Below are 229672 nucleotides of genomic sequence, written 5' to 3' on the forward strand. Positions count from 1 at the left end.
GCCGTATCGGCACTGAGCCTGATGCCAGCGTGCCGGCCTATGGTCCGATGGAGAAACTCAAGGACGGCAACGTGGTGGTCCACGGCATGACCGCCCAGGACATCAAGGACGTGATCAACGCTTTCGCCCAAGCCGCCAAAGACGCCCAAAGCATCGGCATGGACGGCGTGGAAATCCATGGCGCCCACGGTTATCTGGTCGATCAGTTCTTCTGGGAAGGCAGCAACCAGCGCACCGACGAGTACGGCGGTAGCCTGGCCAACCGCTCGCGTTTTGCCATCGAGCTGATCCAGGCTACGCGCGCCGCTGTCGGCCCGAACTTCCCGATCATCTTCCGTTTCTCCCAGTGGAAGCAGCAGGACTACACCGCGCGTCTGGTACAAACCCCTGAGGCGTTGGGTGAATTCCTCAAGCCGCTGTCCGACGCTGGCGTGGATATTTTCCACTGCTCAACCCGACGTTTCTGGGAACCGGAATTTGAAGGTTCCGACCTCAATCTGGCCGGTTGGGCGCGCCAACTCACCGGCAAACCAACTATTACCGTGGGCAGCGTCGGCCTGGATGGCGAGTTCCTGCAGTTTATGGTCAACACCGACAAAGTCGCGCAGCCGGCCAGCCTTGAGAAACTGCTGGAGCGCCTGAACAACGACGAGTTTGATCTGGTTGCCGTAGGTCGTGCGTTGTTGGTTGACCCGGATTGGGCCGTGAAAGTGCGTGAAGGACGTGAGGGTGACATCCTGCCATTCAGTCGTGAGGCGTTGACGACTCTGGTCTAAGTGGCGTCAGGGCGGGCTCCAGGTGCCCGTCCTCGCACACACCGCGCAACTGGCGTTCGAACTGCTCGATAATCGCTGGCCAACCCTGGCGACTGGCATGTTGACGAGCATTCAGGCGGGCCCTGCGCAACGTTTCGCGTTCTTCCAGCAGCCAGATGGCTGCATCGCAAAACGCCTCTTCATCCCCCGGCATCGCCAGTGCGCCGCTATAGCCGTGCCGCAGGTGCTGGCTTGCGGCTGCCTGGTCGTACGCCACCACACCAAGGCCTGAGGCCATGGCTTCCAGCACTACATTGCCGAAGGTTTCGGTCAGGCTGGGAAAAAGAAACAGGTCTCCCGACGCGTAATGCCGTGCCAACTCTTCACCGCGTTGGGTGCCGCAGAATACTGCTTCGGGCAGGTCGTGCTCCAGCAGCGCCCGTTGCGGGCCATCCCCGACGACAATCAGCTTCATTGGGCGGGATGGGTACGTTTTCTGTAGCGCATCAAAGCAGCGCTTGAGCAGCCCGAGGTTTTTCTCCTGGGCCAGGCGGCCAACGTGCAGCACAGCGATATCGTCGTTCTCTAAACCCCAGCTTTCACGCAGTGCATTGTCACGCTTGGTCGGGTGGAATAACTGGCTGTCGACACCCCGCGACAACATTCCCAAACGCTCGAAATGCCGACGCTCCAACTCCAGGCGTTGGCTGGCGCTGGGCACCAGGGTCAACGTCGAACGGTTGTGAAACCAGCGCAGGTAATGCGTGACCATTCGACTGAGCAGGCTCAAGCCGTACTGGTTCGAATACTGTTGGAAATTGGTGTGAAAGCCGCTGACCACACTGATGCCCAGGCGCCGTGCTGCACGCAGTGCCGACAAGCCCAGCGGGCCTTCAGTGGCGATGTAGAGCACGTCCGGGCGTTGGCGTGTCCAGCGGCGCAGCAACTTGTGCATCGACGACTGACCCCACTGCAGGCCCGGATAACCCGGCAGTGGCCAGCCGCGGCATAGCAGGAGTTCGTCGTCGCTGAGCCGGCTCTGATCGACGCCTTGGCGTGGGCGTACCAGTTCGACTTGATGGCCGCGCGCGCGCAAACCCTCGCACAGGCGACCAAGGGTATTGGCCACCCCGTTGATCTCTGGCGGGAAGGTTTCGGTGATGAGGGTGATATGAAGCGAGGCTGTCGTCATGACCCACAGTGTCCGTGTGGGCCATGTCGCCATTGTGTCATCCAGATGATGGATTTATGACTTGGTGACCTTGGGGTTCGCCATCGCCTCGGCGCCTTGCTCGCGCACCCAGAACAAGGTGGCGCCAGCCACCGCCGCGGGCATCATCAGCAGGTTGACCACCGGCACCAGCAATACCAGATAGACGATGCCGCCAAAGCTCATGCTCTGCCAGCGTTTCTGGCGCAGCCAGGCGAGCATTTCGTTCCAGCCTAGTTTGTGGTTGTCGGCCGGGTAGTCGATGTATTGGATTGCCATCATCCATACGCCAAACAGCAGCCACAACGGCGCGGCGATCAGGTTGACCACGGGAATAAACGAAAGGATAAACAGGCCGATCGCCCGTGGCAGGAAGTAGCCGAGCTTGCGCATTTCTCGGGCCAGGGTGCGGGGGACCATGGCGATCAACTCGCCCCAACTGAAGGCCGGGAAGTCATCGGTACCGCGCACCACCACTTCTACCTTCTCTGAGAGAAAGCCATTGAACGGCGCCGCGATGATATTGGCGAGCATGGTGAAGGTGAAAAACACCATCAGCACCACCAACACTACAAAGAGCGGCCATAGCAGGTAATTCAAAAAGCTCAGCCAACTCGGCAGCGTCGGCATTAAGTGCTCGACCCACAAGCTGAACTGGTGGCCGGCGAAGTAAATCAATCCGACGAACAGCACCAGGTTGATCATCAGCGGCAGCAGCACAAACAGGCGTAGGCCAGGGCTCAACACCAGTTTGAGGCCTTCACGCAGGTATTGCGGGCCGGAAAGAACAGGGGCAGGCATGGAGAACTCCGAGCAGGATGACGAACGCGCCGACCTTACCGACTTTGTATCCGAGGCGAAAGCGGCGACATCAACAGTAACAAACGCCTCGATTAGCTGGGCTGACAGCATAGAGACCGCCTATGAGCTGGATTGTTAAACCGTATTTCCTTAATCTTGCCCCCCTCTATACGCTGCACCCATTATTTTTAGGATCTGCGAGTTAAAGCCTTCCCCAAGTGCTTCGCAGTCCTTTTTTATTCCAGCCGCCTTGTAGTCCGGGCGGTCGATAGGAGTGAGTCATGTCTGATACCCGTCATTCGCGAGTGATTATTCTCGGTTCCGGCCCTGCCGGTTACAGCGCTGCTGTCTATGCTGCCCGGGCCAACCTCAAGCCGCTGCTGATCACCGGCATGCAGGCGGGCGGTCAGTTGACCACCACCACGGAAGTCGACAACTGGCCTGGCGACGTCCACGGCCTGACTGGCCCGGTGCTGATGGAGCGTATGAAAGAACACGCCGAGCGCTTTGAAACCGAGATCGTTTTTGATCACATCAACCAAGTCGACTTCTCGAAAAAGCCTTACAGCCTGACCGGCGACAGCGGCGTTTACACCTGTGACGCGCTGATCATCGCCACTGGCGCCAGCGCCCGTTACCTGGGCCTGCCATCGGAAGAAGCGTTCATGGGCAAGGGCGTTTCAGCCTGCGCGACCTGCGACGGTTTCTTCTACCGCAACAAGCCGGTCGCCGTAGTCGGCGGCGGTAACACTGCCGTTGAAGAGGCGCTGTACCTGGCCAACATCGCCAGCACCGTGACCCTGGTTCACCGCCGCGAGACTTTCCGCGCCGAGAAGATCCTGATCGACAAGCTGCACGCCCGTGTCGCTGAAGGCAAGATCATCCTCAAGCTCAACGCTACCCTGGACGAAGTCCTGGGCGACAACATGGGCGTGACCGGTGCGCGCCTGAAAAACAACGACGGCAGCTTCGACGAGCTGAAAGTCGACGGCGTGTTCATCGCCATCGGCCACACTCCGAACACGTCGTTGTTCGAAGGCGTGCTGGAAGCCAAAGACGGTTATCTGGTGGTGCAGGGCGGCCGTGAAGGCAATGCGACTGCCACCAATATCGAAGGCATCTTTGCTGCCGGTGATGTGGCTGACCACGTGTACCGCCAGGCCATTACCTCGGCTGGTGCCGGTTGCATGGCAGCCCTGGATGCCGAGCGTTACCTCGACGGTTTGAAGGACGCTTCGTTCTAAATCGTTGGAATAAAAAAACCGGCTGCGAGGCCGGTTTTTTTATGAGTGCAATTTAAATGTGGGAGGGGCAAGTTCCCTCCCACATTTTGATCCGCGTCTGACTCAGGATTTGCGGGTCAGGGGCTGCGCGGTGAATTTCACACCGGCCAACCCATGGGCAATCAACGCCCGAATATTGCCGTGGTCGCTGCCCTCAGGCGTCGCCACCACCGAGCGGTAATGTTCACCAAACGCCAGCAGCGCTTCTTGGTCGCTCAAGCCTTCCAGCACCGCCAAACCCAAGGTCTTGCACGACCCTTCATTCTGCCCGGCCGCGTTTTCCACGGTGCCGTTGGTGAAGGCCTGCGGTTGGTAATCGTAACCGGCCGCGACAAATGCCAGGGTGTCGGCAAAGACGTGTTCGCCGCTGTTGAGGCTGGCGCGCAGGGTGTTCAAATCAGTCATGGGTTTTTCCTTTGGCGAACGCTGCCTGTTGGTCAGCGCTGGCTTCTTTCTGGTATTGGGCTTTCCACTCGGCGTACGGCATGCCGTACACCACTTCACGAGCGTCATCGAGGCTCAGCTCGATCTGGCGCTCGTCGGCCTCGGCCTTGTACCACTTGGACAGGCAATTACGGCAGAAACCGGAGAGGTTCATCAGGTCGATGTTCTGTACATCCTTGCGGCTGTCCAGATGTGCTACCAGCCGGCGAAAAGCGGCGGCTTCGAGTTCGAGGCGTTGTTGATCGTTCATAGGGTCCACTTCAATGTCAGCGGCTGGCCGCCAGGGTAATCGAAACCGATTCGGCAAAGCGCAGCGCATGGGGCTTATCCACTTCGACCTCGGCGTACAGCACCGATTCATTGCTCATCACCAGGTCCAGCAATTCCTGGGTCAGGCGTTCCAGCAGCGCGAAGCGGTTGCCTTCCACGTGGGCGATGATCGCCTTGGTGATGGTGCGGTAGTTCAACGCGTGGTCAATATCGTTGTCACGCACGGCGTCCTGGGCTGCATACAGGATGGTCAGGTTGATCAGCACATCCTGCTTGTTGAGGATTTCGTCCTCATTGATACCGATGAAGGTACGCAGACACAGGTCCTTGACCCGGATGCGCGCCATGCCTGGTTGAAGTTGTGGCATTGCTACTTGCTCCGTCCAATCAGTTGCAGGAACTCCATGCGCGTGGTGTTCGACTCGCGGAACGCGCCGAGCATCACCGAGGTGTTCATGGTTGAATTCTGTTTTTCCACGCCGCGCATCATCATGCACATGTGCTTGGCCTCGATTACCACGGCCACGCCGGCGGCCTGGGTCACGTCCTGGATCGCGTCGGCGATCTGCCGCGTGAGGTTTTCCTGGATCTGCAGGCGCCGGGCGAACATGTCGACAATACGCGCCAGTTTCGACAGGCCGAGCACCTTGCCGGTCGGAATATAGGCCACGTGGGCCTTGCCGATAAAGGGCAGCAGGTGATGTTCGCACAGCGAGTACAACTCGATGTCCTTGAGGATCACCATCTCGTCGTTGTCGGAGGCGAACAGTGCACCGTTGACGATTTCTTCGAGGTTCTGCTCATAGCCATGACACAGGTACTGCATGGCCTTGGCGGCGCGCTTGGGGGTGTCGATCAAGCCTTCGCGTTCCGGGTCTTCGCCCAGGTTCTTGAGGATCTCGCGGTAATGGTGGGGCAGGGATAAGGTCATACAACATCCTCACAAACGGCTTACTTGATATGCCGCCCGCCGTTGACGGTCAGGGTGGTACCGGTGACATAGGGGTTGTCCAGCAGGTAGCGCACGCTCTGGTAAATCACCTCGGGTCCGGGCTCGATGCCCAGGGCTGATTTGGCCAACACCCGAGTGCGATAGGCCGCGTCGTCGTCTTCGTTGAACATCACCATCGCCGGGGCGATGCCGTTGACTTTGATCAGCGGCGCGAACTGCGCGGCAAACGACAGCGTAAGGCTGTCGAGCCCGGCCTTGGTGGCGCAGTAGGCGATGTGCTGGCGGCTACCCTTGCGCACCACGTCATCGCTGATATGCACGATATCGGCAGGTGAAGAGCGTTGCAGCAAGGTCGAACAATGCAGGTTGATCAGGTACGGCGCAAGCATGTGTACGCTGAACATATCGGTAAACGCGCGGCTTTCGTCGCCCGGCGTTTCCGCGACCCAGGCCGAGGCGTTGTGGATGATCGCGCGCAGGCTTTGGGTGTGGGTGCTCAGTTCAGCGATAAACGCCAGGATCCCAGCTTCATTGGAGAAGTCGGCAAACACACCGATCGCGCCACGCTCGCGCAGGGCCTGTACGCCGGGGCGTTCGCTGCGGTAGCTGAAAATCACCGGTTGGCCCTCGTCCAGCAGGCGCTGGGCGCAATGCAGGCCGACACGTTGGCCGGCGCCGGTGATCAGGATCGGGGCGTTCTTTGCAGTCATGGGAGGCTCGCGTCGCTGGCAGGCGCAAATCATACCAGCGACGGGTCGCCCCTGTACTCACGCCGCCGCTTCGGCGGCCGTGCGCGGTGCAGGCGTGGGATGCAGCCAGTTCGCCAGCAGGTGTGTGGACAGCGGAATGAACCAGTAAACCATCAGAGGCGTGAGTGCCATCGTGCTGACCAGTACGCGGGGCACCAGGTCGAGCCCATTGAGCAATGGCCCCAAGACAAAGTTGAACAGCAGCGACACCGGGAAAAACGCCAGCCAGATTGCCACGGCCTGCTTCCAGCGCGGCGGACGGGCACCCGCGGCGCCAAACCAGCCATCGATGCCGCGCACACGGTGCTCGGAGGGGTCGGCAAACAAATCGCTGCCGCGGCTAAGCCAGGCACAACGGGAGGCGGAGAATTCCCAGGCATGCAGTGTTTTTTCGTCGGCGAAGCGGAAAATGATCTGGAATTCGTCATCGTTGGGCGGCGGTGCAAGTACGCCGGAGCCCAGATAACCGGGGAAGTCGGTAGCCAATTGCTCGCCTTCGCGCAGCCAGGCCATCAGTTCTTCGTAGCGCCCTTTGGCGACGCGGCGCGCAACCATCAAGGTGACGGGAGAGGTAGACATTGTGTATCTCCAAATGTACGGGTGCGCTGATCCGGGTAGGTGGCGCACAAACGAAGCTGCGGGGTGTTGCAGCGACGTAGAAAAAACAGGCAAGGATTATTCCGGTTTTGCCGAAATACGCCAGCGACATTGGTCCGAAAAGTACACACCTTGAAAAAGAGGGGTCTATAGGCGTTAAATGACCGCCCAATTACCGCTGGTTTGTTGGTCTTGAATGCCCGTGATTACTGCTCCTGCTGACAGCATTTCGCATCTGGATTCGCCTGATTGCGCTGAGCTTTTTCCAATTCGTGATGTATCAAGATTGACAGGCGTCAACCCGGTCACCTTGCGCGCATGGGAGCGTCGTTACGGCCTGATCCAGCCCATCCGCACCGAAAGTGGGCACCGCCTCTACTCCAAGGCCGATATTGAGACGGTCAATCGCATTCTTGGTTGGATTGAACGTGGCGTGGCGGTCAGCAAGGTCGGCAAGATTCTCGCCCGCGACGATCAGCAGGCCGAAGCGATTCGCGCTGAGCGCGACTCAGTCGAGGAAAGCGAATTGCCGCAATGGCGGGCGAGGCTGTTGCTGGCGGTCAAGGCCTTTGACGACCGTCAGTTGGAAAGCCTGTATGGCCAGATTCTCGCTACCTATCCCCTCAACGTGGCGTTCCAAGAGATCCTGATGCCTCTCTGGAACGAGCTCTTGCGCCACCAGGGGCGTTTTGGTCAAGCCAGCGAATGGCTGTTTTTCGACGCCTTCTTGCGTATCCATGCCTTTCAGCGCCTGCAAGCGGCGACACTGTCGCCTGCGCCTCGGGTATTGCTGTCAGCCATACCCGGCGAATGCCGCAAACTGGAGTTGCTGGTGGCGGCGCTGTTGATGAGCAGCGATGACCTGGTCGTGAAGGTGCTGGGGATGGGGCAGCCGTTTGATGAGCTGACCCTCGTATGTGAAAAGACTCATCCCCAGGCGCTGATCATCTTCTCCAACCACTCCCATAACGTTGATCTGGCTGGCCGCCTCAACCGTTTGGCGTTGACCCTTGATTGCCCGTTATTTCTTGCTGGCGCAGTGTCGGACCTGGCGCAGAGCGCGCTGGCAGGTTCTTCCATCGGTTGTCTGGGCAGCGAAGGGCGCCAGATGCAACGCCGCTTGCAGCAGTTCCTCAGCGGTAACCTGGATACCTGAACTCAGGCGTGCATCTGCGGGTGCACCAGGCGGTGCTGATGCAGGATGAACTGGCGCAGGCGTTCGATTTCATCCGCATCGCTTTGACTGAGGCGATAGGCAAACAAACCCCGCGCGGTTTCCCTCTCAAAGGCGCCGCGCAGGGCAATGCGCTCATAGCCGGAAGGGCTGAACCAAAGGGAAAAGGTTTTTGGTGGTTTGATCCGGCCACGAATCTCCACCAGCACGCCCTTGAATGACACCTCATGCACCCACAGCGCACTTGCGGTGCCCTTGATGTTCTCCAGGGCCACCGGAGCTTCAAGTGCAAGGCGCCAGGCGCGGATCACCGGGCCGTCTTCAAAAATACTCGGCACACCCAGGCGCAGATGCACTGCATTGAACTCATCCTCCACCAATTGGAGGGGAAAGGTCAGTTGCTGGTTGTCGAACTGCGCTTGGATGGTGACATGGTCGTGGGCGGCCAGGCGGGTGAGCAAGTCGCGAATCTGCGCACCGCCGTTGACGGTCAGGCTCGACGACGCATCCCGCAGATTAAGTTGCGGGTTGTGTTGCATGTTCTGAATGAAATCCAGCTCATCCTTGGTCAGAAGCGCATCGCGTTGCATTGTGCTTGCTCAATAGAGGGGCATTAAAGTGCCATTATCCGCTCATATGGCCGTATTTTCTAAATTTTGTTCAATCCATTTGTCGACTTGAACGCGGCCAGTTCGGCTTTGACTTGGGCCAGTTCGCTTTCTAATTGCTCGACACGCTGCTGGGCCTTGACCTGGAGCGTGACGTCTTTTTGTACGCCGATAAAATAGGTTTGCTTATCAGCCGTGTTGAACACCGTTGAAAGCGACAGTTCGTTCCAGAAATGGCTGCCGTCCTTACGGTAATTGCGCAGGGTTTCCCGGCACGAACCACCCTTCGCCAAAGCATCCCGAATCACCGTCAGCGCTGGCTGATCACGGTCGCCCGACTGCAGGAAGCGGCAGTCCTGATAGAGGATTTCGTCCAGTGTGTAGCCGGTCATCCGTTCGAAGGCCGGGTTCACATAAATCAGGGGCTTTTCATCGCCTTCGCGTTCGGCGACCACGATGCCTTCGTTGGAAGCGTCGATCACCATCTGCATCAGCTTGGCGTTAATCATTGAGCGGTCCGTGGCGTGTTGTTGGAATGGGCAGTTTATGGCAAGTCGTGAATCTTGCACGGTGCGCCCCGAAATATTTGCGTCGCTGTTAATATCCCAGGCTTTCGCTCAACTACAGGATCAGATTGATGAAAGTCGCCATCCTTTCCGGCTCGGTCTACGGCACGGCTGAAGAAGTCGCCCGGCACGCCGCCGGCATCCTCAAAGACGCTGGTTTTGAAGCCTGGCACAACCCGCGCGCGACCCTGGCGGATGTGCAGGCGTTTGCCCCTGAGGCGTTTCTGGCGGTGACTTCGACCACCGGCATGGGTGAACTGCCCGATAACCTGCAACCGTTGTATTCGATGATTCGCGACCAACTGCCTTCGGCCTGGCGCGGTTTGCCCGGTGCGGTGATCGGTTTGGGCGACGCCAGCTATGGCGACACCTTTTGTGGTGGCGGTGAGCAAATGCGCGAGCTGTTTGGCGAATTGGGCGTGCGCGAAGTACTGCCCATGTTGCGCCTGGACGCCAGCGAGAGCGTGACGCCGGAAGCAGATGCCGAGCCGTGGTTGGCAGAATTGGTCACTGCACTGCGCGCTTGATTGAGCGGTTCCAGCTGTTTTCAGTCCCTTTATTGACGGCGTCTCTTTGACGCCGTTTGTATAGATCTAAACTATTCTCATAGCTGACTCGTACGGTCATCAAGCTGGCTGCGAAGGCAACTCCGTCCGCCAGGGCGTCTGACTAGACTGGCCCATCACTCGAAAAATAATAAGAAGTGCGCCAAGGAGGTCGTTACCGTGAGCCTAGCCCCTGTTGTGCCGCCACAGAATGTCAAAGATCAGGTCAGTGCTGCCGAGTGGCAAGCCCGTGTCGACCTGGCGGCCTGCTATCGCCTGGTGGCGTTGCATGGCTGGGACGACCTGATCTTCACCCACATCTCGGCCAAGGTGCCGGGCACCGATGATTTCCTGATCAATCCCTACGGACTGATGTTCCACGAGATCACTGCGTCGAGCCTGGTAAAGGTCGACCAGGCCGGCAACAAGCTGATGGACAGCCCCTACGAGATCAACCCGGCGGGCTACACGATCCACAGCGCGATCCATGAAGTTCGCCACGATGTCACCTGCGTGCTGCATACCCACACTGCCGCCGGTGTGGCGGTGGCGGCACAGAAACAGGGCGTGCTGCCGATCAGCCAGCAATCGATCTTCGTGCTGTCGAGCCTGGCCTATCACGCCTATGAAGGCGTCGCGCTGAACCACGAGGAAAAGGCCCGCCTGCAAGCCGACCTTGGCGACAATAATTTCTTGATGCTGCACAACCATGGCCTGCTCACCTGTGGCAGTACCATCGCCGACACCTTCCTGATGATGTTCACCTTTCAGCGCGCCTGCGATATCCAGGTGCTGGCGCAAAACGGCGGCGCTGAATTGATCGCCATTGGTCCGCAGATTCTTGCGGGCGCCAAAGCCATGGTCGCTGCTGTCACCAAGAGCGCTCAAGGTATGGGGGGCGCGCTGGCCTGGCCGGCGTTGCTGCGCAAATTGGATGCTCAAGATCCTGGGTATAGAAGCTGATGCCACTTGCCGAGATCCCGCTCAGAGCCTGGCGCAAACGCAGCCAGAGTTTCGAATTTCACGGACGCACCATCCGTTACTGGGTGTCGGGGCAGGGCGAACCGTTGCTGCTGATCCATGGCTTTCCCACCGCCAGTTGGGACTGGCATTACCTGTGGCAACCCCTGGCCCAGCACAACTTGGTCATCGCCTGCGACATGCTCGGTTTCGGCGATTCAGCCAAGCCTCTGGACCATGGCTACTGCCTGCTGGAACAGGCGGATTTGCAACAGGCTTTGCTGGAGCATCTGCGGGTGGATCAGCCGGTGCACGTGCTGGCCCACGACTACGGTGACAGCGTCGCTCAGGAACTGTTGGCCCGGCACTATGAAGGCCGATTCAAGATGGCCAGTTGTGTGTTTCTCAACGGCGGGCTGTTCCCGGAAACCCATCGCCCGGCGCTGGTGCAAAAACTCCTGCTCAGCCCGCTGGGCTGGATGATCGGCCGCGCATTCGGGCGCAATGCTCTGGCCGACAGCTTCGGCCAGATCTTCGGCCCCAACACTCGCCCCAGCGAAAGCGCACTGGACGATTTCTGGAGCCTGATCGACTGCAACGATGGCACGCGCATCCTGCACAAGCTGATCGCCTACATTCCCCAGCGTCGGCGCCTGCGTGATCGCTGGGTGGCGGCGATGCAGCAGGGTGACGTGCCATTGCGAGTGATCGACGGCGAGATCGACCCGATCTCCGGTGTCCATATGGTGGAGCGTTACCACCAATTGGTGCCCCATGCCGACACGGTGTTACTGGCCAACATCGGCCACTACCCGCAGATTGAAGCGCCGGTGCAGGTGCTCAAGCATTACCAGGCGTTTCGTGATCGGATTGGGCAGGTTGAAACCCGCATGGCTTATTCCTGAGCCTTAGGATCATCCCCCTGCCTTATCGAGCACCATTCAGCCTTGGCTGTCTTTATTGTGACCGGCAGCCCTGTGCCTGACACTCGACCCATTCCCATTGTCGCCATTGGAGTTCGGTATGAGTGAGTCAGTGCAGTTCCAGGATAAGGTCGTGATCGTCACCGGTGCCGGCGGCGGATTGGGCCGGGCCCATGCGCTGTTGTTCGCTAAACATGGGGCCAAGGTGCTGGTCAACGATCTCGGCGGTTCCACCCAAGGCGAAGGCGCCAGTGCTTCGGCGGCCGACCGTGTAGTGGCCGAGATCCGCGAGGCGGGTGGTATTGCCGAAGCCAACCACGACTCTGTCACCGATGGTGACAAGATTGTGCAAAACGCCCTCGACGCTTTTGGCCGCATCGACGTAGTGGTCAATAACGCCGGCATCCTGCGCGACAAAACGTTCCACAAAATGGAAGACGCCGACTGGGACCTGGTTTACCGGGTGCATGTCGAAGGCGCCTACAAAGTCACCCGCGCCGCCTGGCCCCATCTGCGTGAGCAAGGCTATGGCCGAGTGATCTTCACCGCGTCCACTTCGGGCATCTACGGCAACTTCGGCCAGTCCAACTACGGCATGGCCAAGCTCGGCCTGTACGGCTTGACCCGTACCCTGGCGCTGGAGGGGCGCAAGAACAACATCCTGGTCAACGCCATCGCCCCCACTGGCGCCACGCGCATGACCGAAGGCCTGATCCCGCCGCAAGTGTTCGAGCGCCTCAAGCCGGAATTGGTCAGCCCGCTCGTGGTGTACCTGGGCAGCGAAGCGTGCCAGGAAACTTCTGGGTTGTTTGAAGTGGGCGGTGGCTGGATTGGCAAGACCCGCTGGGAGCGCAGCCTGGGTGTGGGCTTTGATCCCGAAGCCGGTTTTTCACCGGACGATGTGGCGGCGCACTGGCAGCAGATCTGCGACTTCGAAGGGGCGGCTCATCCCAAGGACAATATCGAGGCCTTGAAGGAGATGATGGCCAACTTGCAGAAGTACAGCCTGTGATCATTGCTTGAAAAAGTTTGAATCTTACGGGGCGCTGATGGCGCCCCGTTTTATTTCAGGCAAAAAAAAGCCGCTGCAAACGCAGCGGCTGAAGTAAGACGTTGGATCAAGGAGCGACAAATCAACGTCAGTGAACACCGGTAACAGATTGAAAAAAGACATCAATCCATTTGAGTCTGGCTTTTCTTCCGTTTGGGGAAGCGGGCCGTTTGCCCTGAAAGCCCGGCAAGAATAGTCGTTTGCGACAAGATGAGTAATAGCGCTTCGGGACAAGGACTGTTGTAAAAACTGCAACAGTCTTGACTCTTGCCATCCATGGCCCTGATAACCCGCCATCCACACGGTTCATGCCCCCGCCCAGACCCAGGCCAGAGCGCCCGGTAATCCTTTCGAGCGACAACACGAATCCCTCCTTGGTGCGCTTATCGCTCCTGATGTGCGGCAGTAGGGTGGGGCCTTCTGTCACTCACCGGGGAAGACGCATGACAAAAACAACAATGCGCGCCATCTTCACGCCACAGGCGCTGGCCGCTGCGGTTGCCTTGGGTTGCTGTGCCCAGGCTCAGGCTGTTTCGTTCAATATTGGCGAGATCGAAGGGCAATTCGATTCGTCGTTGTCGGTGGGTTCGAGTTGGGGCATGCGTGATGCCGATAAAAAACTCGTGGGTACCGTCAATGGCGGCACGGGCCAGGCTTCCACGGGGGATGACGGACGGCTCAATTTCAAGAAGGGCGAGACCTTCTCGAAAATCTTCAAGGGCCTGCACGACCTTGAACTCAAGTACGGCGACACCGGTGTGTTCGTGCGCGGCAAGTACTGGTACGACTTTGAGCTCAAGGACGAAGACCGCGAGTTCAAGCAGATCAGCGACCACAACCGCAAGGAAGGCGCCAAGTCCAGCGGTGCGCAGATCCTCGATGCGTTCGTCTATCACAACTACTCCCTGGGCGACCTGCCGGGCACCGTACGCGCCGGTAAGCAGGTGGTCAGTTGGGGTGAAAGTACCTTCATCGGCAACTCCATCAACAGCATCAACCCGATTGACGTGTCGGCGTTCCGCCGCCCGGGTGCCGAGATCAAGGAAGGCCTGATCCCGGTGAACATGCTGTTCGCGTCCCAGAGCCTGACCAACCAACTGACCGTGGAAGGGTTTTATCAGTTGGAGTGGGACCAGACCGTGCTGGATAACTGCGGCACCTTCTTTGGCGGTGACGTGGCGGCGGATGGTTGCACCGGTAACTACACAGTAGGCAGCCCTGGTATCGCGCCGCTGCAATCGATTGCGGCAAACCGCGGTCAGGGTTTTGTGGTGACGCGCGAGGGTGTGGTGGTACAGCGTGCGGGCGACCGTGATGCGCGGGACTCCGGTCAGTTTGGGGCGGCTTTGCGTTGGCTGGGTGACGACACCGAGTACGGTTTGTATTTCATGAATTACCACAGCCGCACACCCACTGTAGGCACCATCACCAACAACACCACACTGCAAACCATCGGTGGCATTGCCGCCGCCGCTGGAGGTTTCGGTCAGGCCTTGGCCCAGAGCACCATGCTCGGTCGTGGCCAGTATTACCTCGACTACCCGGAAGACATCCGCCTGTTCGGCGCGAGTTTCTCCACAACCTTGCCCACCGGCACGGCGTGGACCGGGGAAATCAGCTACCGGCCGAATGCCCCGGTGCAGTTGAATACCACCGACCTGACATTGGCCTTGCTTAACCCAATCGCCGGCCAATTGGCCTCACCCATCCGCAGCAATTTCGGCAGCGACAACAAAGGCTACCGCCGCAAGGAAATCACCCAGATCCAAAGCACCATGACCCAGTTCTTTGACCAAGTCCTCGGCGCCGAACGCCTGACTTTGGTGGGCGAAGCGGCCGTGGTGCACGTGGCTGGCCTGGAGGACAAATCCAAACTGCGTTACGGCCGCGATTCGGTCTACGGTGCTTACGGTTTCGAGGGTGACACCGACGGTTTCGTCACCTCCACCTCTTGGGGCTACCGCGCGCGGGCGATCCTTGACTACAACAACGCCATTTTCGGGGTGAACCTCAAGCCCAACCTGTCCTGGTCCCATGACGTGGCCGGCTATGGGCCCAACGGGATCTTCAACAAGGGCGCCAAGGCCATCAGCGTCGGTGTGGATGCGGACTACCGCAGCACCTACACCGCCAGCCTCAGCTACACCGATTTCTTTGGTGGCGACTACAACACCCTGACCGACCGCGACTTCCTCGCCCTCAGCTTCGGCGTGAACTTCTGATTTGGCTTAAAGAAGGACAAGAACTTATGCGTAAGACAATTGCAGTGTTGGCCCTGAGTCTGTTGGCTGCTCACGTAATGGCGGCGGTGTCGCCGGAAGAAGCGGCCAAGCTGGGCACCACCCTCACGCCGGTCGGTGCCGAAAAAGCCGGCAACGCTGACGGCTCGATCCCGGCCTGGACTGGCGGTATCCCGAAAAACGCTGGCGCGGTGGACAGCAAAGGCTTCCTGGCCGACCCGTTCGCCAATGAAAAACCGCTGTTTGTCATCACCGCCGCCACCGTCGACAAGTACAAAGACAAACTCTCCGACGGCCAGGTGGCGATGTTCAAACGCTACCCCGAGACCTACAAGATTCCGGTATACCCGAGCCACCGTACGGTCAACTTACCGGCGGACATCTACGAATCGATCAAGCGCAGCGCACTGAACGTCAAGGCGATCAACGACGGCAACGGCCTGGAAAACTTCACCGGCAACCGCTACTACGCGTTCCCGATTCCCAAGAATGGCGTGGAGGTGCTGTGGAACCACATCACCCGTTACCACGGCGGTAACCTGCGCCGCATCATCACCCAGGCCACCCCGCAGACCAATGGCAGCTACACGCCGATCCGCTTCGAAGAAGAAGTGGCGGTGCCTCAAGCGATCCCGGATATCGACGCGGCCAAGGCGGCCAACGTATTGAGCTTCTTCAAGCAATCGGTCACCGCCCCAGCGCGCCTGGCGGGCAACGTGCTGCTGGTGCATGAAACCCTCGACCAGGTGAAAGAACCGCGCCTGGCCTGGATCTACAACGCCGGCCAGCGCCGTGTGCGCCGTGCTCCGCAAGTGTCCTATGACGGGCCGGGCACCGCGTCCGACGGCCTGCGTACCACCGACAACTTCGACATGTTCTCCGGGGCCCCCGACCGCTACGACTGGAAGCTGGTGGGCAAGAAAGAGATGTACATCCCCTATAACAGCTACAAGCTCGATTCGCCGAGCCTCAAGTACGACGACATCATCAAGGCTGGTCACATCAACCAGGACCTGACCCGCTACGAACTGCACCGCGTGTGGGAAGTGGTCGGCACGGTCAAACCGAGCGAGCGGCACATCTACGCCAAGCGCCACATGTACATCGACGAAGACAGCTGGCAAGTCGCGCTGGTGGATCACTACGACGGTCGTGGCCAACTGTGGCGCGTCGCCGAAGGTCATGCGCAGTTCTACTACGACCACCAGGTGCCGGCCTACACGGTCGAAACCCTGTACGACATCATTGCGGGGCGCTACATCGCACTTGGCATGAAGAACGAGGAGAAGAGCAGCTTCGTGTTCGGCTTCGCGGCCAAGGCAGCGGACTACACTCCGGCAGCCTTGAGGGCTGAAGGCGTGCGCTGATCCCGGATCGAAGCGGGGTCAAAATGTGGGAGGGGGCTTGCCCCCGATGAGGGAGTATCAGTCACTGGATTGGTTGACTGATACACCGCCATCGGGGGCAAGCCCCCTCCCACATTGGGTTCTGTGCATGGCCTTCAATCACCCTGCTGAATACTTCTTCAACAACCCCCCGCCACAGGACTAGGGTACGCATCACGTTGCATAACAATAAAAAAGCAGGATGCAGCAATGACCGCCATGACACGCTGCCTGGACCGTCCTGGATTCATGCCCCGGCTGTCCGCCCATCATTTGCTGCGCCCCCGCCTGGCCGAGCCTTTGCTGGCAGCACCGGTCAGGGTCAAGTTGTTATGCGCCCCCGGCGGCAGCGGCAAGAGCGCGTTGCTCGCCGAATGTGCGTTGCAGGCGCCCATCGGTTGCCAGGTGTACTGGTTGCCGCTCAATGGCGCGTCGCTCAGCCCCCTCGACCTGTGCCAACGGCTGGCGCAAAACCTTGGCCTGACGTTTACCGACGAAGCCACATTGCTGCTGGACCTCAGCAGCTGGCAGGCCCAGGCATGGGTGTTCCTCGATGATTTCTGCCGCTTACCCACTCAAGACACCGACGCCTTGCTCGATCGCCTGCTCACCGCCAGCAGCCCGGCCCTGACCTGGTGGCTGGGCGCTCGACGGCGTCCGGCCTGTAATTGGCCTCGGCTGCTGCTCGACGATGAGTTACTGGAGTGCGGCGCCGAACTGGCATTTACCCCTGTGGAAATCCAGGCACTGCTCAGCCATGCGCCGGCCCAGTCCGTCGACAGCGTGCTGCAGTTCAGCGCGGGTTGGTGCGCGGGTGTGCGCATCGCCTTGCTGGGTGATGGTCATCCTGATAAGACGTTGCTCGACTACCTGCAACACGAACTGTTCAGCACGCTGCCGCCGGAGTTGGCCGAGGCTTGGCGGGTGCTGGCTCATCTGCCGCGCTTCAATACTGGCCTGTGCGAACACTTGTTCGGCGCGGGCGACGGTGGCCAGTACCTGCGGGATTTACACGCGCTGGGCGCATTTATCGAGCCGTGGGAAGACACCGACTGGTTGCAGGTTTTCCCGCCCCTGGCGCAACTGATGCACAACGAACCCTGGCCTGCCAGGCGCTCTTGGCATCGACGCGCTTGCCAGTGGTTTTGCACCGAGCAGGATTGGCAGGCCGCTTTTGAACAGGCTCTGCTGGCCGAAGAATATGAAATGGCGGTGAGCCTCTTGCAGCACTTCAGCTTTGAGGACCTGTTCCGCCAGCAGAACGCCGTCTTGCTGTTGCGCCTGCATGAGCAGCATGGCGATGAACTGATGCTCGGCTCGGCGCAACTGGTGGGGTTGGTGACTGCTGCGCTCCTGTTCGCCGGGCGCTTCGAACAGGCGGCTGCGTGCATCGATCAGCTCGCTCGATTTGCCCCGCAACCCTCGGCGGCGCAACAGCGTTATTTACTGGCGCGCTGGCAGGCGCAGTGGGGCTGGTTGCTGCACCTGGGCGGCGATGCCGAGAGTTCCCGTCTGCATTTTCTCGAGGCCCTGCAAGCCTTGCCCGAGAGCGCCTGGACTTCGCGCCTGATGTGCCTGTCGGGGCTGACCCAACAAGCCTTGCTGCGCGGTGAACTGGACGCGGCCCAAGGCCTGAACCGCGAAGCGCTGTGCCTGGCGCGCGCCCATGGTTCGTTGGTGCTGGAGGCGTTGCTGGAGTTGGATCACGCGCAATTGCTGGAACAGCGTGGCGCGCCGTATCGGGCGCAAAGCCTGCTGGAAACGGTGCAGGCGATGTTACTCAAGCAGCGGCTCAAGGCCGGGCCACTGGTTGGGCGCATTGCCTTGCGGCGCGGGCACTTGGCGCTGCGCCAGGGCCAGGACAGCTTGGCCGCCGACTGTTTCGAGACTGGCCTGAAGATGTGCCTGCACAGCCAGGACAAACGCGTGCTCTACGGTTTTCTCGGTCTGGCCTTGCTGGCCGCCAACCGGGGTGATTACGCCCAGGCCTTTGTGCAACTGCGCGAGGCCGAACGGCTGATGCAGCAGCGCCAGGTGCCGGACACGGTATACCGGGCGGTGCTGTTGTTGGTCAGTGGGCATTTCTGGTTGCAGCAAGGCCGCGCCGAATTGACCGTGGAAGCGGTGCGCCGTGTGCTGCGCCACTTCCGTGGCCCCCAGGCCAAACAGGCGCCACCGGCCACCCTGGAACTGATTCCACGCCTGGAGTACCTACTGGTGCTGGCGGAGGTGAAACTGGGCTGCGCCGATCAACCTGTGGCACGGCTCAACGCGTTGCTGGAAACCACCCATCAGCGCGGCATGCTCTGCCTGGAAACCGAGCTGCACCTGGTGCTGGGCGAAGTCGCTTGGCAACTGGGCGATGCTGCCTTGGCGCGCCGTTCGCTGCAAACCGGCCTGGAACTGGCCGGGCGTTGTCAGGTGCAACAAGCGATTCGTGAACTGCGTTTGCGCTCGCCGGGACTGTTGAGTGAGCTGGGCATGGAACCCCAGGCGTCAACCCCCGGCACGGTAGAAAACCCCTTGAGCCAGCGTGAATTGGAAGTGCTGCAACTGATCGCCCTGGGCAGCTCCAACCTGGAAATTGCCGACCGGCTGTTTATCTCCCTGCACACCGTCAAGACTCACGCGCGGCGCATCCACAGCAAGCTGGGCGTCGAGCGGCGAACTCAGGCGGTGGCCAAGGCCAAGACGTTGGGCTTGATGGTTTAAATGAACGCCTGACGGTAGTCGCCGGGCGTGGCGCCCATGGCCTGGCGGAAGCGATGAGTGAAGTGACTGGCACTGGAAAAACCGCACAGCAAGGCAATCTCGCCCAAGGGCAGGGCACCGCTGCGCAGCAGGTGTTGCGCGCGGGTCAGCCGACGCGCCAGTAAGTACTGATGGGGCGGCAGGCCGAAGCTTTGGCGGAACATCCGCGCAAAATGGTATTCCGACAGCGCACACAGGCCAGCCAGTTGCCCGAGGCTGATGGGGTCTTCCAGGTGCTGGTCGATGTAGTCCACCAACAGCCGTCGCTGGTACGCCGCTAAACCACCTTTCAAACGCAGGCCTTCGCGGGCGCCTACCTGGCTGAGCAGGGTGTGGCTGAGCATTTCATGGGCCAGGCTGCTGGTCAGCAGGCGTTCGGCGGGCTCCTGCCAGTTGAGCGCGATCAACTGGTGGAAGCGTCTGGCCTGGCTGTCGTCTTGCAGAAAGGTGCTTTCGCGCAGTTCCAGGGCGCGCGGTTCGCGGTCGAGCAGGGTGACGCAGCCGAGGGCAAATTGCTCTGGGCTGAAATACACGTGGGCCAGGCGGATTTCACCGTTGATCACCCACGCAGACTGATGCTCGGCGGGCAGGATACACAGCTTGTCGGGGCCGCCCTTGGTGCCCGGCTGGTCACGCCGAAAGGTGCCAGTGCCACCGCCGATGTAGCAGGATAAGGTGTGATGGCTTGGCGCCTGGTAGTCCTGGGAATCGTGATGGTTGCTCCACAAAGCTGCCGACAAGCCGTCACCGAGCTCGGCGCAGGCTTCAAGGCGTGCGTTGGGCGAGCGGTTAAGGGCTTGAAAGACTTGTAGGGATTCCAGATCTGACATGGTGTGTTCTCCGACGCCTTGCATCCTACTCCGCGAGGTGGGCGCTGTGAGCCCACCGCCCGACAAAAGCGCAAGAATCTGCAAGAGCGCGGCGCCGGTTGAGGGCGACACTGTGGCTCAACCGATGGAGCCCGCTATGAACCTTTCCCTGTATTTACTCACCGTGCTGATCTGGGGCACCACCTGGATCGCCCTCAAATGGCAATTGGGCGTAGTGGCGATTCCTGTGTCCATCGTCTATCGCTTTGGCTTGGCGGCGCTGGTGTTGTTTGCGTTGTTGCTGCTCAGCCGCAAGTTGCAGGTGATGAACCGGCGCGGGCATCTGATCTGCCTGGCGCAGGGGCTGTGCCTGTTTTGCGTCAACTTCATGTGCTTCCTGACCGCCAGCCAGTGGATTCCCAGCGGCCTGGTGGCAGTGGTGTTTTCCACCGCCACGTTGTGGAACGCGCTGAATGCCCGGGTGTTTTTCGGCCAGCGCGTGGCACGTAACGTGTTGATGGGCGGTGGCCTCGGGTTGGCGGGCTTGGGCTTGCTGTTCTGGCCGGAACTGGTGGGACACACCGCCAGTCCGCAGACCTTGTTCGGCTTGGGTCTGGCGTTACTGGGGACGATGTGTTTCTCGGCCGGCAATATGCTGTCGAGCCTGCAACAGAAGGCCGGCTTGCGGCCACTGACCACCAATGCCTGGGGCATGTTGTACGGCTCCTTGATGCTGGCGACCTACTGTGTGGTGCGGGGTATTCCGTTTGAGATGGACTGGAGCGCACGGTACATCGGCGCGCTGTGGTACCTGGTGATTCCGGGTTCGGTGATCGGCTTTACGGCCTACCTGACCCTGGTTGGGCGCATGGGGCCGGAGCGGGCAGCGTATTGCACGGTGCTGTTCCCGGTGGTGGCGCTGAATGTGTCAGCGTTTGCCGAGGGCTACCAATGGACCGCGCCGGCGTTGGCGGGGTTGGTGCTGGTGATGTTGGGCAATGTGTTGGTGTTTCGTAAGCCTAAGTCTGCCAGTCCGGTCTTCCAGGCGAAGACAGTCTAATGGGGGAGGGGGCGTGCGCCCGAGGGCAGTGTGTCAGCCAGCCCCTCTATAGCTGGCCCACCGCTATCGGGGGCAAGCCCCCTCCCACATTCTCTGCATTGCATACATTTGGCCGAGCTGTCCTTGCTATTTCAGTCCGAGGCGCTTGGCCATGCGGCCCAGGTTGGCGCGGTCCAGGCCCAGTTCGCGGGCCGCGCTGGCCCAGTTGTGTTGGTGGCGTTCCAGGCAGGCGCTGATGATCTGGCGTTGATAGTCTTCGGTGGCCTGGCGCAGGTCGCCGGTGACCACGGGTGCGGCTTGAGCCTGTGCTTCGATGACCGGCGCATTCACCGTCGGCAAGTCCAGATCCTGCGCACTCAAGCTCAGAATCCTCGGCCGTTCGCGACAGTTGCCCAATGCCTTCAACGCGCTGCGTCCGATCAAGTGTTCCAGCTCCCGCACATTCCCCGGCCAGTTATAGGCCAAAAGCGCGGTCTGGGCATCGCTGGTCAGCCGCAGACTGCCCAGGCCCATGCGTGAGCGGTTCTGTTCGAGGAAGAAGCCCGCCAGCAGCAACACATCGCGCCCGCGCTCGCGCAGTGACGGCACGTGCAGCGGGTATACGCTAAGACGGTGGTAGAAATCGGCGCGGTAGTGGCCGTTGCGGACTTCGTCGGCGAGGTCGCGGTTGGTGGCGGCGATCAGGCGTACGTCAACCTGATGCTCCTTGTCCGAACCGAGGCGCTGCAACTGACCGCTTTGCAGCACTCGCAGCAGCTTGGCTTGCACGGTCAGCGACAGTTCGCCTACTTCATCCAGGAACAAGGTGCCGCCGTTGGCCAGTTCGAACTTGCCGCGACGCTCATTGAGCGCGCCGGTAAAGGCTCCGCGTACGTGGCCGAACAACTCGCTCTCCACCAGCGTCTCCGGCAGGGCGGCGCAGTTGAGGCTGATGAGCGGTTTATCCGCACGATTGGATGCCGCGTGGATAGCCTGGGCCACCAATTCCTTGCCCACTCCGGTTTCGCCGGTGATCAGCACGGTGAGGTCGCTGCCGCCCACCAGTTTGATTTCCTCGACCAAGCGTTTGTGGCTTTTGCTCTGGCCGATCATTTCCTTGTGCTGCTGGCCGCTGGCTTGACGGTAGATCTCGGCACGTTGGTGTTCGTCTTCAGCGCGCAGCGCCAGGCGCTCGATGCGTTCGGCGACGTTGACGGTGGCGGCAGCGAGGCTGGCGAAGGCTTGCAGGGCGTCCAGTTCAACCCGTTCGAAACGTTCGGTGTCGAGGGCATCCAGGGTCAGCAGGCCCCAGGGCTGGTCGTCGACAAACAACGGGCAGCCCATGCAGTCGTGCACTTCCAAGTGTCCGTGCAGGCCATCGACCAGGCCGTCGTAGGGGTCGGGCAATTCACTGTCGCTGTCAAAGCGCGTCGGGCCGGGGCTGCCGAGCAGGACGGCGAAGCGCGGGTGCTCGCTCACCTTGAAGCGTCGGCCCAAGGTGTCGGCGCTCAACCCGTCTACCGCCAGCGGCACCAGCCATTCACCGTCCAGGCGCAGCAACGCTGCGGCGTCGCACGGCAGCAGGGCACGCATGGCTTGCAGCAGGCGGCGATATCGCTCGCCTTCGGGCAGGTCGCGGGACAGGTCGGCGACCAAGGGCAGGAGGGTGGTGAGCAATGATTGCGCAGTCATAATGACTCCTTGTAGTCCTTATGACTATAGAGTGTAGGAGGTCATACTGACTACACAATATTTAAGGTATTGAAAATTAACGATTTATTAGTTGGCATGAATACTGAGTAGCTAAGGGTAATCAGTAAAGAAGCCCAGGAGGCTCCCATGCTTAGTGCCCAAGACCGTGCCATCGTCAAATCCACCGTGCCCCTGCTGGAAAGTGGCGGTGAGGCGCTGATCACCCATTTCTACCGCATGATGCTCTCCGAGTACCCTGAGGTGCGCCCGCTGTTCAACCAGACCCACCAAGCCAGCGGCGACCAGCCTCGCGCCTTGGCCAACGGCGTGTTGATGTACGCGCGGCATATCGACCAGCTCGACCAACTGGGCGACTTGGTGGCGAAGATCATCAACAAGCATGTGGCGTTGCAGATCCTGCCGGAGCACTACCCGATCGTGGGCGCCTGCCTGCTGCGGGCGATTTCCGAAGTGCTGGGTAGCGAGATTGCCACGCCTGAGGTGATGAAGGCCTGGGGCGCCGCCTATGGCCAGTTGGCCGACATTCTGATCGGTGCCGAAGCCGCCATCTACGAAGAGAAAGCCCAGGCCCCCGGCGGCTGGCGCGGTGCGCGGGCGTTTACGTTGGTCAAGCGAGTGGAGGAGAGTGCCGAGATCGTCTCTTTCTATTTCGCGCCTGTGGATAACGGTCCGATCCTTGCCGCCGCGCCAGGCCAGTACATCGGTATGAAGCTGGTGCTCGACGGTGAAGAAGTGCGCCGCAACTATTCCCTGTCGGCCCTCAGCGATGCCGGGCAGTATCGCATCAGCGTCAAGCGCGAAGCCGGTGGGCGGGTGTCCAGCTACCTGCATGACCAGTTGCACGTCGGCGCAACCATCGACCTGTTCCCGCCGTCGGGTGAGTTCATCCTGCAGGCCAGCGATAAACCGTTGGTGCTGATCAGCGGCGGCGTGGGCATCACGCCGACCCTGCCGATGCTTGAAGCCGCTCTGGCCACCCAGCGTCCGGTGCATTTTATCCACTGCGCGCGTAACGGCGGGGTGCACGCGTTTCGCGATTGGGTGGACGCGCTCGCCGCGAAGCACCCGCAACTCAAGCGCTTCTATTGCTATGCCGAGGATGACGGCGTGAGCCCAGCGGCGGATAACGTTGGGCTCTTGAGTCTGGAGCAGTTGCAGGCCTGGTTGCCGCAAGAGCGTGACCTGGACGCGTACTTCCTCGGGCCTAAAGGTTTCATGGCCGCAATCAAGCGCCACCTCAAGGCCCTGGGTGTGCCCGAGAAGCAAAGCCGCTACGAGTTCTTCGGCCCGGCTGCTGCCTTGGAATAACACGGTCAAAATGTGGGAGGGGGCTTGTCCTCGATAGCGGTGTGTCAGCTGAAGATAAGCTGGCTGATCCACTGCTATCGAGGGCAAGCCCCTTCCCACATTTGGCTCTCTATTTCTTCAGATTAATCCCCCGTTAACCCCCCTCTGTTTAAACCACTCTCTGTGTGTAAACTTGCGGCCATTGGCACAACCAAACAAAGGGATACGGGGATGAGTGACGAATTGCGTTTAGGCAGGGAGCGGCGCTTTCTGGTGTTGCTGGGCATCATCTGCCTGGCGCTGATCGGTGGGGCGTTGTACATGCAGGTGGTGCTGGGCGAGGCGCCGTGCCCGCTGTGCATCCTGCAACGCTATGCCTTGTTATTGATTGCGATCTTCGCGTTCATCGGCGCAGCCATGCGCACCAAGGGCGCCCTGACCTTTTTCGAAGGGCTGGTGATCCTCAGCGCCGTCGGCGGGGTGGCCGCAGCGGGTCACCACGTGTACACGCAGTTCTTCCCGCAGGTCAGCTGCGGCATCGATGTGCTGCAACCCATCGTCGATGACCTGCCCCTGGCCAAGGTCTTCCCGCTGGGCTTTCAGGTCGATGGCTTCTGCAGCACGCCGTACCCGCCGGTGCTAGGCCTGTCCCTGGCGCAGTGGGCCTTAGTGGCGTTCGTGCTGACGGTGATCCTGGTGCCGCTGGGCATCTATCGCAATCGCCAGCGCAAGGCCTGAACCCAACTGTCAAACGCCCCGGTCCTTCTTTGACGAAGGCCGGGGCGTTTTTGTTTGTAGGCTTTTGTGAATAGAGCGTGACACGGGACAACTGAGGGTGCGCGAAGCGTGCGACATGTTGTCACACAGTGGCCGCCGCAGGACGTTTCTGCTCCGAGAAGCCATCGCTTAAATTTGCAAAAAACGCCCAAGGTGTGCTGTCAGTTCGTGGTCTGGACAACGTTGCGCACCTCGCGGCGGACACACCTTTGCGTGATGTCCCAATGCCTTGTTTTCTGGGGGGTTAGATAGGTTTTGCACGCCCTTACGACGACTGAAGGCCGTGGCGGTTCAGCCTATAACACCGCAATTTTTGTGGTTTTTGTTGAGAATCGAACGCGATAAAATCGCGAACCGTTGCAATATCCGTGAAGGATTATTGCTGTAATCGATAAAAATTATTTCTTTATAAGACATGGTTTATACATCGCTAGCTAACTACAATCGCACGCACTGAATGTCCCGTGCTGTTCAATATTTGAGCACTGGAGCGGTCGAGGGGCAGATGGATGGCTCTGTGCGACCCCAAGGTTCCGGCAGCCTTTCAACTATCCGCACCAAACGGAATTGGTCTGTAACAAGGCCTTTAACCACGAAATCGAATAAGAACTCACCGCAGGTCCGTGAAACGCTCCGTTATGGCGTGCCGGGCAGGCTCTTATTCAATCGAAGAGAAATGCCAACCCTTGGCAGGGTGAAGTGTTGGCGATCAAAACCCAACTGCATTGCGCAAGCTGCTTTAGAGGTCGTGAGATGAGTAAAAACAGGTACCCCCGATTACTAGGCTTTTTGCCGCTGCTTGGCATGATGTTAATGCTGGGAGGCTGCAAGTGGACCTTGATGGACCCAAAAGGACAGATCGGTCTGGATCAACGAAACCTGATCATCACTGCCACCCTGCTGATGCTGTTGGTTGTGGTGCCTGTGATCATCATGACCTTCGCCTTCGCCTGGAAATACCGCGCGTCGAACACCAACGCGACCTACGCGCCTAAGTGGTCGCACTCCACCAAGATCGAAATCGCGGTGTGGCTGGTTCCGATCCTCATCATCATCGCCCTGGGTTACATCACCTATAAGTCGACCCACGAGTTGGACCCGTACCGTCCGCTGGAGTCCGACGTCAAGCCGATCAACATCGAAGTGGTCGCGCTGGACTGGAAGTGGCTGTTCATCTACCCGGACCTGGGTATCGCCACGGTTAACCAGATCCGGTTCCCGGAGAACACCCCGCTTAACTTCCGGATCACCTCCGACGCCGTGATGAACTCGTTCTTCATCCCAGCCCTGGGTGGCCAGATCTACGCGATGGCAGGCATGCAGACTCGTCTGCACCTGATCGCGAACGAAAAAGCTGAAATGGAAGGCATCTCCGCGAACTACAGCGGCGCTGGCTTCACCGGCATGAAATTCAAAGCGATCTCGACGAGCCAGGAAGATTTCAACGCCTGGGTAGCCGAAGTCAAGGCCGCACCTAAACAGCTTGATCAAGCTGAATACGACGCCCTGACCAAACCAAGCCAGAACAACCCAGTCGCTCTGTACTCCGCGTATGAGCCGAACCTGTTTCAGAAAATCGTCGACAAGTACGAAGGTATGAAGCCAGGCAAGCCGGTCAAGCACGAGAAGAAAGAAGTGGCCGCGGTTGAAGGTTCTGACACGGGCTCGCATTCAACTGCTGGGGCAGAGGAGTAAACGATGTTTGGTAAATTAAGTTGGGATGCGGTCCCGTTCCACGAGCCGATTGTGATGATTACCATCGCCATGATCGCGCTGGGTGGTCTGGCACTGTTTGCAGCAATCACTTATTTCAAGAAGTGGACCTACCTGTGGACCGAGTGGCTGACGTCGGTCGACCACAAGAAAATCGGCGTGATGTACATCATCGTTGCCATGGTCATGCTGCTGCGCGGTTTTGCCGACGCCATCATGATGCGTACCCAGTTGGCCATGGCCACCGAAGGTTCGCCTGGCTACCTGCCGCCTGAACACTATGACCAGATCTTCACCGCCCACGGTGTGATCATGATCATCTTCATGGCGATGCCTTTCTTCACCGGCCTGATGAACCTTGCGGTGCCGCTGCAGATCGGTGCCCGTGACGTTGCCTACCCGTTCCTGAACTCCCTGAGCTTCTGGCTGCTGGTATCCGGCGTTGTGCTGATCAACGTGTCCCTGGGCGTCGGCGAATTCGCCAAGACCGGTTGGGTTGCGTATCCGCCATTGTCGGGTATCCAGTACAGCCCTGGCGTGGGTGTGGACTACTACATCTGGGCGCTACAGTTATCAGGACTCGGGACGACGCTGACGGGGGTCAACTTCCTGGCCACCGTCCTGAAAATGCGCGCCCCTGGCATGAAACTGATGGACATGCCGATCTTCACCTGGACCTGCACCTGGGCCAACGTCCTGATCGTGGCTTCGTTCCCGATCCTGGCCGCTACCATGGCGCTGCTGTCGCTTGACCGTTACCTGGATTTCCACATTTTCACCAATGAACTTGGTGGCAATCCAATGATGTACGTGAACCTGTTCTGGGCATGGGGTCACCCTGAGGTGTACATCCTGATCCTGCCAGCGTTCGGTATCTTCTCCGAAGTGATCTCGACCTTTACCGGCAAGCGCCTGTTCGGTCACCACTCGATGGTTTATGCATCGGGCGCGATCTCGGTACTGGGCTTCATGGTTTGGCTGCACCACTTCTTCACCATGGGTTCGGGGGCCAGTGTCAACGCCTTCTTCGGCCTGGCGACGATGCTGATTTCCATCCCGACGGGGGTGAAGCTATTCAACTGGCTGTTCACCATCTATCACGGTCGTCTGCGCATGACCAGCCAGGTTCTGTGGACCCTGGGTTTCATGGTGACCTTCGCCATCGGCGGCATGACCGGCGTACTGCTGGCCATCCCGGGTGCTGACTTCGTACTGCACAACAGCCTGTTCGTGATCGCTCACTTCCACAACGTGATCATCGGTGGTGCTGTATTCGGTTACATCGCTGGTTTCAGCTTCTACTTCCCGAAAGCGTTCGGCTTCAAGCTGCACGAAGGTTGGGGCAAGGCTGCATTCTGGTTCTGGATCTCGGGCTTCTTCGTCGCGTTCATGCCGCTCTATGCACTGGGCTTCATGGGCATGACCCGTCGTCTGAACGCCACTACCAACCCTGAGTGGGTACCGTACCTGTACGTTGCCATGTTCGGTGCAATCATGATCGCTGTGGGTATCGCCTGCCAGTTGATCCAACTGTACGTGAGCATCCGTGACCGTAAGCAGAACGCTTGCGACTCCGGCGACCCATGGAATGGCCACACCCTGGAATGGTCGACTTCGTCGCCGCCGCCGTTCTACAACTTCGCCGTGATCCCTACTGCGAACACCATTGATGCGTTCACCGAAGCCAAGGAAGACGGTACTGCGTACCAGCGTCCTAAGCACTACGAGCCGATCCACATGCCAAGCAACACCGCCACTGGCGTGGTGATGGGTGCGCTGTTGACCGTGTTCGGTTTCGCGATGATCTGGCACATCTGGTGGCTGGCAATCGTGAGCCTGGTGGGCACCATCGGCTACTTCATTGTCCACGCAGCACGTGATGATCAAGGCTACATGGTGCCGGTCGAAACGATCGAGCGCATCGAAGCCGAGCAGCACGCTCGCCTGGTCGCCGAGAAGAAAATCCCGGCCAACCGTGTAGAAACCTCGTTGGAACAGGCTTAAACCATGTCGAACTTAGTGACCAATGCTGGACACGCCCATGTCGATGACCATGGGCACGATGACCATCACCACGACTCGGGGCCGATGACCGTTTTCGGTTTCTGGCTCTACCTGATGACCGACTGCATCTTGTTTGCGTCGATCTTCGCGGTGTACGCGGTACTGGTAAACAACGTAGCGGGTGGCCCGTCGGGCCACGACATCTTCGAACTGCCTTACGTGCTCGGCGAAACCGCCTTGCTGTTGTTCAGTTCGATCACCTACGGCTTCGCCATGTTGGCCTTCTACAAGGGCAACAAGAAAGGCGTGCTGACCTGGTTGGGTATGACCTTCCTGTTCGGCCTGGGCTTCATCGGCATGGAGATCAACGAGTTCCACCTGTTGATCTCCGAAGGCTACGGCCCGCACCGTTCCGGTTTCCTGTCGGCGTTCTTCACGCTGGTCGGCACCCACGGTCTGCACGTTACTGCCGGCCTGCTGTGGATGGCGGTGATGATGTATCAGGTCAATAAACACGGCCTGACCAACACCAACAAGACTCGCCTGACTTGCCTGAGCCTGTTCTGGCACTTCCTGGACGTGGTCTGGATCTGCGTCTTCACCGTTGTTTACCTGATGGGGACTCTGTAATGGCTAATGCACACTCCCATGACCATGACAGCCATGATTCGAGCCACGGCAGCGTTAAGTCGTACGCCATTGGCTTCATCCTGTCGGTAATCCATGACGCTCATCCCGTTCGGTCTGGTGATGTACCCGACCCTGCCGAAGTCGATCACCTTGATGATCGTATTGGCATTCGCGGTGATTCAGGTCCTGGTTCACCTGGTGTACTTCCTGCACCTGGATCGTTCTAAAGAGCAGCGCGATAACGTGATTGCGTTCGTGTTCGCAGGCTTAGTAATCCTGCTGCTGGTTGGCTTGTCGATATGGATCATGTTCAGCATCCATACGTTCATGATGGCGAAGTGAGGTAAGACCCGATGTCGCTTAAGCACTTTATCCAAATCACCAAACCGGGGATCATTTTCGGTAACGTGCTTTCTGTGGCGGGCGGTTTCTTCCTGGCCTCCAAGGGACATGTCGATCTGGCCATCTTCCTGGCTGCGATGATCGGTACGTCCCTGGTGGTTGCTTCCGGTTGTGTCTTCAACAACTGCATCGACCGTGACATCGATATCAAGATGGAGCGCACCAAGAATCGCGTGCTGGTCCAGGGCCTTATCTCCCTGAAGCTGGCACTGATCTACGCGACCGTTTTGGGTGTTGCCGGTGTGGCACTGTTGTACAAGGTGGCCAACCCGTTGGCGGCGCTGTTTGCCGTGATCGGCTTTGTCATCTACGTCGGCCTCTACAGCCTGTACCTCAAGCGCAAGTCGGTTCACGGCACGCTGGTGGGCAGTCTGTCGGGGGCGATGCCGCCGGTGATTGGTTATGTGGCTGTAACCAATAGCTTCGACATGGCCGCGCTGGTGCTGCTGGTGATGTTCAGCCTGTGGCAGATGCCGCATTCCTACGCCATCGCGATCTTCCGTTTCAACGACTACCTGGCTGCATCGATTCCGGTTTTGCCGGTCAAGCGTGGCATCCAGGTTGCCAAGAAACATATCCTGCTCTACATCCTGGCCTTCCTTGTGGCGACCTTGATGTTGACCTTCAGTGGCTACGCCGGCATGAGCTACCTCGCCGTCGCGGCTGCCATGGGCATGTACTGGTTGTACATGGCCTGGACAGGCTACAAGGCGGTGGATGACACCGTCTGGGCGCGCAAGCTGTTCGTGTTCTCGATTTTCACCATCACCGCGCTCAGCGTGATGATGTCCCTGGATTTCCAAGTGCCGAAAGAGCTGTTGCTGACCTACGCACACTGAGTGTCTGAGTAGCAAAAGGCCCCGCCTTCGAAAGAAGCGCGGGGTTTTTTATTGAGTGACCTTTAAACTATGCCCACATCCTACCCATGCAGGACGCAGAACGATGAGTAAAAAAGCCGTAATCGTGTTCAGTGGCGGACAAGACTCCACCACCTGTTTAATCCACGCACTGCCGCACTACGATGAAGTGCACTGCATTACCTTCGACTACGGCCAACGCCATGTGGCGGAAGTCGAAGTCGCCCAGCAGCTTGCCAAGCAGTTGGGGGCCACCGTTCACAAAGTGATGGACGTGTCGTTGCTCAACGAGCTGGCCATCAGCAGCCTGACCCGCGACAACATTCCTGTGCCGACCGTGAACAGCTCAGGTGAAAGCCTGCCCAGCACCTTTGTGCCGGGGCGCAATATTCTGTTTCTGACCCTGGCGGCAATCTACGCCTACCAGGTGAAAGCCGAGACCGTCATTACAGGCGTGTGCGAAACCGACTTCTCCGGTTATCCGGACTGCCGCGATGAATTCGTCAAGGCGCTGAATCAGGCACTCAGGCTGGGCATGGAATACGACGTGCGCCTGGAAACCCCGCTGATGTGGCTGAACAAAGCCGAGACCTGGGCCTTGGCCGATTACCACCAGCAACTGGACTTGGTCCGCCAGCAGACCCTGACCTGCTACAACGGCGTCCTAGGCAGTGGCTGTGGCGAGTGTGATGCGTGCAACCTGCGTGCACGGGGCTTGAATGAGTACCTGCAGAACAAGACAGATGTCATGCAGAACCTGAAGCAGAAGTTGCAGCTGAACTAAGGTGATGAAGCCGATGGGCAAGGCCCATCGGCGTGTTTCAATCAGGCAGCGTTGCCGGTGATATAGCGCTTGAACAACGAACGCGCGCCATAGGCCGGCAGAATATTAAAGAACGCAAAGCCCACCTTAATTGCGATCTGCACATAGATCATGCTCAGGATATCGCTGGTCTGCATGGCGCCGTAGAATGCAATAAAGCAGAACAGGAAGCTGTCGATAATCACCGCAAAGAACGTACTGAGGAAGATGCGCAGGTATAGGTATTTGGAGTTAGTCAGCTCTTTGATCTTGCACAGCAAATACGAGTTGATGTTTTCCGACACCAGGAATGACACCGACGACGCGATCAACACCGACGACACCTGCACAATCACATCGTTATAGGGACCGTCGAGTTTCCAACCGGGCAAGCCGGGTAAGAAGGTGGAGCCGTAGAGCAAAATGATGATCATCGCGTTGCTGGCAAAGGCAAACAGGATGGCCTTCCTGGCGAGCCTCAGGCCAAAGTTTTCGTTGAGCAGATCCACGATCAGGAAGGTCAGCGGGTATAGGAAAGTGCCCGGCGTAACGATGATGTCGAGGGACTCGATGTAGATCGGTTTCGTCGCGGCAATGCTGGTGAAGATGTAAAAGGTGAAGAGCAGCAGGTTGAGGATGATGTAGATCATCCACGAACTTTCATTGCGATCGTTGAGGTCGTACGCCGTCACCGTGCCCGCTTGGGAGTAGTACTTCTTGTACAGGTTTTTAACTTCCATTTTATTCAAGTTATCCATGATTTCGCTGTTTAAGACTTCGCTCAACTTGACCCGAATGATCTTGCCCGTGGCGATGATCATGATCACCGCCAGGCGCTTGTCATTTTCGAAGCCCAGCAGTTTGTATTTGCTGTTTTCGATCTCGCTCTCATACGTGGTCATTGAAGCGCTCCTCAATGATATCCCCCAGTACACACAGACGTTCTGAGCTGGCGCAGGCTTCACGGCTGATGAACAGCGTGTGGGTAGCCCTGTCGAACACCAGTTTTTCCTTATCGTCGCTCGACGAACCCTTCTGGATGATCAACAGGTCACCCGGCTCATTCGCACCCGGTATAGGGCGCTCCAGTCGCACGCCGATCAGGTTGTGGGAGGTGCCGAAGTAGTACGTGAGCGGGAAGAGGGTAGCCAGTTCGCCAATGCGCTTATCCAGGTGCTGCATGACCTGGCTTTGCTTGAGCACCGGCACGGCTGCGGGGTTCATGTTGCCTTGGGGCGAGGCACTGCTCTCGATGATTTCCTTGGCTTCAAAATCGATGGTCTCGATTTCTTCGTAGGACACGCCGAAGAAGTCGGAAATCTTGCGCAGGGTCGACTGCTGAACATTGACGACCTTGCCTTCGAGGATGTTGTAGATCGTAGTGCGGGTCAGGCCGGCGGCGTTGCACAGCGACAGCTGGGTCTCGCCACGGCTCTTGATCAAGTACTTGATGTTGCTCTTCAAATGCTCGGTTTTTTCTCGTCTGTGCATCACGCGCTCACCACTTCCCTATAGTAAAAACCGTCGATCTTTGAAGACGCCGTGTAGATTGTTTCAACAGTGAAACGCCCATCCAGGGCGTTTCATACGTCGCGGCGGGCGCAAGTGTTGCACGCGTGCGACCTAACAATAAAGTCCCGGATGCGAGGGATCCGCATTGCGCAAGGCAAATGGCCATCCGCTCGGTAAGGGGGGACAAAAGCGAACATTTAATTTGGAAAATGTTTAATTTCCTGTTTAATTGAACGCCACGGTTCAGGACGAACTGATACGCAGCGACCAAGGAAAGGACACCCGCCATGGCATTCAATACCGTACACCTGCAGGATCAGGCTGATCTGTTGCGCCGAGGCATGGCGGACCTGCGCGCCGAGGACCTGGAACTGGCGATGCTGCTGGACGCCGAAGTGGCGCGCCAACATCGCACGCTGTCATTGGTCGCGTCCTCCTGTGCAGTCAAGCCTCGCACCCTGGCGGCTTCCGCGTCCGCACTCGTCAACGTTACTGCTGAGGGCGCGCCCGGCAAGCGTCATCGCGCCGGCTGCGAGAATGTCGATCTGGTTGAGTCCCTGGCGATCCGCAGGGCGCGTGAACTGTTCGACGCCCACTACGCCGGCGTGCAATCGCACTCGGGTTCCAACGCCAACGCTCAAGTGTTGTCCGCCCTGCTTGAGCCGGGTGATACCTTGCTGGGCATGGCCCACGATCACGGAGGTCACCTGACCCACGGCAGCCCCGCCGTGTTTACCGGGGCCTACTACAAAGCGATTCGCTACGGCACCACTGCCGAGGGCCTTATCGATTACGAGCAGGTGCGCAGCCTGGCGCTGGCCCATCGTCCACGGATCATCATTTGCGGCGCATCGGCTTATTCGCGTGTGCTGGATTTCGAGCGGTTTCGTGCGATTGCCGATGAAGCAGGCGCGATCCTGTTGGCCGATATTTCCCATATCGCAGGGCTGGTTGTGACCGGTCGCCACCCCAGCCCGATTAACGCGGCTCACGTCACGACCACTTGCACTCACAAACAGTTGGGTGGCCCGCGTGGTGGGCTGATCCTGTCCGGTCGCGACGCCCATACCAAGGTGCCTGGCTTGAAGGCGACTTTCAGCCGTGTGCTGGATCAAGCCGTCTTCCCGCGTATGCAGGGCGCGCCGGCGGTCAATATGATCGCCGCAAAAGCCGCGGCGCTCGGCTATGCAATGACGGCGGAATTCGACGTTTGCATGGGGCGGGTTCGCGCCCTGGCCGACGAAGCGGCCTACGCGTTTCAGGCCCATGACTATGACGTGGTCGGTGGGCGCAGCGAAAACCATACGGTGTTGATTCGTTTGCGCGGGGACATGACCGGTGCTATCGCTGAGTCGGCGTTGGAAGGCTGCGGAATCGTTGTGAATAAAAGTCGCGTACCCGGCGAGACCCGTTCGTCTGCCGTTGCCAGCGGCCTGTGTATTGGCACAGGTTCCATGGCGCAACGCAATGTGGATGCCGATGGCTGTCGGCAAGTCGTCGATCTGGTGTGCCGGGTACTCAACCAGGTGACGCCGCTTGGTGAATACGAGTACCACTTCGAGCCCACTGCGCAGGCGCAATTGCGCACTGAACTTGAGCATTTGTGTGCCAAATACCCCATCGCGGACTATTGGGAGCACTGAAAGCCCGCCCATGAAAAAGCCCCGTCGTCGAAAGTCGTACGGGGCTTTTTCATGGGCGCTCGGTTAAATCCGCTGCGTATTGTCTCGTCATACTCACTTGTACGAGCAGTGCGAATCCATCATCCGCCTACAAGGAGTAGTCACCATGGTCAGCGTTAGTCGTCGATCCCTTCTCGCCCTCGGCGCCGCCCTGCCTTTACTCGGGCGCCTGGATTGGGCGGTGGCCGCGTCGTCGGCAACCAAGACTGACAAGGTGCTGCTCAACTACAACGAAAGTCCCTACGGGCCCTCGGCAGCGGCCCGCGAAGCGATGCAGCGCGGCATCGACACTGCAGGGCGTTATCCGTACAAACACATGTACGCCCTGGCCGAGTTATTTGCACAGCAACAAGGGATTGCCGAAGATCAAGTGGCGGTGTTTTCCGGCTCCATGGCCGCACTGCGCTACGCGGTGCTGGCGTTTACCAGCGAAACCCGGGGCCTGGTGATGGCGACGCCGTCCTACGAGGTACCACGCCAGGCCGCCAAATCACGCAAGGCGCCGGTGAAAGAAGTGAACCTCAACGCCGAGCATGCCCACGACGTCCAGGCCATGCTCGCGGCTGACCCCCAGGCCGGCATGCTCTACCTGTGCAACCCCAACAACCCGACGGGCACCGTGACGCCGACCGAGGCCATCCGCCAGGCTTTGGCGAACAAACCCAAAGGCTGTGTGCTGGTGGTGGATGAGGCCTACATCGACTTCGCCGATACCCCAAGCGTGGTGAGCTGGGTCAAGGACCACGACGATCTGCTGGTGCTGCGTACCTTCTCGAAAATCTACGGCATGGCTGGCGCTCGCCTGGGCCTGGCGATCGGCCACCCGGCGCTGTTGGAGCGCTTGGCGGTATTCGGCGGCGACAACGTCCCGGCCGGCTCGTCCTTGCTCGGCGGCCTCGCCAGCCTGGAAGATGTGAAGGTGCTGCCCCAACGCAAGGCGCTCAACGCGCAACTGCGCGAAGAAACCATCACCTGGCTTAAGGGCCGTGGCTTCACTTGCACGGCATCCCAGGCCAACTGCTTCATGATTGACGTGAAGCGCCCGGCAGAGCAGGTCATCGACACACTGGCCGCCCACGGCGTACTGATCGGACGAGTGTGGGAAAACTGGCCGCAGTGGGTGCGGGTCACGGTGGGGAATAAGCGGGAGATGGCGCGGTTTCGCGAAGTGTTTGCGGCGCAGATTCAGGGCGCCAGCTGACACCGCGCAAAAAAAATGTGGGAGAGGACTCCCACATTGATCCGAGGGTGTTGGTTACTGCTGCGCGATGCTGTAACCCGCAAACGCCGTCTGCTGTTGCAGTGCAGTAATCACGCTCTTGCGGCTCAGCGGCTGCTCGACGCCGGCGTTGTCCACAAAACTATCGACTTGCAGCTCGGCTTCATCGCCTTCACCCACAAAGCTGAAGCCCAGGAACTCGAACGCCTCGCGGTCGACGTTCAACTTGGAACGTGGCGTGCGCAGCGGCAGCGTGACGCTGATGCCGTCCTTGCTGATCACAAACACTTCAGCTTCTTTCTTGGGGCGAGCCGCCTTGCCCTTGCCGGCGCTTGGGTTGCTGATGGCCTGGTGAGACTGGTTCAGCACCTTGAGGGCCAGGCCGTAGACCAGTTCCTGAAACTCGGGGTCGTCCTTGAAGCTGGACAGGATGCGGCTGATGGAGAATTTGCTGCTCAGGTCTTCCAGCGCGATGTTATCGGCGGCTTCGGCGTCCTTGAGCTGCTTGAGCTGGCCCATCAGGTCGTAGGCCTTGTCGTCGTCGAAGGCGTCGTGGGCCTGGCGGATGGCGACGCGCAGTTCGCGGATCTGGTCGCTTTCCTTGGAGGTGTGAAAGGCGTCCAGCACCATCTCGCTGATGATCTTGGCGGCTGGCACGTGCTGTGAAAGATTGATGGCGTTTTCGTATTCAGCTTTGGCGTGCAAGGCGACTACGGATTCTTCGGCGGAGTGTTCGGTGTAAGAATCGGACATTGAAATTTCACTACTTCAGTAAACGGGGAAGACAAAAAAGCGTCGCGCATTTTCAGGGGGGAGGGGGATCAGGTCAAGGCAGCACAATGCCCCTATCGCGGCGCAAGGCTGCCGACCGGCGGATACGGGCGTTAAACCAATTGCTTGAGGCACGCTTGAAGAATATCCAGTCCTTCTTCCAGCACCGCAGGCTCAATGGTCAGTGGCGCCAACAGGCGAATGATGTGCCGCGACTTGCCGCTGGGCATCAATAGCAACCCGGCGTCTCGCGCCAGGCTCAACAATTGGGTCAGTTGCTGAGGCGCTGGCGTGCCGTCGGTGCTGGTCAGCTCGATGCCGCGCATGGCGCCGACGCCGGTCAGTCGGCCCAGGTACGGCGACAGGCGCTGCGAACGCCAGGCTTCATAACGGCCGACGATCGCTTCTTCCTGCTGCGAGCCCCACTCCTGCAAATGCTCATCGGTCATTGCATCGAGGGTGGCCAGCGCCGCTGCGCAGGCAATGGGGTTGCCGGAGTACGTACCGCCCAACCCACCTTTGGGCAGGTTATCCATCAACGTCTTGCGCCCGACCACTGCGCCCAAGGGGACGCCGCCGGCGATGCTTTTGCCGAGCAGGATCAGGTCCGGTTCTATCCCCAGGCGCGAGAAGGCAAAACGCTGGCCGGTTCGGCCGAAGCCGGATTGGATTTCGTCAGCGATCAACAGGATGTCGTGTTTATCGCAAAAGCGCCGCAGCGCCTGAGCGAACTCGATATCCAAGGCGAGGAATCCGGCTTCGCCCTGCACCGGTTCGATGATGAAACATGCTACGTCGCTGATATCGATTTCCACACTGAACAGTCGATCCATAGCCTTCAGTGCCTCAGCGCAGCTCACGCCGTTATCGGCGCTGGGGTAGGGCAGGTGATACACCGGGCCGGGCAGGACGCCGACCCTTTGTTTGTAGGGCGCCACTTTGCCATTGAGGTTGAGAGTGGCCAGGGTGCGGCCGTGGAAGGCACCGTCAAAGGCGATCACTGCAGTGCGGCCGGTGGCGCCGCGGACGATCTTCAAGGCATTTTCCGCGGCTTCCGCGCCGCTGTTGGTGAGCATGCCGCTGACGGGGTAGTTCACTGGGATAAACGCTGTCAGTCGATCCATGAGTTCGATGTACGGCCTGTGCGGCGCGGCGTTGAACGCAGAGTGGGTCAACTTCGTCGCTTGTTCACGAATAGCCTCCACCACACCGGGATGGCAATGGCCGAGGTTAAGCACGCCGATGCCGCCGACAAAATCGATATAGCGCTTGCCCGTGGTGTCCCAGACTTCGGCGTTCTTGCCGTGGCTGAGGCTGATGGGATGAACGATGGAAATCGACTGGCTGATGGTTTCGCGGCTCATGAATCTCGGACTCGGCAGTGGCGGGCGTCGTTTTATCTAAGCCGCAGGCCAGCCCTTGTCGCAAACGAAATAAAGTCGCCGGGTCATTCCAAATCGGAAGGAGCCATTGCCAAAAGTCGTTTGTGGCAACGCGCTGAACCCGTCAAGCGCGGCCTCATGCGCTGTGGAGCAGAGGCGGCATTCAGTACCCGCCGCCAGTGCGTTGACGGGCTTGAACTACTCCGACACCCCATCTTTCCCCGCCGCTTTGGCGCGATACAGTGCCTGGTCGGCACGCGCCATCAGGGCGGCGGGGGATTCATCCATGCGGCGCTCGGCCACGCCCAGGCTCAGGGTGACGGTGAGATCACCGCGCACCGGGATCTTGCGCATCGTTCGGCAGATGTTCTCAGCCAACGCCCTGGCGGTTTCCAGTGAGCTTTTGGGCAGCACCACCATAAACTCATCACCCCCCCACCGGGCCACCAGGTCGCCTGGGCGAATGCAGCTCTCCAGGCATTCCACGACGTGCACCAGGGTTTGGTCGCCCACGCCGTGGCCATGTCGGTCATTGATTGGTTTGAAGTCATCGATATCCACCGCGATCAATGCCAACGGCAGGCGAAAACGCTGTGCGCGGCCGCACTCTTCCAGCAGTACTTTTTCCAGGCGGTAGCGGTTGGCGACGAGAGTGAGGGCGTCCCGTTCGGCCAGGGAGCGGTTCTCGTTCAGCTGTAGTTGTAATTGCTGATTGACCCGCGACAGCTCGCGCGTCCGCTCGGCCACCAGTGCCTCAAGGGATTGATTGCGTCGCTCCAACTGTTCAACGGAGGATTTGCGCAGATCGATGTCGCGATGGGCGCCCACCATCCGTGCTACCGAGCCGTCCTCATTGCGCGCAATGACATAGCCGCGATCCTCGATCCACAGGTAGCTGCCATCTTTTTTGCGGCAACGGTATTCGGTTTGGTAGTGAGGGGTACGCTGGTGGACGTAGTCATCGAACACCGTCATCACACGGGGGTAATCGTCCGGATGGATAACGTTTTCCCAGGTAAACACGTTGTTTTCCAGGGAATGGCGAGGGTAGCCCAGCATTTCGTACCAGCCTGGGTTGCGGTAGACGAACCCGGTATTGGCGTTCCAGTCCCAGATGCCGTCGCTGACCAGCTCCAGCACGGCATGCAACATGTCGGCGTTAAGGTGGGAAAAATCATGGTCCAGCGGGTTGTTGCCGGAAGTATCGTCCATCTGCGCATTCCTTGCGTGGGCAGGCGCCTAGGCCTGCCAATGTTGTCGCCGATACTCCGTGGCTGGGGCTACTGTACAGCAGGGATTAAACGCTTTGAATAGAGTGGGTATGCTGCTTTTGGGTGATGGCTATTGGCTATTGTTGCGGCGCCACCATCCTCGTCCGAGGGTTGCCGTCCGCGTTGTGCTGGTAAATAGCCTCAGGCTGCCCCCGCTCGTTGAAAAACACTTGGCCAATTCCGGCCGAATTCCATAACCGTTCACCGGCTTCGGCATGTTCCGGGATATGGGGGACCACCTGCATGGTGCGGCGGCGAGTGAACCAGTTCAGGGGCGATCGCGGCGAATAAAGCCAGCGGTTGAGGCGGTCGAACCATTCCAGCAATCGGGGTGGGAATTCGTTCTTGATGCCGCTGCTGGTGATCTGCCAGATTCTGGGGCCGGCGTTGCGGTGGCGGATCAGCACTTCATAGACAAACGAGTAGTGCACGTCGCCCGAGAGGATCACGTAGTTACCCGGCGTGCGCGAGTGGCGGAAGATGTTGAGGATGACCTGAGCTGCGCCGCGATGAGCCATCCAGTTCTCGGCGTCCACCAATAAAGGATGGCCGCACCAACTGAAGATTTTTTGCACGGTCTCGATCAGCTTGACGCCAAAAATCGGCGCGGGAGAGACGATGATGGCTGAGGGATGATCGAGCAGCTCTTGTTGCAGTTCGCTCAAGGCTTCCCAGTCAAGGAGGCCTGATGGGTGCTTGAGCGTGAATTCGCTGCGCCAGCGCCGGGTGCGGGTGTCGAGCACCACCAAGGCCGGCGTTGTGGGCAGGACGTAATGCCACTGCTGGAACTTCAGCAGAGTCTCCACCAACTGGTCCTGCGCGAGGGCGTCCAAGTGATTATCCTGCGTGTGGGTGACCAGTGTCTGCGTTTGGCCCACCAGCTCAACAAAGGCATCCGGGTTATTCCCCCAACCCTGGCACAGCAGGTAGGCGAGCAGCGCGTTACCTATGATGCGTTTGGAAAACGGATGGCCGTAGGCGGTTTCTTCCCATTGGGCGCTGAGGTTCCAGTCGTCGGTGATGTCGTGGTCGTCAAAGATCATCAAGGTGGACAGGTGGGCGAACACCCGTGCTACGTCCGGCAAACCCTCACGGAATGTATCCAGCGTTACTTGCTCGCGCGCATAGCGCGATGACTCCTCGGCGCTCAGTTGCGGCGGTTGTGGGGTGATCAGGTTCCAAGGCGCAGGCGACCACCACACCAGCAAGTACATCGCCATGACTTCGGCGAAGGTCACCAGATGGTTGTCGGCGGTGCTGCTGGTGAAAATCGGTTTTTTCACGCCGCCAAAAAAACGTTCACGCAGGGTCTCGTTGCTGTCCAGCGCCGGGAGCAGATCGGCGCGGTTGTAGTAGCTGGCGTGATGCCCGTAGAGGCTGGCGCTATCGTCTACCACGGCGCCTTCCAGGTATTCGTCGAACAGGCCCAGGCGCGCAATCAGCCCATGGATCGCTCGCAGCATCGGCCCGGCGACATCGTCGGCATACACTTGGTCGCCGCTCATCATCAACAAGGCCGGGCGTTCGGTTGGGTTCTGCGCATTGGCCAGCAGGCGATCAACGCAAAGCAGGCCTTCGTCGGCACTGTGGTGAGGTTTGCGGCACGAGCCGTGCACCAGTTGATGGATACGGCTGTGCAGCACGAAGCTCGGGTATTGGGCGTTGGCGTACAGCAAGTGGGGCGCCCACTGGGCTATGCCGGTGCCGTCGACGAGCAAGTCATAGTCGATGATCACATCCTGCGGCAGCGCCTTTTCCAGCCGTATATCAATCAGATGGACAAACGCCTCGCGACCCACCTGCACGACTTGGCATTGGTCCTGGCCCAGCGGGATATCCAGGTGCTGCTCGGCAGATTGCAGCCTCAGGGTCAGGGTTAATGCTCGGCTTCCCACCAGCCACAACACCAAGCGTTGGGGGGCCAGGCGCCGCAGCAGAGGGCCGGCGAGTACGGCGGGCAAGGTGTCGGGATGTGGCATGCAGTAAAAGGCTCCGGCCAGGGTTGAACCGGAAAGATTAGCGCAACGGATGTCAGTGTTTTGTTAAGACGCGACGACCTACAAAGACGAGGGGCAGTGCACTGCCCCTCGTACGACGGTTTAAGGCAAGTTGCCCTTGCCCAGGCTGTCTAGGCTGCCGGTATTCCTGTGTCGGCCATCGCGCGCCGAACCGTCAGCGTCCTGAGGTTCGAGCTGCGATTGAGGGCCGTCGATGCTGCGCTTATTGCGTTGAAGGGGGGCGTCGTCATGCGGTGCAGTGGGGTATTGAGCAGGCAGAGGGGGAGAATTTATAGGGCCGAGCATGGAAGTATCCTTCTATCAGTCGAGGGTGACTTCGCCCTGTTGAGCGAAGTGGCGACAAACTTATAGAGGAGGAGGGGCGTCGAGCTATAAACGCCCTGCTGCAAGATATGACGGACGTTGAGGCCCGCTCTCTAGAGCAGGCCATGCCTGGCTATTGCCACAGACCCCTTGCCACAAGGTCGCTGGCGCTTAGGTCGGTGAGTTTTCAATTACGTTCGGCACCGTAAACCGGAACTCGCTGCCGCGCCCCACTTCACTTTCAGCAATGATCTTGCCGCCGTGGGCGTGGACGATGCCCTGGGTGATGTAGAGCCCCAAGCCACTGCCCGTTGGATTGTTTTCGGTCTGGGTCCAATAGCGGTCGAACACATGGGGCAATTGCTCCGGCGCAATGCCTTCGCCGGAGTCGCGCACCGAAAACACGGTCTCCTCACCATTGCTCATGGCACTGATGCCGATAGTGCCTTGGCGCGGCGTGAACTTGATGGCGTTGCCGATCAGGTTCGAGAGCACCTGGAACATCCGCTCAGGGTCGCCGTTGATCACCAGATCAGGCTCGGCGCTGAACGAAAGGTCGATGCCTTTTTCCATCGCCAGCGGTGCGAGCAACGAGTAAGCCTCTTCGAACATCTGGCTCACATCCAGCGCCACTGGCTTGACCACATAGCGCCCGGCCTCGATTTTCGAAGTGTCGAGCAAGTCTTCCAGCAGCACATTCATACGCCCGGCGGCTTGCTGCATGGTGTCGATGGCCGTGGAAATCCGCCGCGACGTGTGTGGGCCATCGGAGCTGAAGGCCTTTTGCATCATGCCGCACAACATCGAAATGACCGTCATCGGGTTGCGCAAGTCGTGGGATACCACCGCCACCAGTTCATCACGGGCGCGCACGGCTTGTTGCTCACGCGCTACTTGGCGTGCCAGGTCGTTTTCCAGGGCGGAGCGACGCAGGTCATTGGCGGCAAACAGGTCACCATGGCTCCACTTGGTGGAGATGCCGGCCATTTCCACTTTCCAGATTTCAAACGAAGTGCGTGGGCGAAGGCGCAAGCCAGCGTCGGAGTTTTCCAGATCCAGTGGCTTGTTCGGGTCGCCGCTCCAGTTGATGTTCTCCTTCACTTCCGGGCGGAACCACAGCACACCGTTATCCACCGGTTTAGGCAGGCTCATGGCCAGGACACCGCTGGCCATCTGCTGAAACTCAGCGGCCGGCGGGTAGACGGAGGCCAGGTTATGGCTTGAAAACACCGTATCGCCGCTCTCTTGAAGCCACTTGTGCAACGCGCGGATCTGCGCCGGTTCCGGGCAGTTGCCGTAGCGGTGCAGTTGCTTGTCTTCGATGATCGCCACACCGCCGGACAGGGTCAGGTCCATCAGCACTTGGCCTTGCAGGGCCAGGCCATCGAACACGTTGTCCGCCGAGGCTTTCATCGCCTGATCCAGCAACGCCAGGGACTCGACTTTTTCCTCGCGCTGGCGGCTCAGGTCCAAGGCTTCCATGGCGCTGATCTGCAATGACAACACCTGGCCGATGGTCTGGCAGGCGGTACGCAATTCGTTGGGCACCAGCAGCGGTTCACGGTTGCCGCAGCTGATCAGGCCCCAGAGTTTGTCGCCCTTCATCAGCGAGATGCTCATGGACGACAGCACACCCATGTTCTGCATGTACTGACAGTGAATCGGCGACACACTGCGCAGGGTGGCGAAGCTGAGGTCCAGCGGCTCACCGTTGTCCGGGCGCAGTTTGGGCAGCAGTGGCACTGGCTCGTAGGCCGCGTTGGGAATGATGCGCAACCAGTTGGTGCGATACAGCTCGCGGGCCTGCTCGGGAATATCGGACGCGGGGAAGAACAGCCCGTTGAACAGTTCCATGGACGGCGCGGACGCTTCGGCGATCACTTGGCCGTGGCCTTCCTCTTCGAAGCGGTAGATCAGCACGCGGTCGTAGCCGGTCATGGCTTGGATTTCATGCACGCTGATTTCGTACAGCGCTTGCAGGGTTTTCGCCGCCTGCAAACGTTGCAGCATCTTGCCCAAATCACTGGTGCGACGATTCATTGCCCGCGGCTGGAAATTTTCCAGCAAGGGTTCGAATTCCAGTATCAGGACGCCCTGATGGCGATGCAGCAGGCCATCGAACTTGGTGCCGTTGAAAGTAACGTGCAGCGGCGGCGCGTCGATAAAGTTGTTGTGCTCGACCATGTGTTGCACAGCCTTAGCGTGCTCTGCGCCCAGCAACCGGTGCAGCGGCTGGTCCAGCAGCGTCTCCGGTGCATGATTGAACAGGCTGGCGACGTTGGCGCTGACTTGGATGATCTGCAAGCCGGGGTCAGACAGCGTCAGCAACACACCATGGGGCTGGATGGCCCCCGGAATGCGAATAGGCTCGTCCGCACAGTTGGCAAGCAGCTCTTCAAAATCATCGGGTTTCATAGCAATACCTCCTGGCTGTCGAGCCATTGCTCAAAGCAGCGGAATGTCGAACGGGCCGCGTCTACCGCGTGTTGTTTGGCTGGTGCGTCCAGCGGCTGGTGGCCCAGATAGTCGAGAAAGTCTTTCCAGCGCCGACCAGTCTCGGGGCCATACACATTGAGAAACGCACCGCCGTTATCGGCGTCCAGATCCAGGCGCTGAGCCATTTCCCGGCGCAGTACCTGGCCGCCCAGCGTAGCGCCTTCGAGCACATACAAGGCGCCCAGGCAGGCAGCAGGGGTATCGAGGAGCGGCAGTTGGGTGCAGCGGGGCAGGTCGTTGATAGCCATGTCATTCAGGCCAAGGGCGAGAAGATCGCTCAACAGAGTGGGCGTTTTCACACGCAGCTCTGTGTCATAGCCATCAGGGATCAACTCACAATCGTACAGCGCGGCTTCCATTGGCCCATAAAACCCGTAATACGCCTGGAGCAAGCGTCGAAACCAGTCGGCATCCAGGTATTCGCTGAAAAACGGCAGGCGCTTTTCCAGCGCTACATGCAGCAGGGCCGTGCCTGTGCGCAACGCTTCCAACAACGAGGGCACACCACCGTCAGGGGCCTGTGAATGCATTCAATAAGCTCGAACTGTGGGCCTGCCGGCCATAAATGACGCATAGAATTGGGCAGTGATTCTACACACCTCATGGCCATTGGCTGTACGCACAAGGCGAAAAGCCTGACCAGCGGATCAGAAAAGTCTCTCCTTGCTCATTAATGACCGCAGTGTTTGTCCCAAAGTTCGGCTTCAGTGATGTTGCGATGCTATCAATGCAGGTGCGGGCTTTGCTGGGTCAGTGCCGTTTGCACACACTCAATCAGGTGTTCGGCGCTCCACGGTTTCGGTAGAAACCGCACAGAGCTACCCAGTTCCGCCGCGATCTTAGTGTTGCCGGATGTCAGCACTACCTTTACCTCTGGCCAACGATGGGCCACTACCCGGCTCAAGTCATAGCCGTTGAGCAAACCTGGCATCTGAACATCACTGACAATCAAGTCGACCGGTTCATCATCCCGCTCCAGAAAAATCATCCCTTCATCCGCCGAAGGAAATGACGTCACATGAGCCCCAAAATCCTCAAGTACATCCACCATTAACGAGCGAATGATCTCGTCGTCTTCCAGTACTAAAATCGATGGCTGAGCCATGATCGTTACTCCACCATCAGGGTTCAGTAAGGTGGAGTGGAAGACCATCGGATAGGTTCGATTGGATATGTCCAAAACGATGGGTGGTTACTCAGAGGGGTCTATTTTGCTTGTTTGCGGGGAGGTGCGGCACGATCCCTGTGCTCTGCAATGCACGCAAAAGGCTGTCGACCCTGAATGCTCCCCTGATCGAGCGTGGACCGAAGCGCTGATCTGGATGGGCATGCGTTCCTGACAAACAGGCATAATCGCCCGCATTCGCCGATGTGGAGTTCCCATGAAGTACGTCCTGCTCACCCTCGCCCTGATCCTTAACGCCCACTCAGCCCTCGCGGCCGGCGACGCCGAGGCGGGTGGAAAGCTCTTTACCAAGACCTGCGGCGGCTGCCACAGCGTCGGCGAAGGGGCGCGCGGTGGGTTCGGCCCGGAACTCAACGGCATCATCGGCAGGCCTGCCGGCACCACCACCGACTATCAGTATTCTGACGCGATGAAAAACTCCGGCGTGGTCTGGACGCGGGACAAACTCGCCGCCTATATCGAGGCACCGAAGAAGGTAGTGAGCGGTACGCGGATGATCTTTTGGGGCATCAGTGATCAGGAGAAAATCGACAACATCCTGGCCTACCTCGAAACCTTCCAACCCAAATAATCACTCCCGTACATTTCTGAACAGCATCAACCGCGCGCTCTCATGCAGCCCACGGGTCAGCGCCTGCAAACGCTGAAACTCTGCGGGATGTTGCGTTGCCACATCCTCTCGCGGTGTCTTTGAGGCCAGGTCATGCAGGGTCGGTGAGCTGCCGTCGTGTTGCATTTGCAACAGGAAGTGTTGGGTCACGCCGCCGATGATTGGAAACGTCCCCTCACGCAACACCAGCGGCACCACGCGCTCGCCTTCCGGAGCAGGCTGTTGGATATCCCGGCCCATGGCGCCATTGGTGAACGGCACGCCTGCCATGCCCGCAACGGTCGGCAACAAATCCGCCAGGCCCACCGCCTGTTCGATCACCCTAGGTGCCAGGCCCGGCGCGTGGATCAACAACGGCACGTTGTTGCTTTCCAGCCCCAGTTGTTCAAAGGCAGGCGCCATGTGCGGGATCTGGCTGATGCGCGTGTTGTGGTCGCCGAAGAACACAAAAATGCTGTTGTCGTAGTAACCACCGGCCTTGGCGATTTCCATCAAGCGGCCGATGTTGTAGTCGAGCAGGCGCACCGCGTTGTATTGCTCGACACTGCGCGAACCGGCTGCCTGGACTTGCTCCAGGGTCACGTCCGCCACCTGGAAACCGTCGTTGTCTTTGGGAATCGTGAAGGGTCGATGGTTGCCGGAGGTTTGCAGGTAGGCGAAGAACGGCTGGTCCTTGGGCATCCTGCTCAACAGTTCGTCACCTTCCTTGAACAGGTCCAAGTCTGAAATGCCCCACACATCTACCCGTGGCGATTGCCAGTCGCTCTCTTCAAACAGCTGCACGTCGTCGACGCTCTGGCGGATCAGCGCGTTGATATTCGCCCAGCCGGCGTTGCCGCCGATCATGTAGAACTTCTGATAGCCCTCGAATGCGTTGATCAGTGTGTGTTGCCGGGTGATCAGCGGATTGCGCGTGGCAGTCTCCTGGCGGGTGACGTCGGGCACGCCGGTGATGCTGGCCCAGACAGTCTTGGCGGTGCCGGTGACCGGTACGTAGAAGTGCTTGAAGAACCAGCTTTGGCTGGCCAGTTTATCCAGGTTCGGCGTGGGATTGAGCGGGTTGCCGTAGGCCCCGACGGCGCTCGTGCCAAGGGATTCGAGCATCACGAAGATCACGTTCAGCGGGCGCTCGCCGGCCAGGCGATAGGGCTGCACACCCTGGTGGCGGGTGAAATTCAGTTGCTGGGCGTCCGGTTGATCCACCCCCAAGTACTGGGCGACTTGCGGGTAATGCTTACGCACCTGGGCTTCATCGAACTGCGATTGGCCGACCTTGAGGGTGTCGTACAAAAACAGCACCGGGTTGAGGCCCACGGCGGCCACCTGGCTGTTGCCGGAAAAAAACGCATCGCTCCAGCGTAGCGGCACTGGGTTTTCCAGGTTGAGGTTGGCCACGCGCCCCAGCAGGGCGAGCAGCACGGCGACCACGCCAACCACTGAGACTGACGTCACCGCCCATCGATTAATGGGGGTTGGCGCACGGTCCAGGGTCATGCGCTCCAGGCAGATCAACGCCCATACCCACAACCCCACTGCCGCCAGCCAGCAGGCGGTTATCCACAGCACTGGATAGGTTTCCCACACCATCTGTTGTGAAATCTGTGCGTCTTGCAGGTAGCGCAGCACCGTCGCATTGATGCGTACGCCGAGGTAGGCGTAATGGCCGAAGTCGATGATGTACACCAGGCCGATCATCGCCAGTGCGACCACCAGGTAGGCACGTGCCAGCCAGCGCAGGACTGGCAGCGTGTTGAGGTTCCAGCGCGGCAGCCATGCCAGCACGGCCAGCGGCAGCAGCAGCAACACCGCCAGGCGCAGATCGAAACGCAGGCCGATGCCGAGGGTTTCCAGCAGCGCCGGGGTTGTCACATCAAGGCCGGAAAAACCCAGCACAAACACCAGTCGCAACGCAGCCAGCAGCACAAACACCAACCCGATCGCGCCCATGCCGTAGCGCAGGCGACGTGATTGCAACGCACTCATCAAATTTTCCATTCTTTAAAGCAGTACAGTTTGAGTTGCATTAATCCAGCGACGACGCAGTAGCCTGCCAAGAGCGGATCAACCAGATAATCCCAATAGTTCTCTGAGGCCTTGAGCCGCAATGCGAACGCCAGCGTGCCGATCACCAACATCCACACCGCCAGCGCATTGCGCAGCCACAGCATCAACAGCGCCGCCACCGCGACCAGCACAATCATCGGTCGAGGGTTGAAGCCCAAGCGGTACGGGTCGAAATAGGTCAGGCCTAACGTGGCCGGGTAGAGCACCAGGCTCAGCAGGCCAAACAGCAGCAACATCTGCACCTGATGTGGTCGAGCCAGCGGCTGCACCACGCCCAGACGGCTCAGCGCAACCCACCCCAACAACACCAGCGTGCTGATCGCCAAATCATCGGTAAAACTGCGGACATAGGCCGCCAATGGCAGCTCATTGATCGGGATAACGCTCACCACCACCAGGACTGGCAGCAACCACGGTCGCCATCGGGCGGTAAATCGAAACGTGCTTAACAGCACAAACCCCAACAGCACAAAACTCAAATGCGCCTGCCACAGCAACACCATCACAGACGCTCCGCCAGCCAGGCTTCGTTGAAGCTGACATGTTTGATAAACGTGTTATTCCACGAGTACACCAGGTGGTACATACCGTCCGGGCTACGGCTGAAGTACGGGTACTCGTACTCGAAATCGCAGCCACGGGGTTTGCACACGCGGTAGTCGAGGCTGCTGAGAAAACGTTGCTCCAGCGGTAAACGCTGCGCGCCGCTGGAGGCGCGAAAGCCTTCGCCGATGATCTCTTTATAAGCTTCGGGGGCGAACGGTTGGCCGAGCGGGTCCGGTGATTCGTCCAGTTGCACCACAGTGCGCCACTGGCTGAGCTGGGCGTCGGTGCCATAGAGGCTGAGCTTGAAGCGGCCGTCCTGCAGGTCATTGAGCGCCACCAGCAACCCATCGTCCACCGTGCCCACCGCCGCCAGCGACGAGTTAGGGTTGGCCGGTTCCAGCGGGTACGGCTGGCTCCAGGTTTGCCCGGCGTCTTCAGTGCGGCTGGCCAGCACGCGGTGATGGGTGTCGCCCGCATAGCGCAACATCGCCACGGCGCGTTGGCCGTCCAGGGGCACGATGGTCGGTTGCAGGGAATTCTTGCCGCGGCTGATACGGAATTTGTCGATCACTGCTCCGTCTGCGCTCAGGTACAGGTACTCGGCAAACTTGCCCATGAACTCGTGGTACACCGGCAGGCCGATGGAGCCGTCGGCGTGGAACACCGGCGCGGCGCGAACCAGGGTGCTGATATTGAAGAACGGCGAGGTCACCAGTTGCCGAGGGGCCGTCCAACTGGCCCCCAGGTCATCCGACACCATCACGTTGATCGCACTGGTGGCCCAGCCGCCGACTGACACCGACACATAAAACATCCACAGGCGTTTATCCGGCGCCAGGGCAATCACCGGGTTGCCGAGCTTGCGGATATAACGCTGGGTTCCGTCGCGGGTGCTTTCCCGCGTGGCCAGCACCTGTTCGGCGCCCCATTCGCCGGTACGTGCATCAAAGCGCGCGGTGCGCACCTGCACATCAGCGGCGCCTTCGCGTGAGCCGGCGAACCACACCGCCATCAAGTCGCCGCCGGGCAGGGCGGTCACGGATGAGGAGTGCACAAAGTCGGTGAGCTGGGTGGATACGAACCGGCTGCTGTACTGCGCCGGCGCCGCCACTTTTGCGGTGTTCGGGCTGGTCTGGGCAAACGGCGCCAGCACATGGGGCGGATGGCTTTGCCAGGCAGCGAAAAACACTGCCAGCAGGCTGCATATCAATAAGGCGGAGCGCATAGGGAACCTGTGGGTAAAAGGATTACTGCGCACGTTCATCCGGCAGGCGCTTCCTGCGACCGGTGAGCATGGATAACGGCAGGTTGTCCCGCACCTGGATACTTTCAAACACGGCAGCCAGTACATGCAGGCAAACCAAGCCAAGCAGCGCATTGGCGGCGGTCTCGTGGACTTGAAGCGGCCAATCGGCGCCCCAGAGGGCATCGACTTCCTGCATCAAAAAGCCACTCACGCCGACGGTGAGTAACGCCAGCAACATCAACAGCATCACCAGCGCGCCAATCGGCGAATGCCCCAAGCGGTGTTGCGGCTTACCCTTGAGCAACGAGCGCGCGTGGGCATTCAGCCTTTTTGGCGTAGGCCAAAAGTCTGCCCACCGCGCGCTGCGCGGTCCGACAAATCCCCACACTGTTCGCACCAGCAGCCAGGCCATGGCGTAATAACCCAGCCAGACATGCCAGTCGTCGCCGGCTTCGTTGAAGAAGTAATTGGCGACGAAGACCCCGGCGATGGAGGCATGGAACAGCCTCACCAGCGGGTCCCACAGGCGTAGGGATTCGCCTGGCATCAGCCTTTGATCTCAGTCTTCACGGCCTTGCCGGTGACCGGGTCGTGGTAGATCTCAACTTTGCGCTTGTCCTTGTCGAACCCGTAGATCTCATAGCAGTTGCCATCAGTGACCTTGAACTTGCTGATGGTGTAGCCCTCGGCCTTGAGCTTGTCCTGGAAGGCTTTTTCGTCTTGCCATTGCGAGCGCTCGGCGGTGGTGCATTGCGGGCCGGCGAAGGCCAGGGGGCTGGCGAGGATCAGGGACAGCAGGAGAATTTTGCGCATGGAAAAGCTCTCAGCAAATGTGGGAGATTTCACAGTGCAAAACCAACCTTAGGGCAACCTTAGTTGGCAACGAGCCGTAACATCTTTGCTGAAATAGCCCCGGCCATAACCCGGCATGATGCCGCCGATTCCTACAGAGATTTTGCTATGCGCCTACTCCTTGTCGAAGATGACCGTGCCCTTGGCCAAGGGATTCGTGTGGCCTTGGGCGCCGAGGGCTACACCCTGGATTGGCTGCAGGATGGCGTTGCGGCGCTGCATGCGTTGCGCACGGAGAGCTTCGATCTACTGCTGCTAGACCTCGGCCTGCCCCGCCTCGACGGCCTCGACCTGTTGCAGCAACTGCGCGCCGAGCAACATGATCTTCCGGTGCTGATCCTAACCGCCCGCGACGGCACCGCCGAGCGCATCGCCGGATTGGACGCTGGCGCCGACGATTACTTGGTCAAACCCTTCGACGTCGAAGAGCTCAAGGCACGCGTGCGCGCGCTGTTGCGCCGCAGCCAGGGCCGCGCGCAACCGATGCTCGAACACGCCGGCGTCAACCTCGACCCCGCCACCCAGCAGGTGCGTTACCTGGATGAGGACATCATCGTCACCCCTATGGAATACCAACTGCTGCACCAACTGATGGTACGCCCCGGCAAAGTGGTGACCCGCGAGCGCTTGTCTCGCGCGTTGTATGGCTGGCAGGACCGCGTCGAAAGCAACACCTTGGAAGTGTTGATCCACAACCTGCGTAAAAAGTTATCCACAGAGCTCATACGCACCGTGCGCGGCGTTGGCTATGTGCTGGTGCTCAAGCCATGACCTCCGTGCGCGCGCGCATCCTCGTGCCGGTGCTGGTGTTGATCCTGCTCGGCGATGCCCTGATCAGTTGGCTGGTGCTGCGCGACAGTCACCACGAAATCGAAGAAGTCTACGACGCCCAACTCGCCCAAAGCGCGCGCCTGCTGCAAGGCGTACTGCGCCAGCGCGACCCCGGCGAGGCGGATTGGGACCGCTTGTACCAGGCGTTTGATCAGGCCATGAGCCGCGTGGGCGAAGAGGGCGTGGCTCATCCCTATGAAACTCGCCTGACCTTCCAGGTGTGGCGCAGTGACGGCCAGCTACTTGTACGCTCAGCCGAAGCGCCGGTGCTGGCCGCACCGCCCGCGACCCTTGGTTCCCACGACATCATGGACAACGGCAACGACTGGTGTGCCTTCCTCCTCGCCGACCCGCAACAGGGCCTGTTGATTTGGGTGGGCGAGCGCGACGACATCCGCCAAGACGTGATCCAACGCATCATGCGTCACACCCTCTGGCCGACCCTCATCGGCGTGCCGCTGCTGACGGTGTTGATCTGGCTGTTAATCGGTTGGGGTCTCAAACCCCTGCGCGCCATGGCACTGTCGATTCGTGGACGCAATTCCGACACCTTGCAACCGCTGCACCTCAAACCGCTGCCCTCCGACCTGGAACCCATGCAAACCGCGCTCAACCGGCTGTTGGTGCAGGTGGACGAGTTGTTGGAACGCGAACGCCGGTTCATCGCCGACGCCGCCCACGAACTGCGCACCCCCCTGGCGATCCTGCGTATCCATGCGCAAAACGCCCAAAGCGCGGAGACAGTGGAGCAACGACGCGAGGCATTGGAATTTCTGGTAAGCGGTGTCGACCGCGCTACCCGTATAGGCAGCCAGTTACTGACCATGGCGCGCATCGAGCCGCAGTTGAACAACCCTGTGCGCAGCCGTGTGCAATTGACAGAGTTAGTACGCGAAGAATTGGCAGAACTTACCCCGCTGGCCATGGAGAAAGGTGTGGAGCTGGTGCTGGAGGGTGACGAAGAATGCTGGGTTGAAACCGAGCCCGTGGCACTGGCCATCGCCCTGCAAAATCTGGTGACCAACGCTCTCAACTTTTCCCCGCCGGGCAGCGAGGTGAAGGTGGTGATTGGTGCCTTTTGCCTGAGCGTGCAGGACCAGGGGCCGGGGATTGATGAAGCGGAAATCGGGCGTTTGTTTGAGCGGTTTTATAGCCGTGACAATGCCAATGGTGCCGGGTTGGGGCTGGCGATTGTCGAGATGATCGTCGGCAAGATCGGCAGCCGGCTGGCCTTGCACAACCTGGAGCGTGGTGGGTTGTGCGCGCGGTTGGTCTTTAACGAAGAAATCCAGAACAGCAGCCCTTCAACTGCCTGAGCTGAAAGGGCATGTGTACTGAGCGTGCTTGCCCCGCGCTGGTCTGCGAAGCAGCCCCAACTCGGCCACCGAGATTTTCCATAGGAACCGCAGGGCTTGGTTTCAGGGCCGCTTCGCGCCCCAGCGCGGGGCAAGCCCGCTCACCACAAAAAAAGCCCGCTCACCAGGGAGATCCTCGTCAGCCTTTAGTCGGCGAATGGAGTTTGAATGTCCCTTGGTTCACTTAGTCGTGTGAGGTAAGAAATAAGTCAAAGTGAGTGGGCAGCTTTAGAGCAATCGCTTTTTCTATCTTGAGTACTTGTTCTTCCGTCAATAGATAGTCAAATACGCAATCCTCCAGTTTCTCCCACCCCATAATGTCCATCAGGTCTTGAGTGGACAGAGGTAGCGCCTGTTCAAAGGATGCAAAATCCTCGTTAGGCAAAACGCCCATAATTGAGTGGTTCATGGTTCTACCGTCCTTTCAGGCTTGGCTGGCTTACGTTGGTTACCGGTCAAATGATCGAACTCGCCGAGATGAATTCCGCGCTTGGAGGACTTTTCCAAAGCGCCATGTTGAGCGTCCCATTCATAGGTCGTCCCGTCGGGATCTTTCCATCTTGGGCGTTGGCCACCCCCCGTCATTGGAGTTTTCGAGCGAGCCCACTTGGCTTTCGGAAATGCAGCTAGGAGTTTTGGTTTGGGGTGATAGGTATCATCCCCAGCCCGAACACTGACCACCACATACAACGGCCGACCCCCCCACTCCACCGGGAACACCAGAATAAAATCCCGATATTCCGGCGGATAAACCGGGTTCACCAAAATCTGCGCAGCCTTCTGGTTTGGCGGGTAAATCCACATTACCGGCGCCTGCGGTGCAGCCTCCAACGCTGGGATTCCCAGGGCGTCCCCCGGATTCAACCGCAGGCGTCCAGATCAGCTCCACACCTTGGCCCAAATCCGCCACAAACTGATCGCCACGGCTTTGCAACTGCACCACATCGATCATCTGCCAGTCGGCATTGTTGCCGGTGTAAAACCCATAGCCCTTGAGCGTGCCGCCCTCCAACTGCTCAACATGCAAACGCATCTGTGAGCGCGCCCGTTGCATCGAGCGCAATTGCTCATCGCTGTACAACGCGCTATCACCCAGCGCCGATGGCCAAGCCAACGCCACTAACCCCGTCAACAACGCCCCGGCTACAGAGCCGACAGCAGTCGCTGCCGACTCCAACACCGCTGCACGCAACGCCAACTGCCCCAAGCCAACGGGCAATGCGCTTCCGCTGATCTTGCGCAGCGAGACGGTTCCCCGAGTGTCCACTTCACGCCCGCCCAGCAGGCTGAAATGTCCGTATTCCGTGACCAACTCCAGCGGTACGAAACCGCCGGTAACGGCGTAGTGGGTGATGCCGTCGGGCAGTTGGCAGGGTTTGGTGAATACGCAGCCGGGAGGCTTGGTGGGGGAGGGGGCTGGCGCGGGAGGACGGTCGAATAGATGGAGCGATGGCGAAAAACGCCGCCGTGCCGGTTGCGGTGTCAGGATTCGCTGTTTGAGTTGTTGTTCTTCGGTGAGAGGGTATGCGCGCTCTGACATGACAGGCTCACCTCCTTGTGTGGGGACGTGAGCCTAAGAGGGGGTATGAGCGGACTAAGTCGGATTTGTTCGATGATGGGTGTGGGAAAACGAGACAGGGGTCAGAAGGGCGCTATCGTTTCGAATATTTTGATTTTTACCTGCTGATCAGGTCAGCAGGTGCTTGGAAATCAACCGCGAAATCTCAACAATCGACGTCTTCCCCGTAAATTCAAATTTCACCTTCCCCAGCGAAGAAAAGTAAATCTCCAACTCCGAATCCAGATCAAACGTGCCGGACGTTTCCACCGAGTACGCCACGATATTTTTATACGGCAGCGACGTGAAGTCCTTCTTGCTCCCGGTAATCCCCTGCACGTTCACGGCGATGATGCGCTTGGTGGTAAACACTACGCCGTCGCGCATGGCTTTGTAGGCGTCGACCACTTCCTCGCCGTCCAGCAGCAGGGCGGCTACGCGTTCGGCGTATTCGTTGTTTTGTTTGAGCTTGAAGAAACCTTTGTTGTTGAAGTCGATCATGGGCCTGCCTCGTGGGTGTATGCCGATTTGCTCGTGGATCTGTATCTAACGCGGGCATTTTGAACGCCCTACCATGGCGACCAACCTTACAACCTTGCCCAGATGTTTCAACAACCGGAGCCGCACCATGCCTGAACTATCCAGCTGGCTTGCCTATGCGCTGATCTCCCTCGGCATGGTGCTGACGCCCGGACCGAACATGATTTACCTCATATCCCGCTCGATCTGTCAGGGCCGTACGGCTGGATTGATTTCCCTGGGCGGCGTGGCGTTGGGTTTTTTGGTTTATATGCTTTGTGCGGCGTTGGGAATTACCGCGTTGGTCATGGCGGTGCCGTTTGCCTACGACGCGCTGCGGTTTGGTGGGGCGTTGTACCTGGCCTATATGGCGTGGCAAGCGATCAGACCGGGCGGGCGTTCACCGTTTCAGGTGCGCGATTTACCCAAGGACAGCCCACGCAAGCTGTTCACAATGGGGCTTGTGACCAACCTGCTGAACCCTAAGGTGGCGGTGATGTATTTGTCGTTGCTGCCCCAGTTCATCGACCCGAACGGCCATGGCAGTGTGCTGACACAATCACTGGTGTTGGGCTTTACGCAGATTTTTATCAGCGTGGGTGTCAACGCGGTGATTGCCACCCTGGCGGGCTCCATCGCGGTGTTTTTCGTCACACGGCCCGGTTGGCAAGTGGTGCAGCGCTGGCTGATGGGCTCAGTGCTGATGGGGTTGGCGGTGCGCATGGCGGTGGAAGGGCGGCGGTAGGTCGCCTCACTGGATGTCTTTCAGATAATCCTTGAGGGTGGTTAACGGCTCGGGCAGTTCATCCAGTTGATGGGCATTTTGCACAGCCGCCGCCAGCCGTTGCAGTTCACGTCCCAGTACTGTGTCGGCACCGCCCACCGCCATCAAAGCCTGGCCCGCACACTCATCAATCTTCACCAAGATTTCAGCCAAATCCCCCTGCCGCACCAACAGCCCAAACACCTCCCTGTCATAGCCAACCATCACCGGATCATCCCGCAAAACCGGGCTGCCACCGTCCACCTCATGCACCAACTTGAGTGCAAAAAGCGCCACAGCTTCCAGCGTCAATTCCATGGTCTTGGTTCCTCAACATACGGGGGGAGGGGGATGATCACTGTTCTGTGTGTGAAAAAAAAGACCTGGCCCACTTTGCGGCGTGCATCACATTAAGGCCTCTGCACAAGGAACGATACTAATTGGCCATGTTCCAACTCGCCGTGCCAAGCGCACCCAAGCAGCCCGCTTTATCTACTTACAAGGACGCAAGCCCCCATGCCCTCATCCCCTTTTCAATCGCCTTCCAATACTGGTGAGCTGATCGCCAGCTTCCGTCATGGCAAAGCCTTTCTTGTGGTCAGTTTGATCTTTGGTTCTGTGATGCTGGGGATGGCCGGGTTTGTGCTGTACCTGAGCACCATCCTGCCGCAGGGCAACAATGGCCCCGTCACTCTCCAGACGTCACGCGGCATGACCTTGAATTTCAGCGACCCGCTTATGGTGTTTTATGCCACCAGCGCCTTGCTGGCGGTGATCGGCCTGAGCATGTTTGCGGTCTACGCCTGGCACAAAAAGCTGCGTGCGCCCCGTTATGACGTGTACGAGCATGGCATCGAGCGCTTCGTGAACGATGAGCGCGAATACACGGCCTTTGCCGATATCGAGGACCTGTATCTGTTCGGCTCCGGCCAAACCGTGTTGACCGGTATGGTTACCAACGTTGCCTATCGCCGCAATGCTTCGGAACCGTTTCACCGGGTGATCGAGACCCTCAAGGGCTTTCACGATTTCCAGCAACTGGTGCGTGAACTGCACGTACGCGCACGCCTGCCGGCGGTGGCGGCGACGCTGGAGGCGGGCGGGGCGGTAACGTTCAATTGCATCAGCACTGCGCAGGTCTGGGGCAAGCGGGTCAGCGGCAACTTCCTCAAGATCACCACGACGCCAATTCTGGTCAGCGCCGCCTTCCTTGAGTACCAGGGCCGCAAAGTGCCGATGGCATCGTTGCGCACCGTCGACCTCAACGCCTGGACCGAGAACGTGGTGATCAAGGACGACAGCGGCAAGCCCGTGCTGTCGACCATCGCCACCGGCATCCTCAGCCATGACCTGTTCCTCAACACCCTGGATGTGGTGTTTGCGGTTGAAGAACAAGCCCGTGAGTTGGCCTAAGCCCAGGAGTATCAAACGATGATTTATCGCGGCGCAGGCTGGCTCACGCTGTTCACTCCGGTGGCCATGGTGCTGTTGTTGATGGGGTTGTGGCCTGATCCCAGCGTCAAGCCAGGCAATGTCTCGCTGATGCAGTTCCTGATAGGCGCGGGTGTTGGCTCGGCGATCAACGTGGTGCTGGGCTTCGTGCTCAATCGGCATCCGCACGCTGATGGGGTGCGCCATCACTTCTTTTTCATGCCGATGCAGTGGCCGGCGCTGGTGATCACCGTGGTCTGTGCGCTGATCGCCCTGTTGAAATAAACCTACCGGCCGCTCGGCAAGGGCGGCCGCGTGTCGCGTTGTTCCAGATTGACGCGGAACGTGGTGTACGTGTCGCCATCGGCCAGGTAGAGGTTGCTTCGGTACACCTCGACTGCACCATCGAGTTTGATGTACAGGCCATTGGCGACCCGTTCGATCACTACATTCTGCAAGTCGGTGTCCGAAACCAGGAACGGTGGCTTCTTGCCCAGGCGCACCTTCATCACCTCGTCGCTGCTTTCGCAATCGTCTGCTTAGAACCGCAGACTTTTGGGCTCCCCTGCGTTCCTCGCGCCTTGCACGATGTACACCCACTGCCCGGGTATGAACGCTTGCTTGAGGACTATTTGCGACGGGAATTGCGGTTTATGTACGAGCGCGTAAGCCAACAGCACTGCCAGGCAGGCTAGAAAGGCCCAACCGAGAAGCTTTTTGGTCCGTTGAGTCATCACTTTGCTCAGCTGTAGTCGAAGGTAAATAACACCAGGCCTTCAATCGGCTCGTAGAACATCACGATCAAGTCGGCCCCCGCGGTGCGGTAATGCCAGCCGGGCACGCTGGCGACGTGGAAAAACCGGTTGCCGGCCGGGCTCAAGGGATACACGTTCGAATCGCCACGGTCGGGGTCCAGTTCAATGATCTGCATCGGAAACTCCACCGACTCCACCCAGTTAGCCAAGCCGTCGACTTCGCCGCCCAGTTGGGTGACAAACTCCACCGCATCCAGCGGCTCGCCGTCTTCGCGCGCCAGTACCCCGTGGGTGTTGAACCGCTCGACCGTACGGGCAAATGCGCGGTGTTGCTCAGCACAGTGACGCTCCAGGTCCGCCCGCGCGCCGGGGTGAGGGTCGGCCAGTTGCGCGTTGCCTGCATGGAGAAAGAAGTAGCGCGGGTCGCCGCATAGGCGGTATCGCCCCTGCTCAAGCTGAAATCCGATCCAGTTGGTTTTCAGCAGGTCACCGTGAAAGCCGTCCCATTCGGTCAGCTCGCCGACAAGACTCTCATAGGGCTCCAATGGGCTCAGCATGTGCACGACGCCCGACCATTCGGGATTCACCTGGCTCAGGTCAAGGCTGAAGAGCGGATGCAGATGCTTGGCCAGTTCCAGTTGATCGGCGACGAACACGTCTTCAATCGCCGGAAAGGGCTGCATACCTGTGGGGATTTGGGTGAAGTCTTGGGAGAGCGTATTGGTCATGGGGTGTCTTCCTTGATCGTGGATATCAGCGCAAAAAATCAGGTAACGGGCATGTTAACGCCATGCCCCTCGGGTAAGCGCGGTGCCGGGCAATTCCAACTGTATATACGCAATCACCGCGACCATTACTGCGCAAAACAGCCATTGGAGCGCACTCAGCCCGGCAATCCGATAGATCGCCTGCAACGGTCGCCGCCAGCGGTACTCATACTCGGCAGGTGCCCAGCGTGCCGGCTGGAGCACGCCGATCAAACCGGTCACTGCGTAGGTAGCAAGCCCCAACCACCCAAGCCATTGCCACACGACAAAACCCAGCGCTACTAATGGGCCGCCGTTCCGGATCACCCGATAGCGGCGGTCGGGGATCCATTTGCGGCGCACACACCAGCGGCTGACGCGTTGGTCGAGGTCTTGCAGGCTCTCGGCCATGACGGTCCAGTAGGTCAGCAGCCACTGGCCGACGCGGGCCATCAACCAGCCGCCCAGTAGGTATAGCGGCAGCATCAATAAGGTCGGGCCGAGTGCGAATCGGCTGGAGAGACTACCCAACGCCAGGCAGGTTGCAAGGACGGCGGTGGCTCGTTTCAGGCCGTGGCGGGTGGGGCGATAGCCGACGAGGGCGTGCCAGAACCACGGGTTGTGATTGGGGAACAAGCCCAGCAGGTCGGGGAACCGTGTGGAAAACGCTGCGGACAGTTGCTCGCAGGCCTGCCAATCGGCTTCTCCGAACGTGGCGGCCAATTGCGCTTGCTGCGCGGGTTTTGCACACATCAAAAACAACGCCGCCGCACCCGGTTGTTGCGCCTGATCTCGCAACGCGTTCAGCCAGACGTGTTGCTCGCTGCGCCGGACCAGGGCCTGCCACCGGGCTTGATCGATAGGCACCGCAGCGCCAGCGTCCCAGGCGAACAGCTGGCAGACCTGTTGGAAAAGAGTCGGCGACCAGCTTTCTTGCACCGTGAACAGGTGCAACACCTGCACCTGTAACGCCTGGTGATGGGTCAGGTCAACCAGCCAGCCCTGGCGGCAGGCCCGCTCCAGTCGTTCGAAGAACGCCTGAGGCTGGGCGTCTGCCAGGTATTTTTCAAGGTCGTCGTACAGCGCGCCCTTGAGTGCGTGGACCAGTCGTTGATGGGGAAAACCGCCGCTGTTTATTTGCTGCCATGGCGTGAGCCATTGGCGTTTCTCAACGCCCCAGGTCAACAGCGGTAGATGCCGGTCGGGTGCGTTGACGCAACGCTGGAACAGCAGTTGTTCATAGTCGGCGGCACACCCTTGTGCCACGGCGCGGGCCCAGCATTCGTCGACTTTCCAGTCATCGAATTTGGCCAGCAGCGCCATCGCTTGTTCATACGCAGCAGGGGGGAGGGCGTGGGCGACGAGGCTGTCGCCGTCACGCAGTCGCTGCAACGCCCGCTCGTACGCTTCCCGCAGACGCTGGAAGGCGACGGGATCATCGTCCGGCCGCGTTACCTTGAGCAGCTTGGCGTACTGGCGTTTGAGGGTGCGCTCGTCAGGGCTGGCCAGCAGATCGTCCATGTTCAGCATCGCCAATCGTTCTTTCAGGGGGAGGGTGATGATCACTGTTCCTGCGCGCTAAAAACAACCCCGCTGCTCACCGCTCCAATATCCATTCCACCCGGCGGTTATGCGCTCGCCCTTCCGTCAGGCGATTGATAGCGGGACTTATCAGGTCTGCGCGGATTCAGTGTGAGGGGAGCTAAGTCTGTGCGCCGGGCGCGCATTGCTGGGGTGGGCTGCTGCATATATTTTGGATCGTGCGGGCTGATCACAGGAGTGGGCTATCTATGCATCTATCTATAGCTGCGCTGCTGCTGGTGTTGCGTGTACCGCCGGTGATGCGCCGAATCCCCCGGCTTATTGCGAAAAAAGCACCTTCTGCAACAAAAGCGTAATTAACGCTTGACCGCAGATTCTGGAAGCCTATAATTCGCCCCACTTCCGGCGCAGTCGAAACGGAAAACTCCTTGGTAAACAACGAGTTACGCAGTTTTCGGCGGTAAGTTGCTTCAGTCCATCGAAGCCAAAAGGAAGTTGAAAAAGAGGTGTTGACAGCAGCGTGTAACGCTGTAGAATTCGCCTCCCGCTGATGAGAGATCAGAAGCGCAAGTGGTTGAAGTTGTTGAAGAAATCTTCGAAAGCTTCTGAAAATAATCACTTGACAGCAAATGAGGCTGCTGTAGAATGCGCGCCTCGGTTGAGACGAAAGATCTTAACCAACCGCTCTTTAACAACTGAATCAAGCAATTCGTGTGGGTGCTTGTGGAGTCAGACTGATAGTCAACAAGATTATCAGCATCACAAGTTACTCCGCGAGAAATCAAAGATGTAACCAACGATTGCTGAGCCAAGTTTAGGGTTTCTTAAAAACCCAAAGATGTTTGAACTGAAGAGTTTGATCATGGCTCAGATTGAACGCTGGCGGCAGGCCTAACACATGCAAGTCGAGCGGTAGAGAGAAGCTTGCTTCTCTTGAGAGCGGCGGACGGGTGAGTAATGCCTAGGAATCTGCCTGGTAGTGGGGGATAACGTTCGGAAACGGACGCTAATACCGCATACGTCCTACGGGAGAAAGCAGGGGACCTTAGGGCCTTGCGCTATCAGATGAGCCTAGGTCGGATTAGCTAGTTGGTGAGGTAATGGCTCACCAAGGCGACGATCCGTAACTGGTCTGAGAGGATGATCAGTCACACTGGAACTGAGACACGGTCCAGACTCCTACGGGAGGCAGCAGTGGGGAATATTGGACAATGGGCGAAAGCCTGATCCAGCCATGCCGCGTGTGTGAAGAAGGTCTTCGGATTGTAAAGCACTTTAAGTTGGGAGGAAGGGCAGTTACCTAATACGTGATTGTTTTGACGTTACCGACAGAATAAGCACCGGCTAACTCTGTGCCAGCAGCCGCGGTAATACAGAGGGTGCAAGCGTTAATCGGAATTACTGGGCGTAAAGCGCGCGTAGGTGGTTTGTTAAGTTGGATGTGAAATCCCCGGGCTCAACCTGGGAACTGCATTCAAAACTGACTGACTAGAGTATGGTAGAGGGTGGTGGAATTTCCTGTGTAGCGGTGAAATGCGTAGATATAGGAAGGAACACCAGTGGCGAAGGCGACCACCTGGACTGATACTGACACTGAGGTGCGAAAGCGTGGGGAGCAAACAGGATTAGATACCCTGGTAGTCCACGCCGTAAACGATGTCAACTAGCCGTTGGGAGCCTTGAGCTCTTAGTGGCGCAGCTAACGCATTAAGTTGACCGCCTGGGGAGTACGGCCGCAAGGTTAAAACTCAAATGAATTGACGGGGGCCCGCACAAGCGGTGGAGCATGTGGTTTAATTCGAAGCAACGCGAAGAACCTTACCAGGCCTTGACATCCAATGAACTTTCTAGAGATAGATTGGTGCCTTCGGGAACATTGAGACAGGTGCTGCATGGCTGTCGTCAGCTCGTGTCGTGAGATGTTGGGTTAAGTCCCGTAACGAGCGCAACCCTTGTCCTTAGTTACCAGCACGTAATGGTGGGCACTCTAAGGAGACTGCCGGTGACAAACCGGAGGAAGGTGGGGATGACGTCAAGTCATCATGGCCCTTACGGCCTGGGCTACACACGTGCTACAATGGTCGGTACAGAGGGTTGCCAAGCCGCGAGGTGGAGCTAATCCCATAAAACCGATCGTAGTCCGGATCGCAGTCTGCAACTCGACTGCGTGAAGTCGGAATCGCTAGTAATCGCGAATCAGAATGTCGCGGTGAATACGTTCCCGGGCCTTGTACACACCGCCCGTCACACCATGGGAGTGGGTTGCACCAGAAGTAGCTAGTCTAACCTTCGGGAGGACGGTTACCACGGTGTGATTCATGACTGGGGTGAAGTCGTAACAAGGTAGCCGTAGGGGAACCTGCGGCTGGATCACCTCCTTAATCGACGACATCAGCTGCTCCATAAGTTCCCACACGAATTGCTTGATTCATTGAAGAAGACGATAAAGAAGCAGCCCGAAATTGGGTCTGTAGCTCAGTTGGTTAGAGCGCACCCCTGATAAGGGTGAGGTCGGCAGTTCGAATCTGCCCAGACCCACCAATTTTGTGTGGGAAACGCCTGTAGAAATACGGGGCCATAGCTCAGCTGGGAGAGCGCCTGCCTTGCACGCAGGAGGTCAACGGTTCGATCCCGTTTGGCTCCACCACTACTGCTTCTGTTTGTTGAAAGCTTAGAAATGAGCATTCCATTGTGATGATGGTGAATGTTGATTTCTAGTCTTTGATTAGATCGTTCTTTAAAAATTTGGGTATGTGATAGAAAGATAGACTGAACGTTACTTTCACTGGTAACGGATCAGGCTAAGGTAAAATTTGTGAGTGGCTCGAAAGAGCCAAATCGAATTTTCGGCGAATGTTGTCTTCACAGTATAACCAGATTGCTTGGGGTTATATGGTCAAGTGAAGAAGCGCATACGGTGGATGCCTTGGCAGTCAGAGGCGATGAAAGACGTGGTAGCCTGCGAAAAGCTTCGGGGAGTCGGCAAACAGACTTTGATCCGGAGATGTCTGAATGGGGGAACCCAGCCATCATAAGATGGTTATCTTACGCTGAATACATAGGCGTAAGAGGCGAACCAGGGGAACTGAAACATCTAAGTACCCTGAGGAAAAGAAATCAACCGAGATTCCCTTAGTAGTGGCGAGCGAACGGGGACTAGCCCTTAAGTGGCTTTGAGATTAGCGGAACGCTCTGGAAAGTGCGGCCATAGTGGGTGATAGCCCTGTACGCGAAAATCTCTTAGTCATGAAATCGAGTAGGACGGAGCACGAGAAACTTTGTCTGAATATGGGGGGACCATCCTCCAAGGCTAAATACTACTGACTGACCGATAGTGAACTAGTACCGTGAGGGAAAGGCGAAAAGAACCCCGGAGAGGGGAGTGAAATAGATCCTGAAACCGTATGCGTACAAGCAGTGGGAGCCCACTTTGTTGGGTGACTGCGTACCTTTTGTATAATGGGTCAGCGACTTATTTTCAGTGGCGAGCTTAACCGAATAGGGGAGGCGTAGCGAAAGCGAGTCTTAATAGGGCGTCTAGTCGCTGGGAATAGACCCGAAACCGGGCGATCTATCCATGGGCAGGTTGAAGGTTGGGTAACACTAACTGGAGGACCGAACCGACTACCGTTGAAAAGTTAGCGGATGACCTGTGGATCGGAGTGAAAGGCTAATCAAGCTCGGAGATAGCTGGTTCTCCTCGAAAGCTATTTAGGTAGCGCCTCATGTATCACTGTAGGGGGTAGAGCACTGTTTCGGCTAGGGGGTCATCCCGACTTACCAAACCGATGCAAACTCCGAATACCTACAAGTGCCGAGCATGGGAGACACACGGCGGGTGCTAACGTCCGTCGTGAAAAGGGAAACAACCCAGACCGTCAGCTAAGGTCCCAAAGTTATGGTTAAGTGGGAAACGATGTGGGAAGGCTTAGACAGCTAGGAGGTTGGCTTAGAAGCAGCCACCCTTTAAAGAAAGCGTAATAGCTCACTAGTCGAGTCGGCCTGCGCGGAAGATGTAACGGGGCTCAAACCATACACCGAAGCTACGGGTATCACGTAAGTGATGCGGTAGAGGAGCGTTCTGTAAGCCTGTGAAGGTGAGTTGAGAAGCTTGCTGGAGGTATCAGAAGTGCGAATGCTGACATGAGTAACGACAATGGGTGTGAAAAACACCCACGCCGAAAGACCAAGGTTTCCTGCGCAACGTTAATCGACGCAGGGTTAGTCGGTCCCTAAGGCGAGGCTGAAAAGCGTAGTCGATGGAAAACAGGTTAATATTCCTGTACTTCTGGTTATTGCGATGGAGGGACGGAGAAGGCTAGGCCAGCTTGGCGTTGGTTGTCCAAGTTTAAGGTGGTAGGCTGAGATCTTAGGTAAATCCGGGATCTTAAGGCCGAGAGCTGATGACGAGTTAACTTTTAGTTAACGAAGTGGTTGATGCCATGCTTCCAAGAAAAGCTTCTAAGCTTCAGGTAACCAGGAACCGTACCCCAAACCGACACAGGTGGTTGGGTAGAGAATACCAAGGCGCTTGAGAGAACTCGGGTGAAGGAACTAGGCAAAATGGCACCGTAACTTCGGGAGAAGGTGCGCCGGTGAGGGTGAAGGACTTGCTCCGTAAGCTCATGCCGGTCGAAGATACCAGGCCGCTGCGACTGTTTATTAAAAACACAGCACTCTGCAAACACGAAAGTGGACGTATAGGGTGTGACGCCTGCCCGGTGCCGGAAGGTTAATTGATGGGGTTAGCTAACGCGAAGCTCTTGATCGAAGCCCCGGTAAACGGCGGCCGTAACTATAACGGTCCTAAGGTAGCGAAATTCCTTGTCGGGTAAGTTCCGACCTGCACGAATGGCGTAACGATGGCGGCGCTGTCTCCACCCGAGACTCAGTGAAATTGAAATCGCTGTGAAGATGCAGTGTATCCGCGGCTAGACGGAAAGACCCCGTGAACCTTTACTATAGCTTTGCACTGGACTTTGAATTTGCTTGTGTAGGATAGGTGGGAGGCTTTGAAGCGTGGACGCCAGTCTGCGTGGAGCCAACCTTGAAATACCACCCTGGCAACTTTGAGGTTCTAACTCAGGTCCGTTATCCGGATCGAGGACAGTGTATGGTGGGTAGTTTGACTGGGGCGGTCTCCTCCTAAAGAGTAACGGAGGAGTACGAAGGTGCGCTCAGACCGGTCGGAAATCGGTCGTAGAGTATAAAGGCAAAAGCGCGCTTGACTGCGAGACAGACACGTCGAGCAGGTACGAAAGTAGGTCTTAGTGATCCGGTGGTTCTGTATGGAAGGGCCATCGCTCAACGGATAAAAGGTACTCCGGGGATAACAGGCTGATACCGCCCAAGAGTTCATATCGACGGCGGTGTTTGGCACCTCGATGTCGGCTCATCACATCCTGGGGCTGAAGCCGGTCCCAAGGGTATGGCTGTTCGCCATTTAAAGTGGTACGCGAGCTGGGTTTAGAACGTCGTGAGACAGTTCGGTCCCTATCTGCCGTGGACGTTTGAGATTTGAGAGGGGCTGCTCCTAGTACGAGAGGACCGGAGTGGACGAACCTCTGGTGTTCCGGTTGTCACGCCAGTGGCATTGCCGGGTAGCTATGTTCGGAATAGATAACCGCTGAAAGCATCTAAGCGGGAAACTAGCCTCAAGATGAGATCTCACTGGAACCTTGAGTTCCCTGAAGGGCCGTCGAAGACTACGACGTTGATAGGTTGGGTGTGTAAGCGCTGTGAGGCGTTGAGCTAACCAATACTAATTGCCCGTGAGGCTTGACCATATAACACCCAAGCAATTTGCTTGCTTCGAGCTTAAAAGCGAAAGAGCACCAGATTGCGGTGTGTGAAGACGAAATGAACCGAAAGTTCGACTCTTGCAAACACCGAAAGCTATCACATACCCAATTTGCTGAAGCGAGGCCAACTGGTCACGACTCAGTACCCGAATTTCTTGACGACCATAGAGCATTGGAACCACCTGATCCCATCCCGAACTCAGTAGTGAAACGATGCATCGCCGATGGTAGTGTGGGGTTTCCCCATGTGAGAGTAGGTCATCGTCAAGATTAAATTCCGAAACCCCATTTGCGAAAGCAGATGGGGTTTTGTTTTGGGCGGGCGGAAAGTGCGAGGGCGGGTCAGGGCGAGCTCTCGAATATCCTCAGGGACGGCGGGCCTGAACTGGCCTAATGATTTTGAACACTTCAATCGGGCGCTATATTGGTACCTAAGTCTGAGGTGTTTGGATACTTCGCCAAAAAGTGCGCCTTTATCAAGCAGCGCACCGGCGACTACTCGATTCGACGGCTTTGCCTGACGCTGATAGTGCATCCCGGTGGTTATTACAGCGTGGCGGTCTGAGCCGCAATCTATACGCGCCAAAGACGACCAGCGACTGCTGGGTTTGGTCAAGCATTCCTGGCTGGAGAGCGGCGGCGTTTACGGCTATCGCAAAATCCATGACGATCTGCGCTAGGTCTGTGAGGATTGTGGTGGTCATTGTGTGGCTAGGCTGATGCGTCTTTAAGGTATGCGTTCTCAGACAGGTTATCGACGCCGCCCCGGAAAGTGCGGCGGTAAGCCAGCGGTAGCATTACCCAATTTGTTGAGGCGCCAGTTCGATGTCTTGGAATCCAACAGGGTTTGGGTCACTGACATCACCTACATTCGTACGTATGAAACAACGTAAAACGCCGCCATGGTTTCAACAATCAGCTGCCATCGGTAGAGTTTGAAAAGCGTTACGCAATGAGCTTGCAAGGTGTCTAGAGAATCCGGGGCGATTCACACTGATTGAGAAGGCGCGGGATGACCGGCAAATAGTTAGGATTATTTTTGCCGTCCCAGTTCGGACGATCAATCGCATCTTGAACGTCAAGGATAACAATCAGGATAGGGGCGGATTGGTCCTTCATCTCATCTCCTTTGGGTAGGGCGGCAGGCCGAGTGTGCTGAGACGAGCCTCAACCAACAGTTGATTGCACTCGAAACCTGCCTACAGCTCTTTGCGAAGCCCTCCATAATGAATCTCAAGCTTATGCAAGTTGAGTTCGGCAGACGCTTACCGATACGCGCACTGCCTGATGCGGAACATTTGCCAGGATTCCTACCGGATATTGCCTTCTACCTAAGCTAGAAATCTCTCAATGATCGAGCCTGGGTGTTGCCGACGCCTCGGCGTAGCCCAAATTCGTCCAATCGATAAGGCCGATATCGTAATTCGAGATTCGCGCGTTGGCTTATGCGTGATGGGAGGTGAGCGAGAGTGGGCTTTCGATGTCATCACAAGGCTTCTGGGGCGGGGCGTGAGCGCGCTCAACGATCTTTAAGGCTTGTAACTATCTTGTGGGCTGGTTTTGTCTGTTCTCGCCTTCTGGGTACCTTTGCCGGCCTCTGGCGACGTGACTTCACTTTTCCACAGACGAAAAAAAAGACCTTGAAATTCAAGGTCTTTTTTTAAGATGGTGCCCCGAGGGAGACTCGAACTTCACCATTATGACCTTGAATCGCTTTCGGGCCAGTGTATACGCTTTTCTTATATTGTTTTGGATAGAATTTTTGGGTAGAAGTTTGGTTTGAAAATCCTTGAGAATTCTGAAATGTCTGATTTCCTGGTCCTAAAAGCTGGTACTTATCACGTCCGTCTGGACGTTCCCGCAGACGCCCGAGAGGCGTTTGGTGGCCGCAAGGTGCTGACTAAAAGCCTCAAGACAGGAAATCGTTCTGAGGCTCACGTACTTAAGCTGAGATGGTTGCAGCAGTGGAAAACCGAGATTGAGAAAGCACGACGTAAGGAGTTTCCTGATTTCCGTGAAGAAGTAATGTTGATAGTCGAGAAATATCAATCTGAGATTGAGAGAGAAAGTAAGACGCCTCTTAATTATTTCGATCAAACCCCATCTGCTGCTACGAAGCGAATCATTGAAGTAACAGACGTGATTAAGGCTCATCAGCTACGACCTAGCCTACAGCGTGAAGCTATTTCTATTCTTGCTGGTCATAGTGATTACTCCCCTAAAACGCCTTTCTTCAAGAGTCGGTTGGACGCGTTTCATGCTTATGAAACTGAACAACGTAAAGTCGAATTGCACACGGTAGATCGGCACATAAAGCGAATTCGCATGCTCGACGCATTTCTTAAAGAGAGTGAGTTGCTTCTTGATCGCGACACCGTTTCAATTTTTTTAGCATCTCTTAAAGTAGAAGCAAAAACTAAGAAGCAATATCTATTTTCATTTAGTGCTTTTTGGAACTATGCAATAAAAAAAGATGCTGCTTTTAAGTCAGTTTATGGTGCGTTACAAAATCCATTTAAAGATCATGAACTAAACGAAGAAAAACGAGGCATATATAAAGAAAGTAGCAGGCGGGCGTTTGCTACAGAAGAAATAGAAATGCTCTATCATAAAGCTATTGATGAAGAAAATCGGAAGCTTGCGGATCTTATCCAGCTTGGTGCATACACTGGAGCTAGGATAGAAGAAATCTGTCAACTTCGAATCGACTCGATTGTTGTTGAGGACGGCGTAGATTGCTTCCATATACGTGAGGGTAAGACCGAAGCAGCCGTTCGTCATGTGCCTATACACCCTAAGCTGAAACAAACTCTCAAACGCCTTGTGGAAGCGTCAACTGACGGTTTTCTGTTACAGACGGGGAGAGGGGGGAAATATGGTGTAAAATCGAAAGATTTGGGAAATGAATTCTCTCAGTTCAAAACTCGCCTTGGTTTTGATAAAAAATGTGTATTTCACAGCGTTCGCAAAACTGCCATTACGTTACTTGAACGTGCTGATGTGAAAAACCTTATCGTTATGTCTATCGTAGGGCATGAACCTGGTGGAGCATTGAACATTACTTTTGATAGATATTCAGAGGGTCCTACTCCAAAAGCAAAGCTGTCGGCGATTAAGAAAATTGTTTATAAATTTTAAATTCCTTTTCAAGGCTAATAGCCAAGAATGGCGGCTACTCTTTCGTCATATGTATTTACATGTTTGGTAAATACATAGTTTTCTTTGTCTTTACGTATTGACACTTTCGTTAAATTTGCTATTTGTATATATAGCTCTATAGTTTTTAAGATGCGAGCAATACCTTTGTAATGACAAAACTGCGTTTTGTCATTACACCCATACGAAACTACTTCGTAGCTTTCTCGGGACAGGTTCTCGAAAATTCCAGCACTGCGTTTGAATTTTATTTAGAGCAAAGGAGCAGAAACAATGTAAAAGGAGATTGATATGTTAAGTAAATATAACGCGTATAAGAATGAAGCAATTATGCAGTTTAATCGTTTGAGCGATGAAACCAGCTATTGTCTATTTGCTGCTGGCACTAAGTCAGAACTAATAAACCACCTAGCATTTAGAATAGTTTCGCTGTCTGAAGCATTTTCAGATATATCTGACAGAAGCTACAGTGACGATGAAAAGCTGTTCATAGCCGCTTGGGCAGGCGAAATCTATGAAGCTCAGATGAGCCTTTTTCCTCTCGACCTTGCCGATATGGAATGCTACATCGTGACTCAGAAGAATGGCTACAAGGTCAAACCAATAGTTGAGACAGCTAAAAATTTCATCTCTAGAACAAGAGGTGAAGTATGAGTAACAGAAAGAGAAATAAAATTTGCTCTTACGCTACTACTGAAGCGGAGCTGCGAGAAATAGACGAAGCTATAAAAATTACGCAACATAAAAGCAGAACAGACTTCATTCTTTCACTAATTCGGAACTCAAACACAATTGTTGTGAGCGAGCTGCAAAGCTACGACGATGTATTTAATCGAGCCGGAAATGTTGGAAATCAAATTTTAAGAGCTTTAAATACAATTCTAAGCCCGGACACTCTGGACTTTAAGAAACAGGACGTTCTCCGCAAGCTAGAAAGCTTTTTAGAAAAGGACAATGGGCAAGTGCTAAAAGCCTTAACGAGGCTAGCTGAAAATCTTGATGCAGCAGTAGATGTTTATTCGAATTACGAAGACAACATAGAATTCGCAACTTCAAAGAAACTCGCTCAAGTCATTAAGCAAAAACGTAAAGAAGCAGGTGGCATATGAAATTTAAGATTTTGACTAGAAGATCTCATACTGCTGCTACCGTTAAATATATTCAAAAGCACGTTAAAGACCCGTCGTCCATGCGTTCGACCATTCCAAAGTTTGAAGGTACTTCAGACAGCGAATATGCTCAACTAGTCGAAAAGAAATTTGAAAAGGGAAGAGCTAAAAACCAACAGCGTCTTTACTTTCATAAAATAGTAGCCTTTCATCCGTCTGACTCTCACAAGACAGACTCTGAGCTTCTCGACATTGCCGAGGAAGCTTTGAGTATTTCTATGCCTGGAAAACGACATTACGTCATGACTGTTGAAAGAGACACAGCACATCCTCATGTGCATATATGTGTAGCTCTTCGCTCACTCGATACGAAACTAGTACATAGAGACTTCGTTGATTATATCGAAATTGGGAAAGCTCTAGAAATCAAGCACAGCCTCTACAATGCGGATAGGACACAGCAACCTTCACCTTATGCTCCCGCTCCTAATACTGTACAAATCGAGCGTAAAACAGGCTCTAAGACTATTAAGAACGACCTCAAAGAATCTATTGGATTTGCGTTTGAGAACGCTCAGGACACTGCTGAATTTATCACTCAGCTCGAAGAATTGAATATTTTAGTGCTACCTAATCTCAATAGTTCTGGCGTTTCTGGCCTGAGTTTTGAAAAAGAGGGTGAGATTTTCAAAGGTTCACAGGTAAATTTCCCCATTAAAAAGATCAAAGAAAAATTTGGATCTGATCCCTTTTTCACTCAACTCATGAAGTATTCTGCTGAAAAAAACCAGTCTATTCTTGAGAAGCAGTCTCTGCTAGGTACTGGTGAGAAAAAAGGAATTCTAAGGAAATATACAAATAGAACTATTGATAAGCACTTTTTAAGTAGTGACGAAAAGACGTACTTTTTCAAAGACACAAACAAAATAGCATTTACACACGACAGTGCAATAAATCAGGTCAACTTCGCCACTTCAAATTTCAAAAGCATCAAAGCGGGGGCTCAAAAAATCTTAGAAACTGGTACAGCAGTGAGCGTACCCAGCACGTGTAGGACTGAGTTTAAGAGACAAGCTTGGTTAGTGTGTAAGCTGAATAATTATCCCATGAGCGACTTTTACGAGCCTGCCGAAGCTGACTTTGAAAAAGCTTTAAAACTGGTAAAAGACGAAAAAGAAAATGAGCGTTTAAGACAAGAGCTAAGAAGTTTTCAAGAAAGACAAAAGCACGATATGCAGCCAAACAAAAAATCTAACAGCCCAAAGCTCAAGCTTTAATAGCATTTCAGCCGCAATTTCTAGACTGTAATGCATTGTATTCTTCGACTAGCTTTGAATAAGCTTCGTCTTGCTGTTTTTTTACAGCCCCCGCTTCATGTCCAAAGACAGAATAGTCAAAACTACTATCGTGTACTTTATCTGCTTTATCTTTGAAGTATTGACTTCTCTTTTTGTCATCTTCGCATTGCTTAGTCATAGCTAGCTTATTGGCTTTTTCACGAGCCAATTTCTTTTGAGCTTGATTAGCTAATATAATTTCTTCTGTTGAAACTTTAGAGCTATCAGTCAGCTTACTAAATTGCCCGTACCCGAGTACCACAACTAGAACTGCGACAAAAAGGATAACGTGGGCGACCCCCCATGCTTTCTGAGCACTCATATCATAACTCTCTTATTTTGATAATATAATCATCACCTATTAGACAATTTCCAGACAATCTTCTGATTGAAACTTTTGGACCATTGCTAATTTTTGAGTCTGATCTTCCACAACCTCCGCCAAAACTGCCTGCTCCCCAAATGCAGAAACTGGTTTCCACTACACATGTATTTTTTTCATCGTAAAACATCGTATATTTCGTATTATTTTTAAGTGCTGAAGTTTCTACAAATATACTTAAGCCTAGGGAGCTATCGTAAAATGCACCATTTTCACCATTGTATCTATTAGCTCCTATGGCAGGCTTTGGAAAGACTGTTGCGTATAGCGTAGGCTTAGCCGGTTTTACCGGCTCCACAGGCTCTACGGGCACGTTTGGGCCTGGAAAAGGGTTTGGTGCTGTCGCACCAGACTGAGCTATGTTTATAGACCCGTTAGGCAAATGCCCACCTCTGTTCACTTCAAGCGGGATTTTTACTGAGTATTCAGCAGATGCTGCGTGAGTTAAAACGGTTAACGCTAAACCTAGTATTATTTCATATTTCATTTTTTCTCCTTGTTCAGTTTTTTCTTATTCTTGTAGTTGCTGACATGTAAAAACACTATCCATCCAACAAATAGTAACATTGGTATAAAATACCCGCTCAGTAAGCGTATCACTTCTAAAATATCGTTACTCATACTTCCCCCCCTTTTAAAAATTAATTCCCACTTGTTGAAGCGTAGCTTGAAACATCTGAAAAGTATGCGGCAAATCCACGATGAGAGCCGAAGCAATCATAGTGACGATTGGCTTCCCGTATCCGCTATCTTTCGCTGATCCGTTAGACACTTGTACCAGCCCATGCACACCGACTAAGAAATAAATCAGGCCGATGAATTGAAATACAGAGACAATAAATTTGAGATTATCCCAAAAGATTTTAGCGGTTGAATCACTTGAAAGTTTTTCGACTCTGGCTCTCAATTCACCCGCCAGTTCACTCATTTCATCATTGAAGCACGTACTGGAAAATCCATCTTTCTCAGATGCGATAAAACACGGCTGCTCAGAGCTGCCCCCCCATGAACTGATAATAAGACCTAATCCTAAACCTGCATTCAAGAATAAAACTGCCGCTACGGCATACACGTATACAGTTACACGTTTAACATCTTTACCGCTCCCGCCCAAGTCAAGCAGCTTGAAACCCATCAAAATGAACGTCAGTACGCCCAGGAAATAGCCTGTATATCTTACAATTTGTATAAAAGTTCCAACGAGTTCAGCTCTGTTAGCAGACGCTGAAGTTTCATCTAAAGAAGCGGCGTTAGCAAAAACTGGCAAAGAAATGATGAACAATAAAATCAATGTACTTAGTTTTTTTACTATTCTTATTGTTTTGTCATTCATCAATTTCCTCTTAGTGATTATCTTTTTTGTTTTTCAAGCTGTTTTGTTGCTTATCTTGAATCTTCCACCTTTTCTTCATCTCACCTAACTCTTTCAGAGCAGTTTCTATGTCAAGCTCATTAACGAGATTTAGACCCTGTGATTGACCTCTACCTTTGCCCGCACTAGCAGCTATGACTTGAGTCGTTGCTGTGACACTCAGAGCGTCTTTTATCACCCTTTTGCAGATAGCTATCACTGCGTCAGGGTCTGATCTTTCTGGATCTGTAGATAACCCCATTAACTGTCTTGTGAGCGAATCATTGCAGTTTTTATCAGTTACATTAGCGACGTATGATTTTGCCGTATTAATGGCTGCTAGTACGTCGGTAGGTGAATATTTACTTTTCTTTTTGCTCATTTTCTATTAGCTCCTTTTTTAAATTTTTCAGCTTTGTACGCTATTAGTCCAATTTCTCTGTATCCAACATTTTCGTAATTCTGTAGATACTCATCAATCATCGACTCAACAAGTTTGCTCATCGAAAAATTTTCAATGCTAGAAACACGTCTAAATTTGATGAGCGTTCTACTACCTATCGAAAAGTGTGCTCTGTGTTTGTTGTCCATTTGATCCCTCCTGTATTTATACTCTTACATACAAAAAACTATTTTCAAGAGCGAATCAAAAATAAATAGACATTAACTGCGTTTTAGGTGGGCACAAAAAGCCGCAATTAAGCGGCTGATCTGTAACTCTTAGTAATTAGAATGGTAGTTCGTCTTCTTCAGAGTCAAAACTGAAGCAACTCGTGTCTAGCCAAGCCGACTCATCACTATTCACTTCAACTTCATTAGTAACAATCGGAGTAGCAATTAACTCACCCTCTGTAGTTGATGCTTTATCAGCATCTGTCAAAGGAGCTAATTGAATAGTAAATTTCTCTAACCTTTTTCCATTTTTGATTTCTTTAGCGAAAACTATCAACTCATGCTTAAGTAATTCCTTATGAGCCTTTCTAATGCTTCTGTTTATTTCTTTTTGCTGCGTTTCTTTGCATTGCAAACGGTAAATCAAATCTTCTATCTTGAATGTATTTACTTTCTTAAAGTTATTCGACTTGTAAAACAGATACAAAGCTCTAGCAAAGGCAGAGTTCAACTCGTTAAATTTTTTGACTTTAAGATTAAAAATCAGATCATGATCGGCCTCATAGAAAACTCTCAATCCACGCGAAACTGTTACGGAAAGCCCGCCATCAATTTCTATTACATCACCCACAAAGCCTAATAGATATTCTCTGCCGCCCTTATTAAACTGCATAGAAAACTGCTTAAGCTTTTCATAAGATTTAATTGTTTTTGCTCGATATGCAGGAAAGTTGTTCGGTGAAACGTTTAGAAATTTAAAAAGCTTTGAATACTCGATAAATAGTTGATTGTTATCTTCTGCTATAACGGCCGTTTGTATCAAGAATAATAAAATATTGAAATCGAAATCCAACGAAAGAAGGGGAGTTTTTATTCTAACGTTTTTGTATTGGAAAATATCTCGTGCCTCAATATCAAGATAAAAGTCTTCCGTGTGCTTATTCGTAGCATTAAAGATTGGCAAACTCATAAATGATTTAGCTAATGAGATATAGTCATCTCTGATGAAGATTTTTTTTGCGGTGACTTTTCTTATATTAAATTCGCTCATGCTATCCTTTATTTGTTGTTACTTATACAAATACATGATATTAGGAGGAAGTCAATAGCTTCAATTCTTTGAGCAATACACTAAATACAAAAAGCTTGATCGGTTTTCTTAGTCAGCTACACCAACAGTTATTATTCAGCTACACCAAGTGTTATTACTCAACTACACCATAGACGTCTGTGGGCCTAGATTTGTATGGCCTGTAGCTAACCTAAAGGGTTTTTTAAAGGGTTATTAAAGGGAGAGCGGTCGATTATCATCGACTTATGCTGAGAAGGGCGAGCTAAGGCGAGCAGATCCGAAGATGAATCAATACCCCTTAAACAGCCTTAAGCACATGGTTTAATCTACTTCTTATAGCTATACATGCCTACCTACGTCTTAAATAAAACGCCCAAGACACGGCCCTGATTGAAACGTATAACGGAATTAGCCAAACTAGTGAGCGATTTGGAAATGCTCAAAAAATTAAAATACTAAAAGTAATAATATGGCTGTTTTTTGACGTTGTTTGCTTTGCTGTGTAGAGCAATACAGCCATTCGATTTAAGTCTTAAAAAATGAAGATTTCAGATTGCAGCCGAAAATCTCATATACTTTTTTCTGAGCAAAGCTATAGAGATTTTTGAGATTTCTAAATTTTGCCGCGTTAGTTTTTGGCTTAAAAACGACATAAAATCTTGTCAATAGCTAGGGCGAAATATAATTATGGTTGTACGCTAAGCAGCTATTAACGTTGGATGCTATTTAGCTACACTTTTATCAGCCACTATTTACACGGATGCAGAGCCTCCGCATAAATAGTGCCTTGAAGTAATAATGATCAGAATATCAAATCATTTTCTTCCGCCGTTTTGCCGCTCTTATTTCCTTTACCTGACGGTGTTTCAGTAAAGAACTTATCCACTTTGTTAAAAGTGAACTTAGGTCGATCAGGATAAGCTAAATAATAAAGACTCATCGTATCTGAGCTACTGTTGTATTTGATATGAATCTGCTTGTCCGGCTCTTTCCAGCCATAAATTTCTACGAAATCTAAGAAATTACTCTGTCTTGCGTACCCTACATACTCGTCAACTTTCGTACCATAGTAAAATTTCTTAACATTGACGAAAATACCATTTACGAAAGTATCGCTATTCCAATTACTTTTCATATCGGTTTCTTGACTGATTACATAGCCCATCCCATCTTCTTTATGCTCCCACCGAAACCCTTCAGTCTTTTTGAGCAAACCAAGAATTTGAGCTTTGTAAGGTGCACTGTCACGCTTCGGATCAAGTTTTAGAAGCTGATCATCAGCAGCGTAGCTGCACGTAGCGAACGATAGAGAGAGAAACGTAGCGAGAAGTGTTGGTAGTACACGCATTTCCTGGTCCTTGGACAGAGGGTGAAAACCAATGGTGACGTACTATATTTAGCGTAGCAACAGATATCCTTTAGGTAATCAATTTTTGAATTTAAACGCTTTCAAAAAAAAGGGCCGTTTTACGACCCCTTATATACAAATTATAGACATGTTGAATCGCTATTGTAGGGGATCACCCGTGCTTAACTGTCCACGACTATTCAAGTCATTGGCAAGCCATATACCTGCTTTTGTCATAAGTCCATATGTGGCCGCTGTAAAGCCTGCCTGAATATTATCTTTTGCTTTTAAAACCTTGCCGTCGACATGTACTTCAAGATCTTTAGTTGAACCTTCAAATCCATGTTTCGGCCCAACGTCAACTTTAAAAGCCTCAACCAGATCAAAGTATTTCAACATTTCAGACTGTTCAACTTTGTGCTCAAGATTATGGGCGAATTGATTTCTGATTTTATTCAAATGTTTCAAAGCTCTTCCAAGATTGGCAGGTAATCCACTAGCAATAGCCGTGGTTAGCCTTTCGTTGAAATGTCGTAATATTTCAGAGTTGCCTTTGCCAGTAGCAAAGAACTCAATATTTTCTGGCGAGATGCGTTCTTTTAAATAAACATTCAAAAAACGCTCGCAAATCAACTGCATTCTTAAAATACAGGCACCATCATCATTTTTGCCTAGTGCTTCATGGTATAGTTTTGGATCAATAAATTTGGCGAAGTCGTGATTCAGCTTAACGTAGGTCATATTTTTACTCGATAGATTAAAAAACATCTGCTCACTTAGCGGCGAGCAGATGAATTGATCGTTCTTATTCGATATTGTGCCCGAGCTTTTTGCTCAACAATTTGTAAAAATCTGACCTGCTGCGAGGATTGCTCAATTCAGAACAGCACTCGCTCAAAGCTAGCAATGCTTGACTTTCTGTTATTTTAAAATTGCTGACTAGCCGCTTTAATTTTTCGTCATAAATATATTGTAACTCGTTGTAATCACCACATTGACCACACGAAACAAGTGAGGCATCACGCTTACCTCCCCCTTTTGTATCTTCGTAATTGTATTGGTCATTAATATCCTTGATAGAGGTTGGGCTCTCTTTAAGGAGTTGGGCAAGAATTTCGCTGATTCTGGTAGACATGCTGGTCGTATCCCTTGACTGAATGATCAAATCTACATGGTGGCACATTGCTGTGATTTCAAGCCCTAATGCCGTTTCTTGTCGCGATTGCTCCCGGTCTGATCCCGGTGATGATACGACATCCAAAAAATCAAAGATAAAATACTACTGACTTGAACAAGTCGCCAGTAGACGATGAAACTAACCGCGTATGAGTATGCTCATAGAGTTCACTTTTCATCGTCTTGAGAGTTGAGATAGTTCGCGATTACATCACCATGGCAAGCTGCTGGCTTGCAGTGGCAACCAAGTGTCTTACCTCTGAGCTTTTCAATATTTTCATCAAATTTTTCAGGTAACTTCAAAAAACGCTTTTCGAAATCATAGGCAAACTTGGCTATAACTTCGTCGCGAGTGCCTTCTTTACCCATTTGGTAAGGGTTACCCCACAAGGTTCCCCTGCCGATGTAAACATCATAACTGTCACCGTTATCTTTATTAGACACTTTGGTGATTTTCAAATTTATAATTCTTGTGGGTATTTCTTTTTCTCGCAATTGATTATCGAGTATAAAGAAACAATTCCTTTCTTCATCTTGAAAAAGAATAGCGTGTGTGACTTCCTTCAACGCTTCTTTATCTGAGCCAAACGGAACTGCATGCAATCCCTTGGACTGTGAATATTTTTCGATAAAACTATTTTCATCGGACACGAAAATCAGCTCTGCCTTTTCAAGCGAGCTGATAATTTTATCGACTTTCCTTTCAAATTTTGAATATGAAAGGAAGTCAATAGGATATGCGATTAGAACTTTTGCGTCTTTGCTCATACTAAATCTTTAACAACTGCGTCAGATTGATCCCACGCTTGCTTGAGATAATTCGCAACCAGCCTTCTATGGCACTGATGCGGCTGATGCTCACTGCACAACAAGCATCCTTCATCAATAACTTCAGGCTTTACATGTTTCTCAATATTTCTCTTCGCCATAAGATTAAGAAATTTATCCTCATATTGCTGCCAAGAAATCTCTTTTTTCTGGTATGGCGATAAAATTTCCTTGGTAGGAGCTAAATCTGGAAGGTGTACATAATCAACATCACACAGTTCTTTTAGGAAATATTTTAAATCTTCTTTTTTTGCAAATCCTGCAAGCTGTGAAATATTATTGAGCCTCACGTCAACTATTCGCTTCGTGCCGCTGATCTTAATTAGACTGAAAAATCTTTCAGCCTTCTTCTCTGTAAATCCGATAGTATAAATTTTCATAGTGACCTTAGAAGATGCCCGCGATAACTTTGTAAGCAAAGCCCTGGCCCACAACGTAATTCGGCACGTTCGTATGAACCTCGCTTAAACTGATCGTTAGACCGGTGATCTTGTTTAGAGAATAGGTTCCAATTCCCTTTTTAAGGAAATAAGCCTCTGCTGGTATATCAGTCAAGCTGAGTGCGTAATTTATGCCGTTATAATCGAAGGTAGCCCGAACGCTAATTTTGTGATTATTCCACTGCTTGCCTTCAGCATCAACTTTAACCGAGACATCTCCATCAGGTTTAATAAAATACAGCGTTTGCCTAGCTTGTGTCAGCAATCGCTCAGGTACACGATCATTCACGCCGGACGTACTTTTGTAATTTGTTTCCCACAGACGTGCAGGTGTATCTATCAACTGGCTGAGATTTGCTTGAACGTAATCACCTTTTTTAACCCACTTCTGAGTGGCGTCGATGATGTAGTTTTCCTGCTGAAATACGTGCTGATGCTTTGCAGTATCCCAAATAGAAATTATATCCAATGCATTCACTGCCCCCCCAGCTTGGTAGGTGGCCTCATTCTCCGAGATCCCACGACTGGCTCTGTTGCTTACAGGTCTGTACCAGGTCCCGTCCGCAGGCCCGCCAATGAGTTTACCAGCGATACATCTTTCACCGTGTTTCTTAGAGTTTGCCAAGCACACAAATTCCCTTTGAGTAGCGACCATTTTCTCACCTAATCCATTGGGTGGCCGATTGCCACTCCAGAGGTGATATATGGTGCGGGATTTTTAGTCAATAACACCTTTTGATGAAACTGTATAACATAACATATCAAATGCTAAAAAGTAGCTTTCAGTTTTGAGAAACGCTTGTTGATTTCAAGAGGTCGCAGGGGGGGGCAAGCGGTGCAGAAGGGAGCCGTCTTTCCGGCTAAGTTCACATGCAAACGCACATTTTTTTGAGCGATTTTGCAAGAAAAGAGTAGAAATTTTGGATAAAAAAAAGGGTAGAAATTTCTTTCTACCCTTTCTCTAAGTCCTTGATTTACAAGGATTTATATGGTGCCCCGAGGGAGACTCGAACTCCCACTCCTTTCGAAAACGGATTTTGAATCCGCCGCGTCTACCAATTCCGCCATCAGGGCTCAATGGCGGCGAAGTATAGAGATGAGATTACCGTTGGTCAATCACGTTTCATGGTCTATTTTCACTATTTCCGCTAAACTTCCCGGCCCTGCTAGACGAACCCCATCATGCGCGTTTCTGACTTTACTTTTGAACTCCCTGATTCGCTGATCGCACGCCACCCTTTGGCCGAGCGTCGCGCCAGCCGACTGCTTACCCTGGAAGGGGTCAGCGGTGCCCTCGCACACCGTCAATTCACTGATTTGCTTGAGCATTTAAACCCAGGCGACTTAATGGTATTCAACAACACCCGCGTAATTCCTGCGCGGTTGTTTGGCCAAAAAGCCTCCGGCGGCAAGCTGGAAATTCTGGTGGAGCGCGTGCTGGACAGCTATCGCGTGCTAGCCCATGTGCGCTCCAGCAAATCACCGAAGCCGGGTTCGAGCATTCTGATCGAAGGCGGCGGCGAAGCCGAGATGGTGGCGCGCCATGATGCATTGTTCGAGCTCAAGTTCGCCGAAGAGGTTCTGCCTCTGCTGGAGCGCGTCGGCCATATGCCGCTGCCTCCCTATATCGACCGCCCTGATGAAGACTCGGACCGCGAGCGCTATCAGACGGTGTACTCCCAGCGCCTAGGCGCGGTTGCCGCGCCAACGGCCGGACTGCATTTCGACCAACCGCTGCTGGATGCTATTGCGGCCAAGGGCGTCCAGACGGCCTATGTGACCCTGCACGTGGGGGCCGGCACCTTTCAGCCGGTGCGTGTGGATAACATCGAAGACCACCATATGCACAGCGAGTGGCTGGAAGTCAGCCAGGAAGTTGTCGATGCGGTAGCTGCGTGCAAGGCTCGTGGCGGGCGTGTAGTCGCAGTGGGTACCACCAGCGTGCGCTCCTTGGAGAGCGCGGCGCGTGATGGTGTGCTCAAACCGTTCAGTGGCGACACCGATATATTTATCTTCCCAGGCCGGCCGTTCCACGTTGTCGATTGCCTGGTCACCAATTTCCATCTGCCGGAATCCACGCTCTTGATGCTGGTGTCGGCATTTGCCGGTTACCCGGAAACCATGGCGGCTTATCAAGCGGCCATCAATAAGGGGTACCGTTTTTTCAGCTACGGTGATGCGATGTTTATCACCCGTAACCCGGCGCCACGCGGCCCAGAGGAAACCTTATGAGTCGTATGTCGTTTGAATTATTGGCCACCGACGGCAAAGCCCGTCGCGGTCGCCTTACTTTCCCCCGCGGTACGGTAGAGACGCCGGCGTTCATGCCGGTTGGCACCTACGGCACCGTAAAGGGCATGCTGCCCCGTGACATCGTCGCCACCGGTGCCGAGATCATTCTTGGTAACACCTTCCACCTGTGGCTGCGTCCGGGCACGGAAGTGATCAAGAAGCACGGCGACCTGCACGATTTCATGAAGTGGCAAGGCCCAATCCTCACCGACTCCGGTGGTTTTCAGGTGTTCAGCCTGGGCGCCATGCGCAAGATCAAGGAAGAGGGCGTAACGTTCGCCTCGCCGGTGGATGGTTCTAAAGTATTCATGGGGCCGGAAGAGTCGATGCAGGTACAGCGTGACCTGGGTTCGGACATCGTGATGATTTTCGACGAGTGCACGCCTTACCCGGCCGATGAAGATGTCGCGAGAATCTCCATGGAGTTGTCGCTACGTTGGGCTCAGCGGTCGAAGAACGCCCACGGTGATAACACCGCTGCGCTGTTCGGTATCGTCCAGGGCGGTATGCATGAAAGCTTGCGTAAACGCTCGCTTGAAGGCCTCGACAAAATCGGGTTCGATGGCCTGGCCATCGGCGGTTTGTCGGTAGGCGAACCCAAACACGAGATGATCAAGGTGCTGGACTACTTGCCAGGCCTGATGCCCGCTGACAAACCTCGTTACCTTATGGGCGTTGGCAAACCGGAAGATCTCGTAGAGGGTGTGCGCCGCGGTGTGGACATGTTCGATTGCGTGATGCCAACCCGTAATGCCCGCAATGGGCATCTGTTCATCGATACAGGCGTGCTCAAGATCCGTAACGCGTTCCATCGCCATGATGATTCGCCGCTGGATCCCACCTGTGATTGCTACACCTGCCAGAACTTCTCCCGTGCTTATCTGCACCATCTGGACAAATGCGGGGAAATGCTGGGTAGCATGTTGAATACCATCCACAATTTGCGTCACTACCAAGTCCTGATGGCTGGTTTGCGCGAGGCTATTCAACAGGGTACATTGGCCGCCTTCGTCGATGCCTTCTATGCCAAGCGCGGGCTCCCTGTGCCGCCCTTGGACTGAGTTTTCCGACCCTAAGATTCACTATTTGCAACTGGAGTGCTAAATGAGCTTTTTTATCTCTAACGCCATGGCTGACGCCGCTGCGCCTGCTGCTGCCGGCCCTATGGGCGGTGGTTTCGAGTGGATTTTCCTGGTCGGCTTCCTGGTCATCTTCTACCTCATGATCTGGCGTCCACAGGCCAAGCGTGCCAAAGAGCAGAAAAACCTGCTGGGCAGCCTGCAGAAAGGTGACGAAGTTGTGACCACTGGCGGTATCGCCGGCAAGATCACCAAGGTTTCCGACGCTTTCGTGGTTCTGGAAGTCTCCGACACTGTAGAAATGAAGTTCCAGAAGGGCGCCATCGCCGCCACGCTGCCAAAAGGCACGCTCAAAGCGATCTAAGTAACAACCTTTACCAATCGACGGGGCGCGCAAGGCGCCCCGCGTTATAAGCGGGCGGCGTGATGCTGAACAAATACCCTCTGTGGAAATACGTACTGATCCTGGCGGTGCTGGCGATCGGTTTTATTTATTCCGCTCCCAATCTCTATCCTGATGATCCGGCGATCCAGATCACTGGCGCCAGCACTTCGTTGCAGGTCAATCAGGCTGACCTGGAACGCGCGAGCAAGGCTCTGAACGACGCGGGTATCCAAGTTAAAGCGGCAACATTGGCGGCTGGTGCGAAGGGCGGCTTGTTGCGCCTGACCAAGCAAGAAGACCAATTGCCGGCCAAAGACGTCGTGCGCAAGGCCATGGGTGACGACTACGTCGTTGCGCTGAACCTGGCACAGACCACGCCGCAATGGCTGCGCAGCATTGGCGCGCACCCGATGAAGTTGGGTCTGGACTTGTCCGGCGGTGTGCACTTCCTGCTGGAAGTCGACATGGACAAAGCCCTCGACGCACGCCTGAAAGTCTATGAGGGCGATGTGAAGAGCCTGCTGCGCAAAGAAAAGTTGCGTTATCGCAGCCTGCCGCAGCTCAACGGCGCCATCCAGTTGGGCTTCTCAGACGAAGCTTCCCGCGAACAGGCCCGTGCGCTGATCCGCAAGAACTTCAACGATTTTGACATCGTACCGGCTGACCTGAACGGTCAGGCCGTGCTGCGTCTTGCAATGAGCCCGGCCAAGATCGCCGAAATCCGCGAGTATTCCATCAAGCAGAACTTGACCACGGTACGTAACCGCGTCAACGAGCTGGGCGTGGCCGAGCCGATCGTTCAGCGCCAGGGCGCCAACCGCATTGTGGTTGAGCTGCCAGGCGTGCAGGACACCGCTGAAGCCAAGCGTATCCTGGGTAAAACTGCCAACCTGGAATTCCGTCTCGCAGCTGAGCCAGGCGCTTCCCGCGCGACTTCCGAGGAGTTCGAATTCCGTGAAGGCAATCGTCCGCCGGCGCAAATCGAGCGTGGTTTGATCATCACGGGTGATCAGGTGACCGACGCCAAGGCCGGGTTCGGCGAGCACGGCACACCTGAAGTTAACATTCGCCTGGATGGTCACGGCGGCGAACTGATGAGCCGCGCCACGCGCAGCAACGTCGGTCGCAGCATGGCGGTGATCTTCATTGAGCAGCGTCCTGTTACTACCTACACCAAGCAGATCGTCAACGGCGTCGAGAAAGACGTGCCGGTGCAGACCTTCAAGGAAGAGAAGAAGATCATCAGCCTGGCGACCATCCAGTCGCCGCTGGGTGCTCAGTTCCGTATCACTGGCCTGAACGGCCAGGGTGAATCCTCGGAGCTGGCACTGCTGCTGCGTGCTGGTGGCCTGGCGGCGCCGATGTACTTCGCTGAAGAGCGCACCATCGGCCCAAGCCTGGGTGCAGACAACATCACCAAAGGCGTGGACGCTGCACTGTGGGGCATGTTGTTCGTGTCGCTGTTCATCATCGCCATCTACCGCTTCTTCGGCATCATCGCTACCGTAGCCCTGGCGGGCAACATGGTGATGCTGCTGGCTTTGATGTCGCTGCTGGGCGCTACGCTGACCTTGCCGGGTATCGCCGGTATCGTACTCACCATGGGTATGGCGGTAGATGCCAACGTGCTGATCTTCTCGCGGATACGTGAAGAGATCGCCGCAGGCATGACTGTGCAGCGCGCAATCAACGAAGGCTTCGGCCGGGCATTTACCGCGATTCTCGACTCCAACCTGACCACATTGCTGGTTGGCGGGATTCTCTTTGCCATGGGCACCGGCCCTGTCAAAGGTTTTGCGGTGACCATGTCCCTCGGTATCTTTACCTCGATGTTCACGGCCATCATGGTGACCCGCGCAATGGTCAACCTGATCTTTGGCGGGCGTGACTTCAAGAAGTTGTGGATTTAAGGGGCTGCCATGTTACGTACAATCAACTTCATGGGCGTTCGCAACATTGCGTTCGGCGTCACTGTGCTCCTTACCGTTCTGGCGTTGTTCAGCTGGTTCCATAAGGGCCTGAACTACGGTTTGGATTTCACCGGGGGTACGCTCATTGAGCTGACCTACGAGAAGCCGGCCGACGTTACCTTAGTGCGCAACGAGCTGGTAAAGGCCGGTTATCACGAGGCCGTGGTGCAGAGCTTTGGTGCGACCACCGACCTGCTGGTGCGCATGCCAGGCGAAGATCCGCAACTGGGTCACCAAGTAGCCGAAGCCTTGCAAAAGGTTGGCGGCGACAATCCCGCGTCGGTCAAGCGCGTCGAGTTTGTCGGCCCGCAAGTAGGTGAAGAGCTGCGCGACCAAGGCGGCCTTGGCATGCTGATGGCACTCGTCGGCATCATGATTTACCTGGCTTTCCGCTTTCAGTGGAAGTTCGGTGTCGGTGCGATTGTGTCGCTGATCCACGACGTGATCGTGACCGTAGGTATTCTGGCGTACTTCCAGATAACCTTCGATCTGACCGTACTGGCGGCTGTGCTGGCGATTATTGGTTACTCGCTCAACGACACAATCGTGGTATTCGACCGGGTTCGTGAGAACTTCCGCGTATTGCGCAAGGCGACGTTGATCGAGAACATCAACATCTCCACCACTCAGACCCTGCTGCGTACCATGGCGACATCAATCTCCACTTTGCTGGCGATTGCTGCGCTGATGATCTTCGGCGGTGACAACTTGTGGGGCTTCTCCCTGGCGCTGTTTATCGGCGTTCTGGCGGGTACTTACTCGTCGATCTACATCGCCAACGTGGTGCTGATCTGGTTGAACCTCAACAGCGAAGACTTGATCCCTCCAGCCGCGACTGGCAAGGAGGTCGACGACCGCCCTTAATGAGCGCTTGTTGATCTGCTGTTACAAGAAAGGCACGAGTATTGAACTCGTGCCTTTTTTTTTGCTCCAAGGCTGGGTATAGCGCGGATCTTTCGGTCCGTTTGTGATGGTCAGGAGGTTCAACGTGAACAAGTCGTTACTGGTTGGTGCGGTATTGGGTGCTGTCGGTGTAACTGCCGGGGGTGCTGTCGCCACCTACAGCCTGGTAAAAAGCGGCCCTGAGTATGCGCAAGTGCTGGCGGTGCAGCCGGTAAAAACCCAGATCAAGACCCCTCGCGAAGTCTGTAAGGACGTCGCAGTTACTCGGCAGCGACCGGTGCAGGATCAACACCAGATCGCAGGTACCGTTGTGGGTGCATTGGCGGGTGGTTTGCTAGGTAATCAGATCGGTGGCGGTAACGGTAAGAAGCTAGCGACGGTAGCCGGTGCGGTCGGTGGTGGTTATGCCGGTAACAAGGTTCAAGAGGGTATGCAGAATCGCGATACCTACACCACCACACAAACGCGTTGTAACACCGTCAACGACATCAGCGACAAGGTAGTCGGCTATGACGTGCGTTACACCTTGGATGGTAAGGAAGGCTCGGTGCGGATGGATCGTGATCCGGGTGGCCAGATTCCGGTCGATAAAGAAGGTCGTTTAGTGTTGGGTCAAAACCAGCAATAATTTGAGGCTTGTCATAGTTGAAGGTGTGGGAGGGTGCTTGCTCTTGATGTGGGCGCATCGGTTAATGAGTCTGTAACTGAGCTGCTGTCATCGGAGGCAACATCCCTTTCACATTGATTGGTAGCGTTGCTGGTATTCAAGTTCGCACCAAATCGCAGGCATAAAAAAGCACCCCGAAGGGTGCTTTTTTATGCTCGCTAGCTTAGCGCTTCAGCGAGGCTGGCAGGTGTGGCTGTATAGCCGTCAGCACTGCCTTGAAGCATTTGGTGTTGCCAGCAACGACGTGGCCTTTTTCCAGGAAGTCGTGACCACCGGTGAAGTCGCTCACCAAGCCACCGGCTTCCTGGATCAGCAGAGCGCCTGCAGCCATGTCCCACTCGGACAGGCCTGACTCCCAGAACGCATCAAAACGACCGGCAGCAACATAGGCCAGGTCCAAGCTCGCTGCGCCAGCGCGACGGATACCTGCGGTCTGGCCAACCAGGGCGCGGAACATGCCCAGATAGTTTTCCAGGTTGTCCATCTGGTCATCGCGGAAGGGGAAGCCGGTACCTAGCAGGGCGCCGTCGAGACTGGTACGGCCGCTGACTCGCAGGCGGCGACCGTTCAGCTGGGCGCCACGGCCACGGCTGGCGGTGAATTCTTCCTGGCGAACCGGGTCGAGGACGACGGCATGTTCCAGGCGGCCACGGTATTTGCAGGCGATGCTTACTGCGAAGTGGGGGATGCCGCGCAGGAAGTTGGTGGTGCCATCCAGTGGGTCGATGATCCACAGGTAGTCTTCGCCTTCGCCGCTACCTTTATGCAGGCCGGTTTCCTCACCCAGGATGCCGTGGGTAGGGTAAGCCTTGCGCAGTGCGTCGATGATTTTCTGTTCGGCGGCGCGGTCTACCTCGGATACATAATCCTTGGCGTCTTTTTCGTCGACCTTGATGGTATCCAGGCGCTCGATGGAGCGGAAAATCAATTCACTGGCGCTGCGGGCGGCGCGCAGCGCGATATTCAGCATGGGCTGCATGGATGTGTCACCTAAGGTTGTTAAAGAAAGCCGAGCATTCTAGCAGAAACTTTCTTCAGGTGAAGGACGACGTTAGCTTTCATGGCATAACCTTAGGCTGTTCTGTAAGATTTGCTCCCCTTTCCCGTGTCCGAGAGCGCCTCCCTTGCTGCAAAACATTCGTGTCGTCTTGGTCAATACCAGTCATCCAGGCAATATCGGTGGGGTGGCGCGTGCCATGAAAAACATGGGGCTGACGCGCCTGGTGCTGGTCGAACCGCGTGTGTTCCCGCATCACGAGGCCGATGCCCGTGCATCCGGTGCCAATGACATCCTTGAAAAAGCCCAGATCGTCGCCACCCTGGAGGATGCTTTGGTCGGCTGCAATCTGGTGCTCGGCACCAGCGCCCGTGATCGTCGTATCCCCTGGCCTTTGCTGGATCCCCGTGAGTGCGGCGGCAAAGTGGTGGAAGAGGCTGCTGGTGGCGCTGAAATCGCCTTAGTGTTTGGTCGTGAAGACTCCGGCCTCACCAATGAGGAGCTGCAGCGATGTCACTACCATGTGCACATTCCATCGGACCCTGAATTCAGTTCACTGAACCTCGGGGCTGCGGTGCAGGTGCTGACTTACGAAGTGCGCATGGCGTGGCTGGCAGCTGCCGGTCAGCCAAGCAAAATGGAAAAGGAAGAGGTTGCGTCGACCAAAAGTGGCGAGCTGGCCACCATGGATGAGCTGGAGCGGTTTTATGAGCACCTGGAGCAAACCCTGGTGGCTATCGAATTCCTTGACCCTGACAAGCCGCGGCACTTGATGGCGCGCCTGCGTCGGTTGTACGGGCGCAGTTCGGTAAGCCGGGCGGAAATGAATATATTGCGTGGCATCCTCACGGAAACCCAAAAAGCGGCCCGTGGCGAGCTTCTTAAGCGGAAGGATTAAAAATGTTCGAGCGTTTGCGAGAAGATATCCAGAGTGTTTTCCACCGTGACCCGGCGGCCCGCAACGCCTTTGAAGTGCTGACCTGCTATCCGGGTATGCACGCGATCTGGATTCATCGGTTATCCGGCGCCTTGTGGGGCATGGGCTGGAAGTGGCTGGCGCGACTGGTGTCGAACTTCGGCCGCTGGTTGACGGGTATCGAGATTCATCCGGGGGCCAAGGTGGGGCGCCGTTTTTTTATCGATCATGGTATGGGTATCGTCATCGGTGAAACTGCTGAGATTGGCGATGATGTCACGCTCTATCAAGGTGTGACGTTGGGCGGCACTAGCTGGAACAAAGGCAAGCGCCACCCAACGTTGGGCGATGGCGTGGTGGTAGGGGCCGGCGCCAAGGTGCTAGGGCCATTCACTGTAGGTGCTGGCGCTAAGGTCGGCTCCAATGCGGTCGTAACCAAGGCTGTACCGCCTGGCGCAACCGTGGTGGGTATTCCGGGCCGAATCATCGTCAAGCCGGAAGTTGGCGATGAGCAGGAAGCAAAGCGCAAGGCAATGGCCGAGAAGATTGGCTTTGATGCCTATGGAGTCAGTGAAGACATGCCTGATCCGGTCGCGCGCGCCATCGGCCAGTTGCTTGACCACTTGCAGGCGGTGGACGGGAAGCTGGACGGTATGTGCGGCGCGCTCAAGGAGCTGGGCAGCAGTTACTGTGCGAAAGAACTGCCCGAACTGCGCGAAGAGGACTTCGCCGAGATCAAGGACGAAGCTGCGACGAAGACTGGTTGAGGTCTTCCAGGTACTGAAAGTCACCTGTGGGCGGAGGCTTGCCCTCGATAGCGGTTTGTCAGTCGTTCATTACGTGGGCTGGTCCGCTGCTATTGGAGCAGCTGCCTCCCACATCTTGACCTCCATTGGTCTCGGAGTAGCCGCTAGGCCCTGTTCCCGCTGTTCGTCCCCACCCCATCCTGCTATGATTCGCGCGCCCTTTTTGCGGGTAATCCTGACTAAAGTACTAGGTCTTATAGTTGACTTAAATACTCGGGAATCGCATACTTGCCCACATTCTGAAACACCTTGGTAATTGTCCATGAGACTGACTACAAAAGGCCGATACGCGGTGACTGCCATGCTCGACCTGGCTCTGCACGCGCAAACTGGGCCGGTGTCCCTGGCCGATATCTCCGAGCGCCAAGGCATTTCCCTGTCCTATCTTGAGCAACTGTTCGCCAAATTGCGCCGTAGCAATCTGGTCTCCAGCGTGCGTGGGCCAGGTGGCGGCTATCAGTTGTCCCGCGATATGCAGGGCATTCAGGTGGCCCAGGTGATCGATGCGGTCAACGAATCCGTTGACGCGACCAAATGCCAGGGCCTGGGTGACTGCCATGCAGGCGACACCTGCCTGACGCACCATTTGTGGTGTGACTTGAGTCTGCAGATCCATGAATTTTTGAGTGGTATCAGCTTGGCTGATCTTGTGACTCGCCGTGAGGTACAAGAAGTAGCCCAGCGTCAGGACCAGCGCCGTTGCAACACTAAGGCGCCGCGTCTGGACAAGATTGAAGCGTCCGCCGTCGAGTGACAGCCGAAGAGCTAACGGCACGCCAGCCAGCCTGATTTAGGAGAAAGTCCATGAAATTGCCGATTTACCTTGATTACTCAGCGACCACCCCGGTTGATCCGCGTGTCGCGCAAAAGATGAGCGAGTGCCTGCTGGTCGACGGAAACTTCGGCAACCCGGCCTCCCGTTCCCATGTATTCGGCTGGAAAGCCGAGGAAGCGGTCGAGAATGCTCGTCGCCAAGTCGCCGACCTTGTTAATGCCGACCCGCGCGAAATCGTCTGGACTTCCGGCGCCACTGAGTCCGACAACCTGGCAATCAAGGGCGCGGCGCATTTCTACGCGACCAAAGGCAAGCACCTGATCACCACCAAGATTGAACACAAGGCTGTCCTCGACACCATGCGTCAACTTGAGCGTGAAGGTTTCGAAGTTACCTACCTTGAGCCGACCACCGACGGTATCGTCACCCCGGCCATGATTGAAGCCGCGCTGCGTGAAGACACAATCTTGGTTTCCGTGATCCACGTAAACAACGAAATCGGCACCATCAACGACATCTCGGCCATCGGCGAGCTGACTCGCTCCAAGGGCATTCTGTTGCACGTTGACGCTGCTCAGTCCACCGGCAAGGTTGATATCGACCTGTCCAAGCTGAAAGTTGACCTGATGTCGTTCTCGGCCCACAAGACTTACGGGCCTAAAGGTATCGGCGCGCTGTACGTGAGCCGTAAGCCACGCGTGCGCATCGAGGCCACCATGCACGGCGGCGGTCACGAACGCGGCATGCGTTCTGGCACCCTGGCGACCCACCAAATCGTAGGCATGGGCGAAGCCTTCCGTGTAGCCAAGGAAGACATGGCTGCCGAAAACGTACGCATCAAGGCCCTGAGCGATCGCTTCTACAAGCAGGTCGAGAACCTTGAAGAGCTGTACATAAACGGCAGCATGACCGCCCGCGTACCGCATAACTTGAATTTGAGCTTTAACTACGTCGAAGGCGAGTCGCTGATCATGGCGCTCAAGGACCTGGCGGTTTCGTCCGGTTCGGCCTGCACCTCGGCCTCTCTTGAGCCTTCGTACGTACTGCGCGCCCTGGGCCGCAACGACGAACTGGCACACAGCTCGATCCGCTTTACGTTCGGCCGCTTCACCACCGAAGAACAAGTCGACTACGCCGCGCAGAAAGTCTGCGAAGCCGTCAACAAGCTGCGCGTTCTGTCGCCGCTTTGGGACATGTACAAAGACGGTGTCGATATTTCCAAGATCGAGTGGGCGGCACACTAACTATAGAAGCCGCCACCCAAGCTCTGTAGGAACGTGGCGGAAAACGCAGGCGTTTTTACAGGGTTCCAGAGCGGCCCTGATGAGTGAGGATTCAGTACCATGGCTTACAGCGAAAAGGTCATCGACCACTACGAAAACCCGCGCAACGTCGGCAAGATGAACGCGGAAGATCCTGATGTCGGCACCGGCATGGTCGGCGCTCCGGCGTGCGGCGATGTGATGCGCCTGCAGATCAAAGTCAACGAAGCTGGCGTCATCGAAGACGCCAAGTTCAAGACTTACGGTTGCGGTTCGGCCATCGCCTCCAGTTCTCTGGCAACCGAATGGATGAAAGGCAAGACTCTGGATGAGGCTGTGACTATCAGCAACACCCAGTTGGCCGAAGAACTGGCCCTGCCGCCAGTGAAAATCCACTGCTCCGTACTCGCAGAAGACGCCATCAAGGCGGCCGTTCGCGACTACAAGCAGAAGAAAGGCTTGATCTAAGCATTTGGCGACGAGTAAGGAGTCAACGATGGCTATCAGCATGACAGAAGCGGCTGCGCAGCACATTCGCCGCTCCCTGAATGGGCGCGGTAAAGGTGAGGGGATTCGTCTGGGTGTTCGCACCACGGGCTGTTCCGGCCTTGCCTACGTGCTGGAGTTTGTCGACGAGGTGGTTGAGGAAGACCAGGTGTTCGAAAGTCACGGCGAGAAAGTGATCATCGATCCTAAAAGCCTGACCTACCTGGACGGCACCGAACTCGATTTCGTCAAGGAAGGGTTGAACGAGGGCTTCAAGTTCAACAACCCCAACGTACGCGGTGAGTGTGGCTGCGGCGAAAGCTTCAACATCTGAGGCTATTCGTGGGTACTCCTTGTCATTTCGCTTTATTCGAGCTGCAGCCGAGCTTTCGGCTGGATCTTGAGCAGCTTGCCACGCGCTACCGAGAGTTGGCGCGTGGGGTGCATCCGGACCGCTTCGCTGACGCTTCCGAGCGTGAGCAGCGCCTGGCCCTGCAGCAGTCGGCCAGCCTCAACGAGGCCTATCAGACACTGAAGAGTCCGCCAAAGCGCGCGCGTTACCTGCTCGCCATGAACGGCGGCGAGTTGCCGATTGAAGTCACGGTTCACGATCCCGACTTCCTGATGCAGCAAATGCAGTGGCGCGAAGAGCTCGAAGACCTACACGACGAGGCCGATGTGGCCGGTGTCGCCGTCTTCAAGCGCCGTCTGAAAGTGGCCCAGGATGAGCTCAACGAAAGCTTCGCAGCCTGTTGGGATGATGCAGCGCAACGTGAACAGGCTGAACGCCTGATGCGACGTATGCAGTTCCTCGACAAGCTCACCTACGAAGTGCGCCAGCTAGAAGAGCGCCTCGACGATTAACCCAGTGCTGCCCGTGATGCACGCCTGATAGACAGATAAGACCTGATTACCATGGCATTACTGCAAATCGCCGAACCCGGCCAAAGCCCTCAACCGCACCAGCGTCGCCTGGCGGTCGGGATTGACCTGGGCACCACCAATTCCCTGGTCGCTGCCCTGCGCAGTGGCCTGTCCGAACCGCTGCCGGACGCTGATGGGCAGGTCATCCTGCCCTCGGCCGTGCGCTATCACGCTGATCGCACTGAGGTCGGTGAGTCTGCCAAGTTGGCGGCATCTAGCGATCCTTTGAACACTGTGCTGTCTGTCAAGCGCTTGATGGGGCGTGGCTTGTCCGACGTCAAGCAGCTCGGCGACCAACTGCCGTATCGCTTTGTCGGCGGCGAATCCCACATGCCTTTCATCGATACTGTCCAGGGGCCGAAAAGCCCGGTGGAAGTGTCGGCTGATATTCTCAAGGTGCTGCGCCAGCGCGCAGAAACGACCTTGGGCGGCGAATTGGTCGGTGCAGTGATCACGGTTCCCGCTTATTTCGACGACGCACAGCGTCAAGCCACCAAGGATGCGGCGAAGCTTGCCGGCCTCAACGTGCTGCGCCTGCTCAACGAGCCGACTGCTGCTGCTGTGGCCTACGGTCTGGACCAGCACGCCGAAGGTCTGGTTGCCATTTATGACTTGGGCGGCGGCACTTTTGATATTTCGATCCTGCGCCTGACCGGCGGTGTGTTTGAGGTGCTGGCTACTGGTGGCGACAGCGCGTTGGGCGGCGATGACTTCGACCACGCGATCGCAGGCTGGATCATCAGCAGTGCCGGCTTGTCCGCGGACTTGGATCCAGGCGCACAGCGTAACTTGCTGCAAACTGCTTGTGCCGCTAAAGAAGCGCTGACTGATGCTGCCTCTATTGAAGTGTCTTACGGCAACTGGTCGGCACCGCTGACGCGCGAAGCCTTCGATGCGTTGATCGAGCCAATGGTCGCCCGCAGCCTCAAGGCGTGCCGTCGCGCCGTACGTGATTCCGGTATCGAGTTGGAAGACGTCGGTGCCGTGGTCATGGTGGGGGGTTCGACCCGTGTGCCGCGTGTTCGTGGGGCAGTTGCCGAGGCTTTTGGCCGCGAGCCACTAACCGAAATCGACCCCGATCAAGTAGTCGCCATCGGCGCAGCGATCCAGGCAGACACCTTGGCCGGCAACAAGCGCGATGGTGGCGAACTGCTGCTCCTCGACGTGATTCCGTTGTCGCTGGGGCTGGAGACCATGGGCGGCTTGATGGAGAAGGTGATTCCGCGCAACACCACCATCCCCGTCGCCCGCGCCCAGGACTTCACCACTTATAAAGACGGCCAGACGGCCATGATGATTCATGTGCTGCAAGGCGAGCGCGAGCTGATCAGTGACTGCCGCTCCCTGGCGCGTTTCGAATTGCGTGGTATCCCTGCGATGGTAGCCGGTGCTGCGAAAATTCGTGTGACCTTCCAAGTCGACGCCGACGGCCTGCTTAGTGTCGCGGCCCGTGAGCTGGGGTCGGGTGTTGAAGCCAGCATCCAGGTGAAGCCTTCCTACGGCCTCACCGACGGCGAAATCGCCAAGATGCTCAAGGACTCGTTCCAGTACGCCGGTGATGACAAGGTCGCCCGTGTGCTGCGCGAACAGCAAGTGGATGCACAGCGCCTGCTTGAAGCGGTGCAGGGCGCCCTTGAGGCTGACGGCGAACGCTTGCTGGATGCCGAAGAGCGCATGGTCATCGACCTGCAGATGCATGAATTGGCCGAACTGATGAAAGGCACTGATGGTTATGCTATCGAGCAACAGACCAAGCGCTTGTCGCAAGTGACCGATGCCTTTGCCGCCCGCCGTATGGACCAGACGGTAAAGGCCGCCCTGGCGGGACGCAACCTGAATGAAATCGAGGAATAATTAATGCCGCAGGTCATTTTTCTGCCACACGCCGAGCATTGTCCGGACGGTATGGTTGTGGAGGCTGAGACCGGCAAGTCCATCCTCGAAGTTGCCCATGACAACCACATCGAGATCGAAAGCGCTTGTGGTGGCGTGTGCGCCTGTACCACTTGTCACTGCATCATTCGCGAGGGTTTCAATTCGCTTGAAGAAGCCGACGAGCTGGAAGAGGACTTTCTCGATCGTGCCTGGGGCTTGGAAGCGCAATCGCGTCTAAGCTGTCAGGCAAAGGTGGGAACTGAGGACATCACTGTCGAAATTCCGAAATATTCGCTCAACCATGCGGCCGAAGCGCCGCATTGATTCAAGGAACTGTCATGAGCCTGAAATGGGTTGATGTACAAGAAATCGCTATACAACTTGCTGAAGCTCATCCTGAGGTCAATCCTCTTACCGTGAACTTCGTCAAACTGCGTGACCTCGTAATGGCGCTGCCGGAATTCGATGACATCCCGGATCGGGGTGGCGAAAAGGTTCTGGAGGCGATTCAGGGCCTGTGGATCGAAGAAGCAGACTGAGCCGCCTTTTACGCAGTTAGGCAATACCCAATAACCCGCGTATAATTCGCGGGTTTAATTTTTCGTAAATTACCGTTTCTGGAGTTACACCATGGCTGTTCAACGTACTTTCTCCATCATCAAGCCTGACGCTGTTGCAAAAAACGTCATCGGCGAGATCACCACTCGTTTCGAAAAAGCCGGCCTGAAGGTTGTAGCTTCGAAACTCAAGCAACTGTCCAAGGCTGAAGCTGAAGGCTTCTACGCTGAGCACAGCGCTCGTGGCTTCTTCGGCGACCTGGTTGCCTTCATGATCTCCGGTCCTGTTGTTGTTCAGGTTCTGGAAGGCGAAAACGCTATCGCTCTGAACCGTGAGCTGATGGGCGCTACCAACCCTAAAGAAGCTGCTGCCGGCACTATCCGTGCTGACTTCGCTGAATCCATCGACGCCAATGCTGTACACGGCTCGGACTCCGAAGCTGCCGCTGCTCGCGAAATCTCGTACTTTTTCGCTGCTACTGAAGTAACCGCTCGCTAAGCATTGGCTTAAAGAGTGAGGGTGAATCCATGACTACATCGACTGTTAAAACCAACCTGCTGGGTCTGACTCAGCCGGAAATGGAGAAATTCTTCGACTCAATCGGGGAGAAGCGCTTCCGTGCCGGTCAGGTAATGAAATGGATTCACCACTTTGGTGTCGACGATTTCGACGCCATGACGAACGTCAGCAAGGCCCTGCGCGACAAGCTCAAGGCCATTGCTGAGGTCCGTGGTCCCGAAGTTGTCAGCGAGGACATTTCCACCGACGGCACCCGTAAATGGGTGGTGCGCGTGGCGTCCGGCAGCTGCGTCGAGACCGTGTACATTCCCCAGGGCAAACGTGGCACCTTGTGCGTTTCGTCCCAGGCAGGCTGTGCCCTGGATTGCAGTTTCTGCTCCACCGGCAAGCAAGGCTTCAATAGCAACCTCACTGCCGCCGAAGTCATCGGCCAGGTGTGGATTGCCAACAAATCCTTTGGCAGCGTCCCGGCGACCGTCGACCGTGCCATCACCAACGTGGTGATGATGGGCATGGGTGAGCCGCTGCTGAACTTCGACAACGTGATTGCGGCCATGCATCTGATGATGGACGACCTGGGCTACGGCATCTCCAAACGCCGTGTGACCCTGTCGACCTCCGGTGTGGTACCGATGATTGATGAGCTGGCCAAGCACATCGACGTATCCCTGGCTTTGTCGCTGCACGCACCTAATGACGCATTGCGTAACCAATTGGTGCCGATCAACAAGAAGTATCCGCTTAAGATGCTGCTCGAATCTTGCCAGCGTTACATGGCGACTTTGGGTGAGAAACGCGTGCTGACCATTGAGTACACCATGCTCAAGGACATCAACGACAAGGTCGAACACGCGATCGAGATGATCGAGTTGCTCAAGAACACCCCGTGCAAGATCAACCTGATCCCGTTTAACCCGTTTCCACATTCTGGCTACGAGCGGCCGAGCAACAACGCCATTCGTCGTTTCCAGGATCAACTGCACCAGGCAGGCTACAACGTCACCGTACGCACCACTCGTGGTGAAGACATCGACGCCGCCTGCGGCCAATTGGTAGGACAGGTGCTGGATCGCACCCGTCGCAGCGAACGTTATATCGCCGTGCGTGAACTGAATGCCGCCGACGACATGCCGCAAATCGCTGTGAATCGAATCTGAGAGAGGATCTCTATGCCCTTGCGCCTTGCGCTGCTTCTGCTTGTTACCGGCCTCGCGGCCGGTTGTGTTTCATCGGGCCATGAGAGCCCTTTGCAAACCGGTAAAGGTCGTGATGAGGCGCGAGTTGCCTATGTGCAACTGGGGTTGGGTTACCTGCAGCAGGGCATGAGCGAGCAGGCCAAGGTGCCTTTGAAAAAGGCCCTTGAGTTGGACAACAACGATGCCGACGCCAACGCTGCATTGGCCTTGGTGTTCCAAGCCCAGGCCGAGCCTGAACTTGCCGATCAGTATTTCAGAAAGGCTTTGGCCTCCCGTCCTGCCGACCCTCGGCTGCTGAACAATTACGGCAGCTTCCTGTTCGAACAGAAACGTTATGACCAGGCTTCCCGTTATTTCCAGCAAGCTTCTGCCGACACCCTTTATCCAGAGCGTTCGCGGGTCTTCGAGAACCTTGGGGTGACCTCAATGCGTCTCGGCCAGCGCGACAGTGCTCGCCAGCAATTGGAAAAAGCCCTGCACCTGAACAGTCGCCAGCCGCGGGCATTGCTCGAAATGGCTGAGTTGTCTTACGAAGACAGGCATTATGTGCCGGCACGTGACTATTACGAGCGTTTTAGCCTGCTCAGCGGGCAAAATGCACGTAGTCTATTGCTCGGTGTGCGCCTGGCGACAGTTTATGAAGAACGCGACACGGCCGCACATTTTGGCCAGCAACTCGAACGACTCTATCCCGGTACGCCGGAATATCAGCAATACCTGTCGGAGCAATGATGAAAGCGGCGCACCCGGAAGTTGTAGCAGCTAATCGCGTAAACCCAGGCGAAACCTTGCGTCAGGCCCGCGAAAGCAATGGTTGGTCGCTGGCGGAAGTGGCCCTCAAGCTCAATTTGACCACCACGTCCCTGGGCAATCTGGAAGCTGGCGCGTTCGATAAGCTGCCTGGGCACACCTTCGCCCGAGGCTATATCCGCGCATACGCCAAATTGCTGGGTATCGACCAGACCGTTCTGGTTCAGGAGTTCGACCAATTCACCGGCACCGATTCCCAGGGCAGCAGTGTTCATGGCCTGGGTCGTATCGAAGAGCCAGTGCGCGTTTCCCACACCATTTTGCGAATTGTTAGCCTGTTGCTGCTTGTTGCGGTGATCGGTGGCGGGTTTGTCTGGTGGCAAGACCAAGCCTCTCAGCGCAGTAAAGACCTGACCAGCAGCGCGATGGAGCACGTCGAAGTCGAAAGCGCCGATGGAACCACTCAGATCCATCCGTTGGATGAACCGGAAGACCAGGCTGTTGCCGAGGGGCAAGCCACGTCTGAAGCGCCGCTCGCGACCGAGCAACCGGCACCGGAAACCGCTCCTGCGACAACCGCCGCTGTGCCTGCTCCTGTAACGCCAGCGACTCCGGCAGCGCCCACCGCCCAGGCTCATACGCCGGCAGCACCCGCGTCCGCGCCCCCCGCTCCAGCAGCCTCGGCTACGCCAGCTATTTCGCCACCTACCACTCCAGCATTGATCGCCGGTGACGGGCGCGTACAAGTGACCTACATTGCTGACTGCTGGACGCAAGTCACCGATGGCAACGGTAAAGTGCTGTTTAGCGGTCTTAAGCGTAAGGGAGATACTCTTGACCAAGGCGGTAAGCCTCCTCTGACGCTGCGTCTGGGCTTCGCCCGTGGCGCGCAAGTGGCCTACAACGGTCAGCCTGTGGACGTGGCGCCGTTCACCAGTGGCGAGACTGCTCGCCTCAAGTTGGGACAATAGTCATGCACGGCGAATCTCCAATCAAACGTCGCGTATCGCGCAAGATCTGGGTCGGCTCGGTGCCGGTGGGCGGCGACGCCCCCATCGCAGTACAAAGCATGACCAACAGCGACACCAATGATGTAGCCGCCACTGTGGCCCAGATCAACCGTTTGGAAGCCGCTGGCGTGGACATAGTGCGGGTTTCCGTGCCGGACATGGACGCTGCGGAAGCCTTCGGCCGCATCAAACAGTTGGTCAAGGTGCCGTTGGTGGCAGACATTCACTTCGACTACAAGATCGCGTTGCGCGTGGCTGAACTGGGTGTCGATTGCCTGCGTATCAACCCAGGCAACATCGGTCGTGAAGACCGTGTGCGCGCGGTGGTGGATGCCGCCCGTGATCGTGGGATCCCGATCCGCATCGGCGTCAACGCAGGTTCTCTGGAAAAAGACCTGCAAAAGAAATACGGCGAGCCCACTCCGGCGGCGCTGGTTGAGTCGGCATTGCGCCATGTTGAACACCTTGAACGCCTGAATTTCCAAGACTTCAAAGTCAGCGTAAAGGCCTCCGACGTGTTCATGGCGGTTGAAGCTTACCGGCTGCTGGCCAAGGAAATCGTGCAGCCATTGCACTTGGGTATCACCGAGGCTGGCGGTTTGCGCTCAGGCACAGTGAAATCTGCGGTAGGTCTCGGTATGCTGCTCGCCGAAGGGATTGGCGATACTATCCGCATCTCGTTGGCGGCAGACCCTGTAGAGGAAGTGAAAGTCGGTTACGACATTCTCAAATCCCTGCGTTTACGTTCCCGTGGCATCAACTTCATTGCCTGCCCGAGCTGCTCGCGGCAGAACTTCGACGTGGTGAAAACCATGAACGATTTGGAGTTGCGCCTTGAAGACTTGCTGGTACCGCTGGATGTTGCGGTGATCGGTTGCGTGGTCAACGGGCCGGGTGAAGCCAAGGAAGCGCATGTGGGCTTGACCGGCGGTACACCGAACCTGATTTACATCGACGGCAAGCCGTCGCAGAAGTTAACGAATGACAATCTTGTGGATGAGCTGGAAAAGCTGATCCGCGAGAAAGCGGCCGAAAAGGTCGCCGCTGACGCAGCGCTGATCGCTCGCGGCTGATTGAACGAATTTAAGGATTTGATGTGAGCAAGTCTCTGCAAGCCATTCGTGGCATGAACGACATTCTGCCGGAGCAGACGCCCCTGTGGCGCTACTTCGAGAATACTGTCGCGCGTCTGCTGGATAACTACGGTTACAAGCAGATCCGCATGCCGATCGTCGAGTTCACCGAGCTGTTCAAGCGCTCCATCGGTGAAGTGACCGATATCGTCGAAAAAGAGATGTACACCTTTGAAGACCGTAACGGCGACTCCCTGACTCTGCGTCCGGAAGGCACTGCCGCGTGCGTGCGCGCTGTGCTTGAGCACGGCCTCACCGGTGGGCGGCCAGCCGCAAAAACTATGGTACATCGGTCCGATGTTTCGCCACGAGCGTCCGCAAAAAGGCCGCTATCGTCAGTTCCACCAGATCGGCCTGGAAGTATTTAACCTCGACGGTCCGGACATCGATGCCGAGCTGATCGTGATGACGTGGCGGTTATGGGGCATGCTTGGCATTCGTGATGCGGTCAAGCTTGAACTCAACAGTCTGGGCACCAGCGAATCCCGTGGCCGCTACCGCGTCGCACTGGTCGAGTACCTGTCTGCGCATCTGGACAAGTTGGACGAAGACAGCCAGCGCCGTCTGAAAACCAACCCGTTGCGCGTGCTGGACACCAAGAACGCCGACACGCAAGCCGTACTGGTCGATGCGCCGAAAATGGCCGACTACCTGGATGACGAATCCCGCGTGCACTTCGAGGGCCTCAAGGCTCGCCTGGATGCGGCCGGCATTCCCTACGTAATCAACCCTAAGTTGGTGCGTGGTCTCGATTACTACAGCAAAACCGTGTTCGAATGGGTCACTGACAAACTAGGCGCCCAAGGCACTGTGTGCGCGGGCGGCCGTTACGACGGCTTGGTCGAGCAGATGGGCGGCAAGCCGACCACCGGCGTGGGTTTTGCCATGGGCATCGAACGGCTGATCCTGCTGTTGGAAACTCTGGAACAAATCCCCGCAGAAATCTCCCGTCAGGTGGATGTGTACCTGTGCGCCTTTGGTGAGGCAGCCGAACTGGCGGCCCTGGCCTTGAGCGAGAGCGTGCGCGACCAGTTGCCGAACCTGCGCCTTCAGATCAATGCCGGCGCGGGCAGCTTCAAGAGTCAGTTCAAAAAGGCCGACAAGAGCGGTGCACTGTATGCACTGATCCTCGGCGATGACGAGTTGGCCCAGCAAGTGATAGGTTTCAAACCCCTGCGTGGCCAGGGCGAGCAACAGAACATTGCCTTTGATGCGCTCGCTGCGCACTTGGCCACCTGCGTCGTGCAGGGTTGAAGCTGTCGAACAGCCGAATTTAGCGATTAAGGAGTATTGGGGTGTCGAGTACTGATGATGAGCAGTTGGCCGAGTTCAAGGACTGGTGGCAGCGTAACGGCAAGCCCCTGGTTACTGGCGGTCTGCTGGCTTTAGTGGTGGTGTTCGGCTGGCAAGCCTGGACAAAATATCAGGCCAACCAGTCCCAGGGCGCCTCTATCCTCTATCAGCAATTGCTGGAAACCACCCTGACGCCGGACGGCAAGCCCGACCCTGCGCAAGTGGCGGACCTGGCCGGCAAGCTGAAGAACGAATTCGGCGGTAGCACCTACGCCCAATACGGCAGCCTGTTCGTCGCGAAGGTCGCGGTCGATACCGGCAAGCTGGATGACGCCGCTGCAGAACTGAAGGCTATCGCCGACAAGCCGACCAACCCGACCCTGGGTGAAATCGCACGTCAGCGCCTGGCCCAGGTATTGGCGGCACAGAACAAAGCTGACGAAGCACTCAAACTGCTCGACGGTGATGCGGACAAGGCATTTGTTGCTACTCGCGAAGAGCTCAAGGGCGACCTGTTGGTCCAATTGGGTCGTACCGATGAAGCCAATGCTGCGTACAAGAAAGCCAAGGCGGCGCTGTCTGATGAAGCGGCGGTCGGTGGCTTACAAATCAAGCTCGACGACTTGGCCAAAGGGGATGCGTGACGTGATCCGTTGGAAACATGCAGCATTGCTGGCTCTGGCCGTTCTGGCCGCGGGTTGCAGCAGCAACAGTAAAAAAGAACTGCCTCCGGCCGAGCTGACCAGCTTCAAGGAAGAAGTAGTCCTGCAAAAGCAATGGAGCCGCTCCATCGGTGACGGCCAGGGCGAGACCTACAACATGTTGGTTCCGGCAATCGACGGTGACAACATTGTGGCTGCTGACGTGACCGGCGTAGTGATCTCCATGGATCGCATGAACGGCGATGTGAAATGGAAGACTGACCTCGAATTGCCTGTGTCCGGCGCCGTAGGCGTTGGTTATGGCCTGGTGATGGTCGGCACGCTGAAAGGCGAAGTGGTTGCCCTCGATTCCAGCACCGGTGAAGAGAAATGGCGCGCTCGCGTGACCAGTGAAGTCCTCGCACCACCTGCCACCAACGGCGACATCGTTGTGGTGCAGACCCAGGATGACCGTGTAATCGGTCTGGATGCCGCTACCGGCAACCAGCGCTGGTTGTACGACAGTACACCTGCGGTGTTGACCCTGCGTGGTACCAGTGGTCCGGTTGTAACCAACAATCTGGCCGTTGCAGGCCTGTCGACCGGTAAAGTGGTCGCCCTGGACACCCAGAACGGCGTGCCGGCCTGGGAAACCCGTGTGGCAATCCCGCAAGGTCGTTCCGAGCTGGATCGTGTAGTGGACATCGACGGTGGCTTGCTGCTGTCGGGTGAAACCCTCTACGTCGCCACCTATCAGGGCCGTGTTGCGGCGCTGGACCTGCAGAGCGGCCGCGTTAACTGGCAGCGTGATGCTTCCAGCTACGCTGGTGTCTCCCAAGGGTTTGGCAGCGTCTACGTCAGCCTGGCATCCGGCACTGTTGAAAGTGTCGACGAGCGTTCCACCACCGCGTTGTGGAGCAACGACTCCCTGGCTCGCCGTCAACTGTCGGCACCGGAAGTGTTCTCCAGCTACGTAGCGGTCGGCGATTTCGAAGGCTACTTGCATCTGCTGAGCCAGGTGGATGGTCGCTTCGTAGGTCGTGAGCGTATCGACAGCGACGGCCTGCGCGCGCGTCCGCTGGTGGTGGGTAACATGCTTTATGTGTATGGCAACAGCGGCAAGCTGGAAGCCCTGACCATCAAGTAAGAACTATGCTTGGGGTAACACCCAGGCGGCCCCGTTTCTGCGGGGCATGCGGCATCTGACGATGCTGCCCCGAGCACCAGCCGCTGCCCTGCAGCGGCTTTTGTATTTTCTGAAATAACGAAGTGGAGAGCCGCATGGTTCCCGTAATCGCCCTGGTGGGCCGACCTAACGTCGGCAAGTCCACCTTGTTCAACCGCCTGACCAGGACTCGCGACGCTATTGTCGGCGACTTGTCCGGTCTGACCCGTGATCGCCAATACGGTGAGGCAAAGTGGCAAGGGCGCTCCTACATTATTGTCGACACCGGTGGTATCTCCGGTGATGAGCATGGCATGGACGAAAAAATGGCCGAGCAGTCGCTGCTGGCCATTGAAGAAGCCGATGTCGTGTTGTTCCTGGTGGACGCCCGCGCTGGCTACACCGCTGCCGACCAGATGATCGGCGAGCACCTGCGCAAGCGTAACAAACGTTCCTATTTGGTCGCGAACAAGATCGATAACATCGATCCTGAGGCGGCCCGTGCTGAATTCAGCCCGATGGGCCTGGGCGACGCGATCCCGGTTGCCGGTGCCCACGGCCGCGGCATCACGCAGATGCTGGAAATCGCTCTGCGCGACTTCCCGAAGGATGATGCTGAGGAAGAAGAGGGCGAAGAAGAGATCGTTGCCGAAGGTGAGGAAGCCAAGCGCATTCCTGGCCCTAGTGAAAAAGACGGTATCAAGATCGCCATCATCGGCCGTCCTAACGTCGGCAAGTCGACCCTGGTCAATCGTATGCTCGGTGAAGACCGGGTAATCGTGTACGACCAGCCTGGCACCACCCGCGACAGTATCTACATCCCGTTCGAGCGTAACGACGAGAAGTACACGCTGATCGACACAGCCGGTGTGCGCAAGCGCGGCAAGATCCACGAGGAAGTTGAAAAGTTTTCCGTGGTGAAAACCCTGCAAGCGATCAAAGACGCCAACGTGGTGATCTTCGTGATGGACGCCCGCGAAGGCGTGGTGGACCACGACCTCAACTTGCTGGGCTTTGCCCTGGAAGCGGGCCGGGCATTGGTCATCGCGATCAACAAGTGGGACGGCATGACGCCGAGCGAGCGCGATTTCGTCAAGATCGAGCTGCAGCGCCGCCTGTTCTTCGTCGAGTTCGCCGATATTCACTTTATCTCGGCATTGCACGGTACTGGCGTGGGTAACCTGTACGCTTCCGTACAGAATTCTTTCAAGTCCGCAGTCACCCGCTGGCCGACCAATCGTCTCACCCAGATCCTGGAAGATGCGGTGGGCGAGCATGCGCCGCCGATGGTCAACAACCGCCGGATCAAACTGCGTTACGCCCACTTGGGTGGTGCCAACCCGCCGATTATCGTGATCCACGGTAACCAGATCGAGAAGGTGCCTAAGTCCTACGTGCGTTACTTGGAAAACACCTACCGCCGTGTCTTGAAGCTGGTCGGTACGCCGATCCGTATCGAGTTCAAGGGGGGCGAGAACCCATACGAAGGCAACAAGAACACACTGACTGACCGTCAGGTGAACAAGAAGCGTCGTTTGATGACTCACCACAAGAAGGCCGACAAGAAGCGCCGCGACAAGCGCTGATTCAAGCTTTAAAAAGGCGCCGGTGGCGCCTTTTTTACGCCTGCGATTCGGAAAAATAACAAGCCAGCAGGAAGGTTGGTTCAAGCGTGAGGCCTGATAAGGACATCAATACGAGCAATCGTTTTTGTTGGTCCATGACCAGCCCAATGGGCTCGCTGAACTGCTGGTTGAAGTCCAGCTCAACGATGCCGGTGCCGTTAGGCCCGAAGCTTGTATCGATCTCGCCATTGCTATTGAAGCGCGCCATCACGGCCGTTTTGTTCAATACCTCTTCAAGGGTGCCGACCGCTACGATTTTGCCAGCGTCCACCAGCAACTTGTGCCAACGGGTCACGTTTGCCGTGATTACCGGTAGGCCATTGTTGAAGCCGGGATCCGGCACGCCGTCGGGGTCTAGTGAGATAAGCAGTGCTCCTTGCGCAGCAGAGCCGCACGCAAGGATCTTTTCATGGGTGGCAACGAGATCAAGGTATTGATGATCCTGGGTTCGGTACTCGCCGCTGATCGCGAAGGTTGTATCTACCGCACCTTCCGAGGTGTAACGCTGGAGGATTCCCGTCTTGATACCCCTGACATGGACGCTGTGGCCGTAAGCGAGAATCTTGTCGTCCGCTTGAATGGCAAGGCCTGCTAAAGCCGTGTTCTCGCCCGCCTTAAGGGTATCGATATAGCCACGGCCACTATTGAAGGCGAGGTCGGTTTGGCCTTCGGCATTTATACGGGCTATCAGAGCTCCCCAGTGTCCGGGTTCGCCTGTGTACAAGTGCAGGGTGATTATCTTCCCGGTACTTTGAAGGGCCGCGTCCACGCCTGGCGCTTGGTTGGGGCCTTGTTCGTAGGTGATTGGCAGATTCAGTACCGATATGCCGTTTTTACCGAATTGAGGGACGGGTGCTCCGGTTAGTTGGCTTTTAGCTACTGCGGGTACGGGAGTGCTTGAGTTGTGCGTCAGGGCTCCGCACAGCAAGTAGGACTGGTGATCCGCCGTGAGCACTTTCAGGCCATTTGAGGGCCATTGCTGATCCGATGGTTCAAAGAGCCCGGTCACGATTCCATTTTTACCGAAACCTTGATTGGGCTGCCCATCTGCTTGCAGGTTGAAATAGACGAAGTGGCCTTGGGTGTAAGTGTTCATATCCTTCAGAACACTGGCGGAAACCAGTAACTTGTCGTCAATGCTGTTCAGTCCATATGCCCTGAAAATCGCTCCATCTTCGATGTTGAGCGGCAAGACTCCGCGTTCACCAAACGACGGATCCAGTTCACCGGTTTTGTGGAGGAGAGTGGTTGACATGGGTTGCCTCGCTGATGGGGTAAGCCTGATTAGTTAGGCGCTTTTTTCTTCGTTGAGGTAACTGTTAGAACTACCTGTTATGCACACTGAGACAGTCCGTTCGTCGCAGAGGACGCGGTAGAAGGCCGATACTGTTCATCGCTATCAATGGCGCGTGCCGGCTTTTTTTCTGACAACCGCATGGGCTATCCTCGACCCTTACCGCGCCATTGCAGCGACAGGTGTTCAGCAGGGACTCACCGAATGATCAACAGCAAGTTACCGAATGTCGGCACCACTATTTTCACCACTATGTCGCAATTGGCTGCCGAAACCGGTGCGCTCAACCTCTCCCAGGGGTTTCCCGACTTCAACGGCCCCCAGGCTTTACTCGATGCCGTGGGCAAACATGTTGCCAGCGGGCATAACCAATACTCCCCGATGACCGGCCTTCCGGCGCTGCGTCAACAGGTGGCGGGCAAGATCGCTCGCAGCTATGGCGCCACGGTCAACCCGGACAGCGAAGTGACCATCACCCCCGGTGCCACGGCTGCGATCTTCTGTGCGATCCAGGCGGTGATCCGCAGTGGCGATGAAGTCATCGTGTTCGATCCCTGCTACGACAGCTATGAGCCCTCGGTCGAACTGGCCGGGGGACGCTGTGTCCATGTGCAACTGAGCCTGCAAGGCTTTGCATTGGACGTTGAGAAGATCAAGGCCGCGCTGTCGCCACGCACGCGCATGATCATCCTCAACACCCCGCACAACCCGACTGGCGCGCTGATCAGCCGCGCCGAGCTGGACCAGTTGGCCGAACTGATCCGCGACCGCGATATCTACCTGGTCAGCGATGAGGTCTACGAACACCTGGTATTCGACGGCGTGCCCCACGTGAGCGTGCTGGCCCATAAAGAGCTGTACCTGCGTGCGTTCGTGGTCAGCTCCTTTGGCAAGACCTACCATGTCACCGGCTGGAAAACCGGCTACGTGGTCGCGCCACCGGCCCTGACGGCTGAATTGCGCAAGGTGCATCAATACGTCAACTTCTGTGGCGTAACCCCGTTGCAGTTCGCCTTGGCCGATTTCATGGCCGAACACCCGGAGCACGTCGACGAACTGCCTGCGTTCTATCAGGCCAAGCGCGATCTGTTCTGCGACCTGCTGGCGCCGTCGCGCTTCAGCTTTACCCGGGTGACCGGAACCTACTTCCAATTGGTGGATTACTCACAAATACGCCCGGACCTGGATGACGTCGCCATGTCCCTGTGGATGACCCGTGAACACGGTGTGGCGACTATCCCGGTCTCGGTGTTCTACCAGACCCCACCCCAAGGCCAGCGCCTGGTGCGCCTGTGCTTTGCCAAACGCGAGGAAACGCTGCAGCAGGCAGCTGAAAAACTATGCGTGATCTGAGTGCACTGCCGAATCTGAATATCGCCCTGGTCCAGACCACCCTGGCCTGGCACGACCGCCAGGCCAACCTCGAACATTTCGACGGGCTGCTGGAGCAGGCCCGCGGCGCCGACCTCATCGTGCTCCCGGAGATGTTCACCACCGGTTTCTCCATGGACTCGCAAACCCTCGCCGAGCCGGAAAACGGCCCGACCCATCATTGGCTCCAGGCCCAGGCTGCGAAGTACAACGCGGTGATCACCGGTAGCGTGATCATCCAGGCCGCTGATGGCAGCCACCGCAACCGCCTGTTATGGGCGCGGCCGGATGGCGAGGTGTTGCACTACGATAAACGTCATTTGTTTCGTATGGCCGGTGAACACAATCACTACACACCCGGCGAGCGCCAGGTGCAGTTCGAGTTGAAAGGTTGGCGTGTTCGGCCGCTGATTTGCTACGACCTGCGCTTTCCGGTGTGGAGTCGGGATCCCCAGGACACTGACTTGCTGCTGTACACCGCCAATTGGCCGGGCGCGCGGCGCCAGCATTGGAACCGGTTGTTGCCGGCGCGGGCTATCGAGAACCTGTGCTACGTAGCGGCGGTCAATCGAGTGGGCACCGACGGCAAGGGCTTTGCCTACACTGGCGATAGCCAAGTGCTGGATTTCCAGGGCGAGAGCCTGCTGAGTGCGGGGGAGGCGGACGGGGTGTTCCAGGTGTGCCTTGACGCGGCTGAGCTCGCTGCGTATCGCACCAAGTTTCCGGCGAATCTGGATGCCGATAGCTTTCAGTTTGTCTGACAGACCGCTATCGGGGGGGCAAGCCTCCTCCCACACTTTGATTTGTGAATACATTCAAAATGTGGGAGGGGGCTTGCCCCCGATGAGTCCCTGACAGGCAACCCAAATCTGGAACTCAATAAAAAGGCCCCTGGGTTCTCACCCAGGGGCCTTTTGTATGACGGCTAAGGTTACGCCGCTTTGGCTTCCTGCTGGCTCAGCGATCGGTTCAGCGCACTGAACAGCGCCTTGAAGCTCGCCGTGGTGATGTTTTCATCAATGCCCACGCCATGCACTGGACGTTCACCGTTCACACGCAGTTCGATATAGGCCGCTGCCTTGGCGTTGGTACCCGCACCGATCGCATGTTCGTTGTAGTCCATGATTTCCACGCCAATCGGCAGGCCAGCCACCAGGGCTTCCAGCGCGCCGTTGCCTTTGCCTTTCCAATGCAGGTTGGTTTCGCCCTGGCCCTTGCCCGAGACTTCCACTTCGACAAAGCTGTTGCCGTTCTCTTCCTGCAGGCGATGGCTGACCAGCGCGTACGGAGTGTTGGCTTGCAGGTATTCACGCTGCAGCAAGGCGTAGATCTGTGGTGCGGTCATCTCCAGGCCCACGCGGTCGGTTTCGGCCTGGACTACCTGGCTGAATTCGATCTGCATGCGGCGTGGCAAGCTGATGTCGTATTCCTGTTCCAGCAGGTAGGCGATGCCGCCTTTGCCCGACTGGCTGTTCACGCGGATCACCGCCTCGTAGCTGCGACCGATGTCAGCCGGGTCGATCGGCAAGTACGGCACTTCCCACAGGGCATCATCTTTCTGTTGGGAGAAGCCTTTGCGGATCGCGTCCTGGTGGGAACCGGAGAACGCGGTGTGCACCAGATCGCCGACGTACGGATGACGGGGGTGTACCTGGATCTGGTTGCACTCCTCGACGACTTTGCGCACACCGTCGATGTCGGAGAAGTCCAACTGCGGGTCCAGACCCTGGGTGTACATGTTCAACGCCACGGTGACGAGGTCGACGTTACCGGTACGCTCGCCGTTACCGAACAGGCAGCCTTCGACACGGTCGGCGCCGGCCATCAAGCCCAGCTCGGTAGCGGCCACGCCGGTACCACGGTCGTTGTGGGTGTGCAGGCTGATGATCACGCTGTCACGGCGGTTGATATGGCGGCCGAACCACTCGATCTGATCGGCATAGATGTTAGGCGTGGCGCACTCCACGGTGGCTGGCAGGTTGAGGATCATCTTGTGCTCAGGCGTCGGGTTCCACACCTCGATCACCGCGTCACACACTTCCTTGGCGAACTCCAGTTCAGTGGCACTGAAGGTCTCTGGGGAATACTCGAAGGTCCACTGGGTTTCCGGCTGCTGGGCAGCGTATTTGACGAACAGCTTGGCCGCATTGACTGCGATGGCCTTGATGCCGTCCTTGTCCTGGTTGAACACGATGCGGCGGAACGACGGCGAGGTGGCGTTGTACAAGTGCACGATGGCTTTCTTGGCGCCGCGCAGGGATTCGAAGGTGCGTGCGATCAAGTCTTCACGGCCCTGGGTCAGCACCTGGATGGTGGTGTCCTCGGGGATGTGATTGTCTTCGATCAGGGTGCGCACGAAGTCGAAGTCGGTTTGCGACGCGGCAGGGAACGATGCCTCGATTTCCTTCACGCCGACGGCTACCAGGGTCTTCCAGAAGCGCAGTTTTTTCACTGCGTCCATCGGCTCGATCAACGACTGGTTGCCATCACGCAGGTCGGAGCTGCACCAGATCGGCGCGGTGGTGATGGTCTTCGATGGCCAAGTGCGGTCCGGGATATCGATGGTCGGAAACGCGCGGTACTTCGAAGACGGGTCTTTGAGCATGCTCATCGGGAAATCCTTTGTTGTAGGGGCCGAGAAAAGGCGGCCTGCCGTGGAACTGTTTTTGGGGATAAAGCGTAGAGACGAGGCAGATCGATTCAGCCTGGCAGTCGTGCGCTGACGAGGCACAGGCTGCGGTGCTGGCGGAGCTGAATGAGGGTGTGAGAGGTTTTCATAAGCTCAACCCTAACCGCCGGGGTGAAAGATGGCAAGCAGTCGAGAAAAATTGAGAGAAGTTCTGCTATTTACGTAGGAGGCGAGATTTTATGCCTGAAAATTCGGTGGGTTCTGAATTTAATTGCGCGCGCTTTGCGGCGCACGCAATCGAGTCATTCAGGGCTGGAACGCGCCGATAAAGATCGCAGGGTCCACCCGCGCATCGTTGAGGCTGACGTTCCAGTGCATATGTGGGCCGGTGGCGCGGCCGGTCGCGCCGACCTTGCCCACCACTGTCCCACGCACCAGTTGCTGGCCGACCTTCACGTCTATCTTCGACATATGACAGAACATGCTGATAAAGCCCTGGCCGTGGTCGACGAATACGGTGTTGCCGTTGAAGAAGTAGTTACCGACCAGAATCACCTTGCCGTTCGCCGGCGTCTTGATCGGCGTACCGGCCGGCACGGCGAAATCCAGGCCCGAATGCGGGTTACGCTCTTCGCCGTTGAAGAAACGGCGCACGCCGAACTTGCTCGACAGGGGCCCGTTTACCGGTTTATCCAGCACCAGGTTACTCGGCAGGTTGGGGCTGAAGCTGCGGTAGGCCTTGAGCTGTACGGCCAGTTCGCCTTCGATGCGCTTCAGTTGAGCCGGGTCGGGGTTGACCTGGCTTTTGTTTTTCAGGGTGATGCGCTGTTCCGGGTATTTCTTATAGCCGACGATAAACGGCAGGCTGCGCCCGCCGCTGCTGATGCGCTCGTTACCCGGCTTGACGCTCAGCGGGATACCGACAATCGCCAGCCAATTGTCCTGTTCCTTGACCACCAGCACCGGCTTGCCTTGATAGGTCGCTTTCGGCGCTGCCGCCGAAGGGCCCAGGTCGACCACGGCCACACCACCCGGCACCGGTTTGTTCAAGGTACGGCTGATATAGCTATCGGCGTGGGCATTAAAGGTAAGGCACAGCAGCATCAACAAACTAAAGAGACGAGGCATCAATCAATCCAATAACGAAAGGGTGACGGGTGTCAGGTGGTTGTCTTCCACGCGCACTTGCAATTGGCCTTCACCGAGACGCGCGGTGAGACGCTGGCCGGTGTGGGTTTGCGCCGCGTTGCGAATGGCATGGCCGCGCTCATCCAGCAGGATGCTGTAACCACGGCCCAGGGTCGCCAGCGGGCTGACCACCTGCAATGTCTGCACCTGGCTTTGCAGTTGCAGGCGACGGGCCTTCAGGCCTTCGCGCATGGCGCGGGGCAAGCGTTCGGCGAGGCTGTTCAGGCGCTGGCGCAATAGCGCCAGTTGACGGCCGGGGTGCTGGCCGGTGAGGCGGGTTTCCAGGCGGATCAGGCGCTCGCGACGGGTATTGAGGCTGCGTTCAAACGCACGGCGCAGGCGCATATCCAGATCATCCAGGCGCTGGGCCTGCTGGCGCAGACGTTCGCCGGGATGGCGCAGGCGACGGGCCATGCCTTCCAGGCGCAGGCGGTCGTGGGTCAGGCGGTTACGCATCAGCATGACCAGGCGGCGATGCAGGTTTTCCACCTGACGCACCAGATGGCTGGCGTCCGGTGCCAGCAATTCGGCGGCGGCGGACGGGGTAGGGGCGCGTACGTCCGCCACGAAGTCGCTGATGGACACATCGGTTTCATGTCCGACGGCGCTGACAATGGGGGTCACGCAAGCGTCCACCGCGCGGGCTACGGCTTCTTCGTTGAAGCACCAGAGGTCTTCCAGGGAGCCGCCGCCACGGGCCAGAATCAGTGCGTCAAAGCCTCGCGCATCGGCCAGTTTCAGCGCGCGGACAATCTGCGGGATCGCCTCGCGGCCTTGCACGGCGGTCGGGATCAAGGTCAGCTCGATGTTCGGCGCCCGGCGGCGGAACACGCTGATGATGTCGCGGATCACTGCGCCGGTGGGCGAACTGATAATGCCAATGCGTCGAGGATGGGCCGGCAGTGGGACCTTACGCTCGGCACTGAACAAGCCTTCGGCGCTGAGCTTTTCCTTCAAGGCATCGAAGGCCAAACGCAGCGCACCATCACCGGCGGGCTCCACGGTGTCGAGGATCAGTTGGTAGTCGCCACGGCCCTCGAACAGCGAGACCTTGCCGCGCACCTTCACCGCCAGGCCATCTTTCAGCGCCTGGCGCACCCGTGCGGCATTGTTGCGAAACAACGCACAACGTACTTGGGCGCCGCTGTCCTTGAGGGTGAAATACACATGGCCGGAGGCTGGGCGGGCGAGGTTCGAGATCTCGCCTTCGACCCAGATATTGGTGAACACGTCTTCCAGCAACACCCGCGCACGGCCGTTGAGTTGGCTGACAGTCAGGACTTCACGGTCCAGGCCCAGGCGGGCAAAGGGGTCTTTAATCATGGGCGGCAGTTTATAGGCATTCGTGCAGGGTTTGACAGAACTGCTCAACCAACCGGCTCGGCGTCGGTGGGCAGGCCAGGGCCACGGTGCTCAGGCAATCCGGATCGGCCAGCGGTAGAAAGTGCACATTGGCGGGAGCAATGTCCTGCATGGATTTTGGTAATAAGGCGATACCAAACCCGGCCTGGATCAACTGTAGCTGAGTGGTCTTTCGTGACATGACCCGCGCAGCCTTAGGGAAAAATCCGGCGCGCATGCAGAGCTCGGCCGCCAGATAACTCAGGCCGCCACGCTGTGGGTGGGGGATCGAGATAAACGCTTCATCTTTGAGCTGTTCCAGGTCGATGGGCTCGTTGCTACGTGCCAAACGGTGATTCGGCGGCACAGCAAGCAGCAATTGTTCTTTATATAAGGGCTCCACACGTACCCCTTCACGCTGGCGCAACACCGGCAACCGTAGCAGTCCGATATCCAGCCTACCGTCGGCGATTTCCTCCAGTTGCGCCTCGGATGACAGTTTGACGATGTCCATTGATACGCCGGGGCAACGCTCCAACCACGTGTTGATGCCTTGCAACAAAACGCCGCTCATCGGCACGGTGCTCGAATGGCTCAGCCGCAGGGTGCCGAGCTGGCCGTTACCGACCTGGGTCGCGGTTTCACTGGCCTTGAGTAGCTCGCTCAGCAAATTGCGTGCCCTCGGGTAGAACGCTTCACCGGCGGCGGTCAGGCGTGGCTGACGCGCGGTGCGTTCGAACAATGGCGTTTGCAGCTGTTTTTCCAGCTCCTTGATCTGTCGGCTTAGAGCCGATTGCGCCACAAACAGACGTTCGGCGGCGGCGCTGAAGCTGCCGCTGTCGGCGATTTCAACGAAGTAGCGCAGTTGGCGAGTGGAAATCACGCGTCATGCCTTTTCGAGATGGATGGAGGGCTTTGAAGATATTAGTCGCAACCCTCGCCGATGGCTAAAGTGATGGTTATCTCTTTCAAGGAAGACTCCATGAGCCCGCTTGAGCTGATGAACCAGTGGTCGTTTAGCGGTGTGGATTGGCTGGTGGTCGGCCTGGGTGTCGTCGTGGCGTACATCGTGTTTGGTATTGCCGGCTTCGGGACGGCGCTGGTGGCGGGGCCTATCCTGATTCTGTTTATGCCGCTGTCGAAGATCATTCCGTTGCTGGTGCTGCTGGATTTTGTCGCGGCCTTTGGCGGCCTGCTGCAAACGCGGCAGGATGTGAACACGTCGGAATTGCTGCGGCTGCTGCCGTGTATGGCCATTGGTTGCACACTGGGCGTGGTGTTTTTGCTCAATCTGCATTCGGACTTGTTGCTGCTGTTGATGGGGCTGTTTATCAGCGCCTATGCCGTCTACACCTTGGCAGTAAAAGCCCGTCCCACGCAGCTCGGCAAAGGCTGGTCGATTCCCATGGGCACCGTCGGCGGCCTGTTTGGCGCGCTGTTCGGCAGTGGCGGCTTTTTATATGCGATCTATCTGAACAGCCGATTATCCAAGGACGCGGCGCGGGCGACTCAAAGTGCGCTGATCAGTTGCAGTACCGTGGTGCGCCTGAGCCTGTTCCTGATCGCCGGGGTGTATGCGGATCTGCCATTGTTGCTGTTGGCGCTGTGCCTACTGCCAGCGATGGGGCTTGGGCTGTGGTTTGGGCGTAGGTTGACGATGCGTATGTCGCGTGAGGCGTTTGTGCGGTTAGTGACGTGGCTGGTGCTGGCCAGTGGCATTGCGTTGATTGGACGGTATCTGAGCACTTGACCGGATTTCTTCAGGGATTAAGCTGCCAGCCTCCCGGGCGTCATCGCGGGCAAGCCCGGCTCCCACAGTTGAGCGCATTCCAATATGGGAGCCGGGCTTGCCCGCGATGACGCCAGAAGCCACACCGCAGGACTCTCATGAACTCCCAAAGCATCCTTGTCCCGAAAATCTCCACCTTGCCCGTCCACGAGCCCCGCGCGCGGGCGATCGTGCGTTGGCTGGTGCGCAAGAACATCATCAAGGAAGAACTCACCACTTGCGGGCGCACCGGCAACCGCATGGCCTACGCCCTGGCCGACGGTGCCCGCGCCGTGGTCCGGCACCCCGAAGCGCTGCCGTTCAACGAGCCGGTCAACGGCCTGGAGATCATCTACAAACGCTGCATCTACACCCCGGCCAAGGGCTTTCTCGAAGAAGCCGGCTGCCCGGAATGTCGCAAAGAGGTCGGCGAGGCGCTGTTTGAAAGCCTGGAAGACTGGATGCCCGGCCACACCGACAACTTCACCTGCCCGCTGTGTGGGCATGAAGATGACATCAATGGGTTTCTGTTCCTGCAGGAATGCGGGTTTTCCAACCTGGGATTCATCTTCAATAACTGGGCAGAGGCGGGGTTCAAGCAAAGCTTCATCGACGAATTCGCCGATTGGCTGGACCAAAAGATCAGTTGGGTTAAGGTCGAACTTTAATCCATCTATCAGTATTACCAAGTTTGTCAGAGTTTTACATTGAGCCCGACAGGGTGCATGTATATAATGGCGCGCTTCCATTTTCCCGCTCGGGAGCCCCCGCGATGCTGCGTATCAGCCAAGAAGCTCTGACATTCGACGACATTCTCCTAGTGCCCGGTTATTCCGAGGTGCTTCCTAACGAAGTCAGTCTCAAGACCCGCCTAACCCGTGGCATCGAGCTGAATATTCCCCTGGTTTCCGCTGCGATGGACACCGTTACCGAAGCCCGCCTGGCCATTGCCATGGCGCAGGAAGGCGGTATCGGGATCATCCACAAGAACATGACCATCGAGCAGCAAGCTGCCGAAGTGCGCAAGGTCAAGCGTTACGAAGCCGGTGTGGTGAAAGATCCAATCACCATCGAAGCCGACGCCACCGTGCGTGATCTGTTCGACCTCACTCGTCTGCACAACATCTCCGGTGTTCCTGTGCTGCACGATGGCGACCTGGTCGGCATCGTCACTTCCCGTGACGTGCGTTTCGAAAACCGTCTTGAAGTCACCGTCCGCGAAGTGATGACGCCTAAAGAGCGCCTCGTGACTGTCAAGGAAGGCGCCGACAAGAACGACGTGCGCGAACTGCTGCACAAGCACCGCATCGAGCGCGTGCTGATCGTCGACGACAAATTCGCCCTCAAAGGCATGATGACCGTCAACGACATCGAAAAAGCCAAGGCTTACCCGCTGGCCAGCAAGGATGACCAAGGTCGTCTGCGCGTGGGCGCTGCCGTCGGTACCGGCAAAGACACCGGTGACCGCGTTGCAGCCCTGGTAGCCGCGGGTGTGGACGTGGTGGTGGTCGATACCGCTCACGGTCACTCCAAAGGCGTGATCGACCGCGTACGTTGGGTCAAACAGAACTTCCCTGACGTGCAGGTGATCGGCGGCAACATCGCCACCGGCGCAGCGGCCAAGGCCCTGGCCGAAGCCGGCGCTGACGCAGTCAAGGTCGGTATCGGCCCTGGCTCGATCTGCACCACGCGTATTGTCGCTGGTGTGGGCGTGCCGCAAATCAGCGCCATCGCCAACGTTGCCGCTGCCCTTGAAGGCACCGGCGTTCCGTTGATCGCTGACGGCGGCATCCGTTTCTCCGGTGACCTGTCCAAGGCCATCGTAGCCGGTGCCTCCTGCGTGATGATGGGCTCGATGTTCGCCGGTACCGAAGAAGCACCGGGTGAGATCGAACTGTTCCAGGGCCGTTCGTACAAGGCTTACCGTGGCATGGGTTCGCTGGGCGCCATGTCCCAGGCTCAAGGCTCGTCCGACCGTTACTTCCAGGACTCCTCGGCAGGCGCCGAGAAGCTCGTTCCGGAAGGCATCGAAGGCCGTGTTCCTTACAAAGGCACCCTGAGCGCCATCATCCATCAACTGATGGGCGGCCTGCGTTCTTCGATGGGCTACACCGGCAGCGCCGACATCGAAGAAATGCGCACCAAGCCAGAGTTCGTACGGATCACCGGCGCCGGCATGGCTGAATCCCATGTCCACGACGTGCAGATCACCAAGGAAGCGCCAAACTACCGCGTAGGTTGAGGCTTCCAGCAAAATGTTAAGTAACCGGGGCTGTTCTTCAGCCCCGAGTTGTTTCTGATTCATTAGACGAGACTGACTTCATGGCCCTCGACATTCACGCCCACCGCATCCTGATCCTCGACTTCGGTTCCCAGTACACCCAACTGATCGCCCGCCGCGTGCGTGAAATCGGCGTGTATTGCGAACTGCACCCGTTCGACATGGATGACGAAGCGATTCGCGAATTCGCACCGAAAGGCGTCATCCTCGCCGGTGGCCCCGAGTCCGTGCACGAAGCCAACAGCCCGCGCTGCCCTCAAGCCGTATTTGACCTGGGCGTGCCGGTCTTCGGTATCTGCTACGGCATGCAGACCATGGCCGAGCAACTGGGCGGCAAGGTTGAAGGTTCCGAGCTGCGTGAATTCGGTTATGCCCGTGTAGATGTGGTCGGCAAAAGCCGCCTGCTGGACGGCATCGAAGACCACGTTGACGCCGATGGCCTGTTCGGCCTCGACGTGTGGATGAGCCACGGTGACAAGGTCACCAAGATGCCGGAAGACTTCCACATCCTGGCCAGCACCCCAAGCTGCCCGATCGCCGGCATGTTCAGCGACGAGCGTCGTTACTACGGCGTGCAGTTCCACCCGGAAGTGACCCACACCAAGCAAGGCGGCCGCATCCTGTCGCGCTTCATCCTCGACATCTGCGAGTGTGAAGCCCTGTGGACCCCGTCGAAAATCGCTGAAGACGCCATCGCCAACGTGCGTGCCCAGGTTGGTACCGACAACGTGCTGCTCGGCCTGTCCGGCGGCGTTGACTCCTCTGTGGTTGCTGCGCTGCTGCACAAAGCCATCGGCGACCAACTGACCTGCGTGTTCGTCGACAACGGCCTGCTGCGCCTGCACGAAGGTGAGCAAGTGATGGCCATGTTCGCCGAGAACATGGGCGTCAAGGTGATCCGCGCCAACGCTGAAGACCAGTTCCTCAACAACCTGGCCGGCGAGTCCGACCCGGAGAAGAAGCGCAAGATCATCGGTCGTACCTTCATCGACGTATTCGATGCCCAGTCCAACAAACTGGACAACATCAAGTACCTCGCCCAAGGCACCATCTACCCTGACGTGATCGAGTCGGCCGGCGCCAAGAGCGGCAAGGCCCACGTGATCAAGTCCCACCACAACGTGGGTGGCCTGCCTGAGGAAATGAACCTCAAGCTGGTAGAACCACTGCGCGAATTGTTCAAGGACGAAGTCCGCCGTCTGGGCCTGGAACTGGGCCTGCCGTACGACATGGTCTACCGCCACCCATTCCCAGGCCCGGGCCTGGGCGTGCGTATCCTTGGTGAAGTGAAGAAGGAATACGCCGACCTGCTGCGTCGTGCCGACCACATCTTCATCGAAGAACTGCGCAAGGCCGACTGGTACCACAAGGTCAGTCAGGCGTTCGTAGTGTTCCAGCCGGTGAAGTCGGTTGGCGTTGTCGGCGATGGCCGTCGTTACGCCTGGGTCGTTGCCCTGCGTGCCGTAGAAACCATCGACTTCATGACCGCCCGCTGGGCCCACCTGCCGTACGAACTGCTGGAGACTGTCAGCGGCCGTATCATCAATGAGATCGAAGGCATCTCGCGCGTTACTTATGACGTGTCGAGCAAGCCGCCGGCGACGATTGAGTGGGAATGATGGGACGTCCGGCATTGACCGGTACGATCTAGCAAGAAATACCCTGGAGCCCGCGTAATTGCGGGCTTTTGGCTTTTTGGTGCTGGCAAGTTCTGGCCGCTTTGTGCATCGCTAAGACAGTTACTTCATCAACGATACTTACGCTGTATCACAGTCTTCCAGTAGGGGGCTAAGCCAGTAGATGCAGGGCATTTTCTGCTCCGCCAAATCAAGGATGGAACATTTATGAAAATACGGATCTGGCTCAAAAGCTTCGCGTTGCTAATGCTGGTGGGCCTGGTGTTGAGTACAACGCTTCACCTCGCGCTTTACCTGCCGTTCATTGTGAAATACGTGGGGGTGGGTAGTTCACTCGGCCAGAAGATGCTGATATTCACTGCCATGGACATCCTTGCTTACCTAGTCTGGGTCTTGCCGGCAGGGTTGTTGTTGATATTCAACTTACGAAAGTCCGCCTACGGTGTAATGCTCATCGTAATTCTGACCTCCCTGAAATTCCCAGAGGCTCTTGCGCTGGCGCAATTGCTGATGTGGCTGTGGGCTGTATGTCTGGTGCTGAGGACTGTGTTGCTGGCGGTGTGGCTAAGCGGGTGCAAACTTCGCGACCTTTATAACTATCACCGTTCTAAATGATTGCGACCCCAGCAGGGCTTCAAGCGAGTTAGAAGAATTCATCCAGCAAGCAGTAAAACCTCATGCGCTGCTCATCAGGCTCAATACCGTAACGCTCGAAAAATGGCTTTACCCATTCCGGCCCAAGGTTACGCCCGATGCTGCGTGCCGCGAGCGCCAAGTCTTGGTATCGGTCGCTGATACCCAGGCGCCCGCAGTCGATGAACCCACTGAAACGGCCGCCTTGCGCCATGAAATTTGGCAGGCAGGCGTCACCATGGGCCACTACCAGATCATGGGTGTTTGGCTGAGTCGACAAGAGTTCGGCCAGCACATCTTCCGCGCTGCGTCCGAGTCGTTCGTCGTCGAAGTCTGTCTCATCGACCAGCCCGGCACGAACGCGCTCCCGCGCGAGCCCGATGCGTTGCTGTAGAGGGTGATCGAAGGGGCATTGCGCGAGGGGTATCTGGTGCAAGGTACGCAGGGCCGTTGCCAGTATGTCGATGGTTTGCGCGGCAGACAGCGTGTTGGCGCTGGCCAGGTCCTGTCCCGGAAGGGCGGTCATCAGCACCCAGTGGTGATGGTTTTCTGTCAGCTCAGCCAGCACGATGGGCGCCGGCAAATTAACCTGCTGGAGCCACCGAAGGCGCTCGACTTCATCCGCAAGCTCACCGAACGCTGCCTGGGGCTCGGCCTTCAGGAACAGGTCTGCACCACAGCCCTGGCTCAGGCGAAACACGTCAGCCCGCGATTCACCGATGGCCTGTTGCTCAATCAGGGCCTGCGGGAACTGTTCACGCCACGCGTTCGGAATATGCACTGTGCTTTCCGTTCTCGGCTCAGCGCCGCGCAATATCCGAAAAGTAAAACTTATCCAACGTATGCCGCGACTCGGTGTACTCGAACTGCCGCCCATCCTGCAAAAACGTCTGGTTGCTCACCACGATCACATGGCTTTGGCCGTCGAGGTCTAGGTGTGTCTGGTCGTCTTTACTGCGGGGCAGGGCTTCGATGGTGCGTTGGGCGTAGCTGATCTGCAGCTGCAAGGTCTGCTCGATAAACGCGTAGATCGACTGCTCGGCAATTGCTTGGTCCAGGCCAGGGATCAGGTCGGCGACAAAGTGGTTGATGTCGAGAATCACCCGTTTACCACCGATGCGCCGCACGCGTTTGATGCGGGTGATCAGGCTGCCGGGTTCGGCTTCGATGTGTTGCTGCAATGAGCCTTCCAGCGGGAACTGCGTGAACTCGACCACTTCGGTGTGTACGTCATCGCCCAGGTCGGCGTGAGTTTCGTGGAAGCTGACGATACCACCCAGTTGAAATTCGATCGGGTTGGGCGACAGGACGAAGGTGCCTTTGCCGTGGATTTTTTGCGCAAAGCCGCGTTCCTGCAGCTGCTCAATGGCGCGACGCACGGTGCCACGGCTGGCCTGGTAGCTGTCCATCAATTCGGTTTCGGAAGGAAGGCGCGTACCGCGTTGCAGGCGTTCAGTGGTGATGCTGGCAAGCAGATCCGTATAGATCTGGTTGTATTTGCTCATGTGATGGCTGCTCTGTGCCCGGCTTTCTGTAGGTGAACGGTGCGTTCAAGGCAGGAACCTTAGTGGCAGCGGTGGGGTTTGTCCATTGGGCCTTGGAAAGCGGTAAGCCAATATTTTTAAACTCGTCTGTACGAGTTGTTGCTTTAACTCGTACAGACGAGTACTTTTGGCTTCGGCGTGCTGCCAATGACTGCCCTCAAATAAAAAAATCAAAGTGGAAACCAAGCATGAGCCACGACTATTCAACGATCGCCCGCGAGATTCTCGACAACCTCGGGGGGCGCGAAAACCTTGAGCAAGCTGCCCACTGCGTGACCCGCCTGCGCCTGGCGCTCAAGGACCCAAGCCTGGTCAATAACAGCGCGTTGAACCAGGTCGATCTGGTCAAAGGCTCGTTCTTCACCGGTGGTCTGTTCCAAGTGGTCATCGGCCCCGGCGAAGTGGAAAAGGTCTACGCCGCCCTGCGCGAACAGACCGGCCTCGCCGCTGCCACCATCGCCGACGTAAAGAAGAAGGGCGCCGACAAGACCAACGCCATGCAGCGTCTGGTGCGGGTGTTCTCCGATGTGTTCATGCCGATCCTGCCTGCGCTGATCATCGCCGGCCTGCTGATGGGCGTGAACAACTTGATGGGCGCCAAGGGCATGTTCATCGAGGGCAAGACGTTGCTGGAGGCGTATCCGAACCTGGATGGCCTCTGGAGCCTGATCAACCTGATGGCCAACACCTCGTTCGTGTTCCTGCCGGCGCTGGTGGGCTGGTCGGCGGCGAAGCGGTTTGGCGGCAGTGAAATCCTCGGCATCGTGCTCGGGCTGATGCTGGTGCACCCGGACCTGCTCAATGCCTGGAACTACGGCAAGGCTGTGGCGGGGCTCGACGGCCAGAGCCTGCCGTATTTCGATATTTTCGGCTGGTTCAAGATCGAGAAAGTCGGCTACCAGGGGCAGATCCTGCCGATCCTGATGGCGGCGTATGTGATGAGCGTCATCGAGAAATGGCTGCGTGCTCGCGTGCCCAATGCCATTCAACTGCTGGTCGTGCCGATCACCACCATCGTCGTTACCGGCGTGCTGGCGTTGGCGATCATCGGCCCGGTGACCCGTCACCTCGGCATCCTGATCACCGAAGGCGTGGTCACCCTGTTTGACCTGGCGCCCATGCTCGGCGGGGCGATTTTCGGCCTGCTGTATGCACCGTTGGTGATCACCGGCATGCACCACATGTTCCTCGCCGTGGACCTGCAACTGATTTCCACCCAGGGCGGCACCTTTATCTGGCCGATGATCGTGATGTCCAACCTGGCCCAGGGCAGCGCCGCGCTCGCGGTGTTCTACATGACCCGTAATGCGCGGGACAAAAGCATGGCCTCGACCTCGGCGATTTCCGCGTACTTCGGTATCACTGAGCCGGCGATGTTCGGGGTGAACCTGCGCTTCAAGTTTCCGTTCTATGCGGCACTGCTTGGCTCGGCGCTGGGCAGCATTTTCCTGTCGATGAACAAGGTGCAGGCGTCAGCCATCGGGGTGGGTGGCTTGCCTGGGTTTATTTCGATCGTGCCGAGTGCCATTCCGATGTTTGTGATTGGGATGGTGGTCGCGATGGTGGTGCCGTTTGTTCTGACCTGTGCGTTGAGCATGAAGATTGTTCGGCCGGGTTATCGCGTCGCCTGATCGACCGCTATCGGGGGCAAGCCCCCTCCCACATTTGACCGCGCTCCCCTGTGCCGGCGATAGGGCCCAAGAGGCCGGCACACAATTCAACTGAAGGAACCCAGCATGCAAACCTGGCAACACTCGGTGATCTACCAGATCTACCCCAAAAGCTTCCACAGCCACGCGGGTAACGCCACCGGTGACCTGCTGGGCATCGTGGACAAACTCGATTACCTCCAATGGCTGGGCGTGGATTGCCTGTGGATCACGCCGTTCCTGCGCTCGCCGCAACGGGATAACGGCTACGACATCAGCGACTACTACGCCATCGACCCCAGCTACGGGACCATGGCCGACTGCGACCTGCTCATCAGCGAAGCGTCCAAGCGCGGAATCAAGTTGATGCTCGACATCGTGGTCAACCACACCTCCATCGAGCACGAGTGGTTCCAACAAGCGCGCAGCAGCCTCGACAACCCGTACCGCGACTTCTACATCTGGCGTGACCAGCCGAACAACTGGGAATCCAAGTTCGGCGGCTCGGCCTGGGAATACGAAGCGCAGACCGGCCAGTACTTCCTGCACCTGTTTGACCACACCCAGGCCGACCTCAACTGGGACAACCCCAAGGTCCGTGCCGAAGTGTTCAAGCTGATGCGCTTCTGGCGCGACAAGGGCGTGGGTGGTTTCCGGCTGGACGTGATCAACCTGATCTCCAAGCCTGCCGACTTCCCCGAAGACACCAGCGACGGCCGCCGCTTCTACACCGACGGCCCCAACGTGCACGAATATTTGCAAGAGATGCACCGCGAAGTCTTCGAAGGCCATGACCTGATCAACGTCGGCGAAATGTCGTCCACCAGCCTGGAGCACTGCATTCGTTACTCTCGGCCTGAGTCGAAAGAACTGTCGATGACCTTCAACTTTCATCACCTGAAAGTGGACTACCCCAACCTGCAAAAGTGGGTAAAGGCCGACTTCGATTTCCTGCAACTCAAGCGGATCTTGTCTGACTGGCAACTGGGCATGCAGGCCGGTGGCGGCTGGAATGCATTGTTCTGGTGTAACCACGACCAACCGCGAGTGGTCTCGCGCTTTGGGGACGACGGTGAACACCGCGTGGTCTCGGCGAAGATGCTCGCCACGGCGCTGCACTTCCTCCAGGGCACACCGTTCGTGTACCAGGGCGAAGAGTTGGGCATGACCAATCCGGGTTTCGACGCGATCGAACAGTACCGCGATGTGGAGACCCTCAATATCTATCGCCTCAAGCGCGATGCCGGTGAATCCGAGGCGTCGAGCATGGCGGCGATCATGCAGAAATCCCGCGATAACGGACGCACACCGATGCAGTGGAACACGCAGGCCAACGCTGGTTTCAGCAGTGGCGAGCCGTGGATCGGCGTTGCGGCCAATGCGGCGCAGATCAATGTCGACAGCCAGCGTGATGACCCGGACTCGGTGCTGCATCACTACCGTGCGCTGATCGCCTTGCGTCGTCACGAACCGCTGATTCAAGAGGGCGTTTACTGCGAACTGCTGCAAGACCATCCCCAAGTCTGGGCTTACCTGCGCGAGGGCCACGGCGAACGCCTACTGGTGCTGAACAATTTCTACGGGCAGCCCTGTGACATCCAACTGCCCGAGAGCGTGATCAGCGCGGCGAGTGAGCAGCGTCTGTTGATCAGCAATTACCCCGACTGTCCGCGGCGTACGTCTTCGGTGGTGCTGCGCCCTTACGAATCCTTCGTGCTGCACCTCAAGGACTAAGACCCGTTGTAACCCCCGTATGGGAGTGCGGGGGCGCTGCAAAAAACATAATAAAAATATCGGAGTGCTTCATGAAAACAACAATAAAGTTGGGCCTCGTTGCATCCTGCCTGAGCCTGCCTCTCGGCGCTCAAGCCCTCGAATTCGCCGGCTATTTGCGTAGTGGCGCGGGGACGTCAACCGGCAGTGGCCCGCAGCAATGTTTCCAACTGCCGGGCGCGCAATCCAAATATCGTTTGGGTAATGAATGCGAGCAATACGGCGAACTGGAACTGCGCCAGGACCTGCTGACCTTTGACGATGGCTCGGTGCTTAGCGTCGATGCCATGGCTTCCCTCTACAACAAGTACGACCGCGAGCTGAAATTCCAGGGCGAGAATAACGGCTCGGCGCGCATGCCGCAGATGTATGCGCAATGGTCGAACCTGCCCGCCCTCAACGGCGGTTCGGTGTGGGCCGGTCGGCGTTACTACAAACGTAACGACATCCATATCTCCGATTTCTACTACTGGAACCAGAGCGCCACCGGCGGCGGCATCGAGGACGTGCTGATCGGCGAACTTAAATACAGCTACGCCATTTCGCGCAAGGACAACCTGTACCAGAAGGAATACGCCACCCGTCACGACTTCAACGTCGCGGGCTTCAAGACCAACCCCGGCGGCGAGCTGGAGCTGGGCTTGAGCTATATCGAGAAAGCCGGCGGTCGCGATACCAACAGCGGCTGGGCACTGACAGCGCAGCACGTGCAAAAACCTTTCCTCGGCGGCAAGAACAAATTCGCCCTGCAATACGGCGAAGGCCCCGGCACTGGCCTGGGCTACACCGGCAATACCTTCCTGGATAAAAGCAGCAAAAGTTATCGCGCCGTGGAGTTCTTCGACTGGCAAGTGACCCCGCGCTTTGGTGGGCAGATCGAGGCGGTGTACCAGAAGGATATTCGCCCCGGCAGCCAGGACCAGACCTGGATGTCCATCGGCGTGCGCCCGGCCTATGCCCTCAGCGAGCAATTCAAACTGGTCACCGAGCTGGGCCATGATCAAGTCGATGCCAGCGGCGGTACGCGCAAGTTGAGCAAATTCACCTTCGCCCCTACATGGTCGCCCAAAGGCCCGGATTTCTGGGCACGGCCCGAAGTGCGCTTGTACTACACCTATGCCACCTGGAACGAAGCTGCCAAGCGTGCGGCGAATGAACTGGCGGCTGGTTCGGCGTTATCCGACACCGGGTCCTACGGCACCGCGCGGCATGGATCGAACTTTGGTGTGCAGGTCGAGTATTGGTGGAAGTGATCCCTCTTCTGCCCAATGATTTTTACAGAACCAAACAGCAGGTGACGTCATGACCGCAACTCAACCCCTGGAATTGCTGGCGCCTTTATCCGGCGTGCTGCTGGCGCTGGATCAGGTGCCGGACCCGGTGTTCGCCAGCCGCATGATCGGCGACGGCCTGTGCATCGATCCCACCTCGCAGACCTTGTGCGCACCGTTGACCGGGGTGGTCAGCAATATTCAGAACACGGGGCACGCGGTGAGTATCACCGACGACAACGGCGTGCAGGTGCTGATGCATATCGGCCTGGATACCGTGAACCTGGCGGGCAAGGGCTTCACCCGATTGGTCGAAGAAGGCCAGCGGGTGGAGGCCGGCGAGCCGCTGATCGAATTTGACGCTGACTACGTGGCGCTCAATGCCCGCAGTTTGCTGACCCTGATGCTTGTGGTCAGCGGCGAACCGTTCACCCTGCTGGCAAACGGTGCTGTCGACATCGGTCAGCCGCTGTTGCAGGTATCCCCAGGCGAGCCGATTGAAGCTGCAAGCGAGGAGGAGGGTGATGCGCTGTTCTCCAAACCGCTGAGCCTGCCCAACGCCAATGGCCTGCACGCGCGCCCGGCGGCGGTATTTGCCCAGGCGGCGAAGGGGTTCAATGCGAGCATTTATCTGCACAAGCAAACCCAAAGCGCCAACGCGAAATCCCTGGTAGCGATCATGGCGCTGCAAACCGTGCAGGGCGATATCTTGCAGGTGAGTGCGGCGGGAGAAGAGGCTGAGGCGGCCATCAAGGCGTTGGTGGAATTGCTGGCGCAAGGGTGCGGCGAGCCGGTCGCGGCAACGGTGGCGGTGGTTGAGTCGGTGGTGTCTGCGACTGTGCTGCGAGGTGTTTGCGCATCGCCGGGTTCGGCGTGTGGTCATGTGGTGCAGGTGGCTGAGCCTGAACTGAGCATCCCTGAAAAGGGCGCGGGCGAAGCGGTCGAGCGTGCCGCGCTGGCGCGTGCGCTGCGGGCTGCTACGGAAGCGCTGCAAACCTTGCAAGCCAAGGCGGTCGGCAGTGCCCAGGCGGAGATTTTCCGTGCTCATCAGGAATTGCTCGAAGACCCGACCCTGCTGGAACACGCCCATGGCCTGCTCGCCGCTGGCAAAAGCGCAGCATTTTCCTGGCACAGCGCCACGGCGGCCACGGTCAAGTTGTTCCAGGGGCTGGGCAATGCGCTGATCGCTGAGCGTGCAGCGGACCTGGCCGATGTGGGCCAGCGCGTACTCAAACTGATCCTGGAAATTGAGGACCGCGCCTGGGATCTGCCCGAGCGCGCCATCTTGATCGCCGAGCAACTGACCCCGTCACAAACCGCCAGCCTCGACACCGGCAAGGTGTTGGGGTTTGTCACGGTCGGCGGCGGTGCGACCAGTCATGTGGCGATCCTCGCCCGTGCTTTGGGTTTGCCAGCGATCTGTGGTGTGCCCGTGCAAGTACTGGCGCTGGTCAACGGCAAACACGTCCTGCTGGATGCCGATAAGGGTGAGCTGCACTTGGAGCCGAACCAGGCTGAGATCGAACAGTTGAAAGCCGCACGTCAACAACAGGCACAGCGACAGCAGCGCGACGTTGCACAGGCTGCGTTGCCCGCCATCACGCGCGACGGCCATCACGTTGAGGTCACGGCCAACGTCGCCTCATTGCAGGAGGTGGAGCAGTCACTGACTCTCGGCGGTGAAGGGGTCGGCTTGCTGCGTTCGGAGTTTCTGTACCTCGACCGCAACCGCGCGCCGAGCCCGGAGGAGCAGGCCAGCACCTACACGGCCATCGCCCGCGCCCTGGGCGCTGAGCGCAACCTGGTTGTGCGCACGTTGGACGTGGGCGGCGACAAACCGCTGACCTACGTGCCGATGGAGGCCGAGACCAACCCGTTCCTGGGCTTGCGCGGCATTCGCCTGTGCCTGGAGCGCCCGGAACTGTTGCGCGAACAGTTCCGCGCGATCCTCGCCAGCGCCGGCCTGGCGCGGCTGCATATCATGTTGCCGATGGTCAGCCTGCTGTCGGAACTGCACCTGGCCCGCAGGATTCTCGAAGAAGAAGCGCTGGCGCTGGGGGTGGGCGAGTTGCCGAAGCTGGGGATCATGATCGAAGTGCCCTCTGCGGCGTTGATGGCAGACGTGTTTGCGCCCCATGTGGATTTCTTCTCCATCGGCACCAACGACCTGACCCAATACACCCTGGCCATGGATCGCGACCACCCACGCCTGGCCAGCCAGGCGGACAGCTTTCACCCGGCGGTATTGCGCTTGATCGCCACCACCGTCAAGGCCGCCCATGCCCATGGCAAGTGGGTTGGCGTATGCGGCGCGCTGGCGTCCGAAGCGCTGGCGGTGCCGGTGCTGATCGGGCTGGGGGTGGATGAGTTATCGGTCAGCGTGCCGTTGATCCCGACCATCAAGGCCACCGTGCGCGAGCTGGACCTGGTCGACTGCCATAGCATTGCCCGTCAGGTGCTGGGCCTGGAAGAGGCCGCCCAAGTGCGCGAGGCCTTGCGTGGCTTTCACGCGGCGACCGTCGAAACCTCATCTGTGCTGGAGAACTGAGCATGTTGGATAAATTGAAGCAGGCGTTCTGGAAAGCCCTGACCCCGGATTTGATTGCCGAAACGGTCGAGGCGCCGACGCAGAGTCTAGTGTCGGCCGACGTGCTGAATGCGTTGGGTGGCGCGGATAACCTCACGTCGCAACAGCGTGTGGCGCTGACGCGGGTTAGGGTGCAATTGCAGGATGTGGGGCGGTTGGATGAGTCAGCGTTGAAAGCGGCGGGTGTGCCGGGTGTGATGGTGTTGGCGGGAGGTGTGGTGCACCTGATCACTGGCCTACAAGACGACGGTGATCGAATGTGAGCCGTTTGAATGGGGCGTAATTTACTTGCTTGTGGTGAGCGGGCTTGTCCCGCGCTGGTTGGTGGCGTTTAGAGCTTAGGGTTGTCTTCCGCAGGCTTGGTCTTGTCCACACCTGGCACATGCAGGTTGCCTTCGACCACCTGGTTGCCTTCCAGCTGCGGCTGCGTCACCCACGTCAGAATGTCGTAGTAGCGCCGGATGTTCGCCACAAAGTGCACCGGCTCACCGCCCCGGGCGTAGCCGTAGCGGGTCTTGCTGTACCACTGCTTCTGCGACAGGCGCGGCAGCATTTTCTTCACATCCAACCACTTGTTCGGGTTCAGGCCTTCTTTCTTCGCCAGGGTGCGCGCGTCGTCCAGATGGCCGGTGCCGACGTTATAGGCGGCGAGGGCAAACCAGGTGCGGTCTGGCTCGGCGATGCTGTCGTCCAACTCATCCTTGATTTTGGCCAGGTACTTGGCGCCGCCCATGATGCTCTGCTTGGGATCCAGGCGATTGGACACGCCCATGGCCTGTGCGGTGTTCTGTGTCAGCATCATCAGGCCGCGCACGCCGGTCTTGGAGGTGACCGCCGGTTGCCACAGTGATTCCTGGTAGCCGATGGCCGCTAACAGGCGCCAGTCGACCTTTTCTTCCTTGGCATAGGCCCGGAAGTGTTTCTCGTATTTGGGCAGGCGCTGCTGCAGATGCTGGGCGAAGGTGTAGGCGCCGACATAACCGAGCACATCGACGTGCCCGTAATAGCGGTCTTTGAGACGTTGCAGGGTGCCGTTCTTTTCCACCTTGTCCAGGTAGCTGTTGATCTCGTTGAGCAGGCTGTTGTCTTCGCCGGCGGCCACGGCCCAGCTCTGGTTGCTGGCGTTGCCCAGGTCGAAGGCCACGCGTACGTTGGGGAAGTACACCTGGTTCATCGCGACTTCGTTGGAGTCCACCAGGGTCAGGTCGATTTGCCCCTCGTCCACCATGCGCAGCAGGTCGACCACCTCAACCGCGTCGGATTCTTCGTACTCGATTGCAGGGTTTTGCTTTTTCAGCTCGGCCAATTGCTCGGCGTGGGTACTGCCCTTGAGCACCATGATCTTCTTGCCCACTAAGTCCGCCGCGTTCGTCGGCCGTGACTGGCCGTTGCGGTAGATGACCTGCGGAGTGACTTCAAGGTAAGGATGGGAGAAACGCACCTGTTGCTGGCGCTGCTCGCTGCTGACCAGGCCGGCGGCGGCGAGCACCGGGCCATTGGTCTTGCCCAGTTGGCCGAACAGGTCGTCGAGGTTGTCGGCAGTCTCGATCTCCAGCTTCACGCCCAGGTCGTCGGCAAAGCGCTTGACCAGTTCATATTCGAAACCGGTTTCACCGTTGCGGTCCTGGAAATACGTGGCCGGGCTGTTCCGGGTAATGACCCGCAATACGCCATCCTCCTTGATTCGCTCAAGCGTGCTGGGTTTATCAACACAGGCGCTGAGCATCAGGAAGAGTCCGGTGGCGATGAGCCATTTGGCGCATCGCGGGCGCAAAGCAGTTGGTGAGAACATCTGCGCAGTATACGCAAACGGCCCACGGCGCCATATCTCGACAGCGGGGGACTTGTCTGCTAGCGCCGCCAAAACTGTGCTGCAGCCCGCAGAAACGTGGCTTGGCGGGCAAATGTGACGGTTAAAATAACTACGCGCAATGCCTTGGATAACGCCCCGATAGTGTGCAAACCGTGCCAACTGACGTCCGGCAGCAGCCAGCGATGCCGTTTCGGGTGCCGTTGGCGATGGTTTACGCTAGAATGCACGGCCTCAAAGCACACCCCTTCCCGAGGCTGTCCCGAAGATGTTGATCCTGCGCGGCGCTCCTGCCCTTTCTGCCTTTCGCCACAGCAAACTCCTTGAACAACTGAGCCAGAAGGTTCCAGCGGTTACAGGCCTGTATGCTGAATTTGCTCACTTCGCCGACGTTACCGGCGTATTGACCGCCGACGAACAGCAAGTGCTCGCACGCCTTCTGAAGTACGGCCCAAGCGTTCCCGTTCAAGAGCCGACCGGCCGCTTGTTCCTGGTTCTGCCACGGTTCGGCACCATCTCGCCCTGGTCGAGCAAGGCCAGCGACATCGCCCGCAACTGCGGCCTGGAAAAAATCCAGCGCCTGGAGCGCGGTATCGCCTTCTACGTTGCCGGCCAGTTCAGCGATGCCGAGTCCGAGCTGATCGCCAGCAGCCTGCACGACCGCATGACCCAGATCATCGTCAGCCAGCTCGAACAGGCTGCCGGTCTGTTCAGCCACGCCGAGCCCAAGCCGCTGACCGCGATTGACGTGCTTGGCGGTGGCCGCGCCGCCCTGGAGAAGGCCAACACCGAACTGGGCCTGGCCCTGGCCGAAGACGAGATCGACTACCTGGTCAACGCCTTCAACGGCTTGAAGCGCAACCCGCACGACATCGAACTGATGATGTTCGCCCAGGCCAACTCCGAGCATTGCCGTCACAAGATTTTCAACGCCAGTTGGGACATCGACGGCCAGAGCCAGGAAAAAAGCCTGTTCGGCATGATCAAGAACACCTACGTGATGCACAGCGAAGGCGTTCTGTCGGCGTATAAGGACAACGCCTCGGTGATCGTCGGCTCCGTCGCCGGCCGTTTCTTCCCGGATCCAGAGACCCGCCAGTACGGCGCGGTTCAGGAACCGGTGCACATCCTGATGAAAGTCGAAACCCACAACCACCCGACCGCGATTGCCCCGTTCCCTGGCGCAGCCACCGGTTCCGGCGGTGAAATCCGTGACGAAGGTGCTACCGGACGTGGCGCCAAGCCAAAGGCCGGCCTGACCGGTTTCACCGTGTCCAACCTGCAGATCCCTGGCTTTGAACAGCCGTGGGAAGTGCCGTACGGCAAGCCTGAGCGCATCGTTACCGCCCTCGACATCATGATCGAAGGCCCGCTCGGCGGCGCCGCGTTCAACAACGAGTTCGGTCGCCCGGCTCTGACTGGCTACTTCCGTACCTTCGAACAGTCCATCACCACGCCCCATGGTGATGAAGTGCGCGGTTACCACAAGCCGATCATGTTGGCCGGCGGCATGGGCAACATCCGTGAAGAACACGTCAAGAAAGGCGAGATTCTGGTCGGCTCCAAGCTGATCGTGCTGGGTGGCCCGGCGATGCTGATTGGCCTGGGCGGCGGTGCTGCTTCCTCTATGGCAACCGGCACCAGCTCGGCTGATCTGGATTTTGCTTCCGTACAGCGTGAAAACCCGGAAATGGAGCGTCGCTGCCAGGAAGTCATCGACCGTTGCTGGCAGTTGGGTGACAAGAACCCGATCAGCTTCATCCATGACGTCGGTGCTGGTGGTTTGTCCAACGCCTTCCCGGAACTGGTCAACGATGGTGACCGTGGTGGCCGTTTCGAACTGCGCAACATTCCAAACGACGAGCCGGGCATGGCCCCGCACGAAATCTGGAGCAACGAATCCCAAGAGCGTTACGTGCTGGCCGTCGGCCCTGAAGACTTCGCGCGCTTCCAGGCCATCTGCGAACGCGAGCGCTGCCCGTTTGCCGTGGTCGGCGAAGCCACTGCCGAGCCGCAACTGACGGTCACTGACAGCCACTTCGGCAACAGCCCGGTGGACATGCCCCTCGAAGTGCTGCTGGGCAAAGCCCCGCGCATGCACCGTTCAGCGGTGCGTGAAGCCGAGCTGGGCGATGATTTCGACCCAAGCACACTCGAACTGGCCGACAGCATCGAACGCGTGCTGCATCACCCGGCCGTGGCGAGCAAAAGCTTCCTGATCACCATCGGCGACCGCAGCATCACCGGTCTCGTAGCCCGTGACCAAATGGTCGGCCCATGGCAGGTGCCGGTGGCCGACGTTGCCGTCACCGCCACCAGCTTCGACGTCTACACCGGTGAAGCCATGGCCATGGGCGAGCGTACGCCGCTGGCCCTGCTGGACGCCCCGGCGTCGGGCCGCATGGCCATTGGTGAAACCCTCACCAACATCGCCGCGTCGCGTATCGGCAAACTGTCTGACATCAAACTGTCGGCCAACTGGATGTCCGCTGCCGGTCACCCGGGTGAAGATGCGCGTCTGTATGACACCGTAAAAGCGGTCGGCATGGAGCTGTGCCCGGAACTGGGCATCACCATTCCAGTGGGCAAGGACTCGATGTCCATGGCCACCCGTTGGAACGAAGACGGCACCGACAAGAGCGTGACCTCGCCGCTGTCGTTGATCGTGACCGGTTTTGCACCGGTTACCGATGTTCGCCAGACCCTGACCCCGCAACTGCGCATGGACAAAGGCACCACCGATCTGATCCTGATCGACCTGGGCCGTGGCCAGAACCGCATGGGCGCCTCGATCCTCGCGCAAACCCACGGCAAGCTCGGCAAAGTGGCGCCGGACGTTGACGACGCTGAAGACCTCAAAGCCTTCTTCGCCGTGATCCAGGGCTTGAACGCCGACGGCCATCTGCTGGCTTACCACGACCGTTCCGACGGCGGCCTGCTGACCAGCGTTGTCGAGATGGCGTTTGCCGGTCACTGCGGCCTGAACATCGTGCTCGACAGCGTTGCCGAGGATGCATCCGAGATCAACGGCATCCTGTTCAACGAAGAGTTGGGCGCCGTGATCCAGGTTCGCCAGGACGCGACCCCGGACGTACTCGCTCAATTCAGCGCCGCTGGCCTGGACGACTGCGTGGCGGTGATTGGCCAGCCGATCAACAACGGTGAAATCAATATCTCGTTCAATGGCGATACAGTGTTTGCCGGTCAACGCCGTCTGCTGCAACGCCAGTGGTCCGAGACCAGCTACCAGATCCAACGCCTGCGTGACAACGCCGATTGCGCCGAGCAGGAATTCGACGTGATCCTGGAAGAAGACAACCCGGGCCTGAGCACCAAGCTCAGCTTCGACGTCAACCAGGACATCACCGCGCCGTACATCAAGAAAGGCATTCGCCCACAAGTTGCTGTGCTGCGTGAGCAGGGCGTCAACGGCCAGGTGGAAATGGCGGCGGCGTTCGACCGTGCCGGCTTTAATGCGATTGACGTGCACATGAGCGATATCCTCGCCGGTCGCGTTGACCTCAACGAGTTCAAAGGCCTGGTCGCTTGCGGCGGTTTCTCCTACGGCGACGTGCTGGGTGCCGGTGAAGGCTGGGCCAAGTCGGCCCTGTTCAACAGCCGTGCCCGCGATGCGTTCCAAGGCTTCTTCGAGCGCAACGACAGCTTCACCCTGGGTGTGTGCAACGGTTGCCAGATGATGTCCAACCTCAGCGAACTGATCCCGGGCAGCGAGTTCTGGCCGCACTTTGTGCGTAACCGTTCCGAGCAGTTCGAAGCCCGTGTCGCCATGGTGCAGGTGCAGGAGTCCAACTCGATTTTCCTGCAAGGCATGGCCGGTTCGCGCATGCCGATCGCCATCGCCCACGGCGAAGGCCATGCGGAGTTCGCGAGCGAAGAAGCCTTGCTCGAAGCCGACCTGTCCGGTTGTGTGGCCATGCGCTTCGTCGACAACCACGGCAAAGTCACCGAAAACTACCCTGCCAACCCGAACGGCTCGCCGCGCGGGATCACCGGCCTCACCAGCCGCGACGGCCGCGTGACCATCATGATGCCGCACCCGGAACGTGTATTCCGCGCTGTGCAGAACTCGTGGCGCCCGGAGGAGTGGAACGAAGACGGTGCGTGGATGCGCATGTTCCGTAACGCTCGCGTTTGGGTGAACTAAGGTCGTGTACAAGCTTGCCTTCTTTGTGCCCGACAGCCATGTAGAGACGGTGAAAACCGCCGTCTTTGCAGCTGGCGGCGGACGCATTGGCGACTACGACAACTGCGCCTGGCAAGTGCTGGGCCAGGGCCAATTCCGCGCGTTGGACGGCAGTCAGCCGTTTATCGGCCAGGTTGGCCAGGTCGAAGTCGTCGAAGAATGGAAGGTCGAGTTGGTGGTGGCGGATGCGCTGATCGTGGCTGTTGTGGCTGCGTTGAAGCTGAGCCACCCCTACGAGACACCGGCGTACGAGGTATGGCAGTTGGCGGATTTCTGATTCGTTGACGGCATAAACAAGAAACCCGCTGGGCCAGTTTGGTCAGCGGGTTTTTTGTTGCCTGGATTACGGCGCGGGCGTCAGTTGTACCTGGGCGCGTACGGCGTCGATCAAGGTGGTTTGGTAGAGGAAGCGCTGCTGCGCCATGCCCCAGCGATCGATGTAGAACAGGCCCTGGTCATCGACCTGGATCGGGGTCGAGACGATTTCGCCGCTGCGGGATTTGTGCAGCAGGTTGCTTTCGGCCATTGACGGGTGTTCGACCAGAAAGTGGCCGGACACTTTCAGTCGGGTGCGGTCCAGCGGTACGAATGCGGCAGGCTCACGCATGCCAGCCACGCCGACCTTTAGCGTGAAGTCGCTGCGCAGTGCCGTCCAGCGGGTTTCCAGACCTGTCTCCCAGCGGCCGGGGCGGATGGGGGACGACAGGTTGGGCGCAGCATCGCGGATATGCAGGCTGGCGGCGCCTTGCAGCTCGGCCAGGCCGGGCACTTGCAGGTTGGTGTTGGTGTGGGCGCTGCCGATGAACGCCACCCATTTGTGTGGGCCGTGCGCCGCCTGGTCAGCGTCGATCACCCGTGACGCGAAGTAGCTGAACATCTGGTTGCGCGCCTCTGTGTTGGCGCCCTTGACGTGGTAACTGGCGGTGCAGTCGAGTGCGCGTACACGCAACCCATATTTGTTGGCTTGCTGGATCACTTCGAAGTAGGTGTTAGCGCCACTGTAGAGCGGCATGTGCCCGGCATCCTGGCGTTTGAGGTAGTCCTTGAGCGTGGGCGAAAGGCGTTTGGATTGGCGGAAGGCATCCAGCTCTGCCTGGTGCAGGTCGGTGAGCAAATGTTCTACGTACAGCGTGTCGAACTTGAGCGCCTTGAGTTGCTTCATGTGTTTGATCAGAAACGCCTTGCTCGTCTGCGCGCTGTGGGCCTCGCCGATGACCAGCCCCGCCAGCCGGCTTTCGCTGACAGCGCGCAGAAACGGTTCCGGCTGCGTCTGCCCGCTGAGTCGCGACAGTTCCGGGCGAGCCGGCAGGGTGTGCTGGCTGAAGTACTGCTGTGCATCTTGGGTCAGACGCTCCCGCGTTTTCTTGAACACTGAAAACGCCTTGCGGTGCTCGGGGGCCGGCAGGAAATGACTGTCCAGGCCGTGGGACTGGTATGACTGGGTCTGGATGCTTTCGCGCAGGTCCGCAGCGATATCGTAGTCGCTGTAATGCGTGACCGTTGCCGCACCACTCGACGGGCCAGGGGATTCTACGGTTCGTTCAGGCCCGCGCACGGCCAGGGTGTAATCGGCGGAAGCGTCGCTGGCGTCGATGCGCAAACCCACGGCATGGTCAGCGCCGACATTTTCCACGCGCACAGAAACCGCCTTGTGCAGATCGGCCAAGCCCGGGACTTGATCAGCCGCGCGCATGCGCGCGGGGTCCAACAGGGCAATCCAGCGCTCATCGGGCAGGGCTTCGCTGTCGCCTTGCAGGACTTTGTGCGAGTAGAAGTTGCGCAACGCGGTGCTGCGCGTTGTGGTGGGTGGGGTGTCGCCTAGGTTGAGGGCATCATCCAGGTCGTAGCAGGTCGAGGCGTCCAGTGCCTTGATCTTGATGCCTTTGGCCGAAGCCTTGCGTACCAGCGCCACATAGGAGAATTCGGCGTTGTCGGCAAAGCCCATTGCCTTGTCGACGAGCTTCAGATGCCGCTCGATGTGCTTCCAGGATTTGCCGCTGTTGAGCTTGTCCAGTTTCAGGCGAAACACATCACCGGGCAGGTATTCGATGTACAGGCGCTTGAAACCTTTGTTGAGCAGCGCGTCGATGTTCTCGATAAGCACCTGCTGGCCGACACCGCTGCCGGGGATGGCGCCAATGATCAGGTTCGGTGCGCGGCTAAATGCGGGGTTATCGGTGAGCGTGGGCAACGATGTCTCCCGCGTTACCGTAGGTACCTCGGCACGGGGCGCGACGGGCGGCTGCTGGCGGAAAAAGTCCTCGGCGTCGCGGGTCAATTGGCTGACTTGTTGCTGATACACATCGCGCACCGGCTGCAATTCCCGGGACGCCGCAGCGACGGTGACGTGCGGGTTTTGGTACACCCAGTCACCCTGTTGGCGCAGTTGCGCCGTGAGGTCGGGGTTGAGCACCTGCTCCAGTTTGTCCGCGTACTGGGCGGGCATCTCGTAGTGCTTGAGCGCATCGGGGGCCTGCGGGACTTTTTGATACTTCGGCGCGCCGCCAGTCACACCGGTACGGCGCCATACACCTTGGGTATCCGGTGCGGCGAGGCGGGTGGTGGAGACCAGCTTGCCGGTGACCGGGTCGAGGCGATAGAGCAAATAGCGTCCGATCGGGTCCGGAGTCTGATGAGCCCAGAGATATTCGCCATTGAACAGCACCGATTGCATCCCCGCAGGCTTGAGTGGCGCCGGTTCCACGGCGCTGATCAACTGCAGCGTCGGGCTCTGTACGAGGCGCCTTGGGGCCTGGCGCACGGCGAACTGTTGCAAGGTGCCGAGGGCCGGGCGCAGGTCGGTGAACAGCCCGCCGGCGCTGTTGAGCAGGTAACCCATCAAGTGTTCCAGGGCCTGGGCGTTGTCGCCCTGGTGGTAAGCGTGCAGAGCCAGCATGGCGTCCTTGAACGCCAGCGCCAGACCGATGCTCAGGCTCAGTACTGGAAAAGGCGCGGTAGCGATGGCGGCAACCCATTCCACACAGGTCCAGGCGATGCCGCTGATCATCTGGGTGCGGTTGACGGTAGTCGCGTGAACATCATCAATGGTGCGTTGCAGCTTGAGGTCATACACCTCGCGCCGCAGGTCCTGGATCTGGGTTTGCGCGCGTATCGGGTCATAGCGCGGCGGGCTGATGCTGGTTTTATCCAGCCCTTCAGGCAACTGGTGCCGGGCGTCCTCCAGGAATGTGCGCACTCGTCCCTGGGACTGCACCGCGACGCGTTGCACCAGGTAACCGAGCATGCCGGGCAGTTTTTTCAGCAGGTAGTTGAACTGCCTGGCTTCGCGCACGCTGACGCCGTCCGGGGCATTGGGGGTGTAGAGAAGCGTTGGGTCATCGGCATGGGTGAACAGATAGCAGCCGATCACCCAGTCGCCGTCGATGACCAGGCGGTGGATCCCATGGTCGCGGCGGATGGCCGGTGCCGTCTCGCCCATCTTCGCAATACTGCGCTCCAGCCATTCCCGGTCGATGGACGCGATATCCCCCTGCAAGTGAGATTCCAGAGCGGCACTGCGCAATTGCCATTGAGTAATGGCCAGTGTGGTATCGCGGCGCAGCTTGTAGTCCGGGCTGCCGACGTTCAGTAGGCGTGTCTTGATCTCATCGATGTAGCGCTGGCCGATCCAGACGCCGGTGACCGAGCGTGCGACTTTTTCGGCGGTCAATGGGCTCAGGTCGATGCCTTCGGGGCCTTTGAAACGTGCCGAGCGCGAGAACTTTTCGTCGAGAAAACCGATCCCATCGGCATAGCCGTCGCGATACAGCTGGGTGTAGTTGATGGGCGCAGCCTTTGCCGACCCCGGTGAGTAGGCCCAAACAGTGTCGGGGTCGACATCGTTGCGTGGGCGTCCCAACAGCTCATTCAGACGGGCGCGCGCCTGCTCATGCAGGTAAGCGCTGAAGCCCGGCACTTGCGCCTCGGACAACGAATAATCGTTGTAGGCGCGCAGACCGCCTTTGGTGTCGTCCGCCAGTTTCATCAGGGTTCGCCGCGTGGTCAGCGGCGCAGCACGGAACCAGGCGGGCGTGCTGAACTCATCGTCATCCAGGCGCGTGGCCAACACATGGGTGGCCATGGCCTTGAGGCAATCGGCATGGCTGCCGGCGTGTCCGAAGCTGATTTCGCGGTGTTCCTGGGCGTGAAACTTGTAGCTCAGGCCGCTGAGCACCTGTTTCATCTTGGCCCGAAAGCGCAGGGCGACGCGGCTGATCAGGTAATCGGTGAGGGTACCTGGCGGCGATTTGAGGCCATTGTCCAAAGTCCAGCCGAGGATGTGGTTCTGGCAGGCAATTTCACTGCCGAACGCCTGGAACTTTTGCTCGCGCGGAGCCTGCGGCGTACACAGCAACACGCGGTCGACGGCGCCGCTGGCGTCGCGCCGGAGCAGCACCCACAGGTCTTGCAGTTGGGCCTCGTGCAGCGCCAGGGTCGTGGCGCTCAGCAATGGATCGCTGCCCTGGCGCACGCGTTGGATCAGTTCGAAATCGTCAGCAGTGAGATGCCCCTGCAGCATTGCGGTGCAGGCCAGCGCGTTGATTCTGTGGTCGAGCATGGCTTCGATGGCCTGGCACAGCTCGGTCTTGGCATGCAGCTGCTTTTGCAGGTCCCTGAAGTCGATACGCGGTTGCAACGTGCCCATTTGTTGCGCGAGCCAGGCCGGTGTCAGCGCGGCGTAGGTGTCGGGCAGTGGCGCGCCGTCGTAGCTGAGGCTGGTCTTTTCGAGGAAATCGGAACCGGCGTTTTCATCGTCGGGATGCAGGCCACGCAAGGCCAATTCGACCAGGTCGCGTTTGTGGCTGTATTCACCGATCGGTGTGACGGCGCGGCGGGTGGTCACCAGCAAGCGTTGTGGTTCCAGGTCGTGGATATCCAGGTCATCGCTCAGGCGTTCCAGCCATTGGTGGCGTGCCAGTGTGTACGGCGTGCCCAGGGCGCCGAACAGTTGTTCCAGGCGCTGCCGGGACTGGTCGTAATGCTGCAAGTGTTCGGCGAGTCGTGCGCGTTGGGTGTCTGAGGCGCTGCGGTACCAGTCTGGCGCGCTGTGCCGTAACCATCGGTCGAGCAGCAATTGGGCGCGCCATTGCAGTCGCGCGCCGAGGTCGGGCACGGCGTCGACGATGGCCTGCTCCAGCGCATTGATCAGTGCCTGCGCGTCAGTGTGCGGGTTGTCCACCAGGCTCAGGGCGCGGTCGATGTCGGCGCTGCGCTTGGCGATCAGTTGGTTGTCGAGGTGCTCGAACAGTGGCCGTTCGCTGATCGGGGTCAATGCCAGCGGCCAGATGGCTTGCGGCGTCAGTGCGCGGTAGTCGGTCGCCAGCAGGCCCATGAAGTGAGCGCGCTCGGCGGCGGTGTCCAGGCGTTGGAACAGATCGCTGTCGAGGTCGGCCAGGGAGGCGAAAAACTCAATCCCGCGCGAGGGAGTGAACAGTGCCACGCGGCCAACCGGCGTGCTCGATTGAAGCTCGCTTACCATCGGGCTTGAATGTTCGGTCAGCACAAACGCGCCGGCCAGTTCGATGGTTTGCCCCTGGTATTCAAAGGTCAGTGCATACAGGCCGGGGCGTTGCGTGACGCCCAGTGGTACGCGGTCCAGGATCGCCTGCTCTTGAGGGTGGAAAAGGCGATCGGCGACCGCGAGTGCGGTTTCGTGGGTCAGTGCGGTGTAGCCGGCTTCAAAGGTCATGAAGGATTTGCGCGCTTTGCCGTCGATCTGCTCGCGGCTATCCATATCCAGCAATTGCGTGTTGAGCGTGGCCTTGAGCGTGGTCAGCAGGGCCTGACCTTCAGTACTGCGCAGATCGCTGTTGGCCAGGTTCTGGTACAGCACGCGGCTGTTTGTCAGGAACTGCTGGCGGTAGTTTTCCAGATGGGTATTCAGGCGCTCCAGGTACGCGAGTGGAGGCGACGCCGGCTGCGTCGGCAGCAGCGGTGCATCGAGGTCGAGTAGGTGGTGGCCGATCAAGTTGAGTGAGCCTTTGATCTCGTCAAAGGTCAGGGGTGGGGTGGAAGTGCTCACGGGCACAGGCTCCATGCTGAGGATTGGAGCCCTCAGCATGGGCACGACCGCCCCGAACAGGGCGGTAGATAGGTAGGTCAGGCGCCGGCGCGGACTGGCTGGCGAGAGGTCAGGGCCTTGAGTGCGGCGCTTAAGCCTTGGGCCTGCTCGCCGACCAGCAGGTGCCACACACCGGCGTCGATCCGGCTGACACCCTGGCAACCGAGTGCCGTGAGCTGCGCCTGCGACAGCGCGTTTTCGTCGGCCAGGTGCAGGCGCAGGCGGGTCATGGCCACGCATTCCAACTGCACGACATTGGCCTGACCGCCCAGCGCATCCAGCCATTGCTGCGCCACGGTCGAGGCAACGTTGCTGGCTTGAGTCGGCGCAGTGGCGCTGGCAGGTGATGTGCTGACGGAGGTCGGCATCGCCAGACGAATCTCATCGGCAATGCTGTCTGCCAGCGGCCCGACCACTACCTGCAAACTGCCCCCGTTGCCCGGCCGCACAATGGCCATCGCGCCCAGGGCTTTGAGCTCGGCATCCACTGCCTTGTTGCGGTCAACCATGTCCAGGCGCAGGCGAGTGGTGCAGGCACCGACGCTCAGCAGATTGTCCGCGCCGCCCAAGGCGCGGATGTACGCCGTGGCGCGCTGGTTGTCGCTCATTGCTTCGGCCGGTGCCACTTGGCCGTCTTCACGGCCCGGGGTTTTCAGGTTGAAGCGGCGAATGCAGTAGCTGAACACCGTGTAGTAGATCGCTGCGTACGCCAGCCCCACCGGCACCACCAGCCAGCCATTGGTGGACTTGCCCCAGCCCAGCACCATGTCGATAAACCCGCCGGAGAAGGTAAAGCCCAGGTGGATATTCAGCATATTGGTCACGGCCATCGACAGACCGGTGAGCAGCGCATGGATCAGGTACAGGAACGGCGCGAGAAACATGAATGCGAATTCAATCGGCTCGGTCACGCCGGTGAGAAACGAGGTCAGCGCCATCGACAGGAAGATCCCGCCCATCACCTTGCGCCGTTCCGGCAGGGCGTTGCGGTACATCGCCAGGCACGCGGCGGGCAGGCCGAACAGCATCACCGGGAACATGCCGGTCATGAATTGGCCTCCTTTGGGGTCACCGGCAAAATAGCGGGTCAAGTCGCCGGTCACTACGGCGCCGGTGGCCGGGTCGGTGAAGCTGCCGAACACAAACCAGGCCATGTTGTTGAGGATGTGGTGCAAGCCGGTGACGATCAGCAGGCGGTTGAACACGCCGAACACGAACGCGCCGATGCTGCCGCTTTCCATCAGCAGCACGCCGAAACTGTTGATGCCGTGCTGGATCGGCGGCCAGATCAGGCCAAAGATCACCCCCAGCCCAACCGCTGAGAACCCGGTGACAATCGGCACGAACCGTCGCCCGCCGAAGAAGGCCAGGTACTCAGGCAGCTTGATGTCCTTGAAACGGTTATACAGCGCACCGGCCATCAAGCCGCTGGCGATCCCGGCGAGCATGCCCATGTTGATGCTGGTGTCCATCACCTTGAGGGTAGAGATCATCACCAGGTAGCCAATCGCACCGGCCAGCCCGGCTGTGCCGTTATTGTCGCGGGCAAAGCCCACGGCGATACCGATGGCGAAGATCAGCGCCAGGTTGGCGAAGATCGCCTGGCCGGCATCGTGCATCACTGCGATGTTGAGCAGGTCGGTATCGCCCAGGCGCAACAGCAGGCCGGCAATCGGCAGGATGGCGATAGGCAGCATCAGCGCGCGGCCCAGGCGTTGCAGGCCTTCGATGAACAGTTGGTACATGGCGGGTCTCCTTTTTCTTGTTGTTGTCAGCTCAGCGGCCAGTGGTGTTGACAGGCTTGGCGTACGGCTTTGGCGCTGCTCAGGTCGAGCAGGCTAAGGCTCAGTTGCCGGCATTGCGCCGCATCCAGGTGGCGGACGCGGTCCTTGATTTCTGCGATTTGCGGCGGGCTCACCGACAGCTCGCTGACCCCCAGGCCGATCAGTGCGGGGGTGGCCAGCGGGTCGGACGCCAGCGCGCCGCAGACGCCAACCCAGCGCCCATGCTTGGCTGCGCCGTCGCAGGTTTGGGCGATCAGCCGCAGCAGCGCCGGGTGCAGCGCGTCGACCCGCGCGGCGAGGCCGGCGTGGTCGCGGTCCATGGCCAGGGTGTACTGGGACAGGTCATTGGTGCCGATGGACAGGAAGTCCGCATGTTCAGCCAGTTGTTCGGCCATCAGCGCGGCGGCGGGAACTTCGATCATCACCCCCAATTCAGGGCGCTGGGTCAGCTTCAGCTGCGCACACAGTTCATCCAGGCGCTGGCGGATCTCCAGCAGTTCGTCGACTTCGCTGACCATCGGCAGCAGGATGCGGCAGCGCGCCAACGGTGTGAGTTGCAGCAGCGCGCGCAGTTGCTGGTCGAGCAGTTCGGGACGCACCTGGGCCATGCGGATACCGCGCAGGCCCAAGACCGGGTTGGCTTCGACGGGCAGGGGCAGGTAGTCGAGTTGTTTGTCGCCGCCCACATCGATGGTGCGGATGATCACCGACTTGTCGCCCATGGCGTCCAGCACGGCTTGATAGGCCTGGCGTTGCTCCTGTTCATCCGGCGCGGTGCGGCGGTCGACAAAGAGGAATTCGGTACGCAGCAGGCCGACACCATCGGCGCCGTTTTCAAACGCTGTTTGGGCGTCGGCGCTGGAGGCAACATTGGCGGCCACTTCAATGCCTACGCCGTCACTGGTGCGTGCCGGCTGGTGAGCCTGGGCCTGTTGCTGTTGGCGGCGCAGTTTTTGCGCGTCGCGAATCTGGTGCACTTGAGCGTGACGGGCTTCGCTGGGCGCCAGTTCCAGGCGACCGTTGGCGGCGTCCAGCACCACCCGCTGGCCTTGCGGTACGTCGAGGACTTCGCTGCCCAGCGCGACCACGCAGGGCAGCCCTTTGCCGCGCGCCAGAATCGCCACATGGGAGGTCGCGCCGCCTTCGGCCATGCACAGGCCGACGGCCTGCTGCGCGCTCAGTTGCAGCAAATCCGAGGGCGTCAGTTCATGGGCGCTGACGATGGCGCCAGCGGGTAACTCGAAGTGCCAGGCTTCACCCAGCAATGTGCGCAGCACGCGTTGTTGTAGGTCGCGCAGGTCGTTGGCGCGCTCGGCGAACAATGGCTTGCCCAATGCCAGCAGCACTGCGCACTGGGCCTGGATCGCATCGCGCCAGGCATGGGTGGCGGCGCTGCCTTGCTCGATGGCACCCGTGGCGGCTTCCAGCAGGGTCGGGTCTTCCAGCAGGGCCAGGTGGGCGGCGAAGATGTCTTCTTCCTCGACGTTTTTACGCTGGCGGGCGTGCTCCAGGGTGTTGCGAATTTCACCGCGCACCTGCTCCAGCGCCGTGTCCAGACGTTGCAGTTGTTCGTCGGCCGAATGCTGGCCCGTGTCTGCGGGCAGCTCGATACCGCTCAGGCGAAACAGCGGCCCGCAGACCAGGCCGGGCGCCGCGCAGACGCCTTGCAATACACCGGCTTCGGTATTGGCTCGGCGTGGCGTAACGGCGGCAGGCGCGTGATGTTCTTCTTTCATCGGTGCAGACAGCGCGGCAACCAAGGCCTGCAACGCCGCCTCGCAGTCCTTGCCCCGGCAAGTGACGCGCACTTCGTCGCCTTCGCCGATGCCGAGCCCCATCAAACCGATCAAGCTGTCGCAGGCGGCCGACTTGTCAGCGTAGTGCAAGCGCGCCTGGCTGCTGAAACCCTGGGCCGTCTTGCGGATCAGCGCTGCGGGCCGAGCATGCAAGCCGCCTCGATGGGTGATGTGCACACGGGCGCTGGCTTCTTCGATGGAGTTATCCACAGCCGTCTGAGCGGGCGCTGTCGACCGCGCGATGACCTGCATCAGTGGCTCGCCGACGTTGACGGTTTGCGACGCCAGAGGCAGCACGTCAAAGTGCTCGCCATTGGTTAGGATGATCAGGCTGATAAGGCTCTTGCACTGGCGCGCAATGCAATCCAGGTCAAACCGTACCAGCGCCTGGCCCAGGCTCACCCGCGCGCCCTGTTTGACCAGCAGCGCAAAACCTTCGCCCTTCAGCTCGACGGTGTCGATGCCCAGATGCATCAGCAGCTCGGCGCCATTGTCGGCGCGGATTGTCAGCGCGTGGCCGGTACGCGCGACGTGAATGATCTCGCCGTCGCAGGGCGCATGCAGGCAGCTGTTAAGCGGGTCGATCGCAAGGCCTTCGCCCATGGCACCGCTGGCGAATACTTCGTCGGGGACGTTGCCCAGGGTCAGCACCGGCCCACTGAGGGGGGCGCTGAGGGTTACTGCATTATTGTTGTTAGACATGGGCACGGTACTCATCAGGAAAACACGGCACACCACTCAGTGAGTGCGGGTGACTTTGCTCAGGTGGCGCGGTTGGTCCGGGTCCATGCCGCGGGCGACCGCCAGACCGGCGGCCATGACGTAGAAACTCTGGATCGCCAGCACCGGGTCCAGGCTCGGGTGTTCGGCGCGGCTCAGGGTCAGGTCGCGTTCGGCGATATCGTCCGGCGCGGCCAACAGCACGCGGGCACCGCGCTGGCGCATGTCGGCGGCCAGGCTCAACAGGCCTGCCTGCTCGGCGCCGCGCGGGGCAAACACCAACAGTGGATAGTTGTCGCCGATCAAGGCCATCGGCCCATGGCGCACCTCGGCGCTGCTGAAGGCTTCGGCCTGGATCGCCGAGGTTTCCTTGAGCTTGAGTGCGGCTTCCTGGGCAATGGCAAAACCGGCGCCACGGCCGATCACCATCAGGCGCTGACTGTCGCGCAGGGCGTCGATGGCGCGGCTCCAATCCTGGCGGGCCGCTTCACGCAGGCCATCGGGCAACGCCTGGCAGGCTTGCAGCAGGTCGGCTTCCTGATTCCAGTGGCCGACCAACAGCGCGCTGGCGCTGAGGGTGGCGATAAAGCTTTTGGTCGCGGCCACGCTGAGTTCCGGCCCGGCGCACAGCGGCACGTGGAATTCACAGGCGGCTTCCAGCGGCGAGTCTTCGGCGTTGACCAACGAGATGCTCAAAGCCCCGCGCTTACGCAGCAGGCGCAGGCTGTTGACCAGGTCCGGGCTTTGGCCGGACTGCGAGAAACCGAACGCCACCTGGCCGCTGACCTTCAACGGCGCTTGCAGCAAGGTCACCACCGACATCGGCAACGACGCCACCGGAATGCCCACATGTTGCATGGCCAGGTAGGCGAAATAGCTGGCGGCGTGGTCCGAGCTGCCACGGGCGATGGTCATCGCCACTTGCGGCGGCTGGCGGCGCAGGCGGCCGGCGATTTCTTCCAGTGCCGGGTTCAGGCGTTGCAGTTGCGCCGCGACGGCGTCACAGGAGGCCAAGGCCTCTTCAAGCATTTTTGAAGACAATGGTTTCTCCTTCGACCATGACGTCGGTGAGTTGCAGGGAGCGGTCCAGGCGTACGCAGTCGGCAAAGCTGCCGGGTTGCAGGCGGCCGCGTTCTTCCAGGCCCAGGTAATCCGCAGGAAATTGCGACAGGCGTTGTGAGGCTTCGCTGATAGGCAGGCCGATCTTCACCAGATTGCGCAGCGCCTGGTCCATGGTCAGCGTGCTGCCGGCCAGGGTGCCGTCGGCCAGGCGTACGCCGCCCAGGCATTTGGTCACGGTGTGGCTGCCCAGCTTGTATTCGCCATCGGGCATGCCGGCGGCGGCGGTGGAGTCGGTAACGCAATACAGGCAAGGGATCGACCGTAGCGCCACGCGTATCGCGCCGGGGTGCACATGCAGCAGGTCCGGAATCAACTCGGCGTACTTGGCGTGGGCCAGCGCGGCGCCGACGATCCCCGGCTCGCGGTGATGCAACGGGCTCATCGCGTTGTACAGATGGGTAAAACTGGTGGCGCCCGCGGCGAGGGCGGCGACGCCTTCTTCATAGCTGCCCAAGGTGTGGCCGATCTGCATGCGTACGCCGCGCTCGCTGAGGGTGCGGATCAGGGCGTCGTGGCCGGCGATTTCCGGGGCGATGGTGATCACTCGGATGGGCGCCAGGCGCAGGTACGCCTCGACTTCTTCCATCAGCGCGGTGTGGGCGAAGTTGGGTTGGGCGCCAAGTTTGCCTGGGTTGATGTAAGGCCCTTCCAGGTGTACGCCGAGTACTCGGGCGCTGCCGGCAGGGCGCTGCTCGCAAAATCCGCCGAGTTGACCGAGCACGCTGGAGATTTCATCCACCGGCGCGGTCATGGTGGTGGCCAGCAGCGAGGTGGTGCCAAAGCGCACGTGGGTGCGGGTGATGGTCTCGAAGGCGTCGATGCCTTCCATGATGTCCTTGCCACCGCCGCCGTGCACATGCAGGTCGATAAAGCCCGGCAGCAGGTAGGGCAAATCGTTTTGCGTCGGGTCGCAAGGCACGCCTTCAATGGCGGTCACCTTGCTGTGTTCATGCACCAGGCGGCCGCGAATCCAGCCGTGGGGCGTGAGGATATTATCTTCGGACATGGGCAGTTCTCTAAGGCCGCTACTCGGCGGCAAAGTCATATCGACGCAGCTCTGCGACAAAGTCGTAGTAGTCGTTGCGGCAGTAGGTGTCGGTGATTTCAATCGGCGTGTTGTCGGCGGTGTAGCCCACGCGGGTCATCAGCAGCATGGCGGTGCCGGGGGCGATGCCCACCAGGGCGGCGAACTCGTCCGAGGCGTTGACCGCCTGGATATGCTGCAGGGCACGGACGATGGGCTTGCCGATACTTTCCAGGTACTCGTACAGCGAGCTGCCGATGGCTTGCGGTTGCGGCAGCACCGAGGCGGGCATGGTGGTCATCTCAATGGCCATGACGGTGTCGTCGGCTTTACGCAAACGCTTGAGGCGCGCCACTTTGTCGGTGGGCGACAGGGCCAGGCGGATCAGCTCTTCATGGGTCGGCGGGGTGATGTCACGCTCCAGCCATTGGGAGCTGGGCACAAAGCCCTTGAGGCGCAACATCTCGCTGAAACCCGACAGGCGTGAGAGCGGCTGTTCCAGGCGAGGCGTGATAAAGGTACCGGAGCCCTGGCTGCGGCGGATCAGGCCTTGGGCAAACAACACTTCCAGCGCCTTGCGGGCGGTGACTCGCGAGATGCTCAGTTGCTCGCTAAGGACGCGTTCAGACGGCAATGCCTGTTCGGATTTCCACTCGCCGGCATGGATGGCCGCTTCCAGCTTGCGGGCCAATTGCAGGTAAAGCGGCGTGGATTGTTTGTCGTCAGGGCGCAGGGCCAGGATGGGATTCATCTGTCAGGTTTCCGATGCGTTATTGGAGTGTTGTCGCCCGGTATTGGCCGGAAATTAATACCACTTAAATACCATGTCAATGCAGCGAAAACGGTGCAAATCCGGTTTTTATGGCCCTATAACGGGGCTCGGTCTTAAGTGGTATTAGAGAGGTCTTTATGGCGCGCAGAACGGCGCAGCCCGCGCGGTGAACTGGTATTCACCGGCGGGCGCTGTTGAAGGCGGGAAAAATTTTCGAATTATTTTACGAACGGTCGACGATTACGGCCGAATCTCGATCAGGGTGCCGTCTTTGACCAGGGTCCAGACTTCACGCATATCGACGTTGCGCATGGCGATGCAGCCGTCGGTCCAGTCCAGGGTGTGGAACCACTGTTCGGGATAGTCTTCGGTGTCAGGCGTGCCGTGGATCATGATCATGCTGCCGGGCTTCACGCCTTCGCGACGCGCGCGGGCGGCGTCGCTGATATTGGGGTAGGAGATGTGCATGGCCAGGTTGAAGCGGTCGCTGGTCTTGCGCCAGTCGATCCAGTACAGGCCTTCCGGGGTGCGGCGGTCGCCCTCTATCAGCTTGTGGCCCATGGGGTTTTTGCCCAGGGAAATGCGGTAAGTCTTGATCGGCTTGCCGTCGTTGATCAGTTGCAATTGATGGGCGGACTTGAGCACCAGGACTTTTTCGACGGTTTTGCCGCCCAGGGTCTCCACGGTAGAAGCCGGCGAAAGGGTAGCGAACGACAGGCAGAGCAGAGCAAGCAACCAACGCATTAAAACGATTTCCCTTGATGCCGGATTATTATTGGGCGGGCTTGCCCATCGGCGGCACAGCCTCGCTGCGCACCGGGTAGGACTCAAGTCTGCGGTCAGCGAAAAAGCATTCTAAGGTACGTCCCACCGTGCGGAAAGCCAGCTCGGACCAAGGGATGTCGGCTTCGTCAAACAACTGCACTTCAAGGCTTTCGGGGCCTGCGGCGAAGTCCAGGTCGACCAGTTCGGCGCGGTAGAAGATATGCACCTGGTTGATGTGCGGCACATCGATCAGGGTGTAAATCGCCAAGTTGCGCACGCGGGCGCAGGCTTCTTCCTGGGTTTCGCGCGTGGCGGCCTGTTCGACGGTCTCGCCGTTTTCCATAAAGCCCGCGGGCAGGGTCCAGTAGCCGAGGCGCGGTTCGATGGCGCGTCGGCACAGCAGCACTTTATCGCCCCACACCGGCACGGTCCCGGCGACGATATTGGGGTTCTGATAGTGAATGGTCGAGCAGTGATCACACACAAAACGCAGGCGCCCGTCGCCTTCTGGAATGCGTTGGGTGACCGGTTTACCGCACTGGCTGCAGAATTTCATGCTGGGGTTCCTGGAAAGTGCGCCTATCTTGGCGTGGCGGGCAGGGGCCTGCAAGTTGTCGTTTAGCGACACCCGCCGGGTTTTGGGGTTGGGCGCCCGCACGCTTTGGTGCATGATGCATGGTAGCCAACAGACCGAGATGACTCATGCTGGACGAGCTACTTCGCCGGGTAAGCAACCACACCCCCCACACGCTGGAAACCGACGGGCGTTTCCCCGAGGCTGCGGTGCTGGTGCCGATTACCCGCAGTGATGAACCCGAGCTGATCCTGACCCTACGCGCCAGCGGCCTGTCGACCCACGGTGGCGAAGTGGCGTTTCCCGGCGGTCGTCGCGACCCCGAAGACCCGGACCTGATTTTCACCGCCCTGCGTGAGGCCGAAGAGGAAATCGGCCTGCCGCCTGGCTTGGTCGAAGTGATCGGCCCGTTGAGCCCCCTGATCTCCCTGCATGGTATTCGCGTCACACCTTATGTCGGCGTGGTCCCTGATTACGTCGAATACCTGGCCAATGATGCAGAGATTGCCGCCGTTTTCAGCGTACCCCTGGACTTTTTCCGACAGGATCCGCGCGAACATACCCACAGAATCGATTACCAGGGCCGCAGTTGGTATGTGCCCAGCTATAGGTTTGGCGAATACAAGATTTGGGGGCTGACGGCGATCATGATCGTCGAGTTGATCAACCTGCTCTATGACGACGCCCAGATCAGCCTGCACCAGCCGCCCAAGAGCTTCATCAATATCTAAGCCATCGTTTGAATGGCAAGCCGTGAGGACACACCATGAAATACCGCCTGGGCGACGCCCGCGTCGAGACGCATCCCAACAGCTGGGTGGCGCCGAACGCCACGCTGGTGGGCAAGGTCAAGCTGGAAGAGGGCGCCAACGTCTGGTTCAACGCGGTATTGCGTGGCGACAACGAACTGATCCTGATCGGCAAGAACAGTAATGTGCAGGACGGCAGCGTGATGCACACCGATATGGGCTATCCGCTGACTCTGGGCACGGGCGTGACCATCGGCCATAACGCCATGCTGCACGGCTGCACCGTGGACGATTACAGTCTGATCGGCATCAATGCAGTGATCCTCAACGGCGCGAAAATCGGCAAGCACTGCATCATTGGCGCTAACTCGCTGATTGGCGAAGGCAAGGAAATTCCCGATGGCTCGCTGGTCATGGGCTCGCCGGGCAAAGTGGTGCGGGAGTTGACCGACGCCCAGAAGCGCATGCTCGAAGCCAGCGCCGCCCACTATGTGCATAACTCACAGCGCTATGCCCGCGACCTGGCTGAGCAGCAAGAATGAACCCGATTGAACGCCCCGTTGGCTCGCCGTGCGTGAGCATTTGCGCGCTGGATGATGACGACATCTGCACCGGCTGCCAGCGCACCGTGGATGAAATCACGCGCTGGAGCCGCATGGACAACGCCGAACGCCGGGTGGTGTTGGGCTTGTGCCACGAGCGAGCGGTGGCGGCTGGGCTGGTGTTTATGGCTTCTGGTAAATCCGGCGCCTGATAGATCGCCATCGGGGGCAAGCCTCCTCCCACACTTAACCGCGTTTAATCTGTAGGAATACGGTCAAAATGTGGGAGGGGGCTTGCCCCCGATGAGGCCCTCCCAGACGACATATTTCAAAATGTGAAGTACCCTGTGCCCCTTGTTCACAGGTCTCTCGCCCCATGCTCTTCCTGATCGCCTACATCAGCAGCGTCGTGCTGATCAACTTCGCTTTCTCCACCGCCCCGCACCTTGACGTGATCTGGTCCGCCTGGGGTGGCCTGGTATTTATTCTGCGCGACATGGTGCAAACCCGCTTCGGCCACGGTGCGATCATCGCCATGTTGGCGGCGCTGGTACTGTCCTATGTCACTTCCGACCCTGCCATTGCCCTGGCCAGTGCCACGGCATTCGCGGTGTCCGAATGCATCGACTGGCTGGTGTTCAGCATCACCAAGCGCCCGCTCCACGATCGCCTGTGGATAAGTTCGGCGCTGAGCATTCCCCTCGACACGTTTATCTTCTTCGGACTGATCGGCGCGCTGACGCCGGCGGTGGTGGGTACGGCCTTGGCATCGAAATTCGCCGGGGTCACGGTGGTGTGGCTGATCATGGCCTGGCGTATCCGCAAGCGGGCCGTCGCCAACTGAGGCCAATTTTTACAGTTCATGTAAAATGCCGGCCTTTCTCCCCATGATCCGCTCCCCTGAGGACCTGAGATGACCCGAATCGGAACTCCATTGTCGCCAACCGCGACCCGCGTTTTGCTGTGTGGCTGCGGTGAGCTGGGCAAGGAAGTGGTGATCGAACTGCAACGCCTGGGCGTTGAAGTGATTGCCGTGGATCGCTACGCCAATGCGCCGGCCATGCAGGTTGCCCACCGTAGCCATGTGATCAACATGCTCGACGGCGCCGCCCTGCGTGCGGTGATCGAAGCGGAAAAGCCGCACTTCATCGTGCCGGAAATCGAAGCCATCGCCACCGCTACCCTGGTGGAGCTGGAAGCCGAAGGCTTCACCGTGATCCCGACCGCGCGCGCCACGTCGCTGACCATGAACCGCGAAGGCATCCGTCGCCTGGCCGCCGAAGAGCTGGACCTGCCGACCTCGCCGTACCACTTCGCCGACACCTTTGAAGACTACAGCAAGGCCGTCCAGGATCTGGGCTTCCCGTGCGTGGTCAAGCCAGTGATGAGCTCGTCTGGCAAAGGCCAGAGCTTGCTGCGCAGCGCTGACGATGTGCAGAAGGCCTGGGATTACGCCCAGGAAGGCGGGCGGGCTGGCAAAGGCCGCGTGATCATCGAAGGTTTTATCGACTTCGACTACGAAATCACCTTGCTGACCGTGCGCCATATCGGCGGCACCACCTTCTGCGCGCCAGTCGGCCACCGTCAGGAGAAGGGCGACTATCAGGAATCCTGGCAGCCACAGGCCATGAGCCCGGTTGCCCTGGCGGAATCCGAGCGCGTTGCCAAAGCCGTGACCGAAGCCTTGGGTGGCCGTGGTCTGTTTGGCGTGGAGCTGTTCATTAAGGGCGATCAGGTGTGGTTCAGCGAAGTGTCGCCGCGCCCGCACGACACGGGTCTGGTGACCTTGATTTCCCAGGATCTATCGCAGTTTGCCCTGCACGCGCGCGCCATTCTGGGCTTGCCAATCCCGTTGATTCGCCAGTTCGGGCCTTCGGCCTCGGCGGTGATTCTGGTGGAAGGGCAGTCGACCCAGACCGCATTCGCCAACCTCGGCGCTGCACTGAGCGAGCCGGACACCGCGTTGCGTCTGTTTGGTAAGCCAGAAGTGAATGGCCAGCGCCGCATGGGCGTGGCGTTGGCGCGGGATGAGTCGATTGAAGCGGCTCGGGCCAAGGCAACCCGTGCTTCCCAGGCGGTTGTGGTAGAGCTCTAGAAAGCATCGGGGGCAAATCGAATCTTCGCACCGCCCCTCCCACACTTGACCGCGTTTAATCTGTAGAAATGCGCTCAAAATGTGGGAGGGGCGGTGCGACGATTCGACTTGCCGCCGATAGCGGTCTATCAGGCAACCTTGTTCAAATCATTATCCCGCGTCTCTTTCAGGCACAGCACAGCAATCAAGCTGAGCAACGCTGCCGCCGACACATACCCGCCGACATAACTGAGCCCGCCCATCGCCACCAGCTTGGTTGCGAAAAACGGTGCCGCCGAAGCTCCCACAATTCCACCCAAGTTATACGCCGCCGAAGCGCCGGTATAACGCACGCGGGTTGGGAATAGCTCTGGCAGCAGGGCGCCCATCGGTGCGAAGGTCACACCCATCAGGAACAGCTCCAGCGCCAGGAACAGTGCCACGGCCCAGGTCGAGCCGTGAGTCAGCAGTGGCTCCATGGTGAAGCCGGACAGGATCGCCAGGACTGCGCCGACGATCAGCACCGGCTTGCGCCCGTACCGATCACTGGCCAAGGCAGCCAACGGTGTGGCCAAACCCATGAACAGCACCGCGAAGCACAGCAGGCCAAGGAATGTCTCGCGGCTGTAGCCCAAGGTCGACACGCCGTAGCTCAGGGAGAACGCCGTGGTGATATAGAACAGCGCATAGCACACCACCATCGATGCGGCGCCCAGCAGCACCGGCAGCCAATGCTGGCTGAACAATTCCACCAGCGGCACCTTTACCGGTTTTTCCTTGGCCACGGCGTTGGCGAACACCGGGGTTTCATGCAATTTCAACCGCGCGTACAGGCCGACCATCACCAGCGCCGCGCTGAGGATGAACGGGATGCGCCAGCCCCAGCCACGGAATTGCTCGTCGTTGAGGCTCATGGCCAGGATCAGGAACAAGCCGTTTGCGGCCAGGAAGCCGATCGATGGGCCAAGCTGCGGGAACATGCCGAACCAGGCGCGTTTGCCCTTTGGCGCATTCTCGGTAGCCAGCAGCGCCGCGCCGCCCCATTCCCCGCCCAGGCCAAGGCCCTGGCCGAAACGCAGCACGCACAACAGGATCGGCGCCCAGGCCCCGATGCTGTCATAGCCGGGCAGCAAACCGATCAACGTGGTGCACACGCCCATCAGCAGCAGTGAAGCCACCAGCGTCGACTTGCGGCCGATACGGTCGCCAAAGTGGCCGAACAGCGCTGAACCCAGTGGGCGGGCGATAAAGGCGATACCGAAGGTCAGGAATGACGCCAGCATCTGCGCGGTGCCGGAGGTTTGCGGGAAGAATACCGGGCCGATCACCAGGGCAGCGGCGGTGGCGTAGATATAGAAGTCGTAGAACTCGATGGCGGTACCGACGATGCTCGCGGTGGCGACTCGTGCAGTCGAGTTGGTTGGGGCGGCGGTCGCAGCCTCGTTATAGGTGGTGCTCATTGAGTTATCCCTGACAGTCATTGCGCGTTTGGACGCGGATTATTATTGGTCGAACACCCCTGGATCAGGGGTGTGCGCGGGGCGGCTCGGGATGGGAGCGTACACCGGTCAGACAGGATGCTGCGGTGCCTGGACGCGCTCAGTGCGGATAGCACACGGTCGGGCGGGGCTTGGGTAAGCCGACCCGATTATAGGAAGGGGGTTGCGCATCGAACAAGCGGATTAAACGGCCACCGGCACTCGACTGGTGTGCCAGATCAGTACCTTGCTCACCCGGTTGTCCTCGGTTTCGAGGATTTCCAGGCGGTAGCGGCCGATCTTCAGGCACACCGCGAAATCCGGAATGGTCTCCAGGGCTTCGGTCACCAGGCCGTTGAGCGTCTTGGGGCCGTCGCTTGGCAGGTGCCATCCCAGGCTCTTGTTCAGTTCGCGGATCGAAGCGGCGCCATCAATGATGTAGCGGCCATCGGGCTGCGCTTCGATATGCGGGTTGTCCGTACCTTGTTCACTTTCGAACTCTCCGACGATTTCTTCGAGGATGTCTTCCAGAGTAACGATGCCCAGCACTTCGCCATATTCATCCACCACCATGCCCAGGCGCCGCTGCTGTTTGTGGAAGTTCAGCAGTTGCAGCTGGAGGGGCGTGCTTTCCGGTACGAAGTAGGGTTCGTAGGAGGCCTCGAGCAAGGCTTCCTTGGTGAGGCTGGCGTCCGGCAGCAGATGCTGTATCAGCCGGGTGTTCAGTACGGCTTCGACCTGATTGATGTCACTGTGGAACACCGGCAGGCGAGTGCGCGGTGAGGTGCGCAGTTGCTCGATGATTTCTTCGATCGAGTCATCCAGGTTGATACCGTCCACTTCGCTGCGGGGTACCAGGATGTCATTGACGGTGATGTTGTCCAAGGCGTGGATGCCCGGCATGCGAGGGGTGCGGCTGTCGTCGGCCTCGGGCTGCGGCTCATCGTCGTGGTCGGGCTGTGGCTCGTCGCTGTTTTTCACCACGCCGGGCTTTCGGGCAAACGGGCGTAGCAGCAACAGGCTGATGCCATTGAGCAGCCAGGCGGCGGGATAGAGGATTTTCAATGGCACGCCCAGCAGCGTGTTGCCGAAGCCCAGCACCGCTTGCGGATGGCGGGTTGCCAGGGCGCGTGGCAGGTAGTCGGCCAGGATCAGTAGAACAGCGCAGGAGATCAGCCAGCCGAGCCACGGGCCGTTCTGTGCCCAGGCATAAATCGCCAGCAGGGTACAGAGGATTACCACGGCCGCACGGCACAGGCTGTTGCACAGGATCAGGCTGTGGCGCGGGAAACTCAGGCGGGCGGCAGCCTTGTCGCCCTGACGTGTACCGGGGCGCAGGGCCAGCAGGTGTTGTTGTGCGGCTTCGATGGCGGTAAACAGCGCCGCCCATAACACCAGCAAGGCGATTACCGCGAGCATCGGCCCAAGGGGCAAGTTGTCCATGATTGCTGCCCGTCAAATATGCAGGATGTATTCGCGAACCAGCTTGCTGCCGAAATAGGCCAGCATCAGCAGGCAGAAACCGGCCAGGGTCCAGCGGATCGCCTTGTGCCCGCGCCAGCCGAGGCGATTGCGGCCCCACAGCAACACGCTGAACACCACCCAGGCCAGGCACGCCAGCAGGGTCTTGTGCACCAGGTGCTGGGCAAACAGGTTCTCGACGAACAACCAGCCGGAGATAAGCGACAGCGAGAGCAGCGTCCAGCCGGCCCATAGGAAACCGAATAGCAGGCTTTCCATGGTTTGCAGCGGAGGGAAGTTCTTGATCAGGCCGGAGGGGTGCTTGTGCTTGAGCTGGTGATCCTGCAGGAGCAGGAGCAGGGCCTGGAACACCGCGATGGTGAACATGCCGTAGGCCAGGATCGACAGCAGGATATGGGCGAGGATACCGGGTTCTTCGTCAATCACCTGCACCGTGCCGGTGGGCGCGAACTGCGCCAGTAGCACCGTCAGTACGCCCAGGGGGAAGAGCAGGACCAGTAGGTTCTCAACGGGGATCCGGTAGCAGGCCAGCAGCGTCAGCGCGATGACCGCTGCAGCGATCAGGCTGGCGGCACTGAAAAAGTCCAGGCCCAGGCCGACCGGCGTCATCAGGTGGGTGAACAGGCTCGCGGCATGAGCCAGCAGGGCGAGTACGCCCAGGCCGACCAGCAGGCGTTTGTCCGCCTTGGTGCCTTGGGCAAGACGAGTGCCCTGATAGAAGGTCGCAGCGGCATATAAGAGGGCGGCGGCGAGACTGGGTAGCAAACTGGGTGACAAGGGGACCATAAATCCTGATAGACAAGCCCGAAAGGCGCTGAGTTTGGCATACACCTGCGTTCCACGAAAGACTCCCGGACCAGACAGCGGGTGTGCATGGGCGCAGTCTTCGCTATAATCCGCGACCTGCCCACGCCGCAGGCTCGCTGAGCGCTGTTTTTAATAGCGATTTACCACAGCCTGGGCCGCCATTACCTCGGTCTACAATGCATTTCGATGAATAGGGCCTGAAAGGATCGCGCATGTTTGAAAACCTGACTGACCGTCTCTCGCAGACGCTGCGCCACGTAACCGGCAAGGCCAAGCTGACCGAGGACAATATTAAAGACACCCTGCGTGAAGTACGCATGGCGTTGCTGGAAGCCGACGTGGCCTTGCCTGTGGTCAAGGACTTCGTCAACTCGGTCAAGGAGCGTGCGGTCGGCACTGAAGTGTCCCGCAGCCTGACCCCGGGCCAGGCCTTTGTGAAGATCGTCCAGGCCGAACTCGAAAGCCTGATGGGCGCCGCCAACGAAGATTTGAACCTCAGCGCCGTGCCACCGGCCGTCGTGCTGATGGCCGGTCTGCAAGGTGCGGGTAAAACCACCACCGCCGGCAAGCTGGCGCGCTTCCTTAAAGAGCGCAAGAAGAAGTCGGTAATGGTTGTGTCGGCCGACGTGTACCGTCCTGCGGCCATCAAACAGTTGGAAATGCTGGCGGGCGAAGTGGGCGTAACCTTCTTCCCGTCCGATCTGAGCCAGAAGCCAGTCGACATTGCCAACGCAGCTATTAAAGAGGCCAAGCTCAAGTTCATTGATGTCGTAATCGTCGATACCGCCGGTCGCCTGCACATTGATGAAGAGATGATGGGCGAGATCAAGGCGCTGCATGCCGCGATCAATCCGGTCGAGACACTGTTCGTGGTCGACGCCATGACCGGCCAGGATGCGGCTAACACCGCCAAGGCTTTCGGTGATGCGCTGCCGCTGACCGGCGTGATCCTGACCAAGGTCGATGGCGACGCCCGTGGCGGTGCTGCGCTGTCGGTACGCGCCATTACCGGCAAGCCGATCAAGTTCATCGGTATGGGTGAGAAGAGCGAAGCGCTCGAACCGTTCCACCCTGAGCGTATCGCCTCGCGTATCCTCGGCATGGGCGATGTGCTCAGCCTGATCGAACAGGCCGAAGCCACCCTCGACAAGGACAAGGCCGATAAACTGGCCAAGAAGCTGAAGAAGGGCAAGGGCTTCGACCTCGAAGACTTCCGCGACCAGCTGCAACAAATGAAGAACATGGGCGGCCTCGGCGGCCTGATGGACAAGCTGCCGAACATCGGCGGTGTGAACCTGGCGCAAATGGGCAATGCCCAAGGCGCGGCAGAGAAGCAGTTCAAGCAGATGGAAGCCATCATCAACTCCATGACCCCGGCCGAGCGCCGCGACCCTGAGCTGATCAGCGGTTCGCGCAAGCGTCGGATCGCCATGGGTTCCGGCACCCAGGTGCAGGACATCGGTCGCTTGATCAAGCAGCACAAGCAGATGCAGAAGATGATGAAGAAATTCTCCGCCAAAGGCGGAATGGCCAAGATGATGCGCGGCATGGGCGGTATGTTGCCCGGCGGCGGCATGCCGAAAATGTAAAGAATTCGAGCGCAAGTTCGCTTGCGCTCCGACCCACAGGGATGTGGGATCTCCAGCAAACCCGCCGTTGGCGGGGGCTGACCTGCCGTTTTAAACGACGGCTCTATAGCAGATCTGAATGGCACGCTGATAGGCGCCAGAAAAAGACATTTGCAAAAGTCCGGATATTCCTTAGAATATGCGGCCTTTCGGGCACCTATGCCCGCTGTGCATTTAGATTTGCAGCACCGACTACAGGAACGATCTTCACATGCTAACAATCCGTCTTGCCCTCGGCGGCTCCAAAAAGCGCCCGTTTTACCACTTGACCGTAACCGACAGCCGCAACCCGCGCGACGGTTCGCACAAAGAACAGGTTGGTTTCTTCAACCCTGTTGCTCGTGGTCAAGAAGTTCGTCTGTCCGTGAACCAAGAGCGCGTAGCCTACTGGCTGAGCGTTGGCGCACAGCCATCCGAGCGCGTTGCAAAACTGTTGAAGGACTCGGCTAAGGCCGCAGCCTGAGCAATATGAACGCGACGCCAACTGTTGCTGATGATTTGATCGTTATCGGCAAGATTTATTCTGTTCATGGCGTTCGCGGCGAAGTGAAGGTGTATTCCTTTACTGATCCGACAGAAAACCTGTTGCAGTACAAAACCTGGACGCTCAAGCGCGAAGGTAGTGTGAAACAGGTCGAGCTGGTCAGTGGGCGTGGGAGCGATAAGTTCCTGGTCGCGAAGCTCAAGGGTCTTGATGATCGTGAAGAAGCTCGTCTTCTGGCTGGTTATGAGATCTGCGTGCCGCGCAACCTGTTCCCTGAATTGACCGACGGCGAGTACTACTGGTACCAGCTGGAAGGTCTGAAGGTTATTGATCAACTCGGGCAATTGTTCGGGAAAATCGATCATCTTCTGGAAACCGGCGCCAATGATGTAATGGTGGTCAAGCCTTGTGCTGGCAGCCTGGATGATCGCGAACGCTTGTTGCCCTATACGGAGCAATGCGTGTTGGCTGTTGACCTGGCAGCGGGCGAGATGAAGGTGGAATGGGACGCGGACTTCTAAGCGTGGCTAATTTGCGCATTGAAGTGATCAGTTTGTTTCCCGAGATGTTCTCCGCCATCAGCGAGTACGGCATCACCAGTCGGGCGGTGAAACAGGGGCTGTTGCAGCTCACCTGTTGGAACCCGCGAGACTACACGACGGATCGACATCACACTGTGGACGATCGCCCATTTGGCGGTGGCCCGGGCATGGTGATGAAGATCAAGCCCCTGGAAGACGCGTTGGTTCAGGCCAAGGCAGCTGCTGGGGAGAAGGCGAAGGTAATTTACCTGTCCCCTCAAGGCCGTCAGCTGAAACAGGCGGCGGTACGCGAACTGGCGAATGAGGAAGCATTAATCCTGATTGCCGGTCGCTATGAAGGCATTGACGAGCGCTTTATTGAGGCTCATGTCGATGAAGAGTGGTCGATTGGGGACTATGTCCTGTCTGGCGGCGAGCTGCCGGCGATGGTCCTGATAGATGCGGTTACACGACTGCTGCCTGGAGCTTTAGGGCATGCGGACTCCGCGGAGGAAGATTCCTTCACGGATGGTTTGCTGGATTGCCCGCACTACACCCGTCCGGAGGTGTATGCGGATCAGCGTGTTCCCGACGTATTGCTAAGTGGCAATCACGCACACATCCGGCGTTGGCGTTTACAGCAGTCCCTTGGTCGGACCTATGAACGACGCGCCGATCTTCTGGAAAGCCGCTCGCTTTCTGGAGAAGAGAAGAAGCTGCTCGAGGAATACATCCTCGCGCGGGACGATAGTTAACAACGTATCGATGGTAGGTCCATTGACTTACCTTAGGAGCACAGCATGACTAACAAAATCATCCTTGCACTCGAAGCAGAGCAGATGACCAAAGAGATCCCTACCTTTGCCCCGGGCGACACTATTGTCGTTCAGGTGAAAGTGAAGGAAGGCGACCGTTCGCGTCTGCAAGCGTTCGAAGGCGTGGTAATCGCCAAGCGTAACCGTGGTGTGAACAGTGCTTTCACTGTTCGTAAAATCTCCAACGGTGTTGGCGTAGAGCGTACTTTCCAGACCTACAGCCCGCAAATCGACAGCATGGCCGTTAAGCGTCGCGGTGACGTACGTAAAGCCAAGCTGTACTACCTGCGTGACCTGTCCGGTAAAGCAGCTCGCATCAAGGAAAAACTGGCTTAAGTCCAGCTTTCCGATGCAGAAAAAAGCAGCCTACGGGCTGCTTTTTTGTGCCTGAAATTTGTCCATTTTCCGGTATTTGCCCATGACTACTCGCCTCGAAGAAATTCAGCGCCGTACTGACCTCTCTGTCACCCATGTGACCAAGGCTGTATTCCCGCCGACGACCAACCACCACAACACCTTGTTCGGCGGCACTGCACTGGCCTGGATGGATGAAGTATCGTTCATCACTGCCACGCGTTTTTGCCGTTTGCCGTTGGTGACGGTTTCTACCGACCGCATCGACTTCAATCATGCGATCCCGGCGGGTTCCATCGTTGAGCTGATCGGCCGTGTGATCAAGGTCGGCAACACCAGTCTCAAGGTTGAGGTGGAAGTGTTCGTCGAGAGCATGAGTGCCGATGGCCGTGAAAAGGCGATCCAGGGCGTGTTCAGCTTTGTCGCGATTGATGCGGACAAGCGCCCAGTACCTGTGCTGCCGGGATTTGCAAACTGAAACATCCTTTTGTAGGAGCCGGCAAGCCGACTTCTACATGCGGTAGCATCCCCCTATTCTTTTCAGCCCCGAGCCCTCATGCCTGCTATCGACCACCCCCTGATCGACCGCTTCCTCGACGCCCTCTGGCTGGAAAAAGGCCTTTCGGACAACACTCGCCAGGCTTACCGCAGTGACCTGGCGCTGTTCAACGGCTGGCTGCAGGAGAATAACCTTGAACTGATCAGCGCTGGCCGTGAGCTGATCCTCGATCACTTGGCCTGGCGCCTGGATCAGAATTACAAGCCGCGCTCCACTGCACGTTTTCTATCTGGTGTACGTGGCTTTTATCGCTATCTGCTGCGGGAAAAGCTGATTGCCCTGGACCCGACCTTGCAAGTCGACATGCCGCAACTGGGCAGGCCATTGCCCAAATCCCTATCGGAAGCCGACGTCGACGCCTTGCTCGCCGCCCCTGACCTGAGCGAAGCCATCGGCCAGCGTGACCGCGCGATGCTCGAAGTGTTGTACGCATGCGGGCTGCGGGTTACCGAGCTGATCAGCCTGACCCTGGAGCAGGTTAACCTGCGTCAGGGCGTGCTGCGTGTGATGGGCAAGGGCAGTAAGGAGCGGCTGGTGCCGATGGGAGAGGAGGCGATTGTGTGGGTCGAGCGTTATATGCGCGATGCCCGTGGCGAGTTGCTTGGTGGGCGCCCCAGCGATGTACTGTTTCCCAGCCTGCGCGGTGAGCAAATGACCCGCCAGACTTTCTGGCATCGCATCAAGCACCAGGCCAAGGTCGCGGGAATTGGCAAGAGCCTGTCTCCCCACACGCTACGCCATGCATTTGCCACCCATTTGCTCAACCACGGTGCAGATTTACGCGTGGTGCAAATGCTGCTCGGGCACAGCGACTTATCCACCACCCAGATCTACACCCATGTGGCGCGTGCGCGATTGCAGGATATGCACGCCAAGCACCACCCGCGAGGCTGAAAACCGCCAATTTATCCCGCCGCGGGCTGCCCTGCGGCCCAACTGTGGTAGGCTTTGCCGGTTAGCAAAGGTGACGGTCCCGACCCGTGTCTACAGAGACAGCGGTGTTCCTTCCCGTCCCTGCATCTGCCTTCAGGAGTTCCCATGCGCTTGACCCAGATTATTGCCGCCGCAGCCATTGCGTTGGTTTCCACCTTTGCCGTCGCCGATGATGCTGCCGAGCAGACCATCCGCAAGAGCCTGGCCAACCTGCAACTTGATACCCCGATCGAAAGCATCAGCGCCAGCCCGATGGCCGGCCTGTATGAAGTCAAGCTCAAGGGTAGCCGCGTGTTGTACGCCAGTGCCGATGGCCAGTACATCGTCCAGGGTTACCTGTTCCAGTTGAAAGACGGCAAGCCGGTCAACCTGACTGAGAAAGCCGAGCGTCTGGGCGTGTCCAAATTGATCAATGGCATTCCGGTGGCCGAAACTGTGGTGTACCCGGCCATCGGCGAGACCAAGACTCACATTACCGTGTTTACGGACACCACCTGCCCGTACTGCCATAAGCTGCACGCCGAAGTGCCTGCGTTGAACAAGCTGGGTGTGGAAGTGCGCTACGTAGCGTTTCCGCGTCAGGGCCTGGGTTCGCCGGGTGACGAGCAATTGCAGGCGGTCTGGTGCTCGGCCGACAAGAAAGCGGCCATGGACAAGATGGTCGACGGAAAGGAAATCAAGGCTGCCAAGTGCGCCAATCCGGTCTCCAAGCAGTTCGCATTGGGCCAGTCCATTGGCGTGAACGGTACACCGGCTATCGTTTTGGCTGATGGCCAGGTTATTCCGGGCTACCAGCCGGCGCCACAAGTTGCCAAACTGGCGCTGAGTGCCAAATAAACCAGCATCGTCGAACCTTTGACGATCATGGCTCGTTGATCAGTCGACGGGTCATTAATTGAAAGCCGCAGTTGTGCGGCTGTTTTCCACGGCCGACCTAGCGTCGGCCGTTTCATGGGGAGTTCTTCAGTGAAACCGGTCAAAGTAGGCATCTGTGGTTTAGGGACCGTCGGTGGCGGCACCTTCAACGTACTTCAGCGTAATGCTGAAGAAATTTCCCGCCGTGCAGGGCGCGGGATTGAAGTGGCGCAAATTGCCACGCGTTCGCCAAAGCCTCAGTTCGAAACGACCGGTATTGCGATTACCAACGATGTCTTCGCCGTGGCCACCAATCCGGAGATCGATATCGTCATCGAGCTGGTAGGCGGCTATACCGTTGCCCGTGAGCTGGTGCTCAAAGCCATCGAGAACGGCAAGCACGTGGTCACTGCCAACAAGGCGCTGATCGCCGTGCACGGCAACGAGATCTTCGCCAAGGCGCGTGAGAAGGGCGTGATCGTAGCGTTCGAAGCCGCAGTAGCCGGTGGTATCCCGGTGATCAAGGCGATCCGTGAAGGCTTGTCCGCCAACCGTATCAACTGGGTGGCCGGCATCATCAACGGCACCGGTAACTTCATTCTCACCGAAATGCGTGAGAAGGGCCGTACCTTCGAAGACGTGCTGGCAGAAGCCCAGGCTCTGGGTTACGCCGAAGCCGACCCGACTTTCGACGTGGAAGGGATCGACGCGGCCCACAAGCTGACCATCCTGGCGTCCATCGCCTTTGGTATCCCGCTGCAGTTCGACAAGGCCTACACCGAAGGCATCACCAAGCTGACCACGGCCGACGTGAACTACGCCGAAGCCCTGGGCTACCGCATCAAGCATCTTGGCGTAGCGCGCAGCACCCCGGCTGGTATCGAGCTGCGTGTGCACCCGACGCTGATCCCCGCCGATCGCCTGATCGCCAACGTCAACGGCGTCATGAACGCAGTGATGGTCAACGGTGACGCTGCGGGTTCCACGCTGTTCTACGGCGCCGGCGCTGGTATGGAGCCGACCGCTTCCTCGGTGATCGCCGACTTGGTAGACGTGGTTCGCGCTATGACCAGCGACCCGGAAAACCGCGTCCCGCACCTGGCCTTCCAGCCTGATTCACTGTCGGCCCACCCGATCCTGCCTATCGAAGCGTGCGAAAGTGCCTACTACCTGCGCATCCAGGCCAAGGATCATCCGGGCGTGTTGGCCCAGGTCGCCAGCATCCTGTCGGAGCGCGGTATCAACATCGAGTCGATCATGCAGAAGGAAGTCGAGGAGCAAAATGGCCAGGTGCCGATGATCCTGCTGACCCACCGCGTGCTTGAGCAGCACATCAACGACGCCATCACCGCGCTGGAAGCCTTGCAAGGCGTTGTCGGCCCGGTCGTTCGTATTCGTGTTGAACACCTGAACTAACCGATTGTTCCAGGGGCCCCGCGCGTTCGGCGGCCTCTGTTCGAGAATGTTTTAGAGGAGCCAGTCATGCGTTACATCAGCACCCGCGGCCAGGCACCGGCCCTGAATTTCGAAGACGTTTTGCTGGCAGGCCTTGCCACTGACGGCGGCCTGTATGTGCCGGAAAACCTGCCACGCTTCACTCAGGAAGAAATCGCCTCCTGGGCCGGGCTGCCGTACCACGAACTGGCGTTCCGAGTGATGCGTCCATTCGTCACCGGCAGCATTCCAGATGCGGACTTCAAGAAGATTCTGGAAGAAACATACGGCGTGTTTTCCCACAGCGCCATCGCTCCGTTGCGCCAACTGAACGGCAATGAGTGGGTGCTGGAACTGTTCCACGGCCCGACTCTGGCGTTCAAGGACTTTGCCCTGCAACTGCTCGGTCGCCTGTTGGATTATGTGTTGGAGAAGCGCGGCGAGCGCGTTGTGATCATCGGCGCCACCTCCGGTGATACCGGTTCGGCCGCCATCGAAGGCTGCAAGCACTGCGAAAACGTCGACATCTTCATCCTGCACCCGCACAAGCGTGTGTCGGAAGTGCAGCGCCGTCAGATGACCACCATCTTTGGCGAGAACATCCACAACATCGCCATCGAAGGCAACTTCGATGACTGCCAGGAAATGGTCAAGAACAGCTTCGCTGACCAGAGCTTCCTCAAGGGCACCCGCCTGGTCGCGGTGAACTCGATCAACTGGGCGCGGATCATGGCCCAGATCGTTTACTACTTCCACGCATCCCTACAGTTGGGCGGCCCGGCGCGTTCGGTGTCGTTCTCGGTGCCGACCGGCAACTTCGGCGATATCTTCGCCGGTTACCTGGCGCGTAACATGGGCCTGCCGATCAATCAGTTGATCGTCGCCACCAACCGCAACGACATCCTGCACCGCTTCATGAGCGGCAATCAGTACGTCAAGGAAACCCTGCACGCTACCCTGTCGCCTTCCATGGACATCATGGTCTCGTCGAACTTCGAACGCCTGCTGTTCGACATGCACGGTCGCAACGGTTCGGCGATTGCCGGCTTGATGGACACCTTCAAGAGCGGCGGCGGTTTCAGCGTTGATGAGGAGCGCTGGACCGAAACCCGCAAGCTCTTTGACTCCCTGGCCGTGGACGATGCACAGACCTGCGAGACCATCGCCGAAGTCTATGCCCAGACCGGCGAACTGCTCGACCCGCACACCGCCATCGGTGTGAAGGCCGCCCGCGAATGCCGTCGCAGCCTGGATATTCCAATGGTGATCCTCGGTACCGCGCACCCGGTCAAATTCCCGGAAGCGGTGGAGAAAGCCGGTGTCGGCAAGGCGTTGGAGCTGCCGGTGCACTTGACCGACCTGTTCGAGCGCGAAGAGCGTTGCACGGTGTTGGCCAATGACTTGAAAGCGGTGCAGGCGTTTGTCAGCCAGCACGGCAATCGTGGTAAGCCGTTGTAAGGCAGACCGCGTACACAAAAACGCCGCTTTCCCTTGCTGGGTCAGCGGCGTTTTTTGTTTTTTGGCAGCGCTCATTAAGTAAAGGGGCGACCTGCGATAGCGCCCGGCCAAACCCCAAACCACCGCCCATTGCGCAAGCATTTATGTGTCGCCGTTTTTTGCTTGTCATATTGCAAGCGCATGCTGGAAACCTCATCCCCCGGTAACCCCCGTAAATACGAAAAAGCGAACTTTCCTACGTCATAACCAGTCACTTAGGATAGATGCAGTTCCCGTTGAAACGATTGTTCCCGAACTATTGAGTGGTGATCGAGATGGAAAGTATCAGCCTATTGCTCGAAGAAGCACTGACCCCTTATCAGGTTACGCTGACCACTGCGGGTGTTCAGGACGAGTGCTTGGTGACAGTAAAGAACCCTACTGGCGCTATTGTGGTCGAGCGTGAAGTTGACCGTGCCCAATTGATGGATAAACGCGTGCTGGTGGACGTAGTGGACTGCCTGCTGCGTGACATCAAAATTGCAGAAGGCCGATTGGAACCCTCGGTCATCGCCGCCTTACGCAATGCCGCCCAGACCCGTGGCATTGCCCGCGCATGAAGAATTGTTCATCGATGGAAACTTCCTACGGCATGGCCGGTCAGATTTTGTAACAGCAAGAGCAAACATTGTGCTCCGGTGTTTGTGGCTTGCTGTACTGGTCTTTGTTGGCCACGTTTAACCCTGAAGTGTCTCCCCACGCTTCGGGGTTTCTTTTTGCCCGCGATTTGTCAGGGCATAGGCGCGTCTTGGTAAAACTGGAGATGGTCGGTCAGGTATTGCGTGCGCAGCGCAGGGTCGAGCCAGGCGGCATAGGCGTGCAGTAGTTGAGCCTGGGGCAGCTCGTTCAACACTTGGTTGATGTGTTCAATTGCCTGGTGGCCCTCAGGCGTATCGGAGCAGCCGATATGCACACGTTGGTAGGGCATGACGCCAGCAATCGGATAGAACGCCAAGGTCAGCGGATCAATCCCCTGGCGCAGGGCGTGATAGCGAATTTCAGTCCAGTAGCCCAGCACGGCTTCCAGGCGACCCAATCGCTGCATTTGCAGCAGGCTGCCCAGGGCGTCGTTTCCGTAGTGCAGCACGCGTGTATGCGCATCCGTTTGGTCCAGCATTTCATCGATGAGCGTCCCGTAGCTGCGCTCGGCCACCACGCCCAGGCGTGCGCGCTTATCCAGCAGGAGCGCCGCGAGGTCCACCCTTTGCTGTGCGACAAGCGGCGCGAGCACGTCACGGCGGTCCTGACGTACCACCACCCCATTACTGACCATGGAAAAAGCCGGGCGCGAATACACCACCCACTTGGCCCGTTCTGCGGTCCATAGCATGGTGGGGTCGCAGGTCAGTGCGGGGGTCTGAAGTATCTGCAGGCCGCGTGCACGGTTAACGTGCAAAATCTTGTGTTGGTACTCGGGCAGGCGCTCCATCAGCATCGGCAGCAATTCGTCGATGACGCCCTGGCCCTTTTGCGGGCCGTCGAGGATGGTCATCGGGGGCAGGTCGCGGATTAACCAGGTCAAGGTGTCCGCTGCCTTGGCAGACAGCGGCAGAAGCCCGAGCAACGGTGCACAAACACCCAGGAGCCAACGCCGCGCCATTATTGCGAGTGCGCCATCAGATCGCGCCTTGTTCACGTAGCCGGGTGATCGCGGCCGCGTCGTAACCCAGCTCGTTAAGCAGCACGTTGGTGTGCTCGCCCAACTGCGGCCCGACCCACTCGCAGCTCCCGGGCGTGTCCGACAGCTTGGGCACGATGCCCGGCATCTTAAAGTCCTTGCCGCCTGGCAGTTGCGCCTTGAGGAACATCTCCCGCGCCAGGAATTGCGGATCGCCAAGCATGTCCTCGGCGCTGTAGATCCGGCTGGCGGGTACCTCGGCCTTGTTCAGTTGCTCCACCACCTGCTCCAGTGACAGCGAATTGACCCAACGATCAATCACGCCATACAGCTCATCACGACGGGTATCGCGCCCGTCATTGCTCGCCAACTGCGGATCATTCGCCAGGTCTTCACGGCCAATGGCACTCATAAACCGTTTGAAGATTGCATCCCCATTTGCGCCGATCTGCACATGCTTGCCGTCCGCGCTGGTATGGATCGACGACGGTGTAATGCCGGGCATTATGTTGCCGGTGCGCTCACGGATGAATCCGAACACGTCAAACTCAGGAATCATGCTTTCCATCATGGCGAAGATAGCTTCATACAGCGCCACATCCACCACTTGGCCTACGCCGCCATTCACTTCGCGATGACGCAGCGCCATCAGTGCACCGATTACTGCCCACAACGCAGCGATGGAGTCGCCAATGGAAATCCCTGTGCGCACCGGCGGGCGGTCCTCGAAACCGGTGATGTAACGCAGCCCGCCCATGGATTCACCGACTGCACCGAACCCCGGCTGGTCTTTCATCGGTCCGGTCTGGCCAAAGCCCGAGAGGCGCACCATCACCAGTTTCGGGTTCAGCGCGTGCAGGGTTTCCCAGCTCAGGCCGAGTTTCTCCAGTACGCCGGGGCGAAAGTTCTCGATGAGGATGTCGGCGTCCGTCAGGAGTTTCTTGAGAATCTCCAGACCGTCCGGGTGCTTTAGGTTCAGCGTCAGGGATTTTTTGTTGCGTGCCTGCACGAACCACCACAGCGAGGTGCCCTCGTACAGCTTGCGCCATTTGCGCAGCGGATCGCCGCCATTCGGGGATTCGACCTTGATCACTTCTGCACCAAATTCAGCGCAGATACGCGAAGCGAACGGGCCGGCGATCAGGGTGCCGAGTTCGATGACTTTCAGGCCGGCAAGCGGTTTGGCATTAAACGACATGGGGATCCTTGTCTGCGCGGAGCGGGTGTGTGATGCCTTTTAACATAGGCGAGCGGCCAGGGATAAGCGTGAAACAGCGCAGGATTCGTTGAATGGCACCACCATCAGTTAGACTGGCCGCCTTTCCCTGTCTCTAGAAGCCCGTTCATGGCCCAGCCGTCCACGACCTACAAATTCGAACTCAACCTCACCGACCTTGACCGTTCGGTGTACGAGAGCGTCAAACAGACCATCGCCCGCCACCCTTCGGAAACCGAAGAACGCATGACCGTGCGCCTGCTGGCCTACGCCCTTTTTTACAATGAGCAATTGGCATTCGGTCGTGGCCTTTCAGATGTAGACGAACCGGCCCTGTGGGAAAAAAGCCTGGATGATCGGGTTTTGCACTGGATCGAAGTCGGCCAGCCCGATGCCGACCGCCTGACCTGGTGCTCGCGCCGTACTGAACGTACCAGCCTGCTGGCTTATGGCAGCCTGCGTGTATGGGAAGGCAAAGTGGTGCCGGTGGCGAATAATCTGAAAAACGTACACATCGCTGCGGTGCCCCAGGAGATTCTGGAGGTTCTGGCCAAGGACATGCCCCGCGTAATCAAGTGGGACGTGATGATCAGCGAAGGCACGATCTTCGTCACTGATGACCGTGGCCAGCATGAAGTGCAACTGCAATGGCTGGTCGGCGAGCGCGGTTGAACACTGCAGGGAGGGCTTGCCCCTTCCACATGTGCTCCGTGTTGCCTTCAGCGTTGTCGTTTAACCGTCGTATCAAAGAGAAGCGCCCATCACCCCATGCGTATTGATCCTCGTCCGTTGCCCGCTGTCCTGCCATTTCTCGGTGAACTGCCACCGCTGTTGACCCGTCTTTATGCCGCACGCGGGGTGCAGTCCGAGGCCGAGCTGGATAAAAGCCTGGCAAGGTTGATTCCCTATCAACAGCTCAAGGGCATCGACGCCGCCGTAGACCTTTTGGTGACGGCCCTGGAGCAACGCCAACGCATCCTCATCGTTGGTGACTTCGACGCCGATGGCGCCACCGCCAGCACTGTAGGCACCCTGGGCCTGCGTTTGCTCGGTGCCGCCCATGTCGATTACCTGGTGCCCAATCGCTTCGAATACGGCTACGGCCTGACGCCGGAGATTGTTGCCGTGGCCCTGCAGCGCGAGCCGCAGTTGCTGATTACCGTGGACAACGGCATCTCCAGCGTCGAAGGCGTGGCCGCAGCGAAGGCGGCGGGGTTGCAGGTGTTGGTCACCGACCACCACTTGCCCGGTGACGAGTTGCCGGCGGCAGACGCCATCGTCAATCCTAACCAGCCGGGCTGTGAGTTTCCGAGCAAGGCGTTGGCCGGTGTTGGCGTGATTTTCTACGTGCTGATGGCGCTGCGCGCGCGCTTGCGTGATCTGGGCTGGTACGCGAACAAGCCGCAGCCGAATATCGGCGATCTGCTCGACTTGGTCGCCCTGGGCAGTGTCGCCGACGTGGTGCCGCTGGACGCCAACAATCGCATCCTGGTGCACCAAGGCCTGGAGCGTATCCGCGCAGGTCGCGCACGGCCGGGGATCAAGGCGATCCTTGAAGTGGCCAAGCGCGATGCGGCGCGCATCACCTCCACCGACCTAGGCTTTATTATCGGGCCGCGGCTCAACGCCGCCGGGCGCCTGGACGACATGAGCCTGGGTATCGAATGCCTGCTCACCACGGATTTCGCGGCGGCGCGGGAAATGGCGGCGCAACTGGACGGCATGAACCAGGACCGTAAATCCATCGAGCAAGGTATGCAGCGCGAGGCTCTGGCCCAGCTCAAGGACTTGCCGGTGGAATCAATGCCCTTTGGCCTGTGCCTGTTCGACCCTGAATGGCACCAAGGCGTGATCGGCATTCTGGCGTCGCGCATGAAAGAGCGTTATTTCCGCCCGACCATCGCCTTCGCCGATGCGGGTGATGGCCTGCTCAAGGGCTCTGGGCGCTCTGTGCCGGGTTTTCACATCCGTGATGCGCTGGCGGTGGTCGCCAGCCAGCATCCCACTCTGATCGCCAAGTACGGCGGCCATGCCATGGCGGCGGGTCTGACATTGCCAGAGGCGAATTTCCCTCTGTTTGCCGAAGCTTTTGATGCCGAAGTGCGTCGTCAACTGCGTGAAGAAGACCTCACCGGTCGCCTGTTGTCCGACGGCACACTGGCGGTTGAGGAGTTTCACCTGGAGCTGGCCCGCGCCCTGCGGCACGCCGGTCCTTGGGGGCAGCACTTCCCCGAGCCGCTGTTTCACGGTGTGTTTCAGTTGGTGGAGCAACGTGTGGTGGGGGAGCGGCACCTAAAAGTAGTGCTCAAGAGCGAATGCGGGTCAGTGAAGCTCGATGGCATCGCCTTTGGCGTGGACCGTGAGGTCTGGCCGAATCCGACCGTGCGATGGGTGGAGTTGGCCTACAAGCTGGACGTGAACGAGTTTCGTGGGAATGAAACCGTGCAGTTGATGATTGCCCACATCGAACCGCGCTAGATTTTATTAACACCGCAAAACAACTGTGGGAGGGGGCTCGCCCCCGATAGCTGAGTGTCAGTCAACAATGCTGTGACTGACCTACCGCTATCGGGGGCAAACCCCCTCCCACATTTTGATTTGTGTAAGGCCTGGGGTTATTCGCTTTTGGCCTGGTGCTTGACGATGATATCCACCAACCGCTTGGCCAGCGCCGGGTAGTTCTCATCGAAGTGATGCCCGCCGGGCAGCTTCACAGCCTCGCCCACGGCGGTCTTGTCGGTGCAGCCACTCTCGTCGACTTCTTCGGCGCCGTAGATGCACACCACTTTCTCAGGCGGCAGCTTGGCCATTTCCGGGCCGGTCGCGGCTTCTTTGCCGGCGTTGCCCAGCCAGCCTTCCACTTCGATCTCAAAGCTACCGGTCCGGGCGAAGGCCAGCAGGATGATCGCATCGACGCGCTGTTGCTCGTTCTCCGGCATGCGGTTGTAGATCGCTGGCAGCACGTCGGCGCCGAACGAATAACCGGTCAGCACAAAGCGCTTGGTGCCCCACTTTTGCCGGTAGTGCTGCATCAGCTCGGTCAGGTCTTTGGCGCTTTGTTCCGGCGTCTTGTGCTGCCAGTAGTAGCGCAGGGTATCGATGCCGACCACTGGGTAGCCGATCTTGGCCATTTCACCGGCCACGTCGCGGTCCAGGTCCCGCCAGCCGCCGTCCCCGGAGAGGAACAGGGTCACGGTGTCCTTAGCCTGGCCTGCCGGGACTTCCACCACGGGAATCGCCAGGCCACCGTTATCCGAACCCACCAGTTGCTTGCGCAGTTCGTTGTTCAGTACTTGCGGGTAGTGAATGTCGTAGTCACTGATGCTGGTTGTGGCGCGTGGTGTATCGCGTACGAAACTGGCGCTCTCGTCGTCAGGGTTGTCGTTCCACGCCACCAGCCAGTTGCCGTGCTCTGCAGTTTTCGGCAGTGGATCTTTGCAGCCTTCCTGCGCCAGAGCGAAGCCGACAGAGATGGCATTGGCCTTGTCGTCGTTCTGAGTGGCCAGCCAGCGCCAGGCAAGCGCCGCGCCAGGGCCGATGCCGCTGACCAGCGTCGCTGGGCCCTTGAGCTGGCTCAAGGCGCTTTGCAGCGCTTGTTCCTGCAGCTTGCAGTCATCTTTTGGCAAGACCACCTGGACGATCTGCGCTTTGCCACCCTGGCTCAGGGTTAACAACTGGCTATCGGTCAGGGTTTCGTCGGCCATCACCGCCACGGCCACACGGGCTTTCGGGTTGCCGGCTGGGGTCACGCGGGTCATTACCGAGCCATCGGCCTGGGGCAGTTGCTCCAGGGTCGGCTGCGGGGCAGGGCGTTTCAAATACCAAAAGCCGCCACCCAGAACCAGGGCCAGCAGCACTACAAAGGCCAATACATACCGCCAGGAGCGTCGAATCATCAGCGTTTCACCAATCCAGTCAAGCCACCCGCGATCAGGGCGGCGGTATCGGCCAGTGCCACCAGCGGATCAAGTCCTGCGGGCACGGCCATGTAACGGGGTTCCCAGTCTGGCTGGAACTTATCTTTGAAGCGGCGCAAACCTTGGAAGTTATACAGTTGCTCGCCACGACGGAACACCATCGAACCCAAACGCTGGGTCAGTGGCGCGCCGCGTCGCGGTTGCAGGCCCGACAACGGCACCATGCCGAGGCTGAAACGGGCGTAGCCGTGACTCTTATAGTGTTGAATCAGACCGACCATCATGAATTCCATGGTCAACTTGGGCGCATCCGGATGGGCGCGCATCAGGTCGAGGCTGGCCAGGTCGTGATTGTAAGTCTCAAGCAAGTTGGCGAAGGCTACCGGGCGTCCTTCGAAGCGAATGATCGCAATCCGAAAATGCTTGAGGTAGTCGTCACTGAAGCGTCCCAGGGAAAACCCTTTTTCGCGCACATTCTTACCGGTAAGCCATGCGTCCGAGATGACTTTTAATTCATCCATCGGCGCCGTACCCGGTTCATGGATCTCCAGGGACAGACCGTCCCGGGTGCCACGGTTCCAGGTGTAGCGCAGATCCTTCATCTCTTTGCCTTTGGCTTCCAGGTCAAAGCGTTTCAGGTCGACGCGCGCCTCTTCGCCCAGCTTGATCGCGGTTAGGCCGATGTCCATGTAGTAGGGCAGGTTCTCCGCCCGTACCTGATAGAACACCGGACGCGCGTGGTGGATGTCGCACAGGTCGCGGAACTGCCAAATCATCTCGGCCCTTGGCTGGGTCGGTCCAATTGGGTCGTACAAGGCCACCAGGCTGCGGCCGCGACGGGCATACATCAGGAAGGCTTCGTCGTTGGGGTGGAACAGCAGCGCCTTGTCACCGGTCAGCGCAAGGCCACCGTCGGGTTGGGACGAAGCCATCAGGATCTTCGAGGCGCGCTCCAGCTCATCCGGGGTCGGCAGGTGGATCACCGGGCGGGCGGTGCGCAGCAGCCAGGTCAGCGATACGATCACCAGCAGCACGGCGGCTCCCAGCAATGAGCGCAGGCCGCGTGGGGCGTTGGCATCGAGGGTGAACTGCCACCACAGTTGATGGCTGTACGGCACATCTTGATAGGCAAACAGCAGCAGCCAGATCGAGGCACCCAGCACGCAGACGCTGGACACCAGGTACAGCGGTGAGAACGGCAGTTCTGTCAGGCGGCTGGCGCGGTAGAACGAGCGGCGAAAGATCGCCAGCAGCACCGCCGTCATGGTCATCAGGCTGGCTTCTTCCCAGTCGAAGCCTTTGAGCAGCGAGAGCAGGGCGCCCACCAGCAGCAGCACCATGGTCAGCATCCAGGCCGCCGACAAACGTCGACGCAGGCCCTGGGCCAGCAACAGGCACAGTACACCGATCAGGCTGGCACCAAAGTGCGAGGCATCAATCAGGCGGTGGGGAATCAGGAAGCCGATGTTTTCCAGGCGTGAATCGATCTCTGGCGTGGCGCCTGAAAACAGCAGGACCACGCCGGACAAAAAAACCAGTACGGCCAGCACTGGCGCCGCCAGACCTGAGGCCACGCGCAGGCTCTGCTGGGTCTGGAATAGTCGTTGCGCCTCGTTGATCAGCAGGAACACGCACGCGATCAGGAGCGGCAACACTACGTAGATCATCCGATACAGCAGCAGGGCAGCGGCCAGTGGTGCGGCGCCGAGCTTGTCTGCAAATGCGGCGAGCAGGATCGCTTCGAACACCCCGACTCCGCCCGGTACGTGGCTGAGCACGCCAGCGGCGAGGGCCAGCAGGTAAACCAGCAGGAATGGACCGAAGGGCGGCGCTTCTGGCAGCAATAGATAGAGGACAGTGGCGGCGGCGGCGACATCCAGGGCAGTGATGACCAATTGCAGGAGCGTCAGGCGCCGGCCGGGTAGGCGCAGGGTGCGACGGCCGACTTTGACCAGCAGGTTGTCCGGGTAAGGTTGCTCCGGCAAGCGGCGGCGGTAAATGCCGATACACAGCGCGGCCGACAACAGCAGCACGGCACCGGCAATCGCGCCGAGCAGGCCTTGCGACAGATGCAAGTAGGTCGACGCCGCAGGCAGGTTGCTCAGTGTCGCGAGTGCGGCCAGCGGGGGCAGGGCGCAGCCCAGGGCCAGGCTGGCGAACACAGTCATATGGGCGACTTCCGAGGCCCCGATGCCATGGCGTGCATATAAACGGTAGCGCACCGAGCCGCCGGAGAGCATCGACAGGCCAATCGCATTGCCAATGGCAAAGGCGGTGAAGCCGCCATGGGCCAGTGTCTTGGCGGGCAGCTTCACGCCGGCATAGCGTGCGCCGGAGAACTCATAGCCGAGAAGAATGACAAACCCTGCGACGCCCGCGGCAAATGCTCCCAGCAGTGCAGGTTTGGGCACTTCCAGGATCGAGTCGTGAAGTGCGTACAGGTCGAGTTCCAGCAGAAGGTGGCGGCAAGCGATCAAGGCGATGGCGAACAGCAACAGGGTGACCGCCAGCCCGAGGGGTTGCCGGTACTTGCTGATCAGATCCAGCCAACGCAATCGGGTAGGCGTGATCGGTTGTTCTGCTGTGACGGTGTCTTTTGGTTCAGACGAGTTGGCGCGCATCAATCACCTCGTGGATTGTGCGCGACAGGATGGGGGTATCCAGCCAAGTTACCAATCCCTATGGACAAAATAATTACAAATATTAACGCGTATCACCGGGGGCGGCGACAGCGGCCCTTGGTCGTAGAGGAGTAAGCATAGCGTGCGATGAGATGGACTCTACAAACCGTGTACGGTTTCATGAAAGATGCCATCCCATTGTTTCAGAAGAACTTTTTCACCGGATACAAAAAAGGCCACTCTTTCGAGTAGCCTTTTTTGATGTTTGGTTGCGGGAGCCGGATTTGAACCGACGACCTTCGGGTTATGAGCCCGACGAGCTACCAGACTGCTCCATCCCGCGTCTGTGGGCGGCATTCTACAGCCAAGCGGCGAGGTGTCAACCGTTAATCAACCGATGGTGCAAATAAGTGTGAATTAACCGCCCATGCAACCTAAGTTCTCGATTGAGAAGGCTTTTTGTGGTGAGCAGGCTTGCTCCGCGTCGGGCGCGAAGCGTTCGTAATGAAGTGCAAGTGATCCAGGTTTGAAAAACACACGCGCACAAAAAAGGCCACTCTTTCGAGTAGCCTTTTTTGATGTTTGGTTGCGGGAGCCGGATTTGAACCGACGACCTTCGGGTTATGAGCCCGACGAGCTACCAGACTGCTCCATCCCGCGTCTGTGTGTCGGCATTCTACAGAGGATCACGAGTGTGTCAACCTGTGAGTTGAAGAAAAGCGCTTGTGCTTCAATCGGTTAGCTCTCCAGAAAGCCTTGTAGGGGCCGCGCGAGCCAGGCGGGCCAAGGGTTTCGGCTCTATCGGGATGCTGTTTTCGATTGAAAAAATAAATCCACTTGTGAAATTTCCTACCGCTTAGGCAGAAGATTCAAACTACTGGTGCTATATACAGGTGCGAGTGCGATACTGCCCACCCGTAGGATTTCACCCCTCTATATATGACGCAGCGCAAAATCATCCACGTCGACTGTGATTGCTTCTACGCTGCTATCGAGATGCGCGATAACCCGAGCCTGGCGCAAAAGCCTCTGGCTGTGGGTGGCTCGGCGGACCGAAGGGGCGTGATCGCTACGTGCAATTACGAAGCGCGGGCGTACGGGGTGCGCTCAGCCATGTCGTCGCGCCATGCCTTGAAGCTTTGCCCGGACCTGACCATCGTCAAGCCGCGCATGGATGCTTATAAAGAAGCGTCGAAGGAAATTCAGACGATCTTTCGCGACTACACCGATCTGATTGAGCCATTGTCCCTGGATGAAGCCTATCTGGACGTCTCGGACAGCCCGCATTTTGGCGGCAGTGCCACGCGTATTGCCCAAGACATTCGTCGGCGGGTCTCCAACCAATTGCACATCACCGTATCCGCCGGCGTGGCCCCGAATAAATTCCTGGCCAAGATCGCCAGCGACTGGAAAAAGCCCAACGGCCTGTTTGTGATCACCCCGGACCAGGTCGAAGACTTTGTCTCGCAGTTACGCGTGAGCAAGTTGCACGGCGTCGGCAAGGTCACGGCCGACAAGCTGGCTCGTTTGGGTATTGAAGACTGCCTGCAACTGCGCGAGTGGAGCAAACTGGCGTTGGTACGGGAATTCGGTAGTTTTGGCGAGCGACTCTGGAACCTGGCTCGTGGGATCGATGAACGCGCAGTGCAGAACGACAATCGTCGGCAATCGATCAGTGTGGAAAATACCTACGATGTGGACCTGCCGGATCTCTCAAGCTGCCTGGAAAAACTCCCTGAACTGATGGAGACCCTGGCTGGGCGCATGGCGCGCATCGACAGCAGTTACCGTGCGGGCAAGCCGTTCGTTAAGGTGAAGTTTCACGACTTTACCCAGACCACCTTGGAGCAGGCGGGGGCAGGGCGGGATCTGGAGAGTTATCAACAGCTGATGACCCAGGCGTTTAATCGTGGTGATAAACCGGTGCGATTGTTGGGTATTGGCGTGCGGTTGCTGGACCTAAGTGGCGGCCACGAACAGTTAGAGTTCTCTTGGTAGAAACCGGAAACAAAATGTGGGAGGGGGCTTGCTCCCGATAGCGGTGGGTCAGCTACGTACAAGCATGACTGATGCACCGCAATCGGGAGCAAGCCCCCTCCCACATTTGGATCTACAGTGTTTTCGAAGTCTCAGCGTGCTCCGGGATCTGCGACTAACCGCCCCGCGTCCTTGGTCAGCGCCTGCAGGAATTCCTGCTGTAGCTCCGGATCATTTCGGGTCAGCTCAATCAGGCTTTGTTCCAGTTCACTGGCTTCTTCTTCCAAGCCCAGCTCCGACAGACGCTTGACCCGGTGCACCCATTGGCTGACTTCGTCGTCTTCCAGGTCGTCGTAGATCAGGCCGTGGGCTTCCAGCAACTTGCCGCGCAAGGTACTGCTGATTGCCAGGGTCGAGTCCGAATGTACGTCGTCCTGGCCATCTTCCACGCTGATCTTCAGCGTCGTGATGCGATTCAGGTCCTGCTCGGCAAACGGGCTGTCCAACAGGTTCAGGCGCAGGACGCCGTTGCGGTCGGTGGTCAGCTCGTGAATCTTTTTGCCGGCGGTGACCTGTACCGGTCGTTCGCTCCAGGGCAGGCTTGAATACTCCACGCGCTTGTCACGCTGGACTTCATCGATACCTGCCAGATTCTGTTGCGCCCGGCCGTGGGATTGCACGTTCATGAACGGGTTGAGCCCGTCCACGCCATAAGTCAGCCAGTCGTGGGTCATGCTGGTAGGCAGGTTGCCGAGGGCGAAGATATTCGCCACGTTGGCTCCCGCGCCCGCCACCAATGCCACCGCACCCAGGGGCAACTCATAGAGTTTGCGCCAGGGCTGGTAAGGCGTGTAACGGTCGTAGCGACGGGTGACTTCGAATTCGGTGACCTCGAACGTCTTCTGCTCGTGAATGCGAACCCGGCGTTGCGGCAGTTCCAGCACTTTGGGATCGCCTACATCGATCTGCAGACTGTGGTCGAGCAACTTACGCTCGACCCGCTCCTCGTGCTCACTGCGTTGCGACATCTGGTTGGCGCAGCCGCTGACCAGCAGGGCGCCGCACAAGGCGGCACCCCCCAGGGCTCTGGTGTTTCGCTTGAACATGACTTCTCTTGATCTGGTTTTCAGCGACGAATACGCGCCTGAAGGAAAGACAGCACGTCAGCCACCGGCAACGGTTGGGCTTCGGCTTCGGTCCGGCTCTTGTATTCCAGATTGCCATCGGCCAGGCCGCGGTCACTGACCACGATCCGGTGCGGGATGCCAATCAATTCCATGTCGGCGAACTTGATGCCCGGGCTGGTTTTCTTGTCCCGGTCATCGAGCAGCACTTCAAAACCGGCGGCCGTCAGTTCGGCATACAGTTTGTCGGTGGCTTCGCGTACTTGCTCGGTTTCGTAACGCAGGGGTACCAGGGCGATCTGGAACGGCGCCAGTGTGTCGCTCCAGATGATGCCTTTTTCATCGTTGTTCTGCTCGATGGCAGCGGCAACCACGCGGGATACGCCAATACCGTAGCACCCCATGTCCAGGGTGATCGGCTTGCCGTTCTCGCCCAGCACTTCGCACTTCATCGCCTTGCTGTACTTGTTGCCCAGCTGGAAGATGTGCCCGACTTCGATGCCGCGCTTGATTTCCAGGGTGCCCTTGCCATCCGGGCTTGGGTCGCCGGCGACGACGTTGCGCAGGTCCGCTACGGTCGGAACTGGCAGGTCACGTTCCCAGTTCACGCCGAAATAGTGCTTGTCGTCGATGTTCGCGCCGATACCGAAGTCGCTCATCAGTTCGACGGAACGGTCGATGATGATCGGCAGCGGCAGGTTCAGCGGGCCGAGGGAGCCGGCGCCGGCGCCAATGGCGTCGCGCAGTTCGGCATCGGTGGCCATGACCAGCGGGCTGGCCACGCCAGGCTGCTGGGCAGCCTTGATTTCGTTGAGTTCGTGGTCGCCACGGATCACCAGGGCGATCAGCTTGCCTTCTTCCTCGGCGCGCACGATCAGGGTCTTGATGGTCTTTTCAATCGGCAGATTGAATTTTTCCACCAGGGCCGCGATGGTCTTGGTTTCTGGCGTGTCCACCAAGCGCAGTTCTTCAGCCGGCGCTGGGCGCGAGGTTTCGCGCGGCACGGCTTCGGCTTTCTCGATGTTGGCCGCGTAGTCGGAACCGTTGCTGAACGCGATATCGTCTTCGCCGGATTCAGCCAGTACGTGGAACTCGTGGGAACCGGCACCGCCGATGGAGCCATTGTCCGCTTCAACTGCCCGGAACTTCAGGCCCAAGCGCGTGAACACATTGCAGTAAGCCTGGTGCATACGATCGTAGGTGACCTGAAGCGATGCCTGGTCAGCGTGGAACGAATAGGCGTCCTTCATGATGAATTCGCGGCCGCGCATCAAACCGAAGCGTGGGCGGATTTCATCACGGAATTTGGTCTGGATCTGATACAGGTTCAGCGGCAGCTGCTTATAGCTGCTCAGCTCGTTGCGCATCAGGTCAGTGATCACTTCTTCGTGGGTCGGGCCAGCGCAGAAGTCGCGGCCATGACGGTCTTTGAAGCGCAGCAACTCAGGGCCGTACTCTTCCCAGCGCCCGGATTCCTGCCACAACTCAGCCGGTTGGGTGCTCGGCATCAACACTTCGAGAGAGCCGGCGGCGTTCATTTCTTCACGAACGATGGCTTCGACCTTGCGCATCACCTTCAAGCCCATGGGCAGCCAGGTGTACAGGCCGGAGGCCAGTTTGCGGATCATGCCGGCGCGCAGCATCAGCTGATGGCTGATCACGACCGCGTCGGAAGGCGTTTCTTTCTGTGTGGCGAGCAAATATTGACTGGTACGCATGGTAGGCCGTTGTCGGTTGCTTGGACTTGAAATGACTTGGGATTGTACGGGCGCAAACTGCCGCCGTACAGGCATCAGAATATAGGGCTGTTTGTAGGAGCGAGGGGGACGCCTAGTTCTTGCTCGCGATGGTGGCGCCGCAGTCTGGCTTTTAAAGGGCCCCCAAAATCAGTCTTCTGCCGGCGGATTCAACCGAATCCGCCGATTCTCCTGAAACCAGTGCAACGCAATCAGCAGCAGCGTCGGCACCCCCAGCATGCAGGTGATCAGGAAGAAGTTGTGATATCCGAACTTCTCCACCATCACCCCCGAATACCCACCGATCAGGCGCGGCAGCAGGAGCATGATCGAACTGAGCAAGGCATATTGAGTGGCGGAAAACTTGAGGTTGGTAAGGCTCGACAGGTAAGCCACAAATGCCGAGGTGGCCAGGCCGGAGCTGAAGTTGTCCAGGGAGATGGTGAAGATCAGCATCTGCAGGTCGGGGCCCATGTCTGCGAGCATCACGAATAGCAGGTTGGTGCCGGCCGACAGGACACCGCCGATAAACAGGATCGGCAGGATGCCGAACCGCACAATCAGCAAACCACCCATGCCGGCGCCGAGCAGGGTCATGATCAGGCCGAAGATCTTGCTGACCCCGGCGATCTGATCCTTGGTAAAGCCCTGGTCGATGTAGAACACATTGGCCATCACGCCCATCACGGTGTCGGACATGCGATAGGTGGCGATTAGCCCGAGCAGCAGCAGTGCCTGCCAGCGGTAGCGCAGGATAAAGTCGTTGACCGGTGTCAGCACCGGCGCCAGGCCGCGACGGCCCATGGTCGAGAGGCACAGGGCGGTGAGGATGATATAGAGAATGGCGCGCAGGAACGCGCGGTCCTCCATCAGCAGGTCCCACACGCTAGTGTCGTGGAACACCACGCTTCCGAAGTCGGTGTTGTACAACTGGGTAAACATGGCGGGCACTGACACCAGCAGAACGATCAGCACAAACACCGACATCAGTTGGTGCATGAAACTGTAGCGCCCAGCCTGCAACTGGGTGCGCAATGGCACATTGGGTTCGCGCATGAACAGGGTGGTCAGCAGCGCCGGGATCATCAGCACGCCGAACAGCACATAGGTGCCGGTCCACGCCGAGTGTTTATAGTTGAAACCGGTGGAGCCGAAGCCTTCGGCAAAGAACAGTGCACCCGCCGTGGCCAGCAGGGCGGCTATGCGGTAGCCGGACATATAGCTGGCGGCCAGCGCGGCCTGGCGGCTGTCGTCGGCGATTTCCAGGCGGTAGGCGTCGACCGCGATGTCTTGGGTGGCGGACGCGAAGGCGACGACGACGGCAATAGCGATCAGCCAGGACAAATGTTTCTGCGGGTCGCAGAAACCCATGCCGATCAATCCAAGGATCACCAGCGACTGGGCCAATACCAGCCAGGAACGACGCCGTCCAAGTTTGCCGAGCAGCGGCAGGCGCCATTGGTCGAGCAGTGGTGACCAGACCCATTTGAAGGCGTACGCCAGACCAATCAGGCTCGCATAGCCGATGGTCTCGCGGGCCACACCGGCCTCGCGCAGCCACACCGAAAGCGTCGAGAACACCAACATGTAAGGCATGCCGGCGGCAAAGCCGAGCAACAACAGCACTAACGTCGAGGGGCTGGCATAGGCGGCGAGCGCGGCGCGCCAGGTTTTACGGGGCATGGGCTGGAGTCTGCCTCAGGTTTGCGGAAACAAAGCGCGCACTCTAACCGCTGTGCTCTACCGGGCGCCAGCCATGGCGCTGAATATCCACGCGATTATTACGGACAGTGACGCCTTCATCGCGCAAACGCGCGCGCTGCTCGTCGCCCGAGGCGCTGCCCACCGGCAGGCTTATCCGACCGCCGGCACCCAGCACGCGATGCCAGGGCAATGTGGTGCCTTCTGGGAGTTGGCTCAAGGTGCGCCCCACCCAGCGTGCAGCGCGGCCCAGCCCGGCCAGTTGCGCCAGCTCGCCGTAACTCACCACGCAGCCGGCGGGGACTTGCGCCAATGTCAGGTATAACGCGGTACGGCGCATCTCGGCCGCGTTTTGCGGGGTGTCGGCAGATTGATTCACTGAGGTGCTATCCGTTGAAAATGTCGGCATATCTGTAAGAAATATGCTGTAAGCAGGGTGTTGAGAATTGAACTCAATACAGATCCTTGAGTCAGTCCTTGCTAACACGTCATCTAAGACGATAATGCCCTCTTTTCGCCAAAACCGAGCCTCGAATCCGCATATGTTGTCCAGAACCCTGCTGTGCCTTGCTGTTTTCAGTGCCTCAACACCTTTGCTCGCCGATACCGTCTGGTTGAAGAACGGTGACCGCCTGACCGGCAAGATCAAGGTATTTGACGGTGGCAAGCTGCTGATCCAGACCGACTACGCGGGTGCAATCCCGGTGGACTGGAAGCAGGTTAAAACCCTGGAGAGCGACCAGGAGTTGTTGGTCAAGCAGGACGCCTACACTGGCGAGAAGGCCAAATCCCTCAAGGCTGCGGATGATGGCAAAGTGGTGCTGGCCAATGGCGAAGCGCCCAAGACTGTAGAACTGGCCAGCATCCAGCAGATCATCAAGCCCAAGCCTGTGATCGAAGACCTGGTGTGGAAGGGCAACGTCGACATGGCGCTGGACTACAAACGCGCCGAGAACGACACCAACGACTACGATATCGACTTCAAAACCACTGCCCGCCATGGCCAGTGGCGGCATACCGGTCAAGGTGAGTACAACCGCGAATTCCAGGACGACGTGACCACCACCGACAACTGGGCTTTGGAATACGACCTGGACCGGTTCATCACCGAGCATTGGTTCTGGCAAGGGCGTTTGACCTACAAGCGCGACAAAGTGGAAGACCTTGCGCGTCAACGCACGGTCGGTACCGGTCCGGGCTACCAGTTCTGGGACGACGAACTGGGTGCGTTCTCCCTGGGGTCGCTGGTCAACCGCACCGATTACGAATATGCCGATGGCGGTAAGGACAACTTCTATTCCCTGGCTATGAAGTGGAACTACAACCGCTATCTGGTGGGCAAGACCGTCGAGTTCTTCACCACTGGCGAACTGGGCAAGCCTATCGATGCGCCCGCGGATTACTCTCTGGATGCGGAAGTCGGCCTGCGCTACAAGGTCACCGAGTGGGCTTCCCTCAATCTCAAGGCCGAGCGCGACGTTATCAGTGGCGACTCGGAAAGCAGTTTGAGCAAGACCCGCTACACCGCAGGCTTCGGCGTGGCCTGGTAATAAGGCTGCATAAAACCTGCTTGGCAACCTGCGCGGATATTGATTACCTTGTGTTGCGATCCATTCCCATATGGGTTGGGCGGCTGAATATCCGAGGAGTCACACGTTGAGCGCGCACGTTGCCAAGAACGCCCGAGAGCTATTGCTCAAGGAATACCGTGGGGCTCTCGCCACACAGTCAAAAGCCATGCCGGGTTTTCCCTTTGGTTCGGTCGTGCCGTACTGCCTGGACGAACAGGGTCGCCCGCTGATCCTGATCAGCCGTATCGCCCAGCACACCCACAACCTGCAAAAAGACCCCAAGTGCTCGCTGCTGGTGGGCGAACGTGAGGCCGATGATGTGCAGGCCGTTGGGCGTCTGACCTACCTGGGTGAAGCCGAGAAGTTGGAGGAGGGCACCGCCATCGAGGCTGCCGCCGAGCGCTATTACCGCTACTTTCCCGATTCTGCCAACTACCATAAAGCTCACGATTTCGACTTTTGGGTGCTCAAGCCGGTGCGCCACCGTTACATCGGCGGCTTTGGCGCGATTCACTGGGTCGACCAGTTGACCCTCGCCAACCCGTTCGCGGGCAAGGCTGAGCGAAGCATGATCGAGCACATGAACAGCGATCACACCAAGGCCATCGCCCATTACGTCCAGCTTGCCGGCCTGCCTGCCGTGGAGCCCGCGCAATTGGCCGGTATCGACAGCGAAGGCATGCACCTGCGTATCGGCCAAGCCCTGTACTGGCTGCCGTTTGCCGAGCCTTGCAACACGCCGACACAAGTACGTGAAGCCCTGGTTTCATTGGCCCACGCCGAAGCCTGGCCGAAAAAAGCCGCGGCTGACGCTTGAATTCACGAAACGGCGACGTCATCTAAGGTGGACTGGCAAGGCATTCTTGCGTTGAGGAACCATTTGATGCGCCCTTTTTTATTGCTCTTTCTGCTGTTCCCGGTGTTGGAGCTGTTCGTATTCGTCCAAGTCAGCAGTGCGATCGGGTTTTTCCCGGCCCTGTTGCTGATCATTCTCGGCTCGATGCTTGGCGTTCTGGTGCTGCGCGTCGCCGGCCTGGCAACGGCACTGCGTGCCCGTGAAAGCCTGAACCGTGGCGAACTACCGGCCCAGACCATGCTTGAAGGTCTGATGATGGCCCTGGCGGGTGGCCTGTTGATCCTGCCGGGTTTCGTCAGCGATGTTGTCGGGCTGTTCCTGCTGCTGCCGTTCACTCGCAAACTTCTGGCGGGCAAGATGCGCCAGCGCGCCGAAGAGGCGGCGATTCGCCAGCGTGCGTTCGCAGACGACCTGCAACCCCGTGGTGGCCCGGCTCCGCGCCAGCCTTTGGGGCGTGAAGGCGATGTGATCGAAGGTGAGTTCGAACACCGCGACAGCAAATAACCGCTTTATTGACACGGCACCTGCGGGTGCCGTGTTGCTTTTATCGCTCGGCAACTGCAAAAAATTCCGCCGAGCGCCCTTGTAATAAGCTTATGCGCCCTTATGTAACGGTCACCGCAAGGTTTCTGGTGGTGACACCAGACAGACTTCCGCGTCTTGCTTGGCGAGGCGCGACCGGCACAGCCGGATAACAACCTGCCGGTACTGACACCGGCCGATGAAAAACACAATTAGGAGAGATCGACAATGAGCAAGCTTCGTCCTCTGCACGACCGCGTCGTAATCCGTCGCAGCGAAGAAGAAAAGAAAACCGCTGGCGGTATCGTTCTGCCAGGTTCGGCTGCTGAAAAAGCCAACCACGGTGTGATCGTCGCTGCAGGCCCAGGCAAGACTCTGGAAAACGGTGACGTACGTGCGCTGGCCGTTAAAGTCGGTGACAAGGTTGTATTTGGCCCTTACTCCGGCAGCAACACTGTGAAAGTCGACGGCGAAGACCTGCTGGTTATGGCTGAGAACGAGATTCTCGCTGTTCTGGAAGACTGATTTCCCCGCTCATTTTCCCGTTACTACAAAGTATTTAAGGAATATCGATCATGGCTGCTAAAGAAGTTAAATTCGGCGATTCCGCCCGTAAAAAAATGCTCACCGGTGTCAACATCCTGGCTGACGCAGTAAAAGCTACCCTGGGCCCGAAAGGTCGTAACGTGATCATCGAGAAGAGCTTCGGCGCTCCGACCATCACCAAGGACGGCGTTTCTGTAGCTAAAGAAATCGAACTGGAAGACCGTTTCGAAAACATGGGCGCGCAGTTGGTCAAAGACGTTGCCTCCCGTGCCAACGATGACGCAGGCGACGGTACTACCACCGCCACCGTTCTGGCTCAGTCGATCGTCAACGAAGGCCTGAAAGCCGTCGCTGCCGGCATGAACCCGATGGACCTCAAGCGCGGTATCGACAAGGCCACCATCGCCGTTGTTGCCGAGCTGAAAAACCTGTCCAAGCCATGCGCTGACACTAAGGCTATCGCTCAGGTAGGTACCATCTCCGCCAACTCCGACAGCTCCATCGGCGACATCATTGCCGAAGCCATGGAAAAAGTCGGTAAAGAAGGCGTGATCACCGTTGAAGAAGGCACTGGCCTGGAAAACGAACTGTCGGTTGTAGAAGGCATGCAGTTCGACCGTGGCTACCTGTCCCCGTACTTCGTCAACAAGCCAGAAACCATGGTTGCCGAGCTGGAAAGCCCGCTGATCCTGCTGGTCGACAAAAAGATCTCCAACATCCGCGAAATGCTGCCAGTGCTGGAAGCCGTTGCCAAAGCCGGCCGCCCACTGCTGATCGTTTCCGAAGACGTTGAAGGCGAAGCCCTGGCGACTCTGGTTGTGAACAACATGCGTGGCATCGTCAAGGTTGCAGCCGTCAAGGCTCCAGGCTTCGGCGACCGTCGCAAGGCCATGCTGCAGGACATCGCTGTTCTGACCGGCGGTACCGTAATCTCCGAAGAGATCGGCCTGAGCCTGGAAAGCGCCACCCTGGAAAACCTGGGTAGTGCCAAGCGCGTGACCATCTCCAAAGAAAACACCATCATCGTTGACGGTGCTGGCGTTGATGGCGACATCCAGTCCCGCATCAATCAGATCCGCGCCCAGGTTGCCGAGACTTCCTCGGACTACGACCGTGAAAAACTGCAAGAGCGTCTGGCCAAGCTGTCCGGCGGCGTTGCAGTGATCAAGGTTGGCGCTGGTTCCGAAGTTGAAATGAAAGAGAAGAAAGCCCGCGTTGAAGACGCCCTGCACGCAACCCGTGCAGCCGTTGAAGAAGGCGTGGTACCTGGCGGTGGCGTTGCGCTGATCCGTGCTCTGGAAGCCTTGGTTGACCTGAAAGGCGATAACGCTGACCAGAACGTCGGTATCGCTGTTCTGCGTCGCGCCGTTGAATCCCCACTGCGCCAGATCGCTTCCAACAGCGGCGACGAGCCAAGTGTTGTGGTCAACGAAGTGAAGAACGGTAAAGGTAACTACGGTTACAACGCTGCAACCAGCGAATACGGCGACATGGTTGAAATGGGTATCCTGGACCCAACCAAAGTCACCCGTTCGGCACTGCAAGCTGCCGCTTCGATCGCTGGTCTGCTGCTGACTACCGAAGTTGCCATTGCTGACAAGCCGAAGGCTGAAGGCGCTGGCGGTGGCGGTATGCCAGACATGGGCGGCATGGGTGGCATGGGCGGCATGATGTAAGCCAGCCTTACCCCTGTACTGAAAAAGCCCCGCCTGCAGTGATGCAGGCGGGGCTTTTTTGTGGGCGTTGCTTTGGGTTCAGGTGTGCGTTGCGCGCTTGGATGGCCGGTACAGCAACATGCAATACAGCCCCAGGCAGATCAGCCAGCAGAAAATCGCCGTCCACACGTTATGGGAAAAGAAGTGTGCGCCTTGCATCATACGGCTGACGGAAAAGACGCTGCCCAAGCCGACGGCGAAGATGAATGCGTAGCGAGCCCTGCGCGGCTGCCTGTCACGCAGTGCAAAAAACAGCGCGAACAAGGCGAACCCGGTGGCGGCATGACCGCCTGGCCAGCAGCGCCCGGGTTTATCGGTGGGCGGGCGAGGGCTCAGCAGTTTGCTGTAGGTTTCCTGACCGCCGAACTCCTGGACACTCCATGGACACTGGACGCCGGTGATGGTTTTCAGCGGAGAGACAAACGCCGTCGCCAGCCCGAGTGAGAGCACCAGGCAGCCCAGTTCGCGGCGATAGGGTTTGAGCCGTTGGAGGACAAACGTGCCGACAAATCCCAGGATCGCCAAGACCGAGAACAGGATGACCAACTCTTTGGCGCGGTCATGCAGGATGTCTTCGAGGAAGAAGCTGTAACGCCCGATGAAACCGCCCTCCGCGCCGTTGTAGAACAGCTTGGCGAGGTCCATGTCCAGCGAGGTCAGCTCCAGCAACAGCAATAGGAGCGCAGCGCCGCCAGGGATGCCGAGGCATAGCCATAAGTTGAGAGGTTTGGAAGCCGGTACGGCGGGAGTGGTTCGCATGGTGAACCCTGGTGAAACAGTCCCGTACTGACCTGTACGGGACGTTTTGGTTAGCGCGTGCTCAATGCCGGGGCCTCTTCCTTGGGCGCCCTCCAGCTCAGCAACTGTTGTTTGAAACCATAACTGGCAGCCTGGTAGTAGCTGATCGCCCGCTGGATCAACGGATCATCGCTGCCGACGCGCAGCTCTTTGCTTTCACCTAGGGCTTGGTCGTGGCGGCGTAGGCCCAGGCGCGGGCTGAGAATGGCCAGGTCCTTGCCGTCGAACAATCCCAGGTGCTGGTAGTTACCGACCACGACCCGAGGTGGCAGTGGGTTTTCCTGCAGCAGGTTACGGCCAAAGAACGTTGATTCGTAGCTCAGGTTGAGCAGGCCCAGCAGCGTAGGCGCCAAGTCGATCTGGCTGGCCAGTTGCGCGCTTTCTCGTGGGTCGATCAGCTTGGGCGCATAGATGAAGAGCGGAATCTGGTAGTTGGTGATGGGCAGATCTTCTTTACCTGCGCTGCCCGCGGTGTGGTCGGCGACGAAGATGAAGATCGTGTTATCGAACCAGGGTTTTTGACGGGCGGCTTCCAGGAATTGGCCGATGGCATGGTCGGTGTACTTCACGGCGCCGTCGCGGCCATTCCCGGATTTGATGTCGATGCGCCCATCCGGGTAGGTGTAGGGGCGGTGGTTGGAAGTGGTCATCAACTGCAGCAAAAATGGCTGCTGCTTGGCGTAGTCGGTGTCGGCCAGTTTCAGGGTTTGTTTGTACAGGTCCTCGTCAGCCATGCCCCAGGCGTTCTTGAACGAGATTTCCGACTCGGGCACGCTGCTCTGGTCCACGACGCGATAACCGTTACCGCTGAAAAACGCGTTCATGTTATCGAAGTACCCGCGCCCGCCGTACACAAACACGCTGTCGTAACCGACGGCCGTGAGTTGCTGCCCCAGGCTGGCGAAGCCGCTTTCACGACCAATGCGCTTGACGATCGAGCGCCCGGGCGTAGGGGGGATCGCCAGGGTAATTGCTTCCAGGCCACGGTCGGTGCGGGTGCCGGTGGCATAGAAGTTATTGAAATACAGGCTCTGTTTGCGCAACGCATCGAGGTAAGGCGTGAGGTTGCGTTCGTCGCCGTTGCTGCCCATGTATTTGGCGCTGAAACTTTCGATAGTCACCAGCACGATATTGGGTTTGCGCGGCGTGCCCGGGTTGGTGATGGCGCGGCGAATATCCAGCGGGTCCTGACCGATAAAACGGGCGTTGGGCTCGCTGAGTTCGGTGCGCATTTGCTGGGCAACGACATCCGTTGGCAGGGTTTTGTAGAACTGCGGGTAATCCAACTCATTATTACGGAAGGCGGCAAAGAACTGATACGGGCCATTGCTGGCCAGTTCGTTCTTGTAAGCGTTACCGCCCTGGGCGCGCGGGCTGTCTTGGCTGATCAGTTGCAGGCTCAACCCGGTGACGATCAACAGGCCCAAGGCATTCGCCAGCCGGCCACGCATTGTCGGCAGTGGGGCGCTCATCGCCGCGTTGAACGGCTTGCGCAAAGCCAGGCTCAGCACAATCGCCAGCATGGCTAGCAGGCTCAGCAGTTTACCGATCGGATAGGACTCCAACAGGTTGTTCAACACCTCATCGGAATACACCAGATAGTCAACGGCAATAAAGTTGAAGCGCACGCCGAACTCATCCCAGAACAGCCACTCGGCCACTGAGGTAAACAGCATGGCGAACAGGCTGACGGTGAGCACCGCCTGCAGGAACCAGCGGTGACCGCGACGGCGCCACAGCGCGGGTGGGCACAGCAGCAAATACAGCCCCAGCGGCAGTGCTGCATAGGCCAGGAAACCCAGGTCGTACAGCAGGCCCACGCCAAACACCGGCAGCAGGTTGCCGCCGACTTCATCCAGGTGGGTGATGAGCAGTACGCTGCGAGTGAGCAGGAAAATAACCAGCCAGGCACCGGTTACCAACAGCAAATAGCGCATTGGCGCCATCTTGAGAAACCCCATGTCTATGTTCCTTATATCAATGGGTGGCGATCTTCTGCCTGACACTGTAGTCAGTTTGTGAAGCTATAGTGAAAAACTTGTTCAACTCTTTACAAGGTTGAAAACCTTTATCGTCGTACCTCTCAGCTCTATCCCTTAGCCACACTTGGCCTTAAGCTGCGCGAGCCAACACGGCTGTTACCGCGTACGGAGACACTGCCCATGCGAATTCTATTGGTTGAAGACAACCGCGATATTCTGGCCAACCTGGCCGACTACCTGGGGCTAAAAGGCTACACCGTGGACTGTGCGCAGGACGGTTTGTCGGGCCTGCACCTGGCCGCAACCGAGCACTACGACTTGATCGTGCTCGACATCATGCTGCCTGGCATCGATGGCTACACCTTGTGCAAACGCCTGCGTGAAGACGCCCGCCGCGACACACCGGTGATCATGCTCACCGCTCGCGACCAGTTGGATGACCGGTTGCAGGGCTTCAAGTCCGGCGCCGACGATTATTTGCTCAAACCGTTTGCCCTGTCGGAATTGGCCGCGCGTATCGAAGCCGTGCTGCGGCGTGCCCAAGGTGGCGGCCGTCGCGCCCTGCAAGTGGCCGATCTTAATTACGACCTCGACACCCTGGAAGTTACCCGCGAAGGGCGCCTGCTCAAACTCAACCCGGTCGGCCTGAAGCTGCTCGCGGTCTTGATGCAGAAGAGTCCCCACGTACTGCGTCGGGAAGTGCTTGAAGAGGCGCTGTGGGGCGATGACTGCCCGGACAGCGACAGCCTGCGCAGCCATGTGCACCAGTTGCGCCAAGTGATCGATAAGCCGTTCGCCAAACCGCTGCTGCAAACGGTGCATGGTGTGGGTTACCGCTTGGCCGAGGGCCGTGATGGAGTTTAAGCAAAGCCTTGCCCAGCGGATCATCATCGCCTTTGCCTTGATGAGTGCGTTGGTGGCGGGCGCCTTCGCCATGGGCATCATCGCGACCGTGCACCTGGTGGAAGAGAAGTTGATCTCGGCAGGCTTGGGCGGTGACTTGCAGCGCCTGCTGCTGATGGACACCGTCGAGGACTGGCGGCACCGGCCCGAGCCCGATCAGCTGTTTTACTTCAGCGGTGGCCCCGGCGATTTTGAATTGCCCAAGGACCTGCGCCATCTGGAGCCAGGGTTTCATGAGGTGTTTCGTGAGGCGCTGTCGTACCACGCTATGGTCGAAGTAGTCGACGGTCGGCGCTATGTGCTGCTGCAAGATCAAAGCGATTTCGAAGAGCGCGAGCGCGTGCTGTTTGCCGTGGTGTTGGTGGGCTTCGTGCTCAGCCTGGCGCTGGCGGTGTTCCTCGGCTGGGTGCTGGCCCGTAAGGTAATGGCGCCGGTAGTGCGCCTGGCTCGTCAGGTGCGCCACCGTGACCAGTTGCTTGGCCTGGCGCCGCCCCTGGCGCCCGACTATGCCGCCGACGAAGTCGGGGAGTTGGCCGTGGCCTTCGACGCCACGCTGGGGCGCCTGCGTCAGGCATTGTCACGCGAGCAGTTGTTTACCAGCGATGTCAGCCACGAACTGCGCACGCCCCTGATGGTGCTGGCCAGTTCCTGCGAACTGCTACTGGAAAACCCCGCGATCGATCAGCGTGGGCGTAACCAGGTCGAGCGAATCGCCCGTGCCTGTGAAGAAATGCGTGAACTGGTCCAAACCTTCCTGATGCTCGCCCGTGCCCAACATGACGATGGCAGCATGTCGCCCAAGGTCAACCTGTCGCAGGTGGCTGATGATCTGCTTGGCATTTGGCGCGAGCCCATTGAGCACAAGGGCCTGGAGTTGATCTACCAACCGGGCAACCCTTTGGATACCCGCTACAACGCGACCTTCCTGCATGCCGTGATGGGCAACCTGTTGCGCAATGCGCTGCATTACACCGAACGCGGTTTTATCCGGCTGACGCTGGAGCCGACCGGGTTTGTGGTGGAAGACAGCGGCGTCGGCATTCCCGAAGATAAGCGCGAAGCGATGTTCGAGCCGTTTGTTCGCGGCAGTGAGAAGCGCGGTGAGGGCCTCGGATTGGGTTTGTCACTGGTCCAGCGCATCTGCGAGAACCAGGGCTGGAGCGTTACCCTCAGCACTATGGAACCCAATGGCTGTCGCTTTCATGTTCAGTTGAGTCAGGTCAACGCCTGACCGTTTCCCCTGCCGTTATCCTGCCAGAGATCGCCGTAATTCGGCGAAGATGGCCCCATGATATTGCTTGTATCTGTAAAGTCTTGAAATATATGAGATTGGACAGGACAAGTTTTTCACAATGGGTTGACCTGTTGATCACAGGACGCTGCTTAAGGTTGTAGGCATCAGCAACAGGAGATCCGTTGATGCCTACCCCGATCAAACTCGAATTTTCCGACAAGTACGACGACGAACACGCCCACGAATATTTGCTCAAGCATCAGGACAATTTGGCCCGCCGCTTGTCCCACAAGCGCGACGAACAATTGGCCCGTGGTGCGTTGGCGATGGCGGGTGAGCCTAGCCTGGTGCTGGACTTGCCGTGTGGTGCGGGGCGCTTCTGGCCGTTGCTGGCGGAAAAACCCAACCGTGTGATTATTGGCGCCGACAATTCCGCGTCGATGTTGAAGGTCGCAACCGCCGCCCAACCGGCGGATGTGGTGAAACGGGTACGACCTTTGCAGACATCTGCCTTTGATATCGATTTGCCGGATAACTCGGTCGATAGCATTTTCTGTATGCGCCTGTTGCACCACATTGGTGATCCGGCGCACCGACTGGCGATATTGCGGGAGTTTCAGCGTGTTACCCGCGACAGCGTGATCATTTCGCTGTGGGTCGATGGCAATTTCAAAGCCTGGAAACGCAAACGCCTTGAAGGGCAGCGACGCAAGAACGGTGAGCAAGAAGGTTACCAAAACAGATTTGTGTTACCAGCTGCTACTGTTGAAGCAGAATTTGAGCAAGCGGGTTTCCGTGTTCAGGATTCTCTGGATTTCATCCCGCTGTACGCCATGTGGCGAGTGTATGTATTGCGCAAGAGGTAAGAGCATGGCAGTTGAGTGCGTAGCAGGCAGTCACGTAGCTCCCGAAGAAAGATTTGATTATTTCTGGCGCCAACAAGGCGAGTGGGTCGAAGAGCCCAATCGTCGTCGCGGCGGTGAAAGTGGTGTGCAGCGAGTGATGAGCGCCAATGGGCGTCTGCTCTACAGCAAGCGCCAGACTGGCCACATCTACCGCAGTTGGCTGCACCCCTTTGGGCGCCCCACGGTGCTGCGCGAGCGTGATGCCCTCAAAGGGCTGCGCTTGCTGGATGTGCGGGTGCCGGAGTTGGTGTTCTGCGAGGCGCGCCGCGATGCTGAGCACCAGTGGCAGGCGTTGCTGGTCACCGCGTCCCTAGACGGTTTTGACGAAATTGAAAACTGGTACTCCGCGGGTGGCCGTGAACGCTACGGCGAATTAGTCCACGAGCGCGTACTCAAGGAATTGGCCTGCACCCTGGCACGTATGCACAAGGGGCGTTGGCAGCACGGTTGCCTGTACATCAAGCATATCTTTGTAAGGGTGACGGGCGAGGGCGACGCGGCCAACGTGGAAGTGGCACTGCTGGATTTTGAGAAGTGCCGCCAGCGCATTACCGCTCATAAGGCAGCGTCCCACGACATGCTGCAACTGCGCCGCCATTCGTCGTGGAACGATAGCGACTGGGCAAAACTCAGCTACCTTTACGAGACGGCGTTTGGCAGCGCTATCAAGGGTTTAACCAAATGAAGCTAGAAATAGCACGAGGTGTGTTTCTGGTGGGGGCGTTAGGGGTTGCAGCCTTGGCCCTGGCCGCGTGGGAACAGCCTCGCACACAGGTACTCAGTGCGACGCAGGACGGGGCGCAATGCCTGTTGCCGCGCGTCGTCAAGGCGAGTGTGGCGGCCAAGCCTGATCACGAGTTGCTCCTGTTCATGTTTGGAATGTCTCAAGGGATGAGGCCGCAGAGTTGAAACGATTTAAACCACCCCGAAAGGGCCTTGCGATGCGAGGCCCTTTTTTTTGCTTCAAGCCTTATCCGGTTTGGCCAGGAGGGTATAAACGCAGGGCAGTACAAACAGCGTAAACAACGTACCGATCGACATCCCCGTCGCAATCACCATCCCGATATCAAACCGGCTGACGGCACCCGCCCCGGTCGCGAAAATCAGCGGCACCATGCCGAACACCATGGCGGCTGTGGTCATCAGCACTGGTCGCAGGCGAATCGATGCGGCTTCCTCCACGGCTTGTCGGGGCGTGATGCCCCTGTCCTTACGCAACTGGTTGGCAAATTCCACGATCAGAATGCCGTGCTTGCTGATCAAGCCGATCAGCGTTACCAACCCCACCTGGGTGTAGATGTTCATGCTCGACCAGCCCAGGAACAGCGGAATCAGCGCCCCACAGATCGACAACGGCACCGTCACCAGGATCACCAGCGGGTCACGGAAGCTTTCGAACTGCGCCGCCAACACCAGGAAGATAATCGCCAGGGCCAGGCCAAAGGTTACCCACAGCGCCGAGCCTTCCTGAATAAATTGTCGGGACGCACCGCTGTAGTCGAACGCATAGCCGGGTGGGGTTTCTTCAATGGCGATCTGGCGCACGGTGTCGATGGCCTCGCCCATGCTCACGATCGGAAAGCCTGATATCAGCGCCGAGTTGAGTTGCTGGAACTGATTCAACTGGCGCGGTCGGGCGCGGTCGGTGAGTGTGATCAGGGTCGACAGCGGCAACAATTCGCCCTGGGTGTTTTTCACGTAGTAGTTGTTCAGCCAGTCGGGGTTGTCGCGGTAGGCGCGTTCTACCTGAGCGATCACCTTGTAACTGCGCCCATCGAGGGTGAACCGGTTGATCTCCGCCTCCGCCAGCAGGGTTGCCAGGGTGCCGCCGAGGTCTTGCATCGACACACCCATCTGCGCCGCCTTGGCGCGGTCGATATCCACCACCACTTCGGGTTTGTCGAAGGCTAGGTCGATGTCGACAAAGGCAAACTTGCCCGACTCCATCGCGCGCTTTTTCACGCGGTTGGCCACTTCCAGCAACGACTCATAGTCATTGGCGGTGTTGATCACAAAGCCAAACGGCAGGCCCTCACCCGTGCCGGGCAGGGACGGCAGGTTGAAGCCGAACACTTGCAGGCCGGGAATCTGCTCGAGGCGATGCTGCACCTCGGGGAGGATTTGCATCTGGGTGCGGTCACGCTCGTTCCACGGCTTGAGCAGGAAACCGCCGATGCCCGATTGCACGCCGTTGAAGCCATTGATCTGGAACGAAGAGTAGTACTCCGGAAACTCCTTGAAGATGTTGATGAACTCGTCGGTGTAGGTGTTGAGGTAGTCCAGGTTGGTGGGCTGCGGCGCGCTGGCAATCATGAAGATGATGCCCTGGTCTTCGTCCGGGGCCAGTTGCGACTGGGTGAACTTGAGGAACACCGGGATCAGGCACAGCACGATCAGCGCAAACACGATCACCACCGGCCGCGTATTCAGGGTGCCGTGGAGCATGCGTTGATAGCGCCGCTTGAGTCTGTCAAAAATCCGGTCGAGGCGATGAGCCAGGCCGCTCGGGTTTTCATCGTGGCGCAACAGCAAGGCGCACATCATCGGTGACAGGGTCAGAGCGACAATGCCGGAAATGATCACCGCCCCGGCCAGGGTCAGGGCGAACTCCTTGAACAGCGCCCCGGTGAGCCCTTCGAGAAAACCAATGGGCGCATACACCGCGGCCAACGTGATGGTCATGGACACCACCGGCAGGGCAATTTCCCGCGCGCCTTCCAGCGCCGCATCCAATGGCGTCTTGCCTTCCTCGATATGCCGGTGGATGTTTTCTACGACCACGATGGCATCGTCCACCACCAGGCCGATGGCCAATACCATCGCCAGCAGCGTCAGCAAGTTGATCGAATAGCCCATCAATTGCATGAAAAACAGCACGCCGATCATCGACAGCGGGATGGTGATCACCGGGATCACCACCGAGCGCAACGCGCCGAGGAACAGGAACACCACCACGATGACGATCAGTACCGCCTCAAACAGGGTCTTGACCACTTCGTTGATGGAGGCCTGGATAAATAGCGTGGCGTCGTAGGCAATTTCTGCCTTGAGGGTAGGCGGCAGCTGGGCTTCCAGCTCTGGCATGATCTTGCGCACTTCCTTGATCACCTCCAGCGGGTTGGCGCTGGGGGTAGCCTTGATGCCGATGTACACCGAGGGCGTGCCGCCAAACGAGCTGATGGCGTTGTAGTTTTCCGCGCCCATTTCTACGCGGGCCACGTCCCGCAGCAGCACACGGCTGTCACCGTCGGTTTTAACGGCGATGGCGCCAAAGGCTTCAGCGGACTTGAGGTCGGTGTTGGCGTTGATGCTGGTCACCACGAACTCACCCTTCACCTCGCCGGCGGCGGACAGGAAGTTGTAACGGCGCACGGCGTCGGTGATGTCGCTGGCGCTGAGGCCGAAACCGGCGAGCTTGACCGGGTCCAGCCAGATACGCATGGCGAACACCTGATTGCCGAGGATCTCCGCTTCTGCCATGCCCGGCAGGGTGGCGAGCTTGGGCTGGATGACGCGAGACAAGTAGTCGGTGATCTGCGGGTTGCTCAATTGCTGGCTGGAGAAACTGATGTACATCAGCGCCGAAGCGTCGGCCGCCTCTTTGCTCAACACCGGGTCTTCGGCGTCTTGTGGCAGTTTGTTTTTTACCTCATTGGCTTTGGCCAGCAACTCGGTAAACAAGCGGTCACTGTTGGCGCCGATGCGCGCGTAGATGGAAATCACCGAAAAGTTCTGGCGACTCACCGAGGTCATGTAGTCGATGCCCTCGGCGCTGGCCAGGCTTTGCTGCAACGGCTGAGTGATATAGCCCTGGATGGTTTCGGCGTTTGCACCGGGGTAGGCGGTGGTCACCGTTATCAGGGCGTTTTCCATGGTCGGGTATTGGCGCAGCGGTAACTTGCTGTAGGCCTGCAAACCCAGCAGCACGATGAGCAGGCTGACCACCATGGCCAGCACCGGACGGCGGATAAAGGCATCTGTGAACTTCATGGCTCAGTGCCCTGCCGGCAGGTTTTTGTCCGGACTGATGGCGATGGGCGTGCCGTTATCCAGCTTGAGCTGACCGGCGCTGACCACCTGCTCACCGGCGCTCAAGCCCTTGCTCACCAGCACCAGGCCGCCGCGTCGTTCGCCGGTCTCGACAAAGCGTCGCTCGGCGACCAGCAGCGGTTGGCCATTGGCGTCCTTTTCCAGCTCGCCGCTCTCGTTCTTCTTCTCGGCCACGGCGTACACCGAGTTGCCGTAGAGGGTGTAGGTAATTGCGCTTTCCGGCACCACGATCTGTGCGGTGGGGTTGGGCAGCAAGACGTCGAGGCTGGTGAACATACCGGGCAGCAGTGTGTTGTCCGGGTTGGCCAGGGTGGCGCGCACCAGGACATTGCGTGTGCTGTCCTCGACCTTGGGGTTGATTGCGCTGATGCGACCGGGGAATTGCTGCCCGGGGTAGGCTGAGACCTGCACCTGCACGGTTTGGCCGATGGCGACCTTGGGCACCGCGTGCTCGGGGATATAGAAGTCGACATACAGGCTGCTGATGTCCTGCAAGGTGGCGATCACCGTGCCGCTGGCCAGGTAGTCGCCCACGTCCACCTGGCGAATGCCGATGGTGCCGCTGAACGGCGCGACAATATGCTTCTTCGCCAGCGAGGCCTTGAGCTGGTTGACCGTGGCTTTGTTCTTTTGCAGTTGCGCGGACAGGCGGTCGAACTCGCCCTTGGAAATCGCCTGGCTGCCCACCAACTGGCTGCCGCGTCCGTAGTCCAGCTGGGCCAGGCCCAAGTCGGCCTGGGCAGTTTCCAGCAGCGCGCTTTCTACGGCGCTGTCCAGTTGCACCAGGGGTTGCCCGGCCTTGACCTTCTGCCCGGATTCGAACTTCACGTCTTTGACCGTTCCCGCAATTTCCAGGCTCAGGTTGACGCCTTGCAAAGCCTTGAGCGTGCCCACCGACGGTAGGCGTTGCTGCCATGGCTGTTCGACAGCGGTGGCGACGGCGACACTCACGGGCGGCTTGGGTTTGGAAAAGACCTGGATCTGCTGATAGATGGAAAAGGCTTTATAGCCCGCCAGCAGCAGGACGATTAACAGGACGACACCCAACATGATCAGCATGCGACGGCGCAGCATATTCCGGTTCCTTGGAAAAACTGAGACAGACGAAAACAGACAAGCTCGAAACATTACTCCGAGTGTAGTGGGGATTCCAGACGGTATTTTTGACAGGTCAACGGCCCTGTAATAGCCCGACTTGCCGGCGATGGCGCCTTCAAGCCCTGCGGCGATTTGAAGTACACCATTGCCGGCAAATCGGGCGACTACAGGGGGATGTCAGATCAGGTGGAGATGGTTGTCCCAGAGCCCTGCTGGTAATTCCAGCGGTTTGGCGACCAACTGTTTCTGGCGGCAATCGTAGTAGCGGCAACGGCCTTGGCCGGAGGTGACGACAAATCCATCCTCTACTGCACCGACCCCTGCGCAATCGGGTAACGGACCATCAAGACGCAGTTCGCCGCTGTCCATGTCCCAGATAAAGAAGCGATTGCCACGTGGCGCCGTCAATGCCACCAGGCGCAACTCGCTGTGCACCGCGACGCTGGCGGTGTAATGCCCCATGGCCTGCAATTGCTCGTCTGCCACTGGAAACGCCACGAACGGTTGCCCCGGACGCTTGATCGCCAGCAACTCGGAACGCTCCTGGGACGGCCCCATGAACTGCTGCCCGGTAAGGATGGTGCCATCGCTGGCGATGCCCATATGGCGCACGCTGTTCATCTGCTGAGCCAGGGTTTCCTTGCTGATGAGCGTGCCGTCGCGCTGCATCAACACCAGGCTCGGCTCCATGGCATTGAGGTTCATCTCCACGCGGCTTTCGGCTTCGGTGCGAATGCCGCCATTGGCCACGATCAACGTCTCGCCGTCGGGCATCCACGACACCTGGTGCGGGCCAATGCCGTGGGTGGAAAGTTCGCCGCTGTGCACCAGCCGCTCGCCTTCGAACTTATACACACCGAGCAAGCCACGGCCGGGGTCTGACGTATCGTTCTCGGTGGCGTACAGCCAGTCGCCGCTCTTGTGAATCACCGCATGGCCGTAGAAGTGGCGATTGGTGTTCGAGGTGATGGTTTGCAGCAGCGCGCCATCACGCAGGTCGATCAAGTAACTTTCGGTGCCTGGGCGACGGGCGACGAACAGCGCAATCGGCAGTGTCGGGTGGTTGATGATGTCGTGGCAGCGCTGGCCGACCTGAGTGGCAAACACTTGCTTGCCGTCCAAGTGATAGCCCACGGCGTAGTGCTTGCCGTCTGCATCATCGCGCGCCGACAGCAGCAGCGGACCCTTGTCTTTCTGCTTGAACAACGTCCAACCACCCAGTGTGAGTGCGCTGAGCAGTACGCTGCCAACCGCCAAAGCCTGTCGCCTGAGCATCATCAGTCACCGTCGTTGGCGTTAAAGCCCAGTTGGATGCCCAGCGCCTTGGCCAGTTCGCCTTCGTGCAGGCGGTGGACGACGTTGAGGCTGTCATAGATGTCGTTGAGTTGCTGGCGACCGGCGTCATCGTTCAACAGTTCGTTGAGGGTGCGCTGGTTGCTGGCGAACAGTTTCAGGGACGCGGCGTAGGCGGCGTCGATTTTGTCGGCCAATGGTTTCTGATCCGACGGCAGCAGGCCACGCAGGCCTTTGTTGTCGACGCCGACCCATACGGTCTGGGCGGCAGCAAGGCTGGCCTCCAGGCTTTGCAGGGACGACTGGCTGCGCCACGCGTCGGCCTGGAACGGCTGCGGGATGCCCTTGGTCTGGCGGCCCATGGGCGTGCCGAGTTTTTTCTTCAGGCTGTCCAGGGCGGTCACTTGGACGCGCAGCAGGTCGGCGATGGCTTCGTGGGAATCGGCGTAGCGCTGGTTCGGAAACTTGGTCATCTGCGCGAGCATGCCATCGGTGCTGTTCCAGCTGGCTAGGATCTCTTCGGCCAGGGTTTTCTGACGCTCGCCGATGGCCACCAACAGTGGGCAATAACGGGCTTTGTTCGCATCGTCGGCGATGTCGGTCTTGGCGTCGTAGAGGATGTATTCGTAGGCCGACAGGCCTTGCACGACTACGCTGGACTTGGCCAGGGCGGCGCCGTCGATCTGCGGCTGGCTGGTGACCAATTGCTCGACCTGGCGCCCGACCAGGTTTTTCTTGTCCGGCCAGAACTGTATTTGCCATGCACGGTTGCCCTCGGCCAGCGGGCCGATCAGCAGCGGTTGCAACTCGGCCCAGGCTTTTTGCGCATGGATGAAGTCGGCGCGGGCGGTGTCCAGGCTTTCCTTGCCCTGGCAGTAGGCGAGGGCGCTGGCGGCCAACTGACGGTCGGCTTCGACCCAGCGGCTGTAGGTCGGCAGGATCACTTGTTTGGCGATCGCAGCAGAGGTCACGGCTTGCGGGTCTTGTGGCGAGCAGGCGCCCAGGGCGAGGGCGGCCAGGCTGGTGAACAACAACTTGGGACGGAACATGTCGAGCTCCCTTCTGTAAGTGGGGCGAAGCTTATAAAGAATTCAGGAACGCCAGCAACGCAGCGCGCTGTTCGGCATTAAAGGACAACACATGCTGCTGCGCCGCTTGTGCCTCACCGCCGTGCCAGAGCACGGCTTCCAGCAGGTTGCGGGCGCGACCGTCATGCAGAAACTGGGTATGGCCACTTACGGTGTGTGTCAGGCCAATGCCCCACAACGGCGGCGTGCGCCAGTCGCGGCCACCGGCCTTGAATTCGCTGCGGTTGTCGGCCAGGCCATCGCCCATGTCGTGCAGCAGCAAATCGCTATAGGGGCGGATCACTTGGTTGGCCAATTCAGGCTCGGCGGCATTGGCTGAGGTGGTGAACGTCGGCTTGTGGCACCCCTGGCAACCGGCCTGGAAGAACAGGTTTTTCCCGGCCAGGACTTGCGGATCGTTGACCTGGCGGCGCACGGGCACGGCAAGGTTACGGGTGTAGAACAGCACCAGGCGCAGAATGTTATCGCTGACTTCCGGCTCGCCATCGGCGCCATTGCCGTTGGGCGCCTGTTTGCAGGCCACTTGGGCGTCGGTGCAGTCATCGAAGGGTCTCAGGGACGTAGTGAGGCCCATATCACCAGAAAACGCGTGAACATTTTGTTGATTGAGGTTGGGTTGTCCGGCTTTCCAGCCAAAACGCCCGAGCACGGTTTTTTGCTCGGCGTCATCCCAGACCTGATTGGCGCGGCCGACGATGGCTTCTTTATCGGCGGTTTTGGGGTCGGTATTGCGCAGGATGTCCGCGTCGCTGATGGCTTCAAGCAGGCCAAGGCCGATCATCGGCGGGGCGATGCGCGCCGAAAAACGGGTGTCGGGGTGCATTGGGCCGTAGCCCAGTTGGGTGATCTGCAGGTCCGGCTTGCGCAGTTCGACGACGGTGCCGTCCTTGAAGGTGACGTTGACCGGTGTGTAGTCGACCCGCACTTTGCCTTCCGGAGTGACGCCGGGCACGGCCATGTCCTGCAATTGCCCGCCGTATGTCGGCTCTGGCACCACGCCTGCTTGCTCCATGAGTTTGGCGTAGGGTTGCTGATCCTGAGTTGGCGGGGCGATCGACAGGCGCACCAGCATCGAGACCGCATTGGCTGCGTCGGGCAACGGCGGGTGGCCACGGCCGTCCTTGATGTGGCAGTTCTGGCAAGCGTTGGTGTTGAACAACGGGCCCAGGCCATCACGGGCGGTGGTGGTGGACGGCGCGATCACCCAAGGACTGCGAAAGAAACTGTTGCCGACGCTGAAGTCCAAGCGGCGCGTCGGCGACAAGTTGGCCGACGGCAGGGAAAACGCGTTCTGGTCGCGCTTATTCACCGTCGTCGCGCCGCCTGCCCGCGATTCACCCGGCTCGGCCTTGGTGAACCTGGGGGCGTCATCGCACGCAGTCAGGCCCAAGGCCATGCATACGACGGACAGACGAAGAAGCGAACGGAACATCGAGTTTCCTGAACGAGCGTGAAAAATATGGTCGCAAAGTCTAACAGGGCCGGGGGGAATGAATAAGAGCAATTATCGTTTGGTGGTCGCCGGTTTATTCCCGCTAGAATGACCGCACATTTTTTCTGGAGGTGGCCAATGCAGGCTCTCGACGCTTTGCTCAACCGTGTTTCCGTGCCGCGTTTGCTGGAGCCGGCACCGACCCAGGAGCAGCGCGACGTGCTGTTCGCCGCTGCCATGCGTGCACCCGACCACGGTCAATTGCGCCCTTGGCGTTTCCTCACCGTAGAAGGCGCCGCCCGTGAGCAGATGGGGACGCTGCTGGCCGAGGCTGCACGCCTGCAAGACGCCGACGCCCCGCAAGCCGCCATCGACAAGGCCCAGAACGGCCCATTGCGCGCACCGTTGGTGGTGGTGGTGATCGCCCGTTTGCAGGAGCACTTCAAGGTACCCAAGTCTGAGCAACTGCTGGCGGCGGCCTGTGCGGCCCACGGCATTCTGTTGGCGGCCTATGCCCAAGGGATTGGTGCGGTGTGGCGTACGGGTGAGTTGTCCTACTCGGCCCACGTTGCCAAAGGCCTGGGGCTGACGGCGGATGAGGAAGTGATTGGCTTCCTCTATTTGGGTACCCCGCAGAACCCGCCGCGTACGGCGCCGAAGGAAGATGTGGCGGCGTTTGTGCAGGCTTGGACGGGTCTCTAAGCAGTACGCGATCAAAATGTGGGAGGGGGCTTGCCCCCGATAGCGGTGTCTCAGTCAATGAATCTGCTGACTGACACACTGCTATCGGGGGCAGGCCCCCTCCCACATTTCACCTGTGGTGTTTCTTAAACCTTGAACTGATCCATGAGTTTCATCTGCTGGCTGGCCAACGCATTGAGTTGGCTGCTGATAGCCGCCGATTCGGTGGCCTGGCCGGTGAGGGTTTCGGTCACGGTACGGATCGCCGAGACGTTACGGTTGACCTCTTCGGCCACCGCGCTCTGTTGTTCGGCGGCGCTGGCGATTTGCAGGTTCATGTCGCTGATCACCGTCACGGCGTCGCTGATCTTGCCCAAGGCCTGCACGGCCTGATGGATCTGCCCGGCATTGCTCTGGGCCTGGCTTTGGCTTGAGTGCATCGTCGCGACCACGCCACGGGTGCCGCTCTGGATGCGTTCGATCACCAGGCGGATCTCCTCCACGGAATCCTGGGTGCGCTTGGCCAAGTTACGGACTTCGTCGGCCACCACCGCAAAGCCGCGGCCGCTTTCGCCCGCGCGTGCCGCTTCAATCGCCGCGTTCAGCGCCAGCAGGTTGGTCTGTTCGGCAATGCTGCGGATCACTTCCAGCACCGAACCGATTTGCTCGCTGTTGACTGCCAGGGCTTCGACTTCGCCCACGGCCCTGCTGACTTCTTCGGCGAGGACCGTGATATCCCGCGTACTCTTTTCAATGATCTGCATGCCTTCGCGCGCCGACTGATCGGCACCGCGTGCCGCGCTGGCGGCATTCGAGGCGCTGTTGGCGACGTCATGGGCGGTTGCGCTCATTTCGTTGGACGCCGTGGCCACTTGGTCGATTTCACGGAACTGCACCTGCATGCCTTCGCTGGTCTGGCGGGCGATGGCCGAGGACTGGTCCGCCGTGCCGCGGGCCTCGGTGATGCTTTGCTTGATCTGGGCGATAGTCGGTTGCAGCTTGTCGAGGAAGCGATTGAACCAGTTCACCAGTTCGCCCAGTTCATCCTTTTTACTGTAGGCCAAGCGTTGGGTGAGGTCGCCGTCGCCGCTGGCGATGTCCTTGAGCATCGCGGCCACGCTGTTGATCGGGCGGGTTACGCCGGTGGCGGTCAGCCAGATCAACAGCAGGCCGAGCAACGCGGCGGCAGCCGCTACCAGTAAGGCTTTGAGCGTACCAGCCGCCTGCGCATCATCGAGCACGGCTTGCAGCTTGACGTTATCGGCCAGCATCACGGCTTTTGGCAGCTTGATCACCACGCCCCAGGATTTGGCATCGCTAATCGGCTTGACCGGGTATACGGCGCGAATGGTATCGCCCTGTTCTCGGATCACGTGATTGTCACTGGCCAGCAGTTGCACGATCTCTTTGCCTTCGGCGCCGAGGGTATCGATAAGATTCTTGCCGACCTTGGCTGGTTCGCCGCTGTACGCAGCAATCAGGCCGGTGCTGGAGAGAATCTCCAGGTGCGCCGCGCCATTGAACAAGTCTTTCTGTGCGGCGTCGGTGGACGCTTGCAGGGCGGTAAGGGCGATATCGACACCAACGATACCGATGACTTTGCCTTCCACGATCAGCGGCATCGAAATGGTGGTCATCAGCACGGGTTTGCCGGCCACTGTGTCTTCATACGGGTCCAACAGGCATGTACTGCGGGTGTCGCGCGGGCAGGTGTACCAGATGTTGTAGGGCGTACCACTGAGGTTGAGGGTAGTCTTGGTCAGGTCGTCCTCGACCATTATGGTGTTCAGGCCTGCGCCACCGGCTCGGCTCCAGTAGCTGGAGAAGCGGCCTTTTTCGTTGGACACGCGAGCCTTGTCGTCGACGAATTCGCTGTCCTTGCCATCCAACCCGTTGGGCTCGAATGACAGCCAGATGCCCAGCACCTTGTTGTTGCGCTCGAATGCGGTTTTTACGCTCTGGTTGAGTTCTTCGCGCAGGGCGCCGGCTTCAAGGGCACGTTTGGTCCCCAAGTTACGCAGGTCTTTGATCTGGTCGGCAAGGGCTGTCAACGCTACCTGACTGTCACCGAAAGTTTTCTGCAGTTGCACGGCCTGCTCCGCAGCCTTGGCTTGCAGCAACTGTTCCACGCCAGCGGTGAGCATGCGTGAGCTTGAATCACTGACTAACTGATCGTTCTGGTTAGTGGTGTAGATATTGATGCCGACCACCAGTGCAATCACGCCCAATAGGCAAAGCCCGGACAGCAGCACGATTTTCAAGCGGATAGAGAGGGTGTCGAACATAGGTTCACTCACGAATGGTCTTGTTGGAATGCACAGCACGGCCAAGTCCATTCAGCGCTATATCCGGAGCATCGGCGCGGTAGGGGCTTTCATGAGCAGAAGGCGATGGGCGGTAGGAAAACGCCTACAGGTAGGGTTATACGGGCTGTGCGAGCCGTTCGGGGCGTGACCAGATCCACAGATTGCCCAGGCTCATCCCGGCAATCGCCAGGTAGATGGGCCAGCCATGGTCGAGCATCACCAGCATCAGGATCGCGCACAACAGCATGCTCACGGTGGCGCTGACTTTGGCCCGGCGCGCGATGATCTTGCCGTTGCGCCAGTTGAACAGGATCGGCCCAAACAGGCGGTGGTTTTCCAGCCAGGCGCTGAGGCGTGGCGAGCTTTTGGTCGCAGCCCAGGCGGCCAGCAGGATGAACTCGGTGGTGGGCAAACCGGGTATCACAATCGCCACCAGCCCGATGCCCAGGCTGACATAGGCCAGCAGGCCAAACAGGATCTGTGCGATTTTCGAGGTGGATTGGGTTTTGCCGGTCATGGTGAAGCTTTTCTTGGGGAAGGTTTACAAAAAAGTCCGAACTCAAATGCGATCAAAATGTGGGAGGGGGCTGGGTCAGTTACCTATTTGTTGGCTGATGCACCGCTATCGGGGGCAAGCCCCCCTCCCACATTGGGTTGCATTTCAATTTGCGGGATCAGGCCAGTTCAGGGGCGCTAGCGTACGCCTGTTCCAGCAACACGGTGAAGCGCACAAACGCATCCACCGCGCCTTTTTCTACTGCGGCCTCTTCCGCGGGGCTGAATTGCAGGCCGTCGAGGGTGCGGGTGAAGCTCTTCCAGCCTTCGGCACGACCGCCGGCTGGCTCACCCAAGTGGCGGGCCCCAAAGGTTTCGCTCAAGCCGAGGCCTACGGCGCGCTTGATCAGGAACGCGGCGCCCAACTTGGAGCCTTCCGAGACGAACAGCCAGCCCAGGGCTTCTGCTTTGCTCGGGTTGCTCACTGCACCGGCCACCGCAGCCGGCACTTCGGTGTCCAGGTCGGCGAGGTCCAGCTTGGCGGCTTCGGCGCGGCAGCGTGCGGCGAGGTCAGGCACGATCTTGATCAGTTCGGCGTCGTTGTACAGGGCCACCAGTTCCGACTGGAACAGGTACTGCGCCACCACGAAACGGGCAAAGTTGGCCTGGGTTTCGAACGGGGCATGGGCCTTCACCAGTGCATCCAGCTTGGTGTGCGGCTCGTTGGTGATCTGGTTCAGGCGCTGGGAGCGCAGGCTTGGACGTTCTGCGTTAGGAGAAGCGGTCATGAAAAAGTCCTTGAGAAGGGGAGCGCCTTGGTGCCCGAAAGAGAGCGGTTATCAACTAGACGAACAAGAAGACGCGGCACAGTAAAAAATCCTCACCTCGTCGTTGAAATTTCGACGAGGTGAGAGGGGCTTGGTCAGATATCCCAGATCACGTTAATCGCAAAGTTTCGGCCGGGCTGGGTCAGGCGGTCGAGGTTGGCCGGGCCGGTTACCGCGGCTTCGCCGACGCTGTCGTAGCTGCGTACGTCATCCCAGTTCCAGTACTTCTTGTCGGTGAGGTTGTAGAGGCCGCCATTGATGGTCACGTCGCTGGTGACTTTGTAGTAGGCGGTCAGGTCGACAACGCCGAAGCCGGGGGTTTTGAATGGGCCGCTGGTGTCGCCGTCCGGCGCGTGGAAGGTGGAGCTGTCTACGCGATTCTGCTTCTTCACCAGGGTCCAGCTCAGCAGGCCGCCGTAATTGTCCTGGTCGTAGCCCAGGCCGAACACGCCCTTGAGCGGGTTGACGCTGTTCAGCGGTTCGCCGTTTTGGTCGTTGCGACCGTAGGCATAGGAGACCGCACCCTGGGTGTATAGGCCTTGTGGGGCACCGAATGCATCCAGGTTCAGGCGGCCCTTGGCTTCGGCGCCCTTGACGCTGGCGCGCTTGATATTGACGGCTTGGAACTGCTCGGCAGTGCCGCCGACCACGACGTTGTCTTCGTCGATAAAGTCGCGATATTTGTTATAGAACACCGCCACCTCGAAGGAACCCTCGTCGAACTTGCCGCGAATCCCGGTTTCGATGCCTTTGCTGGTCTCCGGCTTGAGATCCGGATTGGGTTCGACGGTGTAGCCCAGGTTCAAGTTTTCAAAGCGGCCGTACAGCGATTTGGCGGACGGTGTGCGGAAACCTTCGGCGTATTGGCCGAACCAGGTGTATTGGTCCGTCAGCGCGTAGGTCAGGCCAAACTTGGGCGTCACGCGGTGCCAGGTTTTCTTCTTGTCGCTCACCGTTTCCGCACCTGTCGGGTTGACGGTGTTGAGGAATTCCTGGGTCAGCTTGGGTTTGAGCTGGGTGTAGTCATAGCGCACGGCGGGGAGGAAGGTCCATTTGTCCCAAGTGATCTGGTCCTGTGCGAACAGCGAATAGGTGTTGATGGTCGGGTCGGGGAAGTCGCTGGCCTTCTTCACGCTATCGGAGGCCATCGGGCTGGGCGCGCCGATGGCGGTGCAACCGCTGCCGACGGCCACGCAGGTCGCGCTGCCCTCGCGCGAGCCGGTGACTTTCTGCTGCTTAAGGGTGGTGCCGTAGGTCACTTGGTGATCGGTTTCACCGAGGCTGAACGCTTTGTCCAACTGTGCATCGAAAACCCACTGTTTTTCCTGGTAGAGCGTGTCGCGTGTGCGCAGGACGCGACGACCGGATTGATAGATTTCGGCGGTGGTCTGGTCGGTCTTGGCGATCTGGTAATTGACGCTGGTCTTGATGCGGTCGGCAATCGGCGACTCAAGGGCGAAGCTGTTTTCCAGGCCGAAACGTTCACGGGTGATGGTGTCGTTACCACGACGATCACGGTAGAGGTTGAAGCCTCGGCCGCCGATGAACGGGCCGCCCACCGCGTTCTTCAGGTTGACGTCGCGATCATCCTTGTACTTCTCGTACGTCAGACCCAGGCGGTTGTCATCGCCATAGTTCCAGCCGAGCTTCGCCAGGATGTTAGTGGTGCGCGCTTCTTCCGGGTTGGCGCCTGTGCGATCCAGGCCGGTGGCGTTGTTGCCGTCGTAGGACTCAGTTTCGTGACCGTTGCGCTGGCTCAGGTGCAGCAAACCGTCGAAGTCTTGAACGCGGCCGGCGAAGGTGCCAGAGGTCAGCCAACTTTCGTCGGCGGAGCTGTAGCCGGTCTTCAGGCGGGCGCCGAAGTCTTGGCCTGGCTTGATGATGTCAACCGGGTCGAGGGTGAAGTAACTGACGGCGCCGCCGATGGCGCTGCTGCCGTAGAGGGCCGACGCCGGCCCGCGCAGGATTTCCACGCGCTTTACGATTTCCGGGTCGACGTAGTTGCGGCGGGTCTTGGCGTAGGGGCCGTTGAAGAAGTTGCCCGGCACTTCCACACCGTCCACTTGAGTAAGGATACGGTCGCCATCGATGCCGCGAATGTTGAAGCCGGCATTACCTGCTCGTGTACCAGCGCCGCCCACCGAGACGCCGGGCTCGTAGCGCACCAGTTCCCGGATGTTGTTGACGTTCTGGCGGTCCAGTTCCTCACGCTCATGCACGCTGACGGTACTCGGCACGCTGTTCACATCCTGCGCGTTACGGGTTGCGCTGATGGTCACCTGTTGCAGGTTGAGGGTGCTGCCCGCTGCGCGCTTTTCCAGCACGATGTTGTTATTGCCCAGTTTGCGGTAGCTCAGGTTGGTCCCCACCAACAGCCGGTCCAACGCTTTTTCTGGCGACAACGGGCCGCGTGCGCCAGGAGACGACACGCCCTGGCCCAGCTCTGCGGGCAGGCCGACTTGCCAGCCGGTCACGGCGGTAAAGGCATTGAGCGCCGAGACCAGCGGCTGCTGTTCGATGCTGAAGGTGTAGTTGCCCTGGCTGCGCGAAACCGGTTCGGCAGCGGTGGCGGCCATGGCCGGCGCGCCGGCCAGCAGGATGGCGGCAGTCAACAAGGACAGGACGGGCGAAGAAGACCGGCGGTTGAAACGAGAGGACATCGAAAGCGCTCCGGGGGACGAATCTTATAGTTGCGAACCGAATCAAATAGGAATCAGTTGCATTGGCTAAGACGAGACGTACCGCCGAAGGTTATCGAGTAAAAATAATTCTCATTTAGTTCAGGATGACCAGCGCCGGGTATTCCGAGAGCTTGGCAGAGGTGATGTGCGCCAGTGAACGCACGACGTCCAGGGGTTGATCGAGCCGGTAATTGCCGGTGACCGCGACGCTGGCGAGTTGGTCGTTGGTGTTGACGATCCAGCCGGGGTAATAGCGGCGCAACTCGGCGAGCACTTCGCTCATCGGGCAGTTTTCAAAAATCAACCGGCCTTGCACCCAGGCCAGGTCCTTATTGGCGTCCAGCTTGGCCGGTTGGCCGAAGCCTTTGGGGCCGATGCGGATACTTTCGCCGGCGCGCAGGCGTACGCGGGCATCGTCGAAAGTGTTGCTGAGGTCGACATCACCGCGCTGCACTTGCACCTGGGCCTCGCCATTGAGGTAGCGCACGGCGAAGGCGGTGTCGCGCACGCTGGCGCGTACCGGGCCGGCGTCGATTTCCAGGGGCTGGCCATGGTTGGGCACAACCTCGAAAAAAGCCTCGCCCTGGTACAGGCGGGCGATGCGCTGGTGGTCCTTGATGCTGCTGGAGAACGCCGAGTTGGTGTTCAGCAATACTTTCGAGCCGTCGTCCAATTGCAGACGTTGTCGTTCGCCCACCACGGTGAGGTGGTCGGCCTGCAGGCGCACCGGCAGGTTGCTGAAGCTGAACAGCCCGATCAGCAACACGGCGGCGGTGGCGAGCGGTTTCCAATGGGGTTTCATTCGGCGCCAGGCGCTGGGCTTGCGCGGCGCGGCCAGGGCCACCGCGGCGCTGTGAACCGGCGCGCCACCCCAGGCGGCCTGGGCCTTGGCGAAGGCGTTGACGTGGGCCGGGTCGCGGGCCAGCCAGGCTTCAAACTCGGCCTGCTGCCCAGCTTGCGGGCACTGCAAGGCAATCAGCCAATCCAGGGCCTGGTCCATAGCCGTGTCTTGCAGCACCTCATGAGCCAGCTCATGAGGGCGCAGTTTATTGGGGTCCGTCACGGTGTTCCTCGGGTCTTCGCCACGTTCTATTCATTATTCCTACAGCTCGGGTCGACATTTCTGTCGCGTGCAGCTTAAGGCCGATCCAGCCGGTCGGCCACACCTACGCAGATGGCCATGATCAATTTCAGTTCCTTTTGCACCGTGCTCAGGGACACGTCCAACTGATCGGCAATCTCCTGATAGCTGCACCCATGCAGGCGGCTGAGGATGAAAATCTGCTGCTGGCGGGCGCTCAATTGGCCCAGGCTGACGCTCAGGTGCTCAAGCAGTTGCTCGGCCTGAGTCGCATCTTCGGGGGTGCTGATAGGGGCGGCGACGCTTTGCAGGATGTCCAGCGGGACATCTTCCTGCAGCGTGCGGGCCTGGATTCTGCGTGAGCGCAGGTGATCCAGCGCGAGGTTACGTGCTGTTTGATAAACGAAGGGTTCAAGGTGATCGATCGGCCGCTCGCTGAGGGCCCGTGTGACGCGCAGGTAGGTTTCCTGCAGCAGGTCCTCGGCGGTGCTGTGGTTATTCACCATCCGCTGCAAGGTGCGTAGCAGAATCACCCGTTGGGTGAGAAAGACTTGGTTGAAGCGAGATTGGCTCACAGTGATACCAGACCGATTTGCAGCAAATGATAATGCTTATCATCAACTCAAATGGCAAGTGGCTATTTCTCTGGGCCTACTTAGAACAATGTGGGAGGGGGCTTGCCCCCGATAGCGGTGTGTCAGCCAACACATTCCTGCCTGATACACCGCCATCGGGAGCAAGTCGAATCGCCCCTCCCAAAGGATCGCTTTATTCGGCGTTACACAGCGCCAGGCAGTTATCCAGCATACGGTTGGAGAAGCCCCACTCGTTGTCGTACCAGGCCAATACTTTGAGCAACTTGCCGCTGACCTTGGTGTGATTGGCGTCGAAGATCGACGACAGCGGGTTGTGGTTGAAGTCACTGGAAACCAGCGGAAGGGTGTTGTAACCGAGGATCTTCGAGTGCTGGCTGGCTTCCTTGAGCAGCGCGTTGACCTCTTCGGCAGTGGCTTCTTTCTTCAGCGTTACGGTGAGGTCTACCAAGGACACGTTGATCACCGGCACGCGCACGGCCATGCCGGTCAGCTTGCCCGCCAGTTCCGGCAGCACCAGGCCCACCGCTTCGGCAGCGCCGGTCTTGCTTGGGATCATGTTCTGGGTGGCGGAGCGCGCGCGGTACGGGTCGGTGTGGTAGACGTCAGTCAGGTTCTGGTCGTTGGTGTAGGCGTGGATGGTGGTCATCAGGCCACTCTCGATGCCCAGCTCGCGGTGCAGCACCTGGGCGACCGGCGCCAGGCAGTTGGTGGTGCACGAGGCGTTGGAGATGATCTGGTGGGACTGACGCAGAATGTCGTGGTTCACGCCATACACCACAGTGGCGTCCGCGCCTTTGGCCGGTGCCGAGATGATCACCTTGCGCGCGCCGGCGGTAATATGGGCGGCGGCCTTGTCACGGTCGGTGAACAGACCGGTGCATTCGAATACCACGTCAATCTTGTGTGCAGCCCATGGCAGGTCAGCCGGGTTGCGAATGGCACTCACGGCAATCCGGTCACCGTTGACGGTCAGGCTTTCCTGATCGTGGGCGACCTCTGCGTCGAATGTGCCATGTACGGTGTCGTATTTGAGCAGGTGGGCATTGATCGAGCTGTCGCCCAGATCGTTGATGGCGACGATCTGCAAATCCTGGCGGTAGCCTTGGGTATACAGTGCGCGCAGGACATTACGGCCAATACGGCCAAAACCATTGATTGCGATACGAAGAGTCATTGGAGAGTGCCTGTCGTCGATTTGTTGTAAGAATTACAAGATTATTCGCATAAAAATAGAAAACAAGCCTTTTTAGTGGCAATATTTTGTTCAATCTACAACGAGTGACCTGAATCAACTGGTCCGATGATTCAAACGACACCCTGCCATCCCATGAGCTGCGGGCGTTTGATCAGCATAGACACTCAGGTCGCCACATCCGTTAGCCTGGAGTTCTACACATGCATCCCCGCGTTCTTGAGGTCACCGAACGGCTTATCGCCCGCAGCCGCGCCACCCGCGAGGCTTACCTTGCGCTCATTCGCGGCGCCGCCAGCGACGGTCCGATGCGCGGCAAGCTGCAATGCGCCAACTTTGCCCACGGCGTGGCCGGTTGCGGCACCGAAGACAAAAACAGCCTGCGCATGATGAATGCCGCCAACGTGGCAATTGTTTCCTCATATAACGACATGCTGTCGGCGCACCAGCCGTACGAACATTTCCCTGAACAAATAAAGAAAGCTCTGCGTGAAGTCGGCTCGGTCGGCCAGTTCGCTGGTGGTACGCCTGCAATGTGCGACGGTGTGACCCAGGGCGAGCCGGGGATGGAGCTGAGCCTGCTCAGCCGTGAAGTCATTGCCATGTCCACGGCGGTGGCGCTGTCCCACAACATGTTCGACGCCGCACTGATGCTGGGCATCTGCGACAAGATCGTCCCCGGCCTGATGATGGGCGCGCTGCGCTACGGTCACCTGCCGATGATCTTCGTACCGGGCGGCCCAATGCCGTCGGGTATCTCCAACAAGCAGAAAGCCGACGTGCGCCAGCGCTACGCCGAAGGCAAGGCCACTCGCGAAGAGCTGCTGGAATCGGAGATGAAGTCCTACCACAGCCCCGGCACCTGCACCTTCTACGGCACTGCCAACACCAATCAACTGTTGATGGAAGTGATGGGCCTGCACTTGCCGGGCGCTTCATTCGTCAACCCGTACACGCCGCTGCGTGACGCGCTGACCCGTGAAGCCGCGCATCAGGTTACGCGCCTGACCAAGGCCAACGGCAACTTCACGCCGATCGGCGAGATCGTCGACGAGAAATCCATCGTCAACTCCATCGTCGCCCTCAACGCGACCGGCGGGTCCACCAACCACACCCTGCACATGCCGGCCATCGCCATGTCGGCAGGCATCATCCTCACCTGGGACGATATGGCTGACCTCTCCGAGGTGGTGCCGACCCTGTCCCACGTGTATCCAAACGGCAAGGCCGATATCAATCACTTCCAGGCGGCGGGCGGCATGTCGTTCCTGATCCGTGAGCTGCTGGAAGCGGGCCTGCTCCACGAAGACGTCAACACCGTGGCCGGCAAGGGCCTGAGCCGATACATCCAGGAACCGTTCCTGGTCGACGGCGAGCTGGTTTGGCGTGACGGTCCTATCGAAAGCCTCGACGAAACCATCCTGCGGCCCGTGGCCCGTGCGTTCTCGCCGGAAGGTGGTCTGCGCGTGATGGAAGGCAACCTCGGCCGCGGTGTGATGAAAGTCTCTGCGGTAGCCCCAGAGCACCAGATCGTCGAAGCGCCGGCGGTGGTGTTCCAGGATCAGCAGGATCTGGCCGATGCGTTCAAGGCTGGTCAGTTGGAAAAAGATTTCGTCGCGGTGATGCGCTTCCAGGGCCCGCGCTCCAACGGCATGCCCGAGCTGCACAAGATGACGCCGTTCCTGGGTGTGCTGCAGGACCGTGGTTTCAAGGTGGCATTGGTGACAGACGGGCGTATGTCCGGCGCGTCGGGTAAGATTCCCGCCGCGATTCACGTCAACCCCGAAGCCCAGAGCGGCGGGCCGCTGGCGCGAGTACGCGATGGCGATATCATTCGTGTGGATGGCGTTACCGGCACCTTGGAGCTTAAGGTGGACGCCGAAGAATTTGCAGCGCGCACGCCTGCCACGGGCCTTCTGGGCAATAACGTGGGGGCCGGCCGCGAGCTGTTTGGATTTATGCGCTTGGCCGCAAGCTCCGCAGAGCAGGGCGCCAGCGCCTTTACCTCTGCCTTGGAGACGCTTAAGTGAAGTTAGCGCTGGTCGGTGATATCGGGGGTACCAACGCCCGTTTTGCAGTGTGGCGGGATTCGGCACTGCATTCGATTCGGGTGCATGCCACGGCGGATTACCCAACCCCTGAAGAGGCGATCAAGGTCTATCTGAAGGAAGAGGGCCTGGAAATCGGGGACATCGGCGCGGTGTGCCTGTCGGTGGCCGGGCCGGTGAGTGGCGATGAATTCAAATTCACCAATAATCACTGGCGCCTGAGCAAGACGGCGTTCTGCAAGACCTTGCAGCTGGATGAACTGCTGCTGGTCAATGACTTCTCCGCCATGGCCCTGGGGATGACCCGCCTGCAACCCGACGAATTTCGCGTGGTTTGTGAGGGCACGCCGGAGCCGTTGCGCCCGGCGGTGGTGATCGGGCCTGGCACTGGCCTGGGCGTCGGCACACTGCTGGATCTCGGCGCAGGTCGTTACGCGGCGTTGCCGGGGGAGGGCGGCCACGTCGACCTGCCCCTGAGCAGCCCTCGGGAAACCCAGTTGTGGCAACACATTTACAACGAGATTGGCCACGTCAGCGCTGAAACGGCGTTGAGCGGTGGCGGCTTGCCGCGTCTGTACCGCGCGATTTGTGCGGTGGACGGTCACGCGCCTGTGCTCGACACGCCCGAAGCCATCACGGCTGCAGGCTTGGCCGGCGACCCGGTGGCGATGGAAGTGTTGGAGCAGTTCAGCGTCTGGCTGGGCCGAGTGGCGGGCAATAACGTGCTGACCACCGGTGGACGCGGTGGTGTGTATATCGTGGGTGGGGTGATTCCGCGGTTTGCCGACTTTTTCATCAACAGCGGCTTTGCCAAGAGTTTCAGCGACAAAGGCTGCATGAGCGACTACTTCAAAGGTATTCCGGTGTGGTTGGTGACCGCGCCGTATTCCGGGTTGACCGGGGCGGGTGTGGCGTTAGAGCAGGCATTTGCGTAGGCAGTGACCTGCCCCCGATGAGGCCATCAAGAACACCCCATAACAACAAGGAGGACCCCGTGAGCGTAATCAGTAAATCGATTCTCCTCGTCGACGACGACCAGGAAATCCGCGAATTGCTGCAAACCTACCTCAGTCGCGCCGGCTTCCAGGTGCGTGGCGTGCCGGATGGCGCGGGGTTCCGCCAGGCGATGAACGAGGCGCCGTGCGACCTGGTCATCCTCGATGTGATGCTGCCGGACGAAGATGGCTTCAGCCTCTGCCGTTGGATCCGCCAGCACCCGCGCCAGGCGCAGGTGCCGATCATTATGCTTACCGCCAGTTCTGACGAAGCCGACCGCGTGATCGGCCTGGAACTGGGCGCCGATGACTATATCGGCAAGCCATTCAGCCCTCGCGAGTTGCAGGCGCGGATCAAGGCCCTGTTGCGCCGCTGCCAGTTTGGCCAGGAGCGCAGTGGGAGTGGCGATGTGCTGGTGTTCGATGAATGGCGCCTGGACATGATCAGCCATCGGCTGTTCCACGTGGACGGCGAGGAAGTGATTCTCTCCGGTGCCGACTTCGCACTGCTCAAGTTGTTTCTCGACCATCCGCAACAAATTCTCGATCGCGACACTATCGGCAACGCCACCCGTGGCCGCGACCTGATGCCGCTGGACCGCATCGTCGACATGGCGGTCAGCCGCCTGCGCCAACGCCTGCGCGACACCGAAAAGCCCCCGAGGCTGATCCGCACCGTACGTGGCAGCGGTTATCAACTGGCAGCCAGCGTGGTTGCCGGCAATGTCCACTGAGCCCGTGACCGAACGCCGGCGCCGCTTCCCGGTACCGCGCTCGCTGCTGGGACGCATGCTGCTGCTGACATTGCTTGCGGTGTTGTTCGCCCAGGCGTTGTCCAGCGTGATTTGGGTTTCGCAGTTGCGTGCTACCCAGCTTGAGGGCCTGGTCACCAGCGCTCGCAGCCTGGCCCATTCGATGACCGCCAGTGTGAGTTACTTCCGTTCGTTGCCGGTGGCCTATCGTCCGCTGGTTCTCGACCAATTGCGTAGCATGGGCGGCACCCGGTTTGTAGTCACCCTTAATGACCGTCCGCTGGACATGCAGGTATTGCCCGAAACCCCACGCAAGCAGGCGGTGCTGGTGGCCGTGGACGAAGTGCTGCGCCAGACCCTGGGCGCCGACGTGCACATCTCGGTGGAATTCGTCAGCGCCGAAGACCTGCGCATCTTCAACGCGGGCCTCAAGCTCGATGAGTTGCCGCGCTCTTGGGCCCATTACGCGCTGACCCTGGAACCGGTAAACCCGCCGGTGCTGGTGACCCAGATCCAACTCGCCCCCGGCGAATGGCTGTACATCGCCTCGTTGCTGCCTGAGCCCTACACCAGCCTTGAAGAACAGGGCCTACCGTCCCAGCAGGTGTGGTTTATCGTGTTGACCAGCGGTTTTCTGCTGTTGTTCATTGGCCTGCTGGTGCACTGGCAAAGCCGCCCCCTCAAGCGCTTGGCGCGGGCGGCGCGAGACATGTCTCTCGGCGCCGATGTGGAGCCGGTGGCCGAAGGCGGCGGCAGTGAAGTGGTGGAAGTGGGCCGCGCGTTTAATGCCATGCGCGAGCGCATCAGCCGCTATTTGACCGAGCGCAGCCAACTGTTCAGCGCGATTTCCCACGACCTGCGCACACCGATCACCCGCCTGCGTCTGCGTGTGGAACTGCTCGAAGACGAAAACCTGCAAACCAAATTCGGCCGTGACCTGGATGAATTGGAGTTGCTGGTGAAGGGCGCGCTGCAATGTGTGAAAGACACCGATATCCACGAGAACATCCAGCCGGTCGACCTTAACCATGTGCTCGAATGCCTGGTAGAGCCTTATGTGGCGCCAAACGGTAACGGCCGTGTGACCCTGGATGGCGCTGCATTGGCGACCTATCCGGGCAAGCCGCTGGCGCTCAAGCGGTGTATCGGCAACCTGATCGATAACGCGTTGAAGTACGGGCAGAACGCGCATTTGTATATCGAGGATGATGGTGCGCAGTTTGTCCTGCACGTCGACGATGAAGGTCCCGGCGTTCCGGAGCAGCGTTTGGAACAGGTATTCGAGCCGCACTTCCGCCTTTCCGGGCAGCAGCAGGGCTATGGGTTGGGCCTGGGGATTGCGCGCAATATTGCCCACAGCCATGGCGGTGAAGTGAGTTTGCAGAATTTGCGGGAGGGGGGGTTACGGGTGACTCTGCAACTACCGCGCACCCTGGATTGAATGCTCGCGGACCCATGTGAGAGGGGGCTTGCCCCCGATGGCAGTGTCTCAGTCAGGTATCTAAAGCAGATCCACCGCTATCGGGAGCAAGCCCCCTCCCACATTTTGATCTTCATTCGGTCAGATGCTTTGGCGCAGGCGGGCCAGATCCCGCAGCGGCGGCGCCCCAAACAATCGGCTGTATTCCCGACTGAACTGCGACGGGCTTTCATACCCCACCCGATACCCCGCCGCTGATGCTTCCAGCCCTTCGGCGATCATCAATCTGCGTGCTTCCTGCAAGCGCAACTGCTTCTGGTACTGCAAGGGGCTCATGGCGGTGATTGCCTTGAAGCGGTGGTGCAATGTCGAAACGCTCAGGTTCACTTCCTTGGCCAGATCATCAATGCGAAGCGGTTGTTCGTAGTTGCCATTGAGCCACTTGATCGCTTGGCTCACCCGATGGCTCTGGCTGTTGGCCACGGCAATTTCATACAGGCGATAACCCTGCGGCCCACGTAGCAAGCGGTAAAGAATTTCCCGGTTGATCAGTGGGGCCAGCATGGCGATGTCTTTGGGCGTATCCAGCAAGCGCGCCAGGCGCAGCACCGCGTCGAGCAATTGGTTGTCAATCCGGTCCACGTACATGCCGCGTGATGTCGGGCGTGTGGGTACGCCCATGGGGCCGGCTTCAGCGATCAGGGCGGTCAGCTGCGCCGGGTCGATATTGATCCGCACCGACAGGTTCGGATCGTCGGGCGTGGCGTCGATGATCCGCCCGGCCACTGGCATCGCCACCGAGAACACCAGGTAATTGAGCGGGTCGTAGGCAAAGATTTCATCCGCCAGGCGCACTTCCTTGCTGCCGTTGGCAAGGATGCACAGCGCGGGTTCCACCAGCACCGGCATAAAGTCGCGTGGCGTGTTGTGGCGGTTCAGGTAGAGCGACGTGATCGCGGTACCGTAGGAGCCATCTTCCCAAGTATGCCTGTGCACGATACTGGCCAGTTCGGCACGCTGCTTTTCCATCTCGGCATCGAGAGGAATGGACTGATATTCGGGCGACGACATGAAGCGTCCTCTGCAGGCGGCTTTGATGGGGTCAGCTTAGCGGCGGCTTTTCAAATAGTGTTAGGTCGATTCTGCACAATCCTTGCCTGATCCTGCGGCGTATCGCCAATCAGGCAAGCGTGAGGCCTGTCATCTCCCTGAAATACTGCGTTTGTGCATGGCGCAAAACCAGTGAGCCGAGTACCCGGTTTACGCTTCTCGCAGGATTGTGCAATAAGCCGGCAGGAATCGACTAACCGCGCCTACCTGCGCGCCGTTATCTTTGATCCTGTGGCAGCACACCCTCACCGTGTTTGCCGAGCATCACTTCTCAACGGGAGAGTCGAACATGTCCACCCCCATTCCCGCGAGCCATATGGCCTTTATCCGCGCCCGCACCGGGTGCAGCACCGAACTCGGTGCACGCTTGAGCAGTTTGATCGAACCGGGTCGCCAGGCTCAGGGTTGTCTGCAATTCTCGTTGCAGCATTCCCAGGTCGATCCCGATGTGTGGTTGGTCTCGGGTTTCTGGAGCAGCGAGCAGGCGATGAGTGCCTACTTCAGCTCGCCGGCCCTGATGATCTTTACCGAGCTGTTGAACGACATGGTGGTGCGCAGCATGGATTTCCAAACCTTCACCGACGCATCCGCCACTAACGCCTATGGCGAGTACCTGCAACTCGCTGGGTGAACAGGTTTAGAATGGCCGCCTTTCCATTGGCCAGGACCTGCAACATGGCACGTAAACAATTTGCCCACCACGAAGCCGTATCCGCCGTAGTACCGGGTGAAGGGGGCTACAGCGCCGCCGTCGCCGTCAAGGCACTGGATGGTATGGGGGCACCGAAGTTTCACAAGATCCTGGATGGACAGACGTTCAAGACCGCCTCCGACGCCGATGATGCAGCCACCGTGCAGCTTGAGCGGTTGATCGGTGTGGATGAAGAGGGGCAGCTGACCTGGGCGAGCGCCGCCATCTGAACAACGCCGACAATCTAATGTGGGAGGGGGCTTGCCCCCGATAGCAGTGTGTCAGTCAACAAAGATGTTGAATGTGCCATTGCCATCGGGGCACGCCCGCTCCCACATTTTTGTTGTATTTCAGTCAGGGTTTGCTGGCGCCTGGGCGATACATCTTGAACAGCGCCTCCGGCCCCAGCTGGAAGTAGTCCGCCGGGCCGCCACCACGCAGGATCGGCTCGGCGGCGGCGGTGTCGTAGATGCCATCCTTGAGCAACCACTTAGCAATGTGCACCGCGACCACCTCGCCCAGCACCAGCCAGCTCGGCACCAACCCTTTGTCGGCGCGTTGCAGCTGGATGATCTGCGTCACCTTGCATTCAAATGACACCGGGCTCTCGCCCACCCGTGGCACGGCGACGATTTTCGAGGCCACGGGCGTCAGGCCGGACAACTCGAACTCATTCACCTCCGGCGAGACCGCCGCGCAACTCTGGTTCATCTGCTCGGCCAGCGGGCGGGTAGCCAGGTTCCACACGAACTCGCCGGTCTGTTCGATATTGTTCAGGCTGTCTTTGCGCCCGACACTGGAAAACCCAATGATCGGCGGAATGTAGTTGAACGCATTGAAGAAGCTGTAGGGCGCCAGGTTCAGGCGGCCTGCGCTGTCGTGCGACGAGATCCAGCCGATTGGCCGTGGGCCAACGATGGCGTTGAACGGGTCATGTGGCAGGCCGTGGCCGTTGGCGGGTTCGTAGAAATGGATATCGTCAGACATGAGCCGGGGTTCCTGCTACGCAATTCTGGGAGGCGGTCATAGTGCAACCCGTGGCAGCGAATTTCCATCAAGCCATGGAATTTTCATTCATCGCCCACCTATTTTTCACAGCGGCCCGTTCAGTCTGCGCACAAGGTCGACACCCCTATAAGTCGGCCATCGAAAGACTGAGCTTCGGAGCCTTCTACCTTATGAATAAACTTCCTCAGATCACCCTGGCGTTCTGGGTCATGAAAATCTGCGCAACCACCTTGGGCGAAACCGCCGGGGACTTGTTGTCGATGACCCTGAATGTCGGTTATGCGATCAGTTCGATGATTTTGATCAGCGTGTTCCTGGTCACCCTGGTGACGCAACTCTGGTCCAAAACCTACAACCCGGTGCTGTACTGGATCGTGATTTTGTCCACCAGCACTGCGGGTACCACGATGTCCGACTTCATGGACCGTACCCTGGGGCTGGGTTACGCCACGGGGTCGATGATCCTGATTGTGATCCTGATGATCATTTTTGCGCTGTGGCACCTCAGCGGTGACTCGCTGAACGTGAACAAGGTGCAGACCTTCCGGGGTGAGTTGTTCTATTGGATGGCGATCCTGTTCTCCAACACACTGGGCACCGCATTGGGCGACTTCCTGGCGGATGATTCGGGTCTCGGCTTCGCCGGTGGTGCCTTGTTGATTGGCTCGACCATCGCTGCGGTGGTGGCGCTCAAGTACTTCACCCAAATCTCGTCGGTGTTGTTGTTCTGGGTGGCGTTTGTGTTGACCCGGCCGTTTGGTGCAACCCTGGGCGACTTCCTGACCAAGCCCCATGAAAAGGGCGGATTGGATTTCGGCACCATTGGATCATCGGCGGTATTGGCGGCGGTGCTGGTGGTGATGATTGCCGGGGCGTCGTATGCGCAGCGGCGGTATGGGCGCAACGAGGTGGCGGAACTGTCCTGATTAACCCAGCGATGTAAAACCAATGTGGGAGGGGGCTTGCCCCCTCCCACATGTTTAGTCCGTGGTAATCCGCGAATGTTTGCGGGTGTCTTTCATGGTCACGTAGACCATCAGCGACACCGCGATACACGCAGTCACGTACCAGTAGTAGCCGGTTTCCATCCCGATGCTCTTGAACCACAGCGCGATGTATTCAGCCGTACCGCCGAAGATCGACACGGTCAGTGCATACGGCAGGCCCACGCCCAGGGCACGGATTTCGGTCGGGAACAGTTCGGCCTTCACCACCGCGTTGATCGAGGTGTAGCCACTGACGATGATCAGCGCGGCCATGATCAGGAAGAACGCGCCCCACCAGGACTGGATGGTGTGCAGGGTGGTGAGGATAGGCACGGTGAACAGGGTGCCGAGGATGCCGAAGGCGATCAGGATAGGACGACGGCCGACCTTGTCGGACAGCCCGCCGATGATGGGCTGCAGGCACATGAACAGAAACAGCGTTGCCGCCGAGATGGTGGTGGAGTCGGAGATGCTCATCCCGACGGTGTTCACCAGGTATTTCTGCATGTAGGTGGTGTAGGTGTAGAACGCCAGGGTGCCGCCCATGGTCAGGCCGACCACGGTCATCAGTTCCTTGGGGTGACGCATCAAGGTGCGCATTGCGCTTTCCTTGGCTTTTTCTTTCTTGGTGAAGGACTCGGTTTCTTCCATGCCACGACGCAGATACAGCGCGACGACTGCGCACAGGGCGCCGATGGCGAACGGGATACGCCAGCCCCACGCGTACAGTTGCTCGGTGGTGAGGACCTGTTGCAGCACGATCAGCACCGCCAGCGCGATGAGCTGGCCGGAGATCAGGGTTACGTACTGGAAACTGGAGTAGAAGCCACGACGTTCCTTGGTCGCCATCTCGCTGAGGTAGGTGGCGGAGGTGCCGTATTCGCCGCCGACTGATAGCCCCTGCAGCAAACGGGCAAACACCAGCAGGATGGGCGCACCGATACCAATGGATTCATAGCCCGGGCTCAGGGCAATCAGCAGCGAGCCAAAGCACATCAGGTAGACCGAGGCCATCAGGGCTTTTTTACGCCCGACCTTGTCGGCGTACAGGCCCATCAGCCAGCCACCGATCGGGCGCATCAGGAAGCCCACGGCGAAGATCGCGGCGGTGTTGAGCAGTTGGGCGGTGGTGTCGCCTTTCGGGAAGAAGGCTTTGGCGAAGTACAGCGAGAAAGCGGCGTAGACGTACCAGTCGTACCACTCGACCATGTTGCCGACCGATCCGCTGAAGATCGATTTGATGCGGCTGGAGGTGGTGCGTTCTTTTGCCGGCGCTGCCGCCGACCCCAGAGGCAGGGAGTTGGAGTTATCCATTGAAGGATCCTTCATCTAGTTGTTTTTATGGAGCGGCGCGAGCGCTGCCTGGCTGGGCTATAGCAGGAGCTGTGCCAGGTAGATGAAGGCCCGATCTAGAAGGGTTTGCAGATTTTTTTGAGCGGAAACTTGCTGAAGATTCGGGGCCAATGAGCGGAAATCCGCTCATTCCTCCTTGAGGAACATGTCTCGTGCAAGGCCATGGCGCTGCATCTTTTCATTGAACGTCCGGCGGGGCAGTTGCAGCTCCGTCAATACCGCCTTGATATCGCCCTTGTGCCGGGTCAAAGCGGCCTTCAGGCAATGGGCTTCAAAGGCTTCCTGCTGCGCAGCCAGTGATTGCCCGGCCTCGATGCCCTCCGGCTCCGGCTCGCCAAGGCCTAATACCTGGCGCTCGGCGACGTTGGCCAGTTCACGCACATTGCCGGGCCAGTCATGGCTGAGCAGGCGCCCCAAGGCTGGGCCGCTCAACGGCTCGGGCGTGCGGCCTAAGCGTTCGGCAGCGCTGTGGGCAAAGTGCTCGTACAGCAGCGGAATATCTTCACGACGCTCGCGCAAGGGCGGCAGGCGCAATTGTGCGACGGTGAGGCGATAGGCCAAGTCTTCGCGAAAGCGTCCGGCGCGGGCCTCTTCGAGCAGGTCAGGCTTGGTCGCGGCAATGATGCGCAAGTCCACATGGATGCTCTGGTTGGAGCCCAGTCGTTCCAGTTTCTGCTCTTGCAATACCCGCAACAGTTTCACTTGTTGGGCCAAGGGCATGCTTTCGATTTCATCCAGGAACAGCGTGCCGCCGTGAGCGTACTCCAGCTTGCCGATGCGCTTGCCCTGGGCGCCGGTGAACGCGCCGCTTTCGTGGCCAAACAACTCGGCTTCAAACAACTGCTCGGGAATTGCCGCGCAATTGAGCGCCACAAACGGCTTCTTGGCCCGCGGGCCGAAATCATGCAGGCAGCGCGCGACCAGTTCTTTACCGCTGCCGGTCTCGCCACGGATCAACACGTTGACTGGCAAGCTGGCCAAGTCGAGCACCTGGCGGCGCAGATTCTGCAACCCGCGGGACACGCCGAGCAGGCTGGATTCAAGCTGCGAGCGGTGATCGGCCTGTTGATGCAGGCGACGGTTTTCCAGGATCAGCCCGCGTTTGTCCAATGCACGTCGCAGGCTGTTGAGCAGGGCCTCGGGACTGAAGGGTTTTTCCAGAAAATCGTAGGCGCCGTCGCGCATGGCTTCGACGGCCATCGGCACGTCGCCGTGACCAGTGAGCAATATCACCGGCAAGTCGGCGTCGCGGCGCTGTACTTCGGCGAGCAATTCCAGGCCGCTTAGACCAGGCATGCGCACGTCGCTCAGGATCACACCGGGAAAGTCTTTGGGCAGATGCGCCAGGCATTCCTCGGCGCGGCTGAACAACTGCACCTCAAACCCGGAGAGACTCAACCACTGCTCCACGGCCGTGCGAATGCTGGCTTCGTCATCGACCACAATCACCGCATTCAGCATAGGTCCGGCGTCTCCAGCGCGATGGGCAAGGTCAGGGTGAAAGTCGCGCCGTCGCCCTGGTTATCGGCGATCAGGCGTCCACCCAGTTCGTGCACGATAGCGAAGGACACCGCCAGCCCTAAACCGAGGCCGTCACCCACCGGCTTGGTGGTGAAGAACGGATCGAACACGTTGTTCAGGTGTTCTTCGGGGATCCCGCCGCCGCTGTCGCTGACGGTCAAAAGCCAAAGCTGTTGGTCGGCGTGCAGGCGGATCTCAAGGCGCTTGCGCGGTTTGTCGGCCATGGCGTCGAGGGCGTTGCGCAGCAGGTTGATCAGTACTTGTTCCAGGCGGATGGCATCGCCGCGCACCCAAGCCGGGCGTGTCAGGTCCAGCACGACGCCAATGGCTTCATCGCGCAGGCGCGCGTCGAGCAGATGCAGGGACTGGTCGACCACCGTGGCCAGGTCCAGGCGTTCGCGCAGGCCACTAGGACTTTTGCGCGCGAAGGTCTTGAGATGGCCGGTGAGTGCGGCCATGCGCGTGAGCATGTCGTCCAGCGGCGTGAGCGCCTTGTAGGCGTCGTCCACACGGCCGTGATCCAGCAACAGGCGCAGGGTAGCAAGCTGCATGCGCTGGGCCGTGAGTGGCTGGTTGATTTCGTTGGGCGAGGGCGGCGGACATCTGCCCCAGCGCCGCCAGCTTGGCTGATTGCACCAAACCATCCTGGGCGGTGCGCAGGGCCTGGGTGCGTTCTTCCACCAGTTGCTCCAGCTCTTCACGGCTGCGCTGGCGCAAGCGGGCCAGGCGCCAGCGTTGGCTCAGGAACAGCGCGAGGAACACCAGCGCCAGCCAGGAACCGGCGGCGGCCAGTCCCGCGTTGCGTTGGTCTTCAAAAGGAAATTGCGGTTTGCGCAGCAGGTGCAGGGTCCAGCCTTCTGCCTTCAATGGCAGGGATTCCCAGATGTATTGGGCGCTGCCGTCGGGGCCGTTGACGCGCATCAGGTGACTGTTTTCGTCGAAGTGCTGCAGGGTGTCGGTTTCCAGCGCCAGCAGTTGTTTCTTGTCGTACTGGCGGGTGGCCTTGAGCTCAGCGAGGTCATTGGCCGATAGCGGCCGCAGGTTCCGATAGCGCCAGCCAGGCTGGTTGGCAATGAACACGATGCCACGCGCATCGCTGACCAGCAGCAAGTCATTCCCCTGGGCCCATTCTTGCTCAAGCTCAGGGAACTCCAGCTTCACCACCATGGCGCCAAGGAACTGCTCGTGTTCATCGAGCACCGCGCTGGAAAGGAAGTAACCCGGAATCCCGGTGGTCACACCCACCGCGTAAAAGCGCCCGGTGCCCTGGCTTTTGGTCTGGCTGAAATACGGCCGAAATGCATAGTTGTGCCCGACGTAACTGCTCGGCAGCGCCCAGTTGCTGGCAGCCACGGCCAGGCCGGTGCGGTCCATCAATTCCAGGGTGGACGACTGCGCGGCGCCGTTGATGCGTTCGAGCTTGCGGTTAAGCGCGTCCTGGGTAGCGGTGTCCAACGGGCCTTTTAACGCGCTGATCATTTCCGAGTCCAGTGCGAGCACGGCGGGCAGGGCGCGGTAGCGTTCGATCAGGGTGTGCAGCGAGTTGGCATATAACGCGAGCTGTTGGTTGGCGCGGGCGGCCTCATCCACGAGGGCCTGGCGTTCGGCCTGGCGCGTGGCCAATGCAGCGGCCAGCACCGCACCAGCGATGATCAACAGGGCGTAGAAGGTCAGGCGCAGGGGGCGAGGGATCGCGATCATACGGTGATGAGCAGGCACGGTAAGGGGCAAGCACCATACCACGCGCCATAAAAAAGGCGACTGGGCCATGGGGCCGCAGTCGCCTTTATCCTTGAGGGAAAGTGCTTACTGCACTTCTACCGCCAGGCTTTCACTGATCTTTTGCTGCCAGATGGCAGGACCGGTGATGTGCACGGATTCGCCTTTGCTATCGACTGCAACGGTGACCGGCATGTCTTTGACGTCGAACTCGTAGATCGCTTCCATACCCAGTTCGGCGAACGCGACAACCCGCGACTTCTTGATAGCTTGCGCCACCAGGTAAGCGGCGCCGCCCACGGCCATCAGGTACACGGCCTTGTGGTCCTTGATCGCGTCGATGGCGGTCGGGCCGCGCTCGGATTTGCCGATCATGCCCAAAAGGCCGGTTTGCTCAAGGATCTGACGGGTGAACTTGTCCATCCGCGTCGCGGTGGTCGGGCCAGCCGGGCCAACCACTTCTTCGCGCACCGGATCAACCGGGCCGACGTAGTAGATGAAGCGACCCTTGAGGTCTACCGGCAGGGTTTCGCCCTTGTTCAGCATCTCGACCATGCGCTTGTGCGCAGCGTCGCGGCCAGTGAGCATCTTGCCGTTGAGCAACACGGTTTCGCCCGGTTTCCAGCTTTGGACTTCTTCCGGGGTCAGGGTGTCGAGGTTGACGCGACGAGCCGACGGGCCGGCTTCCCAGACGATTTCCGGGTAGGCGTCCAGCGGTGGCGCTTCCAGCGACGCAGGGCCCGAGCCGTCGAGCACGAAGTGCGCGTGACGGGTGGCGGCGCAGTTGGGGATCATGCACACCGGCAGGGAGGCGGCGTGGGTCGGGTAGTCCATGATCTTCACGTCGAGCACGGTGGTCAGGCCACCCAGGCCCTGAGCGCCAATGCCCAGTTGGTTGACCTTCTCGAACAGCTCCAGGCGCATCTCTTCGACACGGTTGGACGGGCCGCGCTTTTTCAGCTCGTGGATGTCGATGGACTCCATCAACACTTCTTTGGCCATCACTGCGGCTTTCTCGGCGGTGCCGCCGATGCCGATGCCGAGCATCCCCGGTGGGCACCAGCCGGCGCCCATGGTCGGAACAGTCTTGAGCACCCAGTCGACGATCGAGTCGGACGGGTTGAGCATGGCCATTTTTGATTTGTTCTCGGAACCACCACCTTTGGCCGCCACGTCCACTTCCACGGTGTTACCCGGGACGATGGAGTAGTGGATCACGGCCGGGGTGTTGTCCTTGGTGTTTTTACGTGCACCGGCCGGGTCGGCCAGGATGGATGCGCGCAGGACGTTTTCCGGCAGATTGTAGGCGCGACGCACGCCTTCGTTGATCATGTCGTCCAGGCCCATGGTGGCGCCATCCCAACGTACGTCCATGCCCACGCGCACGAACACGGTGACGATACCGGTGTCCTGGCAGATCGGGCGATGGCCGGTGGCGCACATGCGCGAGTTGATCAGGATCTGCGCCATGGAGTCACGGGCTGCCGGCGATTCTTCGCGCAGGTAGGCCTCGTGCATCGCCTGGATGAAGTCAACGGGGTGGTAGTAGGAAATGAATTGCAGGGCGTCGGCAACGCTCTGAATCAGGTCGTCTTGCTTGATCACGGTCATGAGTCGCGCTCCTCTATAAGGGAACATTCAATAAAGGTGGGCTCAGTGGGGTACATCGGTCGGCTGAGCCCACCTTTCCAAGGCACGCCAAAGTGGTGCAGGCGCGACGCTAAAAAGGCGCGGCAGTATAACCCGACGCGGTGGCCGATACACCCGACTATGGTCAAACTGTCGCAGGCATGATTCCCTGTGCGCGTCCCCTGTAATTGAGTCCTTATATGCCTGAACTGTACGTCGGCGAACGCCATTGGTCGGTAACTGCCGGCAGCAATCTGCTGGATGCCTTGAACCAGGCGGGTGTGGCCGTGCCCTACAGTTGCCGGGCGGGCAGTTGCCATGCATGTTTGGTGCGCTGCCGGGGCGAGGTCGAGGACAAGCAGCCCGATGCCCTGAGCCCCGCGCAACGCCAGGACGGTTGGCGGTTGGCCTGCCAGTGCCAAGTGACGGGCGATCTGCAGGTCGAGGCGTTTGACCCGCTGCGTGACGGTTTGGCCGCCCTGGTGGTAGGTGCTGATTGGCTGAACTCGAATGTAGTGCGCCTGCGTCTGCAACCTGAGCGCGGTCTCCGTTATCGGGCTGGACAGCACCTGGTGCTGTGGGCAGGGCACGTCGCGCGGCCTTACTCCCTGGCGAGCCTGCCCCAGGAAGATGCATTTCTGGAGTTTCATATCGATTGTCGGCAGCCCGGTGAATTCAGTGATCTTGCCCGGCAGTTGCAGGTCGGGGATCAACTGCGCCTGGGCGAGCTACGCGGCGGCGCTTTGCAATACGATCCCGACTGGCAATCCCGGCCGCTTTGGCTGCTTGCCTCCGGCACTGGCCTCGGCCCGTTGTGGGGCGTATTGCGCGAGGCTTTGCGCCAGGATCACCAAGGCGCCATTCGTGTGATTCACCTGGCCCATGATGCCGACGGCCATTATCTGGCTGAACCCCTGATAGCGCTGGGTGCACGTCATCCGAACCTTACGGTGGAACTGTGGACCGCGGCCGAGTCGGCCCAGGCATTGGCGCAACTGCGGCTTGTTTCCCGGCAAACGCTCGCCTTACTCTGCGGACACCCCGCCAGTGTCGAGGCGTTTTCCAAGCGCCTGTTTCTGGCGGGACTGCCGCGTAATCAACTGCTGGCCGATGTGTTCCTGCCCCGTGGTTGAGCGCTGAACTCTACAGCCGCGAGACTCACCATGACCGACGCCATCCTGCTGCACCGCGAGCGCGGGTTGCTGACCCTGCAGCTCAACCGCCCGGATAAGAGAAACGCCCTGACCCGCGCCATGTACACGCAACTGGCCGAGGCGCTGGAGCAGGCGGATGCCGACTCAGCGATCAACGCCGTGCTGATCCAGGGCAGCAGCGAGTGTTTTACCGCCGGTAATGACATCGGCGATTTTCTTGAACAGCCGCCCAGTGATCTCGACAGCCCAGCGTTTCATTTTATGAAAAGCCTACTCAACTGCCGTAAGCCGGTGATCGCGGCAGTGGCGGGAGTCGCGGTGGGGATTGGCACAACCCTCCTGCTGCACTGTGACCTTGTTTACATCAGTCGTGATGCGCGCTTGCGTATGCCGTTCGTCAACCTGGGGCTGTGCCCGGAGTTTGGTTCGAGCCTGATCCTGCCGCGTTTGCTTGGGCATGCGAAGGCAGCTGAACTTTTGCTATTGGGCGAGGGGTTTACCGGGGAGCAGGCTGCCGCCTGGGGCATCGCCACTGAGGCGTTGGGCAGTGGTGAAGCGGCGTTGGCCAGGGCGCGGGAAATGGCCGAGCGTTTTGAAATCCTGGCGCCGGGGGCGGTGCAGGTGACCAAGCAATTAATGAAAAGTGTGGACCGTGATCAGTTACGCCAGGTCATCGAGGAGGAGGGCGCGTTGTTCGTCCAGCGCTTGAAGTCACCGGAGGCGATTGCGGCGTTATCGGGGTTTATCGCCAAACGCTAACCCACATTAAAAGCAAAAAGCCCCGCCATTCGCATGGCAGGGCTTTTGTTTTCAGCGTGTCACTTAGACCATTGGGTCGCCAACGTGCAGGATCTTCATGCCATTGGTGCCGCCGATGGTGTGGTAGCTGTCGCCCTTGGTCAGGATGACCCAGTCGCCTTTCTCCACGACGCCACGCTTGATCAGTTCGTCGATGGCCGCTTGGCTGACTTCATGGGGCGGCAACGAAGCCGGGTCGAACGGAACGGTGTACACACCACGGAACATGGCCGCGCGGGCCTGGGTTTCGCGGTGAGGGGAGAACGCGTAGATCGGAACCGAGGAACGAATGCGCGACATGATCAACGGCGTGTAGCCACTTTCGGTCAAAGCGATGATCGCTTTGACGCCCGGGAAGTGGTTGGCGGTGTACATGGCTGCCAGGGCGATGCTCTGGTCGCAGCTTTCGAAGACCTTGCCGATACGATGGCTGGAGGTCTTGCTGGTCGGGTGCTTTTCCGCGCCGACACAGATGCGCGCCATGGCCTGCACAGCTTCCAGCGGGTACGGGCCGGCGGCACTTTCAGCCGAGAGCATCACGGCGTCGGTGTAGTCGAGCACGGCGTTGGCCACGTCGGATACTTCGGCGCGGGTCGGCATCGGGTTTTGGATCATCGACTCCATCATCTGGGTCGCGACGATCACCGCTTTGTTGTGGCGGCGTGCGTGCAGGATGATCTTCTTCTGGATACCGATCAGCTCGGCGTCACCGATTTCCACACCCAGGTCACCACGGGCAACCATCACGGCGTCGGACGCTTTGATCAGACCGTCAAGAGTTTCGTCGTCGGCCACGGCTTCGGCGCGTTCGATCTTTGCCACCAACCAGGCAGTACCGCCGGCTTCGTCGCGCAGTTTGCGGGCGTATTCCATATCAGCGGCGTCGCGCGGAAAGGACACGGCCAGGTAGTCCACTTCCATTTCAGCAGCGAGCTTGATATCGGCCTTGTCTTTTTCAGTCAGGGCCGGGGCAGTCAGGCCACCGCCGCGACGATTGATGCCTTTGTGATCGGACAGCGGACCGCCGATGATCACGGTGCAGTTCAGTTCGGTCGGGGTGGCGGTGTCGACACGCATTACCACGCGGCCGTCATCCAGCAGCAACTCGTCACCGACGCCGCAATCCTTGACGAGGTCCGGGTAGTCGATACCCACGACGTCCTGGTTACCTTCGGTCAGCGGGTGGCTGGTGGAGAAGGTGAATTTGTCACCGATCTTCAGCTCGATACGCTTGTTGGTGAACTTGGCAATACGGATTTTCGGGCCTTGCAGGTCACCCAGCAGTGCGACGAAGCGGCCGTGCTTGGCGGCCAGGTCACGCACCAGCTTGGCGCGAGCCTTGTGCTCGTCCGGGGTGCCGTGGGAGAAGTTCAGACGGGCAACGTCCAAACCAGCCAGAATCAGCTGTTCGAGGACTTCCGGCGAGTTACTGGCCGGGCCAAGGGTGGCGACGATTTTGGTACGACGGACGGACATGCACAGACTCCTGAGTTCAAGCGCTGAGGAAGGCTACTATGCTCTTTGGTTGTAGTCATTGTTCGTTTGCACTACTTATCGCCGATTCACTTGTTTTCGCGCCGATTGAATAGATGAACATCTTTGAAGATTTTGGACGAGGGGTCGATACACTGCACAAGACAGGAGAACCTTCATGCGAATTTTGCTCATTGCTGCCCTGGCCGTCAGTGTTGTCGGCTGCACCCGCTGGTCGATGGACCACCATTTGAACAACGCCTACCGCGCTTACAAGGTCGGTGACTGCGAGCGTGTCACCTTGGAATTGTCCCAGGTCGACCGCGAGAGCCGCACCCGGCGTTATGTACAGCCAGAGGTCTCGATGTTGCGCGGGCAATGTCTGGAACGACAGAAACTGTTTGTCGACGCGGTGCAAACCTACCAATTCATCATTAATCAGTACCCGTCGAGCGAATACGCCTACCGAGCACGCGCAAGGTTGGACACCCTGCAACAACTGGGTCACTACCGCGGCGTGAGTGTTGCACAGCCGCGTCCAGCCTCACTGTGATGAGATTCGCCACTTTATAACTGGCCTCTTGCCAGTCTTGGGCTATTCTTTGGATGTCCGTTTGTATAGGTTTCTATTCAAATGGAGGCAGGGCCCGGATTCGGCAGCTGTCTAGTGACAGAGCGTTGTCTTTTGTCATACCGAGATCCAGGGAGAGCGAGCAATTACGCTCGTTCCGAATCACTGGACCGGCCACAACCATGGCCACTGCATGGCAATCTCACCATGTTTACCGACCGACGGATTGAGCGGCATCAACTACGTTATTTCCTCCAGGTGTTTAACCGTGTTACCGACAAGCCCATCGGCTATTTGGGCAACGTCTCTTGCGACGGGCTGATGTTGATCAGCGAGTTGCCCATGATGGTCGATGCTGATTTCGAGCTGCGCCTGAAAATTCCCGGGGCTGACGACACCTTCCATGCCGTTGACCTCACGGCAACCTGCCTGTGGAGCCGTGAAGATATCAACCCGCAGCGTTACGACTCCGGGTTCAGCGTGCTTCAGGCTCCAGCGGAATATGGGCAACTGATCAAGTTGTTGTTGCGGTATTTCAGCTTTGACTCATTGCAGGCTTCAGCCTAAGAAGCAGCGAGCGGTCGACGCGGCTGGGGTGTTGCTGTCCAGCCGTAGTTGTACGCTTTTTTCAGAACACTCCCGCTTTCTTCCAATCCAGATAGCGTGTCACCAAGGCTGCTCCCATGTCTGATGGCAACGTATCCAACACCGACAGGCCGTGGGCGTTCAAGCGGTCGTGCAGTTCATTCCGGGTATTGAGGTAGTCGACAGTGCCGCTGTAGGCCAGGGCTTCGGGCAAGGTTTGCACAGGGGACTGGCGCAGTAGATCGAGCACTTCCTCTCGCATGCTGGCCACCATTACCCGATGTTGGCGACTGATGCGCTTGACGGCGCAGAGTAGCGCTTCATCGTCATCGTCTCGCAGATTACTGACCACAATCACCAATGCCCGACGCTTTTGCCTAGAGAGCAGTTGACTGGCCGCCGCCTCGTAGTCGGCAGTTCGACGGGTGGTGTCCAGGTCATATACCGCATTGAGCAGCAGGTTCAACTGACTGCTCCCTTTGACCGGCGCCAA

General features: G+C 58.5%; 204 protein-coding genes, 5 tRNA genes, 3 rRNA genes and 6 pseudogenes (2 of these 218 only partly in view). 119 read left to right on the forward strand and 99 right to left on the reverse strand.

The genetic code is table 11. From position 1 onward, the window contains the following. Positions 1–776 carry the 3' portion of an NADH:flavin oxidoreductase gene (locus ACVWXD_RS00265; RefSeq protein ID WP_032885598.1) on the forward strand. 328 nt of this gene lie to the left of the window's left edge, so the window shows 776 of its 1104 coding nt (coding positions 329–1104); the start codon falls outside the window, past its left edge; its stop codon occupies positions 774–776. Here ACVWXD_RS00265 and ACVWXD_RS00270 read toward each other — a convergent pair. Together ACVWXD_RS00270 and cysZ are read right to left on the reverse strand one after the other, a co-directional pair. After that, entirely contained in the window at positions 745–1947 is a 1203-nt protein-coding gene (locus ACVWXD_RS00270) for a glycosyltransferase family 4 protein (RefSeq protein WP_260368091.1), read from the reverse strand. The genes ACVWXD_RS00265 and ACVWXD_RS00270 overlap by 32 nt on opposite strands. A gap of 54 nt (positions 1948–2001) precedes the next feature. Further along, on the reverse strand, positions 2002–2766 hold the full coding sequence (cysZ, locus tag ACVWXD_RS00275; RefSeq protein ID WP_032885600.1) for a sulfate transporter CysZ: 765 nt from the start codon (positions 2764–2766) through the stop codon (positions 2002–2004). Here cysZ and ACVWXD_RS00280 point away from each other — a divergent pair. Beyond that, positions 2765–2905, forward strand: coding sequence for a hypothetical protein (locus ACVWXD_RS00280; protein WP_163033189.1), 141 nt, complete (start codon positions 2765–2767; stop codon positions 2903–2905). The genes cysZ and ACVWXD_RS00280 overlap by 2 nt on opposite strands. Before the next feature lie 142 nt (positions 2906–3047). After that, positions 3048–4010 (forward strand): thioredoxin-disulfide reductase, encoded by a 963-nt coding sequence (gene trxB, locus ACVWXD_RS00285; protein ID WP_010206474.1) that lies wholly within the window; start codon positions 3048–3050, stop codon positions 4008–4010. Between the two features lie 102 nt (positions 4011–4112). On the opposite strand, the gene ACVWXD_RS00290 is transcribed toward trxB, so the two are convergent. The 6 genes from ACVWXD_RS00290 to ACVWXD_RS00315 are packed head-to-tail and all read right to left on the reverse strand — an operon-like array spanning position 4113 to position 7043. Then, positions 4113–4454: a HopJ type III effector protein gene (locus ACVWXD_RS00290; RefSeq protein ID WP_032885601.1), complete on the reverse strand. Its 342-nt coding sequence runs from the start codon at positions 4452–4454 to the stop codon at positions 4113–4115. Further along, positions 4447–4743, reverse strand: a complete 297-nt coding sequence (locus ACVWXD_RS00295) for a DUF1244 domain-containing protein (RefSeq protein ID WP_010206472.1) — start codon at positions 4741–4743, stop codon at positions 4447–4449. The genes ACVWXD_RS00290 and ACVWXD_RS00295 overlap by 8 nt, the downstream gene beginning before the upstream one ends. Before the next feature lie 16 nt (positions 4744–4759). Beyond that, the gene (gene folX / locus ACVWXD_RS00300; protein WP_032857710.1) at positions 4760–5131 is read right to left on the reverse strand and encodes a dihydroneopterin triphosphate 2'-epimerase; all 372 of its coding nucleotides are present in this window, start codon (positions 5129–5131) and stop codon (positions 4760–4762) included. A gap of 2 nt (positions 5132–5133) precedes the next feature. Further along, positions 5134–5694: a GTP cyclohydrolase I FolE gene (gene folE / locus ACVWXD_RS00305; RefSeq protein WP_260368093.1), complete on the reverse strand. Its 561-nt coding sequence runs from the start codon at positions 5692–5694 to the stop codon at positions 5134–5136. Between the two features lie 20 nt (positions 5695–5714). Further along, positions 5715–6425, reverse strand: a complete 711-nt coding sequence (folM, locus tag ACVWXD_RS00310; RefSeq protein ID WP_032885603.1) for a dihydromonapterin reductase — start codon at positions 6423–6425, stop codon at positions 5715–5717. A gap of 57 nt (positions 6426–6482) precedes the next feature. Further along, positions 6483–7043, reverse strand: a complete 561-nt coding sequence (locus ACVWXD_RS00315) for an antibiotic biosynthesis monooxygenase (protein WP_401384141.1) — start codon at positions 7041–7043, stop codon at positions 6483–6485. Positions 7044–7257: 214 nt separating this feature from the next. Here ACVWXD_RS00315 and ACVWXD_RS00320 point away from each other — a divergent pair, with 214 nt between their 5' ends. Beyond that, complete coding sequence (locus ACVWXD_RS00320) at positions 7258–8217, forward strand: MerR family transcriptional regulator (RefSeq protein WP_032885605.1); 960 nt, start codon at positions 7258–7260, stop codon at positions 8215–8217. Positions 8218–8219: 2 nt separating this feature from the next. Here the strand turns inward: ACVWXD_RS00320 and ACVWXD_RS00325 are convergent, their stop codons facing one another. After that, the gene (locus ACVWXD_RS00325; RefSeq protein ID WP_032885606.1) at positions 8220–8825 is read right to left on the reverse strand and encodes a hypothetical protein; all 606 of its coding nucleotides are present in this window, start codon (positions 8823–8825) and stop codon (positions 8220–8222) included. Positions 8826–8884: 59 nt separating this feature from the next. Beyond that, a complete protein-coding gene (locus ACVWXD_RS00330; protein ID WP_032885607.1) occupies positions 8885–9352 on the reverse strand; it encodes a PAS domain-containing protein in 468 nt (155 codons plus the stop codon). 128 nt (positions 9353–9480) lie between these two features. On the opposite strand from ACVWXD_RS00330, the gene ACVWXD_RS00335 reads away from it, so the two are divergent. The 7 genes from ACVWXD_RS00335 (at position 9481) to ACVWXD_RS00365 (ending at position 19225) form a co-directional block, all read left to right on the forward strand. Continuing rightward, positions 9481–9936: a flavodoxin gene (locus ACVWXD_RS00335; RefSeq protein ID WP_032885608.1), complete on the forward strand. Its 456-nt coding sequence runs from the start codon at positions 9481–9483 to the stop codon at positions 9934–9936. Between the two features lie 198 nt (positions 9937–10134). After that, positions 10135–10917 (forward strand): class II aldolase/adducin family protein, encoded by a 783-nt coding sequence (locus tag ACVWXD_RS00340; RefSeq protein WP_032885609.1) that lies wholly within the window; start codon positions 10135–10137, stop codon positions 10915–10917. After that, on the forward strand, positions 10917–11819 hold the full coding sequence (locus ACVWXD_RS00345; RefSeq protein WP_032885610.1) for an alpha/beta fold hydrolase: 903 nt from the start codon (positions 10917–10919) through the stop codon (positions 11817–11819). Before ACVWXD_RS00340 ends, ACVWXD_RS00345 begins: the two co-directional genes overlap by 1 nt. Positions 11820–11937: 118 nt before the next feature. After that, positions 11938–12849, forward strand: coding sequence for an SDR family oxidoreductase (locus tag ACVWXD_RS00350; RefSeq protein ID WP_032885611.1), 912 nt, complete (start codon positions 11938–11940; stop codon positions 12847–12849). 482 nt (positions 12850–13331) lie between these two features. Further along, positions 13332–15110, forward strand: coding sequence for a DUF1302 domain-containing protein (locus ACVWXD_RS00355; protein WP_032885612.1), 1779 nt, complete (start codon positions 13332–13334; stop codon positions 15108–15110). A gap of 26 nt (positions 15111–15136) precedes the next feature. Next, a complete protein-coding gene (locus ACVWXD_RS00360) occupies positions 15137–16495 on the forward strand; it encodes a DUF1329 domain-containing protein (protein WP_032885613.1) in 1359 nt (452 codons plus the stop codon). Positions 16496–16723: 228 nt separating this feature from the next. Beyond that, positions 16724–19225, forward strand: a complete 2502-nt coding sequence (locus tag ACVWXD_RS00365; protein WP_457370571.1) for a LuxR C-terminal-related transcriptional regulator — start codon at positions 16724–16726, stop codon at positions 19223–19225. Here ACVWXD_RS00365 and ACVWXD_RS00370 read toward each other — a convergent pair. Continuing rightward, positions 19222–20094 (reverse strand): helix-turn-helix domain-containing protein, encoded by an 873-nt coding sequence (locus tag ACVWXD_RS00370; protein WP_095186379.1) that lies wholly within the window; start codon positions 20092–20094, stop codon positions 19222–19224. The two genes, ACVWXD_RS00365 and ACVWXD_RS00370, sit on opposite strands and share 4 nt — an antisense overlap. A gap of 136 nt (positions 20095–20230) precedes the next feature. On the opposite strand from ACVWXD_RS00370, the gene ACVWXD_RS00375 reads away from it, so the two are divergent. Then, on the forward strand, positions 20231–21133 hold the full coding sequence (locus ACVWXD_RS00375; RefSeq protein WP_095186380.1) for a DMT family transporter: 903 nt from the start codon (positions 20231–20233) through the stop codon (positions 21131–21133). Positions 21134–21259: 126 nt separating this feature from the next. On the opposite strand, the gene norR is transcribed toward ACVWXD_RS00375, so the two are convergent. Further along, entirely contained in the window at positions 21260–22804 is a 1545-nt protein-coding gene (norR, locus tag ACVWXD_RS00380) for a nitric oxide reductase transcriptional regulator NorR (protein ID WP_260368097.1), read from the reverse strand. Positions 22805–22951: 147 nt separating this feature from the next. Here norR and hmpA point away from each other — a divergent pair, with 147 nt between their 5' ends. The 8 genes and pseudogenes from hmpA to queC all read left to right on the forward strand — a co-directional run bounded on the left by hmpA (position 22952) and on the right by queC (position 31279). After that, entirely contained in the window at positions 22952–24133 is a 1182-nt protein-coding gene (gene hmpA, locus ACVWXD_RS00385; protein WP_032885618.1) for an NO-inducible flavohemoprotein, read from the forward strand. 210 nt (positions 24134–24343) lie between these two features. Further along, complete coding sequence (locus ACVWXD_RS00390) at positions 24344–24850, forward strand: disulfide bond formation protein B (RefSeq protein WP_032885619.1); 507 nt, start codon at positions 24344–24346, stop codon at positions 24848–24850. Between the two features lie 792 nt (positions 24851–25642). Next, on the forward strand, positions 25643–26584 hold the full coding sequence (gene cyoA, locus ACVWXD_RS00395; RefSeq protein WP_032885620.1) for a ubiquinol oxidase subunit II: 942 nt from the start codon (positions 25643–25645) through the stop codon (positions 26582–26584). 3 nt (positions 26585–26587) lie between these two features. Continuing rightward, on the forward strand, positions 26588–28606 hold the full coding sequence (cyoB, locus tag ACVWXD_RS00400) for a cytochrome o ubiquinol oxidase subunit I (protein WP_032885621.1): 2019 nt from the start codon (positions 26588–26590) through the stop codon (positions 28604–28606). Between the two features lie 3 nt (positions 28607–28609). Next, positions 28610–29236 (forward strand): cytochrome o ubiquinol oxidase subunit III, encoded by a 627-nt coding sequence (locus tag ACVWXD_RS00405; RefSeq protein WP_032885622.1) that lies wholly within the window; start codon positions 28610–28612, stop codon positions 29234–29236. Then, a pseudogene (gene cyoD / locus ACVWXD_RS00410) lies at positions 29236–29578 on the forward strand (cytochrome o ubiquinol oxidase subunit IV). Before ACVWXD_RS00405 ends, cyoD begins: the two are co-directional and overlap by 1 nt. Positions 29579–29589: 11 nt before the next feature. Then, complete coding sequence (gene cyoE, locus ACVWXD_RS00415) at positions 29590–30477, forward strand: heme o synthase (protein ID WP_014719864.1); 888 nt, start codon at positions 29590–29592, stop codon at positions 30475–30477. 103 nt (positions 30478–30580) lie between these two features. Beyond that, entirely contained in the window at positions 30581–31279 is a 699-nt protein-coding gene (gene queC, locus ACVWXD_RS00420) for a 7-cyano-7-deazaguanine synthase QueC (RefSeq protein ID WP_260368099.1), read from the forward strand. Positions 31280–31320: 41 nt separating this feature from the next. Here the strand turns inward: queC and ACVWXD_RS00425 are convergent, their stop codons facing one another. Further along, complete coding sequence (locus tag ACVWXD_RS00425; protein ID WP_032885624.1) at positions 31321–32199, reverse strand: queuosine precursor transporter; 879 nt, start codon at positions 32197–32199, stop codon at positions 31321–31323. Next, a complete protein-coding gene (locus ACVWXD_RS00430) occupies positions 32186–32788 on the reverse strand; it encodes a helix-turn-helix transcriptional regulator (protein ID WP_095186382.1) in 603 nt (200 codons plus the stop codon). Before ACVWXD_RS00430 ends, ACVWXD_RS00425 begins: the two co-directional genes overlap by 14 nt. Positions 32789–33096: 308 nt before the next feature. Here ACVWXD_RS00430 and ACVWXD_RS00435 point away from each other — a divergent pair, with 308 nt between their 5' ends. Beyond that, complete coding sequence (locus ACVWXD_RS00435; RefSeq protein ID WP_401384069.1) at positions 33097–34452, forward strand: serine hydroxymethyltransferase; 1356 nt, start codon at positions 33097–33099, stop codon at positions 34450–34452. Between the two features lie 145 nt (positions 34453–34597). Next, positions 34598–35692 (forward strand): pyoverdine biosynthesis transaminase PtaA, encoded by a 1095-nt coding sequence (gene ptaA, locus ACVWXD_RS00440; RefSeq protein WP_181640479.1) that lies wholly within the window; start codon positions 34598–34600, stop codon positions 35690–35692. Between the two features lie 54 nt (positions 35693–35746). On the opposite strand, the gene ACVWXD_RS00445 is transcribed toward ptaA, so the two are convergent. The 7 genes from ACVWXD_RS00445 to ACVWXD_RS00475 all read right to left on the reverse strand — a co-directional run bounded on the left by ACVWXD_RS00445 (position 35747) and on the right by ACVWXD_RS00475 (position 45056). Next, positions 35747–36463, reverse strand: coding sequence for a hypothetical protein (locus tag ACVWXD_RS00445; protein WP_401384071.1), 717 nt, complete (start codon positions 36461–36463; stop codon positions 35747–35749). A 131-nt stretch (positions 36464–36594) separates the two neighbouring features. Further along, the gene (locus tag ACVWXD_RS00450; protein WP_457370572.1) at positions 36595–37845 is read right to left on the reverse strand and encodes a 2-aminoadipate transaminase; all 1251 of its coding nucleotides are present in this window, start codon (positions 37843–37845) and stop codon (positions 36595–36597) included. 216 nt (positions 37846–38061) lie between these two features. Further along, complete coding sequence (locus tag ACVWXD_RS00455) at positions 38062–39075, reverse strand: sensor domain-containing diguanylate cyclase (RefSeq protein WP_286819971.1); 1014 nt, start codon at positions 39073–39075, stop codon at positions 38062–38064. Positions 39076–39211: 136 nt separating this feature from the next. Beyond that, positions 39212–41113, reverse strand: a complete 1902-nt coding sequence (locus ACVWXD_RS00460; RefSeq protein ID WP_457370573.1) for an alkaline phosphatase family protein — start codon at positions 41111–41113, stop codon at positions 39212–39214. 513 nt (positions 41114–41626) lie between these two features. Further along, the gene (locus tag ACVWXD_RS00465) at positions 41627–43870 is read right to left on the reverse strand and encodes an ATP-binding protein (RefSeq protein WP_260368104.1); all 2244 of its coding nucleotides are present in this window, start codon (positions 43868–43870) and stop codon (positions 41627–41629) included. Further along, positions 43867–44481 (reverse strand): biliverdin-producing heme oxygenase, encoded by a 615-nt coding sequence (locus ACVWXD_RS00470; RefSeq protein ID WP_260368105.1) that lies wholly within the window; start codon positions 44479–44481, stop codon positions 43867–43869. The genes ACVWXD_RS00465 and ACVWXD_RS00470 overlap by 4 nt, the downstream gene beginning before the upstream one ends. Before the next feature lie 194 nt (positions 44482–44675). Next, complete coding sequence (locus ACVWXD_RS00475; protein WP_032885635.1) at positions 44676–45056, reverse strand: response regulator; 381 nt, start codon at positions 45054–45056, stop codon at positions 44676–44678. 277 nt (positions 45057–45333) lie between these two features. Between ACVWXD_RS00475 and ACVWXD_RS00480 the strand changes: the two genes are divergently transcribed. Beyond that, positions 45334–45708, forward strand: coding sequence for a c-type cytochrome (locus tag ACVWXD_RS00480; RefSeq protein WP_099602192.1), 375 nt, complete (start codon positions 45334–45336; stop codon positions 45706–45708). Here ACVWXD_RS00480 and ACVWXD_RS00485 read toward each other — a convergent pair whose 3' ends face one another. Genes ACVWXD_RS00485 through ACVWXD_RS00505 form a run of 5 tightly spaced genes read right to left on the reverse strand, consistent with a single transcriptional unit; the run spans position 45709 to position 50416 of the window. Then, positions 45709–47730, reverse strand: a complete 2022-nt coding sequence (locus tag ACVWXD_RS00485) for an LTA synthase family protein (protein ID WP_457370574.1) — start codon at positions 47728–47730, stop codon at positions 45709–45711. It lies immediately after the preceding gene. Further along, a complete protein-coding gene (locus tag ACVWXD_RS00490) occupies positions 47730–48314 on the reverse strand; it encodes a hypothetical protein (RefSeq protein WP_122680690.1) in 585 nt (194 codons plus the stop codon). The genes ACVWXD_RS00485 and ACVWXD_RS00490 overlap by 1 nt, the downstream gene beginning before the upstream one ends. After that, positions 48314–49582, reverse strand: a complete 1269-nt coding sequence (locus ACVWXD_RS00495; protein ID WP_095186393.1) for a sialidase family protein — start codon at positions 49580–49582, stop codon at positions 48314–48316. The genes ACVWXD_RS00490 and ACVWXD_RS00495 overlap by 1 nt, the downstream gene beginning before the upstream one ends. Positions 49583–49604: 22 nt before the next feature. After that, a complete protein-coding gene (locus ACVWXD_RS00500; protein WP_099602188.1) occupies positions 49605–50150 on the reverse strand; it encodes a cytochrome b/b6 domain-containing protein in 546 nt (181 codons plus the stop codon). Then, the gene (locus ACVWXD_RS00505) at positions 50150–50416 is read right to left on the reverse strand and encodes a PepSY domain-containing protein (protein ID WP_032885640.1); all 267 of its coding nucleotides are present in this window, start codon (positions 50414–50416) and stop codon (positions 50150–50152) included. Before ACVWXD_RS00505 ends, ACVWXD_RS00500 begins: the two co-directional genes overlap by 1 nt. Before the next feature lie 147 nt (positions 50417–50563). Here ACVWXD_RS00505 and ACVWXD_RS00510 point away from each other — a divergent pair, with 147 nt between their 5' ends. Both ACVWXD_RS00510 and ACVWXD_RS00515 read left to right on the forward strand, forming a co-directional pair. After that, positions 50564–51226 (forward strand): response regulator, encoded by a 663-nt coding sequence (locus ACVWXD_RS00510; RefSeq protein ID WP_032885641.1) that lies wholly within the window; start codon positions 50564–50566, stop codon positions 51224–51226. Continuing rightward, complete coding sequence (locus tag ACVWXD_RS00515; RefSeq protein ID WP_095186396.1) at positions 51223–52602, forward strand: sensor histidine kinase; 1380 nt, start codon at positions 51223–51225, stop codon at positions 52600–52602. Before ACVWXD_RS00510 ends, ACVWXD_RS00515 begins: the two co-directional genes overlap by 4 nt. Positions 52603–52825: 223 nt before the next feature. On the opposite strand, the gene ACVWXD_RS00520 is transcribed toward ACVWXD_RS00515, so the two are convergent. The 3 genes and pseudogenes from ACVWXD_RS00520 to ACVWXD_RS00530 all read right to left on the reverse strand — a co-directional run bounded on the left by ACVWXD_RS00520 (position 52826) and on the right by ACVWXD_RS00530 (position 54700). Next, on the reverse strand, positions 52826–53050 hold the full coding sequence (locus ACVWXD_RS00520; protein ID WP_099602187.1) for a pyocin S6 family toxin immunity protein: 225 nt from the start codon (positions 53048–53050) through the stop codon (positions 52826–52828). Then, positions 53047–54181: pseudogene (locus ACVWXD_RS00525) on the reverse strand (colicin E3/pyocin S6 family cytotoxin). Before ACVWXD_RS00525 ends, ACVWXD_RS00520 begins: the two are co-directional and overlap by 4 nt. A 147-nt stretch (positions 54182–54328) precedes the next feature. Next, positions 54329–54700 (reverse strand): PH domain-containing protein, encoded by a 372-nt coding sequence (locus tag ACVWXD_RS00530; RefSeq protein WP_032885644.1) that lies wholly within the window; start codon positions 54698–54700, stop codon positions 54329–54331. Positions 54701–54827: 127 nt separating this feature from the next. On the opposite strand from ACVWXD_RS00530, the gene ACVWXD_RS00535 reads away from it, so the two are divergent. Then, positions 54828–55463 (forward strand): LysE family translocator, encoded by a 636-nt coding sequence (locus ACVWXD_RS00535; RefSeq protein WP_095186398.1) that lies wholly within the window; start codon positions 54828–54830, stop codon positions 55461–55463. A 6-nt stretch (positions 55464–55469) separates the two neighbouring features. Here the strand turns inward: ACVWXD_RS00535 and ACVWXD_RS00540 are convergent, their stop codons facing one another. Continuing rightward, the gene (locus ACVWXD_RS00540; RefSeq protein WP_122763878.1) at positions 55470–55799 is read right to left on the reverse strand and encodes a hypothetical protein; all 330 of its coding nucleotides are present in this window, start codon (positions 55797–55799) and stop codon (positions 55470–55472) included. Between the two features lie 198 nt (positions 55800–55997). Between ACVWXD_RS00540 and ACVWXD_RS00545 the strand changes: the two genes are divergently transcribed. Both ACVWXD_RS00545 and ACVWXD_RS00550 read left to right on the forward strand, forming a co-directional pair. Further along, positions 55998–56894: a hypothetical protein gene (locus ACVWXD_RS00545; RefSeq protein ID WP_032885647.1), complete on the forward strand. Its 897-nt coding sequence runs from the start codon at positions 55998–56000 to the stop codon at positions 56892–56894. Between the two features lie 18 nt (positions 56895–56912). Next, positions 56913–57197, forward strand: a complete 285-nt coding sequence (locus ACVWXD_RS00550) for a hypothetical protein (RefSeq protein ID WP_032885648.1) — start codon at positions 56913–56915, stop codon at positions 57195–57197. A 2-nt stretch (positions 57198–57199) separates the two neighbouring features. Here ACVWXD_RS00550 and ACVWXD_RS00555 read toward each other — a convergent pair whose 3' ends face one another. The 3 genes from ACVWXD_RS00555 to ACVWXD_RS00565 all read right to left on the reverse strand — a co-directional run bounded on the left by ACVWXD_RS00555 (position 57200) and on the right by ACVWXD_RS00565 (position 59979). After that, positions 57200–57421 carry a hypothetical protein gene (locus ACVWXD_RS00555; protein ID WP_457370575.1) on the reverse strand — a complete coding sequence of 74 codons (222 nt, stop codon included), beginning with the start codon at positions 57419–57421 and terminating at the stop codon, positions 57200–57202. Positions 57422–57654: 233 nt separating this feature from the next. Beyond that, on the reverse strand, positions 57655–58395 hold the full coding sequence (locus ACVWXD_RS00560; RefSeq protein ID WP_032885650.1) for a hypothetical protein: 741 nt from the start codon (positions 58393–58395) through the stop codon (positions 57655–57657). A gap of 54 nt (positions 58396–58449) precedes the next feature. Next, positions 58450–59979, reverse strand: coding sequence for a hypothetical protein (locus tag ACVWXD_RS00565; RefSeq protein ID WP_457370576.1), 1530 nt, complete (start codon positions 59977–59979; stop codon positions 58450–58452). Positions 59980–60149: 170 nt separating this feature from the next. Between ACVWXD_RS00565 and ACVWXD_RS00570 the strand changes: the two are divergent. From ACVWXD_RS00570 to ACVWXD_RS00600, 7 genes and pseudogenes are all read left to right on the forward strand, one after another. Then, a pseudogene (locus ACVWXD_RS00570) lies at positions 60150–60311 on the forward strand (protein-methionine-sulfoxide reductase heme-binding subunit MsrQ); the annotation flags it as partial. Between the two features lie 488 nt (positions 60312–60799). Then, positions 60800–62336, forward strand: a 16S ribosomal RNA gene (locus ACVWXD_RS00575). Between the two features lie 83 nt (positions 62337–62419). Then, a tRNA-Ile gene (locus tag ACVWXD_RS00580) sits at positions 62420–62496 on the forward strand. Between the two features lie 30 nt (positions 62497–62526). Next, a tRNA-Ala gene (locus ACVWXD_RS00585) sits at positions 62527–62602 on the forward strand. 247 nt (positions 62603–62849) lie between these two features. Continuing rightward, positions 62850–65741 (forward strand): 23S ribosomal RNA (locus ACVWXD_RS00590). A 169-nt stretch (positions 65742–65910) separates the two neighbouring features. Continuing rightward, positions 65911–66026 (forward strand): 5S ribosomal RNA (rrf, locus tag ACVWXD_RS00595). Together the 16S, 23S and 5S rRNA genes with 2 tRNA genes alongside form the textbook arrangement of a ribosomal RNA operon. Before the next feature lie 193 nt (positions 66027–66219). Further along, a pseudogene (locus ACVWXD_RS00600) lies at positions 66220–66640 on the forward strand (IS3 family transposase); the annotation flags it as partial. 85 nt (positions 66641–66725) lie between these two features. On the opposite strand, the gene ACVWXD_RS00605 reads toward ACVWXD_RS00600, so the two are convergent. Then, complete coding sequence (locus ACVWXD_RS00605; protein ID WP_241149728.1) at positions 66726–66875, reverse strand: hypothetical protein; 150 nt, start codon at positions 66873–66875, stop codon at positions 66726–66728. A gap of 684 nt (positions 66876–67559) precedes the next feature. Here ACVWXD_RS00605 and ACVWXD_RS00610 point away from each other — a divergent pair. The 4 genes from ACVWXD_RS00610 to ACVWXD_RS00625 all read left to right on the forward strand — a co-directional run bounded on the left by ACVWXD_RS00610 (position 67560) and on the right by ACVWXD_RS00625 (position 71298). After that, positions 67560–68894 carry a tyrosine-type recombinase/integrase gene (locus ACVWXD_RS00610; RefSeq protein ID WP_457370577.1) on the forward strand — a complete coding sequence of 445 codons (1335 nt, stop codon included), beginning with the start codon at positions 67560–67562 and terminating at the stop codon, positions 68892–68894. A 309-nt stretch (positions 68895–69203) separates the two neighbouring features. Continuing rightward, the gene (locus ACVWXD_RS00615) at positions 69204–69566 is read left to right on the forward strand and encodes a hypothetical protein (protein WP_457370578.1); all 363 of its coding nucleotides are present in this window, start codon (positions 69204–69206) and stop codon (positions 69564–69566) included. Next, a complete protein-coding gene (locus tag ACVWXD_RS00620; protein WP_457370579.1) occupies positions 69563–70021 on the forward strand; it encodes a hypothetical protein in 459 nt (152 codons plus the stop codon). The genes ACVWXD_RS00615 and ACVWXD_RS00620 overlap by 4 nt, the downstream gene beginning before the upstream one ends. An 80-nt stretch (positions 70022–70101) precedes the next feature. After that, positions 70102–71298 carry a relaxase/mobilization nuclease domain-containing protein gene (locus ACVWXD_RS00625; RefSeq protein ID WP_457370580.1) on the forward strand — a complete coding sequence of 399 codons (1197 nt, stop codon included), beginning with the start codon at positions 70102–70104 and terminating at the stop codon, positions 71296–71298. Between the two features lie 7 nt (positions 71299–71305). Here the strand turns inward: ACVWXD_RS00625 and ACVWXD_RS00630 are convergent, their stop codons facing one another. The 13 genes from ACVWXD_RS00630 to ACVWXD_RS00690 all read right to left on the reverse strand — a co-directional run bounded on the left by ACVWXD_RS00630 (position 71306) and on the right by ACVWXD_RS00690 (position 79641). Then, the gene (locus tag ACVWXD_RS00630; RefSeq protein ID WP_457370581.1) at positions 71306–71680 is read right to left on the reverse strand and encodes a hypothetical protein; all 375 of its coding nucleotides are present in this window, start codon (positions 71678–71680) and stop codon (positions 71306–71308) included. A 1-nt stretch (position 71681) separates the two neighbouring features. Continuing rightward, positions 71682–72227 (reverse strand): hypothetical protein, encoded by a 546-nt coding sequence (locus ACVWXD_RS00635; protein ID WP_457370582.1) that lies wholly within the window; start codon positions 72225–72227, stop codon positions 71682–71684. A 147-nt stretch (positions 72228–72374) separates the two neighbouring features. Continuing rightward, a complete protein-coding gene (locus tag ACVWXD_RS00640) occupies positions 72375–73073 on the reverse strand; it encodes a hypothetical protein (protein ID WP_457370583.1) in 699 nt (232 codons plus the stop codon). 10 nt (positions 73074–73083) lie between these two features. Continuing rightward, entirely contained in the window at positions 73084–73473 is a 390-nt protein-coding gene (locus ACVWXD_RS00645) for a hypothetical protein (protein ID WP_457370584.1), read from the reverse strand. Further along, entirely contained in the window at positions 73470–73682 is a 213-nt protein-coding gene (locus tag ACVWXD_RS00650; protein WP_457370585.1) for a hypothetical protein, read from the reverse strand. The genes ACVWXD_RS00645 and ACVWXD_RS00650 overlap by 4 nt, the downstream gene beginning before the upstream one ends. 136 nt (positions 73683–73818) lie before the next feature. Next, positions 73819–74754, reverse strand: a complete 936-nt coding sequence (locus tag ACVWXD_RS00655; RefSeq protein ID WP_457370586.1) for a hypothetical protein — start codon at positions 74752–74754, stop codon at positions 73819–73821. An 823-nt stretch (positions 74755–75577) separates the two neighbouring features. Continuing rightward, complete coding sequence (locus ACVWXD_RS00660) at positions 75578–76123, reverse strand: hypothetical protein (protein ID WP_457370587.1); 546 nt, start codon at positions 76121–76123, stop codon at positions 75578–75580. A 159-nt stretch (positions 76124–76282) separates the two neighbouring features. After that, positions 76283–76864, reverse strand: a complete 582-nt coding sequence (locus ACVWXD_RS00665) for a hypothetical protein (RefSeq protein ID WP_457370588.1) — start codon at positions 76862–76864, stop codon at positions 76283–76285. A gap of 64 nt (positions 76865–76928) precedes the next feature. Then, a complete protein-coding gene (locus ACVWXD_RS00670) occupies positions 76929–77258 on the reverse strand; it encodes a hypothetical protein (protein ID WP_457370589.1) in 330 nt (109 codons plus the stop codon). Between the two features lie 209 nt (positions 77259–77467). Beyond that, positions 77468–78067: a DUF4326 domain-containing protein gene (locus ACVWXD_RS00675; RefSeq protein WP_457370590.1), complete on the reverse strand. Its 600-nt coding sequence runs from the start codon at positions 78065–78067 to the stop codon at positions 77468–77470. Next, on the reverse strand, positions 78064–78507 hold the full coding sequence (locus ACVWXD_RS00680) for a DUF488 domain-containing protein (RefSeq protein WP_457370591.1): 444 nt from the start codon (positions 78505–78507) through the stop codon (positions 78064–78066). Before ACVWXD_RS00680 ends, ACVWXD_RS00675 begins: the two co-directional genes overlap by 4 nt. 7 nt (positions 78508–78514) lie before the next feature. Further along, positions 78515–79222 carry a dual OB domain-containing protein gene (locus ACVWXD_RS00685; protein WP_457370592.1) on the reverse strand — a complete coding sequence of 236 codons (708 nt, stop codon included), beginning with the start codon at positions 79220–79222 and terminating at the stop codon, positions 78515–78517. Positions 79223–79556: 334 nt separating this feature from the next. Continuing rightward, a tRNA-Leu gene (locus ACVWXD_RS00690) sits at positions 79557–79641 on the reverse strand. Positions 79642–79749: 108 nt separating this feature from the next. On the opposite strand from ACVWXD_RS00690, the gene queA reads away from it, so the two are divergent. From queA to ACVWXD_RS00720, 6 genes are all read left to right on the forward strand, one after another. After that, the gene (gene queA / locus ACVWXD_RS00695) at positions 79750–80799 is read left to right on the forward strand and encodes a tRNA preQ1(34) S-adenosylmethionine ribosyltransferase-isomerase QueA (RefSeq protein ID WP_401384734.1); all 1050 of its coding nucleotides are present in this window, start codon (positions 79750–79752) and stop codon (positions 80797–80799) included. Positions 80800–80804: 5 nt separating this feature from the next. After that, positions 80805–81920, forward strand: coding sequence for a tRNA guanosine(34) transglycosylase Tgt (gene tgt / locus ACVWXD_RS00700; RefSeq protein ID WP_003175976.1), 1116 nt, complete (start codon positions 80805–80807; stop codon positions 81918–81920). A gap of 43 nt (positions 81921–81963) precedes the next feature. Further along, positions 81964–82302 carry a preprotein translocase subunit YajC gene (gene yajC, locus ACVWXD_RS00705; RefSeq protein WP_003175975.1) on the forward strand — a complete coding sequence of 113 codons (339 nt, stop codon included), beginning with the start codon at positions 81964–81966 and terminating at the stop codon, positions 82300–82302. 62 nt (positions 82303–82364) lie between these two features. Further along, a complete protein-coding gene (gene secD / locus ACVWXD_RS00710; RefSeq protein WP_032890673.1) occupies positions 82365–84233 on the forward strand; it encodes a protein translocase subunit SecD in 1869 nt (622 codons plus the stop codon). 9 nt (positions 84234–84242) lie between these two features. Further along, the gene (secF, locus tag ACVWXD_RS00715; protein WP_032890676.1) at positions 84243–85157 is read left to right on the forward strand and encodes a protein translocase subunit SecF; all 915 of its coding nucleotides are present in this window, start codon (positions 84243–84245) and stop codon (positions 85155–85157) included. Positions 85158–85281: 124 nt separating this feature from the next. Continuing rightward, entirely contained in the window at positions 85282–85824 is a 543-nt protein-coding gene (locus tag ACVWXD_RS00720) for a glycine zipper 2TM domain-containing protein (RefSeq protein WP_032890678.1), read from the forward strand. A gap of 202 nt (positions 85825–86026) precedes the next feature. On the opposite strand, the gene suhB is transcribed toward ACVWXD_RS00720, so the two are convergent. Continuing rightward, entirely contained in the window at positions 86027–86842 is an 816-nt protein-coding gene (gene suhB / locus ACVWXD_RS00725; protein WP_003175971.1) for a type III secretion system regulator SuhB, read from the reverse strand. A gap of 145 nt (positions 86843–86987) precedes the next feature. On the opposite strand from suhB, the gene trmJ reads away from it, so the two are divergent. The 19 genes and pseudogenes from trmJ to der all read left to right on the forward strand — a co-directional run bounded on the left by trmJ (position 86988) and on the right by der (position 103755). After that, positions 86988–87758, forward strand: a complete 771-nt coding sequence (gene trmJ / locus ACVWXD_RS00730; protein WP_032890680.1) for a tRNA (cytosine(32)/uridine(32)-2'-O)-methyltransferase TrmJ — start codon at positions 86988–86990, stop codon at positions 87756–87758. Positions 87759–87760: 2 nt separating this feature from the next. After that, positions 87761–88543 (forward strand): serine O-acetyltransferase, encoded by a 783-nt coding sequence (cysE, locus tag ACVWXD_RS00735; RefSeq protein WP_032890682.1) that lies wholly within the window; start codon positions 87761–87763, stop codon positions 88541–88543. Between the two features lie 301 nt (positions 88544–88844). Then, positions 88845–89336, forward strand: coding sequence for a Fe-S cluster assembly transcriptional regulator IscR (gene iscR, locus ACVWXD_RS00740; protein WP_003194020.1), 492 nt, complete (start codon positions 88845–88847; stop codon positions 89334–89336). 50 nt (positions 89337–89386) lie between these two features. Further along, entirely contained in the window at positions 89387–90601 is a 1215-nt protein-coding gene (locus ACVWXD_RS00745) for an IscS subfamily cysteine desulfurase (protein ID WP_032890684.1), read from the forward strand. Positions 90602–90700: 99 nt separating this feature from the next. Beyond that, positions 90701–91087, forward strand: a complete 387-nt coding sequence (gene iscU / locus ACVWXD_RS00750) for a Fe-S cluster assembly scaffold IscU (protein WP_003209682.1) — start codon at positions 90701–90703, stop codon at positions 91085–91087. Positions 91088–91115: 28 nt separating this feature from the next. After that, complete coding sequence (gene iscA, locus ACVWXD_RS00755) at positions 91116–91439, forward strand: iron-sulfur cluster assembly protein IscA (RefSeq protein ID WP_003209680.1); 324 nt, start codon at positions 91116–91118, stop codon at positions 91437–91439. Positions 91440–91447: 8 nt separating this feature from the next. After that, the gene (hscB, locus tag ACVWXD_RS00760; RefSeq protein WP_032890686.1) at positions 91448–91969 is read left to right on the forward strand and encodes a co-chaperone HscB; all 522 of its coding nucleotides are present in this window, start codon (positions 91448–91450) and stop codon (positions 91967–91969) included. Between the two features lie 51 nt (positions 91970–92020). After that, complete coding sequence (hscA, locus tag ACVWXD_RS00765) at positions 92021–93883, forward strand: Fe-S protein assembly chaperone HscA (protein WP_122680801.1); 1863 nt, start codon at positions 92021–92023, stop codon at positions 93881–93883. A 3-nt stretch (positions 93884–93886) separates the two neighbouring features. Further along, positions 93887–94228 carry an ISC system 2Fe-2S type ferredoxin gene (gene fdx / locus ACVWXD_RS00770; RefSeq protein WP_032890689.1) on the forward strand — a complete coding sequence of 114 codons (342 nt, stop codon included), beginning with the start codon at positions 93887–93889 and terminating at the stop codon, positions 94226–94228. 14 nt (positions 94229–94242) lie between these two features. After that, positions 94243–94443 (forward strand): Fe-S cluster assembly protein IscX, encoded by a 201-nt coding sequence (iscX, locus tag ACVWXD_RS00775; RefSeq protein WP_032890702.1) that lies wholly within the window; start codon positions 94243–94245, stop codon positions 94441–94443. A 91-nt stretch (positions 94444–94534) separates the two neighbouring features. Beyond that, positions 94535–94960 (forward strand): nucleoside-diphosphate kinase, encoded by a 426-nt coding sequence (ndk, locus tag ACVWXD_RS00780; protein WP_003175956.1) that lies wholly within the window; start codon positions 94535–94537, stop codon positions 94958–94960. A gap of 29 nt (positions 94961–94989) precedes the next feature. Next, positions 94990–96138, forward strand: a complete 1149-nt coding sequence (rlmN, locus tag ACVWXD_RS00785; protein WP_032890704.1) for a 23S rRNA (adenine(2503)-C(2))-methyltransferase RlmN — start codon at positions 94990–94992, stop codon at positions 96136–96138. Between the two features lie 12 nt (positions 96139–96150). Beyond that, positions 96151–96909, forward strand: coding sequence for a type IV pilus biogenesis/stability protein PilW (gene pilW / locus ACVWXD_RS00790; RefSeq protein ID WP_286819623.1), 759 nt, complete (start codon positions 96151–96153; stop codon positions 96907–96909). Continuing rightward, a complete protein-coding gene (locus tag ACVWXD_RS00795) occupies positions 96909–97898 on the forward strand; it encodes a RodZ domain-containing protein (RefSeq protein ID WP_032890708.1) in 990 nt (329 codons plus the stop codon). Before pilW ends, ACVWXD_RS00795 begins: the two co-directional genes overlap by 1 nt. A gap of 2 nt (positions 97899–97900) precedes the next feature. Next, complete coding sequence (ispG, locus tag ACVWXD_RS00800) at positions 97901–99010, forward strand: flavodoxin-dependent (E)-4-hydroxy-3-methylbut-2-enyl-diphosphate synthase (RefSeq protein WP_003175952.1); 1110 nt, start codon at positions 97901–97903, stop codon at positions 99008–99010. A gap of 23 nt (positions 99011–99033) precedes the next feature. Further along, positions 99034–100324, forward strand: a pseudogene (gene hisS / locus ACVWXD_RS00805) (histidine--tRNA ligase). A 41-nt stretch (positions 100325–100365) separates the two neighbouring features. Further along, the gene (locus ACVWXD_RS00810; protein WP_032890712.1) at positions 100366–101007 is read left to right on the forward strand and encodes a YfgM family protein; all 642 of its coding nucleotides are present in this window, start codon (positions 100366–100368) and stop codon (positions 101005–101007) included. Further along, complete coding sequence (gene bamB / locus ACVWXD_RS00815) at positions 101000–102151, forward strand: outer membrane protein assembly factor BamB (protein ID WP_032890714.1); 1152 nt, start codon at positions 101000–101002, stop codon at positions 102149–102151. Before ACVWXD_RS00810 ends, bamB begins: the two co-directional genes overlap by 8 nt. 134 nt (positions 102152–102285) lie before the next feature. After that, on the forward strand, positions 102286–103755 hold the full coding sequence (der, locus tag ACVWXD_RS00820) for a ribosome biogenesis GTPase Der (protein WP_032890716.1): 1470 nt from the start codon (positions 102286–102288) through the stop codon (positions 103753–103755). A 34-nt stretch (positions 103756–103789) separates the two neighbouring features. On the opposite strand, the gene ACVWXD_RS00825 is transcribed toward der, so the two are convergent. Continuing rightward, positions 103790–105049, reverse strand: coding sequence for a hypothetical protein (locus ACVWXD_RS00825; RefSeq protein ID WP_457370593.1), 1260 nt, complete (start codon positions 105047–105049; stop codon positions 103790–103792). A 243-nt stretch (positions 105050–105292) separates the two neighbouring features. On the opposite strand from ACVWXD_RS00825, the gene ACVWXD_RS00830 reads away from it, so the two are divergent. After that, complete coding sequence (locus ACVWXD_RS00830; protein ID WP_457370594.1) at positions 105293–106441, forward strand: pyridoxal phosphate-dependent aminotransferase; 1149 nt, start codon at positions 105293–105295, stop codon at positions 106439–106441. Further along, positions 106429–107220, forward strand: a complete 792-nt coding sequence (locus ACVWXD_RS00835; RefSeq protein ID WP_095185818.1) for an amidohydrolase — start codon at positions 106429–106431, stop codon at positions 107218–107220. The genes ACVWXD_RS00830 and ACVWXD_RS00835 overlap by 13 nt, the downstream gene beginning before the upstream one ends. A 170-nt stretch (positions 107221–107390) precedes the next feature. Here ACVWXD_RS00835 and leuA read toward each other — a convergent pair whose 3' ends face one another. The 4 genes from leuA to ACVWXD_RS00855 all read right to left on the reverse strand — a co-directional run bounded on the left by leuA (position 107391) and on the right by ACVWXD_RS00855 (position 112500). After that, positions 107391–109070, reverse strand: a complete 1680-nt coding sequence (gene leuA / locus ACVWXD_RS00840; RefSeq protein WP_017530007.1) for a 2-isopropylmalate synthase — start codon at positions 109068–109070, stop codon at positions 107391–107393. Between the two features lie 324 nt (positions 109071–109394). After that, on the reverse strand, positions 109395–110216 hold the full coding sequence (locus ACVWXD_RS00845) for a M23 family metallopeptidase (protein ID WP_032890722.1): 822 nt from the start codon (positions 110214–110216) through the stop codon (positions 109395–109397). 3 nt (positions 110217–110219) lie between these two features. Beyond that, a complete protein-coding gene (gene xseA, locus ACVWXD_RS00850; RefSeq protein WP_032890724.1) occupies positions 110220–111599 on the reverse strand; it encodes an exodeoxyribonuclease VII large subunit in 1380 nt (459 codons plus the stop codon). 10 nt (positions 111600–111609) lie between these two features. Beyond that, positions 111610–112500 carry a LysR family transcriptional regulator gene (locus ACVWXD_RS00855; protein WP_122763842.1) on the reverse strand — a complete coding sequence of 297 codons (891 nt, stop codon included), beginning with the start codon at positions 112498–112500 and terminating at the stop codon, positions 111610–111612. Positions 112501–112599: 99 nt separating this feature from the next. Here ACVWXD_RS00855 and ACVWXD_RS00860 point away from each other — a divergent pair, with 99 nt between their 5' ends. The 5 genes from ACVWXD_RS00860 to ACVWXD_RS00880 all read left to right on the forward strand — a co-directional run bounded on the left by ACVWXD_RS00860 (position 112600) and on the right by ACVWXD_RS00880 (position 117918). Beyond that, positions 112600–113367 carry a sulfite exporter TauE/SafE family protein gene (locus ACVWXD_RS00860; RefSeq protein WP_457370595.1) on the forward strand — a complete coding sequence of 256 codons (768 nt, stop codon included), beginning with the start codon at positions 112600–112602 and terminating at the stop codon, positions 113365–113367. A 137-nt stretch (positions 113368–113504) separates the two neighbouring features. Continuing rightward, positions 113505–114053, forward strand: coding sequence for a hypothetical protein (locus ACVWXD_RS00865; RefSeq protein ID WP_032890730.1), 549 nt, complete (start codon positions 113505–113507; stop codon positions 114051–114053). A gap of 104 nt (positions 114054–114157) precedes the next feature. Next, positions 114158–115627: an IMP dehydrogenase gene (gene guaB, locus ACVWXD_RS00870; protein WP_003209646.1), complete on the forward strand. Its 1470-nt coding sequence runs from the start codon at positions 114158–114160 to the stop codon at positions 115625–115627. Positions 115628–115707: 80 nt separating this feature from the next. Beyond that, positions 115708–117285, forward strand: coding sequence for a glutamine-hydrolyzing GMP synthase (guaA, locus tag ACVWXD_RS00875; protein ID WP_032890732.1), 1578 nt, complete (start codon positions 115708–115710; stop codon positions 117283–117285). A gap of 225 nt (positions 117286–117510) precedes the next feature. Further along, on the forward strand, positions 117511–117918 hold the full coding sequence (locus tag ACVWXD_RS00880; protein ID WP_122756096.1) for a hypothetical protein: 408 nt from the start codon (positions 117511–117513) through the stop codon (positions 117916–117918). 28 nt (positions 117919–117946) lie between these two features. Here the strand turns inward: ACVWXD_RS00880 and ACVWXD_RS00885 are convergent, their stop codons facing one another. Both ACVWXD_RS00885 and treR read right to left on the reverse strand, forming a co-directional pair. Next, entirely contained in the window at positions 117947–118717 is a 771-nt protein-coding gene (locus ACVWXD_RS00885; protein WP_457370596.1) for an APH(3')-II family aminoglycoside O-phosphotransferase, read from the reverse strand. 19 nt (positions 118718–118736) lie between these two features. After that, a complete protein-coding gene (gene treR / locus ACVWXD_RS00890) occupies positions 118737–119441 on the reverse strand; it encodes a trehalose operon repressor (RefSeq protein ID WP_032890738.1) in 705 nt (234 codons plus the stop codon). A 227-nt stretch (positions 119442–119668) separates the two neighbouring features. On the opposite strand from treR, the gene treP reads away from it, so the two are divergent. The 5 genes from treP to ACVWXD_RS00915 all read left to right on the forward strand — a co-directional run bounded on the left by treP (position 119669) and on the right by ACVWXD_RS00915 (position 127023). Next, the gene (gene treP / locus ACVWXD_RS00895; RefSeq protein WP_032890740.1) at positions 119669–121111 is read left to right on the forward strand and encodes a PTS system trehalose-specific EIIBC component; all 1443 of its coding nucleotides are present in this window, start codon (positions 119669–119671) and stop codon (positions 121109–121111) included. A 105-nt stretch (positions 121112–121216) separates the two neighbouring features. Next, positions 121217–122863, forward strand: a complete 1647-nt coding sequence (gene treC, locus ACVWXD_RS00900) for an alpha,alpha-phosphotrehalase (RefSeq protein ID WP_457370597.1) — start codon at positions 121217–121219, stop codon at positions 122861–122863. 71 nt (positions 122864–122934) lie between these two features. Further along, entirely contained in the window at positions 122935–124155 is a 1221-nt protein-coding gene (locus ACVWXD_RS00905; RefSeq protein ID WP_457370598.1) for a carbohydrate porin, read from the forward strand. A gap of 49 nt (positions 124156–124204) precedes the next feature. Continuing rightward, complete coding sequence (gene ptsP / locus ACVWXD_RS00910; protein ID WP_457370599.1) at positions 124205–126721, forward strand: phosphoenolpyruvate--protein phosphotransferase; 2517 nt, start codon at positions 124205–124207, stop codon at positions 126719–126721. A 2-nt stretch (positions 126722–126723) separates the two neighbouring features. Further along, positions 126724–127023 (forward strand): PTS transporter subunit EIIB, encoded by a 300-nt coding sequence (locus ACVWXD_RS00915; protein WP_032890748.1) that lies wholly within the window; start codon positions 126724–126726, stop codon positions 127021–127023. A 68-nt stretch (positions 127024–127091) separates the two neighbouring features. On the opposite strand, the gene mltF is transcribed toward ACVWXD_RS00915, so the two are convergent. Further along, positions 127092–128552, reverse strand: coding sequence for a membrane-bound lytic murein transglycosylase MltF (gene mltF / locus ACVWXD_RS00920; RefSeq protein ID WP_032890750.1), 1461 nt, complete (start codon positions 128550–128552; stop codon positions 127092–127094). 286 nt (positions 128553–128838) lie between these two features. Here mltF and purL point away from each other — a divergent pair, with 286 nt between their 5' ends. After that, entirely contained in the window at positions 128839–132735 is a 3897-nt protein-coding gene (purL, locus tag ACVWXD_RS00925) for a phosphoribosylformylglycinamidine synthase (RefSeq protein ID WP_286819644.1), read from the forward strand. Between the two features lie 4 nt (positions 132736–132739). Then, positions 132740–133051: an NGG1p interacting factor NIF3 gene (locus ACVWXD_RS00930; protein ID WP_095185810.1), complete on the forward strand. Its 312-nt coding sequence runs from the start codon at positions 132740–132742 to the stop codon at positions 133049–133051. 66 nt (positions 133052–133117) lie between these two features. Here ACVWXD_RS00930 and ACVWXD_RS00935 read toward each other — a convergent pair whose 3' ends face one another. From ACVWXD_RS00935 to ACVWXD_RS00970, 8 genes are all read right to left on the reverse strand, one after another. Then, positions 133118–138796, reverse strand: coding sequence for a membrane-targeted effector domain-containing toxin (locus ACVWXD_RS00935; protein WP_286819646.1), 5679 nt, complete (start codon positions 138794–138796; stop codon positions 133118–133120). A gap of 77 nt (positions 138797–138873) precedes the next feature. Further along, entirely contained in the window at positions 138874–140580 is a 1707-nt protein-coding gene (nagE, locus tag ACVWXD_RS00940) for an N-acetylglucosamine-specific PTS transporter subunit IIBC (protein ID WP_260367513.1), read from the reverse strand. A 26-nt stretch (positions 140581–140606) separates the two neighbouring features. Beyond that, on the reverse strand, positions 140607–143117 hold the full coding sequence (ptsP, locus tag ACVWXD_RS00945) for a phosphoenolpyruvate--protein phosphotransferase (RefSeq protein ID WP_401383974.1): 2511 nt from the start codon (positions 143115–143117) through the stop codon (positions 140607–140609). A 36-nt stretch (positions 143118–143153) separates the two neighbouring features. Further along, positions 143154–144164, reverse strand: a complete 1011-nt coding sequence (locus ACVWXD_RS00950; RefSeq protein WP_032890762.1) for an SIS domain-containing protein — start codon at positions 144162–144164, stop codon at positions 143154–143156. After that, complete coding sequence (nagA, locus tag ACVWXD_RS00955; protein WP_457370600.1) at positions 144157–145263, reverse strand: N-acetylglucosamine-6-phosphate deacetylase; 1107 nt, start codon at positions 145261–145263, stop codon at positions 144157–144159. The genes ACVWXD_RS00950 and nagA overlap by 8 nt, the downstream gene beginning before the upstream one ends. 19 nt (positions 145264–145282) lie before the next feature. Beyond that, on the reverse strand, positions 145283–146032 hold the full coding sequence (locus tag ACVWXD_RS00960) for a GntR family transcriptional regulator (protein WP_032890767.1): 750 nt from the start codon (positions 146030–146032) through the stop codon (positions 145283–145285). A 261-nt stretch (positions 146033–146293) separates the two neighbouring features. Further along, the gene (locus ACVWXD_RS00965) at positions 146294–146797 is read right to left on the reverse strand and encodes a L,D-transpeptidase family protein (RefSeq protein ID WP_457370601.1); all 504 of its coding nucleotides are present in this window, start codon (positions 146795–146797) and stop codon (positions 146294–146296) included. A 28-nt stretch (positions 146798–146825) separates the two neighbouring features. Continuing rightward, positions 146826–147374: an NUDIX hydrolase gene (locus tag ACVWXD_RS00970; RefSeq protein ID WP_032890771.1), complete on the reverse strand. Its 549-nt coding sequence runs from the start codon at positions 147372–147374 to the stop codon at positions 146826–146828. A gap of 146 nt (positions 147375–147520) precedes the next feature. Here ACVWXD_RS00970 and ACVWXD_RS00975 point away from each other — a divergent pair, with 146 nt between their 5' ends. The 5 genes from ACVWXD_RS00975 (at position 147521) to purT (ending at position 150778) form a co-directional block, all read left to right on the forward strand. Continuing rightward, entirely contained in the window at positions 147521–148123 is a 603-nt protein-coding gene (locus ACVWXD_RS00975; protein WP_032890773.1) for a CoA pyrophosphatase, read from the forward strand. A gap of 35 nt (positions 148124–148158) precedes the next feature. After that, positions 148159–148683, forward strand: coding sequence for a gamma carbonic anhydrase family protein (locus tag ACVWXD_RS00980; protein ID WP_032890775.1), 525 nt, complete (start codon positions 148159–148161; stop codon positions 148681–148683). After that, positions 148680–148895, forward strand: coding sequence for a DUF1289 domain-containing protein (locus ACVWXD_RS00985; protein WP_032890777.1), 216 nt, complete (start codon positions 148680–148682; stop codon positions 148893–148895). Before ACVWXD_RS00980 ends, ACVWXD_RS00985 begins: the two co-directional genes overlap by 4 nt. A gap of 164 nt (positions 148896–149059) precedes the next feature. After that, the gene (locus ACVWXD_RS00990; RefSeq protein WP_032890779.1) at positions 149060–149527 is read left to right on the forward strand and encodes a VUT family protein; all 468 of its coding nucleotides are present in this window, start codon (positions 149060–149062) and stop codon (positions 149525–149527) included. 69 nt (positions 149528–149596) lie between these two features. Then, positions 149597–150778 (forward strand): formate-dependent phosphoribosylglycinamide formyltransferase, encoded by a 1182-nt coding sequence (purT, locus tag ACVWXD_RS00995; RefSeq protein ID WP_003193969.1) that lies wholly within the window; start codon positions 149597–149599, stop codon positions 150776–150778. Between the two features lie 128 nt (positions 150779–150906). Here purT and ACVWXD_RS01000 read toward each other — a convergent pair whose 3' ends face one another. From ACVWXD_RS01000 to ACVWXD_RS01010, 3 genes are all read right to left on the reverse strand, one after another. Continuing rightward, positions 150907–152217 (reverse strand): MFS transporter, encoded by a 1311-nt coding sequence (locus ACVWXD_RS01000; protein WP_401383983.1) that lies wholly within the window; start codon positions 152215–152217, stop codon positions 150907–150909. A 222-nt stretch (positions 152218–152439) separates the two neighbouring features. After that, on the reverse strand, positions 152440–153678 hold the full coding sequence (locus ACVWXD_RS01005; protein WP_457370602.1) for a transporter associated domain-containing protein: 1239 nt from the start codon (positions 153676–153678) through the stop codon (positions 152440–152442). A gap of 12 nt (positions 153679–153690) precedes the next feature. Beyond that, positions 153691–154503 (reverse strand): cytochrome C assembly family protein, encoded by an 813-nt coding sequence (locus ACVWXD_RS01010; protein WP_032890784.1) that lies wholly within the window; start codon positions 154501–154503, stop codon positions 153691–153693. Between the two features lie 233 nt (positions 154504–154736). Here ACVWXD_RS01010 and ffh point away from each other — a divergent pair, with 233 nt between their 5' ends. The 11 genes from ffh (at position 154737) to ACVWXD_RS01065 (ending at position 164164) form a co-directional block, all read left to right on the forward strand. Next, entirely contained in the window at positions 154737–156113 is a 1377-nt protein-coding gene (ffh, locus tag ACVWXD_RS01015) for a signal recognition particle protein (protein WP_003193965.1), read from the forward strand. Between the two features lie 250 nt (positions 156114–156363). Then, entirely contained in the window at positions 156364–156615 is a 252-nt protein-coding gene (gene rpsP, locus ACVWXD_RS01020; RefSeq protein WP_003175899.1) for a 30S ribosomal protein S16, read from the forward strand. 5 nt (positions 156616–156620) lie between these two features. Beyond that, positions 156621–157157 carry a ribosome maturation factor RimM gene (gene rimM / locus ACVWXD_RS01025; protein WP_027605457.1) on the forward strand — a complete coding sequence of 179 codons (537 nt, stop codon included), beginning with the start codon at positions 156621–156623 and terminating at the stop codon, positions 157155–157157. Then, on the forward strand, positions 157139–157912 hold the full coding sequence (gene trmD / locus ACVWXD_RS01030) for a tRNA (guanosine(37)-N1)-methyltransferase TrmD (protein ID WP_024077235.1): 774 nt from the start codon (positions 157139–157141) through the stop codon (positions 157910–157912). The genes rimM and trmD overlap by 19 nt, the downstream gene beginning before the upstream one ends. A gap of 45 nt (positions 157913–157957) precedes the next feature. Next, positions 157958–158308: a 50S ribosomal protein L19 gene (rplS, locus tag ACVWXD_RS01035; protein ID WP_003175895.1), complete on the forward strand. Its 351-nt coding sequence runs from the start codon at positions 157958–157960 to the stop codon at positions 158306–158308. An 82-nt stretch (positions 158309–158390) separates the two neighbouring features. Continuing rightward, entirely contained in the window at positions 158391–158804 is a 414-nt protein-coding gene (locus ACVWXD_RS01040; protein ID WP_032890787.1) for an acyl-CoA thioesterase, read from the forward strand. A gap of 78 nt (positions 158805–158882) precedes the next feature. Beyond that, positions 158883–159779: a site-specific tyrosine recombinase XerD gene (gene xerD, locus ACVWXD_RS01045; RefSeq protein WP_260367526.1), complete on the forward strand. Its 897-nt coding sequence runs from the start codon at positions 158883–158885 to the stop codon at positions 159777–159779. Positions 159780–159923: 144 nt separating this feature from the next. Beyond that, positions 159924–160655 carry a thioredoxin fold domain-containing protein gene (locus ACVWXD_RS01050; protein ID WP_003175893.1) on the forward strand — a complete coding sequence of 244 codons (732 nt, stop codon included), beginning with the start codon at positions 159924–159926 and terminating at the stop codon, positions 160653–160655. Between the two features lie 129 nt (positions 160656–160784). Continuing rightward, positions 160785–162089, forward strand: a complete 1305-nt coding sequence (locus tag ACVWXD_RS01055) for a homoserine dehydrogenase (RefSeq protein WP_032890791.1) — start codon at positions 160785–160787, stop codon at positions 162087–162089. A 66-nt stretch (positions 162090–162155) separates the two neighbouring features. Continuing rightward, positions 162156–163565, forward strand: a complete 1410-nt coding sequence (gene thrC / locus ACVWXD_RS01060) for a threonine synthase (RefSeq protein ID WP_032890793.1) — start codon at positions 162156–162158, stop codon at positions 163563–163565. Between the two features lie 314 nt (positions 163566–163879). Then, positions 163880–164164, forward strand: a complete 285-nt coding sequence (locus ACVWXD_RS01065; RefSeq protein WP_032890795.1) for a DUF3509 domain-containing protein — start codon at positions 163880–163882, stop codon at positions 164162–164164. Between the two features lie 170 nt (positions 164165–164334). Here ACVWXD_RS01065 and ACVWXD_RS01070 read toward each other — a convergent pair whose 3' ends face one another. Then, positions 164335–165204, reverse strand: a complete 870-nt coding sequence (locus ACVWXD_RS01070; protein ID WP_260367529.1) for a TIGR02285 family protein — start codon at positions 165202–165204, stop codon at positions 164335–164337. Positions 165205–165220: 16 nt separating this feature from the next. Beyond that, on the reverse strand, positions 165221–166420 hold the full coding sequence (locus ACVWXD_RS01075) for a CaiB/BaiF CoA transferase family protein (RefSeq protein WP_095185799.1): 1200 nt from the start codon (positions 166418–166420) through the stop codon (positions 165221–165223). Between the two features lie 147 nt (positions 166421–166567). Here ACVWXD_RS01075 and ACVWXD_RS01080 point away from each other — a divergent pair, with 147 nt between their 5' ends. Next, on the forward strand, positions 166568–167110 hold the full coding sequence (locus tag ACVWXD_RS01080) for a YaeQ family protein (protein WP_032890801.1): 543 nt from the start codon (positions 166568–166570) through the stop codon (positions 167108–167110). 96 nt (positions 167111–167206) lie between these two features. Beyond that, positions 167207–168916, forward strand: a complete 1710-nt coding sequence (gene recJ, locus ACVWXD_RS01085; RefSeq protein ID WP_401384440.1) for a single-stranded-DNA-specific exonuclease RecJ — start codon at positions 167207–167209, stop codon at positions 168914–168916. A gap of 137 nt (positions 168917–169053) precedes the next feature. Here recJ and ACVWXD_RS01090 read toward each other — a convergent pair whose 3' ends face one another. From ACVWXD_RS01090 to ACVWXD_RS01105, 4 genes are all read right to left on the reverse strand, one after another. Further along, positions 169054–170334 carry a virulence factor family protein gene (locus ACVWXD_RS01090; protein ID WP_095185797.1) on the reverse strand — a complete coding sequence of 427 codons (1281 nt, stop codon included), beginning with the start codon at positions 170332–170334 and terminating at the stop codon, positions 169054–169056. Next, entirely contained in the window at positions 170334–172976 is a 2643-nt protein-coding gene (gene mprF / locus ACVWXD_RS01095) for a bifunctional lysylphosphatidylglycerol flippase/synthetase MprF (RefSeq protein WP_457370603.1), read from the reverse strand. The genes ACVWXD_RS01090 and mprF overlap by 1 nt, the downstream gene beginning before the upstream one ends. A gap of 266 nt (positions 172977–173242) precedes the next feature. Then, positions 173243–173319, reverse strand: a tRNA-Met gene (locus ACVWXD_RS01100). Between the two features lie 240 nt (positions 173320–173559). Continuing rightward, a tRNA-Met gene (locus ACVWXD_RS01105) sits at positions 173560–173636 on the reverse strand. A gap of 279 nt (positions 173637–173915) precedes the next feature. Between ACVWXD_RS01105 and dinB the strand changes: the two genes are divergently transcribed. Beyond that, a complete protein-coding gene (gene dinB / locus ACVWXD_RS01110; protein ID WP_032890809.1) occupies positions 173916–174974 on the forward strand; it encodes a DNA polymerase IV in 1059 nt (352 codons plus the stop codon). Positions 174975–175105: 131 nt separating this feature from the next. Here dinB and ACVWXD_RS01115 read toward each other — a convergent pair whose 3' ends face one another. The 4 genes from ACVWXD_RS01115 to ACVWXD_RS01130 form a co-directional block, all read right to left on the reverse strand. Continuing rightward, the gene (locus ACVWXD_RS01115) at positions 175106–176059 is read right to left on the reverse strand and encodes a hypothetical protein (RefSeq protein ID WP_032890811.1); all 954 of its coding nucleotides are present in this window, start codon (positions 176057–176059) and stop codon (positions 175106–175108) included. A 20-nt stretch (positions 176060–176079) separates the two neighbouring features. Then, a complete protein-coding gene (locus ACVWXD_RS01120; RefSeq protein ID WP_032890813.1) occupies positions 176080–177795 on the reverse strand; it encodes a proline--tRNA ligase in 1716 nt (571 codons plus the stop codon). Positions 177796–177963: 168 nt separating this feature from the next. After that, positions 177964–179496 (reverse strand): AmpG family muropeptide MFS transporter, encoded by a 1533-nt coding sequence (locus ACVWXD_RS01125; protein WP_032890815.1) that lies wholly within the window; start codon positions 179494–179496, stop codon positions 177964–177966. Positions 179497–179539: 43 nt separating this feature from the next. Then, positions 179540–179923 carry an MGMT family protein gene (locus ACVWXD_RS01130; RefSeq protein WP_050442874.1) on the reverse strand — a complete coding sequence of 128 codons (384 nt, stop codon included), beginning with the start codon at positions 179921–179923 and terminating at the stop codon, positions 179540–179542. A 133-nt stretch (positions 179924–180056) separates the two neighbouring features. Between ACVWXD_RS01130 and ACVWXD_RS01135 the strand changes: the two genes are divergently transcribed. The 5 genes from ACVWXD_RS01135 (at position 180057) to groL (ending at position 184685) form a co-directional block, all read left to right on the forward strand. Further along, the gene (locus ACVWXD_RS01135; protein WP_032890819.1) at positions 180057–181064 is read left to right on the forward strand and encodes a DUF481 domain-containing protein; all 1008 of its coding nucleotides are present in this window, start codon (positions 180057–180059) and stop codon (positions 181062–181064) included. A gap of 106 nt (positions 181065–181170) precedes the next feature. Further along, positions 181171–181902: a HugZ family pyridoxamine 5'-phosphate oxidase gene (locus tag ACVWXD_RS01140; protein WP_260367539.1), complete on the forward strand. Its 732-nt coding sequence runs from the start codon at positions 181171–181173 to the stop codon at positions 181900–181902. A gap of 66 nt (positions 181903–181968) precedes the next feature. Then, positions 181969–182445, forward strand: coding sequence for an FxsA family protein (locus ACVWXD_RS01145; protein ID WP_032890823.1), 477 nt, complete (start codon positions 181969–181971; stop codon positions 182443–182445). 246 nt (positions 182446–182691) lie between these two features. Beyond that, positions 182692–182988 (forward strand): co-chaperone GroES, encoded by a 297-nt coding sequence (locus ACVWXD_RS01150; protein ID WP_003175874.1) that lies wholly within the window; start codon positions 182692–182694, stop codon positions 182986–182988. A 50-nt stretch (positions 182989–183038) separates the two neighbouring features. Continuing rightward, positions 183039–184685, forward strand: a complete 1647-nt coding sequence (gene groL, locus ACVWXD_RS01155; protein ID WP_032890825.1) for a chaperonin GroEL — start codon at positions 183039–183041, stop codon at positions 184683–184685. Positions 184686–184763: 78 nt separating this feature from the next. Here groL and ACVWXD_RS01160 read toward each other — a convergent pair whose 3' ends face one another. Together ACVWXD_RS01160 and ACVWXD_RS01165 are read right to left on the reverse strand one after the other, a co-directional pair. After that, positions 184764–185483: a phosphatase PAP2 family protein gene (locus ACVWXD_RS01160; RefSeq protein WP_260367542.1), complete on the reverse strand. Its 720-nt coding sequence runs from the start codon at positions 185481–185483 to the stop codon at positions 184764–184766. Between the two features lie 50 nt (positions 185484–185533). Continuing rightward, the gene (locus ACVWXD_RS01165) at positions 185534–187483 is read right to left on the reverse strand and encodes an LTA synthase family protein (protein WP_095185792.1); all 1950 of its coding nucleotides are present in this window, start codon (positions 187481–187483) and stop codon (positions 185534–185536) included. A gap of 201 nt (positions 187484–187684) precedes the next feature. Here ACVWXD_RS01165 and colR point away from each other — a divergent pair, with 201 nt between their 5' ends. The 5 genes from colR (at position 187685) to ACVWXD_RS01190 (ending at position 191455) form a co-directional block, all read left to right on the forward strand. Continuing rightward, positions 187685–188368: a two-component system response regulator ColR gene (gene colR, locus ACVWXD_RS01170; protein WP_027605482.1), complete on the forward strand. Its 684-nt coding sequence runs from the start codon at positions 187685–187687 to the stop codon at positions 188366–188368. Continuing rightward, complete coding sequence (locus tag ACVWXD_RS01175) at positions 188358–189638, forward strand: sensor histidine kinase (protein ID WP_260367543.1); 1281 nt, start codon at positions 188358–188360, stop codon at positions 189636–189638. The genes colR and ACVWXD_RS01175 overlap by 11 nt, the downstream gene beginning before the upstream one ends. A 188-nt stretch (positions 189639–189826) precedes the next feature. Next, positions 189827–190507 carry a class I SAM-dependent methyltransferase gene (locus ACVWXD_RS01180; RefSeq protein ID WP_032890833.1) on the forward strand — a complete coding sequence of 227 codons (681 nt, stop codon included), beginning with the start codon at positions 189827–189829 and terminating at the stop codon, positions 190505–190507. A 4-nt stretch (positions 190508–190511) separates the two neighbouring features. Then, positions 190512–191231 carry a lipopolysaccharide kinase InaA family protein gene (locus tag ACVWXD_RS01185; protein ID WP_260367544.1) on the forward strand — a complete coding sequence of 240 codons (720 nt, stop codon included), beginning with the start codon at positions 190512–190514 and terminating at the stop codon, positions 191229–191231. After that, positions 191228–191455 carry a hypothetical protein gene (locus ACVWXD_RS01190; RefSeq protein WP_032890836.1) on the forward strand — a complete coding sequence of 76 codons (228 nt, stop codon included), beginning with the start codon at positions 191228–191230 and terminating at the stop codon, positions 191453–191455. Before ACVWXD_RS01185 ends, ACVWXD_RS01190 begins: the two co-directional genes overlap by 4 nt. 54 nt (positions 191456–191509) lie before the next feature. On the opposite strand, the gene ACVWXD_RS01195 is transcribed toward ACVWXD_RS01190, so the two are convergent. From ACVWXD_RS01195 to ACVWXD_RS01215, 5 genes are all read right to left on the reverse strand, one after another. Further along, positions 191510–194536 carry a multidrug efflux RND transporter permease subunit gene (locus ACVWXD_RS01195; protein WP_457370604.1) on the reverse strand — a complete coding sequence of 1009 codons (3027 nt, stop codon included), beginning with the start codon at positions 194534–194536 and terminating at the stop codon, positions 191510–191512. A 3-nt stretch (positions 194537–194539) separates the two neighbouring features. Continuing rightward, complete coding sequence (locus ACVWXD_RS01200; RefSeq protein WP_260367546.1) at positions 194540–195670, reverse strand: efflux RND transporter periplasmic adaptor subunit; 1131 nt, start codon at positions 195668–195670, stop codon at positions 194540–194542. 201 nt (positions 195671–195871) lie between these two features. Further along, positions 195872–196969 carry a DUF1513 domain-containing protein gene (locus ACVWXD_RS01205; protein ID WP_032891083.1) on the reverse strand — a complete coding sequence of 366 codons (1098 nt, stop codon included), beginning with the start codon at positions 196967–196969 and terminating at the stop codon, positions 195872–195874. Positions 196970–196971: 2 nt separating this feature from the next. Then, entirely contained in the window at positions 196972–198036 is a 1065-nt protein-coding gene (locus ACVWXD_RS01210) for an imelysin family protein (RefSeq protein WP_260367547.1), read from the reverse strand. A gap of 31 nt (positions 198037–198067) precedes the next feature. Next, positions 198068–199471: a di-heme oxidoreductase family protein gene (locus ACVWXD_RS01215; protein ID WP_375803694.1), complete on the reverse strand. Its 1404-nt coding sequence runs from the start codon at positions 199469–199471 to the stop codon at positions 198068–198070. A gap of 174 nt (positions 199472–199645) precedes the next feature. On the opposite strand from ACVWXD_RS01215, the gene ACVWXD_RS01220 reads away from it, so the two are divergent. Beyond that, positions 199646–200209: an NAD(P)H nitroreductase gene (locus ACVWXD_RS01220; protein ID WP_032890847.1), complete on the forward strand. Its 564-nt coding sequence runs from the start codon at positions 199646–199648 to the stop codon at positions 200207–200209. Between the two features lie 125 nt (positions 200210–200334). Here ACVWXD_RS01220 and ACVWXD_RS01225 read toward each other — a convergent pair whose 3' ends face one another. From ACVWXD_RS01225 to gap, 7 genes are all read right to left on the reverse strand, one after another. Next, positions 200335–202473, reverse strand: coding sequence for a methyl-accepting chemotaxis protein (locus ACVWXD_RS01225; protein ID WP_457371570.1), 2139 nt, complete (start codon positions 202471–202473; stop codon positions 200335–200337). A gap of 136 nt (positions 202474–202609) precedes the next feature. Continuing rightward, positions 202610–203011: a YbaN family protein gene (locus tag ACVWXD_RS01230; RefSeq protein WP_032890851.1), complete on the reverse strand. Its 402-nt coding sequence runs from the start codon at positions 203009–203011 to the stop codon at positions 202610–202612. Positions 203012–203168: 157 nt separating this feature from the next. After that, the gene (locus ACVWXD_RS01235) at positions 203169–203777 is read right to left on the reverse strand and encodes a biliverdin-producing heme oxygenase (protein ID WP_286819498.1); all 609 of its coding nucleotides are present in this window, start codon (positions 203775–203777) and stop codon (positions 203169–203171) included. A gap of 134 nt (positions 203778–203911) precedes the next feature. Next, positions 203912–206476, reverse strand: coding sequence for a TonB-dependent receptor (locus ACVWXD_RS01240; RefSeq protein WP_457370605.1), 2565 nt, complete (start codon positions 206474–206476; stop codon positions 203912–203914). Between the two features lie 115 nt (positions 206477–206591). Next, positions 206592–207560, reverse strand: a complete 969-nt coding sequence (locus tag ACVWXD_RS01245; RefSeq protein WP_122753139.1) for a FecR family protein — start codon at positions 207558–207560, stop codon at positions 206592–206594. A 74-nt stretch (positions 207561–207634) separates the two neighbouring features. Further along, positions 207635–208153, reverse strand: coding sequence for an RNA polymerase sigma factor (locus ACVWXD_RS01250; RefSeq protein WP_032890856.1), 519 nt, complete (start codon positions 208151–208153; stop codon positions 207635–207637). A gap of 193 nt (positions 208154–208346) precedes the next feature. After that, positions 208347–209348 carry a type I glyceraldehyde-3-phosphate dehydrogenase gene (gap, locus tag ACVWXD_RS01255; RefSeq protein ID WP_032890857.1) on the reverse strand — a complete coding sequence of 334 codons (1002 nt, stop codon included), beginning with the start codon at positions 209346–209348 and terminating at the stop codon, positions 208347–208349. A gap of 221 nt (positions 209349–209569) precedes the next feature. On the opposite strand from gap, the gene edd reads away from it, so the two are divergent. The 4 genes from edd to ACVWXD_RS01275 are packed head-to-tail and all read left to right on the forward strand — an operon-like array spanning position 209570 to position 214602. Further along, positions 209570–211396, forward strand: coding sequence for a phosphogluconate dehydratase (edd, locus tag ACVWXD_RS01260; protein ID WP_032890858.1), 1827 nt, complete (start codon positions 209570–209572; stop codon positions 211394–211396). Then, on the forward strand, positions 211393–212349 hold the full coding sequence (locus ACVWXD_RS01265; protein WP_260367552.1) for a glucokinase: 957 nt from the start codon (positions 211393–211395) through the stop codon (positions 212347–212349). Before edd ends, ACVWXD_RS01265 begins: the two co-directional genes overlap by 4 nt. 17 nt (positions 212350–212366) lie before the next feature. Further along, positions 212367–213143, forward strand: coding sequence for a response regulator (locus tag ACVWXD_RS01270; RefSeq protein WP_185168276.1), 777 nt, complete (start codon positions 212367–212369; stop codon positions 213141–213143). Next, positions 213133–214602 (forward strand): ATP-binding protein, encoded by a 1470-nt coding sequence (locus tag ACVWXD_RS01275; protein WP_457370606.1) that lies wholly within the window; start codon positions 213133–213135, stop codon positions 214600–214602. The genes ACVWXD_RS01270 and ACVWXD_RS01275 overlap by 11 nt, the downstream gene beginning before the upstream one ends. A 120-nt stretch (positions 214603–214722) precedes the next feature. Here ACVWXD_RS01275 and ACVWXD_RS01280 read toward each other — a convergent pair whose 3' ends face one another. Further along, a complete protein-coding gene (locus ACVWXD_RS01280; protein WP_032890862.1) occupies positions 214723–215652 on the reverse strand; it encodes an AraC family transcriptional regulator in 930 nt (309 codons plus the stop codon). Between the two features lie 328 nt (positions 215653–215980). Between ACVWXD_RS01280 and ACVWXD_RS01285 the strand changes: the two genes are divergently transcribed. Next, positions 215981–216322: an antibiotic biosynthesis monooxygenase family protein gene (locus tag ACVWXD_RS01285; protein WP_032890863.1), complete on the forward strand. Its 342-nt coding sequence runs from the start codon at positions 215981–215983 to the stop codon at positions 216320–216322. Between the two features lie 44 nt (positions 216323–216366). Beyond that, positions 216367–216612 (forward strand): hypothetical protein, encoded by a 246-nt coding sequence (locus ACVWXD_RS01290; protein ID WP_032890864.1) that lies wholly within the window; start codon positions 216367–216369, stop codon positions 216610–216612. Positions 216613–216736: 124 nt separating this feature from the next. Here ACVWXD_RS01290 and ACVWXD_RS01295 read toward each other — a convergent pair whose 3' ends face one another. After that, the gene (locus tag ACVWXD_RS01295) at positions 216737–217369 is read right to left on the reverse strand and encodes a flavin reductase family protein (RefSeq protein ID WP_181639793.1); all 633 of its coding nucleotides are present in this window, start codon (positions 217367–217369) and stop codon (positions 216737–216739) included. A 191-nt stretch (positions 217370–217560) separates the two neighbouring features. Between ACVWXD_RS01295 and ACVWXD_RS01300 the strand changes: the two genes are divergently transcribed. Continuing rightward, positions 217561–218316 carry a COG4705 family protein gene (locus ACVWXD_RS01300; protein ID WP_032890866.1) on the forward strand — a complete coding sequence of 252 codons (756 nt, stop codon included), beginning with the start codon at positions 217561–217563 and terminating at the stop codon, positions 218314–218316. Between the two features lie 54 nt (positions 218317–218370). Here the strand turns inward: ACVWXD_RS01300 and ACVWXD_RS01305 are convergent, their stop codons facing one another. The 4 genes and pseudogenes from ACVWXD_RS01305 to ACVWXD_RS01320 all read right to left on the reverse strand — a co-directional run bounded on the left by ACVWXD_RS01305 (position 218371) and on the right by ACVWXD_RS01320 (position 224580). Continuing rightward, positions 218371–219690: an MFS transporter gene (locus tag ACVWXD_RS01305; RefSeq protein WP_032890867.1), complete on the reverse strand. Its 1320-nt coding sequence runs from the start codon at positions 219688–219690 to the stop codon at positions 218371–218373. Between the two features lie 165 nt (positions 219691–219855). After that, on the reverse strand, positions 219856–221190 hold the full coding sequence (locus ACVWXD_RS01310) for a sigma-54-dependent transcriptional regulator (RefSeq protein ID WP_401382333.1): 1335 nt from the start codon (positions 221188–221190) through the stop codon (positions 219856–219858). Further along, positions 221184–222951, reverse strand: a pseudogene (locus ACVWXD_RS01315) (sensor histidine kinase). The gene ACVWXD_RS01310 and the pseudogene ACVWXD_RS01315 overlap by 7 nt, the downstream one beginning before the upstream one ends. 105 nt (positions 222952–223056) lie before the next feature. Continuing rightward, positions 223057–224580 carry a fumarate hydratase gene (locus ACVWXD_RS01320; RefSeq protein WP_122756123.1) on the reverse strand — a complete coding sequence of 508 codons (1524 nt, stop codon included), beginning with the start codon at positions 224578–224580 and terminating at the stop codon, positions 223057–223059. A gap of 218 nt (positions 224581–224798) precedes the next feature. Here ACVWXD_RS01320 and ACVWXD_RS01325 point away from each other — a divergent pair, with 218 nt between their 5' ends. Both ACVWXD_RS01325 and ACVWXD_RS01330 read left to right on the forward strand, forming a co-directional pair. Further along, a complete protein-coding gene (locus ACVWXD_RS01325) occupies positions 224799–225731 on the forward strand; it encodes an iron-sulfur-binding ferredoxin reductase (protein WP_457370607.1) in 933 nt (310 codons plus the stop codon). Between the two features lie 30 nt (positions 225732–225761). Continuing rightward, a complete protein-coding gene (locus ACVWXD_RS01330; RefSeq protein ID WP_260367558.1) occupies positions 225762–226511 on the forward strand; it encodes an enoyl-CoA hydratase-related protein in 750 nt (249 codons plus the stop codon). A 63-nt stretch (positions 226512–226574) separates the two neighbouring features. Here the strand turns inward: ACVWXD_RS01330 and pyk are convergent, their stop codons facing one another. Continuing rightward, on the reverse strand, positions 226575–228026 hold the full coding sequence (gene pyk, locus ACVWXD_RS01335) for a pyruvate kinase (RefSeq protein ID WP_032890873.1): 1452 nt from the start codon (positions 228024–228026) through the stop codon (positions 226575–226577). 175 nt (positions 228027–228201) lie between these two features. On the opposite strand from pyk, the gene ACVWXD_RS01340 reads away from it, so the two are divergent. Together ACVWXD_RS01340 and ACVWXD_RS01345 are read left to right on the forward strand one after the other, a co-directional pair. Continuing rightward, entirely contained in the window at positions 228202–228576 is a 375-nt protein-coding gene (locus ACVWXD_RS01340; RefSeq protein ID WP_032890874.1) for a tol-pal system YbgF family protein, read from the forward strand. A gap of 225 nt (positions 228577–228801) precedes the next feature. Beyond that, the gene (locus ACVWXD_RS01345) at positions 228802–229161 is read left to right on the forward strand and encodes a PilZ domain-containing protein (protein WP_095185774.1); all 360 of its coding nucleotides are present in this window, start codon (positions 228802–228804) and stop codon (positions 229159–229161) included. Between the two features lie 61 nt (positions 229162–229222). On the opposite strand, the gene ACVWXD_RS01350 is transcribed toward ACVWXD_RS01345, so the two are convergent. Then, on the reverse strand, positions 229223–229672 hold the 3' end of the coding sequence (locus ACVWXD_RS01350) for a DUF58 domain-containing protein (RefSeq protein WP_457370608.1). The gene runs 882 nt beyond the window's last position; the window shows 450 of its 1332 coding nt (coding positions 883–1332); the start codon falls outside the window, past its right edge — the gene reads right to left on this strand; the stop codon is at positions 229223–229225.

The sequence above is a fragment of the Pseudomonas sp. TE3911 genome (assembly GCF_054062775.1).

Coding starts and splice junctions, on each gene's coding strand:
- ACVWXD_RS00620 (WP_457370579.1), top strand. CDS start 69,563: ATGAGTAACAGAAAGAGAAATAAAATTTGCTCTTACGCTACTACTGAA.
- groL (WP_032890825.1), top strand. CDS start 183,039: ATGGCTGCTAAAGAAGTTAAATTCGGCGATTCCGCCCGTAAAAAAATG.
- guaB (WP_003209646.1), top strand. CDS start 114,158: ATGCTGCGTATCAGCCAAGAAGCTCTGACATTCGACGACATTCTCCTA.
- hmpA (WP_032885618.1), top strand. CDS start 22,952: ATGCTTAGTGCCCAAGACCGTGCCATCGTCAAATCCACCGTGCCCCTG.
- cyoB (WP_032885621.1), top strand. CDS start 26,588: ATGTTTGGTAAATTAAGTTGGGATGCGGTCCCGTTCCACGAGCCGATT.
- ACVWXD_RS00680 (WP_457370591.1), bottom strand. CDS start 78,507: ATGAAAATTTATACTATCGGATTTACAGAGAAGAAGGCTGAAAGATTT.
- ACVWXD_RS01160 (WP_260367542.1), bottom strand. CDS start 185,483: ATGCGAACCACTCCCGCCGTACCGGCTTCCAAACCTCTCAACTTATGG.
- ACVWXD_RS00455 (WP_286819971.1), bottom strand. CDS start 39,075: ATGGACGATACTTCCGGCAACAACCCGCTGGACCATGATTTTTCCCAC.
- thrC (WP_032890793.1), top strand. CDS start 162,156: ATGCGTTACATCAGCACCCGCGGCCAGGCACCGGCCCTGAATTTCGAA.
- treP (WP_032890740.1), top strand. CDS start 119,669: ATGAGCCACGACTATTCAACGATCGCCCGCGAGATTCTCGACAACCTC.
- ACVWXD_RS00290 (WP_032885601.1), bottom strand. CDS start 4,454: ATGACTGATTTGAACACCCTGCGCGCCAGCCTCAACAGCGGCGAACAC.
- ACVWXD_RS01065 (WP_032890795.1), top strand. CDS start 163,880: ATGGAAAGTATCAGCCTATTGCTCGAAGAAGCACTGACCCCTTATCAG.
- ACVWXD_RS00460 (WP_457370573.1), bottom strand. CDS start 41,113: ATGCCACATCCCGACACCTTGCCCGCCGTACTCGCCGGCCCTCTGCTG.
- edd (WP_032890858.1), top strand. CDS start 209,570: ATGCATCCCCGCGTTCTTGAGGTCACCGAACGGCTTATCGCCCGCAGC.
- ispG (WP_003175952.1), top strand. CDS start 97,901: ATGCACGGCGAATCTCCAATCAAACGTCGCGTATCGCGCAAGATCTGG.
- ACVWXD_RS00670 (WP_457370589.1), bottom strand. CDS start 77,258: ATGTCTACCAGAATCAGCGAAATTCTTGCCCAACTCCTTAAAGAGAGC.
- ACVWXD_RS00645 (WP_457370584.1), bottom strand. CDS start 73,473: ATGAGCAAAAAGAAAAGTAAATATTCACCTACCGACGTACTAGCAGCC.
- ACVWXD_RS00480 (WP_099602192.1), top strand. CDS start 45,334: ATGAAGTACGTCCTGCTCACCCTCGCCCTGATCCTTAACGCCCACTCA.
- ACVWXD_RS00630 (WP_457370581.1), bottom strand. CDS start 71,680: ATGAGTGCTCAGAAAGCATGGGGGGTCGCCCACGTTATCCTTTTTGTC.
- ACVWXD_RS01345 (WP_095185774.1), top strand. CDS start 228,802: ATGTTTACCGACCGACGGATTGAGCGGCATCAACTACGTTATTTCCTC.
- ACVWXD_RS00280 (WP_163033189.1), top strand. CDS start 2,765: ATGGAGAACTCCGAGCAGGATGACGAACGCGCCGACCTTACCGACTTT.
- ACVWXD_RS01135 (WP_032890819.1), top strand. CDS start 180,057: ATGTTGTCCAGAACCCTGCTGTGCCTTGCTGTTTTCAGTGCCTCAACA.
- ACVWXD_RS00635 (WP_457370582.1), bottom strand. CDS start 72,227: ATGAAATATGAAATAATACTAGGTTTAGCGTTAACCGTTTTAACTCAC.
- ACVWXD_RS00665 (WP_457370588.1), bottom strand. CDS start 76,864: ATGACCTACGTTAAGCTGAATCACGACTTCGCCAAATTTATTGATCCA.
- ACVWXD_RS00445 (WP_401384071.1), bottom strand. CDS start 36,463: ATGTCCGATTCTTACACCGAACACTCCGCCGAAGAATCCGTAGTCGCC.
- ptaA (WP_181640479.1), top strand. CDS start 34,598: ATGGTCAGCGTTAGTCGTCGATCCCTTCTCGCCCTCGGCGCCGCCCTG.
- ACVWXD_RS00660 (WP_457370587.1), bottom strand. CDS start 76,123: ATGCGTGTACTACCAACACTTCTCGCTACGTTTCTCTCTCTATCGTTC.
- rimM (WP_027605457.1), top strand. CDS start 156,621: ATGAACGCGACGCCAACTGTTGCTGATGATTTGATCGTTATCGGCAAG.
- ACVWXD_RS00510 (WP_032885641.1), top strand. CDS start 50,564: ATGCGCCTACTCCTTGTCGAAGATGACCGTGCCCTTGGCCAAGGGATT.
- ACVWXD_RS00615 (WP_457370578.1), top strand. CDS start 69,204: ATGTTAAGTAAATATAACGCGTATAAGAATGAAGCAATTATGCAGTTT.
- ACVWXD_RS01090 (WP_095185797.1), bottom strand. CDS start 170,334: ATGATTCGACGCTCCTGGCGGTATGTATTGGCCTTTGTAGTGCTGCTG.
- iscR (WP_003194020.1), top strand. CDS start 88,845: ATGAGACTGACTACAAAAGGCCGATACGCGGTGACTGCCATGCTCGAC.
- ACVWXD_RS00980 (WP_032890775.1), top strand. CDS start 148,159: ATGAAATACCGCCTGGGCGACGCCCGCGTCGAGACGCATCCCAACAGC.
- iscU (WP_003209682.1), top strand. CDS start 90,701: ATGGCTTACAGCGAAAAGGTCATCGACCACTACGAAAACCCGCGCAAC.
- ACVWXD_RS00325 (WP_032885606.1), bottom strand. CDS start 8,825: ATGCAACGCGATGCGCTTCTGACCAAGGATGAGCTGGATTTCATTCAG.
- ACVWXD_RS00835 (WP_095185818.1), top strand. CDS start 106,429: ATGCGTGATCTGAGTGCACTGCCGAATCTGAATATCGCCCTGGTCCAG.
- ACVWXD_RS01200 (WP_260367546.1), bottom strand. CDS start 195,670: ATGCTGCGCCGTCGCATGCTGATCATGTTGGGTGTCGTCCTGTTAATC.
- ACVWXD_RS01285 (WP_032890863.1), top strand. CDS start 215,981: ATGTCCACCCCCATTCCCGCGAGCCATATGGCCTTTATCCGCGCCCGC.
- ACVWXD_RS01280 (WP_032890862.1), bottom strand. CDS start 215,652: ATGTCGTCGCCCGAATATCAGTCCATTCCTCTCGATGCCGAGATGGAA.
- ACVWXD_RS00960 (WP_032890767.1), bottom strand. CDS start 146,032: ATGAATCCCATCCTGGCCCTGCGCCCTGACGACAAACAATCCACGCCG.
- ACVWXD_RS00530 (WP_032885644.1), bottom strand. CDS start 54,700: ATGATCGACTTCAACAACAAAGGTTTCTTCAAGCTCAAACAAAACAAC.
- ACVWXD_RS01295 (WP_181639793.1), bottom strand. CDS start 217,369: ATGTCTGACGATATCCATTTCTACGAACCCGCCAACGGCCACGGCCTG.
- folE (WP_260368093.1), bottom strand. CDS start 5,694: ATGACCTTATCCCTGCCCCACCATTACCGCGAGATCCTCAAGAACCTG.
- ptsP (WP_401383974.1), bottom strand. CDS start 143,117: ATGTCTAACAACAATAATGCAGTAACCCTCAGCGCCCCCCTCAGTGGG.
- ACVWXD_RS00985 (WP_032890777.1), top strand. CDS start 148,680: ATGAACCCGATTGAACGCCCCGTTGGCTCGCCGTGCGTGAGCATTTGC.
- queA (WP_401384734.1), top strand. CDS start 79,750: ATGCGCGTTTCTGACTTTACTTTTGAACTCCCTGATTCGCTGATCGCA.
- ACVWXD_RS00430 (WP_095186382.1), bottom strand. CDS start 32,788: ATGCACAGACGAGAAAAAACCGAGCATTTGAAGAGCAACATCAAGTAC.
- ACVWXD_RS00330 (WP_032885607.1), bottom strand. CDS start 9,352: ATGATTAACGCCAAGCTGATGCAGATGGTGATCGACGCTTCCAACGAA.
- xerD (WP_260367526.1), top strand. CDS start 158,883: ATGCCTGCTATCGACCACCCCCTGATCGACCGCTTCCTCGACGCCCTC.
- ACVWXD_RS01130 (WP_050442874.1), bottom strand. CDS start 179,923: ATGCCGACATTTTCAACGGATAGCACCTCAGTGAATCAATCTGCCGAC.
- ACVWXD_RS01205 (WP_032891083.1), bottom strand. CDS start 196,969: ATGCTCAGGCGACAGGCTTTGGCGGTTGGCAGCGTACTGCTCAGCGCA.
- xseA (WP_032890724.1), bottom strand. CDS start 111,599: ATGATTAAAGACCCCTTTGCCCGCCTGGGCCTGGACCGTGAAGTCCTG.
- ACVWXD_RS01195 (WP_457370604.1), bottom strand. CDS start 194,536: ATGAAGTTCACAGATGCCTTTATCCGCCGTCCGGTGCTGGCCATGGTG.
- ACVWXD_RS00465 (WP_260368104.1), bottom strand. CDS start 43,870: ATGAAACCCGATGATTTTGAAGAGCTGCTTGCCAACTGTGCGGACGAG.
- ACVWXD_RS00975 (WP_032890773.1), top strand. CDS start 147,521: ATGCTGGACGAGCTACTTCGCCGGGTAAGCAACCACACCCCCCACACG.
- ACVWXD_RS00375 (WP_095186380.1), top strand. CDS start 20,231: ATGAACCTTTCCCTGTATTTACTCACCGTGCTGATCTGGGGCACCACC.
- treR (WP_032890738.1), bottom strand. CDS start 119,441: ATGAGCAAATACAACCAGATCTATACGGATCTGCTTGCCAGCATCACC.
- fdx (WP_032890689.1), top strand. CDS start 93,887: ATGCCGCAGGTCATTTTTCTGCCACACGCCGAGCATTGTCCGGACGGT.
- ACVWXD_RS01150 (WP_003175874.1), top strand. CDS start 182,692: ATGAGCAAGCTTCGTCCTCTGCACGACCGCGTCGTAATCCGTCGCAGC.
- ffh (WP_003193965.1), top strand. CDS start 154,737: ATGTTTGAAAACCTGACTGACCGTCTCTCGCAGACGCTGCGCCACGTA.
- yajC (WP_003175975.1), top strand. CDS start 81,964: ATGAGCTTTTTTATCTCTAACGCCATGGCTGACGCCGCTGCGCCTGCT.
- ACVWXD_RS00640 (WP_457370583.1), bottom strand. CDS start 73,073: ATGAATGACAAAACAATAAGAATAGTAAAAAAACTAAGTACATTGATT.
- secD (WP_032890673.1), top strand. CDS start 82,365: ATGCTGAACAAATACCCTCTGTGGAAATACGTACTGATCCTGGCGGTG.
- ACVWXD_RS00370 (WP_095186379.1), bottom strand. CDS start 20,094: ATGTCAGATCTGGAATCCCTACAAGTCTTTCAAGCCCTTAACCGCTCG.
- pilW (WP_286819623.1), top strand. CDS start 96,151: ATGCCCTTGCGCCTTGCGCTGCTTCTGCTTGTTACCGGCCTCGCGGCC.
- ACVWXD_RS00390 (WP_032885619.1), top strand. CDS start 24,344: ATGAGTGACGAATTGCGTTTAGGCAGGGAGCGGCGCTTTCTGGTGTTG.
- ACVWXD_RS00515 (WP_095186396.1), top strand. CDS start 51,223: ATGACCTCCGTGCGCGCGCGCATCCTCGTGCCGGTGCTGGTGTTGATC.
- ACVWXD_RS01125 (WP_032890815.1), bottom strand. CDS start 179,496: ATGCCCCGTAAAACCTGGCGCGCCGCGCTCGCCGCCTATGCCAGCCCC.
- ACVWXD_RS00970 (WP_032890771.1), bottom strand. CDS start 147,374: ATGAAATTCTGCAGCCAGTGCGGTAAACCGGTCACCCAACGCATTCCA.
- nagE (WP_260367513.1), bottom strand. CDS start 140,580: ATGTACCAACTGTTCATCGAAGGCCTGCAACGCCTGGGCCGCGCGCTG.
- ACVWXD_RS00950 (WP_032890762.1), bottom strand. CDS start 144,164: ATGCTTGAAGAGGCCTTGGCCTCCTGTGACGCCGTCGCGGCGCAACTG.
- ACVWXD_RS01075 (WP_095185799.1), bottom strand. CDS start 166,420: ATGTCGTTTAATGCCAAACCGCTTGCCGGCCTGAAAGTCATCGAACTC.
- ACVWXD_RS00915 (WP_032890748.1), top strand. CDS start 126,724: ATGTTGGATAAATTGAAGCAGGCGTTCTGGAAAGCCCTGACCCCGGAT.
- ACVWXD_RS01180 (WP_032890833.1), top strand. CDS start 189,827: ATGCCTACCCCGATCAAACTCGAATTTTCCGACAAGTACGACGACGAA.
- ACVWXD_RS01210 (WP_260367547.1), bottom strand. CDS start 198,036: ATGTTCCGTCCCAAGTTGTTGTTCACCAGCCTGGCCGCCCTCGCCCTG.
- ACVWXD_RS01310 (WP_401382333.1), bottom strand. CDS start 221,190: ATGCTGAATGCGGTGATTGTGGTCGATGACGAAGCCAGCATTCGCACG.
- ACVWXD_RS00625 (WP_457370580.1), top strand. CDS start 70,102: ATGCGTTCGACCATTCCAAAGTTTGAAGGTACTTCAGACAGCGAATAT.
- cysZ (WP_032885600.1), bottom strand. CDS start 2,766: ATGCCTGCCCCTGTTCTTTCCGGCCCGCAATACCTGCGTGAAGGCCTC.
- ACVWXD_RS01340 (WP_032890874.1), top strand. CDS start 228,202: ATGCGAATTTTGCTCATTGCTGCCCTGGCCGTCAGTGTTGTCGGCTGC.
- rplS (WP_003175895.1), top strand. CDS start 157,958: ATGACTAACAAAATCATCCTTGCACTCGAAGCAGAGCAGATGACCAAA.
- ACVWXD_RS00535 (WP_095186398.1), top strand. CDS start 54,828: ATGCCTGAACTATCCAGCTGGCTTGCCTATGCGCTGATCTCCCTCGGC.
- ACVWXD_RS01190 (WP_032890836.1), top strand. CDS start 191,228: ATGAAGCTAGAAATAGCACGAGGTGTGTTTCTGGTGGGGGCGTTAGGG.
- treC (WP_457370597.1), top strand. CDS start 121,217: ATGCAAACCTGGCAACACTCGGTGATCTACCAGATCTACCCCAAAAGC.
- rlmN (WP_032890704.1), top strand. CDS start 94,990: ATGACTACATCGACTGTTAAAACCAACCTGCTGGGTCTGACTCAGCCG.
- colR (WP_027605482.1), top strand. CDS start 187,685: ATGCGAATTCTATTGGTTGAAGACAACCGCGATATTCTGGCCAACCTG.
- ACVWXD_RS00435 (WP_401384069.1), top strand. CDS start 33,097: ATGGCATTCAATACCGTACACCTGCAGGATCAGGCTGATCTGTTGCGC.
- leuA (WP_017530007.1), bottom strand. CDS start 109,070: ATGAGCATGCTCAAAGACCCGTCTTCGAAGTACCGCGCGTTTCCGACC.
- ACVWXD_RS01330 (WP_260367558.1), top strand. CDS start 225,762: ATGACCGACGCCATCCTGCTGCACCGCGAGCGCGGGTTGCTGACCCTG.
- ACVWXD_RS01240 (WP_457370605.1), bottom strand. CDS start 206,476: ATGTCCTCTCGTTTCAACCGCCGGTCTTCTTCGCCCGTCCTGTCCTTG.
- trxB (WP_010206474.1), top strand. CDS start 3,048: ATGTCTGATACCCGTCATTCGCGAGTGATTATTCTCGGTTCCGGCCCT.
- ACVWXD_RS00965 (WP_457370601.1), bottom strand. CDS start 146,797: ATGCGTTGGTTGCTTGCTCTGCTCTGCCTGTCGTTCGCTACCCTTTCG.
- folM (WP_032885603.1), bottom strand. CDS start 6,425: ATGACTGCAAAGAACGCCCCGATCCTGATCACCGGCGCCGGCCAACGT.
- iscX (WP_032890702.1), top strand. CDS start 94,243: ATGAGCCTGAAATGGGTTGATGTACAAGAAATCGCTATACAACTTGCT.
- ACVWXD_RS00365 (WP_457370571.1), top strand. CDS start 16,724: ATGACCGCCATGACACGCTGCCTGGACCGTCCTGGATTCATGCCCCGG.
- purL (WP_286819644.1), top strand. CDS start 128,839: ATGTTGATCCTGCGCGGCGCTCCTGCCCTTTCTGCCTTTCGCCACAGC.
- ACVWXD_RS01230 (WP_032890851.1), bottom strand. CDS start 203,011: ATGACCGGCAAAACCCAATCCACCTCGAAAATCGCACAGATCCTGTTT.
- mltF (WP_032890750.1), bottom strand. CDS start 128,552: ATGTTCTCACCAACTGCTTTGCGCCCGCGATGCGCCAAATGGCTCATC.
- ACVWXD_RS00315 (WP_401384141.1), bottom strand. CDS start 7,043: ATGTCTACCTCTCCCGTCACCTTGATGGTTGCGCGCCGCGTCGCCAAA.
- norR (WP_260368097.1), bottom strand. CDS start 22,804: ATGACTGCGCAATCATTGCTCACCACCCTCCTGCCCTTGGTCGCCGAC.
- ACVWXD_RS01165 (WP_095185792.1), bottom strand. CDS start 187,483: ATGGGGTTTCTCAAGATGGCGCCAATGCGCTATTTGCTGTTGGTAACC.
- queC (WP_260368099.1), top strand. CDS start 30,581: ATGAGTAAAAAAGCCGTAATCGTGTTCAGTGGCGGACAAGACTCCACC.
- ACVWXD_RS01050 (WP_003175893.1), top strand. CDS start 159,924: ATGCGCTTGACCCAGATTATTGCCGCCGCAGCCATTGCGTTGGTTTCC.
- ACVWXD_RS00270 (WP_260368091.1), bottom strand. CDS start 1,947: ATGACGACAGCCTCGCTTCATATCACCCTCATCACCGAAACCTTCCCG.
- ACVWXD_RS00655 (WP_457370586.1), bottom strand. CDS start 74,754: ATGAGCGAATTTAATATAAGAAAAGTCACCGCAAAAAAAATCTTCATC.
- ACVWXD_RS00545 (WP_032885647.1), top strand. CDS start 55,998: ATGCCCTCATCCCCTTTTCAATCGCCTTCCAATACTGGTGAGCTGATC.
- hscA (WP_122680801.1), top strand. CDS start 92,021: ATGGCATTACTGCAAATCGCCGAACCCGGCCAAAGCCCTCAACCGCAC.
- ACVWXD_RS01145 (WP_032890823.1), top strand. CDS start 181,969: ATGCGCCCTTTTTTATTGCTCTTTCTGCTGTTCCCGGTGTTGGAGCTG.
- ACVWXD_RS00650 (WP_457370585.1), bottom strand. CDS start 73,682: ATGGACAACAAACACAGAGCACACTTTTCGATAGGTAGTAGAACGCTC.
- ACVWXD_RS01300 (WP_032890866.1), top strand. CDS start 217,561: ATGAATAAACTTCCTCAGATCACCCTGGCGTTCTGGGTCATGAAAATC.
- ACVWXD_RS01275 (WP_457370606.1), top strand. CDS start 213,133: ATGTCCACTGAGCCCGTGACCGAACGCCGGCGCCGCTTCCCGGTACCG.
- ACVWXD_RS00540 (WP_122763878.1), bottom strand. CDS start 55,799: ATGGAATTGACGCTGGAAGCTGTGGCGCTTTTTGCACTCAAGTTGGTG.
- ACVWXD_RS01325 (WP_457370607.1), top strand. CDS start 224,799: ATGCCTGAACTGTACGTCGGCGAACGCCATTGGTCGGTAACTGCCGGC.
- ACVWXD_RS00610 (WP_457370577.1), top strand. CDS start 67,560: ATGTCTGATTTCCTGGTCCTAAAAGCTGGTACTTATCACGTCCGTCTG.
- ACVWXD_RS01220 (WP_032890847.1), top strand. CDS start 199,646: ATGCAGGCTCTCGACGCTTTGCTCAACCGTGTTTCCGTGCCGCGTTTG.
- purT (WP_003193969.1), top strand. CDS start 149,597: ATGACCCGAATCGGAACTCCATTGTCGCCAACCGCGACCCGCGTTTTG.
- ACVWXD_RS00555 (WP_457370575.1), bottom strand. CDS start 57,421: ATGAAGGTGCGCCTGGGCAAGAAGCCACCGTTCCTGGTTTCGGACACC.
- ACVWXD_RS01290 (WP_032890864.1), top strand. CDS start 216,367: ATGGCACGTAAACAATTTGCCCACCACGAAGCCGTATCCGCCGTAGTA.
- mprF (WP_457370603.1), bottom strand. CDS start 172,976: ATGCGCGCCAACTCGTCTGAACCAAAAGACACCGTCACAGCAGAACAA.
- rpsP (WP_003175899.1), top strand. CDS start 156,364: ATGCTAACAATCCGTCTTGCCCTCGGCGGCTCCAAAAAGCGCCCGTTT.
- guaA (WP_032890732.1), top strand. CDS start 115,708: ATGGCCCTCGACATTCACGCCCACCGCATCCTGATCCTCGACTTCGGT.
- ACVWXD_RS01320 (WP_122756123.1), bottom strand. CDS start 224,580: ATGACCGTGATCAAGCAAGACGACCTGATTCAGAGCGTTGCCGACGCC.
- ACVWXD_RS01120 (WP_032890813.1), bottom strand. CDS start 177,795: ATGCGTACCAGTCAATATTTGCTCGCCACACAGAAAGAAACGCCTTCC.
- cyoE (WP_014719864.1), top strand. CDS start 29,590: ATGTCGCTTAAGCACTTTATCCAAATCACCAAACCGGGGATCATTTTC.
- ACVWXD_RS01000 (WP_401383983.1), bottom strand. CDS start 152,217: ATGAGCACCACCTATAACGAGGCTGCGACCGCCGCCCCAACCAACTCG.
- ACVWXD_RS00405 (WP_032885622.1), top strand. CDS start 28,610: ATGTCGAACTTAGTGACCAATGCTGGACACGCCCATGTCGATGACCAT.
- ACVWXD_RS00470 (WP_260368105.1), bottom strand. CDS start 44,481: ATGCATTCACAGGCCCCTGACGGTGGTGTGCCCTCGTTGTTGGAAGCG.
- dinB (WP_032890809.1), top strand. CDS start 173,916: ATGACGCAGCGCAAAATCATCCACGTCGACTGTGATTGCTTCTACGCT.
- cysE (WP_032890682.1), top strand. CDS start 87,761: ATGTTCGAGCGTTTGCGAGAAGATATCCAGAGTGTTTTCCACCGTGAC.
- gap (WP_032890857.1), bottom strand. CDS start 209,348: ATGACTCTTCGTATCGCAATCAATGGTTTTGGCCGTATTGGCCGTAAT.
- ACVWXD_RS00550 (WP_032885648.1), top strand. CDS start 56,913: ATGATTTATCGCGGCGCAGGCTGGCTCACGCTGTTCACTCCGGTGGCC.
- bamB (WP_032890714.1), top strand. CDS start 101,000: ATGCGTGACGTGATCCGTTGGAAACATGCAGCATTGCTGGCTCTGGCC.
- ACVWXD_RS00505 (WP_032885640.1), bottom strand. CDS start 50,416: ATGCGCAAAATTCTCCTGCTGTCCCTGATCCTCGCCAGCCCCCTGGCC.
- ACVWXD_RS00425 (WP_032885624.1), bottom strand. CDS start 32,199: ATGACCACGTATGAGAGCGAGATCGAAAACAGCAAATACAAACTGCTG.
- nagA (WP_457370600.1), bottom strand. CDS start 145,263: ATGTCCGAAGATAATATCCTCACGCCCCACGGCTGGATTCGCGGCCGC.
- ACVWXD_RS00860 (WP_457370595.1), top strand. CDS start 112,600: ATGAGCCCGCTTGAGCTGATGAACCAGTGGTCGTTTAGCGGTGTGGAT.
- ACVWXD_RS01305 (WP_032890867.1), bottom strand. CDS start 219,690: ATGGATAACTCCAACTCCCTGCCTCTGGGGTCGGCGGCAGCGCCGGCA.
- ACVWXD_RS01115 (WP_032890811.1), bottom strand. CDS start 176,059: ATGTTCAAGCGAAACACCAGAGCCCTGGGGGGTGCCGCCTTGTGCGGC.
- ACVWXD_RS00830 (WP_457370594.1), top strand. CDS start 105,293: ATGATCAACAGCAAGTTACCGAATGTCGGCACCACTATTTTCACCACT.
- tgt (WP_003175976.1), top strand. CDS start 80,805: ATGTCGTTTGAATTATTGGCCACCGACGGCAAAGCCCGTCGCGGTCGC.
- ACVWXD_RS00490 (WP_122680690.1), bottom strand. CDS start 48,314: ATGGTGTTGCTGTGGCAGGCGCATTTGAGTTTTGTGCTGTTGGGGTTT.
- ACVWXD_RS01215 (WP_375803694.1), bottom strand. CDS start 199,471: ATGGCCTTGGGCCTGACTGCGTGCGATGACGCCCCCAGGTTCACCAAG.
- ACVWXD_RS00485 (WP_457370574.1), bottom strand. CDS start 47,730: ATGAGTGCGTTGCAATCACGTCGCCTGCGCTACGGCATGGGCGCGATC.
- suhB (WP_003175971.1), bottom strand. CDS start 86,842: ATGCAGCCCATGCTGAATATCGCGCTGCGCGCCGCCCGCAGCGCCAGT.
- ACVWXD_RS01070 (WP_260367529.1), bottom strand. CDS start 165,204: ATGGCGCGGCGTTGGCTCCTGGGTGTTTGTGCACCGTTGCTCGGGCTT.
- ACVWXD_RS00825 (WP_457370593.1), bottom strand. CDS start 105,049: ATGTCAACCACTCTCCTCCACAAAACCGGTGAACTGGATCCGTCGTTT.
- ACVWXD_RS00335 (WP_032885608.1), top strand. CDS start 9,481: ATGAAAGTCGCCATCCTTTCCGGCTCGGTCTACGGCACGGCTGAAGAA.
- ACVWXD_RS00360 (WP_032885613.1), top strand. CDS start 15,137: ATGCGTAAGACAATTGCAGTGTTGGCCCTGAGTCTGTTGGCTGCTCAC.
- ACVWXD_RS00845 (WP_032890722.1), bottom strand. CDS start 110,216: ATGCCTCGTCTCTTTAGTTTGTTGATGCTGCTGTGCCTTACCTTTAAT.
- ACVWXD_RS00495 (WP_095186393.1), bottom strand. CDS start 49,582: ATGCGCTCCGCCTTATTGATATGCAGCCTGCTGGCAGTGTTTTTCGCT.
- ACVWXD_RS00905 (WP_457370598.1), top strand. CDS start 122,935: ATGAAAACAACAATAAAGTTGGGCCTCGTTGCATCCTGCCTGAGCCTG.
- ACVWXD_RS00295 (WP_010206472.1), bottom strand. CDS start 4,743: ATGAACGATCAACAACGCCTCGAACTCGAAGCCGCCGCTTTTCGCCGG.
- ACVWXD_RS00745 (WP_032890684.1), top strand. CDS start 89,387: ATGAAATTGCCGATTTACCTTGATTACTCAGCGACCACCCCGGTTGAT.
- ACVWXD_RS01005 (WP_457370602.1), bottom strand. CDS start 153,678: ATGGACAACTTGCCCCTTGGGCCGATGCTCGCGGTAATCGCCTTGCTG.
- recJ (WP_401384440.1), top strand. CDS start 167,207: ATGCGTATTGATCCTCGTCCGTTGCCCGCTGTCCTGCCATTTCTCGGT.
- ACVWXD_RS01185 (WP_260367544.1), top strand. CDS start 190,512: ATGGCAGTTGAGTGCGTAGCAGGCAGTCACGTAGCTCCCGAAGAAAGA.
- ACVWXD_RS00520 (WP_099602187.1), bottom strand. CDS start 53,050: ATGAACCACTCAATTATGGGCGTTTTGCCTAACGAGGATTTTGCATCC.
- pyk (WP_032890873.1), bottom strand. CDS start 228,026: ATGTCCGTCCGTCGTACCAAAATCGTCGCCACCCTTGGCCCGGCCAGT.
- ptsP (WP_457370599.1), top strand. CDS start 124,205: ATGACCGCAACTCAACCCCTGGAATTGCTGGCGCCTTTATCCGGCGTG.
- ACVWXD_RS00675 (WP_457370590.1), bottom strand. CDS start 78,067: ATGAGCAAAGACGCAAAAGTTCTAATCGCATATCCTATTGACTTCCTT.
- ACVWXD_RS00345 (WP_032885610.1), top strand. CDS start 10,917: ATGCCACTTGCCGAGATCCCGCTCAGAGCCTGGCGCAAACGCAGCCAG.
- ACVWXD_RS01235 (WP_286819498.1), bottom strand. CDS start 203,777: ATGACCGCTTCTCCTAACGCAGAACGTCCAAGCCTGCGCTCCCAGCGC.
- trmD (WP_024077235.1), top strand. CDS start 157,139: ATGGGACGCGGACTTCTAAGCGTGGCTAATTTGCGCATTGAAGTGATC.
- ndk (WP_003175956.1), top strand. CDS start 94,535: ATGGCTGTTCAACGTACTTTCTCCATCATCAAGCCTGACGCTGTTGCA.
- iscA (WP_003209680.1), top strand. CDS start 91,116: ATGGCTATCAGCATGACAGAAGCGGCTGCGCAGCACATTCGCCGCTCC.
- ACVWXD_RS00320 (WP_032885605.1), top strand. CDS start 7,258: ATGCCCGTGATTACTGCTCCTGCTGACAGCATTTCGCATCTGGATTCG.
- ACVWXD_RS01080 (WP_032890801.1), top strand. CDS start 166,568: ATGGCCCAGCCGTCCACGACCTACAAATTCGAACTCAACCTCACCGAC.
- ACVWXD_RS00475 (WP_032885635.1), bottom strand. CDS start 45,056: ATGGCTCAGCCATCGATTTTAGTACTGGAAGACGACGAGATCATTCGC.
- ACVWXD_RS00880 (WP_122756096.1), top strand. CDS start 117,511: ATGAAAATACGGATCTGGCTCAAAAGCTTCGCGTTGCTAATGCTGGTG.
- folX (WP_032857710.1), bottom strand. CDS start 5,131: ATGCCACAACTTCAACCAGGCATGGCGCGCATCCGGGTCAAGGACCTG.
- cyoA (WP_032885620.1), top strand. CDS start 25,643: ATGAGTAAAAACAGGTACCCCCGATTACTAGGCTTTTTGCCGCTGCTT.
- ACVWXD_RS00450 (WP_457370572.1), bottom strand. CDS start 37,845: ATGAGCCGCGAAACCATCAGCCAGTCGATTTCCATCGTTCATCCCATC.
- ACVWXD_RS01270 (WP_185168276.1), top strand. CDS start 212,367: ATGAGGCCATCAAGAACACCCCATAACAACAAGGAGGACCCCGTGAGC.
- ACVWXD_RS00865 (WP_032890730.1), top strand. CDS start 113,505: ATGAACTCCCAAAGCATCCTTGTCCCGAAAATCTCCACCTTGCCCGTC.
- ACVWXD_RS00605 (WP_241149728.1), bottom strand. CDS start 66,875: ATGAAGGACCAATCCGCCCCTATCCTGATTGTTATCCTTGACGTTCAA.
- ACVWXD_RS00355 (WP_032885612.1), top strand. CDS start 13,332: ATGACAAAAACAACAATGCGCGCCATCTTCACGCCACAGGCGCTGGCC.
- ACVWXD_RS00350 (WP_032885611.1), top strand. CDS start 11,938: ATGAGTGAGTCAGTGCAGTTCCAGGATAAGGTCGTGATCGTCACCGGT.
- secF (WP_032890676.1), top strand. CDS start 84,243: ATGTTACGTACAATCAACTTCATGGGCGTTCGCAACATTGCGTTCGGC.
- ACVWXD_RS01175 (WP_260367543.1), top strand. CDS start 188,358: ATGGAGTTTAAGCAAAGCCTTGCCCAGCGGATCATCATCGCCTTTGCC.
- ACVWXD_RS00795 (WP_032890708.1), top strand. CDS start 96,909: ATGAAAGCGGCGCACCCGGAAGTTGTAGCAGCTAATCGCGTAAACCCA.
- ACVWXD_RS00685 (WP_457370592.1), bottom strand. CDS start 79,222: ATGGTCGCTACTCAAAGGGAATTTGTGTGCTTGGCAAACTCTAAGAAA.
- ACVWXD_RS00560 (WP_032885650.1), bottom strand. CDS start 58,395: ATGACCAATACGCTCTCCCAAGACTTCACCCAAATCCCCACAGGTATG.
- ACVWXD_RS00990 (WP_032890779.1), top strand. CDS start 149,060: ATGCTCTTCCTGATCGCCTACATCAGCAGCGTCGTGCTGATCAACTTC.
- ACVWXD_RS01040 (WP_032890787.1), top strand. CDS start 158,391: ATGACTACTCGCCTCGAAGAAATTCAGCGCCGTACTGACCTCTCTGTC.
- ACVWXD_RS01225 (WP_457371570.1), bottom strand. CDS start 202,473: ATGTTCGACACCCTCTCTATCCGCTTGAAAATCGTGCTGCTGTCCGGG.
- ACVWXD_RS01010 (WP_032890784.1), bottom strand. CDS start 154,503: ATGGTCCCCTTGTCACCCAGTTTGCTACCCAGTCTCGCCGCCGCCCTC.
- ACVWXD_RS00500 (WP_099602188.1), bottom strand. CDS start 50,150: ATGCCAGGCGAATCCCTACGCCTGTGGGACCCGCTGGTGAGGCTGTTC.
- der (WP_032890716.1), top strand. CDS start 102,286: ATGGTTCCCGTAATCGCCCTGGTGGGCCGACCTAACGTCGGCAAGTCC.